Origin of the sequence: Afipia felis ATCC 53690 (genome assembly GCF_000314735.2) — a bacterium.
GTDB lineage: Bacteria > Pseudomonadota > Alphaproteobacteria > Rhizobiales > Xanthobacteraceae > Afipia > Afipia felis.
Window position 1 is genome coordinate 1,861,696 of the sequence record NZ_KB375270.1, and the last position, 219,358, is coordinate 2,081,053.

Consider the following 219,358-nt stretch of genomic DNA (forward strand, 5'->3'; position numbering starts at 1 on the left):
CTGCGTCGCGAGATTCTCTGTCCAGCAAAATTAGCACACAAAACAAGCTGGTCTCGGCATCCACAGAAGGAACCGAAAATGAAGCTTTCCGGATATGACTACATCGTCGTCGGGGCAGGATCAGCAGGGTGCGTACTCGCCGCGCGGCTGAGCGAGGATCCCACCGTCAAGGTGTTGCTGCTGGAGGCCGGAGCACCTTCTTCTTCCATTCTTGTTCATATGCCAGCAGGCATTCGTATACTCTATAAGAGTCCAAAACATAATTGGAAATTTTGGACCGAGCCTCAAGCCGAGTTAAACAATCGAAAGATCTATATCCCTCGCGGCAAAGTTGTTGGAGGCTCATCTTCTATCAATTCCATGATTGCAATTCGTGGCAATCCCGCAGACTACGATGCGTGGGCCGCGCAAGGCCTTCCCGAATGGGGGCACGAAAGCCTTCAGCCATATTTTAAAAAAATAGAAGATGCCTCTGCCGTCGTCCCGCAACACAACCAAGACAGAGGGTACTCCGGACCGATCCGCTTATCCTATGGCACTTTACAACATCCAATCTCGCAAGCTTTCATTGAAAGCGTAAAGTCAGCCGGTTGGCCCGAAAATAAGGGGTTCAACGGCCCCTCCCAAATTGGCGGTGGCTTCTACGAACTTACAATCGCTGACGGTAAGCGTTCTGGATCATTCAAGTACCTCGATCATGCGAAAGAACGAAGCAATCTCACGATTATAGCTAATTGCCGTGTCCGGCGACTTGCCCTGGCTGGGAAACGCGTGCGCGGCGTTGTGATAGAGAGAAATGGGCGTGAAATCACCCTTTCTGCCGAGCGAGAGGTCTTGCTGACGTCTGGAGCTATCGGATCACCACACCTGCTGATGCTATCGGGAATTGGACCAGCTGATCATTTGCGCTCATTTGGAATCAAGCCGGTGATCGATTCATTCGGCGTAGGAAGCAATTTGCAGGATCATTTAGATTGCGCAATCCGATTAGAAGCATCTCAGCCAATCACACTGACACCGTACCTCGGATTAATTAAAGGCGGTCTCGCAGGCGCACGATATATCCTCAATGGAACTGGCCCCGCAACATCTCAAGGTATCGAAGCAGGAGCATTTTGGGGGCCTGATAAGTCTTCGTCATGGCCCGAATGGCAGGCCCATCTCATTGTTGCTCTTCGAAATCCTCCCCCGAAGGAGCGGATCGAACATGGCTTCGCTATTCGTGTTTGCCAACTTCGCCCGAAAAGTCGTGGTATGCTGCGCTTACGGTCATCGGATCCCTCGGACACACCTTCGATCGACCCTCAATTCTTATCTGACAATAGCGACTTCCTCAGCATGCAAGAGGGTGTTCGGCAGATGTGTGAGATTATCGACCAAGCACCTCTTCGCAAACATGTTAAGCGAAAAATTGATCTTGACGCTTTTACCAGTACGGAAACGCGAAAGAGCTGGATTCGAATGCATGCTGAAACCGTCTACCATCCCGTTGGCACCTGTCGCATGGGCCAAGACAACGGAGCCGTTGTTGATAGTCAACTGCGTGTCCGAGGCATTGAGAATTTAAGAGTGGTTGATGGTTCGGTCATGCCGACGGTGATTAGCGGAAACACGAACCTACCTATCATGGCGATGGCCGAAAAAGCCGCAGACATCATCGTCGGAGAACGATCTTCGATATCGAAAAATTACTTTGAGACGATGTCGGTTCATTCTGGGAAATGACTGATCAACACCAACGTATGGTTGCATGCCGCAGCCCGTATCGCGTGGAGGCTTATAACAGTGCGAAGCTGTCTGAGAATCGGATTCACGATGATAAAGTAGCCCGGGAATATGGATTCGAGGGCGGACTTGTCCCTGGAGTCGACGTCCTCGCGTATATGATACACGTTCCTGTTGCCGAATGGGGGTTAGCATTTTTAGAGCGCGGATTAATCGAAGTGCGTTTTATAAAGCCTGTTTATGACGGAGATCTCCTACAAATATACAGTACAAAGGCTGTTAAAGGGCTTAATTTGACCGTCGAAAGTAATGGATTGAAAGCGTCTGGCTATACCGCATTAGCCACAGCACCGCCGGTTTTCTCTTTCGACGATTTTCCCGACATCCCTCCGATCCAAACACGAACACCTATCGATCTCACCTCACATGCGATCGGAAAGCGGCTCGGCACAACACCCTGCTCATGGGCCGGCAACGCAGGTGTCAAATATCGCGCAGATATACGCGAGCTGGACCAAATCTATGCGCGTGAGGGGCTCGTACATCCGGGAGTACTGCAGCGTCTCATGAATCGCGTGCTCATGGAGAATGCTATTCTGGGTCCTTGGATTCATGTCGCAAGCCGGATGCAATTACTGTCGGCGATAGCAGATCGACATGAATTGACTATGCGAGCCGTCGTCACAAATAACTACGAGAAAAACGGACATTGGTTTATCGAAATAGACGCGCTGATCGTTACTGACGGACAAGCACCCGTGGCGCATTGTCACCATGTAGCAATCTATAGACCTCGTAGACGAGCGCACGAAATCGACTCTCTGATCTCGCAATGAGCGCCATACAATATTATTATCGGAAATCGAAATCTCCACGAGCATATATGAACTTCGTATCTATCGCTGCCTGCCAGGCAGGTTGCCAGCACTCCTCAATCGCTTCGAGACCAAACGATAGAAATCTAGGCCTCGCGGAGCTTTGCTCGCAATAAAAGTGGGATACCGACGAGCAACCACTTTTATTACAAGCAACATTGATCAATTTCCTGCCAGCTTGTGCGCATTATCGAAAAACAGGTCTTTCCAGGAATTTGGCTTGGTTCTGATGATACCCACCTTATACATGAAGTCAGTATAGGTGCTGATACCAGACGGCACCGTGGTGAAGGTATTCTCGTGATTACTGATGATTTGATAGATGTCATCCTCGGAAATTTTTTCCTTGGACGTCTCCACGTAGAACTTCGCAGCAGCCCGTTTGTCCTTGTTGATGATATCCATCGCTTCGTTCAGGGCTGCAACGAAGGCATCATATGTCTTCGGGTTTTCTTTCCGAAACTTTTCGCTGGCCCAGACCAGGACAAACGTCGAATTTTGTCCCGCCACATCGTAGGAGCTCAGAACGCGATGAACCTTTCCCGTCTTTAGCTCCTGATATTGATAGGGCGGAGCGGTGAAGTGAGAATCGATTTCAGACACGCCCGACATCAAGGCTGCCATCCCATCGGCGTGCGACAGCGAAACCGTCAGCCGATCGAGTTTGGCGTAACTCTCATTGCCGAACGTCTTCGCGGCAGCCATCTGCAGCACGACCGCGTGAGGCGAAACCTTCACGGCCGGCAATGCGATCTTGTCCTTGTCGGTGAAGTCCGCAATCGTCTTGACGTCGGGATTGCGGGTGTTGAGATAGATTGGCATCGACGTCACGGCCGAGACTGCCTTGATCGCTCCCTTCGACTTCGCCCAGAGGATGATAAGGCCTGTCAGTCCGCCGGAAGCGAAATCGAGGCTGCCTGAAAGCAGTGCCTCGTTCATGACGTTGCTGCCCGCGAGCTTCAGGAAGCTGACATCAATGTCGCCAAGGCCAGCTTCCTTGGCGTGTTTCTTAAGCAGTCCTTTCTCAACCACCATCATCAACGGCAAATAACTGATGCCGTATTGCTGAGCGATGCGGACATGCTTTGTCTCTGCCTGCGCAGGCGTGCTGAAGTTGCAGGTTCCAAAGAATAGCAATTCAATTAAAAGCAAGCTTCTGATCTTTAGCATTTGGCATTCCTTCCCTGATTGTTGGGCGCGGATTAATCGCGTCTTTTGCTTCACAGTCCGCAGATGCCAATGGTTTCTCTCATGCCAAAAACAACTGCATTAAAATAGAGTCGGCGCTCATTTGGATTATCCAAATTGGACATACCAGATTATAAATCAAACACCGACTGTCAACCCCAAAAGACCAACCAAACAAACCAACTAATGAGAATTAACCGGTCAGACGGAGCTCTATCCAATGCTAAAGTCATGGGAATCCCACAGCGACCAAGAAAAGGTTGAGTCGCTTCAGAACGCGCTACACCGCCTTCGCTGGCCTATGCGATCACTGCGACGATTGCCAAGACCGCCAGCTTAGATGTTCAGCTATTCTATAACCATTTCATGGTTGCCTTCGGCAGACGCTTGAGCATTCCGCAGGAGCAGAACCAGAGGAACTGCTGCGAGCGAAAGCACCATCATCAGCTTGAAATCATCGATATAGCTAATGATCGAGGCCTGGGTCTGGATCATCTGGTCCAGCATTGCGCGCCCGCCCGCAGTCCATGGGCTCCATGTTTGCAGGATCGCTGCATTGTTGAAGCCATGATTGGTTGACCAGGACCTACAAGTCCGCGATCAACTCGCCTTTGCCGCTCACCTTGGCGCCACCGCTTCCCAAGGTGCGCGCAACACTGCTGTTCGAGTTCCCCCATGCACGAGAGGTGATTGATACCATCTTGTCCGACCTCATCGGCCAGCGGGGCGTGAGGCTCAAACCCACCCTGCTGGTCGGCCAACCCGGCGCCGGCAAGTCGCGCTTTGCCAGGCGTCTGGCCGAAGAGCTCGGACTTATTGTCTGGCGTGTCGACGGCGCCCAGTCGGATGGTTCGATCTTTGCCGGCACCGACCGGCGCTGGCACTCGACCGAGCCTTGCCATCCATTCATGGCGTTGCATCGCGCGGGCCACGCCAATCCGCTCGTTCTGATCGATGAGCTCGAGAAGGCCGCAACCCGAAGCGACCATGGCCGGCTGCGGGATTGCCTGCTCGGCTTCTTCGAGCCGGAGACGGCCGCGCGTTATCCCGACCCTGCGCTGCAGACCACGCTCGACCTCTCGCACGTCAACTACATCATGACCGCGAACAGCACAGATTCCCTGCCCTCACCGCTCCGGGACCGGCTGCGCGTGATCAGCTTCCCCTCGCCGCAAGCCCGCGATCTCGAAGCACTGCTACCCGCGGTCCTTGCCGGCATCGCCCTTGAGCGCCAGCTCGACCCGCGCTGGATCACACCGCTGGATGGCGACGAACACCGCGCCACCGCACAGTACTGGTACGGCGGCTCCGTTCGGCAACTCAAGCGGATCGTCGAGGTCATCCTGAAGGAAAGAGAGAAAGAGAGCGTGCGGAACTAAACCATCGCTTCAACCGATCACTTCTCGCCACTCAAGCCAGAGCTTGAGCAAGAATATCGGCGAGTTCGGTATACCCCTTCTTCAGCGCGTGCTGCACAGGAGAGGTACCCCACTGGTCGGCCATGGCTGGATCAGCCCCTGCTGCGAGCAACAATCGGACGACTTCTTGCTGTCTGGGACCACCGTCGTTAAGGATGATCGCCTCCAGCAACGGGGTCCAACCGCACAGATTTGTGTGGTTGACATTCACGTCAGTCTCCTCGGCCAGCAACCGGACGATTTCCACGTGCCCCTTCTCCGCAGCCGGATGGATGGGCGCTCCGTCGAAGCGTGTCCGGCGCTCAAGATCCGCACCAGCTTCAACCATCAGCTTCACGAGGTCGAAGTCTCCCACGATGCAGCCCCACAGCAACGGGTTCAACCGGATCTGGTCTTGCTTATTGATATCCGCCCCAGCTGCGATCAACTGACGCACAATATCCAAACGACCGGCCTTCGCTGCAATCAAGATCGCAGTCCGCCCCTGAGTATCGGTCGCATTAACATCCGCGCCACCACCGAGAACTGCCGAGATCTGATCCCATGTTACGATTGCGGCAAGGGTCGGCCAATCGGTGGGGTTCTGCAGCGGCTTCCTCATATTATTCACCTCGCTATCGATCAAGCAGCGTCATGCCGACTACATTCTTGAGTCGCTCAACAACAGACATGCGCGATGTACTCATTGGCAAAAAGCGCGTGATCCGCGCGCCGGGTTTGCTTCAATAGTACTAACGCGTGCGATGGATCAGCTGTGTGTTGCTGCCAGTTTATCGCTATTATCGTTATGCGCCAACATTGTGCATGCGGAGATGGCGCGGTCACATCTGTTTGCGGAGCGCTTTGACGTGGCCGCATTATGCGGCCGAGCAATCTTTCAGACAATTACAGATCTTCCGGCCCGGTCGCCATCAAGCAGGGCTACCAGACTATCCTGCTAGAACCCACAAGATCACCCAATTCAACCGATCACTTGCCGTCAGCCTGACATGGCGCGATGCTGTCGGCGAGCGCTCGTGCACGACGATTGGCATGTGGCTCATGGACGCTAACCGCGCCCACTTTGCAAGGACGCTGCCCGCGCAACGAGACCACCAGAAGCTCCTGCGTAACATGGTCGTGGCCGTCCTGATCCGTGTCGACACGCCAGGCTCGCAGGATCGCAGCGATCGGCTTGCCACCTGACAACCTCCATTCGAGCTTGTCGCCGAACACGTCGTCTGCACCGCGCCAAATCAGAACAGGCTCGTCGTCTCGTTGACCTGTCCGGAAAATTTTGAAGGCGACCAGATTGCCCTCATCGGAAAACCCAGCGCTATAACCGCCTGGCCCGGGGCACTGCCAGGCGTTGAATTCTTCCTTCGATCCGGAATCGCGGCACTCAGGTCCGGATGTACGGGTATAAAGGCTCTCTGCGGCGTAAGCCGACGTGCTCAAGAACAAGAAGCCAATTACAATCCGGGCAGGCTTCATATCCGGACAGCTTCACGTGCCTGAAGGCGCTGTCGCTCTTCCCCGTCCGGGCCATAAAACATCTGCTCCCGCCGGGTCAGCGTCGCCAATGATATAATGAGTTGTCCAAACCCAACGAGCGCAATCGGAATCCCAATAAAAATCACCGAGAGCACGATGCCGATAAACATGATCCGCAGTGCCATATAGAAACGGAAGTTGGTCCCGTCGAAGTGAACCTCTCCGTTGGTGCACTTCACGCCCCACAGATGCTTCGGTCCCGAGGTTAAAATCCCCATGACCTTCTCAAAGTAAAATACCCCGTTAGTCCCCACCGCCAAATAGGCATCGGTCTGCGTCGTCACAAAAACCTTCTCGATGGTGACCCGGCGCCCATTCGGCTCCAACACCTCGACATATGAATAATACCTGCCGTGTAGGTTGTGTTGGCTCGACCCGGTCGCCGTGACCTGCCCTTCAATCTGAAAAAAGCTCATATCGCTCTCCTGAAGAACGACAAGCCTATACGTTGAAACGTATATTACACGTTAAAGCGTGTGGCGGCATTTTCATGATGATGCTTCATCATCATGAATGGGACGGCGCAATCCGCAAACAGCCCGACGTGACCTCGCCCGCAATCTCCGGAAGCTGCGGCTTGCGAGAGGCTGGTCTCAAGATGACTTGGCCGCTGAAGCAAACGTTCGGCAGGCCCTCGTCAGCGCGATCGAAGTCGGCACAGCCAACCCGACATTAAACTCTCTTGAACTACTCTCGGGCGCTCTTGACGTGGGGCTTAGCGATCTTTTTGCACGGCACTGAGAGAGCGGGGCATCAGGCGACAACCGAAATCAGCATCACGATTAAAGAGCGTGCCACTCAGAATAAAGCTGTTCGATACACGAATCGACGGATGCCAAAGATCTAAATGTTATTGTTGCGCCGCCGCTGAGGTTTTTGGGGCGATCGATGGCACGAAGCGTTCGGGAAGAGCTTCTACGAGGAAGTCAGCGGATACATATAGCTCGTGCGGATACCCATAACTCGTAAGGCATGTATCTGGCTGGCGGGAACATCACGTGAATGGACATTTCGGGAGCGCGGTAGCCGCTAAGCACTTCCTGCAAAGTACCGTCACGTAAACACGACTCGACGATAAAGATTGGAAGAAGCACGACCCCGCATCCTCGAGCGCGACGTCGCGCACCCTTTTCATTGTTGCTCCATGCCGGTGAGCTTCCATTGCGACCCGGTTTGAAGAGCAGCGAATTAAGGATTGCACCCCAACGGCAAAAAACGTCTAATTCAGCAAGATTGAATATGCATAGTTGTAACAACCGACTATGCGTAGCAATTTGCTACATTTTGCACTTGCAGCTTCATGGTGTTCTCTTAGCTCAGATTGGAGAATTCCAAATGGGCTGTCAGTTCATCCACGTCGAGACCTACGCGCTTATTGGCGCTCAAAACAGGCAAGGTCTGTCCCGCCGATCGCTGCGCGATATCCAGGCAGAGTTGACGCGGCAACCATATGCATCTTCGCACGTTGCTGCACCATTGCAGCCCAATGTTTTGATGGGGTCTATGAATGACGCCTTCATTGTGGCCGAATGGCAAGCACGCACCGCTCTCGATGCAGCTGGGCGGAAATACAGAAGGACTTCGCCAGCCTTATTGGCAGGCGTGCTATCTTGGCCCGTCCAAAGCATCAAGCTCAATGACAATTCAAGTCAATTCGAGCGCTATCTGGCATTCCGCACCGATACGATCGCCTGGCTCAGCCGAAAATTCGGAGATAATCTTAAATGCTGTGTCGAGCACAACGATGAAGAATACCCAAATCTACATTTCATCGTAGTCCCCGCCCTGCCAGCCGATCGGCGCATGAGTCTGTCGACAGTTCATCCAGGCATAAAAGCGCGACAAGACGCCCGTAATGCTGGCGCAAGTCGCAAGGAAATTGCGTCAGCTTACACGCGCGCCATGCGAAACTTTCAGGACGAATTCTGGTTAGAGGTGGCACAATTTCATGGCTTGACCCGTGAGGGACCACGTCGTCGCCGCCTGTCGCGGCGCGAATGGCGCCTCAAGAAGGCTCATGTAAAAGAAATCGCGAAACTTCATGACGCACGACGAAGGCAGGAAGCAGAACTCATTCGCGCCGGGGATAAGCGCGTTGAGGCTGTCCGGATCCAAGTCGTTGCAGATGTAAAGAATAAACTGGTTCCAAGAATTAAAGCGTTCGTCGAAGTGCGGGACGAACAAGCTTTTCAGATTTTGACAATGAAACAAAAATTGTCACACGCAGCAGATGAAATCGCCGCTCTGAAAGCACGTATTGCAGACATCGAGCCTAGATTAGAGAAAATTTCCCCTTAACTCGTTGATTAATCAAATCTAGCACCGCGCATGTTTGCCAGCAAAAACGGTTACGGGAAGTATTGACCTAAATACTTCCCAAGCTGCGCTTAAGCTAACTGTCGCTTGCCGCTCAAAGAAACCAAGATATTTGGCTGCTCTAAAAGAAAAAGCGCAGGACCGGTAAGCTTCAATATCCCCGCTTTCTTTTAATGGAGAGCGGCATTTCACCAGTCAGATAGCCATGACTGCGAAGCCAGTCGTGAATAATGAAGCGGATAGCCTCTGAATTATTTGTGCAGGGGATCGAGGGATCCGTCAGAACCTCCCGGATCGCGTCTTGAATAGGAAGAGACAGCCGAATGCCGATGAACGGCATCTGCCCAGTCTTGGGACGGCCCCTCTTTTTCTGTTTAACAGGAATTGACGTCTTCATTTTTTTGTTTTACATAAAATATAGACGGAGGGGAAGCAGCATTCCACGGCTCTACCCCGGCGACAGAGAATTCTCTCTCCATTGCTAAGAATGCGGAATATATTGCCAATGTCTCGCACGACCCTGACACCTCGCGATTTATCTCTGCCGCGCTTTGCCCTACGGCGAGATGAAGCTGCTGCTGCGATGGCGGTCTCGGCAACTAAATTCGATGAGTGGGTTGCCGTCGGTAAAATGCCAGTAGGTCGCAAGATTGACGGTGTTGTTCTGTGGGACGTGCAGGAAATTCACGAAGCTTGGCGTCAAATGCGAGACGGCGATATTGGTCACAATCCCTTTGACAGGATCGTCGCATGATCAAAACTCGCCTCCGATATTGCGTTTACGACCCTGATACCGCCGGTAACCCCCGTTATTATGTGCGTAATCTGCGCAAAAGCAGCAAGAAGATTAGGATTCGCGAGAGTTTCGAAGCACCCGACGGCACCATTACTCCCGAATTCATGAAGGCGTACCTTGATGCGCTGGCATCACTTGATAAGGAGACATCCTCAGCACCAAAGGCCTCACGCGAAAAGACCTTCAGCTGGCTTTGCGACCAATATTATCGTTCCGCCGAGTTTCAGCGCTTCGATAGGCTTACCCAGGCCGATAAGCGCGGCGTTCTCAATCGGTTCTGCGCTGCAGGCGCAGGAGATTTACCTTACGCGGCATTCCGACAGGCAGATGTTGAGCGCAGTCGAGACAAGCGCGCCGGAACTCCTGGCGCCGCCGACAAGCTGGTGAAGTACCTCAGAGCTCTCTTTAAGTGGGCGATCAAAAAGAGACTCGCCAGCGTTAATCCGGCCATCGGTGTTGAGAAGATCAATGAAGGAGAGGGGTGGCACGCTTGGACACCCGATGAGGTTGCGACTTATCGCAAACACCATTCCATCGGCACCAAGGCAAGGTTGGCATTAGAATTAATGCTGAACGTCGGCGCTCGAATTTCCGATGCTTGCCGCATTGGCCGTCAGCACGAAAGCAACGGCTGGCTTAAGTTTGTAGCTTGGAAGAACCGCAATAAGAAGTCACGAAAAACTATCGAATGCCCGATTACGCTTGAACTCCGCGCGGCGATTGACGCGACGGAAACAGGTGACCTCACCTATTTGATCAACGATCTTGGTAAGGCTTTCACGATCGATGGCCTTGGAAACAAGATGCGCGATTGGTGCGACGCCGCTGATCTGCCTCAGTGTTCATCCCACGGCCTACGGAAGGCCGCCGCGGTAATCTTGGCAGAGAACGGCGCAACTGCCCCAGAACTTTGTGCAATCTTCGGATGGTCGAAGCTAGAAACCGCCGAAACCTACATCCGGCAAGCCCAAAGTCGGATCATGGTGAGCAATGCCTTCTCGCGCCTCGACGAATACCGGAGCCGCGGAAGTGTCTCAGTTCACGGGGTAAAAAATTGCCATGAGACAAAAAACGAAAAAAGCAAAGGGAAATCAAATACCGAATAAAGCATTGGTGGGCCCGGCAGGACTCGAACCTGCAACCAGACCGTTATGAGCGGTCGGCTCTAACCATTGAGCTACAGGCCCGTCGCGCCGCGAGGCGGCAGGCCCCTTTCCCTTACAATGACCGGCACGGGGCGGCAATTGCGCCCGAGTGTGAAAATCCCTCCGTGCCCCATGATTTCCGAGGGTTTCCCGGGGGTTGTCGGCCTGCCCCTGCTCCACGCCTGCAAACACTCCGAGGGCCTGAACATCCGGCGTTAACCCTTTGCTAACCATACACCGGGCAAATTTTGCCCAGTGAACGTGCGTGTCGTTCTGCAAAAACGGGGGCCCCGTGGAAGCAAGCGCCGTGAATCACTTACCGCCCGGCGGCCTCCCGGCCGCCGCAAAAGTGTTTGGCGGGCAGAGGCGGCATTCGCGCGAGGAAACGGCGACCATGGTCGATGTGACGGCGGGGCAGGACGGCGGATCACGCCTGCAGATTCCAAGTTTCGATGAAATCAAAAAAATACTGAAGCGCGGCGATCTGACGCTCGCCTTCGGTGTGCTGACGATCCTCGTCGTCCTGATCCTGCCCCTGCCCGCGATGGTGCTCGATCTGTTCCTGGCGATCTCGATTACGCTCTCGGTGCTGATCCTGATGACCGCGCTGTTCATCCAGGCGCCGCTGGAATTCTCCGCCTTCCCGACCGTGCTCCTGATCTCGACCATGTTGCGGCTGTCGCTCAACATGGCTTCGACCCGCCTGATCCTGTCGCATGGCCACGAGGGCAGCGCCGCTGCCGGTCACGTCATCGAGGCGTTCGGCAACTTCGTGATGAGCGGCAATTTCGTGATCGGCATCATCGTCTTCACGATCCTCGTCATCGTCAACTTCGTCGTTATCACCAAGGGTTCGGGCCGCATCGCCGAAGTCGCCGCCCGCTTCCACCTCGATTCGATGCCCGGTAAGCAGATGGCGATCGACGCCGATCTCTCGGCCGGTTTGATCGACGAGCAAACCGCCAAGAAACGCCGCAAGGACCTTGAAGACGAAAGCGGTTTCTTCGGCGCCATGGACGGTGCTTCGAAGTTCGTCCGCGGCGACGCGGTCGCCGGTCTTCTGATCGTGTTCATCAACATCATCGGCGGCATCATCATCGGCGTCGCGCAACAGGGCCTGAGCTTCGGCGATGCGGCCCGCACCTACACGTTGCTCACCGTGGGTGACGGCCTCGTCACGCAGGTGCCGGCACTGATCGTCTCGACCGCCGCGGGTCTTCTGGTGTCGAAAGCCGGCGTCTCGGGCGCCGCCGACAAAGCGATGATGAAGCAGTTCTCCGGCTATCCGCAGGCGCTCGGCATGTCATCCGGCGTTATGCTGGTGCTGGCATTGCTGCCCGGAATTCCGATGATCCCGTTCCTGATGCTGAGCGCGGGCGCCGGCGCGCTGGCATTGAAGGCACGCCATCGCAACACCCAGGTCAAGACCGAGGAAGCCCGTGCAGCGGCGGCTCCGGCCCAGGCCGCTGCAGCAGCGGCCGCGGAAGAAGAGCCAATCTCGACCGCGCTGAAGATCGACGATCTCAAGATCGAGCTCGGCTATGCACTGCTGCCGCTCGTCAACGGACCGGACGGCAACGACCGCCTCACCGACCAGATCAAGGCACTGCGCCGCTCGCTCGCCATCGAGATGGGCTTCGTGATGCCTGCCGTGCGCATCCTCGATAACGTGCAGCTCGAGGCCAACACCTACGTCATCAAGATCAAGGAAGTCGACGCCGGGTCCGGCCGCGTCTGGGCCAACCAGTTCATGGTCATGGACCCCGCAGGCAATCAGGTGACCGTGCCGGGCACGCACACCATCGAGCCGACCTTCGGCCTGCCTGCGACCTGGGTCGATGCGTCGCTGAAGGAAGAAGCATCCCTCAGGGGCTACACGGTAGTCGATGCTGCGACCGTGCTCTCCACGCATCTCACCGAGCTGTTGAAGAACAACATGTCGGATCTGTTGTCTTATGGCGAGGTACAAAAGCTTCTGAAGGATCTGCCGAAGGAACAGGGCGAACTGGTCAAGGATATCGTACCAGGCCAGATTACAATCTCCGGCATCCAGCGCGTGCTTCAGTTGCTTCTCGCCGAGCGCATCTCGATCCGCGACCTCTCCACCATTCTGGAAGGTATCGCCGATGCACTGGCGTTCTCGCGCAATCCGGCGATGATCGCCGAGCACGTTCGAGCCCGGCTCGCACGCCAGATCTGTGCACAGAACACCTCGATCAACGGCTACCTGCCGCTGATCGCGCTCTCGGCGAAGTGGGAGCAGGCGTTCGCGGAATCGATCGTCGGCACCGGCGAGGACCGCACGCTGGCGATGCAGCCCTCCAAGCTCTCCGAGTTCATGACCGCAACCCGCGACCGTTTCGAGCAGGCCGCGCGCGAAGGTGAGAACCCGGTGCTCGTCACCTCTGCGGCAATTCGTCCCTTCGTCCGCTCGCTGGTGGAGCGTTTCCGCGCCCAAACCACCGTGCTGTCACAGGCGGAAATTCATCCGCGGGCGAAACTTAAGACTGTTGGAAGCGTTTGAGAATCCGTCCTTTTACCGCTGCTGCAGCATGATAATTTCGTCACATCCAAACGATTTTTGAGCTCGATCTTCTGCGGCTGCGAAAGGCTACCGCGGGAACTAAAATTGTAACCATCTGATTTATCGATATTTTTATTTCCACCCCTAGAGTGGCTCGCAGGCGATCAAGAAAAATCACTCGCTTGTGATGGGGTCTGGGAAACAAAAACCCCCTCCACCACGTTTACGAGACATCGAATTTGAACCGGCCGCTCACTGGGCGCGACCAATAAAGGCAACCGGGCCAGAACGTAGCTAAAACGTGAGGGAGGCGACATGAACCATTCATTGTACAGCGCTGACCGCATGACCCACCTCAAGATCGTGGTGGTAGCGCTGGTTGCTGCAATTGGCATCGCTGGCCTTGGGATTTCGGCACGTCTTAGCGCCGGTGACGGCGCGATGCAGACGGCGCGCGCAACGACGCCGGTTCTCAAAGCCAGCCACACCATGATGGTTTCCGACTCCGAGCAGCAGGTGATCCGCTGATGTGAATTTCAGGAATTCATAAGGCTCTCTTCCCCGCCCCCCGAAGTCGCCTTGTGAATATCTTCCGGGACATCTCATCCCCAGTGAACCCGGACAAAAAGCGCCCGTCTCCCCCACGGGCGTTTTTTGCTGTCTGGGTCCCGGAAATGCGGAGGCAGAGAAAGCCGCTCACGTCAGCGCGACGGCACACTCTCGTAGAGTTTTCCCGCCCACAGCGGTTGAGCCGTTGGCTTGCCGCTTGTCGAACCGCCCTTGGCCTCGACCGTGACCGCATAGATCGAGTTGTTGATGGCTGCAGCGTCAACATTGGCGAGGCCGCCGCCCACAGTAAATTCGCCATCGATCACGCCGATAGAGCGTGGCTCTCCGAGTTTGCTCGGCACGATCCAGAGTTCATAGCTCTTGTCGGCTGCGGGCGGCGGCCCGACACGGCGCACCGTATAACGCCGCGTGGTGGCATCGACGGTCAGAATGAAGCCCGGATCGCGTGCGTCCGATTGCAATGCCGCCACCCACTGCGCGGCCGCTGGCGGCGGAGGAATCCTGACCTCTACCGTGCGAACTTCCGGTTTCATCCGCAACGCCGCCGGCAGCGCGGACGGACGATAGACCTGCAACGCGATCACGCCCGCGAGCACCGCCGCGACCGCGCTCATGATGAGACCAAAAACGTTGCCGCCCTTCGCGGGCGAGGACTCTTTCGCAGACGAGAGTTCGGCGTCCGCGGGTGTCACGACCGGAGTGATATCTTCGGCGACAGGGTCCAGCTCCGGCGCCGCCGTCGACGTTTCCGGCAGCGCGGCCGGGATTGTACCCTGCGCGGAAGATGCATTAAGCGCGGACGTCATTTCCTGCGTGACTGGATCGACCGGCGCAGCCGGCGTTCCTTCGCTCTCGTTCTTGACGGGAGCAGCGTGCGCCGATTGCGAAAGGGCGACAGCTTCCCTGATCCGACCCCACAACTCGGCGGGCGGCTCGACCGAGGACACCATCTGATGCAGCGGCGCCAGCTTGTGCTCCCATGCCTGCACGAGCGCAAGAAAGCCGGGATCGACGATCAGCATCGTCTCGACCAGCGCACGTTCGTCCGCATCAAGGGTGCCGAGCGCATATTCGGCGGCGAGCGCTATATGGTCGTCGCTGTATGCCATCACGCAAGTCCAAGACAGGTTCGAATGTCGAGCAGGCTGCGGCGCAACCAGGTTTTGACATCGCCAAGCTGGGCATTGAATTTGGCCGCAAGCTGCTGACGATTCCAGCCGTTGTAATAAGCGAGCAGCACGAGCTTCTGCCGCTCGGGCTCAAGCTGGCCGACGCATTCCAGAAGCGCCTTCAACTCATCCGTCATTTCCCGGCGCGCCAAAGGTGTGGGCGTGTCGGAAGCGTCCGCGAAGCTTGCAGCATTCTCAGGCGGCGCATCAGCCCGTTTGCGCACGATGTCGATGGCGCGATTTCTCACGATCGCCACCATCCACGCGAGTGGCGAAGCGTTGCCGGGCTGATACTGCCCGGCCTCCTTCCATATCTTGACGTAGGCGTCCTGAAGGACTTCCTCCGCGAGCGCCTGATCGCGCACTATGCGCAGTACGACGCCGAACAGCTTTGCGCGAGTCGCCTCATACAGCGCTTCGAAAGCAGCCTGATCGCCTCGGGCAACCGAGGCCAGCAACCAAACCAACTGGGCCGGCGTCAGCATTGTAGGTCCCCAACAAACCGCTGCCCCCGGCAGCACCCCGTGCCTTTATGCCAGCCTGGGCGAAAGCTGTAAAACGCGACGTCGCGCCGCCCCTATCGCCGGATGCCGGCAGACAGCAAAAAGCCCGGACCTTTCGGGCCGGGCTTTTTGAAACCGTTCGAAGATCGTCGGGGATCAGGCGACCGCGCCGATCCGCGCGCGCATCAAGCCGATGCTGTCGAGATCGGCCTGCTCGCGGGCGCTCTCCTCGGCGCGTTCACGGGCCTGATCGCGCTCGTCCAGAAGCTCGACCTTCTTCAATTCCTCGAAAGCGTCAGCCAAGTGCGCCTTCGCTTCTTCAAGCTGCCCGCGCAATTCGTCCGCGGAGCGGGTCAGGTTCTCGCGGCGCTGGATCGCGGCCTTGGCATAGGTCGGATAGGCAAAGTGGGCCGGATCCTGAATGCCTGCGCGATCCTGCTCGGTCTGGATTTCGCGTTCGAGGTCGACCGACATTCGCTGGAATTCCGCGATCATGGTCTCGATCTGAGCAACCCGGCGACGCTTCTCGTCGACCTGAAATTTCTTCAGACGGATAAGCGTTTCACGTGACTTCATCGACTCGTACTCCCCAGAAGTCCCAGTATCAAAACGGGACAGGACCGGCTCCCCGACTGGGCCCCACCGGCGAACAACAGACGGCGTGGATCATGGCCTGACAAAGTTAGCTTTCCGTTTCCACAGAAGCGAGGATTTGCTGCAGTTGCCGGTAGCCGGCCTCCAGTCCGGTCGCCTCACTCTTGCCCTGGCGGAGGAAGTTCTCGAGCGGTTCGTGCAGGCGGATCGCCTCGTCCACCTCGGCGCTCGAACCGGCGCGATAGGCTCCGAGCCGGATCAACTCCTCCATATCCGCATAGGTCGCCATCACCTGACGGCCCCGCATGATGATCGGCAGGAATTCCGGATTGGCCGATTTCGGCATGGTCCGGGAGACGGATTTGAGGATGTTGATCGCGGGATAGCGCCCGCGCTCAGCGATGGCGCGCTCCATGACGATATGTCCGTCGAGAATGCCGCGCACCGCATCCGCCACCGGCTCATTATGATCGTCGCCGTCCACCAGCACCGTGAAGATGCCGGTGATGGTGCCCTCGCCCAGCCCCGGCCCCGCCCGCTCCAGAAGCTTCGGCAGTTCGGTGAAAACGGTCGGCGTGTAGCCCTTGGCAGTCGGCGGCTCGCCTGCGGACAGGCCGATCTCGCGCTGCGCCATGGCAAAGCGCGTCACCGAATCCATCAGGCACAGCACACTCTGGCCTTCATCGCGGAAATACTCGGAGATCGCGAGCGTCAGATAAGCCGCCTGCCGCCGCATCAAAGCGGGCTCGTCAGAGGTCGCGACTACGACGACCGAGCGCGCGAGCCCCTCCTCGCCGAGATCGTCCTGCAGAAACTCCTGCACCTCGCGGCCGCGTTCGCCGACAAGGCCGATCACCGAAATGTCGGCATCGACGTTGCGGGCAAGCATCGACAGCAGCACTGATTTGCCGACACCCGAGCCCGCGAAGATACCCATGCGCTGGCCGCTGCAGCAGGTCAGAAAGGTGTTGAGCGCGCGCACGCCGAGATCGAGCGGCTGCCCCACTCGCTTTCTTGAATGAGCGGGCGGCGGCAGGTTCCGGAACGGCATAGGCGACGGACCCTGCGGGATCGGCCCCTTGCCGTCGATCGGCTCTCCCATCGCATTGACGACGCGGCCAAGCCACCCCTCACACGGCCTCACCTGACTCGCCGCATTGGCGATCACCGCGCGGCAGCCGCGCCGGACACCATCGAGGCCCGCGAACGGCATCAGCACCGCATTGTTGCCGGTGAAGCCAATTACCTCGCAGGGAATGTCACGATCGCCGCCGGTTTCGATCACGACCCGTGCGCCGACCGACATCGCATGAATGGGACCTGCGACTTCGACCATCAACCCGCGCACGCCCACGACGCGGCCATAAATATTGACGGCGTCGATATCGCCGATCTGTTCAGCCAGAGCCTTCACTGCAAGCCTCGCGTCACCGGAACGCCTTCTTCATTTCAAAAAGCTTAAGTTTCCACGGCGTGGTTGCGTGTCCTTAACTCTGTGTTTACCCGCATCGTTAATGATTGCGTCACTGTCTTTGGTAACTGACAGCGGCTCGACCTTCAGAACGGAGGGCCGAATCGCGGGAGGCGGTCAGGCCCGACTCCTAAACGGAACTTGAACTTGCATGGGTACGAAAAGCCGCTTCTCTGCAACATCTTAAGTCGATTCGGCATAATTTGCACGAATAGAGCTTGCAGGCACGAATCAGCTTTTGTTAACCATGTCTCGTCAGGATTCGAATCAGTTGTGCAAAGGCGTTCCAGTGCCGCGAGTTGTGCGGCCGACCTGACGCCCGGAGTGGCGACTATTAGGGGACTGGCATGCGCGTATTGCTGATAGAAGATGACAGCGCCACTGCGCAGTCGATCGAGCTGATGCTCAAATCCGAGAGCTTCAACGTCTACACGACGGATCTCGGAGAAGAAGGCGTCGATCTCGGCAAGCTGTACGATTACGACATCATCCTGCTCGACCTCAATCTGCCCGACATGTCGGGCTACGAGGTGCTCAAGCAGCTTCGGGTTTCCAAGATCAAGACCCCGATCCTGATCCTGTCCGGCCTTGCCGGCATCGAGGACAAGGTGAAGGGTCTCGGCGTAGGCGCCGACGACTACATGACCAAGCCGTTCCACAAGGACGAACTGGTCGCCCGCATCCACGCCATCGTGCGCCGCTCGAAGGGCCATGCCCAGTCGGTGATCCAGACTGGCGACCTGATCGTCAACCTCGACACCAAGACTGTCGAAGTCGGCGGCCAGCGCGTGCACCTGACCGGCAAGGAATATCAGATGCTGGAGCTGCTCTCGCTCCGCAAGGGCACCACGCTCACCAAGGAAATGTTCCTCAACCATCTCTACGGCGGGATGGACGAGCCGGAACTCAAGATCATCGACGTGTTCATCTGCAAGCTGCGCAAGAAGCTCGCCAACGCGTCGGAAGGCCGCAACTTCATCGAGACCGTCTGGGGCCGCGGCTATGTGCTGCGCGAACCGAGCGAGGACGAAGCGCGCATCCCGGCCTGAGACTTCGCTTCATAGATTGCAAAAAAACCCCGCCAGTGGCGGGGTTTTTTATTGCGACCGGCAGACCGGCAACCGAACCTAATCAGGCTTATCGCGCAGCCATCGTCGCCCGGAAACCACCTGCCCCCATGGCGGGCGCGATCGAGGGCGATGCAACCTTCGGAAGATACACGCCGCGGCGCTGCTGGCAGGGACGATAGGCGTCCGTGAGCCCAACCACCGTTTCGGCCGCACCGAGGAAGAGATAGCCGTCCGGCTCGTTCACCTTCATCATCCGGTTGAGGACGTCGGCCTTGGTCGTCTGGTCAAAATAGATCAGCACGTTCCGGCAGAAGATCACGTCGAACTTGCCGAGGCTCGAGAAGTCGTTGAGCAGATTGAGCGGCCTGAACTGCACCATGGCGCGGATATCGGCATTGATCTGCCAGGTCTCGCCGATCTGCTTGAAGTGGGTGACAAGTTTCTGGATCGGCAGACCGCGCTGGACTTCGAACTGACTGTAGATGCCGCTCTTGCACTTCTCGAGCACTTCCTGCGAGAGATCCGTCGCGACGATTTCCACCCGCCAGCCGGACAGCATCTGAGCGAAATCCTTCAGGATCATCGCCAGCGAATAGGGCTCCTGCCCGGTCGAGGCTGCCGCGCACCAGATACGAAGATTCTTGCGATTGGCCCGCGCCTTGATGAGTTCGGGCAGAACGCTGTCCTTGAAATGATCGAACGGAATCTTGTCGCGGAAAAAGAACGTCTCGTTGGTGGTCATCGCCTCGACCACGTCGCAGATCGTGTTTTCCACGCCGCGCCGCAGTTCGGCGACAAGTTCACCCAGGCTACCCAGATTCGCCCTGCGCACGAGCGGCATGAGACGGCTTTCGATCAGGTACTGCTTGTCGTCTGACAAAACGAGGCCGGATCGTTCCTTCAGGAGCTTGCGCAGAAAATCGTATTCAGCCTGAATCACGAGAAATCTCCTGAAAGGATTTTTTGTATTTTTTGGCCGATCTGATTGAGCGGCAAGACCGCGGAACAGATGCCGGCCTGCGCGGCCGCACCCGGCATTCCCCACACCACCGATGTCGCTTCGTCTTGCGCGATTACGTTGCCGCCGGCGGTGACGATGTCCCTACCGCCGCGCATGCCATCGGACCCCATACCCGTAAGGATGACCGCCAGCAGATCGCCCTTCCAGACATCGATCGCCGACATGAAAAGAGGGTCCACCGCAGGACGGCAGAAATTGATTTGGGGGCCGTCATCGAGCGAGATCGCGACATTGCCGCCCTGACGCCCCACGCGCATGTGCAGCCCGCCCGGTGCGATATAGATATTGCCCTGCCTGACGACCTGCCCGTTCGTCCCCTCATACGTCGGCCGGGCACTGACGCGGCCGACATGCTGGGCGAGAATAGTGGTGAAGGTCGGCGGCATGTGCTGGGTAATCAGGACAGGCACCCTGTCGACGATCGGTGCCAACTCGGCGGCGAGCGTGGTCAACGCCTGGGGCCCGCCGGTCGAGGAGCCGATCAAAAGCGCCTTCGGTCTCACGTTATTGAATGGACGCAGCGAAAACTTCGTCGGCGCGTGATGAAGCGGTGCCGCCACCGCGGCTGGCTGCAGCGAAGCGGCAGGTGCCAGCGGCGGGCTCGGCACGCGGCGACGCACAAGGCGCGCCGTGAGGTGACGAATCTTCTGCACCAGTTCGTGCCGGAAGGTATCCGCGCCGCCCAGATGATTGCTTTCCGGCTTCGGAATGTAGTCGGAGGCACCGAGCGACAGCGCCTTAAGGCTGATCTCGGCGTTCCGCAGCGTCAATGTCGAGGCCATGATGACGACAAGGTCGCGCTTCTTCGCCAGCAGCAGCGGAAGTGCAGTGATGCCGTCCATATCCGGCATCTCGATGTCGAGGATCACGGCGTCGGGATTGATCCGCTCGATCTGATTGACCGCATCGAGGCCAGTGCGACACGAGGCCACCACCACCATGTCGGTCTCGGCTTCGATCCAACGCGTGATGATGCCGCGAATGATGGCTGAATCATCAACCACCATGATTCGAATGCGCTCGCCACTCATTGAGACGGGATGAGAGGCGGGTGCCAGATCGATACTCATTCAATTACCAAATTTGCTTTCTGCCAGAGGCAGGAGGAAACGATATCGATCCGGCCGACGTCGTCGACTCTTAAATCAGGCCGACTTCCTGAAACTTCGCGGTGACGATTTCCTTGTCGAACGGCTTCATAATGTACTCGTTCGCGCCTGCATGAAGCGCGCGCGCGATATGAGCGACATCGTTCTCCGTGGTGCAGAAAACCACCTTGGGCTTTTCGCCGTTCGGCATCATGCGCAGGTTGCGCAGAAATTCATGGCCATCCATCACCGGCATATTCCAGTCGAGCAGCACGGCGTCGGGAAGACCGCGCTTGCAAACTTCCATCGCCTTCTCGCCGTCTTCGGCTTCGATGATTTCGAAGTTCAGGCCTTCCAGGATTCGGCGCGCGACCTTGCGGATCACGCTGGAATCATCAACGACGAGACATGTTTTCATGCTGACCTCTATTTTCAAATGCTGACCTGACGGGCTCTCAAGCCGCCATCATGTCAGGAGCAATCTCCAGTACCCGGTCGATATCGAGCACCACCATCAACTGGCCGTCGAGCCGATGGATGCCACCCGCCACTTTCTCCATGCCGCGATCGAGATTGACCGGATTCATCTCCCGGCTGTCGTCGGACAACTTCATGACTTCCCCGATCGAATCGATCAGCAGTCCATAGGACTCGCCGCGATGATCGACGCCGATCGCCATCGGCGGCCGGCCATCCTCGATTTTCGGCAGACCGAGGCGCGCACGCATGTCGATCGCGGTGACGATCCGGCCGCGCAGGTTGAGAACGCCTGCGATATCGTCGGAAGCGAGCGGCACGCGGGTCAGCCGCTCGGGCATGAACACGTCCTGCACACGAGAGATCGGCAGGCCGAACAATTGGCCGCCGATCATAGCGGTGACGTACTCGGTGATGTGGCCGTCGGTTTTCTGAACTTGCTGGTCCATCTCGCTATCCTTATGCCGCGCGGTGATCGCGAGCGGCCTGTTCCTTCAACGCCGCGATCAGACCAGGCCGGTCGAACTTCGCGACATAATCGTGGAAACCGACCTGGCGGCCCCGTTCGATCGCGGCTGGAGAAACCAGCGACGACAGCGCGATGATCGGGGTTTCGTTGTTGCGCTGGTCGGCGCGAACGGCCTCGGCGAATTCGAAGCCGTTCATTTCCGGCATCTCAATGTCGGTGAGGATGACGTTGAACTGCTTGCCGCCGCGCAGGATATTCAAGCCCTCGCTCGCATTGGTCGCGGTCTGGACGCTGTAGCCCGCTGCTTTCAGGACCGGCGCCAGCATGTTGCGGAAGAAGGCCGAGTCGTCCACCAGGAGAATCTCCTGGGTCAGGCTCGAGCGCTGCATGTCCTTGCGGGTGAACCAATCGGCGAAAGCCATCGGCAGGAAGTGACCAACATCGATCACTTCGGTCGCCTGCCCCTTGATGACGGCGGAACCGAGCAGACCTTCCTGTGCGCTCGCGACTTCGATGTTGAGGCTTTCCTCGACAATGTCGACGATCTCGTCGACCACCAGACCCATGGAACGGCCATCATCGACGAACACCAGGATCGGCTGCACGCCCTCGTTACGAACCGTAACGCCTTCCATGCTGACGAGCGGCATCAGATGGTCGCGATACTGCACCATGTGGCGGCCGTTGGAGAACTCGATCTTCTCCGCCGCGATTTCCTCGAGACGTGTGACGAGCGCCAGCGGCACGGCCTTCGGCTGAGTGTTACCGGCATGGAAGACGAGCAGCGAGGTGAGCTGTTCGGAACCGGCGACACGCGCGGCCGCGTTCTCGTCCATCATATCGCTCTGTGCCGACATCGAGTTGCCGACCGACTGCGAGATGCCGTTCGGATCGATAATCATGATGACGGCGCCATCGCCAAGAATGGTGTTGCCGGAGAACATGTTGATGTGGCGCAGCTTGGTCGACATCGGCTTGACGACGATTTCTTCGGTGTGGAAGACGCCGTCGACCACGATGCCGAAGGTCTGGCTGCCGACCTGCATCACAACGATGAAGCCGTTTTCCGGATCGATCTCCTGACCATCATCGATCTTGAGAAGCTTGCGCAGGTGCAGAAGCGGCAACAGCTTGTTGCGGAGCCGCAGCACCGGCGTGTCCTTGATGCGCTCGATCCGATGATCCGAATTGGCGCGCGCGCGCACCAGTTCGACCACCGCAATCTGCGGAATCGCAAACCGTTCGCCCGCCGATTCCACGATCAGCGCGGAAACGATGGCAAGCGTCAGCGGAATCTTGATGGTGAAGGACGACCCCTCGCCTGGCACCGACTTGACGTCGATGGTGCCGCCGATCTGATCGATGTTGGTACGCACCACGTCCATGCCAACGCCGCGACCGGACACGCTGGTAACAGCCGCTGCTGTTGAGAAGCCCGGCGCAAAGATGAACTTGTGAATCTGAGCTTCGCTCATCTTCTCAAGCTCAGCTTCGGTGACGATGCCGTTCTGCAGCGCCTTCTGCTTGATACGTTCGGTGTTAAGCCCCTGACCGTTGTCGGCGATGCAAATGATGATGTGGCCGCCTTCATGATAGGCGGAGACGCGAATGGTACCGACTTCGGGCTTGCCCGCGGCAACACGCGCGGCGGTGCTTTCCAGACCGTGGTCGGCCGAGTTGCGCACCATATGCGTCAGCGGATCCTTGATGAGGTCGAGCACCTGGCGGTCGAGTTCGGTGTCGGCGCCATGCATCTCGAGTTCAATCTGCTTGCCGAGTTCGGCCGACAGGTCGCGTACAATGCGCGGCAGCTTCTGCCAGGCGTTGCCGATTGGCTGCATGCGCGTCTTCATGACGCCTTCCTGCAGTTCGGCAGTAACATTGGAGAGGCGCTGCAGCGGCACCTTGAATTCGTTCTCCTCGTGACGGCGGCTGATTTCCAGCAACTGGTTGCGGGTCAGCACCAGCTCGGACACCATCGTCATCAGATGTTCGAGCGCGTCGACGTTGACGCGGATCGACTGCGCCGAGACCTTGTCGGCCTCGGTTGCTTCACCCTCGCCGCCTGCCTTACGTGCGGCCGGTTTTGCAGCGGGCTTCGCGGCTGGCTTGGACGCGGGGGCTACCGCAGCAGGTGCCGGCGCAGCAGCCGCAACAGGGGCCGCAACAGGGGCCGCCACCGTCTCGACTGCGGTTTCGCGGAATGCGCGCTCCAGTTCATCGAGCGAGACCTCGCCGGGGCGCAATGCGCGCTCCAAGGTCTGCTCCACCAGCGTGCCTTGCGCCGCGCCACCGGAAGAGGCCGCAGGAGGAGAAGCAGCAGGCGCAGGCGCGCTGCTCTCCATCGAAGCCATGCCGACTTCGACCATCTTCTCCAGTGCGCCGATCAGATCAGGGTCGGAGCCTTCCGGCTCGGCCTCGCTGGATTCGAGTTCGCCCAAGATGTCCTTGATGCGATCGATAGTGTTGAGGATCAGCGACACGGCTTCGCCGGTCACCGGCATGCCATCGCGGAATTTGCCCATCAGGGTTTCGGCCGCGTGGGCCAGCGCCTCGAGGCGCGGCAGGCCGAGAAAGCCGCACGTCCCTTTGATGGTGTGAACAAGCCGGAAAATATTATCCAGGATCTTCGCGTTATTCGGATCCTGTTCAAAACGAACCAATTGGTTATCGACGGTATCGAGGCTCTCGTTCGTTTCCGTCAGGAACTCACGCAACATATCATCCATGAAACAACCCAGCCCTGGAGCGGAGGCGCACAGATGCGCCATCCAAGTCTGCGCAGTTTCAACGGAAAGCGTTTAATAATGGTGAGCAAAAGGTATTTTTGTTTTGGCGCTTTGCGCGGACCGCCTGCGGCATCGATGCGCGCAGGCGGGAAAGGGTTCGTTAAGATTTGAACGCCGCCCTTACGAAGTCGCGACGACGACCGCGCCTTCTTCCTTGGTCAGTCCGACCTTGAAGCCGCAGGCCTGCGCGAGCAGCGCCGTATAATAAGGCTGCACCGCATGCGCGGTGATGGAGGCCGCATTCTCGAGGTTGAGTTGATCGGCGATGCTGTGCGGCTCGCGCGCATTCTGTCCAACCGCGCGGATGCAGAATCCCATCGTGTCGCCCTCGCCGATCGGATCGATCACCAGTTCGCCACCGCGCGGGATCGCCTGCTGGGCGATGACCAGCATGTTGAGGAGCAACTTGACGCGGTTCTTCGCCAGCAGCATGTGCGGCAGATTCCAGGTCAGCTTGGTCTTGTTGTCCTCGAGATGGCCCCGCGCCACCTTCTGCGCGTCGCCGAGGTCGATCTGCGTTCCGGCGGAGCCCGCCGCGCCATAGGCGATACGGCAGAACTGCAGCCGCGCCGAGGTGCTGACTGCGCTCTTGCGGATCAGGTCGAGCGCGAATTCCTTGTCTTCGGCCTTGTTGCTCGAATCCATGACCTCCAGGCCGTTGACGATGGCGCCGACCGGATTGATGAGATCGTGGCAAACCCTTGAGGACAGCAACGCAGCAAGATCGAGAGCATCGGGAGCGCCGGAGGTACCTGACATGGAAATTTTCCTGCTGTGGTTTGGTGTGTGATAAGGATCCGCTGCTGCGATATCCGCAGCCGAATCACGCCGGACCGTGATTTGATACACCGCGAAGCCTGCCGCGGCCACACAGGCCAGCGACGAACCACGGCAGGCCAGGAAAGAGATTGTGGCTGAAGGGGTTACCCTCGCCGGCGAAAACGCCCTGACGTTGATGGAGCCGCTCACAAAGCTCGCCGTCGAGGCGGGCGCGGCGATCCTTGCGATCAACCGCAAAACCATGGGGCTCGGCAGAAAAATCGACGGCTCGGTGGTGAGCGACGCCGATAAGCTTGCCGATGCCATCATCGCCGAAGGGCTCGCGAAACTCGCGCCAGCTATTCCCGTGCTCTCGGAAGAACGCACCCATCTGGCGGCGCGACCCTACCGCGACAGCTTCTTCCTGATCGATCCTCTGGACGGGACGCGTGAATTCATCACCGGAACCGATGAGTTCACCGTCAACATCGCCCTCGTCACGCGCGGCGAGCCCGTGCTCGGCATTGTCGTCGCACCCGCGCTCGGCACCGTCTGGCGGGGAATCATTGGTATCGGCGCCGAACGCCTGCCTGTGACCGAGAACGCCACGGTTTATGGCGCTCCCACGCCGATCCGAACGCGTCCTCATCCCGGTCCCGGCGCGCCATGGATTGTCAGTGTCAGCCGTTCGCACGGTGATCCTCGCACAGAGGCCTTCATCGCCGAGCGTCCCGGCGCGATCCGGCAGGTTCTCGGCTCCGCAATCAAGTTCTGCCGCGTGGCCGAGGGCGGCGCTGACATCTATCCCCGGCTCTCACCCACCAGCGAATGGGACGTGGCCGCAGGCCACGCCATCGTCACCGCCGCAGGCGGCCTCGTCACCAGCGGTCTTGGCGAACTCCTGAAGTTTGGTGAGGATCACGAGGACTTCCTCGTTCATGACTTTATCGCCTGGGGTGACCCGCAGGCGGCTTGCCGCAATAAGGCTCAGACGCCGGGTCAGTAATCGGCGAGGGTCTTGCTCAGGGTCGGCCATTTGTCGGCCGCCTCGGCAAGCCTGGAAGGGTCGGCCGCGAAGGCATCGCGATTCTCGTTCCGACTGAACAGATAAAGGCGCTGGCCTGAGACGAGCCAAATCACCGGCTGACCAGCGACGATCCGGCCATCGGCGAGATCGACAGGATCGTAGCCTCCGAATTGCGGGCCGTAGATGTCCGGGGCCGACAGAAAGATCTCCCGATCCCGTTCATCGGAGAAGCGCCAGATCGCGCCGCCCTGATACGTCTCGATCCCGGCCTTACCCGTGACAGGCCGGGACTGGAGGAAATAGCCCACCGGGTCGTAACCATCGATCGCAAGGCCGGTGTGATGGTTCGTCACCACCCGCTCGGTCGAGGCCGCCCACACCCCTGGGAGCCCCATGAGTACAAATACGGCCAAAATACCTGCCAGGATCAGGCCTTTTCGGCTCCGCCCTTTATTTTCCTGCCGCCATGCCGTCATAGTTCCTGCCGATAAAGTTCGAGTCGCGCGAGTTTAAGACCTGCCCTGTCAGCAAGCCGTTAAGCTGGGATCAGGCCTTGCTTGCTTTACCAGTGCTTCTCCGGGGGTCTTTCATGAATTTCGCTCTGCGTTGTGCAGCCCTGCTTGTCGCAGCGGCGATCTCGTTCTCCACGCCCGCCTCGGCGCAACAGGGGCAGCGCTCCGATTCCTACCGGTCCGATGAACTGGTCGTCGCGGGCCATCGCTTTTTCGGCAATGTCTCGCGCGGTCTCGCCTCGGTCATTGAGCGGGCAATCAGCCGCTGGGGCCTGCCGAACGGCTACGTGCTCGGCGAAGAGGGCGCGGGCGCATTCGTCGCCGGTCTTCGGTACGGCGAGGGCACCCTCTACACCAAGAACGCCGGCGACCTGAAAGTGTACTGGCAAGGCCCCTCGGTCGGCTTCGACTGGGGCGGCGACGGCGCGCGGACGATGATGCTGGTCTACAACCTGCCTGCCACCTCCGCGATCTACCAGCGTTTCGCTGGCATCGACGGCTCGGCCTATGTGATCGGCGGTTTCGGCATGACCGCGCTCACCGCGAACCACATCGTGCTGGTCCCGATCCGGGCGGGCGTCGGCCTGCGCCTCGGCGCGAGCGTCGGCTATCTGAAATTCACCCCCCGCGCGACCTGGAACCCCTTCTGAGGGGTCCTCGTACCACTTTCGGACGCCGCTGCGTGTTTCACGCCGGCCGGTCGATCTGCTAGTTTCTGCGCGTTTTCTGGCCGCGACCGGAGCAAGAGTCCGGCCATCCTTGCGGGAGTTGCCATATGGTTGAACCGATCATGTATCTGGCGATCGGTTTTCTGATCTCGATGCTATGCGGGCTGATGATCATGCCGCTGGTGCACAATCGCGCGGTGCGGCTAACGACGCGACGGCTCGAGGCTGCTGCGCCGCTGTCGATGGCCGAAATTCAAGCCGACAAGGACCAGTTGCGCGCCGAATTCGCGATGTCGGCCCGCAAGCTCGAAATGAGCGTTGAGCAACTCAAGGCCAAGACCACCAGCCAGCAGGCCGAACTCGGAAAGAAGACAGACGCCATCAACCGCCTGAAAATGGAACTCGGCGAGAAAAGCGCCGCGATCTTCACGCTGGAGACGCGCCAGAAAGCGCTGAGCGAACAGCTTCACGCCACCGAGAAGGAATTCGCTCTCAAGACCGACAGCCTGCACGATGCTGAACAGGCGCTGCGCGAGAAGCAGGTCGAACTGACGAAACTCTCCGGCGAATTGTCCGACCGCTCGCAGACGGCGGAAGCGCGGCAAGCCGAACTCATCGCTGTGCGCGCAGAAATCGAAACGCTGCAGGCGCGCGTCTCCCATGCTGAACAGGAACACACCGAGGCCCGCGCCCGCCTCGACGATCAGCGCGGCCAATCAGAAACAGCGAGCCGCGAGCTGACCGATGCCCGCACGCATGCCGAAAGCCTGACCGGCCGCCTCGGCGAGCTTGACGGACAGTTGATGACACAGTCCCAGAAAGCCGAAACGCTAGCCAAGCGCGTCGAGGAACTGGAATCCCGCCTCGTGACACAGGACAAGGTTCTCCTCCAGCGTGAGCAGGACAACAACGAACTGCGCAAGCAGATCGAAGCCGCCAACGACGAACGTGCGACACTCAAGCGCGAACTGGCAGCCGCCAAACAGCAAGCTGACACCGCGGCTGCGGAAGAACAGCAGGAAAACGGATTGCTACGTGAGCGCATCAACGCCATCGCCGCAGAGGTCGCGGGACTGGCGGGCAAACTCGAAGGTCCGGATTCGCCGATCCAGAAAATCCTTGCGTCCGAAAGCGGAGCGGCACCCGCGATCAGCGCCATCGTCAATGGTGACACCGCAAAGGGCGCATCCGGAGCGCAGGGCAGCCTCGCCCAGCGTATCCGCGCGCTGCAGGAAGTGCAGGCAGCGCGCATCGGAAAATCCCGACAGGCCTGAATTCATCCGATCGGAGCTTGACACCTTGGCCATGAGCTTCGTAAATCGCGGCCTTCACGGTCTCGCGAAGGCCGTCCCGGGCGCATAGCTCAGCGGGAGAGCGTTCCCTTCACACGGGAGAGGTCCAAGGTTCGATCCCTTGTGCGCCCACCATCTAAGTAATTGAAATTGCTACATCTACGTAAATGCCTCTGCATGTATGTTGTGCGCCTGCGGGCAGCACAGAGCGCGAACATGTGTGCATATCTGTGCAATTTGCGTGCAGTCTGTTCTTATGATGTTCTACCCCCATGCACCGCTTCCGTCACCCCAAGCCATGGCGCAAGAAGCCCGCCGCGTTTCTGCGGTACTGGGACGGCAAGCCAGATCCACGCGGACCAGCGAAAACGATCCTGGTCTATTGCGTCGGGCGACCAGGCAAGAAGTGCGGCCATAGCGCCAAGCTGAAGATCGCTGACCTCCCACCTTGGACTTGGGCCGAAATATCGGCGCACCTCCGCTGCACGGAGTGCGGCGCCGTTGGCTGGGTGGATCTGCGGGCTGACTGGCCGAAGGTGCCGATGGGGGTGGGCGCGGCACACTATAAGCCGTAGGCATAAAGAACCCGCCCAGCCGTGACGCTGAGCGGGTTCTTTTGTGAGTGGTCCAGATTGAGCGGAGAGGCCCGACGTCGCATCTGCTTGGCAGATTATCGGGTATCACTGGACGGTCCACGCATCGCCCTTACGGGCACTCTCGCCCCTTGCCGCACGGTTTATCAGTCCGCCGCAGGGGTATCTTGTCCGAAGTTTGTATACATTCTTCGGACAGTAGTCGGAGCCGCCTGCCGGAGTCGAACCAGCAACCTTCGCACTACAAATGCACTGCTCTGCCAATTGAGCTAAGGCGGCGTGAAAAACGATCACTCGTTATGAAAAACAATCATTATTGCGTATCTCAGATACGCAATAGTCAATGGTTCATATAGTGGCCGTTAATCGTCGTGGCTGCCTGTAATGGTTATTATAATAGCCGCTACCGTTCACCGTGCTGTGCCGCTACGCGGCGGCAGCAATGTCCGAAGAATGCAGGCTGGTTTCGGACGCCTCAACTTGCGTAGAGGTGGGTGGACCCGAATCCAGCGCGGAACGCAAACCTGCAAGAGCGTCCTGCGCCTCGCAGAATTTGCCAGCGGTCTTCCTCCATAGATCAGAATAACCCTTGGCGAGGTCCTGCCACTGAACACGGTCCCGCGCCAGAGTATTGAAATCTTCCGTTAGCTTGTTGTTTAGCTCGGTGAGGCGCGTAATTTCGTCAGCAATGCGAGCTAGGCACCGAGCATCAATATTATTGACGACGCCCTTACCGCCCTTGGAGGCCAGATCACGCAACCATGCGATTGTTTGTTCGGCAATTATTTCAGACACTATCGCGCTCTTTCACCAAGGGGCGGAAACTCTTTGGGCGACACGGTACCGCCCGATGCTGGCCGGATCATCTTCAAGATTTGCATCGCCATATCTTCGGCCGCTGCCGATGGCTGACTCCACCCCATAGCAGAGAAGCCTCGGATCAGGACGTATTGCAGCGACGGGGCAATACTGCCATCGCAGGGATTGATTGAGACATCGAGAATCATAGGTACAAGGTCTGGGCGCGTCATGCTTCAAAAATCCTTGTTGCAACCGATCATCGGGCAATCAAAAACGGGCGGGTTGGCGGCAGAACAATCACCGCCGCATTTTGGGCATTGCTCATGCGCGATGTCTTCCGCGTCCTCGCGGAGATATCCGGCCGCAACAAGACGGTTAACTGCACCGCTAAGGCTCAGACCGTTTGACCGCTCCTGATCGACAACCCGCCAAACGGTAGCGCCGTCCGCTGCATCATCGTCGGGGTCAAGACCGCGACGGGCGCACTCCTTACGCGCCAAAAGCTCGCGACTTAAACATTCTATCTCTTTTGCTGCGCGCTCGAAAAGCGGGGATTGCACAAAGCAATCCTCCACGCTTGTGTGATCAACGGCACGTAATGATGCAACGAGGCCGTTGCGAATGCTAAGGTCTGTCATGTTGGCTCCCATTGTTTCAGGAACGTCCTCGTAGATGGCATAAGCCCTCGGCGCTAATTCACCGCCAGTTACTCTGTAACCCACCATTCTTTTTGCCATCACCGTTCCCTAGCAATAAGTGCCGACCCAACACGCCGCGCTATAACGTCCAAGCAGTCGCCGTTATGCAATTCACTCACGCCGCCGCTCCTGCGCAAGCTGGTGCGGGAGGAATATAGCCTTGGCCGTATTCAGCCATTTCCTTCTCTCTTTGCTCCCTCATCCAAGCCACCGCCCCGGCCAGATAGTTGATCGCCCCAAGGCACTCGGCTTCGGCCGCGTCCAATTCGCCACGCTCAATCATGCCAGCCGCCTCACCCGCCTTCTTGATGGCCTGCCCCAAAGGAAAGCCGTGGCCGACAAGGCGGGTCGTTTCAAGCATGGGCTGTTTGTCGAAAGGCAGGTTGCGCGCGTGGCGCTCCTTGCCTTTGCCGGTTGCGGCGTGATTGAAGGCCGCGTTGAGGATGGTGCGGATGGTGGTGTAGTTGTCGTTGGCTGGTTGCTGGTGGCGCCATGCAATACTGCCAAAGGTACGCGGAACTTTTGAAGGATCGCAGGTATCAGTGGTCGAGTAATCTGTAGGAGCGGCTGGCTTGCCTTCTGTTGGCGACCACTCTGATGGCGGCATTACTGCTGTGATGTGAGAGTCCTTCACATGAACAGTATATCCAGACGTCTCCACCCCACTCTCCTCCAAGCCAGGCACCGCACAATCATTGCTGCGCTGCGCGGCAGCAATGCGTGAGGCGATTTCGGCGGCCGGACCGTATGTGTCTTTCCTTACTGCCGACATCTTAAACCGCCTCCATCTCTTTCTTGCTTTCACCGCGCACCACCGGCTTGAACCGCCACGACGCAAAGCTCTTTTCCGTGTCAACAATCTCCGCACCAACCCGGTAAGGCAGGCGGTCGTTGCGGATTTCCTGCAAGAGCAAGCCTTCAACGCCGAAGTGGTCAATTACAACGTCGCGTACGGTGTAGGTCTGCCCTATTTTGGGATACACCTCGTCGCCGTAGCCGAGCGTGCCAAGGTTGGTGTCGTCGACAAAGACGACGGGGTCACCTGGGTTGTAGTAGGTCATCGCAATAACAGGCTCCCAGCCAGAGCGACAAGACCGATAATTGGCGGCACGAATAGCGCGGCATATCGTTCCATCACGCAGACTCCGCAACTTGCGTAGCGGAGGGCCATGCCGTCAAACAAGTCGATAACTCCCTGACGTGTTCAGAAATGTATAATCCGCACTTGCGTTTTTCTGCCTCATTCACCAAGGCCCGAATTCGTAGTAAAGCATCTGGCGCACTAAGCCCAACATGCTCGTGTCTGATTGGTAATCGCGTTATCGCCTTCCTTGCATCCCATTTCATCACAGCTACCCTCAATAAAACGCCTTCAAATCCCAGCCGTGTGTGCGACACACAACAGCCGCCAACTTCCTAAACGCTGCATTATGAACATTCGGATCGCTGCTTTTGCTTTCCATGCCAGTCTGCCTCAAGTGTACGTGTATAAGCTCGTGACCAACCTTCTCAATAAGCGTTGACGTGTGCCCAATCGAGGCCGACGAAACTTCGATCGTGTGACCACCATCCCAGATGTATCGTGCGAAAACGTCACGCCGCTTGGTTACGCGAAACGTTACATCTTCGCTGTCCGGTAGATTCCAGCCTGAATACGGGGGCGTCAGTACGAGATAATCATACGCCGCCGCAACCGTTTCTGGTGTGAGCGGAAGGTGGGTCATGGTGCGAGGCGGTAGCCGAGATAACCCAAAGCGACTAGTGGCCAAATAAAGCAGCCCATGGCAGCGCCGGCATCATCGGCCATTTTCACTAGCACACCAAATGAAATGGGAATGCCGACGACGTAAATCCAAAATGCTATTACCGACAACATCACACCACCCCCAACTTCACCGCAGGCTGCCCACCAACAACTGTCAATTCAATGCAGCCGCCCATGTTGAGTGCGCCAAGTTCGTCTTTACTCAGCACCCACCGCGAGGTGCAGGTATCGTCGGTGCGGAGGACGGGCAAGCCATCGCACTTGCCGTGCTTGGACTCGTCCCAACCGTGAGGCGGGAGATAATTTACGTTCGCTTCTGGGAATGCGATTGGTGTCAAGCTGCACCTACTTGCGTGGGTGCAGGCACGCGACCACGGCCCTTGCAGCATTCGCACGGAACTGAATTTTTAATCCATTCATCCCGCTCCTCCATTAACTCACGAGACGTTTTTAACTCCAACACGCCGCTGCATCCTTCTGGAAATGTTGGCATCGGCTCGGGCGCTAGATAGCGAAACATATTGTCGTCTTTAATCTCACTCACGCCGCCCTCTCCTCTGCATCCAACATCGCAACACGCACACGGCTGATTTCACCGTAGTTTTGATGGTAAGTAATCGTCTGCAACGATCGGCCCGAAAGAAAACCAGAACCAAAATGCCATGCGTCCTGCGGGATCGGTGCTTGATGCGATTCCATAATTACGCCGCCACCCTCGGTTGCAAACTTAGATTGGTGATGAATATGGAATCCGTGAGCGTACCGGAACTTCGTCGCTCCCCAATCTTCAGCGCGACGGTGTGCCATGATCTGTGGCATGTCTTTCAACTTGGCTTCGTGGCCGTGCGTGGCCGCCAGTAGCACCTTGCCAAACCGATGATAGAAGAACAGCGACTGGTCTAAGTCGACTTCAACGCGAGGCTCGTTGCGATACCAAGCCCTCAAGAACCATGCGATTGCTGGCGCGGTTTCTTCGTCGTGATTACCCTTGAGATTGCGAACAATCACCCGTCTGTTACGACGTAGCGCGGCGTCAACCGTGCGCACCATAAGATTGCCGGCGGCCTCGACGATTTTTTGATGGCGCCCGTCAACGTCAAGCTGATTGGCAGATCTTGATGTCTGGTTTCTGTTGTTATCTGCGTGGGTTAGATCGCCGCCACCCAACACAATGGCCGTTCCGCTGGCCGGTGAGCGTTCAATGGCGTCTTCAATACCATCTCCAATCGAACGCTCCGCGATTTTCAAATCCCAGTTGGTATTTGTCTCACGTTCCCATGCGAACATTCCGACATGCCAGTCATTGCAAGGCACCAGCGTTAGAAGGTCCGTGTCTGTAACTGCCGGACATTTTACTGGCTTGGCTGAAGGCTCGTAATTCTCGAAACGCTTTGCCAGAATGTCTGCAACATCGAGCGCAGACGGTTCCTCTCGCGTCTTCACCCACTTCTGAATCAACCGGCCTTCAGCATCGATCAGCGCGGACTCGCCCTTGATCGAGTGCCCATCTGGAACGGCGTATTCCTCGCCATGCTCCCTGACCTGCTTCGTCCAACTTCCGTCAGCAGCCTTGCTGGCGATCGACTTTAGGACGTACCCTGGCTTGGTTTCTTCAGGACCAAGCATCCCCCGCTCAGCAGCCCTACGCAGCCTGTTCTGTACGGTGCTGCGCGCAAGCCCTAACAAGTTAGCCGTGCGGCTTTGATCGCGCTCGCAGCCCTCGTATGCGGTAATGGTGGCCTTCAAAACTTCATCAGAAATATCAGGCGTAGGCATCAGTTCACCGCCATTTTGGGAAAAGGAAGTACGCCGCAATAAGCACAAGCATGATCGCTCCTATCGTGTTGACGGCGGTGTATGGATCAATCATCGATTGTCACCTGCCCCGTGCCGCCCAAGCCGATAGCGCGCGCCGCGCCGTAAGACAGATCGATGCACCGGCCACGCACGAACGGGCCGCGATCGTTCACGCGAACCGTGACGCAGCCGCGATGACACACCCGCAACCGCGTCCCGAACGGCAACGTCCTGTGCGCCGCGGTCATGGCGGACGGCTTCATGCGCTCGCCGGAAGCCGTCCGTTTGCCGCCATAGCCGTCACCAACGCCGTAATGCGAGGCGATGCAGCTACGCGCCGATACTGGCACAACCGGTAAAACTGCCAGTAAACCAATGAAAATTAAGAGAATTTTTCTCAAAACGGCAAAACCCCACATGTCCAGATAAAGACAAATACGGCTGGCAAACGGAATCTCCCGCGCCAGCCGCAAATAAATTTTTGGGGTGTTTTGCCTAGCCCGGAGGCTTAGGCAGAAAATGTAGGAATAGGCTATCAAGGCGGTCACCGAGCCGGTTAATGGCGTCGGTGACCTCCTTCATAGCGTCCCGGCTGACGTACTCCGCAGCAACATGTTCTTTATGCGCGTTGAGGTCTTGGCAGACCGTCGTGGCTTTTGCGGAAGCGTTGGCGGCCAGTATCGCCGCAGCTTCGATCTTTCCGTCCTGTTTGGTGAGGCGACTCGACAGACGCCACACCCAGCCGCCGATTAAACCGATTGCCGCGATGATGGCGGCTGCTGTGATTTCCATCATTAGCGCCACCCAGCACGCAGTTTATCGTACCAACTCAAAAAGCGATTCCCGCAACGCTGCATGACGACGGTCTGTACCCGGTCATCCTTCCAAAGCTCCTCAACCTCAGCAGCAGTCAGAGCCTTATTGGGGATGGCTACAGGACCGTGACGAAAGCACGCCTGAATATCGGCTGGCACTGGTGGGAGTTGACCAGGTGCATCTGCCGGGCACCCACCAAGAAGCACGCCGCACAACAATAGCGCGCACGTTGTTGCCGACAGCGAAACAACTCTGTTCATTTAATTTTCCCAATTCGTGCGGCTGCGTCCGCATCTAACGCAGGCGCGTCGTTCTTCGGAGTTTCCTTCGCCGACTTTCGAAGTTCGGTGACGTAGTTGTCGTCTTCGATTGCTTGTCCAGCCTCGTGCTCGTTGGCTGAGTTCACGGCGTCAGCGCGGCGCTCAAGAAGTTCAATCCGGTCACGCGCCTGTTGAAGGCTGTAATGATCGCTCATAGCGCGGACGCCGATAAGCAAGCACAGCAGCCCTGTTGCCAATAGCGATACAAGCTTCGCGACTGGAACGTATTGCCCCAGCACTGGAAACCATTTCAGAAGCGGGAAATATCCAACGACCAGTGCTGCAAGCAGGACCAATCCGATTGCGCAGAGCAGCCAGTACGACGTGACGATTGCGATAATGACTGACGTCATCTAGCGAGGACTCCAGATTGATATAACGAGAATAAAAACTACAATCGCCGCAGCGATGCCGATCGGACCGAGGAACATAGCGCGCTCCCCGTACTGGATGGTTCTGCTGGCGGCGCAGGCATGGTGACAATCATTCGAAGTCGCCCTCCTTCACACCCTGCAAGCAAAGCTCACGCTCGGATACGCGAGGGTCGCCACGCAGGCCGCTGCGGCGCGCAATCAAGCCCTTGCGGATTTGTCCATCGGAGCGGATGTACCATCCAGCGAAGGCATTGCAGCCCGCTTCATAGTCACCCTCGTTCATGCGGACCATCATCGGAGAGCGGCACACAGCAGCGATCCCGGCGTTATAGGCGCCATCGACGAGAGCGGCCCAGATCTTCACCGGGAAGATGCGCGTGGCGCACTTGGCTACGCCATTCACGTAATGAGGGAGGCTTTTCTTGATCGCCTCGTCGCACTCAACCTTCGTGAACCGTTGCCCAACGCGCACATCGCCAAACTCATCCGTCTGACCGTAGCAGTATGTCACCGGATGTCCGGTCCCGATCGCATCGCGGCGGGCAACCTTGTCCATGCCTTCCCAGCTTGTGGTGACTGGAATAACTGCACCAATAATTGCAGCCATAAGTGCCGCGGAAATCACTACGCCCTTTTTTGCGACGGGGCGGCTCATTGCTCAGTCCCCGGCTGCTTTAGCAAACGAGCAACGCCGAACGAAAAGATGATGAGGAAGCCAATGCCGAAGAAAATCGGCGCCGGAATGCTTCCGGCCAGTCCAAGCCAAAGAGCCGCAACCGTTCCTACGGCTGTCCAGAAAATGGCCACCCGCATAGACCAAAGGCGCTTGGCCTCGGCCCACACGTTAGGGATAAATCGAATAGACATAGCTCTCCGAGGCGGTTAACCGCGGCTGAAATGTGGATTTTGGGAGTTCGCTCGGGGCGATAAATGCGCTAGAGTTGCGTCAGCGCTCAGAAAGGTAATGTAATGGTTGTTTTACAGGTTACCCTCGCGGCTTTCTTGATCTTGGTCATAGCATTCCCGCTCATTATGAGCAGTGAAATTGGCCGCAAGATTCGTCTGCGTATTTTCTTCAATGGCGACGAAAATGCGATGGCGAAGGACGAGTGGCGACGATCCTGATTAGGACGCCGTCGTCACCGCAACCCATGTCGTACCACCATTATTGACGTACATCCGAGTGCTGGTGCTTGAACCGTCCGTTCGAATGTAGAGCGATCCCTTTGCTGCCGAGAGCGTTGGTGCACCAGACCCAATAAAGATACCGAGATTTGCCGTCGACGTAAATTTCAAACCGACAGAAGTATCGCCACCAGCAGGTACCGCAGCAACAGGCCGAACGGTGACGGCTTTATCTAAGTCCAACGAAAGATTTTCTTGAGCGTTATTCACACCCATCTGGAACGGGTGGTTAGTCGAAGTGTATAGACCACCCCTCCCAAGCGACGACGATGCGAAAGAAACGAACTTACATGGTGTTCCTGACGTGTCAGAAACACTTGAGTAAACGCTTCCGGCTTTGCGGATTTGATACTCAGTACCATCGTCGAAGGCGAGCGACTGGACAAATGAGCCTTCGACGCCGCTGGCTTTATAGAGAGCGTTCGACGTCAGGCTACCGTTCAAAGAAGCTGCCCGTGTCGTAGTAGTAGCCAGAAGGGATACAGTCCCGGTCTTGTTGCCGGCAAAATTATTATGCCCAAGCATAATTCCGCTGAGTGACGAGTTCTCTTCCTTATAACCGTAGGTCTGAGTTCCGCTTGCGCCCTGCTGGTCGTAGCACCGATTTCCGATAAAAATCGAGTTGCTGGCGTTATACGTCGATGTCCCGTACCTCGCGATGATGCCGACACTGCCATTATCAAAGCAGAGATTTTCTGACACGATATTGGCGAAGCCGCCCATATCGATGCCCGCTCCCGCGTTCGAGAAACAGAGATTAGCCGAGACGACAGTTTTCGGGGACCACGTTTCGATACCACCACAGACATAGCCATTAACGTCTGTGCCTGTGCCGCCGGAGCAGTGGTTCGCTTCGATTACCAGAGTGTGGCACGTGGACGCCTGCTCAATCGTGATACCGGCGCCAAACTTCCAATTGGATATGCGGTTATGGGTTATCGTCGATTTGCTGCCGGAGAAATTTAAGGCCGTATTGATGAGATCATTGCGAGTAATCTCAATTGACGTATTTGCTGTACTATCCGAGCCAAGAATTCCTTGATTCTGGCTACTGGATGCTGTCGTTAAAGAGATGGTGTTGTGGGCAATTCTGCCACGGGCGACACCGTTAAAGACGATGCCGAATTGGCCCATCTTCTTGATGATGTTGCGCTCGATAATGATATCGGTCGCGTTGGTAAAGCGGATAGCAACACTGCCTGTCGACGTGAAGTCCCCGGCATCGATCGCCAAGTCGGTGACGCCACCACGATCAACACCAGTTCCTTCAATGATGGCTTGTGCCGTGTACGAGGCGGTTAAACGGATAGTGCTCGCACCTTCTCCAGCGCCAACGAGCCGGACATTATCCTTCATGATGATCTGCGAACTGACTGCATAGCTGCCGGGCGGAAAATAGACGAAGCCGCCACCTGCTGTGTTGCAAGCGGAAATGGCCGAGTTGATACTTGACGTATCGTCGGTGCTGTCGTCGCCCACAGCACCGTAGTCCTTGACGTTAAAGCCGATACCGCCGCCTCCACTGGGCGGATCAATCCATTCCGTGCCGGTGCCGCTATCTCGCGCCAGCACCTGGCCTGTGCTGCCACCCGCTGGCACTCCTGCGCCGGCTGGCCCCTGCGCGCCCTTCAAATTGATGCCAGTATCCACCCAATCAAGCGGCGAACCGCCGAGCTGGTAGACGTCCAGGTCTGCGCTATCGCTATCGATCCACAGCGAGTTGGCTGGATAGTCTGTGCCCGGCTCTGCTGCCTGCACAATCCACGTCGCGCCATCGGCGCCGGGGTCGCCCTGACCACCCGGAGAGCCAGGCTGCAGCACCCAGACGCCGCCGGTCTTTAGCCAGATTTTCCACGGGGTGACGTTGGTCTTGATCGCGCGGTTGCCATCCTCGCCAATCGACGGATCCGGTGCAGCTCCTTCTACGACGTACCAAACATTGGTGCCGTCCAACATCGCGAGTAGCGATGCTGAATCGTATCCAATAAGCGCGGTGTGATAGCGAAGCAGCGACGCTTTGAGAATGAGATACGACCCTGACGTCACCGCAGCGCCAGCCCATTCGGTGAAAAGCTCAGCGTGCGTGTCATCCGTGACAGTCTGGATGACGGCGAGCGAACCGCCTGCAAACAGATAGTCGCCATCCTTAACGCTGCTGGCCAATGATGTGCCGGAGAATACCGCAGTCGTGTCGCCGGGGGCGATCGTGAGTGTTCCGGTCTGATAAACAAAATCTGAAATAGAAAGGATGGTCGACATTAATACCCCTTTCACCCCGGCCAGAGACCAGAGCAAAGCGATGGTGTGTTTATTGGGCTGTATGCGCTTACGCGCTCGTTAGGGCCGACAATGCTGCGTCGATTTCGGCAGGCGTCTTTGCCGCTTCGACGGCAAGCAGGCTGCGCTGGCGCTCTAGTTCGCGAGCGTCTGCCGCCGCAATAGGGCACGGCTTGGCCAAGACAATATCCGAAAGTTCTGCCACCGTGATGTCGCGCAATTCCGCTTCCTGAGAGAACGCATCCGGCGCTGGTTCGCCAGCCTTCACTTGCGCAGCTATTTCGCGCTTACGAGTATGCACCGCATCGATTGAAGCCGACTGCGCCGATATGTTGGCAAAATGCACATTTACAGCATCGCGCGCATTATCGATCCGAGTCGACATTGAAGAGGACAATGAAATCTTCATTGCGCCACCACCTGAACGGAAGTCGGAAGGTACTTTGCACCAGCCGTTACGTGTACTATGTAGGTCGTTTGGTCAGAAGCTGAGAGTTCGATCTCACCGTCGCTGACCACATCGTCGAATTCAATTCCGACATCTGAGATGATGGTGACTTTTGCGCCAACGGGGACGCTAGAAATTTTTGCGATGTCTGCGCCGTTCGCGGTGATGGAGGTTTTGTCGGCGGCTAGTGGAATTTCACTCGCATTACACAGGCAATCATTATGCGAAACCCCAGCAGCTTTCTTCTCTACATCGACGTATTGCTCGACCGGATTAAACGAAAACTCTCCCTCAAGGAAAATCCATTGATCACCCGCGTCTGTCATGGTTTTCCCGTAGTTCGCGTCTGGTCCGTTGATTGAGTGCAAGATGTTTCCAAATTCGTCATGCACGACATACATGCTGCACCTCAGTTGTAGTTTAAAACTAGGTATTTGACCGTGATGGTGCTCGAGCAGGCTGTCACGATATCCAAGTGGTCTGCATATGCGCTTGGATAGGCGGCCATGGCGCTCCAAATCATTGAAACGCCGTTTGCATCGCCGCCGGCGAAATCAGGAACCTTCCAAATTCCAGTGCCGTAGGAACTATCTAACGCAGAAGCAGAGGCCGCTCCCATATCTTCGTAAACTGGTGAGTGCCACGCGCTGTTGAGGTAGGACGCCGTCTCTGTCGTATACCCAACGAGAGGTATGATCCATGATGGAGCAGAAGCAATGATAAAAGCGACCGGATAAGGATTGATCGTTTGCCCGTAAGGGATAGATGTTGTTTTTCGAATGCCGGGCCTTGCGTTGTCTTTCGACCTATAACCATTGGCTGGAGTAATGGTCGTTGAGCCTTGTAGAACCAGCTTCGGATTCTTGGCATCTGAACTGAATGCCATGTTCATGATGTCGGCGTAGAAAACATCCTGCCCCGGCTTCGATACCCAAAGCCCTTTGGCCGTTTTGGCGAAGTTATTTCCAGTCATTACGCGGCGGGTCATGCGTCAACTCGCGCGTTAAAAATCGCCCAATTCGCGACGAAATAGAATTGAGTTATGATTGCACCGCCAGCGGTCCTGGTGTCCTCCGCACTCGTACAAGTGAGTGTTAAAGCGCCGGATACGATCTTCATATCAAGCCGCGTTAAACCATCGAATGCGGCATCGCCCTGATTAGAATTTCCAGAGCTTGAATTATACAGCCACATCGTAACTGAAGCCCACATCTGCAAATGTGAGTACGCCGCATATTCTGATGGCAGAGATACTGTATTCGCTTGCGCGACGTTTGGAGCCTTGCCGCGAAGCACTTCTGTCGTTCCGTTCAGAACTTTCTGATACGCGATAGATGAGCTGTCATATACGAACTGCCCAGGCTGCGCTGTCGTTACGTAGATGCCAGGCTTTGAGACATATATGCCGTAGTTTCCAGATACCGGATGCTTGCCACGGATAACGCGAGGAATGCTCACGATTCACCTATCGCAAAAACACTATAAGCAAACCAAGTACCTGTCGGATCGTAAAACGACTTGGTATTGTAATAAGGAATCTCAAACGCCCGCACTGTCAGCGATGATTCATCAATAATGCCGACAGCGGGGATCCAGCGATGAACGCGAATTCCATTCGTGAAGTTACGAATGTTGTAAAGCGTGAGGCTTGTCCCATCCCACGGGTAGATGAAGAAGATCGGGACATACGCCATTGTCGGGAATGTAACGGGACTTCCGCCACACTGAACCAACCCAGACGCGACGACGGACCCGATGAAATCCATATTGGTATCGAGTGCGATATTGTCTGAGCCAACCGCTTCGGTGATGGCATCATAGCCGGGCTTCGACACTCGAAATCCAGGACTTGCTCCGCCGAAATTTCCGCCGACTATCCGCCTAGTCACTGATGATCTCGCGACCGTTCGTCAGGTCAATTACATATTTCCCATCCGCGCTTTGAATAACGCCAGCAGTCATCGTTCCGAAGCTGGCAAACAATGCGCTGACGTCACCGCTCACCAAGTGCTGCGCAGTAATGGTGCTATCGCCAAGAACATCAGCCTTGAGAACAAGAGTCGGCACACCATTTACGTTGCCAATCTGGAGTATTGTCTTGGCATCGCCTCCGGTAACGCCAGGAATTGCGAACTGAATCACATCAGCCAGGAACTTGAGCGCCGATGTGCCACCGCCAGCCAAGGCTTTAAGGCTTGCAATCGCTCCGTCTGCATCAACTTCCATCCCCCACGACGCCGCGAGATTGCCGTTAATGTCCGCGACCGCCGTAGCGTTCTCATTCACCGAGGCAGTCAGATCGTCAATAGACGCCGAAACCGTCGTATCTAGACTGGCGATCGCTTCCGTGTTCGACGCGGCGACGGTCTGCACGCTGCTGATAGACGACGAAAGCCGACCATTTTGCGCGCTCAGTTCTGATCGTAGCGTTTTCTTATCGAGAGCGGACTTAGACAGCGCCTGAGCAACTGTCGCAGCGACCAACTGAACAATCGCACTAACCTTGTCGTCGCCAATCTGGAATTGGTTAGAGACTGCCGCAGTAAGTGCGGCTGGATCGAAATCCAGCGCGGTAAGCCGCACGTCCGGCGTCGTAACGTCAAGCCAATCCGACCACAGCATGTCGCGCGGATAGTTTGGCAGGTATTGCCCGCGCACCTGATACTGCGTGTTCGGCAGCAGCGATTGCGAAATGATGAGTGCGCCGGCCGCAAGTTGGTCTGTGCGACCGCGCGTGACATCGGACGCATCCGACTTCAGGCGCACCTCGTACTGCACGCCAGTCACAGCCGACATCGCGCCATCCCACGTCATTCGGATGGCAGGACGGCGATCGTTACCGGAGGCGTCTTTGAGAACAACGCCCTCTGCGAACCAGTCAACGATGCCCTGTGGCGCGGGCGGCGGGGATACCGTCGAGCTGTCAATCGGCGTTCAAATTTGACCCCGGATCGGCGTCCAATTTTGACCCCTTTGATCGGGCTGGTTTGGCGGTAGCGCTCGTGTCGTCGGAGCCGGCCGGGGTTGCGGAGACGAGACGAGCGCGAGTGGCTTGATCGTCGTCGCGGCTTTTGAAGCGCCAGCTGTCGTTACCGGTCTCGACGATGTCGCAATGGTGAGTCAGACGGTCGAGCAACGCGGTCGTCATCTTCGCGTCGCCGAACACGCTGGGCCATTCGCCAAATGCCAGATTGGTGGTGACGACGACGGAAGTGCGCTCGTAGAGCCGGCTGATGAGGTGGAACAGCAATTGGCCACCGGATTGTGCGAACGGCAGGTAGCCCAGTTCGTCGAGGACGATGAAGTCCATCCGGGTCAAATGCTCGGCGACCCGACCCTGCCGTCCGCTTCGGGTCTCGATCTCCAGGCGGTTCACGAGGTCGACCACATTATAGAAGCGCCCGCGGGCACCGGATCGGATGCAGCTTCTGGCGATGGCGATGGCCAGATGAGTTTTGCCGGTGCCGGTGCCGCCGATCAGGACGGCATTGCGCTGCTGGGCGATGAAGCCGCCGCTGGCAAGGTCATTGACCAGCGTCTGGTTGATGGGAGTGCCCGTGAACTGGAAGTCCTCAAGGTCCTTCGCAAGGGGAAGTTTGGCGATGGTGAGTTGGTACTTGATCGAGCGGGCCTGCTTCTCGTTGATCTCGGCATTGAGCAGGTCGCCGACAATGCGCTGGGGTTCATGCTGACGCTTGATCGCAGTCGTCATGATCTCGTCGAAGGCGGCCTTCATGCCATAGAGCTTGAGCTCACCCATGAGGTCGAAGAGTTGAGTACGTTCCATCAGATGGTTCTCCTCAGATTGTCGTAGCGGGCACAGTCGGCGATCGGGGCATGGCACAACGTCAGCGCAGCCGGCGTCATGATGTTGGCGGGTGGAGTGGGCTCTCGTTGCCGAGCCAGGATATTGAGCACGACATCGGCGGAATGGACGCCTTGGACGATCGCCTCGGCACAGGCCACCTCGACAGCGGGCAGACCGTCGGTCAGAACTGCGTTGAGGATGTCGACCATCTGCCGGTTGCCATCATCGGCACCGGCAAGCTTGCGCCGTATGCGCTCGATCGCAGCCGGCAGCACCCAGTCCTTGAAGGGAGCGCCGTTGCGCAAGGCGCCGGGTTTGCGAGCCAGCACCGGCACGTAATGCCAAGGATCATAGGTCGTCTCGCCACGACTGAAGGCGCGCGGATGCTCGGCAACGATACGTCCGTCCTGGCGGATAACGATGCGGTCAGCGTAAGCATGAACCTCGACCGGCCGCCCGACGGCGCTGGCCGCGACCGAGTACTTGTTGTTGTCGAAGCGGACCAGGCAGGTCTTCGAGACCGATGCCGGAACCGCATGGAATCCGTCGAACCGGCCCGCATAGGGAACCAGCTTTGGGCGTTCGGCTTCGAACACCTCCCAGATCGTCTGCTCGGTCAGTTCCGGATGACGGTGTGCCTTCGTGTAGGCGATGCACTTGTCCAGCAGCCAGGCGTTCAACTCGTCGAGAGTTTTGAACCGAAGCCGCGGTGTGAAGAAGCGCTCGCGGACAAGGCCGACCTGGTTCTCGACCTGGCCCTTCTCCCAGCCTGATGCCGGCGTGCAGGCCACCGGGTCGACGAGGTAATGGCTGCACATCTGCATGAAGCGGCGGTTGTAGAGACGACCTTTGCCGACGAAGATCGTCTCGACCGCGGTCTTCATGTTATCGTAGATGCCGCGCCCGCAGGTGCCTTTGAACAGCGCGAACGCCCGATCGTGAGCGTCGAACACCATCTCCTGCGTCTCACGCGGATAGCACCGCACAAACAACATACGGCTATGGCACAGCCGGACGTGGGCGGCCTTCACCATCACCGTCACGCCATTAAGCAGAACTACCTCGTGGCTCCAGTCGAACTGATAAGCTTCCCCAGGCGCAAAGCTCAGCGGGACATAGGCCGCAGCCGTCGATTGTCCACGGTCCGTACTCCATCGTCTGGCGTAACGCCGCACGGCATCGTAGCCACCGTCGTATCCACGCCCGCGCAGCTCTTCGAAGATCCGGATCAGCGTCAGTCGCTCGCGAGCGGCCTTGGTCGCATTTGCCGCCAGCAACACGTCGAGCTCCGTTGCCCATCTTCCGAGCTTGGGCCTCGGCTGGACAACACGCTCGTACTCAAATGAGGTCTCTCCCGACCTCAGCACCTTCCGCACCGTGTTCCGTGACACCTTCAGGTCCCGGGCAATCTCCTTGATCGTCTTGCCCTTGATGAAGTGCTCACGCCGTATCCGCGCAATCGTCTCCACGATCAGCATCTCCGACCACCTGCTTTGTTACGAAGCAGGCAGCGCAACAGGCTAATGGTAGGGGGTCAATTTTGGACGCCGATCCCCCGGCTTACGGGGTCAATATTGCAGGCCGAATGACAGTGTGCGGCCCTGGATGTGCTCATGCGGTGTTGTCCAGCGCAGATTATACCAGAGGTTTCTCGCGCATTCGTCTGCGAGCGTTGAGACAGAGATTGACCGGCCATCGCGCGGCTCGTTGTCCTGCTCATACGCGGCGTAGATGGCGCGGATGGTGGGTGGTGTTGGCTGTGGAAGGGGTGCCATCAAGCAGCATCCGGCAGTGCACGGCTACGCGCGATCTGTTCCAACTTGCGTTCACCATAGGCAATGTGCTCAGGGATGCCGCTGGCGATATTGCGACGCGCCTCATACTCAACCGGCCCATACCTATCAGTCTCAATAGCGCCAGCCGCTACGGCTAAGGCTCGTTTGCCTTTGGCAATGTCGAAGTGCACCCAGCTCGCGTTGCGGTGTTTGCCGAATGATAGTGTAGGGTGTCCCTGAATCCACTTGCGCTGCACGCCAATCTTGTCGACCATGGCAAGCAACTCATCAATAGTGTCTGCCCAAAGGTGACACATTAACATGCGGCCGAACGGCCAGGCGGCGGGGTCAACGTAGACGCTCATTCCATCGCCTCCGCAGCCCGCATCATCTTCACCACCGGATTGTCCTTGGGCCAATAGCCGCCATAAGGATCGAGATACCCGCCGTCCTCTTGCAGGCCGCCGCCCTTCTGCAGGTCGTACTCTTCGTTCTCCGACCAACCGCATGGGCAACCGTAAGGTCCGTGGATGACGCCAACACCGACGTCGACACTGTCACGATACAGCTCGTGCTCGCCGCAGCGCGGGCATGGGCTGGATGAGGTTAGTTCGAAATACGGCCCATGATCTTCACCGGTAAGCTGGGCCAGTTTCTCGCCATCGGCGATAAGCGCATCTTGCATTGCTTTGTTCATCCGCGAACTGCCTTGATGACTGCTTTTGCGATCTCTGGCCACAGATCGTCGTCAACATCGTTGAGCAGGCGTCGATCCATTAATTCGGAAAGCACCCTATCGGCTGGCGATCCGCCCATGTCCCACCCCATTATCTCGTATTTCAGAAAGTCACCGATGCGCGCAGCAACATCGCAGTGCTCTGTGTTGACGCCGTAAGTGGTCATGTGCTCGCCGTGTGGGTCTGGACTCTCGCCAACCTTGCGGGCGTAAACAATCACCTGGTCGTAACCGTATTCATTCGCGAGGCGCTTTGCGGCGCTGATGGGGATGGGATTCATGCCGCCACCCGACTGGAATAGAAGTGCGGTTGCGACTCCATGTCGACGCTGAAGCACCCCAAGAAGGTTTCACCCTCATAAATGGAGAACTCAAGAGGCCAGCGCGCCTCCCAGCCATCATGTTCATTATAGAAGTCTTCGGCGGCGGACTCCGCTAACCATCCTTTGCCGGTCTCCGTGTCCGACGTGAAGTTTGATTTGAAATCGTACCGCTCTCCATCGTTCTCGACTTCATACTGGTAATCTCGCTTCATTCACTCGTCTCCTAAATGTGGCACCACGACATATTCAGCATTGCGGCTAGCGCTGAACGTCCGACACGTGAACACCAGGCCATGCTGCGCCTGCCATTCGTCGCAGGCGCGTTTGATGCGCTCGGCAAGATCACGATCTTGCTCAGGGGTGCACGCGAACCATGGTCCTTCATCGCCGTCGCAACCGACGCGATCACTGTCAGCCAACGACTCCTCTGCGCGTTCCAGTAGACGGTCAGTATCAATCCAGTCCGCGAGCCGCAGCGGGTCTTGCCGAGCCTCAACAACATGGCAGCCGATTTTCCATGTGCCATCGTCTTCCTGAAATTCTCCTATGCGGTCTTCTTGGGCTTCGCGAATGGCATCTTCGCGCGTGTCGTGTGGGCCGTAGGTCATGACTTCATCGTTGGTTCCAGCCCACCATTTCCAGCCTGTATCGCCCATCATCCCCTCTCCCAAAACTTCCGCAGCTCACGTGCGCGTTCAACCACGTCTTCGTGGAAGAACGTGCGGCTGCCCAAGGCTTGCGCTACTTCCTGATATTGGTCTTCGAGACGTTCGATTTCGTCTTTGAGTTTACGCACGCTGTCGGTCATTCCATCCCCACGTGTTCTGCAATACGACGCAGAATTTCCTTCACGTCATCGTCCGTCTTGGCAGCGTCGATCGCCCACGCGATAGGCTCCCGTCGCTTTTGTTCTATGTCCCGCTCATCGGCAGCGCGCGCCTCGTCCTCGCGCTGCGTGCGATCCCAGCCTTCGCGCCAGTCGATCATCTTGTAGGGGTCGCGATATGGATTCAGTTCGTTGGCGTTGCCGCCGCGATAGTAGGCCGCACGCCCCTTGCTTCGCCGGTTGCTTGGTGTTTCGCCCATCACACCACCTCCTTAGTCACCACGTCATAAGCCGCCCTGCACGCACGAGCGCGGGCAAGGATGGTGGGGTGTGGAACGCGATCGCGTTCCTGGTTAAGGCCAAGCGCCGCAGCAACTTCGTAGTAGCGGCGCAGGTGCATGGCGCTGCGCTTTTTCCAGTAGTCAGCCTTGTCTTGCCAATCGATACGCTCGCTCATACCGCCTCCTGTGCTTGCGCGGCAGGAGTACGTCCCATCACTTCGCGATAACGAGCCTCGCAGGCCGCGGTATCCTCCCAAGCCGGAAGGAACGCGCGCTCAAGAGTCACGATTGCTTCGTCTGGTTTGCCAGCGCGGATTTGATTGATGGCGGCGATTGCCCCGTCCTTTAGTTCTTCACAGGCAACCCAGAACGCTTCGTCGAAATTTTCATCGTTCATCTTTGCCATCACTACGCCCTCATTGGCATGCACAACGCCAGCACGTCTCCCGTGCCGCGGAAGATCGCGGGGGTTTGACCGTCAGCCAGTGCGATGGTTATTTCACCGCCAGGCACGGCGGCTAGAACATCAGTCATATAGGCCGAATTGAAGCCAATCTCGATCGGCTCGCAGCTGTACGAGGCCGGCACGTCTTCATGCGCGCTGCCGTCGTCCGACCGCATATCGATCGCGATGTTGTCTCCTGCAATGCCGAACTTGGCGGCCTTGCCACGCTCATTCGCAACCGCAGATACGCGCGCAATAGACTTGGACAGTTCGTCGCGGCTTACGGTGACGACGTTGTCGTTAGCAGCCGGGATAACGCGACCGTAATCAGGGAACGTCCCGTCAATCAGCTTTGACACGATGATGGTGTCCGCAGTAGCCAAGCGAACCTTGTTCTTGGAAATGCCAACGTCGATAACACCGTGCGGAATAAGGCCGACAGTTTTAGACGGGATGATGACGCCAGGAGCCGTTGGCTCTGGGTGCGCAACGCTGTTGTGCGCCAGCCTGTGGCCGTCCGTTGCGACAGCACGTAGTTTGCCATCAGCCTCGTGCAGATATACACCACATAGATAATACCGCGTCTGCTCTGATGACATCGCAAACCGCACCGGCGCCACAAGCGCGGCCAGATCCACCTTGAACTCGGCATCGAACACGCCGCCATCCAGTCGTGGGAAGTCCGCAACAGGCAAGGTCGGCAGCGTGAAGCGGCTGCGGCCGGACTTTACGGCCAATGAGCCATCCCTCAACTCGAGCGTCACCGTATCACCAACCAGGCGCCGCGCGATGTCAGACAGCCGCTTGGCGTCAACCGTGGTGCTAAGCTCGCCTTCGCAGGCGGTAGAGGCGCTGTATTCGATATCGAGGTCAGTGCCAGTTACCGTCAGCGTGCCAGCGGTCGCGGACAGCAATACGTTGCCTAAGATCGCGATGGTATTGCGCGATTCCGTAACCTTAGTCACGGCAGTCAGTGTTCGCGCCAGATCGGCGCGGGGGATTGTTAGGGTCATTGGTGGGTGTTCCTGTGAGTTAGACGCTTGTAACTTTGATGCCGACTATTGCGGCTAACGCCTGCAATAGATCGCCGCCGTAGCAATTCCCTGAACCGTAGCCGCCGTCGCCAAGCGGCTCGATGTTGCTATCGTTCGCAAGCTCGTTAGCATCCATCCAGTCGTCATAGTCATCATCGTCGCCGTCGAATTCATCCGGGTTCACCTTGTGGAGACTCCAGCAATCGTTATCGACAATAGCCACGCAACATGGGTTCGCCTTGATAATCTCGACTAGGTTTTTCGCCATCACGCAGCCCTCTTCTCTTCCCGCACAACAAACCCCGGCACGCTACGCGCACCAGCTCGCACGGCCTCGTTAGCCATCTGCTGCACCAGTTCGGTGAATCGCGAAGGCTCGCGGCCGTATGCCCAATCAAGCGCAGCGTCGGCGTCTTCCAGCGTGGCAATCCACACAGTGCGAAGGCCGGTGCCAGTCGTCGCAGCCTTGTCTGCACGCTTGGCAAAGCGATCGGACTGCTTTGCTTCCTTGAGCAGTTCTTCAGCCGTCTCGCGTTCCGCAAGATTGCCGCTGCTGGCACGAATGGCGGCTTGCGCTTCCGCGATCTTGCGGTCGGCTTCCTCGCGAGCGAGGCGTGACGCTTCCTCTTTCTTCTTGGCTACCGCGGCTCGCCAAGTCGCAAGCATCTTGCCAAGCGCGTCCTTTCCAAGGTCGACCTTGCCTTTCTTCGGCTGAATATAGGGATTGTAGCGGTCCTGGATGGCTTTGATTTCGTCATCCAGCGGCTTCTTTTCTTCCTTGCGCAGTTCGTCGGCGCGTTTGCCAGCGTCGTGCAGTCCGTCGTAAAGCTTTGTGACGGCATCGTGTTGCTGTTCGTTGGTAATTGGCTCGCCGTCTGCCCAATTCTTCGCCTCGTCGAATAGGGTTTGAATCTCTTCGAAAATGATGGCGTCGGGCGGTTGGTTGTTGCCGATCACGGCGCGGGGGTTGGTTTCCATTTCCATCAATGCACCCACTCCTTGTCGCGTTCATAGATTTCTGCGTCGATACGCTCGTCTTCCATCCACTTTTCAAGGTTGGTGCCGGTCACTGACGACCACCACCACTTATTGTAGATTGCCATCTGTTCCGGCGTTGCTTCTTCATGCATTGCCCACGTCCAGTCGCGAGGGTGGAGGCTGTAGTCGTGCGGTGCTGCTGCAGTCATCAATGCACCGTCCGTTTGTGCTTTGCCTTGTAAATCTAGTCCCCGCTCCACGTCTCAATGCGCGTGATGTCGGGAAACGCTTGCCCCAGAAGTTCAGCTTGCTCCGTGCTGTAAAGCGCAAGAGCAATCCATTTCTCCTGGCCGTCGCGCGTGATGTAGACGTGATAAATGTTCATCAAATCAGTAATCCTTTACTGCGAGCGAACACTTCCGGCATCTTGTCTGACTTTGAAAGGTTGCAAGCCACACATAGAAATTGGAGGTTTGATTTGTCGTTTACCCCTCCCTTAGCCAACGGAATGACGTGATCTAGATGCCTTTTTGAATGTGCCCTGATGCTTGTTGAACAATAGACGCATCTGTATTTCTGCGACTTCAGTATATCGTTCAGTTCGTCTGCCGTGTATGTGCCGGCTTTCTCCCTCGCCCTACGTCGCGCGTCTTTCGCTATCTTTCTTAGTGGATTTTGCTTTCGATACTTCGCCTCAGTCTCGCGCACCTTGTCGCCACGCCTTCTACGATAATCGCGCGCTCTGGCCGCATGGACACCTGGGTTATTTGCCCTGAATTCAGCTTTCTTTCCGCGATGGTACGACGGATTTTCTGCTCTAAACTTTCCGTTGGTCTCGCTGCGGCACTCAACGCAAAACCTGGACACTGTGTAGTGCGGAGATAGATGACCATTCACACATTCAACTCCGGTGAAGTATCTATCGACGCCTAACTCCCGTGCTTCAGCCGCCGTTGTTGGAAGCATTCCCCATTTCAGGCCACGGGCGTTTTTCAACGGTCCGTGGCCATCCTTGTCCGCGCTCATTATAATTAGGCGCTCTTTCGTCCCCACGGCCGGCTCTTACCGCCCGCAGATGCAGCCGCACCGCCGTTGCCAGTCGTGCGCGCGTCACCACGCGGCGGTGCGTTGTCGTTGGCTGGTTTTGATGCTGTTGCGGTGGGTCCGGTGATGCCGATCTCGGGCATGTCGTCCGCGTCGGGGAAGTACAGCTTGCGGATTTCAACGCGAGCCGGATACTTCGGAGAACCGTCCGCGTTCTTATCCTTAGACGGTTTACCGAGCCCGACCTTCGCTCTGAATTCGCGCAGATGTAACTCATCGCTGTCTTCAATCTCGGACAGGCCAATAGCCCGGCAGAGGCTTGCGAGGAATTTTTGACCAACTTCCTGCGCGATACTGTTGGGGTTTTCTAGGTTGATATTCCCGAAAATCAAACGCCCCTTGTATTCTTCCGGCTCAATAACGCTGTAACGAAGCTTGAGCATCGTGCCGTCGCCCTTTGACGTGGCGACAACCTCTGACTGGATTACTTCGAGGGAATAGATTCCCTCGGGCAGATCGGCATATTCGGTTTGTGTAGTGTCGTGAGCCGTAGCATCGAACTTGGAGGCCAATTGCGCCAAGGTAGTCTCCTGATTTAATCAGGTTGCGGTGTTTACCGCGTGGTGTTCGGCAAAAGGGCCAATCACACCGTAGTCTGAAACTCTAAAGCAAGGGTCGGTTGAAACTGCTTTGCCAGTTTCGCATTCTTGCTGATGTTGTCCTGTTCCCACAGAGGCTGCAAATTACTCAGCGCCCAACATCGCTTGAAGTCCTCATGTTCTGGTGATGTGTAATTGAACACCACCTTCGGGATCTTGTGGTCGATGTGCCAGCCGCCGCGGCCATAATTGTCCCATGTCATTCCAGGGAGAAATAGTTTCTCAAGGTGGCGCATTAGTTCGGACAGATTATAGCCAACCAACACTTCCCAAGACCGACCCGCCTTCATTTCTTTAAGGCTTTTGTAGACGCCACCAGACATCGACCTATCAAGTCTGGCTTTGGCTGAATTGGCACATCTATTGCGCTGATAAATCCTTGCGTATTCCCGCGCCCGATCCCGCACTTCCGGCCTAGCCCGATATTCCTTGTCCCGCTCCTTTATTTTCTCGTTATTGATCGGATCTTCTCGATAGGTTTTTGCGTATTCAATCCTGGATCGCCTGTAATTCGCATCTTTCGCATACCTAGTTCTGACGTATACCTTGGCCTTTGCGTTCCGCTCTTCTTGATTGTCGTGGTATCTCTGCAGTGAATCTATGCGTGAGCACTCCATACACGCGCCATCGCTTGTGCACCTGTTCGCAACATGACCGCGACAGCACTGCTTGCCAGTGAAGTACTGCTTACTTCCTGCCCGTTTCGCCTCTGCGCGTGAACGCGGAAGCTCATTGTCGTTATCGTGGCTCATGCTTAGGCTGCGTCAGCCTGCACATGAGGGAAGTATTTCGCCAACTCGGCATAGCCCTTCCCCTTGATGTACTTGATGGAGTCCGGCGTCGGAAAACGCGATTTGGCAACGAAGCCAGCGTTCTCGGCCAGGTGGATGATGCGTTCCTTGCCTTCGCCGTGGGTGTGCGACTTCGGATTCTTCGGGTCCGCCTTAACCAGCGTGACGCGATAATTGACGAAGGCTACCAAGTCGCTCTTCTCACGAATGAGCGCGGCCCCGCGCTTATGCAGCTTGATTTCATACCTGCTGTATGGATCCGAAATCGGCGAGTTGAATGTCACGATACCAGGATGCGCAAGCAAGACGACAGTCATGCCGGCCTCAACCAAGTCGTTGAGCGCGTCGATCAACTCATTCCATTCCACGTCAGCCTCGCGGTATCCGCGCCCGTAGGCGGCAACAGAACCGGCGCTGCTATCATCGATCGACGTTGCGCCAATGCGGGCGCAAGTACGCTTCCAAATCAACGGCTCGAGCCCATCAAGGCTGTCGATGATGACGGTCTTGAATTCGTGCTCAGTCGAAAGAAGCTCGCCGATCACTTCCCAGAGGTCGTCAATCGATGTGACTACACCCGGCGTGGGCAGATCGATATCTGACGGCGCGCGTTCGCCAGCAGTAGAAATGTAAACCGGGTTCGGGAATTCCGAGGCCAGTGTGGTTTTGCCCACGCCGTCTACGCCGTAGATAGTCAAAATCGGAGGGCGCTCCTGCGCCTGCTTCTTCGTCGACTTAAGTGAACCTAATGAGATAGCCATTATATTTCCTCGATTGAGGGTAGCGTTCGGCTAAAGGGCCGATCACGCTGTATTGCTACCGCCAGTGCAGCGGCGTGGTAGCGATTACTACTAGCGCGAAGGCTAGTAGCAGAACGTACAGCTGGCCGAGCTGGCTTGTGGCGGTCATTCTGCGAGCCGAAGAATGGGAATGACGATGGAGGAGCCGATCAGTCCACCAAGAGCGCCGAACGCAAACGAAATAAGAAGTGCTTCAATCATCAAAACACCCCCAGCCAAACACCAATCCCATGGATCACGCCAACCGGCGCCACGATGCAGCCGAACGCGAGCAACACCCACGCGCTGGCCTTGATGCAGACGATAACGTGGGTGATCCAGGCTGCTGCACTACCGAGCAGCAGCGTTAGGACGGTGAGCAGAAGTCCAACAGTGGCGACGCCTTGACGATCGTCTGGCGTGCTGCGCGCTGATGAATTGCGGATTGAGAACATTAGGCAGACTCCACTATTTCTAGCCAACCCTCGACGCCCTGCGCCTCGACGGCCGCATGGTGCACATCTTCCATGAGGTCGCTGTCTTCGTTCATTTCGCGCAACGCCGCCTCCGCGTCCTCCCGCGTTTCGTATTCCTCTGAGCCGTCATGAGTTTTCCAACTCTGTCCCCGCCCATTGGCTGCACGACTTCCATGCAATTCGATACGCCATCACGCCGCCTCCCTTACCTGCCAGCCGCCCAACTGGTCCGCCACCACACGCAATGCTGCAGCCTGCGCCTTTTGCCGTGAGCGAGCCTTGCGGCGGCGCTCGTCGTAGGACTTGCGCTCGTTCCAGTCGGCGACAGCTCTGATGCTGGCCGCGGTTGTGCCAGAGGCAAGTGCCTGCTGGAGGGTTATTACTGCCGCACTGGCGAGCGGCAGTAGGCGCGGGTGTGCCGCTGCGTAGGTGGAAAGGTTGGTGATGTTGTTCATTCTTCGATCTCCTTGAGATAATGGGCACCAAGCGCGAAACTTGCCGTGCCCTTCCAATCGGCAAACTTGAAGTTGACGCTGCCCTTGTCTGTGCCCGTTACTTCAACCTCGACGTAAGCCCGATCGCCAGCCTTCCACTTCGGCTCTTCTGGCGCGTCTTCGACCACGCGCAACGCCTCCGCGATTGCATCAACAAGCTGGCCGACGTTGAGAGTCACCATGCGTTTACGATCTAGAAAGTCGATCGGCTTTGTTTCCGTGAACCACATCACGCCACCTCCGCGAACGTAACGGATTCCGAGTAATAGCCGTTCGATGAGCCGTGCCAGCGGATGTCAACGCTGCCCTTGATTGTGCGCAGCTTGTAGAAAGTCCAAGTCTGGCTCTCGGCATCCCAGTAATAATCGTCTGGCTTAGCCGCGCGTTCAGCGGCCTTCTTCGCCGCAACGTCAGGCGGGTCGTCGGAGCTGCTTACTTCTTCGGCCAACAAGATCGGCGTGCCAACGAGGTCTGCAAGATCGCCGCAGATGTCGCTGATGATTACGCTCTCGCAACAGTCCTGCACATGAAAGAGCGCGTATTCCTTGCCGTCATCGCACTCGAATACGATGCGATCGTCGCCAATCTGGCGAACATCCTTCATCGTCTTTCCGATGAGGGATGAGAACTGCGGATTGTCCCAACTTGCCATCACGCCACCTCCCTTACCTGCACGTCACCAACCCGCCCCGTGACGCGCTGATAGACGTCGAACTGCTTGCCGGGGTTAACTGAGGCCAGCCGCTCTGCTTCCTTGGTCGCCTCTGCTGCTGAGTGGTGAACGTGCGGCCACTGTGAGGGCCGTGGCTTGCCATGCTTTACGAGGGCGACGATGCAGGGTTGTGAGACTGGGTGGACGAGTTCGATGCTTTCCTCGTAATCCCAACCGATAGTATCGGCATAATCGTATGCTGTGCCGCCATCGAACGACACGCCTTGGCTGTATTCCGTTTTAACGCCTGCAATTGTGCGGCTGACGCCGGGAAATCGCTTCAAGCGCACCACATCACCCGCCTTGAACTTCGGCTCCTGCTGCTCATTGCGCTCCGCGCTATCAGCAGCACCAAGCCACTCAAGACTTTCTGCCGAAATCGGCAATCCTGATCGCTGATAGTCACCGCGCTTGACGTAAACAGAATGTTTGCCGTCGCGTTCAACAACGCCTTCGTCCCCCTTGGCAAAGTACGCATTGCAGCGCGTTACGCGGACGCGGTCGCCCGGCGAGAAGACTGGTTCGATTTCGCTGTCGTGAAAATACCAAGGACCGTTTATTATGCCTTCGCAATAGGTGGCATTAGGGTCTGCTGCGAACACGGTGCCGACATCACCGACACAGGCATCATGTCCACTCCCATTGTGGCCCTCCCTAACCACCCGCACCCGCTGCCCCACCTTGTACTTCGGCTTGTCGCTCGCCATCTCGCATTCCTCCTTGTGCAGCCCGTACATCAGTGCACCGTTGCGTTGTTGCGGTTGGAAGATCGCGCGGCTTTCGCGCAGTTGAAGCAAATGACGTTGTCATCCGAACCAACAGACGACAGCAGCGAGGCTCGCCACCACGTTTCATGCGGCGAGCCAGCCGCATCGGTGTAGAGCACGCGATAGGAATCCTCCTGCCCGTCCGCGACCAGGAAGCCGGTAATTTCACCGACAGAGTCGGTGTCCGCGATTGCGACAACGTCGCCAATATCGAACATGTGCATCTGATAAAGCGCCTTCTCTTCCGGTGACATTTGAACTCCTGGCAAAGTGGTGACGTTCACCGCGAACGGTGTAAGCGGCGAATAGTTGTTTCGTAGAATTGGGCTGGCCCGTATGCCGAGCGGCTATTGAAGCGTCCCGCTGTAAGGAAGCGTCACGGGGATGCGCCGGCACTGATAATGGCCACCGCAGCCCTGCAGTGTGGCGAATCTCGTCTCAGTGAGCGGTTCGCTCGGCCGCTGCGGAGGACTCTCGGGGAACGCTTGAACTAGTGCGAAAAACTCAGTTACCCGTCGTCCAGCCACAACATCCAGCATTTCACCACCTCGCTTTTGATGTTGCTAACCATATGCGAAAATCGCACTTGTGTCAAGTTAAAAATGCGATATTAGCACATGACGCGGCGCAAAATTAATGCCATTATCGCACTATCGTACTGCGTAAAAAGAGGGAATTTCAAAATGGACCGGAGAAAAATTTCTGAGTGGATGTCCGTCGTCAAAGAGAAGGCCGGACTCAAAAACTCTGACCTCGCGCGAATCTTCGGACACAACGATCCGAGTCGCGTTTCTAAAATACTCACTTGCGATCGGAATATTCACATCGAGGAATATGCCGCGCTCGTTAATTATCTAAGGTCTAATAAATTAATAGAGCTATGCTTACCCCCAGTGGAGGGGGCACAATACGAAGGCACCGATCTAGTTGAGATTAGTAGAATCGAACAGGAGTACGGGCGTGGCTATAACCGCGAGCATTACGATGCTCGCATGCCAGGTGCTATTCCAGAGTTGGACGTCACCGCGGGGGCTGGTGAAGGGACAGTAGGAGAATTCATACAAATCAATATTAACGGGGGAACTATGATGGGACACATGGTGGTCGCGGAATGGGTATTCCCCGACGGATATTTACAAAACACTATGAAGGCGTCGAGCCAGCACTCTGTTGTGATGGAGGTGCGTGGCGATTCGATGGAGCCAACGATTAGGAATGGCGACAAGGCTGTAATCGACTTGCGCGTCACCACGTTCGGTAATGATGGGCTCTATCTAATCTCTGACGGCCACCGCGCGCCGCAAATTAAACGGCTAGAATATGTGTGGAAGAGCGACCCACCAACGGTTCGGGTTATTTCTGACAACCCTTCGCATCGCGACAATCAATCAATGACACTTGAAGAATTGAAGATCGTCGGGAGGGTCGCTGGCCGAGTGCTGGCCTTTTAGGGCGGTCTGGCTGCTCTAGGGCCGTCGCACAATAAAGTGCGATAGTCGCATTTTTCTAGTTGACAATAGTGCGATTATCGCATACAGTCTCCCCATCGCATCGGGGAGACTCACATGTCATCCATTATCGAAAAGCGCCGCTCGATCAATCGCAGCATCAACTGGCCTGCATACCGCGAGCAGCGTGAGCATCTTGCGGAGATGTTCGCTTCGATCGCTCATAGCGGCCAGGCCAAGCGGCCTTTGGCCTTGGGCATCAAGTACGACTTGATCGGCACCAACACCGGATTGGGTGCCGCTGACATCAAGCATTTCCTGCGCGCCTACACATTCGGCCCCAAATATCTGCGCGCTTTGAAGGCCGGTGCGCCGCGTTATGCGCTTGACGGCAGCGTTGCCGGATACGTCACGCCGGAAGAAGCCAGCTACGCCAGCATGGAATTGAAAGCGCATTACGTGATGCGCAAGCTGTTGCGGCGTGACGCCGTGCGTAGCTTCGCGAGGGCTGCGTGATGGGTTGGGAAAAATCTCGCAACTGGTCGCGCATCGATCTTGGTAATGGCATGGAGATTTCGACCACAGACCAGCGCGACCGTGGGTGCGGATGGGTCTTCCATGTTTCATTCGATGGAGTGTACGGGGGTGACACACTCTATGCCGGCAGCGGCTTCGAAACGGAGGATTGCGCTAAACGAGGCGCGGAAGACTGGCTTCATAGATTCTGCGCAATCGCCCTCGCCCGCTCCTCGCAAGTGGAGAAACGCTGATGCGCATCATCATCGCATTCCTGTTCTTCGCATCCGCTGTCCTTGAAATTCCAGCACTCGCCATTGTCGCCATGTGGACTGGATTCATCGGAGGTGTGCTGTGACTCCACAAATGCATGCAGATCATTTGCTTCGTGTTTGGCAGCAACGCCGCCTTCTACCGCCCGCGATGCGCCTCATGGATAGCCCGCCTCTCGCCCCGGACGAATACGAAGATGTTTTGGGTGCCGTGGCCGACGCCATGACTGCTGAGGTGCGCCATGCCGAATAGCGGTGCCGTCTGTCTACCCGGTGCGCGCGGATGGATTGTCGTCGCGATTGTCGCGGCGGTGTGGATTGCAGCGGGGGTTTGTCATGGTTGAGAAGCGTGAAGAACTGGTGGCGCTGGCGGATCGGCTTCACGCAGCGTCATGCGCAATACTTCGCGGTGAGGATGCTGTCGAACACGTCCCCGCTATCTGCGATGCAGAACGCGAACTCCGTTCCCGCACCCCGTCTGCGCCGGATGTGGCGATGAGGGAGGCGTTGGAGCCATGCAGGGTAGAACATAAGGCATTCGACAAGTGGGCCGAAGCCAATCGCTACGATATGCATCAGCATTCGCTGCACTATCTTTTCGTGGACCCGGAAACCTACGCTGCGCGACAAGGCTGGAAAGCTGCGCTCGAATACGTCTCGTCCGCCCTTTCCGCATCGGAAGCCAAGGCGGGGGGACCGTCATGAGCATTTCCGCCAACGTCATCATCCTTACCCGTGAAGAATTTCGAGCGCAGCTTGACGAGTCCTTTCAGAAGGGTGTCCGTCGCGGTCGTTTCGAGGAGCAATCTGACCAATCCCAAGCGAAAGCAACCAAAGGCAAAGCCGGTATGGCTGGTGTCACAGACACCGTAAGACGATCTACCGCCGGAACAGGGTTGCGAGTAGGCGAGGCTGGCGTGGTCCAGCCTGCAACGTCTGAGATAATGGACGTGACAGCCGGAGAGACGGCACCCACCCCCGCAGTTGACCGCGAGGCCGTGGCGCGGCTCGTCGGGATGGTTCGCGCGCTGTTGAAATACACGAACCCGACCAATGTTGCCGAAGATCACTCGCAACAGTGGCAAGCGGTCGATCACGAGTGTGACCGCATCCTTCCCATCCTCGCGCCGCCAGCGCCCGCACAGGAGGGTGAATGATGGCGCGAAAATTATTTTCGAGAAGTCTACTGCCAACCGTTAAAGGGTTTCTTGCTCTTGAATGGACGCACGGCGCTCAAGTTACCCGCGTTTTATCGATGTCAAGTTTTTCAAAATCGAAAAATAATGACTGCGGCACAGGCACAACTTTAATAGCAACGCAGCCGAACTGCAAAATCGCAAAAGTCGATTTGCTAGACTCTCCTCACGCGCAGGAGATGCGCGGCATTTAGAAACATGGAGATAGCAATGAAGCGAGCACCTAAAATCGGCCAGCGAGTTCGGTACCACTCAGAATATCTGATGAAGTACGAGAAGGCACCGCGCGTCTGCACAGGCACCATCGTTCGATTGTACCCGCATCATGACGATGTCTTTGATGACGATGGTGAGTTTGTTCGGCGCGGGCCGCTGATGCCAGAAGAACAGTGGAGCGCGACCGTTCAAGTCGATAAACCTCTCCCAAAATGGTGGCCCTACGGCGACAACGACCTATTTGCCCCAGACGTTGCCGAACTCGAACCGGAGCCCAAGCCATGACAGACCGTGACGCGGGATACCGCGAGGGGATCGAAGCGGCGGCGAAGGTGGCCGAAAATATGGTTGGCGATGATGGCGTTCGCGGAAGCAAAGTCAGAAACGCCACTGCTGAAACGATAGCTTTCAACATCCGCGCTCTCCCGCTGCCATCGACACCAGACGATGCTGAGGTGGGGGCGGTTGAGCCGTGCTGTCCATTTTGCGGACGCGATCCGTTCCATCGCGTCGATAACGGCGTGGGCATGGAAGCGGTTGCGGTTACCTGCTGTGAGCTTGGCGATCAGTTTTATCGAGGCCTGCGGCCGGAGCCAGAAACCGTCACCATGGAATGGGACGAGTTTGTCGAAATCGGACAACGGCTGGCCGGCATCAGCCCCTCTCCCGCAAGCGACGGCGCGATACGGGAGGCGTTTATTGCTGGCGCAACCGCAGTTCATAACGAGTGGCTTGCTGCAACCGAGCGTGATGAAGGACCGCCGCGTGGCGATCCGGATTTCAGTGAAGCCGCTTCGGACTATGCCGCCCTCTCCGCTCATGCCGGGGACGCGGCGAAGGAATCTGGCGGAGGTGCGGAAAGCTCCCGCACGGTGTGCCCATTAACGGACCCGGCGAAATATACGGGTGGGACCGACGCGAGCCGTTTGCAAGCGTCTGCCGGAGTAGCGCCCGGCCCGCCAGACACACATGCGGAGACAATTTCCAACCAGGAGAATTTCAAATGAAGCTCGTTGCCACGGTACATGAGGTGAAGAAATCAGGCGAGCGTCTTTGCGTGAGCATGAAGGCGAAGCAACTGCAATTTGAGTCCTTGTATTCGACGGTTTTGCACGAGATCGAAATTCCAGACACAGAAACGGCGCGTAGAACCTACTACATTGGCCGGAGGGTCTCGTTAGAGGTCAAACCAGCATGACCCTATCATCACGAGCAATCGAGGCGGGTGCGCGGGCGATTGTAGCCGCTGAGTACGACGAAGAATTTTACCCATTCGAAACGTCGTCGAAGGCCGAACAGCAGCTTGCGCTTAAACAAGCAGAAGCCTTCCTCGCCGCCCTTGCTGCGGAAGGCATGGTTCTGGTGCCGAAGGATCCGACATCTGCGATGCTCAAAGCAGGTGCGCGCTCCTATTACGATGAAAACTCATGGCAGCCGTCTCGCATCTACCGCGCCATGCTCTCCGCCCATCAAGAAGATGAAAAGAGCGAGGGGAAGGATGGCTGAGCGTGATTTTCTATTTGAATATCGGTTCGACGGCGACATTTACGGCATGTCCGTTCGTGCCAAAGACATGGAGCATGCGCGCCGTAAGGTTAGCGCGATGAGTTTCGCCATCTGTAAGGGTGAGATAGCCGCAACCATACCGCTTTCGCCAAAGTCCATCATGCGACGCATACTGGGACGAAAGCCATGACCGACGCGCACCAGGACGTGGCGAGGTTGGTTGCGAGATTGCGCTTTGACGCCGACCGATGCGGGATTCAATTCTCGAAAGGTGTTGCAACCAACATTACGGAAGCCGCCGACCGTCTCGAATCCCTTTCGCAAGCACTGAGAGAGGCGGAGGCGGAACGGGGTGAATGGAAACAGGCCGCTCAAGTTGAAGCTGGCTTGCGTCGCGAGTTTCTAGCCCGAGCAGAAGCCGCCGAATCCCGCCTTGCAGAGGCGATGAATAGAATCCAGCAGATCGATAAGATTTGTCGGACGCCAACACCGGCTGCGCTGAATGCTGGCCGCCACTTCCAGCGAGACTTTGACGCAATACGCGATCTTTGCGCCCGCGCCTTCATTGCAGGAAACGGAGGGAAGGATGGGATTTAACACCGTCGCCGTTCTTTATAACGACTTCAATTTTGCCAAAGAGCATGACATTGGAGAGCGAATTGCTCGGGCAATGCGCGGATGGCACGAACGTGATCATGACGCGCTCGCCACGTGGTTCGGCGCTGGAATGGTCGTTTCGCAAGCTCACGCTGATTACGATCAGATTGTAGTCGTCGGTCAGAACCGTGGCCGTCGCATAACAGATGCCAACGACCTTGATACCGTTGCCCTAGAACAGATGGCAGATTGCCTGAAGCGCCACGGATGGACCGCAAAGCCCCCATCTAGGCGAAAGAAAGCCGCCGCCAACCCCAAGGACACCGGGCAATGAGGGTGGTGGCGAATGATAATGAACCGCCTGCTCTTGGCAACGTCTATACGTTGAATGAGGCGGCGGCCAAACTTCGTATGAGCCGCCGAGCGCTCCAGGATACGATTAAGCGCCTCCCATTTTACGCCAAGAATGGTAAGGTTTACCTCTTTTCCGATAGTGACATTTTGGCGATTTGGAACGGTATGCGATGTCAGAGTACTACCTCTACAGAAGGGGCAACAAAGGCAACTGGTACATTCGCGGGACCAATCCTGATGGGCGCCAAATCTTCGAGTCTACGAAAACTTCTGTACAAGCCACCGCGAAAAGCATCCTGAGAGAGAAGCAGAACGAACGGGAAAATGAGCTTGTTTTCGGCAAGAAGGCCGTTGTTACGTTCGACTACGCAGCAGATTCATATGTGAAATCTGGAGGCTCGCAGCGGTTCCTGGGTTCGTTCGATGGCTCAAAGTGGACCGGCCTCTTCGGGCGATTTGAGGGACGTAAACTAAAAACCATCACCCAATCCGACCTCGATCGCGCCGCTCTTGAGGCATACCCAAACGCGCGACCAGACACTAGAAATCGACAATTCTACACCCCCTTTGTGGCCGTGTGGAATCATGCCGTTGGCAACGATTGGGCGGATTACCGGAAGTGGAAGCGGCCGAAGAAACCCAAAGGCACGAACATCGTTGTGGTTTCGTCGGGTCGCGCCGGTAACAAGCCGGTATCCTATGATCGCGCCGCTGAGTTCGTATTGGCTATGTCGCCAGCCAACGCGATCGTTATGACCATCCTGTTTTACACTGGCATGCGGCCGATTGAGTTGTTCAGCATGGATTGCGCGGATGTCGACGTTAAGGGCCGCTGGATAACGCTGCGCACCTCGAAGACTGGCGAGCCACGGGGAGTCCCGATGCATAAGGCACTAGTTCCGCTGATGGCCGCCCTAAAGAAACGCGGCGGCAAACTGGTGCGCCAGTGGAATGATCGCCCTTTCGTGGTGCGGGAAGGCATTGGCGGCCAGATGAAGAAGGCACTATCCGGTGCGCGGAAGCGCACAGAGCGCGTTGATGCCAGGACCGGCAAGCGGATACACGGCAGCGGAATAACCGATGTATCGCCCTACACGGCCCGCCACACCGTATCTACGCAGCTTGTTGCCAACGGAGTGCACCCGCACATTAAGGACCAGATCCTCGGGCACGCCGTCACCGACATGAGCCGGCACTACACCAACCTGCCCCAGAAGGAACTGATTAAGGCGATCGATACGCTACCAACGGTGAAGGCTTGGCTGGACGCGCCGTGGATGAAAGACCCGGTCGGGCTTGGTAGAAATTACGCGGGCGTGGATTGGGTGCACGGGAGTGGGACAAGGAAGAGGGGGAAGGCGTGAGCACCAAGAAGGACGCCGCTATGCACTCACTAGAAGCATTCTCCCTTTACGAGGCCAGCCAAAAGCTCCGTGCGGCAGCGAATGCATTATCAGGCATAGACGACGAGGCGGCGGCGCAAGTTCGCAAGATCACCAGTCGAATTGACGCCCGCAGGCGGCGCATTATGGCACAAGACACAGCCTAAATAATCTGTGCAAATTCTGTGCACACCATTCCATAAATGCAAAAAACCCGCTTGAATAGCGTGTTTCTTTATATAGGCCACACCCTTCACACGGGAGAGGTCCAAGGTTCGATCCCTTGTGCGCCCACCATCAATTCCTGCAATCCTCAAATCGGCAAGCTTTTACGTATAGTCGTGCCCCAGAGACGATATGCCGCCTTCACGTTGCTGTGGGTTGCAGCCCTCCGCAGAATATGGCCTTTCTGGGTTCTCCGTATCCACGATCAGAACACATGGAAGGTCCGCCGATGAAGCGTGTCGTTTCGTTATTCTCCGCCTGCATGATCTTGAGCAGCGTGTCGCTCGCTGCCGCGCAGGAGGCAGATGTTCGCGACACCATGTTCCCGAACTTCTTCTCCTCGGGGATCGGCCGCTCCAGCCCGATTCAGCGCCAGCGGGTGAGCTACGAGAGCAATTACGCACCGGGCAGCATCGTCGTGGATACGCGCGAGCGGCGGCTTTATCTCATCACAGGCCCCGGCGAAGCCCTGCGCTACGGCATCGGCGTCGGCCGCGATGGTTTCCGCTGGGGTGGCGTGCATCGCGTCTCCGCCAAGAAAGAATGGCCGAGCTGGACGCCGCCTGCGCAGATGCTGCGCCGCCGCCCCGATCTCCCGCGCCACATGGTGGGAGGCCCCGACAATCCGCTCGGCGCGCGAGCGATATATCTAGGCTCTACTCTGTACCGCATTCATGGCTCGAACGAGCCGGAAACCATTGGACAGGCGGTATCGTCAGGATGTTTCCGCATGGTCAACGAGGACGTCATCGATCTTTATAACCGCGTCTCGGTTGGCGCCACGGTCTACGTCAAGAACTGAGCATGACGCAGGGAGCGCGCCTCAGCCTCGCCATCCTTGCAGCAGCCTGTTTTGCGGGCCGTGCGCTTGCGGCCGACGCGGAGATTCCTTCCATCGCGGCAAAACAGCACGACCAGAAGACTGATTTCACCGACGCGGAGATTGTCGACGGTTTTCTGAAGACGACTTTCGGCGCGGAATATCAACTCGCCGGCAAGGTCGACCGCATCCGCAAATTCCAGAAGCCGGTTCGGGTTTTCGTCACCGGCCTGGACAGGCCGGACCGCAGGCGCCAGGTCGAAGCCGTGACGGCCGATATCGCCGAACATGTCAGCCATATCGACATCGCCGTGACCGCGCGCCGCGAGGACGCCAACCTCATCGTGCAACTGGTGCGCGACCGCGACCTCGACCGCTCGATCCGCGAATCCTACGGCACGACGACGGCCAAGAAGATCCGCAAATCGCTCGACCCGCAATGTCTGTCGGGCTTCCGGAAGAACGACAACTACGAGATCGAACACGCCGAGGTCATCCTGACGGTCGACAGCGGCGATTTTGTTTTCCTCGATTGCGCCTATGAGGAAATGCTGCAGTCACTCGGGCCGATCAACGACACCGGCTCAGTGCCGTGGACGATGTTCAACGATGCGGTGTCGATGGGTTTCTTCGACACCTATGATCGCTATCTCCTCAACATCCTCTACGATCCGCGCATCAAGGCCGGCATGAGCGTCGATCAGGTTCGCCCGCTCCTGCCCGCGATCCTCAAGGACATCCGCGCAAAGGTCGCTCCGTCCCAACCTCACTGAGGCGTGCTTTAGGCGAGCTTGCGCGAGGCCTCTTTCACCTTGCGCGTGGCATCATCGACGGAACGGGTCGCCTCGGCGATTTCCCTCATGCTGCTGTCGATTTCGGACACGCCCTTGGCGGCCACCTGCATGTTCGACGAAATGCTCTGCGTCACCGACGCTTGTTCCTCGACGGAGGCCGCGATGGCCGAGGAGATTTCATTGACCTGCGAAATCGTCCCGGTGATGCTTTCGATCACGGTGACCGCGTTCGACGTGGTGCTCTGCACCTCGGCGATCTGGCTGCTGATCTCGTCGGTCGCCTTCGCGGTCTGCGCGGCGAGGCTCTTCACCTCGGACGCCACCACCGCAAATCCCCTGCCCGCTTCGCCCGCGCGTGCGGCTTCAATCGTCGCGTTCAGCGCCAGCAGATTGGTCTGATCCGCGATATTGTTGATGAGCTTGACCACATCGCCGATCTTCTGGGCCGCAGCAGCCAACCCTGAGACGATCTCGTTGGTCTCATTGGCCTGCTTTACCGCGCGCATCGAAATATCGAGCGCATTCGCCGTCTGACGGCTGATCTCGCCTACCGAAGCTGCAAGTTCCTCGGCGCCGGACGCCACCGCCTGCATATTCGACGACGTCTGCGTCGAGGCGCTGACCACGGAGGTGATCCGTCCTGTGGTCTCGGTCACCGCGCCCGTAATCAGATCGAGGTCGCCGTCGATGGCCTTTTGGATTTCGCCGCGACGAATTCGATCCTCGACCTGCGCGGTCACATCGGTTGCGAACTTCACCACCTTCATCAACTCGCCGCCGGCGCCATAAATCGGATTATAGGAGGCCTGAATCCACACCGCCCGGCCACCCTTGCCGATGCGCTTGAATTCGCCAGCCTGATATTCGCCACGCCGCAGTGCGCTCCAGAATTCACGATAGTCCGGGCTGACGCGATAGGCAGGCTCGACGAACATGCCGTGATGCTGGCCGCGGATTTCCTCCAGCAAATAGCCGAGCGCCGCCAGAAAGTTTTCGTTGGCGGTCAGAATCTTGCCGTCGAGGTCGAATTCGATAACGGCTTGCGATTTGTGGATCGCCCGGATCTGGCCTTCGTAATCGGCGCTCTGCATTTTTTGCTGCGTGATATCGAAGGCAAATTTGATGACCTTGTAAGGCTTGCCGCTGCGATCGAAGAGCGGATTATAGGATGCTTGAATCCAAACCGCGCGACCGTCCTTTGCGATACGCCTGAATTCGCGCGCTTGGAATTCGCCCTTGCGCAGCCTGTTCCAGAATTCCCGATACTCGGCACTGCTGCGCTCCACTTCGGACACGAACATGCCGTGATGTTTGCCCTGCACTTCATCGAGCCGGTAGCCGAGCGCACCGAGGAAATTGTCGTTAGCAGTGATGATCGTGCCGTCGAGGTTGAATTCAATGACCGCCTGCGATCTGCCCACCGCATCGATCTTGGAACGTAACTCCTGATCCCCGCTGAAAAGTGCCATCATCCCACCTTTCTGGTTTCGGACAGCGTGCACCTCAATTCTTTGAACAACCATAACGTGTTTCAGGATAAGGGTTCTACCGAAGCAAACCGGCACCCGGACACCGGCTCGACGGCAAAGCACTTATACTCCCGGCCGCTCCTCGTTTGGGCTTAGAACAGGCACCTCGCCATGGCCTTGGCTGCTTCCGCGGTGTATCAGGATCGCGCCATCACCATTCCAGTTGAGGATTGACGTTTGCCCCCGAGTTCTACCGCCAAGCCGTTCATCGAGGTTCTTTCGGGACAGCGGCAAACCACTCCTCCCCTCTGGATGATGCGCCAGGCCGGACGCTACCTGCCGGAATATCGCGCCGTGCGGGAAAAGGCAGGCGGGTTTCTCGACCTCGTCTACAATCCCGAACTCGCGGCCGAGGTGACGCTGCAGCCGATCCGCCGCTTCGGCTTCGACGCTGCCATCATCTTTTCCGATATTCTCGTGGTGCCGCATGCCTTGGGCCGCGATGTCCGCTTTGAGGTCGGCGAAGGCCCGCGCCTCGATCCGCTCGACACGACAGAGAAAATCGCAGCGGAAAAATTCTCCGCCGATTTCGCGACCTTCGAGCCGGTGTACGAAGCGCTGCGCCGCGTCCGGAGCGAGTTGCCCGCAAGCATCGCGCTGATCGGCTTTTGCGGCGCGCCGTGGACGGTCGCGACCTACATGGTGGCAGGCCAGGGCACGCCCGATCAGGCTCCTGCACGACTTCTCGCCTATCGCGATCCGGCATCGTTCGAAAAAATCATCGATGCGCTCGTCAACACTTCGATCCGCTATCTGCTCGGCCAGTTGCAGGCCGGCGCGGAAGTGCTGCAGATTTTCGATACATGGGCCGGCGTGTTGCCGCCCGCCGAATTCGCACGCTGGTCGATCGAGCCGACAAGGCGCATCGTCGAAGGCGTCCGCGCGCAGGCGCCGGGTGCGAAGATCATCGGCTTCCCACGCGGCGCGGGCGCGATGCTGCCCGCTTATGTCACCCTCACAGGCGTCGATGCGGTCAGCATCGACTGGGCTAGCGAGCCGTCATTCATGCGCGAGCATGTGCAGAGCCGCGTCGCCCTGCAGGGCAATCTCGATCCGCTGGCGCTGATCGCGGGTGGCGATGCGCTCGACAGAGCCGTTGACGACGTGCTGGCGAATTACGCGGCGGGGCGGCTGATCTTCAATCTCGGCCACGGCATCCAGCCACATACGCCGATCGCCCATGTTGAACGCATGATCGCGCGCGTGCGGGCCTATAAGGGCTAATGCGATAAAGGACGGGTGCGGGCGATCACATCGGCCGCGCCCTTTTCAAGCAGATCGAACGCAACGGCACGGCCGAGTTCGCGCGGCCGACCAGCAGATCCTCGCCGCGTCACTTCGATGAAGTGATTGTTCGCTTCGTCGAGCACCGCCGCCTTGAGCGAAATCTCATCACCTTCGACGGTGGCATAGCCCGCGATCGGCGAGTTGCAGTGCCCGTTCAGAACCCACAACACTTCGCGCTCGGCCTCGGCGCAGCAACGCGAAGCCGCGCTGTCGATTGTCGCCAGGCGCCGTAACGTGTCCCAATCGCCCGCGGCACATTCCACCGCAACGATGCCCTGCCCGACCGCAGGCAGCATTTCGTCCGTGGAGAACTGATGAACGATGCGATCCGCAAAACCGACACGCTCGAGGCCCGCGCGTGCCATCACCAGCGCATCGGCCGGGCCGACCTCGCCGCCTTCCGGCAGCCGCTGCATCTCCCGCCCGTCGAGCTTACGGATGCGCGTGTCCGCAGCGCCGCGAAAATGGATGACTTCGCACTCCGGAAACAGCCGGCGTACATAAGCGACGCGACGTACCGCATTGGTGCCGATCTTGAATCCTTTGCCACGCGAGCGCCGCAGTTCATCGAGCGTCACGCCATCGCGCACAACCAGAGCATCGGTCGGCGGATCACGCGACAACAACGCGCCGATCACGAGGCCGGGCGTATCCTCGTTGCCCGGCATGTCCTTCAGCGAATGCATCGCCGCCTCAAGGCGACCGTCACGTATGGCATCGCGGATCTGGCCGACGAACGCCCCGCCCTTGCCGCCAAGGTCAAGCAGCTTACCGGTCTGGTCCTGATCGCCGGTGGTTTCGAACTTGACGATTTCCACCGCAAGATTTGGATCGGCCGCCGTCAACTGGCGCGCGATCTCATTGGTCTGCGCCAGCGCCATCACGCTCTTGCGCGTGCCTATCCGCATCGCCTTGCCTGCCACGCTATACTGCTCCCGTGCCGCACCCGGCGGCAATGCGCACTCATTAGCGGCGAACGGAGCCTGCTACAAGGCATTCCGCCGACCCTTCATTTGCGCCTGCCCCGGCGTTCAGGTAATCGAAGATGCCGCGACAGGGCAGCCCAAACGGAAACGATGAAGATAGCACTCGCCATCTTTCAGCTTGAGACGCTCGGCGGCAAGGAACGCGACTGCCTGGCGATCGCGGCCTATCTGCAACAGCGCGGCCATGATGTGACCCTCGTCACCACACGCGCAGCTTCTTCCCCACTGCCTGTTGCGATCATACCCCGCAAGGGGCTCTCCAATCACGGTCGCACGCGCCATTTCGCAAAAGCCGTCATGGCCTATCGCGACCAGCACCGGCCCAATGCGTTGCTGTCGTTCGAGCGGGTGCCGGGCGCGGATTTCCATTACGCGGCGGACGCCGCCGTGGCGCTTCGGATGACAGGCGTGAAAAGCTTCCTGCCGCGGGCGCGCACCTATCTGCAGCTCGAACGTGGCGTCTTCGAGAATCCGCACACCCGTTTCTTCTTTTTGACGCAAGCTCAGCGCGATCAATACGCCGCCCATTACGATTTCGATCCCGCGCGTGGCACGGTGCTGCCTGTCATCCTGCATGAGGAACGTTTTGAGGCCGCACGGACAGCAGCGGAGCGGGACGTAACGCGCGACAAACTCGGCCTGCCGCGCGATGCTATGGTGGCACTCGCGGTCGCGGTGAAGCCGAAGCAGAAGGGGCTCGATCGTTCGCTCGACGCGCTCACGCGGTTTCCGCACCTCCATCTCGTCAGCGCGGGCAGTACCGAGTCCTGGATCGCCGAGCAGGCCAAGGCACTGAAAATCGAGGATCGCATTCACGTCCTTCCTTATGGCGCCAATGTCATGGACCTCATGGCGGCTTCCGATTTTCTGCTCCATCCCGCGCGCGCGGAAGCAGCGGGACAGGTGATCGCTGAAGCCCTGCTCGCGGGACGGCCCGCCATCGTCACCGGGATTTGCGGTTACGCGGGCGAAATCGCGCAATCCGGCGCCGGCGTCGTGCTGCGCGAGCCATTCAATCCGCAAGATCTCACCGCCGCGATCACGACGATGCTGGAACGGCTTCCGGCCATGACGGCAGCCGCCAGGACCGAGGCAACCATGCTGCAGGGCCGGCGTGGCCGATGGTTGTCGGTGATCGCCGATGCAATCGAGTACGCCGCCTCGTCGTCCTAGCGTCCGCCCAGTACGTAACTCGCCATCTCTCGCTCTCGCGCGGCGATGATGGTGAAATGATCCTCGCCTTGGCGAGGAAAGAAATTCACCGTCCGGGTATGAGGAAGCGAAACAGCGCCACCCGTCGGATCGAGCGTGATGACCAATTGCACCGGCACGCCGGCCTCATCGAGCGCATTTGCCATCTCGCCTGCCGCGCTGCCCCCGAGCGAATGGCCGATGATCTCGATAGAGCGAACTTCTCCGCTGCTGTAACGGCGGATCGCATCCTCGACGAGCGCAGGCTCATCGCTGTAGTTAGCGACCGTGGTCGGAATTCCCTGCTGCTGCATCTCCCAACCGAACTCGGCAAGGCCCGGCGAATTATTGCCAAGTCCCAGCAGCACGTAGAGATGCGTGCCGCCTCGCGGTCTGAAGCCGTCCGATTTCGCAGAGATACCGCTTGGCCAAGCCAACGCGGCACAAGCCAGAAGCAGGCCAGCCATTCCACGACGCAAAAACATCGTAGCCTCCCGCGGGGTGGAAAATCATAGCGGAACTTCATTGGCCGAAAAAGGGTTCTGTTCCTCCAAAAAATCGTGATCGGCGCTCAACAAGGCTTGTGAGCCTTCCAATAACATATATATTAAATGAATCTTATAGACTAAGCTGCCATGTGAATATCGGCTCGGCACACTCGTCCACCGGAATATCTGATGACCCACGTCGTCACCGACAACTGCGTCAAGTGCAAGTACATGGATTGCGTGGAGGTCTGTCCGGTCGATTGCTTCTACGAAGGCGAGAACATGCTCGTCATCCACCCCGACGAGTGCATCGATTGCGGTGTTTGCGTGCCAGAGTGCCCAGCCGAGGCGATTTTCCCAGACACGGATCGCGAGGCCGAGCCGAAATGGCTGGAGCAGAACCGGAAATATGCCTCGCTCTGGCCGAATATTCCGTTCAAAAAGGCACCTCCTGAAGATGCCGACAAATGGAACGGCGTGAAGGACAAATTCGACCAGTATTTCAGCGAGAAGCCGGGCGAAGGCGCCTGACCGCAAGCCGTCCATTCGGAGTGCTTGTCGCCGCGGCCAAATCAAGGTGAAATGCCTCTTTGAGACAGTATCGCCGTGCCCAGCCATATCCCACCCCCAAACGCTTTCGACGACACGCTGCTCCAGCACGGGCTGGAGGATTCCGGCATCGGCACGTGGGATCTCAATCTCGCGACCCGAGAGCTCGCGCTGTCGCCCACGACGCGCAGGCTGTTCGGCCTCTTGCCCGATGAAAGCATCGAATACGCGCGGTTTCTCGCGTTGCTCCAACCGGAAGACCGCGAGCGCACCGAACGCGCGATTGAACGCTCAATCGCGGACGGCACCAATTTCGATATCCAGTACCGGATCGCCACGCCGCACGGAGCCACCCACTGGCTGCGAACCCGCAGCGCGGTCGTCAAGGGCCAGAACGGCGCGGAGCATTTGTCCGGCATCGTCATTGATATCGAGGAACAGAAGCAGCTAGAGGCGGCGCTGCGGATACGCGAAGGCCATTTGCGCTCGATTCTCGAAACTATCCCCGACGCGATGATCGTGATCGACGGTCGGGGCATTATGCAGTTTTTCAGCAAGGCCGCCGTCCGGCAGTTCGGCTACAACGAAAACGAGGTGATCGGAAAGAACGTCAGCATGCTGATGCCAAATCCCGACAGCGCCCGCCATGATAGTTACCTCGAGCGCTATCGCGCCACCGGCGAGCGCCACATCATCGGCATCGGCCGCATCGTCTCCGGCAAACGCAAGGATGGCACGATCTTCCCGATGCATTTGTCGATCGGCGAAATGCAGACCGAGGGCGAGCCTTACTTCACCGGCTTCGTGCGCGATCTCACCGAATATCAGCAGACCCAGGCCCGGATGCAGGAACTGCAATCCGAGCTCGTGCATGTTTCGCGCCTCACGGCGATGGGCGAAATGGCGTCTGCGCTGGCGCACGAATTGAACCAGCCGCTCGCCGCCATCAGCAACTACCTGAAGGGTTCGCGGCGCCTGCTTGCCTCCGACACCGAGGAAAACCGGGCGAAGATCGAATCCGCGATGGATCGTGCCGCCGAACAGGCCATTCGCGCCGGACATATCATCCGCCGCCTGCGCGATTTCGTCTCGCGCGGCGAATCTGAAAAGCGTGTCGAGAAGGCCTCGAAACTGATCGAGGAAGCCGGTGCGCTGGGGCTCACCGGTGCGCGCGAACAGGGTGTCTCGCTCCATTTCAATCTCGACCCGGATCACGATCTCGTTCTGGTCGATCGCGTCCAGATCCAGCAGGTTCTTGTCAATTTGTTTCGCAATGCCCTCGACGCCATGACCGAATCCGCGCAGCGCACGATGGTCGTTACCTGTTCCCGCGCTGCAAATGATATGATCGAGATCGCTGTTTCCGATACCGGCCACGGCATCGGGAAGGAACATCAGCCAAGGATGTTCCAGACCTTCTTCACCACCAAGAAGACCGGTATGGGAGTTGGCTTGTCGATCAGCAGAACCATCGTCGAGGCTCATGGCGGACGCATGTGGACCGAAAACAACCCGGCGGGCGGCGCGACCTTCCGTTTCACTCTGCCGGCTGCGCCCAGCGAAGGATTGACCGATGTCGGTTGAAGGACTTGTTTATGTCATCGACGACGATCCGGCGATGCGGGATTCGCTGGATTTCCTCCTCGAATCCGCAGGTCTGAAAGCACGCCTGTTCGAATCCGCGGTAAGCTTTCTCGAAACCCTGCCCGCGCTTGGGCCAGGCTGTATCGTCTCCGATGTGCGGATGCCGAATCTCGACGGTCTGGAATTGCTGAAGCGGCTGCGCGACAGCAACAAATCCTTTCCCACCATTATCATGACCGGCCACGGCGACATTCCGCTTGCGGTCGAGGCGATGAAACTCGGCGCTATCGATTTCATCGAAAAGCCCTTCGAGGACGACCGGCTGATCGGCACCATCCAGGCAGCCCTCAGTGGTGCCGCGCAACGCCAGAAGGGCGAAGCCTTGGACGCCGACGTCGCTTCCCGAATCGCAAGCCTCAGCCCGCGCGAACGCCAGGTGCTGGACGGTCTCGTCGCGGGCCTGTCAAACAAGCTGATCGCGCGGGATTACGATATCAGTCCCCGCACCATCGAGGTCTATCGCGCCAACGTCATGACCAAGATGCAAGCCTCCAGCATCTCCGAACTTGTGCGCTTCGCCATTCGCGGTGGTCTTCTAAAGGATTGAGACAAATCAATGCAGTGAGGCTTCAGGACAGCCAGTCTTGAAAGACGCACCCTTGCGTCGACCGGTTCAATCATGTCCTCCCTGCGCAAAAGCACTGTCTACGTTATCGACGACGACCCGGATGTTTTAGGCTCCTTGCGCTTTCTGCTGGAAGCGGAGGGATTCGAAACCCTGACGTTCCGCACCGCTTCCGCGGCGCTGGAGGCGAGCGTGCCGCGCCACGCCGACTGCTTCATCATCGACTACAAGATGCCCGGTATGAACGGCCTCGACCTCGTCTCCCGCCTGCACGGCCAGGACGTCCGGGTGCCAATCATTCTCATCACCGGCGATCCCGACGAGACCATCGCCGCAAAGGCGATGGCCGCAGGCGTGCACTATGTGCTGCGCAAGCCGCATCTGGAGGAAAGCCTGATCGCCCATGTCCGGCAGGCGATGCAGGATGGCCCTGCGGCAACCGGTCCCTCCTGAACGAAAATCAGCCTGTCACCTCCGGTGAATCCCTTAAGGTGCGCCCCCTAAGGGACCGCGCGAAATACCGCCGCCTCTGCATTTCGGAGAGAAAGAGTTATCGCCTCATAGGAGATGACCATGCTTGCCGAGATGCCCGCCACGCCCGCCGCTTGCACCTTCGGACGAATCTCCGCCATGAAGGTTGCGCCGCCCGTCGACCGCTTCGACGCGGTCCTCCGCAGCGCGGATCTCGCCGGAGCCTGCCTCACCTATCACAAGGACGAGGAGATCTACGGCGAAAGCGAGCACGCCGACTACATCTACAAGGTGATCTCCGGCGCGGTGCGCACTTACAAGCTTCTGCCGGACGGCCGCCGTCAGATCGACGCCTTCCACCTCGCCGGCGACGTGTTCGGCCTGGATTCGGGCGCCGAGTATCGGCTCACCGCTGAAGCCATCGTCGATAGTCAGTTGCGCGCGGTGAGCCGCCATCAACTCGAGGTGGCCGCCGAAACCGAAGTCCGGGTCGCACACGGCCTCTGGATGCTCACCGCCGACCATCTGCGTCACGCCGAGGACCACATGCTGCTGCTCGGCCGCAAGACCGCAACCGAGCGCGTGGCAACCTTCCTTCTGGAAATGGACCGCCGCCTCGCAGTCGCCGGGTTGATGGCGCTGCCGATGTCACGACGCGACATCGCCGACTATCTCGGGCTGACGCTGGAAACCGTCTCGCGCACGTTCTCGCAATTGCAAAGCCAGGGCGTACTGGGCCTGTCTGGCGCGCGGCGCGTAGCGCTGCGTGATCGTCAATGCCTGCTCGGCATGGATGCCTGAGGCGCCCGCTCATCGAGGCGGACAGCGATAAACATCGGTGCGTAGCTCAGCGCAAATCCGAGAAACGAGAGAGACCAGCAAGCAGCGGCCAGACAGATCAGGCCGTTGCTCCATGCCGGAACAAACACCGCCGCGATCCGCACTAACGCCGCCACCGTGACGAGGACGTAAACTCCCTGCGTCAATGCGGACGCCGCAAGTGGCCGGCCGCTATGACCGAGGCTCGCCCGCGACATCACCGCGAGCGTCATGATGCCTGCTCCTCCCGCCATCCAGGCGTGAATCGCCGCGCTCACGCCGACCAACCCCGATGCCGACATCGCCGCCAGCACAAAGCCGAGTGGCACGAAAGCGTAGCCGATGTGGAGAATTACCAGCAGCCTGTTGGCCCAGGTGCGATAGCCTGCCCAGCGCACAAGCCGCGCAAAATGGAAAAGCCCCGCGACAAAGCAGAGCCCGCCGGTCAGCATTCCCTCGGGCCGTACGACCCAAGCGACAAGGGCGAGAGCGCCAAACGCCACGGCTGCACCGTCGAAGCGGGAAAACGGCACCGGCATCGCGCCCTGCGGACGCCGCATCAGCCAGATCCGCGTGAAGGCCGGGACGATGCGGCCAGCGATCACCGAGACCAGAAGAACGACGACGGCAACGCCGGCGCGCGCACTGTAAGCGGCGACACCCTGCACGTGCGCCTCGATGTGAAAGGCGATGTTGCAGCCAAACAGCAGGAGCACCAGCGCCACCACCCGCATGTTGCGGATATTCCTGGCAGCCAGAACCTCGCGGGTCGCCACCGCCCCGGCCAGAAGCAGGAACGACGCATCGACCAGCATCGCCCCGCGCCAGCCGATCTGTTCGGAACATGCCACTGCTACTCGGCCGAGCACCCATACGGCGACCATCAACAGCAGCAGATGGCCGCGCACCGGCGGGCGGCCGGTCCAGTTCGGAATTGCGGTCAGCAGAAATCCCGCGATTACCGCCGGCAGGAAGCCGAACAGCATTTCGTGAATATGCCAGTCAAGCGGCGCGAGCGCCGTGTGGAGCGTTAATTCGCCGAAATAGACCGGCATCCAGATCGCGATCGCCAGTCCCGAATACAGCGCCCCACCCAGAAAGAACGGCCGGAAGCCATAGGACAGAAACGCCAGTCCCCCGGCATCCCACAACGGCAAGCGAGGTGTTCGCGGGTTCATGCCGCGCCCCCGTTCAAAAGCTACGTCGCCTCACTTTTTGAAATTCGGCACCAGGCCCGCGCTTCGCCTTCAAATCATCCAACGCGCGAATGGCCACGAGCACTGTCAGGACAAACAGAACCAGATAGAGTGACATGATGCGCCTCCTGAAGGCCTCAGCGTGCAGCTTTCCCGCACCATTGCCTTGAGGAACATCAAATACGCCCCAAAATCTGGGAATTCACGCTGCGACCAGTTCCCGCAGACCTTGGCAGATTTTCCCGCAGGTCCGTAATTTGCGCTAACACAAAGACTATTCCGCCGCGGCGGATAGGGTACAGCGTTCTTTCAGCGTCCGGATAGCGGTATGCTGAAACGCCTTAGAAATATGCTGCACGCAGCACAAACGCTCCCCGACAGAAGCGCTGCGAATTGCTGGAGAAACTGATGACGTGTTGTACATCCGCCGGAGGCATTGCACTGACGGTGGCGAACGACATCAATAAGGACGGCGAGATTCTGCTGGCAAGCCGGTTGGTCGGCGACGGCATCCGTCAGACCGACCTCTCGGTGCCGTCCATTCACTGCGGCGCCTGCATCCGCAATGTGGAGACTGCGCTCAGCGCGCTGCCCGGCGTCGAAGCCGCGCGCGTCAATCTGTCAACCAAGCGCGCAACCATTCGCTGGCGCGACGGCACGCCGCCTCCTTTTATCGAGACGCTGCGCCGGGCAGGCTACGACGCGCACGTCTACGACGCAGGCGCGGAGGTCAAGGACACCGTGTTCGGCGAGCTTGTCCGCGCACTCGCGGTTGCCGGTTTTGCCGCCAGCAATATCATGCTGCTTTCGGTGTCGGTCTGGTCCGGAGCCGACGACGCGACGCGCGACCTGTTTCACGCGATCTCCGCCGCCATCGCACTTCCCACGCTCGCCTATTCCGGCCGCGTGTTCTTCCGTTCCGCATGGCGTGCGCTGCGCCACGGTCGTACCAACATGGACGTGCCGATTTCGATCGGCGTGCTGCTCGCCTTCGGCATGAGTGTCTACGAGACCCTCACCCACGGCCCGCATGCTTATTTCGATGCATCGGTCACGTTGCTGTTCTTCCTGCTGATCGGCCGCACACTCGACCATCTAATGCGGGAAAAAGCGCGCACCGCCGTCAAGGGACTTGCGAGCCTCGCCTCACGCGGCGCGCTGGTGCTGCAACCGGACGGCGGTCACATCTATACACCGATCAACGAGATCGCCCCCGGCATGACAATCATGCTCGCGGCCGGTGAACGCGTTCCCGTCGATGCGCAAGTTCTCGCCGGCCGCTCCGATATCGACAGCGCGCTGTTGAGCGGAGAAAGCGCACCGGTTGCAGTCGCGCCGGGCACTCAGCTTCAAGCCGGCGTGCTGAATCTCACAGGTCCGCTGACGCTTACAGCTACGGCAGCTGCAAAGGATTCGGCGCTCGCCGACATGGTACGCCTGATGGAAGCAGCGGAAACGGGCCGCTCCACCTATCGCCGGATCGCAGACCGCGCTTCGCAGCTCTATGCACCCGCCGTGCACGCCACGGCATTCCTCACCTTCATTGGCTGGATGATCGTTTCGGGCGATCTGCATCGCGCCGTCACCATCGCTATCGCGGTGCTCATCATCACATGCCCTTGCGCGCTAGGCCTTGCTGTACCGATGGTGCAGGTGATGGCGGCCCGCCGCCTGTTCGAGAACGGCATTCTGCTCAAGGACGGCGGTGCGCTGGAACGTCTCGGGGAAGTCGACGCCATCGTGTTCGACAAGACCGGGACACTGACCTCCGGCACGCCGCGCCTGATGAATCCGGCTGCTATCGATCCCGCATTACTGAAGATCGCAGCCGCCATCGCGGTTCATTCCCGCCACCCTTATTCGCGCGCGATCGGGGCAGCCTGCCCCGCCAACTCCTTCCAACCTCTTGAACCGAACGCGGTTACCGAACATCCCGGCTGCGGGCTCGAAGCACGGATCGGTTCGCATCTCTATCGCCTCGGCCGCGCGGGCTGGGCACTGTCCGATTCCTCATCCAGCTCGGAAGATGGACTTGTTCTTGCCATGGACGGCGCACCACTGACGCGTTTCCAGTTCGAAGATCATCTGCGCGGCGGCACGCACGACGCACTGGCAGCGCTGAAGCAGGATTTCAGCATCGAGATTCTGTCCGGCGACCATGATGCGGCAGTCGGCCGGGTCGCCGACACGCTCGACCTTCGTTACGCGGCGGGGATGCTGCCCGCTGGCAAGGTCGCGCGCATCGGTGATATCGAAGCCAGTGGCCAAAAGGTTCTGATGGTCGGCGACGGATTGAACGACGCACCTGCGCTCGCCGCAGCCCACGCCTCGATGGCGCCTGCGACCGCAGCTGATATCGGCCGCAACGCCGCCGATCTGGTTTTCCTCCACGAAAGCCTGAACGCTGTCCCGCAAGCCATCGGTATCGCGCGAGAAGCTGCAAAGCTCGTCCGACAGAACCTGATGCTTGCGGTCGGCTACAATCTGATCGCGGTGCCGATTGCGATCCTGGGATATGTCACGCCGCTGATCGCAGCGATTGCGATGTCGCTGTCTTCGATCGTCGTCATCGCCAATGCCTTACGGCTTGGCGGCCACCGCGCGCCGACGAAATCGGCAGCGTCGCCCGTAAACCGCCTTTCTTTACAGGCCGCAAAGCACGTGTGACGCAGGCATCCGAAACGTAGAAAAACTTCAGCCGATGGTCATCAGGCTGGCATTGCCGCCAGCCGCTGCGGTGTTGATCGAAACTGAAACCTCCCTCAGCAGCCAATTCAGGCAATATGCATTCGGATCGCTGGCGATTTCATCGGTACTGGCGGACTGAACAAGCATCAGCGGTCCCGGCAGTGCTGCGATCCTGCGGTTGATAATCCGCACACGCGCAGCATCGGCCTCGATGAGCGCGCCTGCGAACGGCCCGTCAGCCTGCCAATCCGAGGTCCAGCTCACACGCGCCGCAACGCTGGCCGGCAAGCCTCGAAGCCTATCCTGAAAACCGCTCGCGGCATCGATCACGAGTTGATTTCCCGTCGCCAGCGCCGCCGCCATCTGACTGCGAAGACCGGCCTCCGTCGCAGGGACAAGCAGAATCCGGCCGCGCGGATGCAGCGCATAGAGATTACGTTCGCCGACTGGCCCGGGCAATTCCATCTGAAGGCCAAGTCCCGCGTGCCTGGTGATATTAAGCGCTACTTCCGCCTCCGCGCTCAATCCCTTGCCGGACAGCCAGGCCGCGTATTCGCGCAGTGCCGGATCGGTATGCGTCGAACCATGCTGCGGAAGGGTCGGCGCCTTGCGAACGAGACGTCCGAGATAAAGTGGCCCGCCCGCTTTGGGCCCGGTGCCGGACAGCCCGTGACCGCCGAACGGCTGCACGCCAACCACCGCGCCGATGATGTTGCGATTGACGTAGACGTTACCGGCTTCGATACGACTCGTGACATGTGTGATCGTTTCATCGAGACGTGTATGCAGGCCAAAGGTCAGCCCGTAGCCGGTGCCGTTGATCTCATCGATCAGGCGATCAAGATCGGCGCGGGGAAAGCGGATGATATGCAATACCGGGCCGAAGACCTCGCGCTTGAGATCGGAGAGTGCATTGATCTCGATGATGGTCGGCGGAACGAAAGTTCCATTTTCCGCATCCGCAGGCAGCGGCAGTTGCTCAGTCTTGCAACCGAGGCCGCGCATCCGCTCGATATGCCGGTTGATTCCGTCTCTCGCCTCGGTCGTGATAACCGGGCCAACATCGACCTTGAGCCGATCCGTCTTGCCAAGTGTCAGCTCCTGCAAAGCGCCTTTCAACATCGTCAAGGTGCGATCAGCGATATCCTGCTGCAGGCAAAGTACGCGCAGCGCCGAACAGCGCTGACCGGCACTGTCGAAGGCCGAAGCGATGACGTCGCCGACGACCTGCTCGGCGAGCGCGGAGGAATCCACGATCATCGCATTCTGCCCGCCGGTCTCCGCAATCAGCGGAATCGGCTTGCCGGAGTCAGACAAACGTTCCGCCAACTGCGCCTGAATGAGACGCGCGACTTCTGTCGAGCCGGTGAACATGACGCCGGCGATCTGGGGCGCGCCGACAAGCGCTGCACCAAGGCCTCCATCGCCCGGCACGAACTGCAGCGCGCCGCGCGGCACGCCGGCCTCGTGCAGAATCTTCACACTCTCATACGCGATGAGCGGAGTCTCCTCGGCGGGCTTGGCAAGCACCGCATTGCCGGTGACGAGGGCGGCTGCGACCTGCCCGGTGAAGATCGCGAGCGGAAAATTCCACGGACTTATGCAGACGACGGGGCCGAGCGGCAAATGCGACGGACCTAGCATGCGGCGTGCCTGGCCCGCATAGTAGCGCAAGAAATCGACCGCCTCGCGCACCTCGCTGATCGCGTTAGCCGCCGACTTGCCGGCTTCGCGCATGATGACGCCCATCAGCGTTTCAATACGCGCTTGCATGATGTCCGCTGCCTTATCGAGGCAGGCCGCGCGTTCAATGGGCGAGATCGCCGCCCATGATTCAGCATGCTCCGCCGCCAAAGCGACGATGCGTTCGGCGTCCTCCGCTCCTACCTCGGTGACGCGACCAACAACGTCACGATGATCAGCAGGGTTCAGCACGTCGCGCGTCGCGCCGCTGATCCTGCCGTCGGCGACAAGCGGCCGCGCATGCCATGGCACTTCAACGGTGGCTGCAAGTGCGTTCGACAGGTGCGCGAGCGTGGCCTCGTTCGACAGATCAAGGCCTTGCGAATTCCTGCGCGCGCGTCCGTACAACGCGGATGGCAGTGCAATCTGCTCATGCGGCGCGCCGACCACTGGCATCGCGGCAACGATATCGACCGGATCTGTGACCAGCGATTCAACTGTGACGGTGGGATCGGAGATACGGTGCACGAAAGACGAATTGGCACCGTTCTCCAGCAGGCGGCGGACGAGATACGCCAATAGTGTCTCGTGCGTGCCGACCGGCGCATAGATGCGACAGGGCCGGTCGAGCTTACCTTTTCCGACGACTTCTTCATAAAGCGGCTCGCCCATGCCGTGCAGACACTGGAGTTCATAGCGGCCGACCGCGAAGTCAGGGCCGGCGAGATGATAGATCGTCGCGAGGCTCTGCGCGTTATGCGTCGCGAATTGCGGGAAGATCGCATCCGGCGCGCCCAACAGCTTGCGTGAACAGGCGACGTAAGCGACGTCGGTGTGGATCTTGCGCGTATAGACCGGGAAGTCCTCCAGCCCGTCGACCTGCGCACGCTTGATTTCGGCATCCCAATAAGCGCCCTTGACGAGACGCACCATCATCCGTCGGTGGGAGCGGCGTGCGAGATCGATAATGTAATCGAGTACGAAGGGGCACCGCTTGCCATAAGCCTGCACCGCGAAGCCGAGACCGTTCCAGCCGTTCAGGCTTTCGTCGAAGCTGATCTCTTCGAGAAGGTCGAGCGACAACTCCAACCGATCCGCTTCTTCAGCATCGATGTTGAGACCGATGTCACAGGACCTGGCAAGCCGCGCCAGTCCGCGCACGCGTGGCAGCAGTTCGTCCATCACACGAGCGCCCTGCGCGCGCGTATAGCGCGGATGCAGCGCCGAGAGCTTGATCGAGATGCCGGGGCCTCCATAGACGCCGCGCCCGTTCGACACCCTGCCGATGGCGTGGATCGCAGTCTCATACTCGCGATAGTAGAGATCGGCGTCAGCGGCCGTCATGGCCGCTTCGCCCAGCATGTCATAGGAATAGCGGAAGCCTCGCGCTTCCAACGGACGGGCTCGCTCCAGCGCTTCGTCGATCGTCTCACCCATGACGAACTGCTCGCCCATCATGCGCATCGCCATATCGACGCCGTGCCGGATCACCGGCTCGCCGCAACGCGCGATCAGCCGCGTCAGCGCCGCGGCGAGGCTGTGGCCATTCGCCGTCGAGGTCAGCCTGCCGGTGACGACGAGCCCCCAGGTCGCGGCATTGACGAACAGCGAGCGTCCGCCATCGAGATGAGATGCCCAGTCGCCTTCCGCGATCTTGTCGCGGATCAGCGCGTCGCGCGTCGCCGCATCGGGAATACGCAGCAGCGCCTCGGCAAGGCACATCAGCGCAACGCCCTCCTGACTGGAGAGCGAATACTCCTGAACCAACGCTTCGACGCCCGTACCTTTGTCCTTGGCGCGCAGCGTCTCGACCAGCCTGCGTGCCGTGCGCGCGATGTCCTGCTTCGTGTCCTGCGGAAGCGTCGCCGCAGCAACCAGCGGCGGCAGGCATTCCGGCTCTGGACGGCGATAGGCCGCGGTGACGGCCTCACGCAGTGCGCTCTGCGACCGGATCGGCGGCGCGAATTCCGCGAAAGGCCGAGTGGTCGCCCTTTGTGAGGCCCTGTCGTGCGCTGTGCTGGACATACTCAGAAGAAGTAAGGAGGCGTTGCCGAACCGTCCATAGAACTCAGCACCTCGGCCAATGTGGTGATGCAGTCCGTTAAAGATGGCGGCCACGATGCTCCAAACAGGTTACGTCCCCGGTCCGAGGCAGCATCGCCGTCAAATAACAATGTGGGTGTGTCACAGCGCCAAATCTATAATTATTGATTTTAAATGTTTGATGCGATAGCGTGCGATGACATTACGTCGAAAGACTAAAATTCACGGAAATTCAATATGATAGCCCGTGAGCGATAGCCGCGCCGACTGCACCACCCAAGGCTGACAAGATTGATGTCCGTACAGATCGTCCAGCGCCAATCTCTCCATGAATCCCTCGTGGCACCATTGCGAGAGATGATCCTTCAAGGAGAGTTGCGCCCCGGCGAAAAGGTCCCCGAGGAGCAGCTTTGCGAACGCTTTGGGGTTTCCCGCACGCCCATTCGCGAAGCACTCAAGGTATTGGCTGCCGAGGGCGTGTTGCAGATTCTTCCGCACCGCGGTGCGATCGTTGCACGGATTACCGAGGAGCAAATTGAGGAGCTGTTTCCGATTATGGCGTCCTTGGAGCGCCTGGCGGGGCTCCTCGCATGCGAACGCATTTCCAACGCCGATGTCCGCCGAGTTCGTGCATTGCATGACAAAATGATGCAGCACTTTAAAAGCGGAAACGAGTCGGAGTATCTGCGTCAGAACAGGTTGATCCACGAAGCCTTCTTCGAAATCGCAGGGAACACAATGCTCTCTGCGCTCTATCAGCAAATCCTGACCCGTATCCATGTGTGCCGCTTTGTTGTGCGCAAAAGCCCCGAGCATTGGCAACGCGCCGTGGCCGAACATGAGCAGATGATCGAGCTTCTGGAAGCGCGAGACGGAGCCAAGCTGGCTGCCTTGCTCGAATTTCATATCATGGGCACGACAGCAGGCATCGCTCGGGAATCCATCGGGAAATCGGAGCATCAGTCGGAGGCATCCGGCATGGCGTCCAAGCGTAGTCGCAAAGGACGCGAACGCACATCCGCTTGACCGGGGAATCTACATGAACTCCTCGGGCGCCTGAACATAATCATTGATGACAAGTCAGCCACGGCCCGCCGCGGCACGGAGAACGATACGATGAGTAACGATACAGGCCATACCTCTTCCTCGTATGCCGGTGCGAAGCCGAAGGCTGCAAATACTGCGGGAGCCCGTCCGCTTCCTCTCGCCGGCGTGCGTGTGCTCGATGTGAGCCAGGTCATGGCTGGCCCTTACAGTTGCATGCTGCTCGGCGACATCGGTGCGGACGTGATCAAGATCGAGCCGCCGGTCACGGGTGACCAGACTCGTGGCGCCATGGGATTCAAGATGAAGGGGCCCGACAGCATGGGCTTCCTCAACATGAACAGGAACAAGCGTTCAGTCGCCGTCAACCTCAAGAGCGAGGCAGGCCGCGAGGTCTTCTACAAGTTGGTAGAAAGCGCCGACATCCTCGTCGAGAACTATCGGCCCGGCGTGATGAGGAAGCTGAAGTGCGATTATGAGACGCTGAGCAAAATCAATCCGCGCCTTGTCTATGCTTCGATCTCTGGCTTCGGCCAGACCGGCCCTTGGGCTGAACGACCCGGCTTCGACCTGATGGCACAAGCCATGTCTGGCGTCATGAGCGTCACCGGCCACCCCGGCGGCCCGCCGGTGAAGGCCGGCGTCCCGGTAGCGGATATCGGATGCGCCCTCTTCGCCACCTACGGCGTGCTCGCTGCCTATATCGGCGCCAAGAACACAGGCGTGGGACAGTACATCGACGCATCCTTGTTCGAGGCGGCGCTCGCCTTCTCTGTCTGGGACATATCCGAATACTGGGGCCGCGGTACGCAGCCGATCCCGCTCGGCACCGCCAATCGGATGAGCGCGCCCTATCAGGCCATGAAGTCGAAGGACGGTCACTTCGTCATGGGGGCAACCAACCAGAAGCTATGGACGCAGCTCTGCGAAGTGCTCGACCGCAAGGAGCTGCTTGAAGATCCGCGTTTCCGGACCAATCCGGATCGTCTTGCCAACCGGGAAGAGTTGGTCGAGGAATTGGAGAAAACCTTTGTAACGCGTACGTCGGATGAGTGGGTCACAAACCTGCTTGCCGTCGGGATTCCCGCCGGCACCATGTACACCTATCCCGAAGCCTTCGAGAGCGAACATGGACGCCATCGCCATATGCGAATGGAGATCGACCATCCTAACGAGGGCAAGGTGTCCAACATCGGCTTTGCTGTGAAGCTTTCCGGCACGCCGCAACAGGTTCGCCTCCATCCACCGCTCCTTGGAGAGCACACTGCTTCCGTTCTGAGCGAGATCGGCCTCGATGCCGATGCAGTCGAGAAATTCACAGCCCGCGGAGCCTTTGCACTATGAATGAGAGCATTAAGCCCGCCACCGCAATCGACGAAGGCACGGTGCGTTTCGAGATCGATGGTGCCATCGCGCGCCTGACATTCGACCGCCCGGCTGCCCGCAACGCCATGACTTGGCGGATGTATGAGGAACTTGCTGCAGCCTGTGAGGCAATCACCGCCAATCCCGAAGTCCGCGTGGCCGTTCTGCGCGGCGCCGGTGGCAAAGCCTTCGTCGCAGGCACGGACATCGAGCAATTCCGAGCCTTCTCCTCTGGTGACGATGGGGTCGCCTACGAGGAAAAAGTCGAGCGTTATGTCGGGCTTCTGGAGACCCTTCCGGTGCCGACCATCGCTGTGGTAGAGGGCTGGGCCGTCGGCGGCGGCATGGCGCTTTCCAATGCGTGCGACTTCCGTCTGGCTACGCCCGGTTCGCGTTTTGGTGTGCCGATTGCCCGCACGCTCGGCAATTGCCTGTCCGCCTCAAATGTTCGACGGCTTGTCGACACGCTCGGCGTCAGCCTCGTAAAGCGCATGTTGTTGCTTGCGGAGATGCCCACCGCCGAGGAGCTGCCGACGGGTTACCTGACCGTTGTGGCACCCGAGGCGCTTGATGCGCACCTCGCCGATCTCACCTCCCGTCTGGCGGCCTGCGCTCCCATTACCCTGCAGGTCACCAAGGAGATCATGCGCCGGCTCGCAGTCAACCCAAAGCCGGCCGATGCCGACTTGATCCGGCGGACCTACGGCAGCGCCGATTTTCATGAAGGCGTTGATGCGTTCGTCTCGAAGCGCGCCCCGCAGTGGCAGGGCAAATAGCCCGGCAACCGGGCTTTCAGCTTGCGAATTTCATTTTGGAATTCGCAAGTCGCCTCCGAAAGAAGAGCAGAATTCTTATAGCGCCTGTCTATACTTCTATCTCTGGCCCTCGCCTGAATTGAGGTCGGCAGGCAATGGCCCGAATGAGTTTATCTTTTCGAGCAGCGGTATCATGATTTGACTGGCACGCCGACGATGTTCGGCAGCGTTCTGTGCCGCGGCAAGTGCATTACCGATGCGGATCGCTTCAATGATGGCGCGGTGTTCAACTGCTGCATTCAATGGGTTCGGCCTGAGCCGCAAAGTGAGCAGTCTTGTCCGATGGGTTTGGTCCCGAATGGTGCTCGCCATTCGCGCCAGGCGGCTATTGCCACACTCTCCTGTCAGAGTTCTATGGAATTGATCGTCCGCAGCGGCCCACCGGTCGAGGTCCCCCTTCTTGAGCGCCGCTTCCATGGACCGCGTTTCTGCCTCTAGCCGATCCAGCACCAGATCTTTCGCGGCGGAACGAGGTTGCAGCGCAAGAACTTCAGCCGCCATCCCCTCGAGCGCCATGGTCAGTTCGTAGATTTCCCGAATGTCGCGAGGAGATATCGCGCAGACAAGGATTCCCTTGCGCGACTGAACCTCCACGAGCCCCTCGGCCTGCAAACGGATTGCGGCTTCATGCACCGGGGTGCGGCTCATTCCGAGTTGGGCCGCTACGTCGCTCTCAGCGGCCTGATAGCCCGGTGGAAACGCATTACTCAAGATCGCTGCTTTAAGCGCCACATAGGCGTTTTCCACCAACGATGCTTTGGGCGCCGTACTGGCTGGTGAGCGGCTTTTCAAGATCAGGGCAGTCAACGGCATGGCCTTCTGTGCAATTTGGCAGATTCCCGCAGCATGAGGCTGCCGGGTTGACATTGAAAGCGTTCATCGGCAGCTTGTATGCAAGATTGCATACAACAAATAGCGAGGACTTCAAAGACAAGGCATTGTTCGACAGGGAAACCGGGAGGAGACAATCATGATGAAATTTAAGGTCTTATTTGCAGGCTGCTTCTTCGCGTTATCGCTGATGCCTGCGGCGGCCGAAACCAACACGATTCATGCCTCTAAGCAGTATGGTTTGAGCTATCTGCCGCTAATGATCATGGAAGATCAAAAGCTCGTCGAAAAGCACGCGGCTGCTCTAGGTCTTAAAGACATCACGGTATCATGGGTTACGCTTGGCGGCCCGAACGCCATGAATGACGCGCTTCTGTCCGGCGGACTGGATTTCGGCGCCGGCGGTGTTCCCAACCTCGTGACGCTCTGGGCGAAAACACGCAACTCGCCAACGGCAATTTACGGCGTCGGCGCGCTCAACGACATGCCAGTGGATCTGGTATCCTCGAATCCGAATTTTAAGAAGCTGTCCGATTTGTCCGAGAAGGATAAGATCGCTGTCACGTCGGTGAAAATATCGACGCAGGCGCTGCTGTTGCAGATGGCAACCGCCAAGAAGTTCGGCGAGGCAAACTTTGACAAATACGACTCGCTGACCGTGTCAATGCCGCATCCTGAGGCGATGACGGCGCTCATGTCCGGCGGCATCGGCATTAATGCACACTTCTCGTCTCCGCCATTTCAATACACAGAACTTGCCGATCCCAAAATTCACAAGGTTCTGAACAATTATGAGATTTTGGGCGGCCCCGCGACGTTTAACGTCGTGTGGAGTACCAGCAAATTCAGGAACGACAATCCGAAAGCGTATCAAGCCTTTTTCGAAGCCTTGAAAGAGTCGATCGACATCATCAACAGCGACAAGAAGAAAGCCGCTGAAACATACAAGCGAATGGCCAACACCAAGGAAACGGTCGAATTTCTGCTGGGTATTTTGAATGACCCGCTGGTGACGAATACAATCGAGCCGCACAAGACTCTGCCGATCGCGCAATTCCTCGCCAAAGTGAAACGCATCCCTGCCGCGCCAGAAAAATGGCAGGATATGTGGTTTCCCGAAATTCATAACCTGAAAGGCAGCTGACCCCGCCTTCAACAAGGCTTAGATCGCTGCCGGCTGCGATGCGGAAGGTCACTTTGCCTGCCCCAGTCAAAGATTGATCTTCCGTACCGTGGAGGCCAGGCGGTGCGGAAGTTGAGAATGCAACTAACCACGCGAAGCGTACGACGCTAATGAGAAGAGTGAGAATATGAAGACTTACAACATTGCCGCCATCCCCGGTGACGGCATCGGCACCGAAGTCATCGCCGCGGGAGTCGAAGTGCTGGATGCCATTGCCAAGTGGGACGGCAAGTTCACCTTTGCGTTCGACCATTTCGATTGGGGCGGAGAATACTACAAGAAGCATGGCCGCATGATGCCGGAGAATGGCCGGGAGCTTATTCAGAATCACGATGCGATCCTGTTCGGATCGGCCGGTCATCCGGAAATTCCAGATCACATCACCTTATGGGGGCTCCGTCTCGCGATCTGCCAGCCGTTTGACCAATACGCCAATGTCAGACCAACCCGCATTCTGCCGGGCATTACGTCGCCATTACGGAAAGTCACGGACAAAGAACTCGACTGGGTTATTATTCGAGAGAATTCGGAGGGTGAGTACGCCGGCGTCGGCGGTCGGGTCCATCAGGGATTACCGATCGAAGCGGCCACTGACGTTTCAATGTTCACGCGCGCAGGCGTCGAGCGAATCATACGTTTTGCATTTTGTCTCGCGCAGTCACGCCCGCGCAAATTGCTGACGGTCGTGACCAAGTCGAATGCGCAACGTCACGCCATGGTGATGTGGGATGAAATTGCCGTACAAATATCGAAGGAATTTCCCGACGTCACTTGGGACCGTATGCTGGTTGATGCCATGACAGTTCGCATGGTGATGCAACCCGAGTCTCTGGATACGATCGTCGCGACGAATCTTCACGCCGATATTCTGTCCGACCTTGCCGCAGCCCTGGCTGGATCACTTGGCATCGCGCCCACGGCAAATCTCAATCCCGAGCGCAATTTCCCATCAATGTTCGAACCCATTCACGGCTCAGCGTTCGACATCACCGGCAAAGGCGTTGCAAATCCTCTCGGAACTGTTTGGTGCGCCGTGATGATGCTTGAGCATCTCGGACAAATCTCAGCTGCGGACGCTCTCATGAAGGCGATCGAGCGTGTCACTGCCAACCCCCTGCTGCACACCCCTGACCTCGGCGGTAAAGCAACCACGGCAGACGTCACGTCCGGGATCATCGAGGCAGTTCGCGGCCTGAACAGCTAGGTTTACTTGCCATATTGCTGCAATCGTTGCGCCGCGCACGAAATGTTGCGCAACGATTGAGCGGCAATTGGCGGTCTAGAGCAGGCATCGATCAAATCGTTATGCCAGATCCCATCAGGGCGATCAGGCGCTGCCGAAAGAACCTAGCGATTTTCCGCCGCACACATAAAGCACCTGACCATTCATATAAAACGCCTCATCGGCAGCGAACACATGAACGGCATAAGCAACCTCGTCTGCCGAACCGATACGGGCGATTGGCTGCGCTTTCACCATGCGGTCCCAGACCTCTGGCTTCAAACCGCGCGTCAGCGGAGTATCGATGAACCCCGGCGCAACGCAATTCGATGTGACGTCAAATTTCCCAAGCTCGATCGCCATGGATCGCGTCAATCCGACGATTCCCGCCTTCGCGGCGGAATAATTCGCCTGCCCCGGGTTTCCGAGCCACGCACGTGACGAAACATTGACAATCCGTCCGCGCTTCTGCTCCATCATAATGCGGGCGGCTGCTTTGCTGAACAAAAAATACGATTTCAGATTGACGGCCAAAACCGAATCCCAGTCGGCTTCCGGCATCCGTGTCAGATAATTGTCTTTAACAATGCCGACATTGTTGACCAGAATATCCAGCGTCTTGAACTGCTCGACGGTCTTGGCAACCGCTTGATCGACTTCGGCGGAATTCGTCGCGTCCGCAACGATCGCGATCGCATCTCCCCCCTTCTCGACGATTTTGCCGACGGCACGATCCGCCGCCGCTTCATCACGATCGACGACGACAACCTTCGCGCCGTGGGCGGCAAGGCGATTCGCAATCGCCTCGCCGATTCCAGATGCTGCGCCTGTGACGAGAGCAACCCTATCTTGAACATACATTCTTTTCATACCCCCTTCACAGCGCTGGCCGCTTAGCTGCCCTTGAGATTATGGACATTCTCAAACCACATATCCTTCCAGCTATGCGGTGCCGCCTTGATGCGGCCGACCTTCTTCATGAACAGTACCGACTTCATGGTGTTTTCCGGCGTTTCTACGAACGTAATCTGCGGATCGCTGATAATTTTTACCACGTCATCCGCGGTGATCGACTTGTCCTTCGACAAGGTGAGATAGATCTTCGCCGCTCTCGGCTTGTCATTGTGGATGATATCGAGCGCCTTTTTGTAGGCCGCCAAAAATGCCGCATATGTTTTCGGGTTCTTTTCTTTGAAATCAGTCGTCGTCCAGGCCATCGTCAGCGTCGCCGGACCACCGAGAGTGTCGAAAGAATTCAGAATTGTATGGATCTCCGGCTTTTTAAGCTGAAGATACGTGAACGGTTGAGAGGTAAAACTGCAGGTGATTTCATTGTTCCCTGACAGGAGAGCAACCGAACCATCCGATTGCGACATCGCAACCGTCAGAGGATCGAGGCGCTCGTATTGAGCATCGCCCCATATCCTCGCTGCCTCCATTTGCAGGAAGACGGCCTGAGTCGATACCTTGATGGCCGGAACCACGATCTTTTCCGAGCCCTTGAAATCGCGCACCGATTTCAATCCAGGATCGCGACAGTTCAAATATTCAGGCTGGGAGCTTGTAGCAACAACGCCCTTGACCTTTCCGTTGCTCTTCGCCCACAGGGTGATGAACGGCGTGATGCCTGAAAATGCAAATTGCAATTCGCCAGCGAGCATAGCGTCGGTTGCAGAATTTCCACCAGCAAAGGTATGCCAAGATACAGGCACGTCTCCCAAACCCGACTTTTTAACCTCTGACTCGAGAAGCTTCTCGTGCTTCATTATCATTGTCGGCAGGAATGCCAGACTTTGCTGATCCGCCAACGCAATTTTTGAGACCTCCGCCTTGGCGGGAGCAACTAAACCAGCAACAAGAGAACTAATTACGAGTGACGCGATTTTTATCTTTGTCATTCCATCCTCCCTGCTTCGCTTACGCGAATGTGTTTCAATTCATAGAGCAGCCTCAGTTCCAAAAAGAGCAGTTACTTGACTCGACAATGTGCCACCGTTGCCGTGGCACAGTGCAATTTCCGCATTCTTGATTTGACGATCACCGGCGGTGCCGCGGAGTTGTTCGGCAGCCTCGATCATCGTGAAAATGCCGTACATGCCAGGATGAACGCAGGACAGGCCGCCACCATTGGTGTTGACCGGCAGCTTCCCGCCCGGCGCAATTGCACCATCAGCGACGAACCGCCCGCCCTCACCCTTGGGGCAAAAACCCAGATCCTCGAGAAACAGGAGCACGTTGATTGTGAAGGCGTCGTAGAGCTGAACGACATCCACATCCGACGGTTTCAAACCTGCCATTTCGAATGCGCGAACACCGGATTCGGCGGCAGCGGTCATCGTGAAATCAGGCATTGCTGAGATCTGACGATGCCATTGCGCAGCCGCGCCACCGAGAAAATAGATCGGCTTCTGCTTAAGATCCCGTGCCCGCTCCGAAGACACCATGATGACAGCGCCGGCTCCGTCGGTGACGAGACAGCAGTCACGTACGGTGAGTGGATCACACATCATGCGAGCGGAAAGCACCTCCTCGACGCTTGTCGGCTCGCGGCGATAGGCGAACGGCGTCAATTGCGCCCATTGCCGTGCCGCCACCGCTACCCGTGCAAGATCTTCCCGTGTCGTGCCGTATTCATGCATATGCCGCGCCGCGGCCAATGCATAAGCGGCAACAGGAAAGCGTGGTTTATAGGCGCCCTCATGGATCGGCATTTCGGCGCTTGTAGTATGCTTGCCCGCGCCCGTGCGGGAATTGCTGCCGTAACAAATCAGCGCGACGTCACACAGGCCGGCGCGGATCGCCATTGCTGCCTTCAATGCGTAGTCGATGAAGGAAGCGCCACCCAGATTGGTACTCTCCGCGATCTTCGGCTTCAGACCGAGATATTCGCCAACCGTAAGCGTGGGAAAGAAATTGACCAGGTTTGCCGTAAACAGTCCGTCGACATCGGTCAGCTTCAGGCCAGCGTCATCCAATGCTTTTGCCGTAGCTTCGGCGAGCAATTCCAGATGTGTTCGTCCCGGCGCTTCGCCGATGCCCGCCAGTCCCGTCCCGACAATGGCAGCGCTACCTCGAAGTGGATGTTTTTGCATGTTGACGCGACCTCACGCGGGTTCAAAGAAAACGGCGAACTGCTCGCCAGCCTTACGAATGGCGCCGGCGACTTTCATGCCGATCTTGACTTCGCTGGGATCAATTCCGGTGATCTGCGTCATGAGCCGGGGCCCTTCAGCCAACGTCACCATCGAAAGGTTGTAGTCGCCTCCCTTATCGGGAGCCTGTCGAATGGTCGTCGTCGAATAGACCTCTCCCTTGCCGCTGGCTTCAATGCACTTCAAATCACTCGATCCGCAGACCGGGCAAAGAGCGCGCGGATAAAAGATATGCGACGAGCACGAGGCGCAGGATTGGATAAGGATTTTTCCAGCATCGAGTCCCGACCGGAAAACTTTTTCAGGTCCGTCGCCTGAAAAATGTTTGGCGTCATAAGTGCTCATCGGAGCCCTTTCCTCTTGTTCGCGGACTAATGAGCCGCTTCTTTCATCATGTTCTTGGCAATGATGATCTGCTGAATCTGACTTGTTCCCTCGTAGAGGCGGAACAGCCGAACATCGCGATAAAAGCGTTCGACTTTGAAGTCGGCGATATAGCCCGACCCTCCGTGTATCTGGACGGCCCGGTCGGCTACGCGGCCCAGCATTTCCGTCGAGAATAATTTTGAGCATGATGCCAGCGTCGTGACGTTTTCGCCGGCGTCGCGGCGCTTGGCAGAATCGAGAACCATGCACCGCGCCGCATATGTCTCCATGCGGCTATCGGCGAGCATCGCCTGCACAAGCTGAAATTCGGCAATAGCCTTGCCGAACTGCTTGCGGCTCATCGCATAGTTCAGGCTGTCCGCGATTAGCCGCTCGGCCGTGCCCACACAGGCAGCCGCGATATGCAGCCGTCCGCGATCCAGTACCTTCATCGCCGTCTTGAAGCCTTTATTTTCCTCGCCGCCAAGCAATGCCTCCTTGGGCACGCGGCAATCATCGAAGATCACGTCGCAGGTGTGGCTGCCTTTCTGGCCCATCTTCTTGTCGATTTTCCCAAGGCTCAAACCCGGCGTGGACGCATCGACAAGGAAAGCCGAGATGCCTGCCGCGCCTTCCCCGCCGGTTCGGGCAAACACAGTGAAGAGACCGGCTTCCGGTGCATTGGTGATGAAACGTTTGGTGCCATTGATGACGTAGCAGTCGCCATCGCGGACGGCTCGCGTACGAACGGACGCGGAATCGGAACCGACATTCGGCTCCGTCAGACAAAATGAGCCGATGATTTCGCCGCTGGCCAGGCGCGGAAGATAGCGCTGGCGCTGCGCCTCTGTCCCATCCATGACAAGGCCTTGCGATCCTATGCCAATCGTGGTGGCAAACGCCGATCGGAATGCGCAGGATGCCCTCCCCACCTCCATGAGAACGAGCGCCTCCTCCTCCATCCCGAGACCAAGACCGCCATACTCTTCAGGGATAGTGAGAGAGAACAGGCCAACCTCTTTCATCTCGGAAAGTACGTCGGGCGGAACGCGATCTTCCGCCTCCATGCGATCTTCGTTCGGAATGAGTCTCTCGGTTACGAACCGGCTGACAGTATCGAGAAGCTGCTGGAATGTTTCTTGATCGAGCGCCATCACATTCCTTTCGGGATTTCAGCGGCCTGCCACGAACGAGGCTGGACTGGAGAGATGAACCATCTGCACCCCCTCCGCGAGTTGCTTCAACCTGTCGCCAAGATCTTGAATCATGCCGGGTTGAATGCGGCTGGAAGGGCCACCGCAGGTGAACGCAAGAACTTGACCATCTGGAAGACGCAGAGGCACACCGACTGCGTTGATATTCGGCTCCCAATCACCAATCGTCGAGCAATAGCCGAACTTATTGTACTCCTCGCAAGCCGCCTCGATCCCTCGCTTGAGACGCGGCCAATTTTGCGGATAAGCAGCCTTGATCTCCGAGAGAAGCTGCGCGCGCTCGCTTTCCGAAATCGCTGCAATATAAGCGCGCCCCGATGAAGTGGTAGCAATCGGAATACAGGATCCGACATCCAGCGGCAGCGTGACAACGGAGCGATTTCGCACGCGCTCGACAAAGATGATGTGAAGCATATCGCGGGCACCGAGAGAAACGGTGCCGCCGCTGTAATCCGCCAGCTCCTGCATCGCAGGCCGGGCCATCTGCCTGATGCCAAGATTGGCCAGAACCGGGTAGCCAAGGCTCAGCACATGCGGATGCAACCGAAACCGGCCGGTCTCGCTGCAATTGCTTAAGTAACCCAGATAACGCAGCGTGTGAGTGAGGCGCGTCACCGTGGCTTTTGCCAATCCGGTTCGCCGGGCCAGTTCAAGATTTGTAAGTGTATCGTCGCCGGGCTTGAAAGCACTCAGCACGCTAAGGCCTCTCGCCAACGCCGTGATCAAATAGCGGTCTTCACCCGCTGATTTCTTCGTCTTTGCTTTTTGAGGTGCGCGCGGCTCTTTGACATGTGCATTTGCTTTGCGAGATGCGGCCGGCGAACGGCCTTTCACCTCGACAGGTGCTCGCTGCAAATCTTTGCGCTCTTTCCTCACCCCAGACCACGCAAGTTAGTTCTTCTTGCCAGGAACTATGACAGTCCGTAGATTTGTGGTCAAGAATTATAAAACTACGTTTCATCTGATGAAACTGCAAGGAGGACGCTGAAGATGCAGCCCGTCTTGGTTGAACAACCTGCGCCTGGAATTACGCTTCTCCGCATCAATCGCCCGCAGGCTCGTAACGCTCTCAATCTTGAAGTACGACGCTTGATGGCTTCACAGATTGCGACATTCAACGCCGATGCCGACATGCGATGCCTTGTCATCGCAGGCAGCGATCAAGTTTTTGCCGCCGGTGCCGATATTGCTGAAATGGCAGATGCCGGACCGATTGATATGATGGAACGTGCGCCACATCAGCTCTGGCAGGCGCTCACTGCGTGTTCGAAACCTATCATTGCCGCCGTCAACGGGTTTGCACTCGGAGGCGGATGCGAGCTTGCCATGCACGCCGACATCATCGTCGCGGGCGAGAGCGCTCGCTTTGGTCAGCCCGAGGTCAAGATCGGCATCATTCCCGGCGGCGGCGGAACGCAACGCCTGATCCGCGCCATCGGCAAATACAAAGCAATGCGCCTGATGCTGACGGGAGAATTCATCAGCGCCACGGAAGCAGACACCATGGGCATGGTGAGCCTCGTCGTTCCTGACAAGGAGACCGAGCAACGCGCGATAGAAATGGCGGCACGAATCGCATCGATGCCGCAACTCGCGGTTCAGATGATCAAGGAAGTCACGCTGGCAGGCGCAGACATTGCACTTGATGCCGGGCTCCAACTCGAACGGCGAGCGCTGCATGTCCTTTTCGCTTCGCGGGACAAAGGCGAGGGAATGCACGCCTTCCTCGAAAAACGTCCTCCCCACTTCTCAGGCAGGTAATTGACCATGGCATCGACCGTTGAAAAACCAGACCTTACCGTTGGCGTGGTCGGCACCGGCACAATGGGGCGCGGAATCATCCAGGTGACGACCGCTGGCGGCATGCGCGTGATCATTTACGATTCCAAAACAGGGGCTGCCGACGAAGCGAAAAAATTCGTCTCCACGATGCTGGAACGCCTCGCTGAAAAGCAAAAAATGACGCCGGACGAGGCCAAGGCTGCGATAGACCGCATACTGGTCGCCAAAGACCTGAAAGACCTTGCCTCATGCGATGTCGTCGTTGAGGTTATCGTCGAAAAGCTCGAAGCCAAGCAGGCCCTCTTCTCAGAGCTGGAAAAGATTGTCCGGCCGGACGCCATCCTGGCAAGCAACACGTCTTCGCTCTCGATCACGTCCATCGCCTCACACTGCAAGCACCCCGAGCGTATCGGCGGTCTTCATTTCTTTAATCCCGTGCCGTTGATGAAACTGGTCGAAGTGATTGGCGGCGCGCGAACCGCGCCATGGGTGATCGAGAACCTGACGAGCCTCGGAAAGCGGATGACGCGGCAACCGGTCGTCGTCGCGGATAGCCCCGGATTCCTCGTCAATCACATCGGCCGGGCCTTCGTCCCGGAATCGCTGCGCATCGTCGATGAAGGCATCGCCTCGCCTGCGCAGATCGACGCCATCATGAAAGACGCGGCGGGATTCCGCATGGGCCCATTCCAGCTCTTCGACATGGTCGGTGCCGACGTCGCGCATCCGGTGATGGAGTCGCTTTACGATCAGTTTTATCAGGAACCGATGTACCGCCCCTCGCCGACTGCACGGCGGCTCGTCGAGGCTGGAATGCTTGGCCGGAAAACCGGTGCCGGATTCTACCGCTATCAGGATGGGAATGCGGAAGTCCCTGCCGAGCCCGCAAGACCGTCCCTCAAAGAGAAGGTTGCAGTCTGGCTTGGAGACATGGACGAGAATTCCGCCTCAATGCTGCGGAAACTGCTGACCAACGCCACAATCGAGAGTGGTAAAAAGCCTAGCGATATTGCGTTGTGCATAATTGCGCCGATCGGCCCAGACATGGCGAGCTCCATTAAATCGGAGCAACTCGATCCGTCCCGCACCGTTGCCATCGACACGCTGTTTAGCGTCGACAAGCGATGCACGATCATGACAAGTCCCGCCACAGCGCCTCGCTATCGCGACGCGGCGATAGCGATATTTGATACCAACCACCCCGTGACTGTGATCAATGACAGCCCCGGCTTTGTGGCGCAGCGCGTCGCGGCAATGATCGTCAATGTCGGCTGCACCATCGCCCAGCTCGGCATCTCTCCGCCGGCCGACATCGATCTTGGCGCCAGGCTTGGTCTCGGCTATGCGCTTGGACCGCTGGAGTTGGGCGACAAGCTCGGCCCGGCCCGCGTGCTCCAGATTCTCGATGCTCTTTACGCATTTTATCGCGAGCCTCGCTATCGGGCGAGCCCGTGGCTGCGACGTCGCGCGAATCTCGGCCTCTCTCTGCGCGCGCCGGAACAAATGACATGACGGAAGAAGCTGTCGTCGTCACCGGGGCCAGCCGCGGGATTGGCCTTGCCCTCGTCGAACATTTGGCGCGTGAGAAACACAAGATCATTGCCATCTCGAGAAGCGCACCCGAGCAGCCGATACCTGCTGAGTTCGTCTCGATCGATCTGGCCGACGCCGCATCCGCTCGCGAAAAACTGAGGGAAATTGCTTCACGCTATACCGTTACGCGCCTCGTCAATAATGCCGGCGCTCCGTATCCCGAATTGCTGGATGACGTCACGCTCGAGAACTATCAGGCCGCGATGGATATCAATCTTCGGGCAGCGTTGCTCTGCACACAGGCCTTTCTTCCTGCGATGCGCAAGTCCCGCTTCGGTCGCATCGTCAACATATCGAGCCGCGCCGCGTTGGGAAAAGAAATGCGCGCCTCTTATGGCGCGGCGAAAGCCGGCCTCATAGGCTTTACCCGCACATGCGCTCTCGAGCTGGCGTCCGCAGGCATTACGGTGAATGCCGTCGCGCCCGGCCCCATTGCAACCGAACTTTATCTTCGCAACAATCCGAGCGACGAGAAATCGCTGAAAGCCGTTTCTTCTCGCATTCCCATGCAGCGCCTCGGCCGGCCCAATGAAGTCGCTGCTGCGATATCATTTTTCCTGAGCGATGCGGCTTCCTACGTCACAGGCCAGGTCCTGTACGTTTGCGGCGGCACGAGCGTCGGAGCCGCCCATTTATGAGCGAGCATCCCGAAAGATTTGACGCGCTCTTCCAACCTCGCGGCATCGCCCTCATCGGCGCGTCAGCGGATCTGACCCGTATCGGAGGCCAGCCTATCAAGGCGCTGCAGTCCGCCGGTTATGCGGGGCGTATTTATCCCGTCAACCCGAAATATGAAGCCATCGCCGGCATACCTTGCGTAGCCGATATCGCAAACATCGATGGCCCATGCGACCTCGCCATCATCGCCGTTCGCGCGGATATGGCGGCGGACGCAATCATCAAATGCGGGGCCAAGGGAATTAAATTCGCAATCGTCCTCAGCGGCGGCTTCAGGGAGATCGGCGAGAGCGGCAAGGCTCAAGAGGAAGCGCTCGTCGCCGCGGGGCGAAAGGCCGGCGTCCGCATCATCGGACCGAACTGTCAGGGAATGCTTGCCGTACACGATAGGGTCTTCGCTGTATTCGGATCCATCGCGGGCGAGACCGACCTGCGTGCCGGCAACGTATCGCTGTGTTTTCAAAGCGGCGGCGTTGGCTTCGCCATCGCAACGCTATGCGACTCTCTTGGTATCGGCCTTCGGCATTGTGTCTCGACGGGAAACGAGGCGGATATCAAAGCACCAGAATTGATCGAAGCCCTTCTCGAAGATCCTGAGACATCAATTGTGGGTACATATCTTGAGGGCGTGGCGGATGGCCGCGCGCTGATGGCTGCTGGCGACAAGGCCATGCGGCTCGGCAAGCCCGTCCTGCTCTGGAAGGGCGGCAAAAGCGAAACCGGCGCAAGGGCCGCTGCCTCCCATACCGCACAGTTGACCGGAAGCTACGACATCTTCCGATCTGCCTGCAGCCAGGCCGGCATTATCGAGGTCGAGGATTCCGAGGAAATGGCCGATCTCATTCGCGCCTTCTCCCCAGGACGGCTGCCGGACGGTCAGACCGTGGGCGTGATCGGCATATCGGGAGGCATGGGAATTGTGTTCGCCGACGCCGCCATTGCGCATGGCTTGGAGCTCCCAGCGTTCAGCGACACAACGGTCGAAACGCTGACGCGCATCATCCCAAGCTTCGGTTCCTCGGCCAATCCGGCAGACGTCACAGCATCCGTCTTCAACGACGCTGCCATCCTGACGAAAGCTATCCAGGCTATTCTGGATGATCCCTGCATTCACCAGCTTTGCTTGCTGTTGGCCTCCGTACCCGATCCCATCGCCACTCAGATCGCTGAGGTTGTGATTGCGGCGGCAGCTGGCAGTCCCAAACCCATTCTTATCGGCTGGTCGCTCAAACGCCGGCGCGCGGAGAACGCCTACGCCCTGTTCGAGGCGGCAGGCATTCCGATATTCCAAACGCCCGGTCGTACCGCACGCGCCGCTGCGGGCTTGGCCCGATACGCCGCCATGAAAGCGTCGTACCGGCCGATGTCCGGCGCAATTCAACACCATGCACTGGCTCCGCAATTAAAGGGAGAAACGACACTTGACGAGCAAGCAAGCAAACGTCTGCTCGCATCGTATGGTGTACACACGCCTCGAGAAGTTCTGGTGCAACTCGATCAGGATCTGGCAGAGCGTATCGCCGGCCTGACCTATCCGATGGTGGTGAAAATCGTCTCGGAAGATATCCCACACAAAACCGAAGCGGGAGGTGTCATCCTCAATCTTCCCGATCGTCAGGCGGTCGAACTTGCAGCCGCCCGCGTCGTGGCAAATGCTAAAAATTATAAACCCACTGCAAAAATCAGCGGTGTGCTCGTTTCCGAAATGATTGGCGATGCCAGCGAAATGATCATCGGGGCCGTCAATGACGAAGCGTTCGGGCCGGTGATTGTTGTCGGGTTCGGCGGAATATTTGCAGAGGTTCTGAAGGACACAACTTACAGGATTGCGCCATGCGACCCGGCGACTGCCCGGCAGATGCTCGAAGAACTGCAGGGCTACGCTATTCTTAACGGCGCCCGCGGAAAACCGATGGCTGATGTGGATGCCCTGGTATCCGCAATCGTCGCAGCCTCAAATCTCGTTTGGGATCTGCGAGATCAGATCAAGGAGATGGACATCAATCCCCTCCTTGTTCGACCTAAGGGCCAAGGGGTGCTGGCTGCCGACGCGCTTATCGTTCCTATCGAACAGAAAGCGAAAACCCTCGACATAATCGCAACGCCAGCAATCTGAAGAATGCGGGACAATACCACTGCGAGGGAAACGCTTATGTCGATCCGGACGCTATAAGCGACCACTCAATGCCGACTTCGTACTTCCCATCTGCACCAAAAGCTGACATTCGCGTTGAGACACCCGATGCCACATCGTCAGCAGCTATTACCCCGTGCCGATTCTTCGACAAGTGTTGACGCCATTTGTGCGGTTGCGGCCGACAGAGTCCAGCCTAGATGCCCGTGCCCGGTATTATAAAAAATGCCAGGCGTGCGGCTTTTCCGGACAGTCGGCATCATATCGGGCAGCATGGGGCGCAATCCAGCCCACGGTATGACCCGGCGCGTGCTCATTCCGGGAAACAAACGGCGAGACCAGTCAACCAGCGGCTTCACCCGATCCGACCGAATATCGAGATTGAAGCCATTAAACTCCGCCGTGCCGGCAACGCGGAAGCGATCGGCACCAAGTCGACTGGTCACGATCTTCGCCGCATCGTCGAGCAGGCTGACCTGTGGTGCGGATTCCTGGCTCTGCGCATCATCCAGACAGACCGTGATCGAATAACCTTTCACCGGGTAAACATTCACACGATCACCAGCCATGCGGGCGATTTGGCGACTCCCCACGCCAGCGCAGACGATGACGCGGTCAAACTCCAGATTTTCAACTCGGCCTATTTCGGAATCGGGCTGAACCGCAAGAATGGCCGTCACCTTGCCGGCGCGACTCTGCAAATCGGTCACCGCAGCCTGATTGATAAAGGTTGCGCCCCGGCGCTGGCAGGAATGCGCGAGCCCCGACGTAAATTTGTGAATGTCCCCGGTCGCATCGGACGGCGTATAGAAACCGCCGTGGAAATCCCTCTTTAACGTCGGCTCGATGTGCTGGATCTCTTCATTCGTAACTGCCCGGCGTTCGAGCCCACTCTCGTTCAGAATCTTGTTCACCTGTTCCGCACGGCTGAAGCCGGCTGCGTCATGATAGAAATGGAGAATCCCGCGCTTCTCAAGATTGAAGTCTATCTTCTCCCGCTCAGCGATATCGAATAAATGCACCCGGGCCTCGAGCGCGAGCCGAACCGTCGCCGCTGTATTGTCACGATACTTAGGGATCGCGGCAACGAACTCACCAAGCCAGGAATATTTGTGCCAGGATGGCCGCAAATTCATGAGAAGCGGGGCGTTCTGCTTGAACATCCATTTCATGCCCTTGGCGACTGTCTCCCAGCTATTCCAGACCTCAGCATTACTTGCGGATAATTGCCCGCCGTTTGCGTAAGACGTTTCCATCGCTGCGTAAGGCTGTCGGTCGATCACCGTCACAGAATGCCCACGCGTCAACAATGCGTCAGCAGTCGTGACGCCTGTAATTCCCGAGCCAATAATTGCAATTTTCATAGTGCAGATCCCACGTTGATAGGCGATCGACCGTCGATCGCTTCGCCCCATCTGTCGCGGGTACCTGAGAGTTTTGCCGGACGAATCCGGTTATCCCCTTCGGTGGGCGTAAAACGCCTCTCTCCAGATTGTCCAACTGCACGGTCCTTGTGCCTGAGAGTTTATTGGGGGTTGCTCCTTCGACGTCGCTTGCGCGAGCTCTCCCGAACAGTTTTTGGACATTTATGATTAGATATCTTTCAAAGACAGCAGTCCGTTATCAATCCTCCTCTGCAAGATGCACCACAGGCAAACTAAACCGCGGAGTTCTCGGTGACCACCGAAGCGAACTTCGCAAAAAATTCTCCGGCCAATTTCTTTGCCGTGGCATCGATCAGGCGGCCGCCGAGCTGAGCAAGCTTCCCGCCGACATCTGCCTTGGCCTCATATGCGAGATGCGTTCCATCCGGATGATCGGACAGTGAAACTTTTGCATTCCCCTTCGCAAAGCCAGCCGCTCCGCCCTGTCCCTCACCCGTTATCGTATAGCCAATCAGCGGACTGATATCGCTGAGCGTCACCTTGCCGCTGAACGATGCTTTGATCGGACCGATCTTGAGCGTCGACTTGGCCGACATCTCATTGTCGGACACTTTTAGAAGTTCAGTACAACCCGGAATGCATTGGGCCAGAACGGATGGATCGTTCAATGCGCTCCAGACCGTTTCGCGCGACGCGCAGATGATCTCTTCTCCGCCCAGATTCATTCCATTCTCCTGTTACAACGATGCCGACCGAGTTTTGCTTTCATCCCCGCGCGAGTTGATCAGAGCCCATAGTTTCGGCGGGGTAATCGGCAGGTCTTTCGGCTCGACGTCAAAATCTCTCAAGGCGTCGGCAATAGCATTGCCGATAACACCTGCGACCGGTGCGATCGCATCCTCTCCTGCTCCCTTGAAGCCGAGCGGATTGCGCGTCGTTCTCGTGAGATCGAGGGCAAACGCCCGGACGTGCCGGAAATCCGTTGCCGTCGGCATCAGATAGTCGGCAAGTGAACCGGTCATGAGTTGCGCGCGATCGTCGTAGACAAGCTGCTCCAGAAATACGCCGCCTAGTCCCTGGACGATCGCACCGATCTTCTGGCCATGAACGATCATCGGATTGACCATGCGGCCAACATCTTCCATGGCCACGTAGTCGAGGACTTCGACATGGCCCGTAGCGATATCCACGGCAACGTGAGCCGCATGCGTTCCGTAGCCAAATGGCTTGTTTTTCGTGCCGAAAGTTCCCTCGGATTCAACGCTATTACCGGCAAGACGAACGATCTCGGCAAGCGACAGCATTCTGTCGCCATCGCGAATGAAGCCGTCTTCATAAGCAACATGATCCGGCGCGACAGACCAGGCTTCGGCAGCAATGGATTTGATCTTTGCGATCAAATGGCCTGCCGCATCGGCGATGGCGTTACCACCCATGATGATGGAGCGCGAATGAAAGGAGCCGAATCCTTCATCCAGCAGTGTCGTTGACCCGTGCAGGACCTTGATCCGCTCCATCGGAATGCGCAGTTCGTCCGCACAAATCTGAGCGAGCGCCGTCTCGATACCCTGGCCCAACGCGCAGGAGCCGATGAAAACCGTCACATTTCCGTTCGGCTCAATGCGAATCCTCGCATTTTCCTTCGGGCCGGCACCGCTGCTGTCGACAAAACAGGAGATACCAAGACCATGATAGCGACCGTCGTTTTCCTTGCCGCGGATCGCATCCTTGTCTTTCCAACCAATTGCCTGAGCACAATCGTTCAGCAATTTGAGATAGTCGCCATGATCGTAGGATGCCGGTCCTTCGTAAGGAACAAGCTGACCAATATCGAATGGAAGCTCGTCAGAACGGATCAGGTTGGTCTGACGAAACGCCAATGGGTCGATGTTCAGGCGCTTCGCAACCATGTCAAACAGCCGCTCGCGGAAGAACGTCGATTCAAACCGGCCCGGCCCGCGATAGCTGCCCGCCGGCGTTTTGTTGGTGACGACAGCCGAGACCTCGAAGGAAACATTCCGCACGCGATAGGGACCGGCCAAAAACTGAGCCGTTCTGGAGGCGAGAATTCCGCCTGTCGTCCCCATATAGGCGCCGATATCCGCAGTAACGCTTCCACGAATCCCGAGAATCTCGCCATTTTTCCGACATGCGATTTCGACATCGCAGTAAGTTTCCCGCGAATGATTGGTCGCCATCATGTGCTCGCGGCGGTCTTCCTGCCACTTCACGGGGCGGCCAACCAACCGAGCAGCAAACGGAATCAGAAAATCCTCAGGATAGAACTCGCCACGGACACCGAAACCGCCACCGACATCCAGCTCGATCAGATCAATTCCGGTTTTCGGGAGACCGAGAAGATTGGCGAGCACATTCCGATTGAAGAACGGCACTTTTGCCGCCCCCCACACCGTCAAATGGTCGGTCAGTACATCCCACTTCGCCAGCAACCCCCGCATTTCCATCGGCATGGCCGTATGGCGCTGGATTGCGAATGTTTCTCTCAATACGCAATCAGCGGAGCCAAACGCCGCGTCGGTATCCCCTCGGGACGCGCTATATTTCGCAGCAGTGTTCGTATTGGCGACTTCGAAGAGCCTCGCGCTCTGATCACTGCCCGCGACTTCTACTGACGGGACCGGCTCGATCTCCTCGATCTCGACAAAGACCAACTCCGCGGCATCCTCGGCGATGGCTTGGGTGGACGCCAGAACCACCGCCACAGGTTCGCCGACATAACGAACTTTATCGTGCGCAATCACCGGCTGGCGGAAAGTATCACCGCCTTCGATCGGGGCAATTCTGATCGGGATAACACCGATCGGTTTGGGAATGTCATTCGCCGTGATGACGGACACGACGCCATCCAACGCAAGCGCTGCGCTGGAATCGATATGGCGAAGATATCCGTGCGCAATCTGGCTTCTGACGATAACGGCATACAGGCAATCGGGAAGATGCATGTCATCGACAAAGCATCCTTTCCCCTGCAGCAGCCGCTCATCCTCGACCCGCAAAATGGAGCGCCCGACATAGTTGTTCGGAAACCCGCTCATCTGGACTTAGCCTTCGCTGCGGCGGCAAGCGCATCCCGTGCGGCCACGATGGCCTCAACAATCGGGAAGTAGCCCGTACACCGGCAGATATGCCCCGAGAGAACTTCGACGATACGTTCGTCGGATGCAGCCGGCTCGCTCGCAAGCAGAGCGTCTGCCGTCATGAGAATTCCAGGCGTACAGAAGCCACATTGCAGGCCGTGACTTTCGCGGAAAGCCGACTGCAAGGGCGAGAGCACGTCATCTTTCGCCAATCCTTCAACCGTCCGCACCTCCCAGCCCTGCGCTTGCACAGCAAGCATCAGGCAGGAACGGACGGCATCGCCATTGACGTTGACAGTACAGGCACCACAAACGCCATGTTCGCAGCCGATGTGAGTCCCCGTGAGGCCAAGGTCATGACGCAAAAAATCCGCAAGCGTGCGGCGCGGCTCAACCTGAGCCGTATACTGAACGCCGTTCACGGTAAGGGTTACGTCCACCTTGCTCACATCGTTACTCCGCGCGGGAAAGCGTCTGCTTGATGGCCCGGCCCAGAAGCGTGGAGAAAACAGCCCTTCGATATTCCGGCGGTGCATGAGGATCGTGCGGCGGATCGATTTCCTCGGCAGCCAAGGCCAGCACCGACCCGAGATCATCATCGATCCGCAGGCCGTTCAGCGCAGCCTCGGTCTGCGGCAACGTCATTGCCGAATCCCCCACTCCGAAGCCCACAACACGTGACGACGAGAACTTTCCGTCATCAATCTCAAAATGAAGACAGACGCCGGCGAGCGCGAAGTCGCCCTGCCTGCGTGAGAATTCCTTGAAAGCCCACCGTCGGCTGGATGTCCAAAGCGGCAAACGAACTCCGGTGATGATCTCATCCGCACCGAGATCGGTGGAAAGCAGGCCTTGAAAGAACCCGTGGGCCGGCATCGACCTCTGCCCGTCAGGCCCGGCGATATCGATTACCCCATCCAATGCCAGCACGGTTGCGGGGCATTCTGCGGCGGGATCGCAATGCGCGAGGCTTCCTCCGATCGTGCCACGATTGCGGATTTGATAGTGCGCAACATGGGAAATCGCTTCGCGCAGAAGCGGATGGGTAGACGCGACGTCATGGCTTTCAAGAATATCACACCAGCGGACCAGCGCGCCAATCTTCAACTCCGAGGAACTGACCTCAATCGACTTCAGTTCTCCTATGCGCCCAATATCGATCAAGATGGAGGGCGTCAGCAATCGATAGGCCATCATCGGAATGAGACTTTGGCCACCGGCGAGGATCTTGCCGTCTCCTTCGCTTTCGACAAGCAGCCTCACGGCGTCTTCGACGCTTTCTGCCTGCTGATAGCCGACGACGGGCAGTTTCAATGATGGCTCCCAATCCGTATCTGTACGCCAACGATCAGATCGAAGCGGCTTCCGCCTTCAGTCCCGGCTGATACAGCTCAACCTTCAGACCATCGAGATCGGCGATGTAAATCGTCAGCCCGTACGGACCATCATGCAGATCAGTGAAGAACGGCACACCGTCTTTCTTGAGGCGATCGCGCATGGCCCTGACATCATTCACCTCGAAGGCAACATGATCAATTTGCCGGTGATCAGGCTTGCGACCAGCAACTAGGGCAATACCCTGTTCGAATGCCGCAAAGGTCCGCCCGTCCGCCAGCGGCTTGGCTGGGCGGACCACAAATCCGAGTTTCTCGGTGTAGAATTTCACGGACTTCTCGAGATCCTCGACCATGAAGAGAGCGTGCCCATAACTCAGCACGCGCGGCTTGTCTGAATTCGTCTCCATGAAACTCTCCTCATCCGGGCGCTAGTGGGCGACCAACACACCCTTGGCCTCGAACTCATCTCGTATTTGTTTGACGTAAGCCTGAAATTCCATGCTCTCATGGGATGTTCGCCAGTTTCGCGGGCGCGGCAGCTCAACCTTCAAGTCCAGATCGATCTTGCCCGGACGCGGCGACATGACCAGCACCCGGTCGGCCAGGAATACGGCCTCCTCAATGCCATGCGTAATGAAGAGCACGGTGTTGTTCACCCGGAGCCACATACTCTGCAGATCCATGATCATCTGCTCGCGAGTCAGCGCATCGAGCGCACCAAACGGCTCGTCCATCAGCAATAGCCCCGGCTCCTGAATCAGGGCGCGGCAAATGGCGGCTCTCTGTCTCATACCGCCCGAGAGCTCAGAAGGGTACTTGTTCGCAAACTGGCCAAGGCCAACCTGTTCGAGTAGCGCAAGCGCGCGAGCTTTATGGGCCTCGACATCGAGCTTCTTGATTTCGATCGGAAGCAGCACGTTTTCAAGGATCGTCCGCCAGTAGAGCAACAGGTCCGACTGGAAAACGACGCCGACTTTGGGGTGCGGCCTGTCGATCGGATCACCGTCGATCAGAATCTGACCGGACGTAGGATCGATCAGCCCCGCCAGCAGCGACAAAAGCGTGCTCTTGCCGCATCCGCTCGGTCCAACCACCGCGACGAAGTTTCCCGGATCGAGCCTGATATCCACCTTCGTCAGCGCGCAGACATCCTCGTTCTGCCGCGTCTGGTAGGATTTGGAGAGCTGAGTGACTTCAACCACAGCGCCGGTTTGGCTCGGATTCAACATGTCAGGCCTCCTCGCTGGCCGGGCTTCGTCAAACAGTCGAATCGCGCTTGTAGACGACGCGACCCTCTATGAAATCGACAATGTAGTAGAAGATCACGCCGAGGCCGGAGATCGCGACAACGGTGGCAAAATTCAATGTCGTGTCGAACTGCGCGTTGGCCTGAAGCTGCAGATAACCGAGGCCCCGCTCTGCCGCGACATATTCACCGATAATCGAACCAATGACAGCCAACGACACGGCCATCTTAAAGCCAGCAAAAATGCTCGGCAGAGCGGCCGGTAATCTCACCTTGCAGAAAGTCTGCCACTCATTCGCGCCCATCGACCTCACAAGGCTGACTAGGTTCTTGTCCAGCGCATTGAGGCCCACAACCGTCGAGATCACGATCGGAAAAAGTGAGATCAGAAAGGCCAGCCAAATCTTGGGCGCCCAACCATAACCCAGATAAAGGACAAGCAGTGGCGCGAGCGAGACCTTCGGCACTGTCTGGAGTGCAACCAGAATAGGGTAAACCGCCCGCTCGAAAGTCCGCGAATAAAAGATGGCCAACGCCAGCGGGATCGCGACCAGAACTGCCAGACAAAAGCCTGCGAGCACTTCAGCAGAAGTGACGACGGCATTCGAACTCAGCAATTGGAAATCGCGGTAAAATCTCAACGCGATGGAAACAGGTGTCGGAAGAACGAATTCCGATATTCCCGCCAGAGGAACCAGCACCTGCCACAGCAACAGCAGGAAACCTGCGAAGAGCAAGGCTGCGTACTTTTCCAGCCACCCGCCAAATCCGCCTTTCCTGATGCGCGTCATCACGTCCCACTCAAGAAGTTCAATTATGATCTCATCATGTGATCACAGTTTCAGCTTGTCAAGCAAATGTCACTCTTTGTCGTCCCGCAAAAGCAAAGAGGCGACCGCTTCACGATCGCCTCCCTATTGATCAACCTGCGCCTTCGTTAGGCAACCTCGAAGATCGCGTCGACTTCAACAGGCACATTTCGCGGAAGCGAATAACAACCCACCGCTGCGCGTGCGTGCTTTCCAGCTTCCCCAAATACGGACACCATGAGGTCGGACGCACCATTCAACACCTTCGGGTGATCACCAAACTCCGGTTCGGCATTCACGAATCCACCCAGGCGCACAACACCGACAACTTTCCCGAGGTCGCCGCCAAGCGCATGCTTGAGCTGCGACAGAATGTTTATCGCACAAAGCCTGGCTGCGACCTGGGCCTCCTCGACCGAATAGGTCGAGCCGACCTTGCCCGTATACTTGTCTTTCCCGCCCTCGCTTGGAACCTGCCCTGAAATGTAGATCTGGTTTCCGACCCGGCGCGCCGGAACATAATTGGCTGAAGGTGCCACGACATTGGGGAGAACAATTCCCAACTTTGCGAGATTGTCTTCAGCGCTCGACATTCCTTTTCCTTTCCGGGGAAACTTAGTTTGAAAATTCGAACAGCGGATTATTTGCGAAGAGCAATTCCGCGCCATGGGTGCTTTTCACGGTGATCAGCGCCTGCTTGGTGTTTCTGATATCCGTGATGATAGCCCGTTTAACGCCACCGGCGTTCGACGCCTTTAGCTCCTGCAGAATGACGCGATGCGCCGAAGCGTCCCATGGCATGGAGGGAACCAACAGCGACATGTACATTGTGGGGCCACACTGGAGCCAAAGCGATTCGATCAGAGGGAGCAAAACCTCCGACTTCGATGCAGCATAAAGATCGAAATGAAATTTTTGATTCAAGGACAAGCAATCGAGAATGTTTCGTTTGTTGATCGCCTGAATCAGCGCTTTGTTGACTGCAGACAATTCGGAGATCAGCGCTGCATTGGCATTCTTCACCGCCAACTCCGCCGCCGAGCCTTCCAACAGTTCGCGGACGGCAAACAGATCTGACAGCTTCTCGATGCTGAGCCGCGGCACTTTGACGGAGCCGCTCTCTGTTTCTTCGAGTGCATTTGCAGCTACCAGCCGGCTCATCACCTCACGCACAGGCATCGGGCTGGTCCCAAGACTGGCGGCCACCTTCCGAAGGCTCATCACCTGTCCCGGCAAGAAGGCGCCAACCATCAATCCACGGCGCATGTACTGGAGAACCTGCTCATGCACGTGGCCGCGCTCACGCTTGACTGGGCTCTTCTTCTCTTTGCCCTTCAATTTATCAGCACCTGTTGCCATCTGAATGTCCTGGAAAATACTTCAGCTGAATCAGCGGAACAGTGAGAGTGAAAGCGTCAAAGTCTTCAAACAACGAGCAATAGACACTGCGGCTATTTCGACTCGTTCATGTCGATGCCCAATACCCCTGCCCGTCCCCAGCTGTCCTTTGGAGTCTCGTGAATCACAACATGAAGATGGTCAGGCTTGCAAGCGGCCTCTTCGACCATGGCCTTCGTGATCGCTTTGACAAGTTTTCGCTTCTGCTCCACTGAGCGCCCCTCCCACATTTCGACAATAACGAAAGGCATGTGCATCTCCTCTTCAAGAAATTAGCAGTCTTCCCGATGCCCGGCCAACGTCAGGAGCCACCCGATCGGGCTTTCAGAATATCCTCAATTCTCCGGGAAACACCGATCCACTGGCTTCTCCCGACCGTAACCGGCGCACGCGAACCCATACCCCGCGCCCAGATCGTCTTCAAACCAAGAGCTTTCGCGCTCGCCTGGTCAATCGAACCGGGCGGGGCCGCAACATCGACCACCAAGGCGTGCTTCGGCAGCGCTTGAAGTTCTTTCTCCTTCACAATCTGCTTTGGCACGCTTCCAACAAGAATATCTGTCTCTGGAAGCACCCTTTCCAGCTCCTCCAAGGTAACAGAATTCGCGCCAGCGGCCTGGGCAGCAGCCCGCTGAACCGGATTGCGCGCAGCAACCGTCACATATGCCCCGAGACTTACGAGCGTCCGCGCCAGAAGGGCGCCAATGGTCCCGTGACCAACCAGACATATGCGAGAGCGATGGATCGTGATGTCGGTATTCTCGATGATCGCCTTCAGGACCCCCTCAACAATCGCCGGCCCTCTCAGGAGCATCAGATCGACGTCCCATTCATACTCATGAATGGTGATCTTAAGCTCCTCGCAAATGGCTTTAAGATTCGAGTCCGCCCAGCCGAGGATGATATGCCCCGGCCGGCGCATCCCTGCCATCATCTCCCGGGTTGGGATGATCTTGCTGCCGAGCTTCGGAGCAAACAGCGCTCCTTCAGGTGTAATCCCCGGTATCGGGAAGAGCGCAACGTCGGCTCCCTTCAACGCGTCGGCGGCATCGGCCGCATGATAAGCGCCCTCAATCCCGGCTTCAGGCCATGGAAATCCGAAACAACGAACCTTCGCGCCTGCCCGAACTGCGCATCGTGCAATTTCCTGTTCGCGATTGTCGCCTGCAACAACGGCGATGACCAAATCTTTCCAGCTCATCCGACCGCAACCTTCTTGCACAGTTGTTCCTTGGACAATCCCGCAATGCCCATGAGTTGGGCCGTGCGGCCATCCACCCGATAGTCGACGCCCGTGGCCGCAGAAGCCAGGTTGAAGAGCGATTCTGCCGTCGGAGTTTTGACCCCGGCAATTGCCGCAAGCTCCAAAAACGGAAGAAGACCGTGACCAAAGTCTTCCCGATAGTACCTGTTCTGGAACGAATCGGGTGCCATGATGCGACTATTGGCTTCTCCACCCGCAATAGCGGAACGGTAATCGTGAACATCGGCGACATTGTCTTCGACAGTCCCGATGGCCTTCATTTCCTCGATGAGGTTCGGCAAGGATAAATCAAACGCCGCCGCAACCGCTCTGCGTTCGCCGTCGAGTGCCTGCATCACGCGGGCGACACCGGGCGTCATTGCGTCACAGTAAAAGGTAAAGTTGCCCTTGGTGGCCTCTACCCAGGCGGCAGACAGCACGGCGCCCGGCGGGTGCAGCATCATGTTGACGTTCGACAATCCGGAAGCAATTACGTCACGCACCGGACGGGCCGCCGGGAAAAGCTGGGACGCAACATCCAGATGCTGCCTCGAACCGCCAAGCACCGCCGAGCGAACCTGCCTTGCTGCGCCGGTGACCCGCACGCCATCCGGCCGGTGCTTGCGAGCAACGTAGGTCAATGTCGAAAATTCAACGACCGGTGGCGCAGACGCACCTGCCCGCCTGAACGATTCCGCAAAATCCAGCGCGCCACCTGTGTGCCCCGGATTGAGAATGACAAGTTTGGACGAAGGCCATTTTGCTCCGGCGAGCATCGCGGCCATGGACGAATGGGAGTATGTCGGCAATGCAATGATGGCGACATCCGCGCCCTGAACCGCAAGCGAGAGATCGGACGTAATGAGCGACGGTGCAGCCAGCCCCTCGCCCAACTGTCCCTCATAATGCACGCCGCCGGACTTAATGTGATCGTGAATCGTTGCTTCAGATCGCGCCCAGAAAGTGACCTCATGCCCAGCATTGACGAGTTGCACGACCGACGCCGCGCCTCCCGCTCCTGCACCCAACACCGCAACCTTCATCCCAAAGCACTCCGGTTATCTGATCATCCAGCCGCTCTGTTGCGCGACGCCAGCGGCAGATCTGGTCATTAGACGATCACGATATTCCACTGCCGCAGACAATAAGCCGATCAGTATCTGCATAGTCCGAAAGCAACTGGGAGCCCGATGACGTCACCAGCAACATGTCTTTGTTCTGCATGCCGAAGCCATGGCCGGTGTTGTAACAAAGCGGCTCGAAGCCAAGCACCATATTTTCTTCGATCTCAGCATCCTGTCCGGGATGCCCCAACATCGGCGTCAGCCCCAGATAAGGGTCTTCATGCAGATGCAATCCGATTCCATGCCCCACGAACGAAATCGGGGGAAGATTGATCGCCTTCAGCTTGGCGATAAAGGCATCGTAAATCTCCCGGCAACTGGCGCCTGGCTTCACCTTCTCCATGATCTCGTATTTGCATTCGACAAGATGCGACCAGATTTCCTCTGCCTTGGAAGGAGCGCGCTTCACGATAGCCGTTCGGCAAACGCCGGCCTGGTATCCTCCGATGACAGAGAAGATCTCCACGCGGCATACGTCACCAGCCTTCAGGATTCGATCCGAAGGGCCGACGTTCGGCAGAACGCTTCTCTCGCCCGTTGCAACGATCATGAGCTTGAAGTGCTCTGCGCCAAGCGAATAGACGTTGCGAGTCAAATGACCTGCGATGTCCATCTCCGAATGCCCTTCGTCGACCACCGCCAATGCATCGGTAATGGCCTGATCCGCAATTCGTGACAGGCGACGCAGAAGCGCGATTTCACTCGGCGTCTTGATCTGGCGCAACCGAGCGAGGAGCGGAGCGCTGTCGACAAACCGCGACTTCGGCATGGCCGACTTGAGGCGCTCGAAGTCTCCCGCCGGCAGATAGTCCAGCTCGATCGCGATGGATGCCTGCTCCAGCCCCATCTCACGAAACAGATCCGCCAGAACCAGCATCGGATCGTCCGAAAACTCAGCCCATATCTTGGTACGGGCGTCAGGCAATCGACGGCCGATGGTCGAGGCTTCCATATCGACGCCGAAGACGGCAACCTCGCCATCCGCGGTCACGATAGTCATTGCGTGCCGGTGACGAATGAGCGGCTGCGACGGAACGACAAAGCCGGCCGTATAAGCAAAATTCTCCGGCGAGCAGCAGACGAGAGCATCCAGGCCCCTCGACTTTAGAGCCTGAACCTGGCGCTCAACAATTTCCAACCTCAGTCCGCCGACATCACTTGCCATGTTCATCTGTTATGCCTTGACCTGATACTTCTCGACCTTCTTCAAATCGACATCGATACCCATACCGACACCGGGCGGCACAACGATCGCACCGTCGACGAACTGCATCGGCTCAACCAGCAAGTCATCCTTGTAGTAGATGCCGCCGATCTGGCCTTTCTGAGCTTCCTGCGGTGTGGAAACAGGGATCACGCAAGGAAGCGACACGGCAGGGCACGCCGCGGCAAGTTGCACATTGGCCAGATTGCCGATGCCGGTTTCGATTGATCCGTTGACGTTGCATACGATACCGGCAGCCCGGCACACGGCGCCAAGCTCCATCGCCTTGTAAAGGCCGCCTGACTTCGTGGTGTAGATCGAGATGATTCCGACGCCACCCGTTGCGATGATCTGGATCGCATCGTGCGCATTCCAGGCCGATTCATCGGCCATGACCGGCGCATCGATTCGGCGGCCTACATCCGCAATCCGCTCGATGCCCATCACAGGCTGCTCGAAATACTTGATCCGGAAAGGCTCAATGCGACGATACGTCTGAACCGCAAGGGCTGGCGTCGCATATCCCTCGTTGGCATCGACACAAATATCGATTGAATCACCCGCAGCGGCCCGGACGGCGCCGACCATGGCGATGTCCCGCTCGGGGTCCTGACCGATCTTCACCTTGATGGTCTTGACGCCCTCGCCGACGATCGTGCGCACTTCGGATTGCGCCTCCTCGATCGAAATCAATCCGATCGAATGTGCGACCGGGATGGTCTCGCTTCGTTTTCCGCCGAGAAGCACATGAACTGGAACACCCAGCCAGCGCGCGGTGACGTCATAGATCGCGAACTCAAGGGCAGCCTTTGAATAGGGATAGCCCTTGATGATCGCATCCATCCGGGCATGAAGATCAACGAAGTTGCCCAATTCAATGCCGATCACCACTGGCGCGAGATAGTTCTCGATAACCAGCTTCACGATCGCGGCAGATTCACCAAAGTATCGACCGAACTCCCCACCCCAATCCTTCAGAGCCGGAGCCTCGCCCCATCCCACGCGACCGTCGCTATCGGTCACTTTGACGACGACGTAACGGCCGATCACCTCGGTCAGCCCGGTCCATTTGTGCTCGCGACGCGGCGGCAATTGAACAAGGAAGGTCTCAATCGTTTTAATCGACGGCACGGCAATCCTCTCGTCATATGTGATCACACTATATGATCAAATTTTACGACGTCAAGCCGTGCTCGAAAGTGAGGCAACAGGCGAGCTTGACATAGCAAAAATGTGATCACTTAATGAGATCATCATTTGGGAGTGCAGGTCATGATGAAATTTCGTTGCTGGATTGCGACAGCGGTTATCGGGTTCCTTTTGACTGCCGCAACTATCGTCCCGGGCTTTGCCGCGGAGGCGTTCAACGTTCGATTCAGCTATAAATTCAAGGGCGAGTATGGCTTCCTGCTTCTGGGTCAGGCGAAGGGGCTGTATGCCGACGCAGGCCTTGATGTAAAATTCGGAGAGGGCGCCGGCTCCCCTGCCGCGTTGGGTGCACTCATTCAGGGCCAGGAAGACGTTGTTGTCCTACCTGCAATCTTTGCAATTTCGGCAATTCAAAAGGGCATGCCGATCAAGATCGTAGCGCTGTATCAGCCCGCGGCTCCCAGCGTCATTCTCTCGCACGCGAATAACCCAATTAATGTGCCGAAGGATCTCGAAGGCAAAACTATTGCGGCTCCGGTCGGAGAACTAGGCACGACCTATCTCGGCATCTTCTGCGAAAAGAACAATATCGACTGCTCGAAGATCAAAAAGATTCAGATCGATATTCAGGCACGCGTCGCTCAATTCCTGGGCAACCGGATCGACGCGATTGCTGCTTACAGGACGAATGATCTGCCCATTATTGAAACCAAGGCGAACGCGAAACTCGTCGTGTTGGACCAAGTTCAGTATGGCCTGGCTGTTCCCGGATTGGCCGTGGTGACAAGCAATAGTAAAATTACGCAGCGTGGCGATGCGTTGAAGCGGTTTCTCAAAGCAACGTCGGCCGCAATCGAAGCGACCAGAAAAGACCCCACTGCAGCCACTTCGGCTCTAAAAGCAGCATGGCCCTCAGCTCCGAGCGATGCAATCGTTCAGACGCAGATTGAGGAAACGTCCAAATCAATTCCGGCGGCCACCGACCGACCGCTCGGTTGGACCCGCACACAGTCTATCGAGGACGCCCTTAAGCTGCTCGAAAGCACGGAAAGCAGCAGCGCGAGAAAGAACCTCTCGGACTACTATACCAACGACTTTCTGAAGTAGTGATGGTTCACCACATTCACGCCGCTCCGATCAACTTTCCGGTGCGGCGTGAATGACAATTCGGGGCACGATGCGACGATCGGCACCCACCACGTGAGAGCAGCCAGCGAGTTGAAGCAACCCGCCCCGGATCAATTCTCACAGCAGCATGAAAAGAGTCGCACGTTCTCAGCTTTCCGACTCGACGAACACTTCATCACGCTTCCTGCTCAACACTGGCAGCAACGCCAGCCCCAGCAAGACCACGGCAAGCCCCATCAACACTGCCGACAGCGGCCGCGTGACAAACACCGACCAGTCACCACGTGAGATCAGCAGTGCGCGACGCAGGTTTTCTTCCATCAACGGACCGAGCACCATGCCAAGCAGGAGCGGTGCCGGCTCAAAGTCATGCTTCACCAGCCAGTAGCCGACAAGACCAAACACGCCAGCCAGCACAACGTCCATCGGAGCATTGTTGACCGAATAAATTCCGATCGCACAGAAGATCACGATCGAGGGGAAGAGTAGCCGATACGGCACCCGCAGCAGGCGCACCCAGATTCCGACCATTGGGAGGTTGATAATGAGCAGCATCAGATTGCCGATCCACATCGATGCGATCATGCCCCAGACGAGGTCCGGCTGCTTCTGCATCACCTGCGGGCCCGGCACGATGCCGTGAATAGTCATCGCACCGACCATCAACGCCATCACGGCATTCGGCGGAATGCCCAGCGTCAGCAGCGGAATGAACGAAGTCTGCGCTGCGGCATTGTTGGCGCTTTCAGGTGCTGCCACGCCGACGATTGAACCGCGCCCGAACATCTGAGGCTTTTTCGAAATTTTCTTCTCGAAAGTATAGGCCGCGAACGAAGCGATCACCGCACCGCCGCCCGGCAGAATGCCGAGGATGGACCCCAGTATCGTGCCGCGCAGGATAGCCGGGCTTGCCTCCTTGAGGTCTTTCTTGGTCGGCATCAATCCGGAGATTTTCTGCTGCACCAGCTCACGATCCATCGATGCGCCATGGTCGAGGTTGCGGATGATCTCAGCAAAACCGAACACGCCCATGGCGACCGTCGCAAAGCCAAGACCGTCAGCCAGTTCAGGAATGTCGAATGCCATGCGCGATGCGCCGGTTTCGATATCTGCGCCGACCATCGACAGGAGAACGCCAAGGACGATCATCGCCAGCGCCTTGAGCAGCGAGCCCTTCGCAAGCACTACGGCGAACACGAGGCCGAGCATCATCAGCGAAAAATATTCCGCAGGCCCGAACACAAGCGCGAGCTTGGTGAGCGGCATGCCCAGCAAGGCAATCAGGACAGTGGCGACACAGCCAGCAAAGAACGAACCGATAGCAGCGATGGCGAGAGCCGGGCCGGCCCTGCCCTGCTTCGCCATCTGGAAGCCGTCCAGCGCGGTGACGACCGAGCCCGCCTCGCCCGGAATGTTGACCAGGATCGAGGTGGTCGATCCGCCATACTGGGCGCCGTAGTAAATGCCAGCCAGCATGATCAGCGCGCCGACCGGCGGCAATCCGAACGTGATCGGCAGCAGCATCGCCACCGTGGCGATCGTGCCTACGCCGGGCAGTACACCGACCAAGGTGCCGACCAACGCACCAACCAGACAAAGCATAAGGTTAGTTGCAGAAAATGCGACACCGAACCCCAGTGCGAGGTGTGCGATAACTTCACTCATCGGAGCCTCACCGCAGAATGTTGGGATACAGATCGAGCGGCAGCCCGAGCGCATATGGGAAGAGAAGGCTGCAGCCAAGTGTCAGCAGACTTCCAACGATAAGCGTTTCCTTCCACTTCATTTCGGGTGTGCCGTACGACGCCATGACGAAGCTCAACATCGACGAGACTACAAGACCCAACGGCCGGATCGTGACTGCAAACGACAGGATCGCAACGGTAACAAAGAACAGCCCGCGCAGTCCGAAGCGCTGAAGCGGTTCGCCCTTGACAAAAAGGCCGGTGACCACAATGCCGGCCCCCATCAGCAAAAGGAGCACGGCGAATAAGCGCGGCGCCGTGCCGGGGCCGAACGCAAATCCTCGCATGCCCGGCAAATTGCTTGACGCCCACAGAGCGAACAGCGCAATGCCCATCAGGACGAGGCCACCGTAGAAATCCTGCGGCCCCTTGATACGGCGCGCAGACGCGGACGGGTCGGCGGCGCGGCCTGGCGCTTCAATCATTAATGTTCTCCCCAGCCTCAGAGGGCATTTAGCCCGTTGTTATTTGTAACAGCCCCGTCGATACGTTGACGATTCGCAACGAACACGCATGCCCTGCGAACAGTTTCCACGTTCGAACCGAAGCGGCACCAAGCACCGCTTCGGCTGGATTTCTACTTCGTGGGTGCCGTTTCCAGAGCGACTGGTTATGACGACCCCCAAGTGACACTATTCGACTTTGATACCGGCAGTGTTGACGATATTTGTCCAGGCCGTAACCTGTTCTCCCAGCGCGTCATCGAAGTCCTTGACCGAGCCGCTCTTCACTTCCATTCCCAGCTTTGCCACGCTGGCCCGGACCTCATCAGACTTAAGTCCGTCATTCACTGCGTGATTAAGCTTCTCGACGATTTCTGCAGGCGTTCCGGCCGGCGCCAGAAGTCCGAACAAGATTTCCGTCGGGAAACCTTCAAGTCCGAGCTCCTTTAGCGTCGGTATTTCCGGCAACTCCGGCCAGCGTGCTGCACTGGTCACGGCAAGTGCCCTCAACTGGTCATCCTTGATGAGATTTAGCAGCGTCGACTTGTTATTGAAGACAACTTCGATATGGCCGCCAAGTGCGTCGCTGATTGCCGGAGAGCCGCCCTTATACGGAATGAAGAGAAGGTCCGTTCCGGTTTTGATCTTGACGAATTCGCCGACAATATGGGTGTAGATTCCAGGAGGAGCTCCGAACTGCAGCTTTCCCGGATTTTTCCGTGCGTAGTCTACGAACTCAGGGAACGTTTTAGCCGGCAGGCGTGGCGTGATGACCATTGCCATCGAGTCCGTGCAGATGGTCGCGACAGGCGCAAAGGACTTGATCGGATCAAATCCGGGATTCTTGTAAAGCGCGCCCACGAGGGCATTCACGTTCGTTCCACCCAGCAACAGCGTGTAACCGTCCGGAGCAGCATGCGCCACGGCTTTCGCACCGATACGACCACCCGCGCCGCCGACATTCTCCACCACGACGGTTCCGCCTATGCGGGTAGACAGAGCTTGCGCGATCAATCGAGCCGCAACGTCGGTCGGTCCACCTGCGGGGAACGGCACGACGATCTTGATCGGCTTCTCGGGATATTTATCGGCGAATGCAGCTTGGGTCGAAAGCGGCACAAAGGCGAGCGCTCCCAACAACGCGCATTTAAGCACTGTCGCTGGCTTCGATAACGGTACAGCGATACGTTTCGTCGCAAACAAACGCCCCAAAAATCCCTGCATAGTTGTTTCCCCTGATTGGTTATATCGTTTCTTAAAATGGGAAGCCGTGTACGGCTTCCGGCATGTTTTTGCGCTTTCCGCGCTTTTCGTAAAAATCATCGCGAGCAGCGATGGCAGCTTATGCGTCAGGTTGATTTTCTGGCGTGCTCGGCAGAGACAGGGTGCGTCTCGCTGGTCTCCACCATCGTTCGTGTTGCGTCGACGGATGCGTACACCCAGAAAATCTTCAGGGGCTTGTCTTTCGCTGCATTGCGAAAGCGATGCGGCATGTTTCTTGGAATCCAGGAAACATCCCTCGCCCGAACGGGGTGCACATCCTCACCGATCTCAGCAAATCCTTCACCCTCGAGCACGAGAACAGTTTCCTCGCAATTATGAAAATGCCACGGGATCGCCGAGCCGGGCCCAATCATGGTCATCCCGGTGAGCATCTGATCCGACCCAGTCGAGCGCGTCACCAGCGGAATGGTGCGATTGCCCCCACCACGGTCCACGCTCGGCAGTTCATCGGGCCTCAAAATTGCGGCTTGCAGCGCGCCCTTTTCGGAAGTGACGGTCATCAACGATCCTTTCGGCGCGGCCGGCAGAACCAGCCTCGCTCAAGTCATTCTATGGTTAGGTAGAGGAAACGACCACTGATGGAGCAATCATACAAATATTAATTCACGATCATTTCCCATATCATTTCAGCATGACAATCGGCCCCGACCGTCATGCCTATTCCTTCTGGCCGGGCATACAGCTTCGGCATTTCAAAGGTCACTCAAGGAGCATTATGAGCATGTCGTAAGACAGGAGCGATGCGGTGACCCAACGAGAACGCGAACCCGATATGCCCATTCGGCTGAAGCGCATGGACTTTTTCCCGGTCGCCATTCCCCTGAAGCGGCCGATGAAAATGTCCGGCACCACCGTCGCCTTCGCGGAAAACCTGTTCGTTCGCGTTGAAAGCGACGATGGGACGGTCGGCTGGGGAGAGGCAGCATCGGCGCCGACGATGACCGGCGAGACGCTCGGCGGGATGATCGCCGCAGCGAAAATGATCTGGGAGCAGATCAAGGATTGCGACTTGCGATTCCGGGCGTCGTTGATCGCGCAAATTCACAGTGCGGTTTATGGAAATTCCAGCGCCAAATCGGCGGTCGAGATGTCCGTCCTCGATCTACTGGGCAGATCCTACGATATCAGCATCGGCGAGTTGCTCGGTGGCCGGTATCGCACGTTCCTGGAGCCGATGTGGATGCTTGGCCATACGAAACCCGAGGACGACATCAGAGAGGCCAAAGAACAAAGCGACCACGGCTATCGCTTCTTCAAGCTGAAGGTCGGCACTAAATCTCTTGAAGGTGACATCGCCGCGATACTTGGCGTGCGCGAAGCTATCGGCAAATCCAAAAAGCTCTGTGCCGACGCGAATGGCGGCCTTTCATATCAGGCAGCCAAGTCTCTCATCCACGAAACGGCGGCCGCGCAGTTGATCTATCTGGAGCAACCACTCCCCGACACTGCGATCACGGATCTCGCAAAACTCAATCAGATGAATATCACTCCGATTGGAGTGGACGAGAGTATTCACTCACGACACGATATCGAAAAATATTCTGCGTGCGACGCAGCGGCTGGCATTTCACTCAAGCTGATAAAGATCGGCGGACTTATCGAGAGCATGGCTTGCGCCAAGCGAGCCAGTGAGCTCGGCCTGTCAATCAATATCGCCGCCAAAGTCGCCGAAACCAGCCTTGCGTCAGCGGCTGCAGCGCACGCCGCTGCGGCCATCGAGAGTTTCGAGTGGGGAATCAGCCTCACGCACATTTATCTGGAGTGTGATCCGGTCAAAAATCCGATGGCGATCGAAAATGGTCTGGTGACCGTGCCACACGGGCCGGGTCTCGGCATCGACATCGATGAGACCGTATTACGCCGATACTCCGTTTCCGGATCTATTTGACCTTGGACGGCGCTCTAAACATCCGCTGCTTGTCCTGGGTGGCGACGATATTCATCAACAGTCCCTTGACGATCTCCGACGCGTTCGAAAGTCGCCGCGTTCTTGAGTATGCAATTGCAAGCCGCCGGAAAAGACCGCTCGGTCCGATGGAGTGCAGACTGATCTGACCGGTCTTAGCTTCATCGTGGAGAATCGATCTCGGCAGCACCGTGGTGCCAATACCCTGCCGCACCATCAGGCGTATCGTCTCAATGGAATTGAGTTCAAGCAAAGCGGTGACGAGCGGACCTTTGTGTCCCAGAAGATTATCAAGGATCGTGCGAATTCCGTGCGATAAAATGAGCGGCGTCTTCGCCAGCTCGGCGATGGGGATAGCCCCTTTTGGTCTGCTGCCCCGCGCAGTCGCGAACACCATCTCTTCGCTCACCAGATGCTCGATGAAGAGCCGTCGGGTTGGAGGAGGCTCAGTCACCAGCGCAAGATCGAGACGGCCAGCGTCGAGCCAGTCGATCAGTGGCTGGCTGTAGCCTTCGTCGATCTTCAGATTGATCCGCGGGTAATCGGATTGGAGGCTTGAGACGAGCTTCGGTGCAATGAGCGGGCAAATTGTAGGGACAACACCAAGAGTCGTGTTGCCACCGGGATTTCCCGCGGACCCTCGCACATCATCCTTGGCGCGTTGCACATTGCGAAGAATCGATTTGGCATGCTCGTAGAGTTCGCGTCCCTGATCCGTCATTCGGATGCCCCGGCTTTCCCGAATGAACAGCTGGGCTCCGAGTTCTTCCTCCAGTTGACGAACATGCCGGCTTAGCGCGGGTTGCGCGACGTTCAGATGCTGCGCCGCGCGGGTGATGCTGCCGATTTCTGCGATACCGACAAAATAATGGAGAGCGCGGAAATCCACTCCAGACCACCTCAGTTTCAGCATGACCAGCCATGCCGAAATTGTATTTAACATCAATCTCCGATCAGGAATAGGTCTGTCATATCATCCGTCGAAGACGACGGCGCGATATTTATCTTCAGGAGCCCTTACATGATCATGCTGAATCCCGTCGAGCGCCTTGTTGCCGAAATCCATTATCAGTTGCCGGACAAATGGAGAAAGAAGGCGCGCACGGAGTGGTCCGATCCCAATCGCGCCAATGCCGAGGTGGACAGCTTTCTCGAGGGCCCCTCGTTCGACCGCGATGGCAATCTCTATTTTGTCGACATTCCATATGGACGCATTTTCAAGCTCGCCCCCAACGGGAATTGCGATCTCGTCTGCCAGTATGACGGCTGGCCGAACGGGCTGAAGATTCACAAGGACGGTCGCATCTTCATTTGCGACTACAAGCGGGGGTTGATCTTGCTCGACGAAAAGCGAGGCGTTGTCGAGCCGCTGCTTGCAACACGCAACAGCGAAGCATGGAAGGGACTGAACGATCTCGTCTTCGATGCCAACGGCGCCTGCTATTTCACTGATCAGGGGCAAACCGGCATCCACGATCCCACCGGCCGTGTGTATCGCCTGGATGCGAACGGCAAGCTCGATCTGTTGCTGAGCAACATCCCGAGCCCCAATGGGCTTGCATTGAACATGAAGGAAAACCGTCTATTCCTCTCGGTCACCCGGCAGAACGCAGTCTGGCGTTGCCCGATCATGACTGACGGGACCATGTCGAAGGTTGGCACCTATCTCCAACTCTCAGGTGGCCATGGCGGCCCGGATGGCATGGCTCTGGACGAAGAAGATGCCGTGATTGTTTGCCAGCTCGGTGTCGGCGTGTGGCGGTTCGACTCTGACGGTATGCCAACGCACCTCATCACCGGTCGCGTCGGGCACCATCTCACCAATGTCGCGTATGGCGGAAAAGACAACAAGACGTTGTTCATCACCGAGGCCGATACAGGCACGATCCTCAAGGTCGAAATGCCCGTTGCCGGTAAAACGCTGTATTCCCACCACTAGTTATCCAGCCAACATGAAAGCGGAGATGGGGCGTTACCTCATCTCCGCCATTTTATTCTCGAGGCTTGAACCATGATTGTATCCGTAAATCCCTACACCCGCGAAGAGATCGCACGGTTCGAGCCGCATGACGACGCGCATATCGATGCGGCTTTGTCTGAGACGGAGAATGCGCAGCGCTCATGGCGCAGAAGCACGATGGCCGAGCGCGCGAAGCTGCTCACCACCATTGCCGGTGTGTTGCGCCAGGGGAAAAATGAATATGCAAAGCTAATCTCGGCCGAGATGGGCAAGCCAATCAAGGAAGCCCTGTCGGAGGTCGAAAAATGCGCCCTCAATTGCGATTTCTATGCGCAGAATGGTGAAAGGTTCCTGGCGGACAAACCAGTCGAGACCAACGCAGCCGACAGCCGCGTCGTATTCGATCCCCTGGGCGTGGTCCTCGCGATCATGCCGTGGAATTATCCGTTCTGGCAGTATTTCCGCTTCGCCGCTCCGGCGTTCATGGCCGGCAATGCCGCGGTCCTCAAGCATGCCAACAATGTCCCGCTATGTGCCCAGGCAATCGCCGAGATCGTGGCCAAGGCCGGCGCGCCGAAGGGATTGCATCAGACACTGTTTATTGAAAACTCAAGGGTCGAGAAGCTGATTAATGACCGGCGCATTGCAGCTGTTACCCTGACCGGCTCCACCCAGGTTGGCGCCATCGTAGCGTCTCAAGCTGGAAGAGCGCTGAAGAAGCAGGTTCTTGAACTTGGTGGTTCGGACCCCTTCATCGTACTGGCCGACGCCGATATCGAGGCCGCGGCACGCATGGCGGTGCCCGCGCGCTTCATCAACGCGGGTCAGAGCTGCGTCAACTCCAAGCGGTTCATCGTAGAGGATCGCATCGCAGACGCCTTCACCGAGGCCTTTCTGGCGAATGTCGTCAAACTCAAGATTGGAGATCCGATGTCGTCGGATACCGACATTGGCCCTCTGGCGCGCGCAGATCTGCGCGACACATTGCACGCACAGGTCCAGCGCACGGTTGCGGCAGGGGCAAAACTTCTCACGGGAGGTGAGGCCTTCGAAGAAGCGGGTTTTGCCTATAAGCCAACGGTTCTGGATCATGTGACGAAGGACATGACCGCATTCCGGGAGGAAACCTTCGGTCCGGTTGCGGCAATCACCCGCGTCAAGTCCGCGGAAGACGCGATCATGCTAGCGAATGATACCGAGTTTGGGTTGGGCGCAACGCTTTGGTCGCAGGACCTTGCCAAAGCCGCCATTTATGCACGGCAGATCGATGCTGGCGCCGTCTTCATCAACGGCATGGTTGCCTCTGATCCACGCCTGCCCTTCGGAGGGATCAAACGATCCGGTTATGGCCGCGAGCTCGGCTCAGTTGGCATCCGTGAATTTACTAACATCAAGACGGTGTGGACGGGACCGGGACGCTAGCTGTCGCGCCAAGGCGACGGCAGTCGGTGTGCGTGGGCTTGGAAATTGCTCCTCATCCAGTTGATAGCGACAAGCAGACAGTAAGAAGAGCCAGCTGCTTGTTGGAGAAAAGCTGCGCGAAAGGCGTAGGAGATCCGCTAAACTCTTGAGACTGTTGCGCCATTTAGAATAAAACTACGAACTTTATGCAGTTAGAATTACATCACAACTTCAGCTGCAACTATAACTACCGCCGACCGGATTGACAGCTGCCGTCGTTCGTTCCCTGCGTCAAGCATCTCTGATTGACTGCAACGGTGCTCTCCGGATTCCACCCGCCTCCAAGCGCCTGAAACAGGCTGCTTGCAGCCATGAATTTGGTCAGCCGCACCTGTGCCAATGTATCTTCGGCCGTGAAAAGGGTCTGCTCCGTCTGCAGCACAGTGATCAGGTTGACAGTCCCGCCACGCAACTGTGTTTCAGAAACATCAAACGCCTGGCGCGAGGCAGCCACGACGTCCATCTGAAGCCGTTCCTGCCGTATCGTCTGCTGCAGGGCGACGAGCGCTTTCTCGACGTCGGCGAATGCTGAAAGCACCGCCTTGCGATAGGCCTGCAGATACTGCAACTGCACACCCCTCGCCTGCTGGAGCTGACTCTGCAACAGAAAGCCATCGAAAATCGGCTGGGTCAGGCTTGCCGCAAGGGTGTAATACCATGCACCGGGCCCGAACAATGCTGCGAGAGCCATGCTTTGGAAGCCCGTCTGGCCCGTGAGTTGAATTTGCGGGAAAAACGCGGCACGAGCGGCCTCGACGCTGAAGTTCGAAGATGCCAGTTGCGCCTCGGCCTGGCGGATGTCCGGCCTTTGGTACAGCAACTCCGAAGGCAGGCCGGGGGTCACACGCGGCACGGCAATCTGCAGCAGGCCGCCGCCGCGGACCTTAAAATCGGCAGGAGCACGGGCTACCAGTACAGCCAGCGCGGCGATGTTCTGCTGCCGTGTCACTTCCAATGGAGGAATGGACGCTCGCACCGTCGCAACCAGAGCTTCCTGCTGCGACACTTCGAGTTGCGATGCCGTGCCACCCGCGAATTGTTGCTTGATGAGCCCGAGAATACGGTTTGCTGCCGCGAGGTTGTTGCGCGCGACGCGCAGACGATCCTGCGCGGCCAGAATCTGGAAATAGGTGTTGGCAACCGTCACCACCGTCGTAAGGCCGACAACGTCGCGATTATATCGTGCAACCGTAGCGTTCTCCTCGGCCGCGAAAAGGGTCGCTCGGTTTTTGCCCCAGAAGTCGATCATGTAGCTCGCGGTCAGCCCAACATTGTATTGGGAAAACTGCGTCGGTCCTGATGAGACCCCACCGATCGACGACGCTGGCTGACGCACGCGCTCCGCCGTCGCCGTTCCGGAGATCGACGGCAACAACGGGGCACCCGCAACGCCCACTTGCGCATCGGCCTGAATGATCTGCGCAACTGCAACTGCAATATCCAGATTGACGGTCTGGGCAGTCTCGATCAGGCCGGTCAACTCGTTGGACTTGAACCCGCGCCACCAATCCAGCGCAGGGACGGCCGCATCGGCAGGTCCACGGGCCGCTTCAAGATACTTGGCTGGAATCGGAAGGTTCGGGTCCGGCCGCTCAGTGTTGAGGATACAACCGGTGAGGCCGGGGACCAGCAGCAAAACGGCGACGCCAAAAGCCCTGCGCGTGTCGCGATGTGTCCGCGCGGCAGACGACTTCAGTTCGGCACCAGGCATGAAAACCCCAATAAAGCTGAGGTCCAAATGCTGCCCCAGCTTCCCGCACACCACAAGGGAGAGTCACGCAGTTTTCATCATGTGTCTTTCGAGGAAGGCTGAGTACCGCGCCGAGTGTGAGCGCGCCGGCGGCGCGGCTATCCTTCATTCCCCAGACTGGAGCGGGGCAAGCGGCGCGGACGAATCACCACTGCGGCGATGAAACCAGAGCCGGATCCGATCGATATAGAGATAGATCACGGGGGTCGTATAAAGCGTCAGCATCTGGCTGAGGATCAGGCCGCCGACGATGGCAATACCGAGCGGACGGCGTAGTTCGCTGCCTTCGCCGAACCCAATCGCAAGCGGCACAGCGCCAAGCATTGCGGCCATGGTTGTCATCATGATGGGCCTGAAACGCAGCAGGCAAGCTTCGTAAATTGCATCACGCGACGAAAGATTGCGGGATCTTTCCGCGTCGAGCGCGAAATCGATCATCATGATCGCGTTCTTCTTCACGATACCGATCAGAAGAATTACGCCAATCAGCGACATGATGCTGAATTCGGTGTTGAACGCCATCAGCGCGAGCAACGCACCAACACCGGCGGACGGCAACGTCGACAGAATGGTCAATGGATGGGCGTAGCTCTCATAGAGAACACCCAGCACGATATAGATCGTGACCAGCGCGGCCAGAATAAGAAATGGCTGATTGCTTAGCGACTCCTGGAATACTTTGGCTGTCCCCTGGAAGGTGCCCTTGATCGTGGCCGGGACACCGATCCGATTCATCGTCGCTTCGATCTTGGACACCGCCGTGCTCAACGAGACGTTCGGCGGGAGATTAAACGAGATGGTGTTGGCGACAAGAAGCCCCTGATGATTGACCGCCAGTGGTGTCGTACCCTGCGTGAATTGTGCGACTGCCGAAAGCGGAATCATCGTTTCCTGGGACGTGCTGACTGCAGACCCCGTGGATGACGCTCCTTTGCCCGTTGCACCAATGGAGTTTGTCGCGAGATTGCGCGCCGCGTCCGACGCCACCGCACTGGCGGATGTGGACACCCCCGGTGCAACCACTGTTCCTGCGACCGAATTGGTTGCCTGCGATCCACCCACCTGGCCGCCCGACGTGCTGATATAAACATCTTTCAGGGTTTGTGGGTTTTGCCAGTAGCGTGGCGCCACTTCCATGATGACGTGATACTGGTTGCGCGCCACATAGATCGTCGAGACCTGCCGCTGACCGAACGCATCGTAAAGCGTATTATCGATCTGGCTGACAGTGATTCCAAGGCGCGCCGCCGCATCCCTATCGATGACCAGATTCGATTCCAGCCCCTTGTTCTGCTGATCGCTGTTGACGTCAACGAGCGTCGGATCTTTCTGCAGCGCTGCGGTAATCTTCGGTGTCCACTCATTCAGCTCCTCGAGAGTGGCCCCCTCCAGAGTGTATTGATACTGCGCATTGCTGGCGCGGCCGCCTGCGCGAATATCCTGCACGGCCTGCAGATAAAGGGTTGCACCTGGAACCACCGCGAGCTCGCGCCGTAACCGGCCAATGACCTGATCGGCGGAAGCCTTGCGCTCGTCGAGCGGCTTCAACGCAACAAACATGAAACCGGAATTGGTCTGCCCGCCCCCGGTAAAGCCGACCGCCGTATCGACTGCTGCATCCTTCTTGATGATCGACACGAATTGCGTGAGCTTCTGCTGCATCAACTGGAACGAAACGCTCTGGTCAGTCTGGATGATGCCGATCAGCCGCCCCGTATCCTGCTGCGGAAAAAACCCTTTCGGGATGATGGCATAGAGATAGAAATTGAGACCAAGAACGGCGAGCAGAACGAGCATCACAGTGCGAGGATGCCGGAGCGCGACATTCAACGTCCGGCGATAGCCATTCAGCAGAAGCTCGAAGAAACGCTCACTCTTGAGATAAAGCCAGCCGCGGCGCTCACCGTGGTCTTGCCGCAGCAAGATCGAGCACATCATGGGTGTTGTGGCGAGCGAAATCATCAGGGAGATCACGATTGCGATCGAGATCGTCATTGCAAACTCGCGGAACAGGCGTCCTACGATGCCCCCCATGAGCAAGATGGGGATGAAAACGGCGATCAACGACACGCTCATCGACAGGACAGTGAAACCAACTTCCTTCGCCCCGAGCAGGGCCGCCTCCTTCGGCGACATGCCGGCTTCAATGTGCCGCGTAATATTTTCGAGAACGACGATGGCATCGTCCACAACGAATCCGGTGGCGACCGTCAACGCCATCAGCGAGAGATTGTCGAGGCTGTAGCCCATCAGGTACATGACGGCGAAGGTCGCGATCAGCGACACCGACACCGCGACAACCGGAACCAGCGTGGCGCGCCCATTGCGCAGGAACGCGAACACCACCAGGACGACAAGACAGATCGCGATAAACAGCGAAAACTCGACTTCCCGCAATGAAGACCGGATCGTGGTCGAACGATCCACGGCGATGTTCAGATCGATCGCGGGCGAAATCGACGCATGCAGTTGTGGCATCGTCGCCTTCACGCGGTCGACGATGCCGATGATGTTGCCACCGGGTTGCCTGTAGAGCACGATCAGCACGGCCGGCTTGCCGTTGGCGAGGCCCGCGTTACGCAGGTTCTCCACGGAATCGACCACTTCCGCGACATCCGAGAGCCGCACGGCTGCGCCGTTACGATAAGCGATAATCAGCGATCTGTATTGGTCCGCCTTGATCGCCTGATCGTTGGCATAGATCTGATAGCGGTCGTTACCAACGTCGATTGCTCCCTTCGGACTGTGGGCGTTGGCGCTGGACAGCGCGGCCCGAACATCTTCCAGACCAATACCGTATTTGTTCAAAGCCTGCGGAATCAATTCGACCCGCACCGCCGGCAGCGAACTGCCGCCGACCGTCACCTCTCCGATCCCCTCCACCTGCGACAGCTTCTGTGCAAGCACCGTGGACGCCGCATCGTAGAGATCGCCACGCGTCAACGTGTCCGATGTCAAGGTGAGAACCATGATCGGCGCATCGGCAGGGTTGACCTTGCGATAGGTCGGGTTCGTTCGGAGGCTGGACGGCAGATCCGCGCGCGCAGCATTGATCGCAGCCTGAACATCGCGCGCCGCGCCGTTAATGTCGCGGTTAAGCCCGAACTGCAACGTGATGCGCGTCGAGCCGACGGTACTGGACGACGTCATCTCGGTGACGTCCGCGATCTGGCCGAGATGACGTTCGAGAGGGCTTGCGACCGTGGTGGCGACGTCCTCGGGGCTGCCTCCCGGCAAGGTCGCCTGCACCGAGATCGTGGGGAAATCCACTTCCGGCAGCGGCGCGACCGGCAGATGAAAGAATGCGACCATGCCAATGGCGGCGAGCCCGAACGTCAGCAGCGTGGTCGCCACCGGACGCCTGATGAAGGGGCTCGATAGGCTCATGGCTCACCCCATTTCGTTCGCCTGACGCCCGCTGGGCGATTGACCGGAGAGACGAAGCGAGAGGCGATCGAACCACAGGTAGATCACAGGCGTCGTGAACAAGGTCAGCATCTGACTAACGAGAAGGCCGCCGACAATGGAGATACCGAGAGGATGCCGCAGCTCGGATCCGGCACCGGTGCCGAGCATCAACGGCAGTGCGCCGAGCATGGCAGCCATCGTGGTCATCAAAATCGGTCGAAAGCGCAGCAGGCAAGCCTGATAGATCGCATCGCGTGGCGCCTTGCCTTCGTTGCGTTCGGCATCCAAGGCAAAATCGATCATCATGATCGCGTTCTTCTTCACGATGCCGATCAGGAGAATGATGCCAATGATGGCAACGATGGTGAGATCCTGACCAGCAATCATCAACGCCAGCAACGCGCCGACCCCGGCGGACGGCAGCGTCGACAGAATCGTGACGGGATGAATGAAGCTCTCGTAAAGAACGCCCAGCACGATGTAGACGGTCACGATTGCCGCAAGAATGAGAAAAGCCTGATTAGCCAGCGATGACTGAAAGGCAAGCGCTGCGCCCTGGAAGTTGGTGATCATGCTCGCCGGCAGGCCAACCTCCGTCTCCGCCTGCTTGATAGCGTTGACCGCTTCGCCGAGGGATGCGCCATGCGCGAGGTTGAAAGAGACAGTAGTCGCCGGAAACTGGCCAAGATGGGTCACCAGCAACGGCGCGGTTTCAACCCTCGTCTTTGCCATCACCGACAGCGGCACCGGCGGGCCGCCGACTGAAGACGGCAGATAGATCGATGACAGGGAATCGAGCGACTGCTGCAGGGAGGGTTCTGCCTCCAGAATCACCCGATACTGGTTCGAATGCGTAAAGACCGTCGAAACGATACGCTGACCATATGAATCGTAAAGGGCGTTATCGATGGTCGCCGGTGTGATTCCGAACCGGGCAGCCTGATCGCGATCGATGTCCACGAAGAGGGATAATCCGTAAGCCGAGATGTCGCTGGTCACATCGGTCAGTTGCGGAAGATCCTTGAGACGATCCACCAACTTGGGAGTCCACTCATTCAGTTGCGCGGCATCCGCATCCTGAAGAATGAACTGGTATTGCGTGCGGCTTACGGTGCCCTCAATGGTGAGGTCCTGCACCGGCTGCATATAAAGCGTGATCCCGGTTAAATTCGCCGTACGATCCTTCAAGCGCTCCATGACCTGCGTAATGCTGGATGTCCGTTGATCGTGGGGCTTGAGATTGATCAGAAGCCGACCGCTGTTAAGCGTGGAGTTGGTGCCGTCGACGCCGATGAATGACGACAGACTCTCCACCTCCGGATCTTCCAAAATGGCACTCGCGAGCGCCTGCTGTCGCTGCGCCATGGCAGCATAGGACACCGATTGCGGCGCTTCCGAAATCGCCTGGATGACCCCCGTGTCTTGCAGCGGAAAGAATCCCTTCGGGATCACGACATAGAGGACTCCTGTCAGGACGAACGTGCCAAGTGCCACCAGCAGAACCATCGTTTGCCGATCCAGCACCCAATTGAGCGCGCGCCCATAGACCTCGATCAACCTCTCGAAAGACTCCCGGCTGACGCGCTGGAAGGCATTTTCGGGAACCTCTCGCGTCGGTTTCAGTAACTTGGCGCAAGCCATGGGCACCAGTGTCAGCGACACCACCGCCGAGATGAGAATGGTGACGGACAGCGTGATCGCGAATTCGCGAAACAGCCGGCCAACGACGTCGCCCATGAACAGCAGCGGGATCAACACCGCGATCAGCGACACCGTCAACGATATGATGGTAAAGCCGATCTGTTCCGATCCGCGCAAGGCGGCCTGTAGCGGCGCTTCGCCCTCTTCGATGTAACGCGAGATATTCTCGATCACCACAATAGCGTCGTCGACAACGAAACCGGTCGCAATCGTTAGAGCCATCAGAGACAGATTATTGAGACTAAAGCCCGCGAGGTACATAACGCCCAGGGTGCCCACCAGCGAGAGCGGCACCGAGAGACTGGGGATCAGCGTGGCGCGGGAGTTGCGCAGGAAGACGAAGATCACGAGCACCACGAGAACGACCGCGAGCGCAAGTTCGTATTCGACGTCCCTGACAGACGCGCGGATCGTGACCGTCCTGTCGGTCAGGATCGCGACATCGATCGCGGCTGGTAACGAAGCCTGCAACTGCGGCAACAGCGCCTTGATGCCGGCCACGACCGAGATCACGTTCGCACCCGGCTGCCGCTGAATGTTCAGAATGATGGCCGGCGTCCTGTTCATCCACGCACCCAGCTTGTCGTTCTGGGCACCGTCCACGACATCCCCAACGTCGCTCAACCGGACCGGCGATCCATTCTTGTAGGCGATAACCAGCGATCTATAGTCTTTCGCATTCCGGATCTGATCGTTGGCGTTGATCGTATAAGCCCGCATCGGACCATCGAAGTTGCCTTTCGGCGTATTGATATTGGCATTGCCAAGCGTCGTGCGCAGGTCATCGATGTTGAGGCCATAAGCAGCGAGCTTGCGACCGTCCGCACGGATGCGCACGGCAGGCCGTTGTCCGCCGCTGATGCTGACGAGGCCCACGCCGGGAAGCTGGGAAATCTTCTGAGCGAGCCGCGTGTCGACGAAATCCTCGACTTCCGTTAGCGGCATGGTCTTCGACGTCAATCCCAGCGTCAGGATCGGCGCGTCGGCCGGGTTGACCTTGGCATAGATGGGTGGCGCGGGCAGATCCGAGGGCAACAGGTTGCCTGCGGCGTTGATCGCGGCCTGTACCTCCTGCTCCGCCACGTCGAGGGAAATGCTCAGACCAAACTGAAGCGTGATGACCGATGCACCGGCTGAGCTGACCGAACTCATCTGATTGAGGTTCGGCATCTGTCCGAACTGCACCTCAAGTGGCGCCGTGACCGACGATGTCATGACATCCGGGCTGGCTCCCGGATAGAATGTCTGCACCTGGATGGTGGGATAATCCACCTCCGGCAACGCGGCGACCGGTAGAAAGCGAAACGCGAGCATCCCCGACAGCATGATGGCCACCATCAACAGCGTGGTTGCTACCGGCCGCAAGATGAATGGTTGCGAAGGGTTCATTGTTTCTGACCCTTGCCCGGGTTCTGTTTCTTTCCGCCCGCTTGAGGTTGTGCGGGCGTGCCAACGGCTTCATTTCTGAGATTGATCTTCGCGCCATCCCGCAGCTTATCCGCACCATCCACTACGATCTGGTCGCCGGGCGCCAGCCCGGAGCGGACCTCGACACGATCGCCATCGGTCGCACCGAGTTCAACCTTCCGCACCGACACGGTACTGTTTGGATTGACAAGATAGACGAACGTCCCCGGCACGCCGCGCTGAATGCCGGCGACGGGCATCACTGTGACATTCTGGTGCGTATCGACCAGCAGCCGAATATTGACGAACTGGTTTGGATAGAGTGCTTCGTTATCGTTGGCGAACTGAGCCCGCAGCTTGATCGTTCCTGTTGTGGGATCGATCTGACTGTCGAAGGTCTGCAGAACACCGTCCGCGATCTTGTTCACCCCGCTGCGATCATAGGCGATCGCGGGCAAGGCGGCTCCCGCGGCCAGTCTCTTGTTGATCGCCGGCAGGTTGTCTTCGGGCAGCGTGAAGAGAACGCTGATAGGCCGCAATTGCGTGATCACGACAAGGCCGTTCGTATCACCGGGCGTGACGTAATTGCCCTGATCCACCTGACGCAATCCCACGCGGCCGTCCAGCGGTGAGACAATACGGCAATACTGCAAATTGACTTCGGCAACCTTCACCGCGGCACGGTCAGCTTCCACCGTGCCCTGATCCTGCGCAACCAGCGCAACCTGGGTATCCAATGTCTGATGAGGCACCGCGTTCTGCGCGGCCAGTTTCTGGTAGCGAACCAGATCAACCTGCGCACCTTTCAACAACGCCTCGTCCCGTGCGAGGTTACCTTGCGCAACAGCCAAAGCGGCTTCGTAAGGGCGCGGGTCAATCTCCGCGAGCAGATCGCCCTTCTTGACCTCGTCACCTTCCTTGAAATCGATTTTCTGCAGATAGCCGCTGATCTGCGTACGCACGGTCACCGTTGCGAGAGACGTGACCGTGCCGAGGGCATTCAGGCCAATGCCAATATCCCCCTTTGTGACAACCTCCGGCACAATCGAGATAACGGGCGCGCCGCGGGAGCTGGTCGGCGATGCGGCCTTTTCACGAGTCCACCAAACGAGACCGGCGAGCACGAGGACACAGAGCAGCACAATCCATATCAGGGATCGTCGCGTCTTTTGCTTGGAGATAGGCGCGGTCGCTTGGTGCGAAATCTCCTCGCGGGACTTGACGGGCTGATCCATCTATTCGCCCTCGATCCTTTGCGCCCACAGCCTGCGGAAACTCCGATCCTCCGGGAAAGCCTGCCCGGATATTACGAATGAGCGTTTCTGCGGAACAAACATACCACTTCTGAGCAGGCGCGACCGCAGCGAGCGCCTAAATAATCCGTGAGAAGGACTTGTTCAGGGCATCGACCGCGAAATGGCGGCTCAAACGGCCCCATCAATCCATTGCCAATGGCATCGTCGAACTCGACGTTCTGCCTGGCGAGCGGGTTACCGTCTTGAAAGTCGAGCGCCAGAACAACCTGCGCTAGTCGAACCGCTCAAGGTAATGGCGTGGCAACAATTGGCCCTGGAAAAATTGAAGCGTTTTGACGGCTGATGACCAACTTGCTGACAAGTGCAGAAATGCCGTCCCTAAAGCCCACCTCTGCACAATCCTAAGCAACGCAATTCGGGAAAGGGATGGTCAGAATTTTCGGCAGCAAAGATTGTTCTTGCTGACACGAACCTTGGCAAAATGCCTCGCGTCACAACGTGCGTAGTTTTTACGGATTGGCGCTCCCTAGGGGAGCTTTACCGTTTAGGAAAATCAAGCACTTACGGCAATTCGGGGGAACGAGACGCACCATTGTTTCACATAGCGTTTTTCGAAGATTCCCCCGGAGATTGCGGTACGAGAAGAGGCATCGCATCCGTGGCGAGGCGCTTCTGATCGGCCGCGCGGGTGTAAAGTTCCGCGTGCTCCATACTGTCCCAGCCGAAGACCGCCATAAGCTGACTGGCCGTCGCCCCATTCTCTGCGGCAATGGTCGCCCCGGCCTTCCGGAGCCCGTGCGCGGAGCATTGCAGCAGCCCCGCCGCATCGCACCACTCGCGCATACGCACGCCCATGCCCTTGTCCGTGAACGCCTTGCCAAAGGCCGTCACGAGGAACGTCATATCGCCGGTTGGCGAAGCTTCAATGATCCGCTGTAGTTCCGGCAGGATTGGAATCGAAAGACGCTTCGGCTTCCGGTTGCGGCCTTTATGGACGGTGAAAACGAGATAGCCCTTTTTGACGTGCTGCTTTCCGAGCCGCACGAGGTCGGATTTGCGGACGCCCGTAAACATGAGCAGCGCGAGGGCGAGACGTGGCTTGGTGCCAATCGGCCACCGCTTTTCAAAAGCTTCGACCTCTTCGAGCGTCCAAGTGTGCCAGCCTGCGGTCGCTGTTTTGAACGTCTCAACATCACGGCCGAAATTGGTTTTGATGTGCTTCTTTTTGAAGCCCCACTTCGTCACCATGCGCGCGGCTTTGACGCGGCCGTTCGCGGCTTCGGGAAGCTCAAGCTTTCGGTCGCGCAGCACTTCGATATCGTCGGCTGTCATTCGCGCGAGGGGGAGATTTTTGAAGATGCGATCCGAGCCCGGCGCGATGGGCTCCGCACACATGGAGTCGAGAATACGCTTTCGAACGGTGCGCGTGGACTCGTCGAGTCGCTTGTAATCTGCGCACTCCTTCACATACTGCGCGCAAAGCCATCCCCATGTATCAGGTTTAACGCCAATCTTCGGCGCAGCCTTCGGGGCGTTACCCTTCGCCGCTGCGTATTCCGCCATGAAGGATTCCGTCCACGGCTCGCCATAAATGCGAATCTTCTTCATCCCGGTACGCGGCCGGTAATAGACGCGCACGGGCTTGCCGGGGCCATCTGACTGTTCGAAACAACCGGAAGGGAGGCGTTTGGGCATACCCTCTTCTAGCATGGTCACACCGCCGTCTTCCACCTACCATCGTCACCGTTTTCGTCCGGCAGAGCCTCAAAAACATCGTCCAAATGGCGAATGTCCCAAACCTTCTTGCCGTCTATGAGCTTCGCAGGCCCTACCCGGCCGTCCGCGCGCATCGTGTCAAACTTGGAGGGCGAGATGCATAGATACATCGCGGACTCTTCGCGTGAGAGGCCGCGCCGGGGGCATGGACGTGTTGCCGCTGTCGCTTTCATCGTGGTGAGACTCTGGCATAGTGTGACCAGACTCTTGACCAACGAAGTGCGGCCCGTCAGCTAACGATTAGCAATTTCGTCCTCTTCCATATCGATATCAAACATTCGCTCTTCATACTCCTTCGTTAAGCGCCACTTTCGGAATCGCCGCCAAACAGCCGGAGCGAGCAGCCTTTGCTCAGGCTTCAACCTCATAGCTTTCAGGCAAGCCATCAAGTGTTCAAGGTCGCGAACATGATAAGGCGTCGCGTTCTTCGTGCCGGAATAGATATCGTAACGCCTTGCAAGATCGCGGATTAGGCGGGAAACCCGATCACGGTCGCACTCTTCTGTAGTAAGACTCCGCGCATCACGCAGGAATTCTCGAAACGGGTAGTTCAGGGCCTTCGGCGGACGGCCCCGGCGCTTGCCGTCGCGAAGATAGCAAGACTCGTCGCCCCCGAAAGCCACAGCCAATTGAGCCGCGCGCCTAGGGTCGCACGTTCCGCCCTTCAAGACGCGATGGAGGTATTGCGGCGAAATTCTGAGTTGCCGAGCGACATCGACCTTGCTGACGCGAGACATACCTACCCGCCGTCAATCGTTAGCCCACTCCGTCGCTGTCGTGATTTAAGATGCATGAATTACTCCTTGTGCCACCTACGCCCCGCGCCGCCACAGCGCGGGGCTTCCTTTAGGCGGCCTTGCAGGACGCGTTCCAACGCTGAAAAGCCTTGATGCGCATGTCATCCCAGCTACGCGGCTTCCAATTCGCCGTCATCTCTTTGATGGAATTCGGAGTGTTCTTGAATTTTCCGGTATCGATGAGCGCAGCCATCCGCACGGCATCGGAAACACGGTCGGCTAGCCCAAGGTCAACGGCCTCTTGCGCCGTAAGCCAAGATTCGGCGTCCATCAACTCCACGATTTTCGCCTTCGAGGCACCGGACCGCTTCGCATAAACGTCCGCAATCTGGTCCTGCATTTTGCGAAGTGCCTCGCCGAACGAGTCGACTTCATCCGCATCACCGACCACACCGCCCCACGGATTATGAATCATCAACATGGAATTGGATGGCATTACGATTTCATCGCCAGCCATCGCGATCACCGAAGCCATTGAGGCTGCGATTCCTTCGATGGTCACGACCTTCTTCGCCGAATGACGCGCGAGCATGTTATAAATCGCAAAGCCCTGCGATACGTCGCCGCCATTCGAAGAGATTGAGATATTCAACTGACTTGGGCGACCCAGCGCGAAAAGGCTCTCGTTAAAATCCTTTGCGGAAAGCCCGTATTCGCCGATTTCGCTGTAAATGTTGATGTTGGCAGCGCCGCCCGCGCTGGCCTTAGCCATCGAAAACCACTGCGACATGTTGAAATCCCTTACACTGAATATGAAAATGAAAATTGATGGCCGCGCCGGACAAGGTGGAGGCCAAAAACCGGCGCGGCCATTTGGGACTGTGAAGGAGTCCGCCTCGGAGATGGACGGCAACGAAGCGGAGTACACAGCCCCAAACTTTATTCGGACGCCTCTTCCGCTACGCCGCGAACAAGAGTCTGCGGACGCAAGCACAGCGGGAGCGGGTTCTGCTGCGTGTGCAGTTCGACGTAGCGATTGAACTTGTCCGGCGCGAGCTTCGCATAACGCGGAAGACCAAGCGTATTGACGGTCTCCATGAAGTCGCCGGGGGCGAAGTATTCGGCATAGAGCCCGGGCACGCCGGTGAAGAAGAACCTCGCCTCATCCGGACCGATTGCGACTGTCTCGCCGTCGTCGGTGCCTTGGTAGTTTTCCCACATGATTCCGCCGAACTCGAAGATGCCGAAGGCGTAATTATCGCCTAGCGCCTGCTTCGCCGCCGCGTAGCCGTCATACACGCCCTTAACGCTGGGATGTTCCAACAGCTTGTCAAAGAAGTTGTCGCCGCAGAACGCCCACACCTGTGCGGTCTTCGGAATCACAGTCTTCGCGTTCCGGCGCATGAACCGCTGAATCGCCTGACACTTCGTTCGGATCGAATTTGTGATACCTACACCGGAATAGTCGTCGAGCGGGAATTCGAATGTCTCCGGCGCGGCCTGCCCGAGCGAGTTTGAAATTCCGAACTCCGCGAAGAGGTCGAGGAGAACCGAACCGTCCGCGTCGTGAATGACTCCGCGAAGCGCGCCGAGCCGGTGGTTTTCAATCGTCAGATCATGCCGAAGCGCCATGCGCTGCATCTGCCGGTTGATGACCGCTTCCGCACCGACAAGCTCGCCCGACGCAAAGTCGCGCACGTTTTGCACCGAATCGGCCTGCACTGTGTCTTCCAACTTGATATGGGGCACGGCCAACTGAATCGCCTTACGCCTATCGCGAGTCTCATATGGCGCGGGCGCACCGCGAAGAGTCGTCGGAATGAGCGAAAGCTGCATGTCAATCGACTCAATGACGACGGTGTTGGTAGCCACCCCCTCGCCAACGCCAGTGAACGCGAGATCACCCGCGCGACCCGGCACATGGTCTAGATTGTTGATCCCCGCCGTAAGGCTGGTCATTGAAAACGCATCGTCGTTGAAGATATCAATCGCGAAATCAGACATTCGAGGTACTCCGGAAATTGAAATCAGAATGAAATGTCAGCGCTGTATGAAATGACGGCGAGAACTGAAATGTCGGGGCGATGGAATACGCGATGGCCTTCGGCAACCAAGGCCTCAACGCAGGCGGCCTCAACGCGCTCCGCCGCATCAATTTCGGCATCGATCTTATCGAGCGCGGTTTGACGCTCTCGTGGCGACATCGGATTCGGAAAGGCCGCAGCGTTTACGTCGATAATTTCATCGAGCCTTTCAATAAGAAGATCACGATGGAGGAAGACGGCGAGCGCGGAAGCGTCGATTGGCTGATGAAGGTGAGAGCCAACACCGGCAACCGGCGGAAGGCGCGGCCAGCCAATTTCACCGCCGTGAAACATCGCTCCCACTTGCGGCACGCCCTGCGAAGCAATGCGTGCAACCTGATTGCGCATCGTCTTTTTAACGTGCGCCGCCGGAAGCGGTGCTTTTTCAATCTCGCGGCGACGGGCTTTCAGGTTGCTGACGTTCTCGCGAAAACGCGGAAGCGCATCAATCAAGTTGCGCTCACCTTTTGCCAAGACCAGTTCCGGCGTGGCAATTTCGGCAATCGCGTCCCCTCCCCGGTCAACCACTTGCATGAGGCGCGTGGCGGTGAGAACGGGCGGCGGAGCATCCGCTTCGAGACGTGATCGCTCCGCGCATAGAAGGTCTAACTTTCGCTGTTCCTCTGCAATAAACGCCCTCTGCTGATTGCGCGCAGACGCGCGCGGCCCGTGGACTTTGACGGTTTCGCTGTTCTCTGGATTTTCGCCCTCGAAATCCTTCAACGCTTTGGACTGCGCCGTGCGACGCAGAATATCTCGCTCTTGCTCGCGAATATCGCGGATGCGGCCGGTACGAATGCGTGCCTCCGCGATCCGCTCCGAGTCCTGAACTTTATGTCGGCTGATAATCGATAGTGCGCGAGGCGATAAAGTGGCGGTCATGAAAATTGCTCCGGTCTAATGGCCGCAGCAAACACAAACCGAAGATCGATGTCATTCGCAGAACAGCAAATTTGCTAAACCGCCTTGTACCCACGGCGGCGAAGTTCAGCGTTCACGGCCGCGTCTTTTGCTTTGATGGCATTCCAGAGGACGCTACACCCGTTCCCTGTTTTCAACCCGTAGCGACGAGAAGCTTCATGCAACAGCGTTGCGTTCGGCCGTGGAGCGCGGCCGATATCCCCGCCGTTGTCGATGTACCAGACAACGGCATCCGTCAAATTCTTTGTGCGGCCGGTTACGGGCTTAAGTCCCTTTCGAAGTGCGCGCCGGACAGCTTCTTGGAGGTGCAAGGGGGCATTGTTGATGAACAGGGCTTCGAGCAAAGACGGATCGCCTTCGGCTTCAAGCCGAAGTGCCTCCATCCACTCGCCGCTGTTGTCCACGCCGTCCATGCTCGGCATAGAACCACGCGGCAGCGCACGCAGTGACCAACGATTGGGCTGCCTCCCGTCCATGCCGGGACTCTGTCCGCTCGCCGATCTTCGGTCAGCTAACGAATGGTCGTCGTGATGCTCAACCTATTTACACTCTGAAATTAGGTTGATGGTTTCGGCAGGGTGCGAGGCTGTAGGCGTTGTAGGCAAACTTAGCCTCTATTGCTCTATAGGGAGCACGGATCAATCAACCTATTAAATTATAAATATATTGATTGATTGACTGATCCTCGTATGGGGAAAACGAGGCCTAGATAGCCTACAGAATAAAGTACACGATTTCAGAAGCTTATATTTTTCCAGACTGATTTTGTAGGCTACAAAGACCATTCAGGCTTGCCGGGCGCTCTATATTCCACCGGGACTAAACCAATTTATTCGTCGTCTTGGGTTGTGAGCGCGCGTTTCAAAAAATTTTTCGAACGCCCTGTAGCCTACAAACGCTCTGCCACAAGGTTCTTCCCGCAGAAAAAAGTTATGAGGGGACCACTCAGGCGCGTGGTGTCTCTATGAATCGAAGAAATTTTTTCGAGGGTACATAGGCCTCAACGCGCGCACCTCGCGGTCACTCTTGAAGCTCAGCACTATCGATATTACGCAGCAACTCCCCGACGTGAGAATTGAATCGGCGGTGAAGCGGATCAAGCTCGGCGAGAGCCCGCAGTGAGACGCCTCGCTGCTTTGAAAACACCACCGTCGTGCAGCATGTTCTAAACTCTTCGAGATACTCGCGTGCTTCATCGTCCAGAACTCGCGCTGATAGCAAAGATGCCCTTGCCTGCGCCTCGCGAAACCCCTCGCTAGTTTCCTCGGGTATAAGCTGTTTTTGCCAATTTTCGGGATCGCGGCGATAAGTGGTTTCGTCGCAATAGTTGGCGAGATAAGCCATTCTGCCCAAGCGATGCGCCACTTCTTGAAGCTCCAGCAACGTGGCACGCTGGAAATCATTTCGACGTTCGGAAATCTTATCGCGACGGATTTCGGCGCGAGCCTCCCGCTCTCTTCGCACAGTCCGTTTAAAGTCGATCCAATCGGATAGCGACTTCGTGCCGTAGCCCAACAGCAACGTCAGAACCGGAAACCAACTTGTCGTTGTGAAGTCAGCCATTTCGCCCCCGCCAGAAGCTCGCTCGAAATCCCCGCTGCGAAGCGTATTCCATTCGTTAGCTGACGCCAAAGCCCTTTTGTTCAACAATTGCTTCGTTGGCTGACTTCAAAACCGTCGCGTGCTGGAGTCCGTCCACGAACGGAGTTTGTCACATGGCGAAGAAAACGAAGCGAAAGCCAATTCATTTGAGCGAAGAGCGCATCGGCGTGCGCCTCCCGCGCACCCTTTTGCGCCAAGTGGACGTGCTCGCCGCCGAAACGCTTTGCCCACGCAGCTACGCAATCCGCCGCCTCATTATGCGCGGCCTTGAGCAGAAGGAGTCTATCAATGCGTGATCGCGCAAAAACCTATACCAGTCAGGAAATCATTCAAAATAACTTTGCTATCTTACCTGAGGCTCTAAAGCTTCGGGACAAGGTGTTGTGTTGTTTAGTGAAGGAGGCCCGGTCGCCGGAGACAGGCTGGCGAGAGCTCGGATTCGGCGAAAATTCTAGGAGTGGGTACCTCAAGCATTATCTCGCGCGCTACGCCAATCGAGACATCACTTATGGGGTGCCTTTTATTGCCTTGGGCGCGCCGGGGCTGAATTTGTCGATTGAGCACACTTTGATCGTGCATGAAGCGTACGGCCCCATCGGTGATGAACGTCCGCTCACGCGTGATCTGTTCACCATCGCATGGAATGATGACGGGTTTGTTCGCTTGGATAGCTTTGAGCGCACCGACGAGTGGGAATCGTATTTCCCTTTTCACAAGGCAAGGGGCTAACCGATGGCAGGCGGCGGTCGTACAATTACGCAGCGCATCGCGCTTGACGGCGGCGCGCAAGTCAAAACGGATTTGGAAGCCATCGGCGCGGCTGCAATGAAGGCGTTTGAAAAGCTCGCCGGTATCGGCGCGGCCAATAGCGCTTTGGGAAAGGTCGGATCGTCGGTCAATGAGCTTTCGAACCGTCTCCGCAAGCTCCAAGATGCGGGAGGCAATTTCGGCGGAGCCTTTGGTGGTTTCGCATCGCAAGTCTCGAGTCTGGGTGCGTCGCTCGGGATTCTCTCAAGCGTGTCCATCGGAGGCACGGTCGCGGCCTTCACTGCGCTGATTAATAAGGTTGGCGAGGCGCAGCGCCAGCTACAGAACACGGCCGACTCCTTGGGCGTAACTGCCGAACGTCTGCAAGCCTTGCAGGATGCGGCGTCGCAAGTCGGCATTGGCGGCGATCAGATCGCGCAAGCGCTCTCGAAGCAAATCGCCGCAATGACTTCGGCAAATCAGGCGAGCGTCCAATACGGCAAGGCCGTGGACGAACTGAAACGCAAACAGTCCGCCGGATTGATTACGCCGACGCAATACACGCAGGCACTCCGCGACCTTGACGCGAAGATGCAAGAGTCGACAAACACCTTTAAAAAGTTCGGCGTCGCCGTCTCGGATAACGGCGGCAAAACGATGCGCGACCCTATCAAGGTCTTCTTTGAGATGGGGGACGCCTTCAAAGGCATGAGCGACAACGTAGCCAAAGCTTCGGCCGCCCAACAGATTTGGGGCACGCGCAACGCGCAAGTGATCGCGCTCGCAAGCAAGGGCGCAAAGGGTATCGAAGACCTATCTCTTGCGGCGGAGCGCCTTGCGCCTTCACTCGACAAGGGCGCGGTCGCAGCTTTTCAGCGTGTCACGCTGGCGACCGGCAATCTTGGCAAGGCGGCGGAAGCGACCAAAAACCATATGCTCGCGGCTTTCGCGCCGTCCATTTCGACGATTATCGAGGCCTTCACGAATGTCATCGTGAACAGCCGCGCCGCATGGGTGAACTTCGCAAAGACGCTGGCCGATCAGGTGAAGCCCATCGTTGAAGACGTGGTGGCCGTCATCGAGGGCCGCGACAAGGACGTGAAGAACTCCTTCATCCTGAAAGCCCGCGACGCCGTTGTGGATTTCGCGAGCGCCGTACAAGGTGCGGTGGTCAATGTCATCGTCCCCGCATTTCAGGGCTTCCTTGGAATTCTGCAAATCGTCGCGGACGGAATTAACGCCGTCTTCGGCACGAAGCTCACAGGCGGCCAGCTTACCATTGTCGCCGTCGTCGGGTCGCTCTCCGGAGCATTCGGACTGCTTGGCAGCACCATTGGTGTGGTCGTCAGCGCCATCGGCGTATTGGTATCGATCTTTGGCGGTGCGGCCGTTGCGGCTGCGGCTGTTGGCGTCGCCATTGGCGCATTGATCGTGTCGCTTTCGACCAACTTGGGAAGTGTCAAGGACACGGCTACAGGTGTCTTTGCCGCAATTCCAGAACTCGCCAAGACCGCACTTGACGGAGTGGTGTCAGCTTTCAAGGCTGGATTCACCATTGTCGCAGGGCTTTTCGACGGCCTCTTGAACACGGCGAAGAGCGTTTTCAACGCAATCATGGCCGGTGTGCAGGCTGTTGCCAACGCGATCTCCGGAGTGATCGGTGGCAATAGCGGCGGCGGTGATAACGCTCCGGCTTTCGCGGACGGCGGCGCGGTTCGTGGACCCGGCACCGGCACGAGCGACTCTATCCGCGCTTGGTTATCAAACGGCGAGTATGTGCAGCCTACTTCTGCGGTCAACCGATACGGCCTCGCCTTCATGAACGCCATCCGGGCCGGGCGCATCGCCGTCAGCCGCGTGCGTGACCTCATGTCCGGCGTCGATTTCAGCGGCATTGGGGCTGTAATGCCTAACCGCGTGAGCTACGCGACCGGCGGAGCCGTGGCGCTCGCCGCGACGGGCGGCGGAATGCAGCCGGTTCATCTGCACGTTGGCGGTCAGGAGCATCCATTACAAGGATCACCCGACGTGGTGCGCAATCTCGTAATTGCGGCACAGAGCAAGAGCGCACGCTCCTCAGGTCGCAAGCCCACATGGTTCGGGGGTGGCAGATGAGCGAGTTCATTCCAAGCTTCGAGCTTCTGCCCGTTGTAACGCGCGGTTCAAAACTGATGGACCTCGCCGCGAAGAATATTCCGGCGATGGAATCGCATTCGGAAGCGGAGACGCTTGAATATCTAGCAACCTACGAGCGGGTCGTGGGCGTCTGGATCGATACGGAGCGCGGAAACAACGTCAATGTCAGGGCGTTGAAGGGACCGCCCGATGATGTCGAGGCGGTGGAAACTGCCATTCCGTGCAGGGATGAAGAAGACTCGCGGCGTTGGACAATCTTGCTCAATGCGCCCGCGCCTTCTTCGGCCATTCCCAACGATTTAACAATTCGGCTTATTTCAAAAGAAGGGATTAAAAATGGCACCGACAAAAAGTGAGATTCGTCGCGTCAAAGCGGCTCGCGCTCGCGCGACCACGGCACTTGCACAAGCTTTTATGATTGTAGGCTTGAACGCTGACAAGGCTTACGAGTTTGCCGCTACGCGGATTGATGATGCTGTCTTTGATGTTGATGTCGGGCTTCAAGACATCGGAACGCTGTTGCACGCGAGCAGTTCGCGGAAATAGAGACGCCGTTTCCGCAAACGAACGAGAACTACGCAAAAATTGCGTAGTTATGCCTGCGGCACAGTCACTTTTTGAATTTTTAAGTATGGACTCCACAAAATTTCTATGCCTCATAATGAGGTGACGGGGTTTGAAGGAGCAAAAATGGCGAAGCGGACGAAGAAGTACAAGGAGGCGCAGTTGGCTTTCGGGCTGGCGCTGATTGATTTTGCGAATCGCGGAGGAGATGCCGAAACTGCGTGCGCGATACTTAACGGGCGTCCTGACGAAGAAAAAGGAGCTAGTCGGCTTTTCGCGATAGCGCGCGAATTGCGGTCGACCGTGTGAGCCGTCTTCGCAATTGGCTTCGAACGATATGGCGCGGTGAGCCTTTGAAGGCTCCCGCGTCGGAAAAATTTCTTTTTACCGTACCCGATGAATCAACAGCCTTTGCATTGTTCGGTGCTGATTGGCGGAAGCACGCAAAAATCGTTTCGAGTAGGAGTAATTTCAATGAAGATGGCTTTCACCCACCCGAGTCAAATCGACGCCATTAGGCGTAAGGACAAGCGCGAGCGTGAGAACCACGCGAACCTCAAGCGCATCGCTGCGGGCACGTCGGCACCGGAAGTTAGTTCTCGGATCGCGCCGTATGGATTGAACCGCCCTCACGAAGTGGTGGACTTCCCGTATCTCGCGCACAACGGCCCGGAAGATAAAAGCCCGAAAGAGAAGTGCATTTCGCTTGTGACCGGCGACCGCGTACCGGCGAAATTCGAGCAGGACTATATCGCGTATCGTGAGTATGCCGAAGCGTGCATCGCAGAGAAGTACGAGCCCTTTGGTGCCACGCCCATCCACTTCGATTTATACGCCATTGAACTGGGTAAAGACGGCAAGCACGCGTGGCGAGGCCGTGGAGCTTTTGACCCCTCATTCGTATGGGATATGGAACGCTTTCCCGACCGCCTTGGACGGATCGGCGCGACCTTGGCGGCGCGCGGCCTCTACATTGTGTTGGACGTGGTGCGGGACTGCAATCTAATCTGCGATGCCAGCGGCAAAGTTATTAGCTTCCGTGGTGCGGCATCCGATTACGATCTTACGGAAAAACAGCCGCGTGTCCGGCTTGTCGCCGATGGAGCGATTCGGATTCGCTGGGAGCAAAAGTCATTCGGCAAATGGATCACAAAAGCCATCGTCGCCCACAATGGCGAGGCGCTCCCGCCCGGTAAAGGTAAGCGTTACGCCGAGCGCGTGGAGCGCTATTCGAAATTGAAGGATTTGGACTACCGGCCGCATACGTTCGCAGTTTACGACATCAATTGTTCGGATAAGGGCGGCACGCAGTTCTACGCCATCGGCAAGGATAACCTTTGGCACCAATACGGCCGTTGCAAAGGCAACGCATTCACTGGCGACGAAAAGGCCGATGGCTTCGACTTGGATGGCTTCGGCGATCTTCCCGGCAGTCTCACCGCAGAACAGCTTGCGTTTTTGGATTGCCGTTTAGCCGCCCAAGGATTTGAGATCGCGTTGGTGCCGACCGAAGACGAAGACTTCAACGAAGAAGCGACAACACAAGCGGAGCTTCTTTCGCTGATGTCCGGATGCAACGTTTCAATCCCGGAGGGAATCGATTTCGGCTAACCGCGACCGGGCTTCGATTTCCAATTCGGCTTTTTCAGCGGTGGCAAATTCGCGGGCTGGTCGGGAAAGATGAACTCTTCACCGACCAGCCAGCGGCCTTCAAATTCCGCCCAAAATTGGATCGCCTCAAGCTGCACGGCGAATTCAAAAACGCACCAGCACCCTTCGCGCTGTATCCGCTCTCCCGTGCCGTCGAATGGAATTCGATTCATCTTGCAGACTGCGTCTATCCAATCCCACCGCCCGCGAATGTAGTCGTCTTTGAGCGCGACGTGAAACGGCCGCAGCCTTGACCAGCGATGCGGCGACGCTCCGCGTGGGTGAAAGCCGTGCCGCTGTTGCAGGAATTCAGGAATGCGCGTGATCGCCTTAGCGATCCGGCGGGCTTCATCGGACGTGAGATAGGAGTGATAGAACGGCACCCCTTTCAGATCGTCCCGGCACGGCACCACGGCGACCGTAACGCCGTTTGCGTCCTTCACGGCATAGGTGTCCGCATTCGGCCGCTCGGCCGTCCACGGTGGCGGAAAACGCCGTTGGGGACTCTTACTTGACTCTTCCATCGCTGAAGAACAAAATAAGAACACTCAAGATACGTCAACACGGAATATCATCATGTCAGCCCAGCCGGAGCCCGCCCCAGAGGCGGAGTCGGATCGATTAGACGCGGCCTGCGATCAGGCGATTGCGGCTTGCGGCGGCGATCTTCGCAGCACGATCCGCGCGCTGATTCTTGCAAACGAATATCTGGAATACGAACTCGCGACTCAGGTTTCGCAAGGCTACCTTCGCGGTGTGAAGCACGGGCGCTTCAATTGCTATTCGGGTTGATGTGGTGAGCCTGTGCGAAATGTACACTTATCCTTGACAAGCTAATTCCAGATTCACACGCTGAATAAGTTTTACATTAGGGCATTGTAAGAAATGACTATCGGAAAGCTTACTCGCGGAGAATTTGAGGCGACGTTACAGGCGCAATTATCCCCCACCACACCTATCCGCAGCCCAGAATTTTTACGCGGTCGAGACAAGATTCTTGAAGATATCCGCAGGGCCTTTGTGCAACCCGGACGGCATATATTTATTCACGGAGACAGGGGCGTCGGAAAAACGTCGCTAGCACAGACGGCAGCCATCGAGCATCAATCTTCCGATGGCGCGGCACTGTTCATTGGATGCGACAATTCCTCGACCTTCTATACTGTGGCGAGGAGCATCGCGCAAAAGCTAGTGGGGCAAGGAGACCCGACTGTAGCGAGGTCGAGCAGGACAGGAAAAATCTCGGGCGGATGGAAGGGGTTTATTTCTGCGGAAGCAAGCCAAACAATCGAGCGGGGAGCGGTCCCCGATATGAAGACGATTGACGAAACTGTTTCCATTCTCGGATATCTCGCCGAACAGCACTCCCAAAAGCCTGTGATAGTAATTGACGAATTTGAGCGCATTACTGAAGCAAGCGAACGGATGCTCTTCGCAGACTTCATCAAACAGATAGGCGATCAATCCGTACCAATCAAATTTGTCTTCTGCGGAATAGGATCGGCTTTAAGCGATTTGCTCGATGCGCACCACTCTTGTTATCGTTATCTGACGGCCGTTCCGCTGGAACGGCTCGCGCTGCATCCGTGCTTGGAGATCATTTTCTTTGCCGCAAAGGCACTTGGCATAACTGTCGAAGATACTTCGCTCTATCGCATCGCTCAAATCAGTGACGGGTTTCCCCACTACGTCCACCTGATGTCAGAGAAATTATTCTGGCAGGCGTTTGTGGACGAAAACGACGTAAAGCAGACGAACTCGACGCACTACACGACCGCTATCCGCGCCTCAGTTATCGACATCGAACCGCACCTAAAGGCGATGTATGAAAAAGCGTCCCTAAAATATAAGGCCGATTACGAGTCGGTACTTTGGGCTGTGGCTGACCACCATCAGCTAAAGCGTCGCAGTACAGATATCTATCAAAGCTACATCCGGATTCAGCGCAAGCGCGGAGAAGAGCCCTTACCGCGTGAGACATTTAACTCACGAATGAATTCGCTGAAACGCGCCAGCCATGCTTCTATTGTGAAGGGTAACAGAGCGGGTTGGTATGAATTCTCCGAAGCTGTCGTTCGTGGGTACGTTCGACTGCGCGCAGAAGAACAGGGAATTGTGCTCGGAAACGATCATCCCTTGGATGGTCGCAGCCCAGACTCACTCGCGAACCAACCGACTTCAAATATATTCAAGTCACGCGAGTGATCGGAGCAAAGGGCGAACAAACCGTTCCCCCGGACAGAGTATCCGGCGGGGGAAAATCCCTAAAGATATAATGATTTCAAATCTTTATTTTGACGTTGGCGCTCCCTAGGGGAATCGAACCCCTGTTTCAGCCTTGAGAGGGCCGCGTCCTAACCGCTAGACGAAGGGAGCGTTGGGGCAAGGGATAGCCGCCACGAGCACAATCCGCAAGATGCGAAAAGCCGATGCGTGAACTTAAGGCTCGGTGGCGAACCGGGCCCGGCCCAGCAATTTGAAGGTTTTGGCGTCGAAAGTGCGGATTTCGGTCGCCCCGCCGATATCCAGGGTTACGGCAATCCGGTCGTCCAGCGCTGCCGTGGAGACGATCCGGCTGCCTTTAGGCAGCATGATCGTGGCCTCGGTGGCGGATACAGTCCGGCCCTCACCGCGAAACAGCTTGTAGCCGATAGCGATGAAGACAGCGCCGATTCCCAGCGCCGTGGTCAGGCCCGCGATCAGCATCAGGCGCTTGAGCCGCGCCATCATGGCGGCCTGTTCAGGCGTGAGTTCGGCAGCTACATGTTCGGTCATGAACGAGTCTTCTTCACATCATCAGAGTGCGGAAAATACCGGCGAACGCCGCATTATCACAGCCGGTGCCGCGGGCAAATCGCAGCGGCTCGACCGCGTGCTCGCCGACCAGTTCGAGGACCTCTCGCGCACCCGCCTGAAGGCCCTGATCGTGGCCGGCCATGTCAGCATCGGCGGTGCTCCGATCCTCGATCCCGCCTATCAGGTCAAGGCCGATGAGACGATCATCATCGAGGTTCCGCCGGCGGTGCCGGCCGAGCCGGAAGGCGAAAACATCCCGCTCGATATCGTTTACGAAGACGACGATCTCCTCGTGCTTAACAAGCCCAAAGGGCTCGTGGTGCATCCGGCGGCGGGACATGAAACCGGCACGCTGGTCAATGCCCTCATTGCCCATTGCGGCGCAAGCCTTTCCGGCATCGGCGGCGTCAGACGGCCCGGCATCGTGCACCGGCTCGATAAGGATACCACCGGGCTCATGGTGGTGGCCAAGAACGACCGCGCCCATCAATCGCTGACAGCGCAGTTCGCCGATCACGGCCGCACTGGCGCGCTGCGGCGCGGCTACATGGCTTTTGTCTGGGGGGCACCATCGCGGCTGCACGGCACCATTGACCAGCCGATCGATCGTCACCCCTTCGCCCGGGAAAAAATGGCGGTGCGGCAGGGCGGCCGGCACGCCGTCACCCATTGGGAATTGCTGGAAAGCTTCGAGGGGCGGGACGGCAAGCCGATTGCCTCGCTGCTTGCGTGCCAGCTCGAGACCGGACGAACTCACCAGATCCGGGTCCATCTCGGCCATGCCGGCCATCCGCTGATCGGCGACGACGTCTACGGCTCGGGCTTCCGCACCAAGGCCAACCAGTTGAGCGCCTCCGCTAAAACAAGGGTGGCGGCCCTGGGTAGGCAGGCGCTCCATGCTTATCTCCTCCAGATCGAGCATCCGGCCACAGGAGAAATAATGGACTGGCAGTCGGGGCTTCCGGAGGATTTGGTTCTCCTGCAGGAAGCCCTTCGCGCGGCGCCTTGACGCAGTCCGATTGGAAAATATCTAATATTACAGATATTTAACTGCCGTCACGGCTTCGTGACCCCGTTTTGTTCTTCCCTTTTCGCTCCCCTCAGGTGTATGCTGCACCTGCGTGACGGAGATGTCCCGGCACGGAACATTGCAGCTCCGCTGGCTTTGACAAAGCAGCAGCCTGCCTGGCCCGCCGATGTCGGGGGCCTGAACAACGGAGGGCGCTACAACATGGCCCGTACAGCTACCCTGCCGGTTCTCAACGGAGAATCCGGCCTCTCCCATTATCTTGCCGAAATCCGCAAATTCCCCATGCTTGAACCGCAGGAGGAATACATGCTCGCCAAGCGTTGGCGCGAGCATGACGATCGGGATGCGGCGCATAAGCTCGTGACCAGCCATCTGCGGCTCGTGGCGAAGATCGCCATGGGGTATCGCGGCTACGGCTTGCCCATCTCCGAGGTCGTTTCGGAAGGCAATGTCGGCCTGATGCAGGCGGTCAAGCGCTTCGAGCCCGAAAAGGGGTTCCGTCTTGCCACCTATGCGATGTGGTGGATCAAGGCGTCGATTCAAGAATACATCCTGCGTTCGTGGTCGCTCGTGAAGATGGGCACCACCGCGAACCAGAAGAAACTGTTCTTCAACCTGCGCAAGGCCAAGAGCAAGATCTCGGCGCTGGAAGAAGGCGATCTGCGCGAAGATCAGGTGAAGCTGATCGCCAAGCGCCTCGGCGTCACCGAGCGCGACGTGATCGACATGAACCGCCGCCTTGGCGGCGACGCTTCGCTCAACGCGCCGATCCGCGACGATGGCGAGCCCGGCGAATGGCAGGACTGGCTGGTCGATACTTCGCCCAGCCAGGAAGCGGTGATGGCGGAGAGCGAGGAGTATGATCACCGCCGCAGCGCGCTGACCGGTGCGATGGGCGTGCTGAATCCACGCGAGCGTCGCATCTTCGAGGCGCGGCGGCTTGCCGAGGATCCGATGACGCTCGAGGATCTCGCTGCCGAGTTCGGCGTCTCGCGCGAGCGCGTGCGCCAGATCGAGGTGCGCGCCTTCGAGAAGGTGCAGGCTGCGGTGAAGAACACCGTGGCGCGTCAGGAACAGGCCGCGCTTGAAGCGGCCTACTGATACGCGGCCTCATCATCGAACAGATATGAAAGCCGGCGGAAACGCCGGCTTTTTTATCAGTAATAATCCTGCAAAAATTCCGAGAGCGAATCCGGATCGTAAATGTCCTTGCCGCCCAACGGGGCATTCAACATCGTCAGGGCATTGGTCTTGTAATCGGCCTCGACATCGTTAGGCGCAGCACCCAGCGGCTGCGACAGAATCGAGCGATACGAGAGGTAATTGTCCTTGCTGCCCACGAAAATGCAGACGCACCGTTTGGGGTCCGCAAACAGGTAGCGCGACACGCCTTTGGCGGTGTGAATCACAAAGCGATGCGGCGGCAAGGCGTGCAACGCCTTCTCTCCCTTGGGGCCATTCGCCAACTGCACCTTGAACCCGGCGGATGAGAGATAAAAATCATTCTTGTCCAGAAAAGAAAGACTGAGTTCTTCATCCGCGAGCAGCGGGCTACCCGACAGCAGCGAGATCAACCCGACCCCAAACGACAACCTTCGCGTTCTCGTGAAATTCATGAACTATCCTCCAGCCGGAACCGAAGATGGGCTCGGCTCACAGATCAATCAAGAGAAAATGAAAAGCCAACAAAAGCACTAGCTCTTTTGAACGCATATCGATTCTGAAGCGACTAATCGGCATCGCCTTATGCGTCGCACAAGATGTAGTGCGACAGACGGTAACGCTTCATCGGCAGTCATCACCGACACGCATGACAAAGCATGAAGAAAATATGAATTGAGGGATTCTGAATTCGCGCACGCCGATTTGTTTTCTTTCGTAGCCAACAGACTCACAACCGCCTCAATACACCTCAATGGTTCGCCCACCATTCAACCAAGGAGACGCGCATGATCAATCGTCCGCCGGAAACATTCAGCGCAGAAACCGTGGCTGCTTTACGCGAAGTGCTCAACATCGCCGTCACACAGATCGCCGAACAAAACAGAACGCCTGCGACAAAGGCCAAGATGGCCGAAACGATCGTACGGCGTGCAGCCGAAGGCGTCACCGATGCAGTCGATCTCGTGACGTTTGCGGTACGCGAGGGCGAAACGCCCGCGGCCTGATGCAGAAGGGTCGGTGAAAACTAAAATGCCCGGTCTCGCACCGGGCATTTTCATTTAGCTTACGCTTCGTTGGCTTATGCCTCGACCGGAGCCTTGATACGCGGCGCCTGTGTCGCGAACTGCTCGTCCTGCGGCTTGGACGGCAGCGAGCCGAACGCCTTGGCATGATCGATCACGCGCGCCATCAGTTTCAGTCCGAGAGGTGCGAGCGCACGCTCCCACAATTCCCGCGCAGTCTCGCCCTTCTTGACGAAGCACCATTCCTGCGCGGCGATAGCACCGCCATCCATCTTCTCCGCGAGATGATAGATCGTGCCGCCGGTAACGGGATCGCCTTCATTGATCGTCCATTCCACCGCGGCGATGCCACGATGCCGCGGCAAGAGCGACGGATGATAGCCGATGCCGCCGAGGCGGGAAGTCTTCAGCGCGTCCTGCGTCACCTTCGCATGGCTGTGCGCGGTGATGATCAGATCGGTACCCGGCGGAATCTCCGAAGCCTCGATCACCTTCGGGTGCGCCTGCACGTGAACATGAAGCCCCGCCGCACGACCGGCTGCGGCCAGACGATCATCGCCATCAGCGACGACCACGCCGGCAATCTCCACGCCATGGGCGAGAAGCATCTCGAGTGTTTTCACTCCGAAGTGGCGCGAACCGGCCAGCGTAATCCGCAAGGTTATTGTCCCCAGGCTGAGAAAGCTTCGTTGAAGATGCGCTCACCCGGAGCGCCCTTTTCGATCGACAGGATGGCGCGCTTGCCGTTGCCGTAGACGATCGGAATGTCGAGCGAGGTGCGTTCTTTCAGCACCTGAATGTTACGGGCGCGATCGACGTCGACGTTCGAAAGGCCGATCAGGAAGTAGCCGTCCTGCACCTTGACCGACGTCGCCGCGAGCGGCGTACCGCGCGGCTGGTCTGGTGACTTGGCGTAGACGCCCGGCACGTTGGCGATGGTGGTGCCAAAATCAGGGCCGACCGTGAACACGATCTCCATGGTGTGGCTGGTCGCCGGCATGGACGGGTCGGTGTTGCGCATGATCGTCACCGCAACCTTCATCTTGCGGTCGGGCAGTTCGACGTCAGCCTTGATCGCGGTATCCGGTTTCTGCTTTGGCGAGGCCGCAACCTGATCGAGACGCCAGACCACGGTGCCGACGGTCTGCTTGCCCTGCGGATCAGAGGGATCCTCTTCATACAGGATGGCGCGCTGCGCGACCTGAGCCACCTGCTGGTTGGAATCCTGCTGCCCGACGCGGTCGGTAATCTTCGGCCGGACGCCGGTGTCCGGGTTGGTCGTGTTCTGCGTCGTGCTCTGCTGCGACGGCTTGAACATCGACTTCATCGAGCCGCCGAACTTCTGGTACCCCAGAATGCCGCCGCCGATCAGGATGAGCGCAAGGCCTGCGAACAGCACACTCTTGAGCGGGAAGCCGCTGCGCACCTTGTCCGAACCGGTACGCCGGCTTTTGGCGGCGAGCTCATGATCGGTGAGCTCCTCATAAGATTCGTCATCGGGATAGCCGGCATACGCGCCGCGCTGCTCCATGTCGGGCTCGGAGCGTTCGAACTCCGGCGTCGGCGAGGAGACGTTGGCGAACGTCTTGCGTGCCGAACGATTGGCCTGCGAGGCGGCGCGGCCGAGCTCATCGGTATCGGCGACGACATCGCGGAAGCCGCGCGTTCCGACACCCGCCTGCGGCGGGCGGCCCTGCCCTCCTGGAGGATGCGGCTGGCCGGGAAACGAATCCGGTGCGCGGGGCGGGCGACCCGGCTCGCGCGGACGATCTTCATAAGGTGGTGGCGGCGTATCGCCTCGCGACAGAGTCGGGCGCGGTGCCGGAGCACCAGGCTGCGCGGCACGTGCACCGGCCGCGGCGCGGGCGCTGTCACGCAAAATATCCCCACGGCGTGGGCCTTCGCGGTTGGGCCCTTCGGGCCGACCGCGCGGCGGCTCGGACCGATTCGATTCTCCCCGCATGCGATGGGCGGCTTCCGCCTCAACCTTGCGCACGGCTTCTTCCAGCGCCAGCCGCTCGCGGGTGATTTCGGCTTCGGTGAGAGGGGGCTGAACGCCGCGCAACTGGGCGATCAGCGCGGTGCGGGCGCGCTCATACAACGCGCGCCGACTTTCCCCTGAAGCGTTGGGATCGAGGCCGGAGACGGCACGCGCGATGAGGGGATAATAATCAGCCATTCTTGTTCAGCCGGCGAACCCTTTACACAACCCCATTGCCGAGGCGCATGCTTGTCGCGAAATCATGCCTCGAATGGATTTTGCACCAGAATAGTATCTTCGCGTTCGGGGCTCGTGGAAAGCAGGGCAATCGGACATCCCACGAGTTCTTCCACACGCCGCACATATTTAATCGCCTGCGCCGGGAGGTCGGCCCACGAACGCGCGTTCGCGGTCGGCTCCTGCCAGCCCTCGATGGTCTCATAGATCGGTTTGACCCGCGCCTGAGCCCCCTCGCCTGCCGGCAAATGGTCGATCTCTTTACCATCGAGCTCGTAACCGACACAAATCTGGATGGTTTCGAAGCCATCGAGAATGTCGAGCTTGGTCAAGGCAAGACCGTGGATGCCGCAGGTGCGAACCGTCTGACGGACCAGCATCGCATCGAACCAGCCGCAGCGACGCTTGCGGCCGGTATTGACGCCGAACTCGCGCCCGCGCTGGCCGATCAGTTCGCCGGTCGCGTCGGTCAGTTCCGTCGGAAAAGGGCCCATGCCGACACGCGTGGTGTAGGCCTTGCAGATACCGAGCACATAACCCAGCGCGCTCGGCCCCATGCCTGAGCCGGTCGCAGCCTGCGCCGCCACCGTGTTGGAAGAGGTCACGTACGGATAGGTGCCGTGATCGACGTCGAGCAGCGCACCCTGCGCGCCCTCGAACAGAATACGTTTGCCCTCGCGGCGCTTGTGGTCGAGCAAATTCCAGACCGAATCCGCATAAGGCAGAACATGCGGCGCGATCTGCGCGAGATCTTTCAAAACCTCGCCCGCATCGATCTCCTTGAGCGAAAGGCCCCGGCGCAGCGCATTATGGTGCGTCAGCAGACGGTCGATCTTGTGCGGCAGGGTCTGCGGATCGGCGAGATCCATCAAACGAATAGCGCGGCGGCCGACCTTGTCTTCATAGGCCGGGCCGATGCCGCGCTGGGTGGTACCGATCGCGGTCGCCTTGCTGGCGTTCTCACGCACGGCATCGAGCTCGCGATGCAGCGGCAAAATCAGCGTGACGTTCTCGGCAACGCGCAGATTGTCGGGAGATACCGCGACGCCCTGCTCTTTCAGTCGTCCGACTTCCGTGACGAACGCCTGTGGATCGAACACCACGCCGTTGCCTATGACCGACAGTTTCGACGAACGCACCACGCCGGATGGCAGCAATGCGAGTTTGTAGGTCTCGCCGTTGATGACAAGTGTATGGCCGGCATTGTGCCCGCCCTGAAAACGAACGACGATGTCAGCCTGCTCAGAAAGCCAGTCGACGATCTTGCCTTTCCCTTCGTCGCCCCACTGAGCGCCGACGACCACGACATTAGCCATTGGGGTAAGCCATTTCCGGAAGCATCCTCACGTTCATCTCAAGCAGCCGGACATGGCTGCGCCTACCGGCAGGAACGCTCGCATGCCAGGCCACCACCCGATAAAGGATGATGGGATATGACGCAAGCAAAACAGGCTTTTGACCGGGCCATGACCCTCTCCACAAACTATTGATATCCCCATCTAAATCGCAATATCGCCGAAATCCTGCCGCCACACTGGTACCGCCGCCGAAATGACCCCGCCCAAGCCGCCTTTCCTGTCGCTCCGCCTGATGGAGCGCCCCTATCTGCTGCTCTGTCTCACCATGCTGTTCTGGGCCGGAAACATCGTGATCGGCCGCTATGCTGCGGGCCAGATTCCGCCGATGGCATTGTCGTACCTGCGCTGGCAATTGGCATTCCTGACGCTGTTACCGTTTGCCTGGTCGGACCTCGTCGAGGACTGGCCCGTCATCCGCCAGAACCTTGGCCCGATGATCGTGCTGTCCTTCACCGGCGTCGCGACATTCAACACGCTCGGCTACTGGAGCCTGCAATACACCACCGCGCTCAACGCGCTGCTGCTGCAATCATCCGGTCCGCTCTACGTGGCCCTGTTCGCGCTGGTGTTGTTCAACGTCCGCCTGACATGGATGCAGGCATTCGGCATCGTGATTTCGCTGATGGGCGTGCTGACCATCATCCTGCAGGGCCGGCTTTCGGCGCTATTGCAGATTCACTTCAACAAGGGCGACATCGGCTATACCGTGGCGCTGTTCGTCTTCGGCTTTTATTCCGCACTTGCTTCACGGCGGCTGGCGCTGAAGCAACTCTCCTTCCTTGCATTCAACTGCGGCGTCGGCTCGCTGTTCATCCTGCCGCTGTTTTTGTGGGAGATGTCCACGGGACGTGTCACATCGCTGAACGCCCACACCATTCCGGTTCTCGTCTATGTCGCGATCTTCCCCTCGACGCTTGCCTATCTATTTTACAATCGCGGCATCGAGTTGATCGGCGCCAACCGGTCGGCACCGTTCCTGCATCTCATTCCCGTGTTCGGGTCGGTGATGGCGATCGGACTGCTTGGCGAGGAGCTTCACCTCTACCACATCGTTGGCTACGCGCTGGTATTCGCCGGTGTGGTGATCGCCGCGCGCAAGCCGAAGCAGGCCTGAACAAAAAACGCCGCGGACAAAGCCGCGGCGTTGATGGTCGTCGTGGAAAGATAACAGACGTTACGCCGCACGCACCTTGGACAGGAACTCGTTCACCGCCCGATCCAGCTTGCTGGCCTGAGCATCGAGATCGCGGGCGTTGGACAGCACGTCCGACGCCGCCGAACCGGTGGCGGACGCCGCCGTACTGACACCACCAATGTGCTGATTGATCTCGCCAGATCCGGCCGCGACCGACTGGATGTTGCGGGCAATCTCGCGCGTCGCCGCACCCTGCTCCTCGACCGCACTCGAGATGTTCATGGTGATCTCGCTCATCTGAGCGATCGTCTGGCTGATACCCTTGATCGCCATAACGGCGTCGTTGGTCGTCGTTTGCATCGAGGTGACCTGCATCGAGATTTCCTCGGTCGCCTTGGCGGTCTGGCTGGCCAACGTCTTCACCTCCGAAGCAACCACGGCGAAGCCGCGACCGGCATCGCCCGCGCGGGCAGCCTCGATGGTGGCGTTGAGCGCCAACAGATTGGTCTGCGTGGCAATGGTATGAATGAGCTGCACCACCTCGCCGATCTTTTCGGCACCGTTGGACAGCACCTGCACGGTCGCGTTGGTTCGCTCGGCGTCCGCCACCGCCTTGCTGGCGATCTCGTTCGACTGCGCAACCTGACGGGAAATTTCAGCCACCGACGACGACAGTTCTTCGGCCGCAGCCGCGACGGTCTCAACGTTCTCCGAAGCTCTTTCCGACGCGGCACCGACGGTTGCCGCACGGTTGCTGGCCTCGGTCGCGGTCGAGGTCATGGTCTCCGCCGTTGTCTGCATTCCAGCGGCGGAATTCGCCACAGAACGGACGATCCCGTTCACGTTGCTTTCGAAGTCATTGGCCAGGCCCGCCATCATTGCAGCGCGCTCGGCAGTGGCGCGCGCTTTGGACTCGGTCTCGGCCCGTTCCAGATCGCGAATGCGGATCGCATTGTCCTTGAAGACCTGGACCGTCGTCGCCATCGCGCCGATCTCGTCGCGGCGGCCAATGCCTGGAATCGCTTCGTCGAGCTGCCCGTCCGCCAAGGCCTTCATCCGCTGGCCCAACTGACCAAGCGGCCTTGTAATGCTACGACCGATGAACCAGGCTACGACACCCGCAACCAAACCGATGCCGAGTATCGCGGCGCCCAGCGCCATGATGATCCGCATCAGCTTGCCATGCACGTCGTCGATATAAGCACCGGTGCCGACGTACATATTCCAGGCCGGAATGCCGGCTGCATAGGAGACCTTGGGACTTGGCTCCGACTCGCCGGGCTTCTGGTAGGCGTACCAAATCGTGACGTTCCCGTTGGCGGCCACGCCATCGCGCATTTCACGGGTGGACTTCCGGCCGTTGACCACGAGGTCGAGATTGTTGGTACCGACCATTTTCGGATTGAGCACCACAACCGCGACGCCCTCCATCGTATAGGCAAAGAGGTAGCCCGCGCCGTCGTCATAGGTCATGCTGCGGACCCGCTGTGTCCACTGCTCGATCGCCGCTTCCTTCGTCAGCTTTCCAGCTTCGACGTCCTTCTGATATCCAACCGCCATATTCCGCGCGGTCTCCACGATCGCACGAAGCTGCTCTGTCCGCGCACGATACATTTCGTTCTGCATCATGCGAGCGGCAAAGATGCCTGCGGCACACAGGCCAATCAGGGTCACGCCTACGAGCGCGCCCAGCTTCAGGGCGATAGGCCAGTTGTTCAGAAATTTCACGACGGTTTCTCCGAAGGAACGGGCGCGGACGCGCCAGGCAGGGGGATTTCATTTATCGGAAGACCGTTGAATCTTCCTTACTCCGCACCCTGCCGGCCTGTCCCTAAGGTCTTCGCTCGATCACGCGAAAGCGCAGCCGCGATCAAACTCAGAACGATGATCCAACCGGACGAAAACCTGTACTCTGCTCACGAAATGGATTTCTCAGCGTAGCCGCTCCAGTGTCCGGCTTGCTTCCCGACACCGGGAAGGCGTAACCGATGATCGTCTTGATCACGACACGATCCGAAGCGGGCGTGAGGCCATATCCCACACCGAAGTTCACATCGAAATCGCCGGCCTTGAAGTCAGCCACCGCAAACAGCGTATGTTGCTGATCCCGAACAGCCGCAAAACGCCCGATCTCGCCAAAATCCGCATAGTATTCGAGACCAAGCTGCACATCCGGGGCAACCTTCTTCGCCGCCCGGAACGCCGGAGCGAAATCCGCTTCACCCAATCGGCCAAGCCCGATGTCCACGATCGGATTCACGATGAACTCGTAATCGCCCTTGCGCACGCCGATGATGGGACGAATTTCGAGTCCCCATCGGGTCTGGGAAAATTTCGGCGTCTCATAGCCCAGCTCGAAATTGACGCCGTAGAAGAACTCACGCTGGTTCGCATTGGGTGACACGAAAAGAGTTCGCAGCTTGAAGCCGTCGGACAGGAATTGCCGGTCTTGCACAGCGAACGGCAGATAAAAGCCAAGCTCCCACCAATCCGTCAGGCCGTAGGCGAATTCCGGCGTGCCGTTGAGGCTGCCATCGGACCTGAAGCCTCCCGGAAACGGCGGCAAGGACTGACCGCGCGCGACATAGTTGAGGTGCTGCTGAATGGTCCATTGGCCTACTGCGGCAATAGACGCGTCGTAGACTTGGATCTCATCGGTCGCGTGGGCAGCGCCGCCGGAGAGGCAGAACGCAGCCACTGCACCAACCAGCACATGATTGATAACGCGCAGGAATCGCGTCGCGATCGAACAGCTCACCTAATTCGCCCCGCCGCCAGCTTCATGGCTCTCAATAAATTAGAATGATTCTAAATTATTTGCCGCCGACCGTTCTGTCAAACGGGAAAGGCGGCTGCACCCCTCCGGATGCAGCCGCCTTTCGAATGAAAACCCTTAAGGGCTCGTCGCTCAGAACGCCAGAGCTTTGGCCTGCTTCACATGCGGCAGCTTCGCGATCTTGGCGAGGATCGCCTCTGGCACAGGGCCGTCAACCTCGACCAGCGCGATGGCATCGCCGCCCTGCTGATTGCGGCCGAGATGGAAGGTCGCGATGTTGACCTTCGCGTCACCGAGCAGCGAGGCAAACTGGCCAATGAAGCCCGGCTTGTCCTCATTGGTGATGTAGATCATCGACTTTCCGAACTCGGCGTCGACGCGGATGCCCTTGATGTTGACGAGACGCGGCGCGCCATCGGCATACACCGTGCCGGACACCGAACGCTCCATATTGTCGGTGGTTACTGTGACAGTGATGAGGCTCTCATAATCGCTCTCTGCCGCACGCAGCACCTCATCTACCACCATGCCGCGCTCCTTCGCGACCACCGGCGCGGACACGACGTTGACGTCGCCCAGCATTGGGCGCAGCAGACCTGACAGTGCGGCCGCCGTCAGCGCCTTCACCTTCATTTCCGCCACTGCGCCCTCATAGGTGATCTGCACCTTGGCAATGTTGGTTTCGGTGAGCTGGCCCGCGAACGAGCCGAGCTTTTCGGCGAGTTCGATGAACGGCTTCAGCTTCGGCGCTTCTTCCGCCGTGATCGACGGAAAGTTGATCGCGTTCGAGATCGCGCCGGTGAGCAGATAATCCGACATCTGCTCGGCGACCTGCAGCGCGACGTTCTCCTGCGCTTCATTGGTCGAGGCACCGAGATGCGGGGTGCAGATTACGTTGGGATGGCCGAACAGCACGTTTTCCTTGGCCGGCTCCTCGACGAAGACGTCGAACGCCGCGCCCGCGACATGGCCGCTGTCGAGCGCAGCCCGTAGCGCCGTCTCGTCCACGAGGCCGCCGCGCGCGCAGTTGATGATACGCACGCCCTTCTTGGTCTTGTTGATCGCCGTGGCGTCAAGAATATTGCGGGTCTTGTCGGTCAGCGGCGTATGCAGCGTAATGAAATCCGCACGCTTGAGCAGATCCTCAAGCTCGACCTTCTCCACGCCGATGTCCTTGGCGCGCTCTGGCGACAGGAATGGATCGAACGCGATCACCTTCATCTTCAGACCGAGCGCGCGGTCGGCGACGATCGCGCCGATGTTGCCGCAGCCGATCACACCGAGCGTCTTGCCGGTGATTTCGACGCCCATGAAGCGGTTCTTCTCCCACTTGCCGGCTTGGGTCGAGGCATCGGCCTGCGGGATTTCGCGCGCCAGTGCGAGCATCAAGGTAATCGCATGCTCGGCTGTGGTGATCGAATTGCCGAACGGCGTGTTCATCACGATGATGCCGCGTGCGGTAGCGGCGGGAATTTCGACGTTATCGACGCCGATACCCGCACGGCCGATCACCTTGAGGTTCTTGGCGTTGGCGAGAATCTTTGCCGTTGCCTTGGTGGCGGAGCGGATGGCGAGGCCGTCATAGTTGCCGATGATCTCGGCGAGCTTGTCCTTGTCCTTGCCGAGCGCGGGCTGGAAATCGACATCAACGCCGCGGTCCTTGAAGATCTGCACGGCGGCGGGAGACAACGCATCTGAAATGAGAACTTTGGGCTTGGTCATGGGAGCGATCCTGTGTTCGTCGTTCCGGGCCACGAACGGCGTGAGCAAACCCGGAATCTCGATATGAGAGGGAAAAGCAAATCAGGGATTCCGGGGCCGCGCTTTTGGCGCGCCCCGGAATGACATCGCGTAATGCGTTACGCCGCCTTGGCGAGCGCGGCCTTGGTTTCGGCAAAAGCCCAGTCGAGCCAGTGCGTCAGGGCTTCGACATCCTTCGCCTCGACGGTCGCGCCGCACCAGATGCGCAAGCCCGGAGGGGCATCGCGATAATGACCGAGGTCGTAGCCCGCGCCTTCCTTCTCGACCGCCGCGACGAGCTTCTTGGCGAAGTCCGCCTGGGCATCGGCTGGCAGCACGGTGATCGCTGGATCGACGACCTTGAGACATACCGAGGTGTTGGAGCGGATCGCAGGATCGGCCGCCAGGAAATCGACCCACGGCGTCTTGGCGACCCAGTCGCTCAGCGCTTTGGTGCTGGCATCGGCGCGGCCGATCATGCCCTTGAGGCCACCGACCGACTTCGCCCAGTTGAGCGCATCGAGATAATCTTCGACGCACAGCATCGACGGCGTATTGATGGTCTCGCCGACGAAGATGCCTTCGATCAGCTTGCCGCCCTTGGTCATGCGGAAGATTTTCGGCAACGGCCACGCCGGTGTGTAGCTTTCGAGACGCGCGACGGCGCGCGGTGAGAGAATGAGAATGCCGTGTGCGCCCTCGCCGCCCAGCGCCTTCTGCCAGGAGAAGGTGGTGACATCGAGCTTGGCCCAGTCGAGCGGTTGCGCGAAGGCCGCCGAGGTGGCGTCGCAGATGGTCAGGCCTTCGCGATCCGCCGCGATCCAGTCGGCGTTCGGCACGCGCACACCGGAGGTGGTGCCGTTCCAGGTGAAGACGATGTCGGAGTTTTTGTCGGCCTTGGCGAGGTCCGGGATCTCGCCGTAACCGGCGGTGAGCTTGGTCACGTCCTTGAGCTTGAGCTGCTTCACCACGTCGGTGACCCAGCCCTCGCCGAACGATTCCCAGGCGATCATGGTGACGGGGCGCGCGCCGAGCAGCGACCACAGCGCCATTTCCACGGCGCCGGTGTCGGACGCAGGAACGATGCCGATGCGGTAATCGGCGGGAACTTCAAGCACCTCGCGCGTCAGGTCGATCGCGAGCTTGAGCTTGGCCTTGCCGATCTTCGCGCGGTGCGAGCGACCAAGAGCAGCGTCCTTGAGATTTTCGGGGGTCCATCCGGGGCGCTTGGCGCAGGGGCCGGAGGAAAAATGCGGCACGTTCGGCCGCGAAGCGGGCTTCACTACAGTCATAGTCTATCCTTCCAGATAGTAAGCCTCCCGTTGGGGGGAGGTGTCCCACTGGCGGAGATACGCGAAGGCCCCCGGCCGGTCAAGGCAATTTCACAGGAGCAGCAATACGCAGGCGTCGATTGTGACAGTTTCGTGAATGTGAGAGGGATGGCGATCCTCCCCGAAACGGAAACCGTTGATGCCGACTCATGTGCTTCTGCTCGTCCTGTTCTCCGCGCTGATGCATGCGAGCTGGAACGCGATCGTCAAATCCGGCGAGAACAAGCTTGAGGAAGCGGGCCTCGTTGCAGGCGCAGCCGCCGTGATGGCTGCCTGCGTGCTGCCGTTTGCTGGCACGCCTGCCCCTGCAAGCTGGCCGTGGTTCATCGCCTCAGCAGCAATCCACCAGATTTACTTCGTGCTGGTCGCGGCCGCCTATCGCGCCGGAGACATGGGCCACACCTACCCGCTGATGCGCGGGACCGCGCCGCTGATCGTTGCGCTTGGCAGCGCGCAATTGCTCGGCGAAACGCTGACGCCTGCAAGCTGGGCGGGCATCGGGCTGATCTGCGGCGGCATCCTGCTGCTTGCAATCCATCGCCACGCGAACCATCGCGCCACGATGATCGCCGTCGCCAACGCGATGGTGATCGCGCTCTACACCGTGATCGACGGCACCGGCGTGCGGCTTTCCGGCAATTCGGTCGCCTACGTGCTGTGGCTCAACCTGCTAAGCGGCGTTCCACTTTTCATGCTGGTGTGGCTGCGCGACAGGCGGAAGGTGTGGAGCATGATGCGCACGAACGGACTCACTGCAACGATCGGCGGCGGCTGCAAGCTCGGCGCATACGGCCTCGCGCTGTGGGCGATGACGCAGGCGCCGGTCGCGGCCATCGCCGCGCTGCGCGAGAGTTCGGTGCTGTTCGGGGTCGCTATCTCGACGCTGATCCTGCGCGAAAACAGCGGCATGCGCCGCATCATCACTGCAGCACTCATCGCCGCCGGAGCGGCCGCGCTCAAACTCGCCTGAGCTTTACAGTGCGATCAGAACTTGTAGCCAAGGCCGCCGCGTACGGTGTTGATGTTGATGTCACCACCGGCGTTGACGAAGCGGACATACTCCCACTCGGCACGAGCGAAGACGTTGCCGAACAACATGGCTTCTGTACCGATACCGGCCGTATAGCCGTAGAGCATCTTGCCGCCGATCGAATCGCTTGCGGAATAAGTCACGAGCGGAGCGCTGGGAGAGTCGACCAACGTCGCAGCCGATCTGTCGGTAATTACCACAGAGCTTGAAATATTCGCGCGTCCCAGCGCACCGCCGCCAAACACGTAAGGAAGGAAGTTGCCCATTGCATAACCGGCGCGGGCACGGAAGGTGCCCATGTCGGTGATGGAAATGGATCGCGACGAATTCAGCCCGACCGTATGATAAAGGTTGTCGGAGAACGGCGTGACATAAGTCAGCGGAACAGGCGCGACACTCGACGTCCCCTTGAAGTTGCCGTGCATGTAGTTGGCTTCAACGCCGAGAACGACGTCATCCCACTGGCTATTATAGCCGACGAAGCCGCCAAACGTCGTTTGATGCACGGTGGTCTTACCGTTCGCCTCTGATACTGACTCAACAACATTCTGAAGAATGTTGTTGGGACCAAGCGCCTTCGCAATCAGCGCGTTGTTCGACCCGGCAAAATTCATGTCAGCGGAGCCATAACCCACTTGGCCGCCCGCATAGAAGCCCTGCCAGTTGACCACACCGCGGCTCATGCCGACTGGCCCGCGCAAGGCTGAAAAATCCGGAAGGTCCGCGGCCTGCGCAGCCTGCGCCGCTCCTGCAACCATCATCGCCACCACCAGCCGACGCATCGCAACGCTCCTCGATACCAACGCTTAACCCTGCCCGATCATCGCCTGTTAACCTTAACCAATCGTGTGCGAGGTCCCTCCCCCGCAAAAGAAAACGGCGCGGAAATCCGCGCCGTTTCTAAAATTATATCGTATAGCGACGATCAGCCCTTGGTGATGAGCGGAGGCGGCACGTAGGTCGGCATCGGATCGATGGCCCAACGAACGCCGAGCTTGATGTCGTGCGACGTGATGTCCTTGAACTTGATGGTCGAAGCGCCTGACGTGAACCCGTCGTAAGAGGCATAATTTCCGGGAGCAGCGCTCCCGAGGTCCACGTAGCTGTAAGCCAGTTCCATCGTCAGATTCGGGCTCACTCTATAGGCAAGACCAGCATGCGCCGCCCAGGCAAAATTCCATTTTCCCTTGTCGCCGAAGTAGGTGACGGAAGCAGGATTCGCCACGCCACCTGTGCTGCTGACCCCGTCGTCGCGGAAGCCTGAGATATAGTTATACGATGTGCCGACGCCCGCGCCGATGAACGGCGTGATGCACCACCAGGTGCCGAGATCGACATAGCCGTTCACGAGAAACAGGGCTTCGGATTTGCTGCCCGTGTAGTTATTAGCGAGGTGGTCAACACCGTTGAATATGGTCTGCGAACCGTGGAAGTTGGCCTTGCCACGGTATTGGCCCGTCACATCCATGCGGAACCAGTTGTTGAACTGATAACCGACACCAACTCCGAAAAGTGGCGAGCTATCAAAACCGATCCCAGATTCAGACGTGATCAGCGAATAGGACGCGCTGTCGAGCTTCTTCACGCTCTGGTTGGTCATACCGATATCGCCACGCAGATACCAACCACCGAACTCCTGCACCGGCGGCGGCACGTAGGGAGGCGGCATCGGAAGGTCGGCGGCAAGCGCCGCGCCCGACAATAATGAAGCGGCACTCGCGGCTAAAATGGATTTCACGTAACGCATCGGATGGTCCCTTTCGTCCAGTGAGGCAGGACGACGCAAAGGCCTCACTCAAAAATCCTCAGCCGGACGATGGCACCAAATGTTTAAGCCGCACTTAACCCTAATTCTTAACCGTGAATTTTAAGGCGGGTGAAGAGACGCGATTAATACTTCGCTAACAAGCGCGCCCAAGATGTTAATAGGAGATTGATACGAGCGCGCGGACATCGGTGCGATCACTCTCGCGCCTGATGTCCGGGCGGCAGGAATGTCAGGCGTGCTGACGTTTAAGCTGCGGCAGAAACACCGCAAGCAATCCGATCGCCGGCAAGAACGCACACACCTGATAGACGAAGTCGATGCTGGTGCGATCAGCAACATAGCCGAGAACCGCCGCGCCGATGCCGCCGATCCCGAACACGAAGCCGAAGAACAGACCGGAGATCATACCGAAACGATGCGGCATCAACTCCTGCGCATAGACGATGATCGCAGGCATCGCCGAGGAGATGATGAAGCCAATCAGCACACTGAGCACGAGGTTTCCGGTCAGGCTTGCATAAGGCAGCATCAGCGTGAACGGCAGCGCGCCGACGATCGAAAACCAGATCACGTACTTGCGGCCGAAGCGATCGCCGAGCGGACCCCCGAAGAACACGCCGCAGGCGCTCGCGGCGAGAAACACGAACAGATAGATTTGCGCCGTCTGCGTCGAGACGCCGAACTTATGGATCAGGAAGAAGGTGTAGTAGCTGTTGATGCCGGCGAGATAGAACGCCTTCGAGAAACACAGCACCACCAGCACGACCAGCGCGAACTTGACGCGCCCGGCGGACAGGCCGACGGAATCACGCGCGGCATGCGATTGCTTTCGCATTGTCATGCGCGGCTTGTACCAGGCGCCAAGCCGCCACAGGATCACCATGGCCACCGCTGCGACGCCCGAGAAACCGACGATACTACCTTGCCCGAACGGCACGACGATCAACGCTGCCGCCATCGGACCCAGCGCCTGTCCGAAATTGCCGCCGACCTGAAACACCGATTGCGCGAGACCGTAACGCCCGCCTGACGCCGCGCGGGCGATACGCGCCGATTCCGGATGGAAGACAGCCGAGCCGGTGCCGACCAGCGCGGCAGCGATCAGGATCACATAGTAGTGATGGGCAACACTGAGCAGGATCATCCCGACAAACGTAAAGCCCATACCGAGCGCGAGCGATTGAGGCTTCGGATGACGATCGGTGTAAATGCCCACCAGCGGCTGCAACAGCGACGACGTCACCATGAACGTCAGCGTGATGAGCCCGATCTGGCTGAAATCGAGCGAGTAGTTGTCCTTCAAAACCGGATAGATCGACGGCAACAGCGATTGCAGCAGGTCGTTCAGGAGATGCGACAGGCTCACCACGCCCAGCACGCCGAACGCCGCCGTCTGCGTGGACGGCGGAGTATTCGTGACGACAGGAGCCGCCGTGACGTCCTCCGAAAGAATGACTGGCTTATTCAAATGCACACCGCGAGCCGGATTGAATACACGCCCAATTTACGGGCGGATTCTTCGGCCTGCTAGGCAGCTTTCGTCATATCCGGAATGCAGCGTGTCTCCGCCCGATCAATCTGCCGGGGCAGGCTTCAGGCAGCAGCCCCGAAGCTCAGAGCCGATACGATCATATCAACCGCTTCTTCGACCCGGTCGCGATCATCGCCCTCGCCCATCACCCGGATCACCGGTTCGGTGCCGGACGAGCGCACCAGGAGACGGCCGCAACCGTTCAGCTTCTTCTCGGCATCGGCAATCGCCGATTTCACCTCTGGATTTTCCAGCGGCTTGCCGGTGCGGTAGCGCACGTTCTTCAGGATTTGCGGCAACGGCTCAAAACGATGGCACACTTCCGAAACAGGACGCCCGAGCTTCTGCACAACGGCCAGCACTTGCAGCGCCGCGACGAAGCCATCACCTGTTGTGGTGAAATCCGACATGATGATGTGGCCGGATGGCTCGCCACCGAGGTTATAGCCCTGCGCCAGCATCTGCTCGAGCACATAACGATCACCGACCGGGGTACGCACCATCGACAGGCCCTCGCCTTCGAGGAAGCGCTCTAAGCCAAGATTGGACATCACGGTGGCGACGATGCCGGGCTTCGCGAGGCGTCCGTCTTCCTTCCAGCTCTGCGCGATCACCGCGAGCAGCTGGTCGCCATCGACGAGATGGCCGCGCTCGTCGATGACCAACACGCGGTCAGCGTCGCCATCAAGCGCGATGCCGACATCGGCGCGCATCTCGCGCACCTTGCGGCTCAAGGCTTCGGGCGAGGTCGAACCGCACTCCTTGTTGATGTTGAAGCCATCGGGCTCGGCGCCGATGCTGATGACGTCCGCACCTAATTCCCAGAGCGCTTCCGGCACCACTTTGTAGGCCGCGCCGTTGGCGCAATCGACCACGACGCGCAGGCCTTCAAGATTAAGGTCGCGCGGCAGCGTGCGCTTGGCGAATTCGATGTAGCGGTCGTGAACGCCATCGATGCGCCGGGCACGGCCGAGATGCGCACTCTGCGCCAGCCGCTTGTCGATGTTCTCGTCCATCAATTCTTCGATCTGCAGTTCGACTTCGTCGGACAGTTTGAATCCGGACGGGCCGAACAGCTTGATGCCGTTGTCGTCGAACAGGTTATGCGAAGCGGAGATCATCACGCCGAGATCGGCGCGCATCGACTTGGTCAGCATCGCAACCGCCGGCGTCGGAATGGGACCGAGCAGCAGCACGTCCATGCCGACGGAGGTGAAGCCCGCGACCATCGCGGTTTCGATCATGTAGCCCGACAGCCGCGTGTCCTTGCCGATGACGACGCGATGGCGATATTCGCCACGCTGGAACACGAGTCCTGCCGCCTGCCCCACCTTCAGCGCCAACTCCGGCGTAATCAGGCCGTTGGCGCGGCCACGAATGCCGTCGGTGCCGAAATACTTGCGAACCATGCTGTCCCCGTGATCCTGACCCCCGCCGCGAACGCTGCCCGAACGGCGCGTTTCGCCAGGAATGCTTTTTACGAAGCATGCTCTTTATCGAGCGTGTTCCTTATAAAGAGCAGGCGGTTGAAACTGCTTCAAAAAATATGATGAATTATTGCGGCCGCCAAGCTGCCCAAAATAGGCAATCACGATCCTGCTTAACGCCGGGGCCTCCACTTAAGATATTGAATTCATTGAGATGAATTATCGGTTGGGTTCCGTCGCAACCGTCCACGACGCGGAAGATGCGGATGCGGTTGCGTTACGCTCACGGGATCCGACGCCGGAAACGAGTCCTCCAACCCTTCTACAAGCTGTTCTTCCAGCTTTTCCCGATTGTCCTTAGCCCTTTTGTCGGCTTCCGAGGTATGGTTCCGATCGGCCATGATCGCCTCCATGGACACACAATCTGGTTGAGGCGCGGCTGCCGGCCTATGGCAGCGTCAGCAGCCTTTGCCTCGGACGCCTAACGATAGCCGGAAACAACAATGAAGAACATCACCTGTATCGACGACCTTCGCGACCTGCATATGCGGCGGGTGCCGAAAGCCTTTTTCGATTATTGCGATCACGGCTCCTACACCGAATCCACATTGCGCGCGAACCGCGAGGATCTGAGCAAGATCAAGTTCCGCCAGCGCATTCTGGTCGATGTCGCCTCGCGCACGCTCAACACCACCATTCTCGGCGAGCCGGCAGCGATGCCGATGATCCTCGCGCCGATCGGCCTCACCGGCATGCAGCACGGCGACGGCGAGATTTACGCCTGCCGCGCGGCGCAGGAAGCGGGCATTCCTTACACGCTGTCGACGATGTCGATCTGCTCGATCGAGGACGTTGCTTCAAATGTGAAGAAGCCGTTCTGGTTTCAGCTCTACATGATGAAGGATCGCGGCTTCATGAAGTCGCTGATCGAACGCGCCATTGCCGCCAAGTGCAGCGCCTTGGTGCTCACCGTCGATCTGCAGGTGATCGGCCAACGCCACGCCGACATCAAGAACGGCATGACCGTTCCACCGGAATGGCGGCTCAGCACGCTGTTCGATTTCGCCACCAAGCCCGCCTGGGTCTCCGGCGTGCTGCGCGGCAAGCGCAAGACATTCGGCAATCTCGCCGGTCAGATGGCGGGCACGGAAGATCTCAATTCGCTGTCGGAATGGATCAGCACGCAGTTCGATCCGTCGCTGAGCTGGAAAGACATTGAGTGGATCCGCAACATCTGGCCCGGCAAGATGGTCATCAAGGGCATCCTCGACATCGTCGACGCCCGCGAGGCAGTGAAGACCGGCGCGAACGCGATGGTGGTGTCCAACCACGGCGGCCGCCAGCTTGACGGCGCGCCATCGTCGATCTCGGTGCTGCCGGAAATCGTGCAGGAACTCGGCTCTCAGATCGAGATCATGTTCGATGGCGGCATCCGCACCGGACAGGACGTGCTGCGCGCGCTCGCACTCGGCGCCAAGTCCTGCATGATCGGCCGCGCCTATGTACACGGCCTCGGCGCGGGCGGACAGGCCGGCGTCGCCAAGGCAATCGACATTCTCGCCAAGGAACTCAGCACCACGATGGGTCTGTGCGGCATCAGCCGCGTCGAGGATATCGACCGCCGCATTCTGGTCGACGACCGCTCTACCAACGCATAGGCGTCTCTCGCTCGTGCCCGGACTCCTTGGTTCGGGCACGACACCTTTCACATCGGCGGCGTAATGCCATTGAGCCCGACGCTGACGCGCGATGTCTCCAGCACACCATCCGCAGTCCGCGCCGTCGCGGCGACGATCTGCGCACCCTCGCGAAGGTCGGACCGCTTGCCGGGCACGAGTTTCACCACGGCCGTGTCGGGGCCAACCACGACCTGCTTTTCGCCGCCGCGATACTTCACTGTCAGTGTGCGGCCGTCATTGCTTTCCACCATCTTGTCGAGCCCGCCATTGGTCATGCTGCTGTTGGGCGCAGTGTCCCAAGGCCGCGTGCCTTCGCCCGCGCCGCGCAGCGAATCCGGAAACAGGTGAACCTCGGTGGCTTTCTGATTACCCTGTGCATCGGCGACCGACGTCACGCCGATATAGGCGCCAGGCTGAATATCGGAGAGCCCGATCTTCTCGACCCCGGTGACGGCGGCATTCGCCGTCATCTTCATCGTGATATTGCGACCATCGCGACCTTTCACGATCAGCAGATCGCCATTGACGGATTCGATCATGCCACGCGCGCGTGACACCGGTGGCTGCTGCGCGGTCGCAAAACCGGACGTCACAATCAGCAATGAAGTGACGAAACAAGCGGTGATGAGGCGTGAGGATGGCATAGTCATTCTCCTGTGATCCCGCCTTAAGTTACGCAGCGAACCGCCCTTAATTTCGGCGGCTCACGCAGCCGTGAGATCGGCCTCGACCAGCGCGCGCAGTTCCGGCGTCACCTGCGGGCGCTTTCCGAACCACAATTCGAAACCGCGTACCGCCTGATGCAGCAGCATGCCGAGACCGTCGGCCGTCCGCAAACCCCGCGCCTTCGCAGCCTTCAGCAACGCGGTGTCGAGCGGCACATAGACGAGATCGGCCACCGTCGCGTCCGCGCGCAGAACGGACACGTCGAGCGGCAAAGGCGGCTGCCCTTTCATGCCGAGCGAGGTGGTGTTCACGATGAGCGCCGCTTGCGGCAGGACTGTGCCCACCTCATCCCAGCCGATAACGTAAACCCGATCACCATAAGGCTGCGCCAGTGCCTGCGCGCGTTCGCGGTTGCGATTGACGAGATGGATGCGCTTAACGCCTCGCTCCATAAGCCCGAACACCACCGCCCGCGCCGAACCGCCCGCGCCGAGCACCACGGCCTCACCATTCGCATTCCAGCCTGGTGCGGACGCATCGAGATTGCCGATAAAACCCTCGACGTCGGTGTTGGTCGATTGCAGGCTGCCGTTTTCAAAGTAGAGCGTGTTGGCCGCGCCCACGGCATGCGCGCGCGCATCGGGCGATGTTAACGCCAGCGCCTGCTCCTTGTGCGGAATGGTGACGTTCGCTCCGCGATAGCCGCGCGCGGCGAGCGAACCGATAAAATCCGCAAAGGCTGCGGGCTCGACCGCCTCGATGCGATAGTCGCCTGCGATGCCGAACTGCTTCAGCCAGTACTTGTGAATGAGTGGCGAGCGCGAATGCGCGGCCGGCCACCCGATCAGGCATGCGGCGGGACCTGCGCTTACAGGACTTGCGCTCATCGACGAGGCTCCGTTGGATTCGATCGCCCGCGCGATACCGCACGGATCAGCGGTCAAATCACGCGTCGGCGGAGGCTGTCAATGCAGCCTGGCGCTTGATCTCTTCAACAGCACCCGAAATGTCGCGGCGATAGCGCACAACGGGCGGCCGCGCACCATGGATCAGCAATTCACGCCGGACCTGATGCGATGTGCCGGTCAAAATCACGCGAATACCGCGCTGGCGCGCCTTAGCGGCGACACGCGCGACCACGTTGGCTGCGGAGGAATCGAGCAACGGCACGGCTTCGAAATCGATCACCAGCCCCTTGTGACCGCTCGGCACTTCATCGAGCACCGCGCCGATGGTGGACGCCACGCCGAAGAAGAAAGCGCCCGAAATCCGGTAGACGATGACATCGGGATCGGTGGCAAGCGCCGGATCGTACGGAATGCGCTCGCTCGAGTCGTCGGCCTTGTCGTCTTCCACCCATGGGCCGGGGATTTCGGTCGCGGTCGCCGCCGAGGCCATGCGGTGAATGAACAGCATTGCGCCGAGCGCGAAGCCAACCACAATGCCTTCGGTGAGGTCGCGGAACACGGTGAGCAGGAATGTCGAGAGCAGCACCGCGGCGTCGCCCCACGACGAGCGAACCAGCGTCGCGAACTCATGCTTTTCCGCCATCGTCCAGGCGACCACGACCAGCACCGCGGCGAGCGTACAAAGCGGAACGTAGCTCGCGAGCGGCGCGGCGATCAGGATGAACAGCAGCACCGACACCGAATGCATGATGCCGGAGACTGGGCTGCGCGCGCCGGCGCGGATGTTAGTCGCGGTGCGCGCGATCAGACCGGTCACGCAGATGCCGCCGAACAGCGCCGAGCCGATATTGCCGATGCCCTGCGCCACAAGTTCGCAGTTCGAACGATGCCGCCGGCCGGTCATGCCGTCGGCGACCACGGCCGACAACAGCGACTCGATTGAACCGAGCAGCGCGAAGGCGATGGCATCCGGCAGCACGGCCTGCATCTTCTGCAGCGAGAACAACGGCAGGCTCGGCGCGGGAAGCGATTCAGGAATTCCGCCGAAGCGCGAGCCGATAGTATCCACCGGCAGCCCCAGCATCGAGGCCGCCAGAGTGGCGATCACCACGCCGATCAGAATACCGGGCCAGCTCGGACGCAGAATGCGCAGCACGACCATCACCGCAATAGTCCCCGCCGCCAGCACAACCGCCCACGGATTGATGGTCCCAATCGCGGCGCCAAGTGCGGCGATCTTGGGCAGGAACGCCGCCGGTTCGTGTCCCGGCAACGTCAGGCCGATAAGATCCTTGATCTGGCTCGCGAAGATGATGACGGCGATGCCGGCGGTGAAACCGACCGTCACCGGATAGGGAATGAACTTGACGTAGGTACCGAGCCGCAGGAATCCGGCCGCGATCAGGAACACGCCGGCCATCATCGTCGCCAGGATCACGCCATCGAGACCATGATTCTGCACCGTCTGCGCGACGAGAACGATGAATGCGCCAGCTGGGCCGCCGACCTGGAAGCGGCTGCCGCCGAACAGCGAGACGAAAAAGCCCCCGACGATGGCGGTGTAGAGGCCGCGATCAGGCGTAACGCCCGAGGCGATGGCAATCGCCATCGACAAAGGCAGGGCGACGATCGCAACCGTCAGGCCCGCCACGACATCGGCGCGGAAGCTCGCGAGGCTGTATCCCTCGCGCAGCACCGTGACGATCTTCGGCGTGTAGAGTTCGATGAACGTGGGCGCAGCGGTCTTGCCTGGCGAAATCGGCAAGGCCTCAGTGTGCCGATGTGCCGCCTGGCTGTTCACCGGCCTGGACGCAGTTCGAGACTTTGCACGCCGGCAGCGACGCTAAGTCCCGTCTGCCCCTGTACGCTCAGCGGCTGCAGCGCGTAGGAATTCGCCGAACCGCCGATCAGCGCGTTGGCGCCGAGGCCGACACCGACCGCAGCGCTCGCATCGACACCGGCGTAGTTGCCGGACAGGTCGCCGCGCCCGAGCTGGACGGTCGGAGCGAACACCACCCACGAGACTGCTGTCTGATCCGTGATGCCGAGATCAAGGCCAAGCTTTTTGACGGTTGCAACGTAGAGATCGTCGGGACGACCATCGGAGCGGAAGACACAGCCGAGATTGTTGACCGATCCGACCACCAGTCCGACATGGGGCCCGCCGCGGCATTCGATGACTCCCGCCTGAACCCGGCCCTGCTGGGCATCGGCGGTCGCGGTGAGCGTGAGGAGCGTAGAGGCGGCAAGAGACGTAAAGGACAAAGCTGCGAAGGCGCGGCGCATGAAATCCCCCAATCACGGCCGATGCGCGGGCGCGGCGGCCTCGTCTTGTTGTAATCCCAGCCGCCCTAGAAGTTCAACCGGATCGCGTCCGGAGAAACCAAGAGCCGATAAAAAAACAGGCCCGCTCGCGCGGGCCTGTCCGATACATTCCACTATTTAAAATTAGTGGTGATGGCGGTGATGACGGTGCCGCTTGGCATGGCCACGGTGCACGTAGCCGACCGGGCGCAGCTCGAGGTTCACGATACCGCCCGACACGTTCAGGCCGGTCTGGCCCTGCAGGCTGAGCGGCTGCAGCGCGAAGGAGTTGGCCGAACCGCCGACCAAGAAGTTGCTGCCGCCGCCGATGCCGATCGCGGCATTGCCGCCGACGCCAGCATAGCTGCCCGACAGATCGCCCGCGCCGACCTGGACGGTCGGAGCATGAACGCGCCATCCGAAGTCGGTCTGGCTGGTCGCACCGAGGTCAACGCCGAAACGGCGGATGGTGGCAACGTAACCCTCAGGGCGACGGCCACGGCCCTCGAACACGCAGTCGAGATTGGTCGTGGAGGTCAGGATCTGGCCGACATTCGGACCGCCGTGGCAGCGAAGAACGCCGACCTGGACGCCCTGTTGCGCATTCGCAGTCGCGAACGACGCAAGAAGAAGGGCAGATGCTGCGCCGACAAGGTAAGAAAGTCGCATGGGAAATCTCCGGCTACACGAATCGATATCGATGCGTTGGGATAAGGAAGGAGGATAGAGAGAGGACAGCGCTTAACACGCTGTTCCCTCTCTGCAAGTCACAATGCCGCGAATAAGTCCAATTATCTACCGCAAATTGGCACAGAACCGCTGAATGCGATTGCATGCTTCTTCGAGGTCACTGTTCTTGGTCGCGTAGGAAATGCGGAATGCCGGCCCAAGCCCGAACGCCGAGCCATGCACCACCGCAACGCCTTCGCTCTCCAGAAGCTCGGTGACGAAATCCTCGTCGTTTTCCAGCTTCTTGCCCGAAGGTGCGGTCTTGCCCATCGTTCCGGCGCAAGACGGATAGACATAGAACGCGCCTTCCGGACGCGGACACTGAATACCGTTGGCTTGGTTGAGCATCGACACCACGAGATCGCGGCGTTCCTTGAACAGATCCGCGTTGGTCGCGATGAAATCCTGCGGACCATTCAGCGCTTCCAGCGCCGCCCATTGCGAGATCGACGACGGATTCGAGGTCGACTGCGACTGGATGGTCGCCATCGCCTTGATGAGCTGGGTCGGGCCGCCGGCATAGCCAATGCGCCAGCCGGTCATGGAATAGGCCTTCGATACGCCGTTCACCGTCAGCGTGCGGTCGAACAGCTTCGGCTCGACCTGCACCGGCGTCACGAACTTGAAGTTGTCGTAGACGAGGTGTTCGTACATGTCGTCGGTCATCACCCAGACATGCGGATGCTTCACCAGCACGTCGGTGAGCGCCTTCATCTCGGCATGAGTGTAGGCCGCGCCGGTCGGGTTCGACGGCGAGTTCAGGATGATCCACTTGGTCTTCGGCGTGATCGCCTTTTCCAGATCGGCTGCCTGCAGCTTGAAGCCGTGTTCGGCGGTGCAGACCACCGGCACGGATTCACCGCCGGCCAGCGCCACCATTTCCGGATAGCTGACCCAGTACGGGGCCGGAATGATGACCTCGTCGCCCGGGTTGATGGTCGCCATCAGCGCGTTGTAGAGCACCTGCTTGCCGCCGGTACCGACCGTGATCTGGTTCGGCGCGTAGGTCAGGCCGTTCTCGCGCTTGAACTTCGCGACCACAGCCTCCTTCAATTCGGGCATGCCGTCGACGGCGGTATACTTGGTCTTGCCGGCTTCGATGGCCTTGATCGCCGCGAGCTTGATGTTGGCCGGGGTGTCGAAATCCGGCTCGCCCGCGCCGAGGCCGATGACATTGCGGCCCGCCGCTTTCAGCTGCCGCGCTTTATCCGTGACCGCGATGGTCGCGGACGGCTTCACGCGGTCGAGGGCGGCGGACAGGAACGGCATCATGGTCTCCATTTGGGCAAGCGAAGGCCGGCACGCACCGGGATTCGCGGATTTTGGCTAAAAGTGCGATGCACACTAAGACCGCGCAGGCCGGGGCGCAAGGCGATACCGCACTCAATTCCCTCGCAAAAGGACGTTTACCCATCACGAAAGATTAAATGGCGTCACCTACCGTGCAGGGCCTTTCCGATGAACGGGATTTGCCTCTCACATGCGCCCTCTCTGGCACCGCTTGAAATCAGGAGACTGGCTGACGCCGGAGCGCATCCGGGCGTACAGCCTGATCGTGCTGGTGATCGGCATTGCCGCCGTCGCAGTCTGGATCGGCCTGTCGAAGGGCGGGATCGACCGTAACGGCAAGCCGCTCGGCACGGATTTTTCCAGCTTCTATGCCGCCGGGTCGATGGCGCTGGAGGGGCACGCGGCGGCGGCTTACGACTTCGCCCTCCATCACGCCCGCGAACAGCAGATGTTCGGTGCAGACACGCCCTATTATGCGTGGCTCTACCCGCCGATCTTCTTCCTGATCGCCGCGCCGCTGGCGTGGCTGCCCTACCCAACAGCGCTTGCGGTCTGGCAGTTCGGCACGCTCGCGCTCTATCTCGCGGTTATCGGTGCGATCCTGCGCAGCGTTCGCACCGATTCCACCGTGCGGCGCAATTGGCTTCTCGTTGCCATCGCCTTTCCGGCAGTCCTCATCAATCTCGGCCACGGCCAGAACGGATTCCTCAGCGCCGCACTGTTCGGGGCCGCACTGCTCGCCTTGCCGAAACGACCCATCCTCGCGGGCATCATGTTCGCGGCGCTGGCCTACAAACCGCAATTCGGCATCGCGATCCCGTTCGCGCTGCTCGCGGCCGGACGATGGCGGACCATCGTCGTGGCATGCGTCACGATTGCTGTTCTGGTCGCCATCACCGCAGCCTTGTTCGGCATCGAGTCGTGGAGTGCGTTCGTTGCGTCCTCGAGTATCTCACGCAAGGTTCTACTCGAGAGTGGCGCGGTCGGATTCGAGAAGCTGCAAAGCGCATTCGCCATGGTGCGACTGTGGGGCGGCAGCGTCCCGCTCGCCTATGCGGTGCAGGCGCTCGTCTCCTGCGCGGTCATTGCCGGCATTGTCTGGTGCTGGCGCTCGGCCTGCGACGACGCACACAAAGCCGCACTGTTGGTGACAGGTACCCTGCTCGCCTCGCCCCACATTCTCGATTACGACCTTATCGTACTCGCAGTCGCGATTGCGTTCCTAACCGCGCAAGGACTGCGCACCGGCTTCCGTCCGTTCGAAATCTCGTTGCTCGGCGCGCTCTGGATCGTGCCGCTGCTGGCACGTAGCGCGGCAGGCTTTCTCGCCTTGCCGGTGGGATTTCTCGTTATCGCCACGTTCTACGCGGTCGTTCTGACGCAGGCTCGGCACGAGGCCGGAGCCGCGAGACACCCCGACTTCGCGAAGACGTGATCGCATTGCGGTGGGGCAAATCCTGCTGCAAAGGGCGCCCGCGAGAGAGCTTTTCAACTATTCCAACACGGCGGCCTTGCAGGGACGGTACCCGCACCTCATTGTCTGGGCCAAGACTTTTCATGCCATTGCGGCCGTCCGCCGCCAACGAGACAAACGACGGATGTACAAGCTCTATTCAATGCAGCGCTCCGGCAACAGCTACAAGGTCCGGCTGGCGCTCGCCCTCCTCGATATTCCCTTCGATGTGGTCGAGGTCGACATCCTGCGTGGCGAAAGCCGGACGCCGGATTTCCTCGCGATGAATCCGCGCGGACAGGTGCCGCTGCTCGAAGTCGCCGACAATCATTACCTCGCAGAGTCGAACGCGATCCTGTGGTATCTCGCCATCGACACGCCGCTGTCGCCGGAAAGCACGATCGCACGCGCCGAAGCACTACAATGGATGTTCTTCGAGCAGCATGCGCTGGAGCCGAGCGTCGGCGCGGCCTATTTCTGGCTCGCGCTGGTGCGCGGCGGCCGCGACCTGCAGATGCATGCGCTGGAAGACTGGATGGAGCGCGGCTACAGCGCCCTCAGCGTGATCGAAGCCCACCTCAAGGCGCACGATTATTTTGTATCGGGTCACCTGACGATCGCAGACATCGCGATGTACGGCTACACCCACGTTGCCGAACAATGCGACTTCAGCCTGCGCGAATTTCCCGCGATCCGCGACTGGCTCAGGCGCGTCGAAAGCCACCCGCGCTTCGTGCGGATGGACTGGGTCCGCGAGCCCTCCCTGAGTACGGAAAAAGCCTGAGAATACGACAGGAATTAGCGGGCATAACCGGCGAGCTCGCCGTGTTTCCGCCATATTCCGGACGATTAGCGCCAAATTTCAAACGGTAAAATCTGCCACATCTGGCATCCGTGGTGATTCGCACCACGCTCAGGATGCCGTGCCATGATGCGTTCGAAGATCGTTGACCGGGGTTTCGGATATTCCTCTACCCACCGGGTCACCCGCGACCTGACGGCTGCAGCCGTTGCCGCGGCTTGTCTGTCTGTATGTCTCGTCGTCTCACTCGCGATCCTTTCGATCCGGTTCGTGAGCACCATCGCTTGAATCCCCGCCCACCCTTCCTTTCGGGATTGTCGATGAAGATCTCCGTCATCTTCGTCGCGGTGTCGCTGGCAGCGGCAATTCTCGTTCTCGCGTCCCTGCTGATTCTGACGCGGACGGACAATGATACGAAGATTTTCGGCACGGCATTCGCCGCGCCGAAACTTCATCTCTATCAGCCCTTGTGGAAGATGAAGAACGCGCCAACCGCGATAAAGGCAAAGCCGACAGCCTGATTCCAGCCGAGCGGCTCCTTGAGATAGAACGCCGAGAAGCCCGCGAAGACGATCAACGTAATCACTTCCTGAATGGTCTTGAGCTGCGCCGGCGAATACACCGCACTGCCCCAGCGATTGGCCGGCACCGCCAGCCAGTACTCGAACAGCGCAATGCCCCAACTAATCATGATGACGAGAGGCAGCGGACTCTCCTTGAAGCGCAAATGTCCGTACCAGGCGAAGGTCATGAAACAATTCGAGGCAAACAGCATCAGGATCGGCAGAATCGCGGGAGAAATGGTCGGCATTGGTTTTCCTGGGTGAAAATAGATGAAGGCTCGTTTCAACGCGTCCGACCCCGAATAGATCGTCGCGCCGGAGAAAAATCTGTCGCGCGGATGTAACAAACTCCGGCTAGCTTTTGAAAGCGGGCGGCTTCGCCCTTTGTTCGCCTTCGCGGCCTCAGTCAGCCCCCCTGCAGCTCCCCCTGCATCATGACTGGCGGTCGCATTTTTTTGCGATCTGCCCTGCGCCAGCAGGATATAAGCGGCTCGCCCGATGTCTTATCCCGGTCCGTGATGATCCGCGCCGCCTTCGCCATCCTTGCGCTGAGCCTGACCTTCCTGGTGCTCGCTCCCGTGCACCTTCTCGGTCTTGCCTTGCAGAACGACCTGCAGCGCAAGGTGCCGGTGCTGTTTCATCGCATCGTCTGCCGAATCCTCGGCGTGCGCATTCACGAAGTCGGACAGCGCGCAGCGGCCGAACAGGTTCTGTTCCTGTCGAACCACGCATCCTGGCTCGACATATCCGTGCTCAGCGCGGTCGCGCCGGTGGTGTTCGTGGCGAAATCCGAAGTCGCGGGCTGGCCAGTGTTCGGCATGCTGGCGAAACTGCAACGCACCGTCTTCATCGAACGCGAGCGACGACACAAGACCGGCGAGGCGGCGGCCGAAATGGCAAGCCGCCTGCACAATGGCGACAGTGTCGTGCTGTTTCCGGAAGGCACCTCGAGCGACGGCATCCGCATCCTGCCATTCCGCTCGGCGCTGGTCGGCGCGGTGCATCACACCATGGGGAATTTCAGTGGCCGGAAGAACGTCGTGGTGCAGCCCGTATCGCTCGCCTACGTGAAATTCGGCGGCGTACCAGTGGGCCGCGCACTACGCGACAAGGTCGCCTGGTATGGCGAGACCGATCTCGTGCCGCATCTGCTCGGCGTGCTGGCGGCAGGCGCGGTCGATGTCACGGTGACATGGGGAGAAGCCATCGCATGCGATCTCGATGCCAGCCGCAAGCAGATCACGCGCGATGCGGAAACCGCCGTGCGCACGATGACAGCGGCGGCGCTGCGCGGCGCTCCGCAAGGCGTTTAGACAACTAGGCCCTGCATAGGCCTGACGGCGGCGCTGTCCGGAAAGACGTTCTCCGCAAGCACCCGATCGCCGAGGCCGAGATGGTCCCGTAACAGCCCCTTCAACACGCCGCGCAAATCCGTGGTCGGTTTGAGATCCCGGTTCTGATAGAGATCAGCGACCTTCAGACCCGGCCAGTCGGACATCACACGTGCACCTTTGATCGCGCCGCCCGCGAGAAGCGCGATCGTGCCAGTACCGTGATCGGTGCCCGAGGTGCCGTTGATGCGCGCGGTGCGGCCGAATTCAGTCACCACCACGATGGCCGTGTTGCGCCATTTGTCGCCAAGCCCCGCTTCAAAATCAGCAAGTGCACCATCGAGCCCTCCCAGCAGTTGTGCAAGGCGCCCGACCGGACCGCCCTCGTTGGCATGCGTGTCCCACCCATCAAAAGCGAGCGCGGCAATCCGTGGTCCATCGTCTTTCGCCATGATCCGGGCAGCGCCCTGCGCGGCAAGCCGCATCGCGTTGACGCCGTTCATGTTCGGTTTCATCCCGCCATCATTTGATGCGAGCTTTTCGATCTGCAGGCCTTGCGACAGCGCACTGGCGAGCGAAGGATCGCGGTGGTTGTAGAGATCGAGCAATCGCATGGCCGTATCGTCGGCCGCCTGCGGAAGCCGCGCGGGTACCCAACCGACCGTCGGTGCCGGGCCGCGCAGCACCAGCGGCGTTGTCGCACCCACGGCCAGCCCGCGCGAGACGCGCTCGCCGCGCGGCAAATTCGCCAATGCGCGATTGAGCCACCCGCTCTGCACCCGGCCGGGACCGGCGAAGCCGCTTTCCAGCACATCCTGCCCGTCGAAATGCGAACGGTCCCGATAGGCCGTCGCGGTCGCGTGAACCACGGCGGCGTGGCCGCTTCTGTACATGCGCGCGAATTCCGGCATCGACGGATGCAGCGCGAAGAAGGAATCCAGCGCGACCGCCGGATGCGGGCCATCAAGCGCGAGCGCAATCGAACCATGCAGCCCGGCATAGTCCGGATCCGCGACCGGGGCGACGGTGGCAAGGCCATCCAGCGCGCCGCGTAAAATAATCGTCACCAGATGCGGATCGCGTCCATCGGCGGCGCGCGCGAATTTCGGCAGATAGGCCCAGGCCGCGAATGTCGCGCCACCGGCGAGCAGCGTGCGCCGTGACAGACCGTGCGGCGTCCGGTCCTCACAACATTCAAGAAGACGATCATCCATCGAATTGGTCATGCTCATCTCCGCTGGAATTCGGGCGACATCAGAAGCAGCGCCAGCGCCTGCTGGCGCGTTTCCGCGCGCGCGACAGTCTTGCGTGTGTCATCCGAGGCCGCCTCGCCCGCGCAGGCTTCAAGCACATCGACCGGATTCAGCATGTCGGCGATGCGCGCAGAAATCTGCGAGGCGACATCCAGACGCAGCTTCACGTTCTCGGGCGACGCCCACGTGGCTGTCGCATCCGAAAAGCCATTCGGTCCGGGTGGCGTCCAGAGCGGTTGGCCGAGCAGATTGAGCGCGCCGAGATAACGGCCGGGATCGTCCGGAATCCGGCCCATGATCCGTCCGGTGGCCACGAGAAATTCGTTCGGCGTGCGGATTTTCGTCATCGGCGCGGCCCACGCTTCGTCTGAATCGACAAGCGTCGTCGCGAGTGCCTTGAGGTCGCCGTCCGTGTTTCTGAAACTCGCTTCCAGCTTCGCAACCAGCGCAGGCGGCGGATCGTCGGCGACGAAATGCGCCGCAAGCTTGTGCGCGATAAATTTCGCCGTCGCTGGGCGACGCGCGATGTCGGCCAGCGCCGCTTCGCCTTGCGCGACGCCCGTGTCGTCGTAGACCTTGCCCAGCAATTTCTGCGGGCCGGGTTCATGCGCGTTCGCGTTGAAAATGAAGGTGCCGGGTTCGCCGAGCCGCCCAGCCCGTCCGGCAAACGTCCATCCGGTCAAAATGGCGGCGAGCGTGGTCACGTCCTGCTGTGTGTAGCCATTGCCTACACCCAGCGTATGCAATTCCATCAATTCGCGCGCGAGATTTTCATTGAGCCCACGCTTGCGGTTTCGTCCCGCGCGTGAATTCGGTCCGATCGACTGTTGATTGTCGAGGTAGAACAGCATCGCGGGATGCTGCTCGACCGCAAGCAGCATGTCGCTGAACCGGCCAAGCACATGCGGCCGGATGACTTCCCGTTCAAAGGAGCCTGCCCAGATCCTATCGAGTTGTCCCTTGTTCGCGGAAATACAGAAATGGTTTGACCAGAACGCTACAAGCCGCTCGACGATACCGCTTTCGGCCATCGTCGCACGCTGCACGCGCGCGAGCGCTTCGGCACGATACGCCTTCTGGATCACATTGGGAGGTTGCGGTGCAGACGGCTTCACGGCCGCGTCGTTCGCGAGCGGCCGCATAATGGTGCCGGCCTTCGGACCCGGCCTGGCCGGATCGGCCGGCTTGTCGGATGCCATCGTAAGCGCCTGCGCCGCCAGCTTGCGCTGCTGCTTCACGTCTTCCTGATAATCGAACGCAACCTGAGCAAGAGCCTGCGTCGTCTGCAGCCCGGGAACGTTGAGCAAGGCGGCGGTCGAACGACCCAATTCGGCCTTCACAAAACCTCTCGGGTCCGAGGCCGCGTTGGCAAAATCGCCCGCGCCGCCCCCGCGAGCACCCAATCCAAAACGGTTCAGCGCAATCAGCGCCGCATGCGGATCACGTGCCATCTTGCAGATCGCCCGTTCATCGGTTCGTATAGACGCGCGTCATAACGCGCCGGCCCGTATGAACGTGATCTGAAAATTCGGCTAAACCCTGCGTCCTTCCATGAAAGATTCGTCACAAAATCTCGATCAATCTTGCCGGAAAGTCGTGTGCAGCCGCTGCGGAACCGAATTCACATGCGATCTGTCCGGCCATTGCTGGTGCGCGGAGGAAACCGTACGCCTGCCGATGCCGCGCGAAGGCGAAGACTGCCTCTGCCCGTCATGCCTGCGCGCCAGTGCCCATCGCGAGGCATGAGAGCGGCCGCTTGAACTCAGGTGGCTTCCACCACCGGCGCTTTCCGCGCCATACCGTCAAACAGGTCGAGCATGCGCTCGCGCCAGGCGTGGATCAGATCGTCCGGCTTCAGCAGTTCGAACGGGCTTGTCACCCGCGCCCACTGGAACGGACCGAACACGATGTAATCGGCGTAGTTCGGCCGCGCGCCACCGATAAAGGGCTGCGTACGGAACGTCATGCGCAAGGGATGCAGCCATCTGTGCAGGCTATCCAGCCGCTGCTCACGCCCGGCGACCACCTCTTCCAGCGGCCTGCCCATGTTCTTCTCGCGGGTCCGGCGAAAATAATCTTTGTCGCCTGCGTCGAGTTGATCGTGAATATCGGCAATGATGAACGGCGCGATCTGACCAACCGAGACATCGCTCCAGTTGTTGAAAAAGCGTGCCATCCCCCGGCCACCCTCGCCGCCGAACAGCGACGGCCTGTCCGGATAGGTGTCTTCCAGATATTCGGCGATCGCCCATGAATCGTTGACCTGTGCATCGCCGTCGATCAGCACCGGCACTTTTTCCGAACCAAACGCCTTGATCGTGTCCTTCTGCGCAAAGCGCCACGGCACCGTTTCGAAATCGAGTCCCTTGTGCGCCAGCGCCATGCGTGTGCGCCAGCAGTATGGGCTGAATAGACGCGCCGGATCACTCCCGGCGAGCTCGTAAAGCTGTCGTGCCATCAGACCTTGCTCGCAACCTGCCCGAACAGAATCTTTTTCGATTCCTCGTTCACGGTCGGCGTCTTGTCAGGGTTGATCTGCTTGGCGAGCTTGTAGGCTCGCGCGGTGGCGGGACGCGCATAGATCGTTTCGAACCATCGTTTCAGGTGCGGGAAATCCTCCAGCTTCTGCAACTGGCGTTCATGCGGCACGATCCACGGATAGCAGGCCATGTCGGCGATGGAATATTCGCCCGCGATGAACTCACGATCAGCGAGGCGCTTGTTAAGCACGCCGTAGAGCCGGTTGGTTTCCTTGACATAGCGATCCATCGCATACGGAATTCTTTCCGGCGCATACTGCACGAAATGATGGTTTTGCCCGGCCATCGGACCAAGGCCACCCATCTGCCACATCAGCCATTGCAGCACGTCGAAACGCTTGCGCATGTCGGCCGGCAGGAATTTTCCGGCCTTCTCGGCGAGATAAATCAGGATCGCGCCCGATTCGAAAATCTTCACCGGCTCGCCGCCGTCGCTCGGCGTCTGATCGATGATCGCAGGCATGCGGTTGTTCGGCGAAAACGCGAGGAATTCCGGCTTGAACTGATCGCCCTTGCTGATGTTCACCGGTACAATCTTGTAGGGCAGCCCGCTTTCTTCCAGAAACATCGTGATCTTGTGGCCGTTCGGCGTGGTCCAGTAATAAAGGTCAATCATTTCAGGCATTCCAACGAGACAAGGAAGATTCATGCGAATGCATGAACCTTGCGCGATTGCCCCTCCAAGTCAACCAGAACGCCCCGCCCTCACCGATTGTTCATTATGGACCTGCGAACGGTACCGCTGATTGAACCGGCCCACTCCCGATGAGACAAACAGCAAGTCACGCTGACAAAAAAGCCTGAGGACGTCATGATGTATTCCAAGACTGATCTGCAAGCGGCGTCCGATGCCGGCATCATTTCAGCCGGACAACTGGAAACATTACTCACGTTCCTGCAAGCGCGCGGATCGACATCCTCATCTCCAAAATTCGATGTCGTGCATCTGCTGTGGTACGCGGGCGCGTTGATCGTCATCAGCGCCATGGGCCTGTTCAGCACGCTCGCGTTTTCGCAGATGGGCGGACAAGCGCTCACCGCAACAGCTCTCGTCTATGCCGCGCTGTTTGCATGGGCGGGTCATTACCTCTGGACAGTCAAGAACCTGCGCACACCGGGCGGATTGCTGATTGCGATTGCGGTGTCGATGGCGCCGCTGGCGGTTTACGGCATTCAGGATTCGCTCGGCCTGTGGAGCAAATTTGGCAAGCCCGGAACAACGCGAGACTTCTACATCTGGGTGCGGGGAAGCTGGGTCTTCATGGAGATCGCCGCAATTGCCGCAGCGGCGCTCGCACTTCGATTTTATCGCTTTCCCTTCATCGTTTTTCTGGCCGCGTTCGCGCTCTGGTTCCTCTCGATGGACATCGTGCCGTGGATCACCGGCTCCAAACTCCGTGACTTTGAAACCGCGCGGACCGTCTCGATCTGGTTCGGCCTTGCCATGCTCGCGATCGCCGTGGTGGTGAATGCGTATCAGCGCACCGGCGATTTCGCCTTCTGGCTTTATCTGTTCGGCGTGCTGACGTTCTGGGGCGGCATTTCCGCGACATCCGGCGGCACCGCCCTGCAAAAAGCTGCATACTGCGCGATGAACGTCGGCTTCCTGTTCCTCGCCGTTTTCCTTGGCCGGCGCGTGTTCGCGGTGTTCGGCACCATCGGCATTGCCATGTATCTTGGTGATCTCGCCGAAAAGGTCTTCAAGGATTCGCTGCTGTTCCCCTTCGCACTGTCGCTGATCGGCATCGCCATCATCGCCTTCGGCCTCTATTACCATCGCCATCAGGCCGCCATCACAACCTGGATCGATGCGCGGATGCCGGATGCCTTGAAGCGGCTGCGGCCTGCCAACAACATCGCCTGAAACCCTTTTCCTTCGCACAGCGCGGCCCCATATTCCGCGCATGGCGAAAAATCCCGATTCTCCGAAAAGGCCGGCAAAAACCCCGAAATCCAAAGCCCATCGCGCCGAGGTGAAGCCCATCGGGCCTGCGCTGGCGGAGCTTTTGAACCCCGCGATCAACCGCGGCGAGAGCGGACTGGGCTCGGGCACCGGCCTGCAACCGCCGCCAGACAATTCGTGGGACCGCCGCAACGGCGGCGAAGCAGCGATCCACCGCGCCCGCAAATCGACACCGAAGACGTTCGACCATGACGGCGAGGCGCGGCCGCAGGGTTTCGACGAAGCACCGCAAGCCAATTACGGCACCAGCGCAACCATTCCGACGCTCGACCCCGAACTCGCCAAGCAGCTTGGCTACGATGTCGATGACGACGACCAGTTCAAGCCCGCGCGCAACAAGATGGAGGCGCTCGGCGTCAAGGCGACCGCCGACGCGCTGGAATCTCTCATCCGCGAAGGACGGCCGGAATTTCGCGGCGACAAGATCTGGACACCGCACCGCCCGCCGCGGCCGGAAAAATCCGAAGGCGGTGTCCGCTTCGAACTGAAATCCGACTACGAGCCCAAGGGCGACCAGCCGCAGGCGATCAAGGAACTCGTCGAAGGCATCACCCGCAAGGATCGCACGCAGGTGCTGCTCGGGGTCACCGGCTCGGGCAAGACCTACACGATGGCGCAGGTGATCGCGGCCACCCAGCGCCCTGCTCTGATCCTCGCACCGAACAAGACCCTCGCCGCGCAGCTTTACGGCGAGTTCAAGAACTTCTTCCCCGACAACGCAGTCGAGTACTTCGTCTCGTACTACGATTACTACCAGCCGGAAGCCTATGTTCCGCGCACCGACACCTATATCGAGAAGGATTCCTCGATCAACGAGCAGATCGACCGCATGCGCCATTCGGCGACGCGCGCTCTCTTGGAGCGCGATGACGTCATCATCGTCGCCTCAGTCTCATGCATCTACGGCATCGGCTCGGTCGAGACCTACACCGCGATGACCTTCGCGATGAAAAAGGGCGAGCGCATCGACCAGCGCCAGATCATCGCCGACCTCGTGGCGCTACAATACAAGCGCACGCAGGCCGATTTCACCCGCGGCACATTTCGCGTCCGCGGCGACACCATCGACATCTTCCCGGCGCACTATGAAGACCGCGCCTGGCGCGTGAACCTGTTCGGCGACACCATCGAGAGCATCGAGGAGTTCGACCCGCTCACCGGTCACAAGAGCGACGAACTCGAATTCGTCAAGATCTACGCGAACTCGCACTATGTGACACCGCGCCCGACACTCATTCAGGCCATTAAAGGCATCAAGACCGAACTGAAGTGGCGGCTCGAGCAGTTGCACGCACAAGGCCGTCTGCTGGAGGCACAGCGGCTCGAACAGCGCACGACATTCGACCTCGAAATGATGGAGGCAACGGGAAGCTGCGCTGGCATCGAGAACTATTCGCGTTACCTCACCGGCCGCAAGCCGGGTGAGCCGCCGCCGACGCTCTTTGAGTATGTGCCAGATAACGCGCTGGTGTTCGCGGACGAAAGCCACGTCACCGTTCCGCAGATCGGTGGCATGTTCCGCGGCGACTTCCGCCGCAAGGCGACGCTCGCCGAATATGGCTTCCGCCTGCCCTCCTGTATGGACAACCGGCCGCTGCGCTTCGAGGAATGGGACATGATGCGCCCGCAATCGGTCGCGGTATCTGCGACGCCCGCCGCATGGGAGATGAACGAGAGCGGCGGCGTGTTCGTGGAACAGGTCATTCGCCCGACCGGGCTGATCGATCCGCCGGTCAATATCCGCCCCGCGCGCACGCAGGTGGACGACCTGCTCGGCGAGGTCCGCGCGACGGCCGCGAAAGGCTATCGCTCGCTCATCACCGTGCTGACCAAGCGCATGGCGGAAGACCTTACCGAATATCTCCATGAGCAGGGTATCCGCGTGCGCTACATGCATTCGGATATCGACACCATCGAGCGCATCGAGATCATCCGCGACCTGCGCTTGGGCGCGTTCGATGCGCTGGTCGGCATCAACTTGCTGCGCGAAGGCCTCGACATTCCCGAATGCGCGCTGGTCGCGATTCTCGATGCCGACAAGGAAGGTTTTCTGCGTTCCGAAACATCGCTCATTCAGACCATTGGCCGCGCCGCGCGTAACGTCGACGGCAGAGTCATCCTTTATGCCGACCAGATGACCGGCTCGATGGAGCGCGCCATCGCGGAGACCGATCGCCGCCGCGAAAAGCAGGTCGCCTATAACGAAGCCAACGGCATCACGCCGGAGAGCGTGAAAAAATCAATCGGCGACATTCTCAACTCGGTCTACGAGCGCGACCATGTGCTGGTCGAAGTCGGCGACGGCGGCATGGCCGACGACGTCATCAGCATCGGCCACAATTTCGAGGCGGTGCTGGCCGATCTCGAAACCCGGATGCGGGAAGCCGCCGCCGACCTCGATTTCGAGGAAGCGGCGCGGCTGCGCGACGAGGTCAAGCGGCTGCGCGCGACCGAGATGGCGGTGGTGGACGATCCCACCGCCAAACAGAAGGCAGTCACCGGCAAGGCCGGCGCTTATGCGGGCGCGAAGAAATACGGCGACAGCGCCAATTTGCCGCCGAAACAGAAGTCGCGCGTCCACAAGCCATCGCTCGACGAGATGGGCATCGCCACCTGGCACGAGGTGCTGCCGGATCGCAAAGGCGTGAAGCGCCCACGCAAGCCGACACTCGATGAAATGGGACCGGGCACGGAAAGCAAAATCTACAAGCCGAAATCGATGCGCGAGGGCGGTCAGGAATTCGGCGGCGTCATCAAGGACAGCAACGCGCCGCGCTCAACCGGCGGCGCACCGGGACATCGTGGCGGGTGGAAAAAGAGGTAGGGCTTGACCAAAGAGGAAACGAAATCGCCTCCATCAGCTTCAGCACATATCACCAGCGCATTCTTCAATGCGCGCGCAAAATATCGCAATCTTCATACCGCATGGACAAACTTATCTGGACTACTCTCCGGGAGATTTTCGTTACCGGTTGCAATGATTCATCTTCAACGACAGGGCGATGCCGATCTTCTGATCCGCTGCATGGAAGATGAATTCGACCCCGAAAGAGCGAGAGCCCCCTCGAATATTATGGAGTTCTCGCCTCACTATCAAATAATACTCTCTGAAGCATGGATAATCGGCTGCTATGAAGTACTTCGCGCATTGAAGCAACGCGATGACGACACGCTGAAGCAGCGTATGGAGCCATCAGGAGTTTCCTCAACCGCAGCCTTCCGCTCTATATTTTCAGATTTTGAATTATTACGAATGCCGATTGCGAAGTACGAAATCGCAAAAGATAAGGCCCTAAAACAGCCACTGATTATGAAAGCAATTCCGCCAAACGACGATACCACGGATAAGAAAGTCTACGATAAAGATGATCCAAAGCGTACGCACATCATGCCTACTGGATTGTCCGAACGAGGCTCGACGATGTGGATGACCTTCGACCATAAAAACTCGAAAACGTTTTGGATCGAGCGTCGTGATCTTTCTGATAGGTTGCTGGCACTTCAAGGTGGGATTGAACCCGCAGGTTTGCGGGAAGCAAGATTGAAAGCCGAGGGTGGCGAATAAGACTACCGACTAAATTACCCAACCCCCGGCGCTTCGTGTCCGGTGCGCTCCACATATTCCGTATACCCACCGCCATATTGATGGACACCGTCAGGTGTCAATTCCAGCACGCGGTTGGAGAGCGCTGCAAGGAAGTGGCGGTCATGCGAGACGAACAGCATCGCGCCCTCATATTGCGACAACGCCGCGATCAGCATCTCCTTGGTCGCCATATCGAGGTGGTTGGTCGGCTCGTCCAGCACCAGAAAGTTCGGCGGATCGTAAAGCATCTTCGCCATCACCAGCCGCGCCTTCTCGCCGCCGGAGAGCACGCGGCATTTCTTCTCCACATCGTCGCCGGAAAACCCGAAGCAGCCCGCGAGCGTGCGCAGGCTTCCCTGCCCGGCCTGCGGGAATGAATCCTCCAGCGACTGGAAGATCGTCCGCTCGCCATCGAGCAAATCCATCGCGTGCTGGGCGAAATAACCCATCTTCACGCTGGCGCCGACCGCGACGCTGCCGTCGTCCGGCTCGGACGCACCCGCGACGAGTTTCAGCAGCGTCGACTTGCCCGCGCCGTTGATGCCCATCACGCACCAGCGCTCGCGGCGACGGACCTGAAAATCCAGATCGTCATAAATACGCCGCGCGCCATAGCCCTTCTGCACGCTTTTCAGCGTGACGACATCTTCGCCCGAACGGGGCGCCGCGGGAAAATCGAACGACACGCTTTCGCGACGCTTCGGCGGATCGACGCGCTCGATCTTGTCGAGCTTCTTCACCCGGCTCTGCACTTGCGCCGCATGAGACGCGCGTGCCTTGAAGCGTTCGATGAACTTGATTTCTTTCGCCAGCATCGCCTGCTGACGCTCGAACTGCGCCTGCTGCTGCTTGTCTGCGAGCGCGCGCTGCTGTTCGTAGAAATCGTAATTGCCGGAATAGCTGGTCAGCGTGCCGCCATCGATCTCGATGATCTTGTTGACGATGCGGTTCATGAACTCGCGATCGTGCGATGTCATCAGCAGCGCGCCGTCGTAATTCTTGAGAAAGCCTTCGAGCCAGATCAGGCTTTCGATATCGAGATGGTTCGACGGCTCGTCGAGCAGCATCACGTCCGGCCGCATCAAGAGAATGCGCGCCAGCGCCACGCGCATCTTCCAGCCGCCGGAGAGATTTCCGACATCGCCGTCCATCATCTCCTGTGTGAAGCTCAGACCCGCGAGCACTTCGCGCGCACGGCTTTCCAGCGCGTAGCCGTCGAGTTCCTCGAAACGTGCCTGCACCTCGCCGTAGCGCGTGATGATCTCATCCATCTCGTCCATGCGATCCGGATCGGCCATCGCGGCCTCGAGTTCTTTCAACTCGGCCGCGACCTCGCTCACCGGCCCGACGCCGTTCATCACCTCGGAGACGGCGCTGTGGCCTTCCATCTCGCCGACATCCTGGCTGAAATAGCCGATATTGATGCCTCGCTCCGCCACGACCTGCCCCTCGTCGGGAAGTTCCTGCGCAGTCGCCAGGCGGAACAGCGTGGTCTTGCCGGAGCCGTTAGGGCCGACGAGGCCGATCTTCTCGCCCTTGAGAAGAGACGCTTGAGCCTCGATGAAAATGATCTGATGGCCGTTCTGCTTGCCGATATTGTCGAAACGAATCATGACGCCGTGCACAGTTGAAGGGATTGCGCAGGCTCTTAAGGCATAAGGCCAATTTGCGAAAGGGCGCTGTTCCCTTGCGACGCCAGGCCGCGCCGATTTGAGAATTGCGACAGTATTACGGCAACCCGCATGAGAAATATTTGTGCATGGCGTGATGCGGCAGAGGCTGAAATGCCGGCGCGAAAGATGTTATTAACCGCCATCGTTTGAGGTCGGCGGCCTGATGCCCCGTCTTGCGAGTAACCGATGATCTCTTTCCTTGCCAAAGTTCCGCGCCCGGCTCGCGTGGGATTTTCTTTGCCTGTCGCCATGCTGATGCTGTCAATGGCAGCGGCGCATGCGCGCGCGCAGGAAGACGAGGCCAATCAACCTACAGACGCAAAGGACGCCGCGAGCGCCGACGTGCCGGAGCCCACCGCCTTCGAATGGAGCCTGCTCGATCCGTCGATTCCGGTGACCGTGGACAAGCCCTACAAATATCGTGCGCCCGCGACGCTGTCCGCACCGAGCGCGAACTGGGATCGCACGGCGAAGGATGACGGCAGCTCGGCCCTCACGGTGAAACGGTCGATACTGCCGTTCTGGGATGCCAAGGTCGGCGCCGACATGAACGTCGCGCCGGATGGCCCGGTCACTTCGGGCGAACTCCTTGCACGCCAAGCACAAGGCGACACCACATCGCTGCAATCCGGCGGCAGCGTCTGGGCCAGCATGAACGGTCCGGGCGTCGCCGGAATCTGGGACAAGACATCCGTCGATGCGCGAATTGACCCGTCGGCCGACCAGAACAGGATCGGCACCGCGATCAGCAAGACGATCCCGATGGACAACAACCAGTATGCACTCACCGTGCAAAACGGTTACGCCGTCGCGCAGCCACTGGATACGCCGATTGCGGGTCTCGGGCCGCGCACAGACCGCAGCATCGAAGTCGATCGCTCGGCGAAGCTAGAATTCCGCGATACCGGGACGAGCCTGATCGCAGGCCAGACCCTTTCGACGGTGGACAACAAATGGCTCGGCCGCGTCGGCGCGGAACAGAAGCTGTTCGGCGGCGTCAGCGTTTCCGGCACCTACGCGCAGACCGCCGACGGCGCCGACAACAAAAGCCTCACCGCCGGATACAAATATCACTGGTAGCGTGCTCCGCCATACCGGGAAGCGCGGCGCTCATTTCGCAATACGATGTAAATAAAATCTGAATCCGGGAACAGCGGCCCCGGGGTCCGGCTTGTTGTCCACAAAAGGCGCGGACGATTGCCCCACTCCCGCCTCGCTATGGTCACGATCAGTTGAAGTAATGCGCCCTCATCTTCGTCGTGCGGGGGACAACCGCTCGCAAGCCTTGCGAAAAGGAGAAAGCCGATGAACGCCATGCCGTCAGAAAAAATCGAAACCAACGAAATCGACGACAACCTCGCAGCCGTGACTGATGTCGAGGCCGGCATCCGCGATTTCGTCCGCAAAGATATCGCCTATCTGCGCAAGCCCTCCTCGATTCTCAATTCAGGCGAGACACCGGACGCCACTGCGGAGGCGACGGTCAGCAACGTCAACACTTTGATCCAGCGCGTTGCGGGCGCATCGGCTAGCGAGATCGACACCCTCATCACCGAGCTCGAGAACCTGCGCGGTTTCATGCACGAAGAAGGCCAGCGCGTGCAGCGCGAATTGGCGAGTTTCGCCCAGTTGAGCCAGACCGCGATGAAGTCGACCCGCATGATTGCCGACAGCATCGCACAGTGGAAGCGGCCTTCCGAACAGTAAGCCTCGCTTCGACCCTCTCTCATCGGCAGGGCCGCTCCGTTCATCCGGTGCGGCCTCGCCGTCGATTTGAACCTGCCGCGCGCCTCGCGCGACCCATGAGCACGCCGTCCCGGCGCGCGCCATGCAGGGGTCAAATCGTGAAGATCATCAAGCCCGATACCGCGGAACCGATTCCGCTTCCCTCCTCAAAACAGAACCTCGCGATCATTCTGATCCGCTTCGTGCTGTTTCTCGCCATCGCCGTCGTGGTGCTGTCGCTCGCCTACATCAAATAACCATCCGAAAAAAGAAACGCCGTTGCGCCTTTCTCCGACGCATGCGCCGTGCGAGAATTGACCAACGCAACAGGGGATTTGCGCATGTTTCAGATCAACGATCTTTTCCAGTGGGACCGTTTCATCACGCCGACGATCATCAAGACGTTCTACTGGCTGGTGATCGCGCTCGTCATTCTCAGCGGCATCTCAGGCATCTTCGGCGGGTTGCTGCAGATGGCCGTGAGCCCGTTTGCTGGATTCATCATGGTGCTGATGGCGATCGCAGGTGTCATTGCCGGCGTGGTGTTCTCACGCATCGCCGCCGAATTCGTGCTGATCGTATTCCGGATCAACGAGCACCTCGGCGCGATCCGTGAACAGGGCCGCACCGACGCACAGCCGCGGTTCTAAACCGCGGCTGCCCGCTTCGATCAGGTATTGAAGCGGAAATGCATCACGTCGCCATCGGCGACCACATATTCCTTGCCTTCCAACCGAAGCTTGCCCGCATCGCGCGCACCCGCTTCGCCGCCGAGCGTGACATAATCGTCATAAGCGATGGTCTCGGCGCGGATGAAGCCCTTCTCGAAATCGGTATGGATCACGCCCGCAGCGCCAGGAGCCTTGGTGCCCTTGGTGATGGTCCAGGCGCGCGCCTCCTTCGGACCTACAGTGAAGTAGGTGATGAGATGCAGGAGGTCGTAACCCGCGCGGATCAGGCGGTCGAGACCGGCCTCTTCCAGTTCGAGCGTCGACAGGAAGTCCGCACGCTCCTCACGTGACAATGTCGCGATCTCGGATTCGATCTTGGCAGAAATCACCACCGCGACCGCGCCTTCCTTCTGCGCATGCTCGAACACCGCCTGCGAGAAGGCGTTGCCGGCGGCGGCCGAACCTTCCTCGACGTTGCAGACATAGAGAACCGGCTTCGAGGTCAAAAGGCCGAGCATCCGGAATGCCCGTTCCTCCTCCGGCTTGCGCTCGAGAAAGCGAGCGGGCTTGCCGTCGCGCAGTAGTTTCAGCGCTCGCTCGACGAGGTCGAGCTGCTCCTTGGAATCCTTGTCGCCGCCCTTCGCCTTCTTGCTGAGGTTGTCGACGCGCTTTTCGAGGCTTTCGAGGTCCGCGAGCATTAACTCGGTCTCGATGGTCTCGATATCGGCGAGCGGCGCGATCCGGCCCTCGACATGGGTGATATCGGAATCCTCAAAGCAGCGCACCACATGCGCCACCGCGTCCACCTCGCGAATGGTCGCAAGAAACTGGTTGCCGAGACCCTCGCCCTTCGACGCGCCCTTCACGAGGCCCGCGATGTCCACGAACGTCAGTTGCGTCGGGATGATCTGTGCTGACTTGGCGACGGCCGCGAGCTTGTCGAGCCGCGGGTCCGGCACCGCCACCGCGCCGACATTCGGCTCGATGGTGCAGAACGGATAGTTCGCCGCCTGCGCCGCCGCCGTTTCCGTCAGCGCGTTGAACAGAGTGGATTTGCCGACGTTCGGCAATCCGACAATGCCGCATTTGAATCCCATGATATCCCCTTGATCGTCAGCGCCAGATTACTTGTCGCTGTTGTCGTCCTTCGGACCGAAGCCCTTGGCATCCATCGCAAGATGGACCTTATTCTGAAACGCAGAGTCCTTGCCCTGCGCGAGCAGCGCGGCGTTGTCGGACACGATATCGCACAGCGCCTCGACCCACGGCCGCTCGGCCTTCGCGAAATCGTTCAGCACATGGATGTGCACCAGTTCCTTGACGCCGGGATGCCCGACCCCGAGCCGGACGCGGCGATACTCGTTGCCGACATGCGACGAGATCGAGCGCAAGCCGTTATGACCGGCGATACCGCCGCCGACTTTGACGCGAACCTTCGCTGGCGGCAATTCGATCTCGTCGTGAAATACCACGACATCGCTCTCGCCGAGCTTGAAGAAATTAGCGGCCTCCTGCACCGCGCGACCGGATTCGTTCATGTAGGTCGCAGGTTTCAGGAGAATGATGCGCTCACCATCCAGCACGCCCTCGGAGGTCTCGCCCTGAAAGCGACGGCGCCACGGTGAGAAACCGTGACGCCGCGCCATTTCGTCGAGAACCATGAACCCGATATTGTGCCGATTGCCTTCGTACTTCGATCCGGGATTCCCCAGTCCGACGAACAGGCGCATGGCGTAGGTCGTCTCTTACTTCTTCTTGTCGCCGCCGGCCGCAGGGGCCTTGGCAGCGCCAGCCGCAGGAGCCGCAGCACCGGCCGCAGGAGCAGCACCGGCCGCAGGAGTTGCAGCAGCCTCGGCAGCAGGCTTGGCTTCTTCGCCCATGCCTGACGGCGGAACGACGGTGACGAGCGTCACGTCATCGCGCGACACCGGCTTCACGCCCTTCGGCAGCGCCACATCGCTGATGTGCAGCGAGTTGTTGATTTCGAGCTTGGAGACATCGACCTCGATGAACTGCGGAATGTGCTCGACATCCGCCTCGAGTTCGACCGTGTGGTTCACGATGTTGACCGTGCCGCCACGCTTCACGCCCGGCGAGACTTCGGCGCCCTTGACGTGCAGCGGAACGCTGACGCGGATGGTCGCGCCTTCACCAAGGCGAAGGAAGTCGACATGAAGCGGGAAGTCCTTCACCGGATCGAGCGCGTAGTCGCGCGGAATCACCCGGTGCTTCTGGCCATCGAGATCGATGTTGAACAGCGTGGTGAGGAAGTGGCCTGCGAAAATGCTCTGACGCAGAGCCTTGTCATCGAGCGAGATCGTGACCGGCGGCTTGTTGTCGCCGTAGATCACTGCCGGCACGCGGCCAGCACGACGTTCAGCCCGAGCGGCCCCCTTGCCGGCCTTCGGACGAGCGGTCGCCTTCAATTCCTTGACGGTCGCCATAGTGTAAGTCCTTGTTTTTGCAAAATTTAAGGGCCGCAAACGCGGCCCGTTCGGTCGCCGCGGCAAGCCTCCAGGGGTGCGGGGGCCGCGAACGAGCCGGTTCTTAGCCCCAACGGCTCGAAAAAACAAGGAAGACGCATGAAAACCGAGCCGAAACCATTCCCGGCTCCGGGCCCGGCCTTCACCGCAAAAACTGGCTGACGGGTAAAATTCTAAGGGTTCCGAAACGGTTTTATCGGAACTTTGCCCTAGATTTCCGGGGCCGGAAGAACGCCCCGGCAAAATGGGTTCCAGAAGAGGCCAAGATGACGCTTGCATACCGGTCCGCCGCCAGAAGGCGCGTGCTCCTTGCATCTGACCGCACCGACCGCAGCGACGACCTGATTGCCATTCTCGGCAAGGCGGGCGAGGTCGAACGCATGACGACTGCCGAGATGCCGGACGATCCGGACGATTTCGCGGGCGTCGTCATCGATATCGATCTGTCCTCGGTTCCGAGCGTCCAGACGGTCCGCCGCAAGCTGACAGGCAAGGCCTATCAGGGCGTGCCGCGGCTCTTCGTGCTGTCGGATTCGCTGCACCGGGAAGCGACGCAGGCCTGGTCACTCGGCGCGACCGACACCATCCGCTGGCCGTTCGATCCCAAGACAATCCTGCAGCGCGTCGCCCTCTCCTTTCCTCAGACGGAGGAAGAAACCAGCGCGAGCATTATCTTGAGCGAAGGCGTCACCGCCGCTCAAGACGTGGTGGCGCGCATTTTCGAAAAGCTGCCGGCAGGCCAGCCGCTGTCCTACAACGACATCGTCCATGCGGAAGACAAGATTTTGCGGGCGCTGCGGCGCTCCAGTCTGCGCGAATGGCTCGTCGCGATCGGCAAGCATCATGTTCGCAGCTACCGTCACACGCTGTTCGTCACCGGCTACGCCGTCGCCTTCGCCCAGCACCTGGGCATGCGCAACGAAGACCAGCGCCGCCTCGCCCGCGCCGCGCTGATCCACGATGCCGGCAAGGCCTATATTCCGGTCGAGATCCTCGACAAGTCCGAGGCACTGACGCCTGAGGAAGAAGCCGTACTCGCCAAACATACGCAGATCGGCCACGACGCGCTCAAGGCGCACGGCGATTTTCCGCCGGAAATGCTCGACGTGGTACTGCATCACCACGAACTGCTCGACGGCACCGGCTATCCGCAGCAACTGAGCGGCGATCAGATTTCCGATATCGTGCGGATGATCACCATCGTCGACATCTTCGCGATGCTGGTCGAGGATCGCGCCGACAGCCCGCCGATGTCGCATCAGGATGCGATCGCGGCGATGGAGCAGATGCGGACGCAGATCGACCAGCCGCTGCTGCAGGCATTCCGCCCGGTGGCGCTGGCGGCGTAACGGCTTTTCGTTAACCGCCGGAGCCGCTGCCGAGCCGGGCTTCGAGAGCGGCGATCCGCGCCTTCAACGTCTCGTTCTCCTCGCGCGCGAGCCGCGCCATGTCTTTGACCGCGTCGAACTCCTCGCGCTTGACGAGGTCGAGGTCGTTGAGAATGCGCTCTGCCTGATGGCGCACCACCGTGTCGACCTCGCGTTTGACGCCTTGAGCAGCGCCGGCGGCATCATTCATCAGGCGCGCGACTTCATCGAAAAAACGGTTGCTGGTCTGGGTCATCTGTCTCTCCTGATGGCCGCTGCGGCCAGGTTTCTCCACACAATGGGGATCGGATGGCGCGCGCGCAAGCCGTCTCGCAGCGCTTTGATGTGATCTCATCATAGGCATGCTTGACTTCCCCCCGCCCCAGCGGCCATGACCGCATGACGTGATGACCGTCCACGGGGATCGAACCGCCGATGCTGTCCACCATCCTCCTTACCGCGACGCTCATCCCGCTCCTGCTCCAGTTTCCGGCCTTCGACCCGATCGCGATCAAGCTCGGGCCGCTCGCGATCCGCTGGTATGCGCTCGCCTATATCGGCGGTATCGTCATCGGCTGGCGCTATGCTCGCAGCATCATCCGCACAGAGAAGCTGTGGGGTGGCCGCGCGCCGATGACGACGCTCGACTTCGACGATTTCATCCTGTGGGTGACGCTCGGCATCATCCTCGGCGGCCGGACCGGCTACGTGCTGTTCTACAATCTCGATTTCTTCATCGCACACCCGGCGCAGATTTTCGAATTGTGGAACGGCGGCATGTCGTTCCATGGCGGCTTCCTCGGCTGCGTCGTCGCCGTGCTGGCGTTCGGGTATCGCCGCAAGATTCCGGTGCTGTCGCTCGGCGACGTAACCTGCGCGGTCGGCCCGATCGGCCTGCTGCTCGGGCGGCTTGCAAATTTCATCAACGGCGAATTGTGGGGCCGGCCGGCCGATCCGAATCTGCCGTGGGCGATGGTGTTTCCGACTGGCGGCCCGGTGCCACGCCATCCGAGCCAGCTTTATGAAGCAGGTCTCGAAGGCGTGCTGCTGTTCATTGCGCTCGCCGTCGCGATCCGTTGCGGCGCGTTGAAACGACCCGGCCTCATCATCGGTATTTTTGCGACCGGCTACGGCCTTGCACGCATCACCGGCGAATTTTTCCGTGAACCGGACCCGCAGCTCGGATTTCTCTGGGGCGGTTTGACAATGGGAATGATATTGTCTGTCCCCATGATCGTGGCGGGACTGACATTCATCGGCGTGGCGTTACGGCGCGGCGCGCGCAACAACGAGGCATCGTGACCGAGATCGAATACACGCCGTTCGAGCTTCATCTGCGTCAGTTGATCGCCACAGCGGGGCCGATGCCGGTGTCTCGCTACATGCAGTTGTGCATGACGCATCCGGAATACGGTTATTACGTCAACCGCGATCCGCTCGGCCGTGGCGGCGATTTCACCACCGCACCTGAAATTTCCCAGATGTTTGGCGAGTTGATCGGCCTGTGGGCCGCCTCGGTCTGGAGCGCGATGGGCATGCCCGAGCGTATCCAGCTGATCGAACTCGGCCCCGGCCGCGGCACCATGATGGCGGACGCGCTACGCGCGATCCGGATTCTGCCTGCCTTCTTCGATGCCGTTGACGTGCATCTCATCGAGCTCAGTCCGTCACTGCGCGCGATCCAGCGCGATACGCTTGCCGACGTCAAACCGTTTCAGTGGCATCACATGCTCGGTGACGTGCCGGACGGTCCGGCGATCATTCTCGCCAACGAATATTTCGACGTGCTGCCAATCCACCAGATGGTCAAGAAAGACACCGGTTGGCACGAGCGCATGGTGGACGTCGACGACGACATTTTCGTCTTCACCACCGCGCCCGATCCGACGCCGCGCTTCGATATCTCGGTGCCGCCTCACGTTCGCAACGCGCCGAACGGCACGATCTTCGAATGGCGTGAGGCCAACGAGATCATGGCGCTCGCGCGCCGCATCCGCGAGTTCAGTGGCGCCGCGCTGCTGATTGACTACGGCCATATCCGCAGCGACGCGGGCGATACCTTCCAGGCCGTCGCCAAGCACAAATACACTGATCCGCTGCGCGCTCCCGGCACCGCGGACCTCACCGCCCATGTCGATTTCCAGGCGCTCGCGGATGCCGCACGGGTGATGGACGTGCTGACGCACGGCCCCGTCGAGCAAGGCACATTCCTCAACCATCTCGGCATCGAGACGCGCGCGCAAACCCTCATCAAGCACTCCACCTCGCAGAGCGCGGGCGATGTTGCCAGTGCGCTGAAGCGGCTGGTCGAGAGCGGCCCGAACGCGATGGGCTCGCTGTTCAAGGTGCTCGGCCTGTCGCATCCCTCCATTCCGACGCTCGCGGCGCTATCCGATTCATGATCATCACATCCTCATTGCTGTCAGATCTGCCGGGGCTGCGTCACGCCTTCTTCACCCGTGAAGGCGGCGTGTCGGAAGGACTTTACGAGAGCCTGAACGGCGGGCTCGGGTCGAACGACGATCCGGCGCATGTGGCCGAAAACCGCCGCCGCATGGCGGATGCGCTCGGCGTTGTGCCGTCGCATTTCCTCACCGTCTATCAGGTCCATTCGCCCGATGTCGCCATCGTCACCGAACCGTGGCCGGCGACATCGGAACGCCCGCATGCTGACGCGCTGGTGACGAACACGCCGGGACTCGCCATCGGCATCACCACCGCGGATTGCGGGCCGGTGCTGTTCGCCGATCCGAAAGCGCGGGTGATCGGGGCGGCACATGCCGGATGGAAAGGCGCGTTCGGTGGTGTCATCGAGGTAACGCTCGAAGCGATGGAAACGCTCGGCGCGCATAAGGCCGACATCCGCGCGGCGATCGGTCCGCTGATCCGCCAGCAGAGCTACGAGGTCGGCGCGGAATTCGTGGAACGCTTCACCGCGACCGACTCCGCCAACGCACGCTACTTCGTTCCTTCGTCACGCACCGATCACGCAATGTTCGACCTCGCGGGCTACATCCGCGCGCGGCTGGAGCGGGCCGGAATCGGAGCCATCGACGATGTGGGGCTCGACACCTATGCCGACCCACGTTTCTTCAGCTACCGGCGCACGACGCATCACGCGGAGCCTGACTACGGACGCAATATCCATGCGCTGGTGCTGGATTAACCAAGCCATGGCATCCGCCGGTCTGCCCTAGTACCCGCTTTCCGAAGTTCGCAATACTCGCAGCACCCGCCTTAGCGAACTTCGGAAAGCAAAGGGTACTAGGAAAATTATAATTCTAGTACCGCTTTCGATTTGAAGTCCCCGTCGCAAGGCTGCCGAGAGTGATGCAGGGACTTCAAATCGGCGGTACTAGACGTTAATGCATTTTAACGATATCGATTTCGCCCACGGTGCGACAGACGCCGGTGGGGGTGCGATTCTTGATGCTTTCAGCCCTGACGATGGCAGCGAGCAGGTTTGGCCGGGCAAAAAGCTTGCGCTGGCTGGCGTTCGGCGCTCTCGCACTGCTGACCGCAGGTTGCACGGCGGAAGGCCCCAGCCCCATGGCGTCGCAGGGGTTCGGCCCGACGGTCGCCTTCGAGTCCGTGGACGGACCGCCCCCGCAGGTATTCCAGCGCCTTGTCCGCACGCTCGAGACCGAAGGCGCCAGCCGCCATATTTCCGTGGTGTCGCGGGAGGCCAATCCCTCCTACCGGGTGCGCAGCTATTACGCCGCCCAGATCAAGCGCGGCAGCCACAATGCCTCTATTGCCTGGGTCTGGGATATCTACGACGTCGACCAGAACCGTGCGGTCCGGCTCAGCGGCACCGAACCCGCGGGAACGGCCGGAGCCGATGCCTGGGACGCCGCCAGCGACCAAGTTCTACGCAAGATTTCCCAGGCGGGCCTGAGCGGACTCGTCGGTCTGGTCAATGGCGGCGCTGCACCAGCCCAATCAGCCCCGCCGGTTCCCGAGGCCACCGACCCTGCCGTGGCGGCCGTGCCGGCCAGCGAGACGCCGGAAACCGGTGCATCGTCCCAGGCGCTGGCCTTCAGCGGCCAATAGTTTCCGATTCACCGGGAAAATAACGCACGTCTTATTGCCGCGGCGGTATGTGCTTGTTATCACCCCGGCAACTGTAAAGAGCCGGGTATCAGGGACCTGCCGACATGCTGACGAGCGTAGGAACGAAGACGCGGGACAAGGCTTCTGCGTCCGCGAAGAACGGTTCGATCAAGCTTGTGACCGGCAACTCCAATCCGGAACTGGCGCAGGCGATCTCGGCCCACCTCGACCTTCCGATGACAAAGGCCGTGGTCCGGCGCTTCGCCGATATGGAAGTCTTTGTCGAGATTCAGGAAAACGTCCGCGGCTCCGACGTGTTCGTGGTGCAGTCCACATCCTACCCGGCCAACGACCACCTGATGGAATTGCTCATCATCATCGATGCGCTGCGCCGCGCTTCCGCGCGCCGCATCACCGCGGTGATCCCGTATTTCGGTTACGCCCGGCAGGACCGCAAGGCCGGCCCGCGCACCCCGATCTCAGCCAAGCTCGTTGCCAACCTCATCACCCATGCAGGCGCCGACCGCGTGATGACGCTCGACCTGCACGCCGGCCAGATCCAGGGCTTCTTCGACATCCCGACCGATAACCTCTACGCCGCGCCGGTGATGGTGCGCGACATCCGCGAGAAGTTCGACCTCGGCAGCGTGATGGTAGTGTCTCCCGACGTCGGCGGCGTGGTCCGCGCCCGCGGCCTCGCAAAGCGCATCAACGCACCGCTCTCGATCATCGACAAGCGCCGCGAACGTGCGGGCGAGTCCGAGGTGATGAACGTGATCGGCGACGTCTCCGGCTACACCTGCGTACTGGTGGACGACATCGTCGACTCAGGCGGCACGCTGGTGAACGCGGCCGATGCGCTGCTCGCCAACGGCGCCAAAGATGTCTACGCCTATATCACCCACGGCGTGCTCTCCGGCGGAGCGGTAGCACGCGTGACCGGCTCGAAGCTGAAAGAACTGGTGATCACCGATTCCATCCAGCCGACCGAAGCGATCCGCAACGCTCCAAACATCCGCTCGCTCTCGATCGCAAACCTGATCGGCGAAGCCATCGACCGCACTGCTTCCGAAGAGTCGGTGTCGAGCTTGTTCGACTGAAGCAGCTCGCGCAGTCCGCAGTATCCCTCCCTGCTCCAGCACTCCGCACGGCCTAGCCGGGCGTGGCCTGAATCATTGATGCAACCCCTTACGGGACTCGCATGACGCGAAATTTTCGCGCCGGAGTCGCAATCGCCGATTTGATTCCGGTTTGTTCTCTTTTCGCCTGTTGATGACTGCGATTTTTTTCCGAATGCCTGTGGAACGAGTCGCCGTTCGATTGCGCCCGAGTCGCAAATCACAGATCAATTCTCATGCACCTTCGGACGGCCTGAACGACCAAGCCGGTTCGGATTTGTGGCGACGATGATCGTCAACCGTTTTTGCATCTCGTTCCGCGTGCACCAATCGACAGGATGAAGCCCGCATGTCCCTCTTGGACATCACTTTCGATTCAGCCTCCAGCCCTCTCGCGGTGGTCGAGGAAATCGCGGCCAGCAACGACCTTGCCTTCGAACGCTCCGGCGAAGACGAAGTCACGATCGTCTACAAGGGCCGCTTCACCGATTACCAGATCTCGTTCACGTGGATGCCGGAGATCGATGCGCTGCATCTCGCTTGCGCCTTCGACATGAAGATTCCCGTAGCCCGCCGTGCCGAAGTGCAGCGCCTGATCGCGTGCGCCAACGAGCAGATGTGGATCGGCCATTTCGATCTCTGGTCGCAATCAGGCGTGGTGATGCACCGGCAATCGCTGCTGCTGCCGGGCAACATGAGCGCCACCAACGCGCAGTGCGAAACGATGTTCGAAACAGCGGTGATGGCCTGCGAGCGTTACTTCCCCGCCTTCCAGTTCGTGGTCTGGAGCGGCAAGACCGCGGCGGAGGCCATGTCGGCCGCGATGTTCGACACCATGGGCGAGGCCTGAGCAGCTCCACGCGTCATGCCCGGGCTTGACCCGGGCAATCCCTCACAAGACAATTTGCGAAGCGACGGGTGACCGCGTCCGCGGGCGCACAGACACGCCTGACACGTTTTGAGAGGCTGCTTCGATGACCACATCTACAAACGCGCTCGCGAACCTGAGCGGCTCCATCGTGCTTGCGGGCGCAGGCAAGATGGGTGGAGCAATGCTCACAGGCTGGCTTGCGCAGGGCGTCGACGCCGGCAAGCTCGCTGTGATCGATCCCGCGCCCTCGGACGAGATTACGGCGCTGGCCGCGAAAGGCCTGCGCGTTAATCCTGCACAAGGCGAGCTTGGCAAGGCCGCGGTGCTGGTGGCCGCGGTGAAGCCGCAAATGTTCGCGGACGCTGCGTCACAACTGCGCGCGCTCGTAACATCTTCCACACTGGTGATCTCGATCATGGCGGGCGTGCCGATCGCGAAGCTCTCGCAGGCCTGCGGCGGCAAGGTGGTGCGGGCGATGCCCAATACCCCGGCCGCCATCGGACGCGGCATCACTGTCGCGGTTGCGGATAACGGCGTCGACCAACATCAGCGCGCCATCGCCGATGCGCTGTTGCGCGCGACCGGCAGCGTCGAATGGATCGACGACGAGGCACTGATGGACGCCGTCACCGCCGTGTCGGGCTCGGGTCCGGCCTATGTCTTCCTGCTCGCGGAAGAACTCGCCCGCGCCGGTGTCGCTGCGGGGCTTTCCCCGGAACTGGCGACACGACTGGCTCGTGAAACGGTGGCGGGCTCCGGCGAGCTTCTGCATCGCTCGGAGCTCACAAGCGAGACGCTGCGCAAGAACGTCACCTCGCCCGGTGGCACCACCGCTGCCGCGCTCGACGTGCTGATGGGTCCGGGCGGCTTCCAACCGCTGCTGACGCGCGCTGTGGCGGCGGCGACAAAACGTTCCAGAGAACTCGCGAAGTAATTCCTACACTGGCACACGCACTGCGGCGCGCAGGCCACCGAGCGGGCTGTCGGCGAGTGTGATGTCGCCGCCGTGTGCACGCGCGATGTCGCGGGCGATGGCAAGGCCGAGGCCGGTGCCTCCCTCGTCCTGATTGCGCGCATCGTCGAGCCGCAGGAACGGCTTGAACACTTCCTCGCGCAGGTGCAGCGGAATACCCGGGCCATCGTCGTCCACCGTCACCGTCAGCCAGCGGTCGTCACGATAGCCCGTGATTGAGATCGTGTCGGCATGACGGGCCGCATTCGACACCAGATTGGCGAGGCAGCGCTTGAACGAGGCCGGACGCACCGTGACCATCGGGTCGCCCTCGAAGGTCACGCTCGCCGGATGACCGTGACGCTCGGCATCGCTGCGCAATTCCTCCAGCGCCTGCGCCATGTCGGTCAACGTCGCCTGCTCGCCGCTGTCGCCGCGCGCGAACGCCAGATAGTCCTCCAGCATGCCGCTCATTTCGTCGACATCCTTGCGCATGCCTTCGGCTTCCGTGCCGTCGCCGATCAGCGCCAGTTCGAGCTTGAAACGGGTCAGGATGGTACGCAGGTCGTGACTGACGCCCGCGAGCATGGTCGTGCGCTGCTCGATGCTGCGCTCGACGCGCTCCTTCATCTCCATGAAAGCCTGCGCCGCGCGCCGCACCTCGCGGGCGCCGCGCGGACGGAAATCCGGCGCGTCGCGGCCCTTGCCGAAATTCTCTGCCGCATCCGCCAGATGCAGGATCGGCCTGATCTGGTTGCGCAGGAAGAGCACCGCCACGATCAGCAAGATCGACGACGTGCCCAGCATCCAGAAGATGAAGATCTGCGAGTTCGAGGCATAGGCCGCGCTGCGCTGCGCGTAAACGCGCATCACCGTATCGTCGAGCTTGATGCGGATTTCGACGAGATTGGAGCGGCCCACCGTATCGATCCAGAACGGGCGACCGATCTGACGGCTCAGTTGCAGCGACAGCGCCTGATCGAGCAGCGAGAAGAACGGTTTCGGTCCGGGCGGCGGCATGTCGTTCGGCGGCAGGAAATCCACCACGAGGCCGAGGCGTGTCTGGGCGATGCGGCGAAGCTGCACGCGATCCTTGTCCTGAGGGTAGGTCTTGTAGACATCGATCAGCGCGGAAATGTCCTGCACCACCGCCGCCGATAGACGCCGCGTCACCGTGTTCCAGTGACGCTCCATGAACACGAAGGCGACGACCGACTGCAGGATCACCATCGGCACGATGATGATGAGCAACGCCCGCGCATAAAGTCCCTTCGGCATCAATTCCTTGAGCCCGCGGGCGAACCACTCGTTCAGCACCGAAAGGCCCCGGAACAGCGGATGCAGCACGGACTTTGCGGATTCGAGCATGCTCATGGGCAAATAACTGCTGGGCGGACGGCTGCGATCATGGCGAGGCGACGAGCCGGTAGCCGATGCCACGCACCGCCTGCAGGAATAGCGGATTGGCGGGATCGCGTTCGATCTTACGGCGCAGACGGTTGATCTGGACGTCGACCGCACGCTCGTTGCCGTTGACACCGTTTCCGGTCAGCATCCCGCGCGGCACGGTCTCGCCCGGCGCCGCCGCGAGAATCCGTAGCATCTCGCGTTCACGGTCGGTGAGATGAATCACCTCGTCGCCATTGCGCAGTTCACCGCGCTCCAGATGATAAACGTAAGGTCCGAACGCGACCGACTCCACTGCTTCCACTGCAGCCGGCGTGACGCGCTTGAGAATGTTGGCAATGCGCAGCAGCAACTCACGCGGCTCGAAGGGCTTCGCGATATAATCGTCAGCGCCGATCTGTAATCCCTCGATCCGGCTTTCCGCCTCATGCCGCGCGGTCAGCATGATGATCGGCACCTGCGAGGTCTCGCGCAGCGAACGCGCGAACTCAAAGCCGGTCTCGCCTGGCATCATCACGTCGAGGATCAGGAGATCGAAATGCAGGCCGGTCAGTTTGGCGCGCGCAGCGGCGGCGCTTTTCGCCGTGGTGACGCGATAACCCTCATTGCCGAGAAAGCGCGACAGCAGATCGCGGATGCGGCGGTCGTCATCCACCAGCAGCAGATGCGGCGCCTCATCGTTGATCGGCTTCAGCCTTTTCGCAGCAACCGCCGTCTCGTTCACGATCTCGTCCTCATATCCGGGCTGCCGCCTTTGAGAATGACTTCAAGCACCTTGTCGGGATCATCATGGTCGATGAGGCCGAGCAGGAACTTGCGTGCAATCTCCGCGCCCTCCGGACCGAGCGGCGTGAGCGCGCGGTCGATGCGGCGGGTCTGCAGGCCTGCCAGTTTCACCACCAGCGCTTCGCCCTTGGCGGTGGCGAAAAGAAGACGCTGGCGGCGATCGCTGTCGCCGGCGCGCTGGATGATGTAACCCTCGTCGAGGAGTTGCTTCAGCACCCGCCCCAGCGACTGCTTGGTAATGCGCAGAACCTCCAGCAGGTCAGCGACCTTCAATCCCGGATAACGCTGGACGAAATGCATCACGCGGTGATGCGCGCGGCCGAAGCCGAATTCCTCCAGCACATGGTCGGCATCGCCGACGAAATCGCGGTAGGCGAAGAACAAAAGTTCGACAATATCCCAGCGGACCTCCGGTGCGGGGGAACGGCCGCCCAAAGGCTCGGATCTGGATGCTTTTACATTTATGTCAGCCATATTGACATATTTTGGTGTTACGTTACAAAGCAGGTGCCTTTCGCGAAACTTTCGGAAATACCGCCAGTTCACGAAGGCCTCGAGAAATAACAAGGCAGCGGTTCAATCTAGCGATTGATTGTCCTCCTGCCCGGCGCGAAACATACTGGACTTCACAGATTTCGCGAAATCGTAATGGCTTGGCGAGTGACGGCCTGGCGCGCGGGCATTCCGGCGCAGCCGCCGAACCGCAGAACGGGAGAAGACCCATGGGAGTGTCGTTCGATAAAATCGATGGCGCGATCTTGTTGAATTTCGAAATTCAGCCCACCGTAAACGCGACGCCAGAAACCGAGCGCGCGGCAAAGCTCAAGGATCCGGGCTTCGGCCGGGTGTTCACCGACCACATGGCCCTCGTCCATTACAATCAGGACAAAGGCTGGCATGGCGCCCGCGTTGAATCCCGCGCGAACTTCCCGCTCGATCCTGCGGCTGCCGTCCTGCATTACGCGCAGGAAATTTTCGAAGGCCTCAAGGCCTACAAACGCGACGACGGCGGCGTGAACCTGTTCCGCCCCGACGCCAACGCCAAGCGTTTCTGGAATTCGGCCGATCGCATGGCGATGGCACCGCTGCCGGAGGCCGTGTTCGTCGAAGCGGTCGAGCAACTCGTGCGCATCGATCGTGCCTGGGTGCCGGGCGGCGAAGGCAGTCTCTATCTGCGGCCCTTCATGATCGCGAGCGAGGTCTTCCTCGGCGTGAAGCCGTCTGCGGAATACATCTTCGCCGTCATCGCATCGCCGGTCGGCTCCTATTTCAAGGGCGGACCTGCGCCGGTTTCGATCTGGGTGTCAGAGAATTACACGCGCGCTGCCATCGGCGGCACCGGTGCCGTCAAATGCGGCGGCAACTACGCCGCGAGCCTGCGCGCGCAGGCCGAAGCCATCAAGCACGGCTGCGATCAGGTGGTCTTCCTCGATGCGGTCGAACGCCGCTACATCGAAGAACTCGGCGGCATGAACATCTTCTTCGTATTCGACGACGGCTCGCTGCTGACGCCACCGCTCGGCACCATTCTGCCGGGCATCACGCGAGATTCGATCATCACGCTCGCGAAGGCGGCCGGCACCCGCGTACGCGAGGAAGCCTACACCATCGAGCAGTGGCGCGCTGACGCCGCCAGCGGCAAGCTGAAAGAGGCCTTCGCCTGCGGCACCGCGGCCGTCATCTCGCCGATCGGCAAGGTATGCTCCGCGAGCGGCGATTTCGCGATCAACGGTGGCGCCGCTGGCCCCGTGGCGATGGGACTGCGCAAGCAACTGGTGGACATCCAGTACGGCCGTGCAGCGGATCCGCACAACTGGATCAAGAAGGTTTTCTGATCAACCGGCCTTTGTCGTTCTCGAAACGCCGCAGCCTCCACGCTGCGGCGTTTTTTTCTTATGGCATCAGTCCCAGCCGCTCGCGCCGCATCCAGCGGCCGATCATCGCACAGGCCACCACCGCAAGGCCCGAGGCCAATCCGATCCAGATGCCGACACCGCCGAAGCCGAGCCTGAAGGCGAATAGCAAGCTGAGCGACATGCCAATGCCCCAATAGCCCACGGCGGCGTAGATCATCGGCACCCGCGTGTCCTGCAGGCCGCGCAGCATGCCCGCGCCGACAACCTGCGCGCCGTCGGCGATCTGGAAGATCGCCGCCCACATCAGGAACGACACCGCAAGGCCAACGACCGCAGCGTTGGCCGGATCGTGGAGATCGATGAAGGCGGCAATCAACAGATGCGGTACGGTCAGCATCAGCGCGCTCATCGCAGCCATGAAGGCGACAGCCAGCGCAAACGCGGTCCAGCCCGCGCGGGTGATGCCGTCCGGGTCGCGCGCGCCATAGGCAAGGCCAACGCGCACCGTGGCCGCCTGCCCCACGCCCATCGGCACCATGAAGGTGGTCGAGGCGATCTGAATCGCGATGGCATGTGCAGCAATGGCATCAGTGCCGAACTGCCCCATCAAAAACACCGCAGCGTTGAACACGGTGATTTCGAACATCACGGTTGCGCCGATCGGCAGGCCGATCCGCCACAGCGTCCGCAGCCGCGGCCAGTCCGGCCGCCACCAATGACCGAATAGGCGATACCGGCGGAAACGCTGCGCGCTCATCACCACGATAACCATGCCCGTGAACAGGAACAGATTGGACAATGCGGTCGCAGTGCCCGCGCCGCGCAATCCCATTGCGGGAAAGCCGAAATGGCCGAACACCAGCGTGTAGTTCGCGGCGATGTTGAAGACAAACGCGATGCCGGTGACGAGCAGCGCCCAGACCGGACGCTCCAGTGCCGCGACGAACGAGCGCAGCACGATATAGCCGAGCGAGGGCAGCAACCCCCATTGCAGGTGATGCATGAAGGCGGCGGCTTCGGCCGCAAGCGCTGGATCGAGCCGGAACGCGATCAGGATCGCTTCGGCCTGCCACAGCACGATCCAGCTTGGCACGGCGACGATAAACGCGCTCCACAGGCCCTGCCGAAAGGTACGGCGCACGTCACGCACGACATGCAGCTTGCGCCCGATTGCGCTCGCCATCATCGGCGAAGTCGCGGTGAGCAGGCCGATGCCGAACAGCAGCACCGCGAGATAGAGATTGACGCCAAGCGTTGCGGCCGCAAGCTCCGTCGGCCCAAGGCGTCCCACCACGATCACATCCGTCGTGGTCAGCGCGATCTGCACGAGGTTGGTCAGCACCAGCGGCCAGCCGAGATGCAGCATCGCGCGAAATTCATCGCGCCAGGCCTCTCGCTGGGAGCGGCTATGGGGAGTTACAAAAAGCATGATCGTTGACAGATAGGCAGCAGCGACGAAACTGCAGCCATCAAGCTGCACAATATCGCAATATCATGGCGGTCTCACCGACGAGGTAGCCGGCTCGCTTGCACCTAACCCTTCGGGAGCGCCTGCCACATCTCATAAGGGTCTTCGCCCTCGATACGGACGGGCATGTGAGCCGCCTTCAGCGACTGTTCGGCCAGCGGCTTCGCCATCTCGGCGTAGATCTTCGCGGTGGACAGGCCATAGCGCTCACCCTCGTCATTCGAATAGGCGAAGGCGACCTCGCGGATGCCGGTGAGATGCATGGCCGAAAGACACATCGGGCAAGGATGGCCGCTTGCATAAATCGCGCAACCATCCAGGCGCGGGCTGCCAAGCACCTTGCTGGCGACACGGATGGCCTGCAATTCGGCATGCGTGGTCGGATCACCGGTCTCGAGAATCTCGTTGACGCCGGTCGCGATCACCTTGCCCTCTTTGACCAGCACCGCGCCGAACGGACGACCGCCCTTGCGAACATTCTCGCGCGCGAGCTCAATGGCCTCGCACAGAAATCGCTTTGCATCCGACATGTCTGCCTCCTCGAACTCGATCAGGCTAAGTCCTGTGCGCCGATCCAAAACACTTCGCCTTCCGAATCCTCCGTATCGAGCCAAAGCAGCGGCAGGTTCGGGAAAGCGTCCTCCACTGCCTCGCGGCAGCGGCCGACCTCGCAGAGCAGCCCACCATTCGGCGTCAGGTGCGCGGCCGCTTCATTGACGATCCGCCGCACGATATCGATGCCGTCCGTGCCGCCATCGAAAGCGAGCTTGGGCTCGTGGCGGCATTCGGGCGGCAACGAGGCCATGCCCTCCGCATCGACATAGGGCGGATTGGAGATAATGAGGTCGTAGCGCTCGCCGCCGAGCGGCGCGAACAGATCGCCTCTGTGCAGTGAAATACGGTCCTCAAGGCCGTAATCGGCGACGTTCTTCGCAGCCACGGCGAGCGCATCCTTCGAAATATCGACCGCGTCCAGCGCTGCATTGAAGAAGGTCTGCGCCGCGAGAATGGCAAGACAGCCCGAGCCGGTGCACAGATCGAGCACACGTCCGACGCTGCCCGGATCGTCGATCAGCGGCATCTCGCTCTCGCCGCTGAAATGCGAATCCAGCAATTCGCCGACGAAGGAACGCGGCACGATCACGCGCTCATCGACATAGAACGGCAGCCCGCGCATGTAGATTTTGTTGACGAGATACGCCACGGGCTTGCGTGTGCGCACACGCTGTTCAATCAGGCTGAGAAGTTTTGCGGCTTCCGCTTTGGTCACCCGTGCCTGCGCGAAGGTCTCGAACTGCTCGGGCGCAAGATGCAGCGTCTCGCTGATGAGAAATGCCGCCTCCGCAACCGGATCGGTGGTGCCGTGCGCGAACACCAGTTCGGCCTCGTTGAAGCGACTGACCGCATAACGCAGGAAATCAAGCAGCGTCAGCAGTTCGCCGGGCTTTGCCACCGGCGCGGCCTTGATACGCTGCGCAGCCTTGCGGCGCGGCGCAGCCTGCACAGCTTCCTTGCGCGCTGTTTTCTTCGCCTTGCGTGCCACTATTTATTCTCCCAGCGCGACGCCGCCGCGTCGTCATCGCCGCGGGCTTCGACCCAGACGTCCTTCGCCCCGGAAAGGCGTTTCTCTGTTTTCCAGAACGGCGCGTTGGTCTTGAGATAGTCCATCAGAAACTCCGCCGCCTGGAACGCGGCCTCGCGATGCGCCGACGCCGTCAGCACCAGAACGATGTTGTCACCCGGCGTGACGGTGCCGAAACGATGGATCACGGTGACGCCGGAGAGATGCCAGCGACGGCGCGCCTCCTCGGCGTGGCGACGGATTTCCGTCTCCGCCATGCCGGGATAGTGCTCCAGCGTCATCTCCGAGATTGCCAGATCGTCATCGCCGCTGCGGCAGATACCGATGAAGCTGACCACCGCGCCGATCTCGGGGCGGTCAGCCGTCAGCATCTTTGTTTCGAGCGCGGCGTCGAAATCGTCATGCTGCACGCGAACGGTAATCGGGATCGTCATCGTTGTGGCTCAACCACCGGTCATCGGCGGAAAGAATGCGATCTCGCGCGCGCCCGCGATAGCCGTCTCAGGCCTGACGTGGGCATGATCGATGGCTGCGCGAATGATCCCCGGCCTCTCGAACGCGCGGGCGTATTCCTCACCGCGCCCCGTCAGCCAGCCGATCAGGTCGCCAACCGTGCGCACGGCAGCGGGCGGATCGATCGTCTCTTCCGCCTTGCCGATGCGCTCGCGCACCCATGCGAAATAGAGAACCTTCATCACTCGTCCTCCACCAGATGATGGATTCCGGACCGGAAATAGTCCCATCCCGTATAAAGCGTAACGAGAGCCGATATCCACAACAGCGTGATGCCGATCGGGATGGTCGGCGGCAGGATCGCCTCGCCCGCCTCACCTGCGATCAGAAAGCCGATGGCCACCAGTTGAACAGTGGTCTTCCACTTCGCAAGCTGCGTCACCGGGACGCGGACATGGAGCGCTGCGAGATACTCGCGCAGGCCGGAAACGAGAATCTCGCGGCACAGGATCACGATCGCTGCCCACAGCGACCAGCCCTTGATGGTCTCGTCGGCCGCCAGCATCAGAAGGCAGGACGACACCAGGAGCTTGTCGGCAATCGGATCGAGCATCCGGCCGAACGCCGATTGCTGATTCCAGATGCGCGCATAGTAACCGTCGAAGAAGTCCGTCACCGCCGCAATGATAAAAACCGCGAGCGCGATCCAGCGCAGCCACAGCGGCCCGTTGCCGATCGACTGGGCATACATGCAGGCGACCACGATCGGCACGGCCGCGATCCGCGAGTACGTCAGGATATTCGGCAGCGCAAACGAGTGTTTGAGCGGCTTGCGGGTGGTCACACTGGACATGGGCACGATACCAATACTGTGCGGCTCCCAAGGTCAACACCGAAGGCGATCATGACGGTCATGTCCCCCATCAAGCTCGTCTTTCAGGACCGGGTGGGATGGAAGAAATCATGGATTCGGCGTGCGCTTTCGGCGCTCACACCCGGAACCTTGCCGAGGTCCGCCAGCGAGGCCCGTTCGATCTCCTTCAACGTCCCGAAATGGTGCAGCAATGCCCGCTTGCGGGCCGGGCCGATGCCGGGAATTTCCTGCAAACCTGCCTCGCGAATGTCCTTCTTGCGCAGCTTGCGGTGCGAGCCGATCACGAAACGGTGCGCTTCGTCGCGCAGCCGCTGGATGAAATACAAAACCGGATCGCGCGGCTCGAGCTTGATAGCCGGACGATCCGGCAGGAATAGCGTCTCGCGCCCGGCGTCACGGTCAGGCCCCTTGGCGACCGACATCAGCGACACGCCGCTGACGCCGAGTTCATCGAAAATCTGACGCACCGCGTTCAACTGGCCGAGGCCACCGTCGATGATGACGAGATCCGGCCATTGCGGCACGTCGTCGTCCTTGGCCTGCGCGTTCGCATCTCCGGACAGCAGCCGTTTGAAACGGCGCTGCAGTACCTCGCGCATCATGCCGTAGTCATCGCCCGGCGTGAGGCTCTCCGAGCGGATGTTGAACTTGCGATACTGGTTCTTCATGAAGCCTTCCGGCCCCGCGACCACCATCGCACCGACCGCATTGGTGCCCTGAATGTGGCTGTTGTCGTAGATCTCGATCCGGCGCGGCGGCTTCGGCAATTGCAGCGCGCTGACAAGAGCATCGAGCAGCCGCGTCTGGGTCGCGGTGTCGGCGAGCTTGCGGCCGAGCGCCTCGCGCGCATTGGTCAGCGCGTGATTGACCAACTCCTTCTTCTCGCCACGCTGCGGCGTCGACACTTCAACCTTGAAACCGGCCTTGATGCTGAGCGCGTTCGCGAGCAACTCGTCTTCCTCGATCTTATGGGACAGCAGCACGAGCCTCGGCGGCGGCTTGCCGTCGTAGAACTGCGACAGGAACGAGCCCAGCACCTCCGCCGCCGCAAGCGATTTGTCGGCGCGCGGGAAATAGGCGCGGTTGCCCCAATTCTGTCCGGTGCGGAAGAAAAACACCTCAACGCAACTGTAGCCGCCTTCCTGATGGATGGCGAACACGTCGGCCTCTTCCACCGTGCGCGGATTGATGCCCTGCTGCGCCTGCACCGCCGACAGCGCCGCCAGACGGTCGCGATAAAGCGCCGCGCGCTCGAATTCGAGTTCGGCGGACGCGGCTTCCATCTCGTCTGCCAATTGGCTCTTCACCGCGCGGCTGCGGCCGGAGAGGAAATCCGTCGCTTCGCGCACGAGCTCCGTATAGGCGGGAAAATCGATCTCGCCGGTGCATGGCCCCGCGCAGCGCTTGATCTGGAACAGGAGGCATGGCCGGCTGCGCCCCTCGAAGAACGAATCCGTGCAAGAGCGGATCAAAAACGCGCGCTGCAGCGCCGTCAGCGTCCGATTGACCGCGCCGACGGATGCGAATGGCCCGAAATAGCGGCCGGGGCGTGTCTGCGCACCACGATGCTTGACGAGCTGCGGCGCCCAGTGATCGCCGGTGATGAGAATGTACGGGAACGACTTGTCGTCGCGCAGCAACACGTTGAAGCGCGGACGCAACTGCTTGATGAGATTCGCTTCGAGCAGCAGCGCTTCGGTCTCGGTCGCGGTCGAAATGATTTCAACATTGACCGTTGCCGCGATCATCCGCGCGATCCGCGCCGGGTGGCCGGTAGGGCGGGCATAGGACGCAAGGCGTTTTTTCACGCTCTTGGCCTTGCCGACATAGAGCACGTCGCCGCCCTCGTTGAGCATGCGGTAGACGCCGGGCGAGGTCGGCGCGAGCTTCACCGCTTTCTCGATCGCGGCGCGGCCCATGCCGAGACGGCTTTCGCCGTCCCACGCGATATCGTCCTCCACCGGCTCGGGGAGCACGGAGTCATCCTCTTCCGGATTGGTGACGGCAAGGTCGAGGTCCTGCGGCGGAACATCGCCGGAACTCACCGGAGTCGCTTGGCCCGGCGCAGGCGAGCCCGCCACGGGATCATCAACGCTCCGCCTTGGCGGGGCCATCGATCCTTCATGATCGTCGCTATTCATGGCCCCAAATTAGTGATCGCAAAGGCCCACGGCCAGCGTCTGGTAAGATTCTCTTAACAATGATCCGCCCCGAAAACCCCGCGTTAAGAAGTGTTTAACGTAAAACTCTCGATAAATTTTACGCAGAAAAGACGGACTTTCGTAACCACGAGGGTCCGGGGCCGCAGCCTAAGAGCGCGGTTTGAAAAGTAAGTGGCGTATGCGTCGGGAGTATTTGAGATGTTGAAGAAAGCCCTCGGAGTCGCGGTCCTGGCCGTGAGCAGCGCTGCGAGTGCCCAGGCAGCCGATCTGAGCTATCGCAGTCAGGCGCAGCCCTACACCGTCAACCAGCCCCTGAACGGCTATAGCTGGGCGGGCCCCTATCTCGGCGCCAACCTCGGTTACAATTGGGGCACTGTCTCCAACAGCGGGACCAGCCCCTCGGGAATCAGCGGCGGTATACAGGGCGGCTACAACTGGCAATTCGGCAGCCCGTGGGTGCTCGGCATCGAGGCCGACCTGCAGGCCACCGGCGCCGACGACACTTTCGCATCGTGGAAGTTCTCTAACCCCTGGTACGGCACCATCCGCGGCCGCGTCGGCTACGCGATCAACCCGAACTTCTTGGTCTACGGCACCGGCGGCTTTGCCTTCGGCGAACTGAAGGGCTCCGCCCCGGGCTTCACCGAAAGCCGGACCACCGGAGGCTGGACTCTCGGCGCAGGCGCGGAGTTCGCGCTGAACAACTCTTGGTCGCTGAAGGCCGAATACATGTACGTCGACCTCAGCAGCAGCAACTTCTTGGTCACCAATCTGCCGAACGGCTACCACTTCTCGACCGTACGCGTCGGCGTGAACTATCACTTCTGATCGTCGCCGAAGCTCCGCTTCGCGCTTCTCAATCCCGGGCCTTGCGCCCGGGATTTTTCATGAGGCGGCAGGCCTCAGGGCGAGACTACGAGATCGACCGCCTTCGGACCCTTGCCCTTCTTGTCGGGCTCGACCTCGAACGTGATACGCTGACCTTCGATCAGGTTCTTCAGCCCGGCCTTTTCGACCGCGGTAATGTGGACGAAGACATCCCGCCCGCCGTCGTCGGGCTTGATGAAGCCGTAGCCACGCTCCGCATTGAAGAACTTCACTGTCCCCGTCATTGCCATCGGGATGCCTCCCCGCAGATAGCCTCGACCGGCGTCCCCACGCCGATCCCCCGTTACCAGCTAATCACTGCGGCGCAGACTTGACTATTGCCTATGTGGGGACTCGGAAAAAATACCGAGGTACCCCTCAGGGGCGGACGGTCTCGATGCGGTAGCGCCCGGCTCCGCCAAGGCCGAGGGGTTTTTCCAGTTCCGGCAGGATCGTCCTGAGCTCGGAGGCGAGCGTCCAAGGCGGGTTGACGATCAGAAGTCCGGTCGAAACCAGCCCGCTGTCGGCAGTCTGCGGGGCGACGCTGAACTCAACGCGCAGGCAGTTCTCGTTGCCGCCCTCACGCGCCGCTGCCACTGAAGCCACGTCCCGCGCGAGCCGCTCCGGCCCACGCCGCTCCTTGGCCGGATACCAGAGCATGTAGATTCCGGTCGGCCATTTGGCATAGGCCGCAGCGAACTTCTCCGCGAGACGCGAGAACTCGTCCTTGTCCTCGAACGGCGGATCGATCAGCACCAGCCCGCGCCGCTCGTTCGGCGGCACGTAGGCGGTCAGCGCGGTCCAGCCGTTGAGATCGACCACGCGCGCCTGCGGATCGCGGGAGAGGTTGCTGATCAGTTCCTTGCGGGCGGCATCCTGAATCTCGCACGCCACCATCCGGTCCTGCGGACGCAGCAGCGCCCGCGCGATCAGCGGCGAACCGGGATAAGCGATCAACTCGCGCGGCGGGTTGAAGGCGCGGACGATGTCGAGATAGGGCGCAACCAGCGCCTGCGCCTCGTCCGAGAAACGCGCCTGAAGAATGCGCGCGACGCCGAAACGCCACTCACCGCTGCGCTGGGCCTCGTCGCCCGTCAGGTCGTAACGGCCCGCGCCCGCATGGGTGTCGATGACACGAAACGCCGACTGCTTCTGATGCAGATAGGTTAGAATCCGCGTCAGCACGATGTGCTTGATGACGTCCGCGAAATTGCCGGCGTGGAAGGCGTGGCGATAATTCATCGACGCGGCTTACGATATGGCGGTGATTTAGGCAAAGCCTCCGGCTCTACGTCAAAGCGAACCGCGATTAGCCGCCGCGCATCGGCGGCATTACGATCTGGCTGCGGCGGCAGGCGCTGCGGTCGACCTGCTCGCAGGCGCGGAACTGCAAATCCTTGTTCATGCAGATCCGCACTTCGCCGAGCCTGCGGCTGTCGCAGCGCACCGCGATGGCGGAGGCACTGAGACCCGGATTGGCCTTGATGAAGGCTTCCTCCACCTCATTCGGCGACACTGTCTTGGGCGCGGTAAGATCGAGATATTCCTCCGGAATCTTCACCACGGCGCGGGCCTTGCGGATGGTCTCGAAATAGGCGCGCGCGCCCAGCCCCGAGCAGGTGCCGTGCTTGTCCCATTCGTTGTAGATCAGTCCCGGCGCAGGCATCAGATCGAGCATCGAGCGCATGACGTTGCGGTCGAGCCGCGGCGAAGGACGCTGGCAATATTCGGGATAGCCGCGCTCATATTGTGGCCACAGCCCATGTACCACGAAGGAATAGGGCCGGCCGCCGCATTGCGCCTGGGTGCCGCGCCCGTTGTGGCCGCGCTCGCGCGCCGCCTCGCAGAAGGACGGCGACCAGGACAACGACAGCACGTAGAAATCGAAAGCGCCCGGCGCGTTCTGGCGGTGATCCTGCGCGGATGCATGCGCGCCTGTCAGCAACACCGCACCCACGGCGACCGCAAGCGAAGCGAACCCGCGACGCCAACCCTTCCAACAACGGATCATGGAGATGCCCCTTCCCTACGCCGCCGCGAAGCTAGCGAGGCGCTCGGAACATTACAAGAACAAATAGCAGCAGACCGAATCGGCAGCGTTACGGCATCGCCGCGCGGCAGTTGCGGCCGTAGGCCCAGTTGCGGTCCAGCCCGACCACACACCATTCAACGCCAGAGGTGAGCCCCATCCCCGCGAAGTCGCCGTCCTCAATAATGGAATAGCGCACGAGGCGCGGCCGGCCGTCGCTGATCATCGCGCTCGCCGTGCAAAAGCGGCGGGGAATCGCGTTGTAGGCGCCGTTCGGGCTTTCCCACGGGCGGAAGCCCACCTCGCGCACATCGGCAAAACCGGTGATACGCAGGTCGGAATTCCAGTAGGTCGATTCCTTCTGCGCGAACTGGTGCGAGATCGTGTACAGCACCTGCTCGCACTGGTTGACCTTGCCATCATAGCGTGGGCCGGACAGCCAGAAATTCAATTCCAGCGGGTTGGCAGCGCGGGCGCTGTCGGGCGCGGAGATCGCACCGAACGCCGCGAACAGCATGGCGAAAACCGCAATCCGCGGCGACGAGAAAACAATGCGCATGTGACGAAAGCCCATAAATGAGTTGCCGGACGGTGCCGCGAAGCCTCATCCCGGTCAAGTGCAGCGCGGCAACACCTTCGGACAACACCCCCTCAACTACCCGCGAGCGCTTTCAAAGCCGCCCCGGCGAGGCTAGACTCAGCTTCAAATCGAAGGAGCTTTCCATGCGCATGAACGGACGTTGGATGATGGCGGCAGCGGCGATCGCCTGCGGTATCGCGGTGAGCACGCCGGCACAGGCCGACTGGGTTCCGCCGTTCAAGGGCAACGACACCGGCGGCATCATCGCTTACGCGCTCTACCAGCAGGGCGCGGACATCAAGACGATGGCGACCAACCATTGCGCCCGCTACGGCAAGATCGTGAAGCTCACCGGCGTCGATGCACAGTATGGCGGCTACATTTCCTTCGCCTGCGTCTGGGTGCCACCCGGCCACTATCAGCGACCGCTGCACGCAGCCTACTGATCTTCGGATCGAACAGGATCGGCCATGACGTCTCGTCTGATCCTTCAAGCCGCCGCTCTGGCTTTCATCTGTTCTTGTGTGACGGCGGCAAACGCCGCTTCGCTCGACGATATCCCGAACCGCAAGCCGGGGTTGTGGGAAATCAAAATGGTCTCCGCTGACGCGCGGATACCGCCGCAGACGATCCAGCAGTGTACGGACGCCAGCACCGACGCCGACATGCGCACGACCTTCAGCCCGATGGCGAAGGAGATGTGCTCGCAGCAGAACATGCAGAAAACAACGACCGGCTACAGCATCGATGCCACGTGTAGCTTCCACGGCATCGCCTCGACCTCGCACACCGACATCAGCGGCGATTTCAATTCCGCTTACACGGTGAAGGTTTCCACCACACAGAGCAACGGCCCAGCCGGCGTCGCGCAGGCAGGCGACATGACCATGAACGCCACATGGGTCGGTCCCTGCAAGGACGGACAAAAGGCCGGGGACATCATCATGCCGGGCGGCATCAAGATGAATGTCAACGACATGAAGGCGTTGCGCGCGCTGATCCCGCAGCAGGTGCCGTCAGCCCATCAGCACTGAGATAGCGTTTTCAAGCGAAGCGGGAACCGGTTTGCGCAAAGAAAACGCGTCAACAATCTAGAACCCGTTACGCCTTCTTCTGGCGCTCCAGATAGGTCTTGCCGCCCTTCATCTTGTGCTGGAGCGGCGCCTCGTTGATCTGGATCACCACCGCATCGGGCTCGACACCGAGATTCTTCACGAGCGCGGCGGTGATGTCGACCATCATGCCTTTCTTCTGCTCGTCGGTGCGGCCGGCCGCCATGTTGATCGTGATCTCGGGCATGACGTTTCTCCGCGTTCGATGTGAAGGGCTTAAGTCCAGTTGATGTCGTGACGCGCCAGTACCTTGCGCACGCCCTCGACGAGCTCGCTTTCGCTCACCGCAAACTGCGCCTCGTGCTGCTGCTTTTGCAGGAATGCCTCGCGATCCGCACCCTCGCCGCCGACCTGCGCGCCGAGAATGAGATC

Annotated in this window: 240 protein-coding genes, 4 tRNA genes, 2 pseudogenes and 1 riboswitch (1 of these 247 cut by a window edge); of the genes and pseudogenes, 91 read left to right on the forward strand and 155 right to left on the reverse strand. The window is 59.1% G+C overall.

From position 1 onward, the window contains the following. Window positions 1-78 precede the first annotated feature (78 nt). The 3 genes and pseudogenes from HMPREF9697_RS08700 to HMPREF9697_RS21690 form a co-directional block, all read left to right on the forward strand. Window positions 79-1,725: a GMC family oxidoreductase gene (locus tag HMPREF9697_RS08700; protein ID WP_002716822.1), complete on the forward strand. Its 1,647-nt coding sequence runs from the start codon at window positions 79-81 to the stop codon at window positions 1,723-1,725. Then, window positions 1,722-2,561 carry a hotdog family protein gene (locus HMPREF9697_RS08705; protein ID WP_002716823.1) on the forward strand — a complete coding sequence of 280 codons (840 nt, stop codon included), beginning with the start codon at window positions 1,722-1,724 and terminating at the stop codon, window positions 2,559-2,561. The genes HMPREF9697_RS08700 and HMPREF9697_RS08705 overlap by 4 nt, the downstream gene beginning before the upstream one ends. A gap of 43 nt (window positions 2,562-2,604) precedes the next feature. Beyond that, window positions 2,605-2,667 (forward strand): annotated as a pseudogene (locus HMPREF9697_RS21690) (NIPSNAP family protein); the annotation flags it as partial. Between the two features lie 95 nt (window positions 2,668-2,762). Here the strand turns inward: HMPREF9697_RS21690 and HMPREF9697_RS08710 are convergent. Then, a complete protein-coding gene (locus HMPREF9697_RS08710; protein ID WP_002716824.1) occupies window positions 2,763-3,770 on the reverse strand; it encodes an ABC transporter substrate-binding protein in 1,008 nt (335 codons plus the stop codon). 366 nt (window positions 3,771-4,136) lie between these two features. After that, on the reverse strand, window positions 4,137-4,295 hold the full coding sequence (locus tag HMPREF9697_RS21205) for a hypothetical protein (protein ID WP_002716825.1): 159 nt from the start codon (window positions 4,293-4,295) through the stop codon (window positions 4,137-4,139). Between the two features lie 68 nt (window positions 4,296-4,363). Between HMPREF9697_RS21205 and HMPREF9697_RS08715 the strand changes: the two genes are divergently transcribed. Further along, window positions 4,364-5,167 (forward strand): AAA family ATPase, encoded by an 804-nt coding sequence (locus HMPREF9697_RS08715; RefSeq protein ID WP_002716826.1) that lies wholly within the window; start codon window positions 4,364-4,366, stop codon window positions 5,165-5,167. Window positions 5,168-5,198: 31 nt separating this feature from the next. Here the strand turns inward: HMPREF9697_RS08715 and HMPREF9697_RS08720 are convergent, their stop codons facing one another. The 3 genes from HMPREF9697_RS08720 to HMPREF9697_RS08730 form a co-directional block, all read right to left on the reverse strand. Further along, entirely contained in the window at window positions 5,199-5,807 is a 609-nt protein-coding gene (locus tag HMPREF9697_RS08720; protein ID WP_002716827.1) for an ankyrin repeat domain-containing protein, read from the reverse strand. Between the two features lie 368 nt (window positions 5,808-6,175). Further along, on the reverse strand, window positions 6,176-6,643 hold the full coding sequence (locus HMPREF9697_RS08725; RefSeq protein ID WP_244597922.1) for a hypothetical protein: 468 nt from the start codon (window positions 6,641-6,643) through the stop codon (window positions 6,176-6,178). A 32-nt stretch (window positions 6,644-6,675) separates the two neighbouring features. Beyond that, the gene (locus tag HMPREF9697_RS08730) at window positions 6,676-7,155 is read right to left on the reverse strand and encodes a hypothetical protein (protein ID WP_002716829.1); all 480 of its coding nucleotides are present in this window, start codon (window positions 7,153-7,155) and stop codon (window positions 6,676-6,678) included. Window positions 7,156-7,252: 97 nt separating this feature from the next. Between HMPREF9697_RS08730 and HMPREF9697_RS08735 the strand changes: the two genes are divergently transcribed. Together HMPREF9697_RS08735 and HMPREF9697_RS08740 are read left to right on the forward strand one after the other, a co-directional pair. Next, on the forward strand, window positions 7,253-7,480 hold the full coding sequence (locus HMPREF9697_RS08735; protein WP_081602526.1) for a helix-turn-helix domain-containing protein: 228 nt from the start codon (window positions 7,253-7,255) through the stop codon (window positions 7,478-7,480). Between the two features lie 594 nt (window positions 7,481-8,074). Continuing rightward, complete coding sequence (locus HMPREF9697_RS08740; RefSeq protein WP_002716830.1) at window positions 8,075-9,037, forward strand: plasmid recombination protein; 963 nt, start codon at window positions 8,075-8,077, stop codon at window positions 9,035-9,037. A gap of 169 nt (window positions 9,038-9,206) precedes the next feature. Here the strand turns inward: HMPREF9697_RS08740 and HMPREF9697_RS08745 are convergent, their stop codons facing one another. Then, entirely contained in the window at window positions 9,207-9,452 is a 246-nt protein-coding gene (locus HMPREF9697_RS08745) for a hypothetical protein (RefSeq protein ID WP_009340047.1), read from the reverse strand. A 108-nt stretch (window positions 9,453-9,560) separates the two neighbouring features. Between HMPREF9697_RS08745 and HMPREF9697_RS20725 the strand changes: the two genes are divergently transcribed. Together HMPREF9697_RS20725 and HMPREF9697_RS08750 are read left to right on the forward strand one after the other, a co-directional pair. After that, complete coding sequence (locus tag HMPREF9697_RS20725) at window positions 9,561-9,809, forward strand: XRE family transcriptional regulator (protein ID WP_244597924.1); 249 nt, start codon at window positions 9,561-9,563, stop codon at window positions 9,807-9,809. Further along, a complete protein-coding gene (locus HMPREF9697_RS08750; RefSeq protein ID WP_002716831.1) occupies window positions 9,806-10,957 on the forward strand; it encodes a tyrosine-type recombinase/integrase in 1,152 nt (383 codons plus the stop codon). Before HMPREF9697_RS20725 ends, HMPREF9697_RS08750 begins: the two co-directional genes overlap by 4 nt. A 5-nt stretch (window positions 10,958-10,962) precedes the next feature. Here the strand turns inward: HMPREF9697_RS08750 and HMPREF9697_RS08755 are convergent. Next, window positions 10,963-11,038: transfer RNA gene (locus tag HMPREF9697_RS08755), tRNA-Ile, on the reverse strand. Window positions 11,039-11,390: 352 nt separating this feature from the next. On the opposite strand from HMPREF9697_RS08755, the gene flhA reads away from it, so the two are divergent. Both flhA and HMPREF9697_RS08765 read left to right on the forward strand, forming a co-directional pair. Beyond that, the gene (flhA, locus tag HMPREF9697_RS08760; protein WP_002716832.1) at window positions 11,391-13,520 is read left to right on the forward strand and encodes a flagellar biosynthesis protein FlhA; all 2,130 of its coding nucleotides are present in this window, start codon (window positions 11,391-11,393) and stop codon (window positions 13,518-13,520) included. A gap of 315 nt (window positions 13,521-13,835) precedes the next feature. Then, a complete protein-coding gene (locus tag HMPREF9697_RS08765; protein ID WP_002716833.1) occupies window positions 13,836-14,048 on the forward strand; it encodes a hypothetical protein in 213 nt (70 codons plus the stop codon). Window positions 14,049-14,221: 173 nt separating this feature from the next. Here the strand turns inward: HMPREF9697_RS08765 and HMPREF9697_RS08770 are convergent, their stop codons facing one another. The 4 genes from HMPREF9697_RS08770 to fliI all read right to left on the reverse strand — a co-directional run bounded on the left by HMPREF9697_RS08770 (window position 14,222) and on the right by fliI (window position 17,770). After that, window positions 14,222-15,199: an anti-sigma factor gene (locus HMPREF9697_RS08770; protein WP_002716834.1), complete on the reverse strand. Its 978-nt coding sequence runs from the start codon at window positions 15,197-15,199 to the stop codon at window positions 14,222-14,224. Beyond that, complete coding sequence (locus HMPREF9697_RS08775) at window positions 15,199-15,744, reverse strand: sigma-70 family RNA polymerase sigma factor (protein WP_002716835.1); 546 nt, start codon at window positions 15,742-15,744, stop codon at window positions 15,199-15,201. Before HMPREF9697_RS08775 ends, HMPREF9697_RS08770 begins: the two co-directional genes overlap by 1 nt. Before the next feature lie 174 nt (window positions 15,745-15,918). After that, window positions 15,919-16,338 (reverse strand): flagellar export protein FliJ, encoded by a 420-nt coding sequence (gene fliJ / locus HMPREF9697_RS08780; RefSeq protein ID WP_002716836.1) that lies wholly within the window; start codon window positions 16,336-16,338, stop codon window positions 15,919-15,921. Window positions 16,339-16,444: 106 nt separating this feature from the next. Continuing rightward, complete coding sequence (gene fliI, locus HMPREF9697_RS08785; RefSeq protein WP_002716837.1) at window positions 16,445-17,770, reverse strand: flagellar protein export ATPase FliI; 1,326 nt, start codon at window positions 17,768-17,770, stop codon at window positions 16,445-16,447. Window positions 17,771-18,174: 404 nt separating this feature from the next. Here fliI and ctrA point away from each other — a divergent pair, with 404 nt between their 5' ends. Next, window positions 18,175-18,876 carry a response regulator transcription factor CtrA gene (gene ctrA, locus HMPREF9697_RS08790; protein ID WP_002716838.1) on the forward strand — a complete coding sequence of 234 codons (702 nt, stop codon included), beginning with the start codon at window positions 18,175-18,177 and terminating at the stop codon, window positions 18,874-18,876. 88 nt (window positions 18,877-18,964) lie between these two features. Here the strand turns inward: ctrA and HMPREF9697_RS08795 are convergent, their stop codons facing one another. The 6 genes from HMPREF9697_RS08795 to chpT form a co-directional block, all read right to left on the reverse strand. Further along, a complete protein-coding gene (locus tag HMPREF9697_RS08795) occupies window positions 18,965-19,837 on the reverse strand; it encodes a CheR family methyltransferase (protein ID WP_002716839.1) in 873 nt (290 codons plus the stop codon). Next, on the reverse strand, window positions 19,834-20,988 hold the full coding sequence (locus HMPREF9697_RS08800) for a protein-glutamate methylesterase/protein-glutamine glutaminase (RefSeq protein WP_040307865.1): 1,155 nt from the start codon (window positions 20,986-20,988) through the stop codon (window positions 19,834-19,836). The genes HMPREF9697_RS08795 and HMPREF9697_RS08800 overlap by 4 nt, the downstream gene beginning before the upstream one ends. Before the next feature lie 70 nt (window positions 20,989-21,058). Then, window positions 21,059-21,424 carry a response regulator gene (locus tag HMPREF9697_RS08805; protein WP_002716841.1) on the reverse strand — a complete coding sequence of 122 codons (366 nt, stop codon included), beginning with the start codon at window positions 21,422-21,424 and terminating at the stop codon, window positions 21,059-21,061. A 37-nt stretch (window positions 21,425-21,461) separates the two neighbouring features. Beyond that, window positions 21,462-21,932, reverse strand: coding sequence for a chemotaxis protein CheW (locus tag HMPREF9697_RS08810; protein WP_002716842.1), 471 nt, complete (start codon window positions 21,930-21,932; stop codon window positions 21,462-21,464). Between the two features lie 10 nt (window positions 21,933-21,942). Next, window positions 21,943-24,681 carry a hybrid sensor histidine kinase/response regulator gene (locus HMPREF9697_RS08815; protein WP_002716843.1) on the reverse strand — a complete coding sequence of 913 codons (2,739 nt, stop codon included), beginning with the start codon at window positions 24,679-24,681 and terminating at the stop codon, window positions 21,943-21,945. A 180-nt stretch (window positions 24,682-24,861) separates the two neighbouring features. Beyond that, window positions 24,862-25,500: a histidine phosphotransferase ChpT gene (gene chpT, locus HMPREF9697_RS08820; RefSeq protein ID WP_002716844.1), complete on the reverse strand. Its 639-nt coding sequence runs from the start codon at window positions 25,498-25,500 to the stop codon at window positions 24,862-24,864. Between the two features lie 151 nt (window positions 25,501-25,651). Here chpT and HMPREF9697_RS08825 point away from each other — a divergent pair, with 151 nt between their 5' ends. Then, on the forward strand, window positions 25,652-26,506 hold the full coding sequence (locus HMPREF9697_RS08825; protein ID WP_002716845.1) for a 3'(2'),5'-bisphosphate nucleotidase CysQ family protein: 855 nt from the start codon (window positions 25,652-25,654) through the stop codon (window positions 26,504-26,506). Here the strand turns inward: HMPREF9697_RS08825 and HMPREF9697_RS08830 are convergent. Continuing rightward, entirely contained in the window at window positions 26,500-27,003 is a 504-nt protein-coding gene (locus tag HMPREF9697_RS08830; protein ID WP_040307866.1) for a YHS domain-containing (seleno)protein, read from the reverse strand. The genes HMPREF9697_RS08825 and HMPREF9697_RS08830 overlap by 7 nt on opposite strands. Before the next feature lie 113 nt (window positions 27,004-27,116). On the opposite strand from HMPREF9697_RS08830, the gene HMPREF9697_RS08835 reads away from it, so the two are divergent. From HMPREF9697_RS08835 to HMPREF9697_RS08845, 3 genes are all read left to right on the forward strand, one after another. Continuing rightward, window positions 27,117-27,689 carry a DUF1134 domain-containing protein gene (locus HMPREF9697_RS08835; protein WP_002716847.1) on the forward strand — a complete coding sequence of 191 codons (573 nt, stop codon included), beginning with the start codon at window positions 27,117-27,119 and terminating at the stop codon, window positions 27,687-27,689. Window positions 27,690-27,814: 125 nt separating this feature from the next. Then, entirely contained in the window at window positions 27,815-28,981 is a 1,167-nt protein-coding gene (locus HMPREF9697_RS08840) for a coiled-coil domain-containing protein (protein ID WP_002716848.1), read from the forward strand. 78 nt (window positions 28,982-29,059) lie between these two features. Further along, window positions 29,060-29,134 (forward strand) — tRNA-Val (locus HMPREF9697_RS08845). Window positions 29,135-29,798: 664 nt separating this feature from the next. Here the strand turns inward: HMPREF9697_RS08845 and HMPREF9697_RS08855 are convergent. The 46 genes and pseudogenes from HMPREF9697_RS08855 to HMPREF9697_RS09070 all read right to left on the reverse strand — a co-directional run bounded on the left by HMPREF9697_RS08855 (window position 29,799) and on the right by HMPREF9697_RS09070 (window position 56,255). Then, window positions 29,799-29,871 (reverse strand) — tRNA-Thr (locus HMPREF9697_RS08855). A gap of 147 nt (window positions 29,872-30,018) precedes the next feature. Then, entirely contained in the window at window positions 30,019-30,387 is a 369-nt protein-coding gene (locus HMPREF9697_RS08860) for a hypothetical protein (protein WP_002716850.1), read from the reverse strand. A 239-nt stretch (window positions 30,388-30,626) separates the two neighbouring features. After that, window positions 30,627-31,130 carry a hypothetical protein gene (locus HMPREF9697_RS08870; protein WP_002716852.1) on the reverse strand — a complete coding sequence of 168 codons (504 nt, stop codon included), beginning with the start codon at window positions 31,128-31,130 and terminating at the stop codon, window positions 30,627-30,629. 76 nt (window positions 31,131-31,206) lie between these two features. Continuing rightward, a complete protein-coding gene (locus tag HMPREF9697_RS20110; RefSeq protein WP_002716853.1) occupies window positions 31,207-31,863 on the reverse strand; it encodes a hypothetical protein in 657 nt (218 codons plus the stop codon). A gap of 1 nt (window position 31,864) precedes the next feature. Further along, on the reverse strand, window positions 31,865-32,152 hold the full coding sequence (locus HMPREF9697_RS08880) for a hypothetical protein (RefSeq protein ID WP_002716854.1): 288 nt from the start codon (window positions 32,150-32,152) through the stop codon (window positions 31,865-31,867). A gap of 1,038 nt (window positions 32,153-33,190) precedes the next feature. Continuing rightward, window positions 33,191-33,400, reverse strand: a complete 210-nt coding sequence (locus tag HMPREF9697_RS20865) for a hypothetical protein (protein ID WP_147293883.1) — start codon at window positions 33,398-33,400, stop codon at window positions 33,191-33,193. Then, entirely contained in the window at window positions 33,397-34,632 is a 1,236-nt protein-coding gene (locus HMPREF9697_RS08890; RefSeq protein ID WP_002716858.1) for a helix-turn-helix domain-containing protein, read from the reverse strand. The genes HMPREF9697_RS20865 and HMPREF9697_RS08890 overlap by 4 nt, the downstream gene beginning before the upstream one ends. 86 nt (window positions 34,633-34,718) lie before the next feature. After that, a complete protein-coding gene (locus HMPREF9697_RS08895) occupies window positions 34,719-35,072 on the reverse strand; it encodes a septal ring lytic transglycosylase RlpA family protein (RefSeq protein WP_040308186.1) in 354 nt (117 codons plus the stop codon). Window positions 35,073-35,148: 76 nt separating this feature from the next. Then, complete coding sequence (locus tag HMPREF9697_RS08900) at window positions 35,149-35,448, reverse strand: hypothetical protein (protein WP_002716860.1); 300 nt, start codon at window positions 35,446-35,448, stop codon at window positions 35,149-35,151. A 277-nt stretch (window positions 35,449-35,725) separates the two neighbouring features. Further along, window positions 35,726-36,142: a hypothetical protein gene (locus tag HMPREF9697_RS08905; RefSeq protein ID WP_002716861.1), complete on the reverse strand. Its 417-nt coding sequence runs from the start codon at window positions 36,140-36,142 to the stop codon at window positions 35,726-35,728. Window positions 36,143-36,272: 130 nt separating this feature from the next. Continuing rightward, window positions 36,273-36,818 (reverse strand): glycoside hydrolase family protein, encoded by a 546-nt coding sequence (locus HMPREF9697_RS08910; protein ID WP_002716862.1) that lies wholly within the window; start codon window positions 36,816-36,818, stop codon window positions 36,273-36,275. Beyond that, window positions 36,815-37,030 (reverse strand): DUF7940 domain-containing protein, encoded by a 216-nt coding sequence (locus tag HMPREF9697_RS08915; protein ID WP_002716863.1) that lies wholly within the window; start codon window positions 37,028-37,030, stop codon window positions 36,815-36,817. Before HMPREF9697_RS08915 ends, HMPREF9697_RS08910 begins: the two co-directional genes overlap by 4 nt. Window positions 37,031-37,288: 258 nt before the next feature. Continuing rightward, complete coding sequence (locus HMPREF9697_RS08920) at window positions 37,289-39,607, reverse strand: glycoside hydrolase family 55 protein (protein ID WP_002716865.1); 2,319 nt, start codon at window positions 39,605-39,607, stop codon at window positions 37,289-37,291. Window positions 39,608-39,674: 67 nt separating this feature from the next. Beyond that, window positions 39,675-40,034 carry a hypothetical protein gene (locus HMPREF9697_RS08925; RefSeq protein WP_002716866.1) on the reverse strand — a complete coding sequence of 120 codons (360 nt, stop codon included), beginning with the start codon at window positions 40,032-40,034 and terminating at the stop codon, window positions 39,675-39,677. Beyond that, window positions 40,031-40,474 (reverse strand): hypothetical protein, encoded by a 444-nt coding sequence (locus HMPREF9697_RS08930; protein ID WP_002716867.1) that lies wholly within the window; start codon window positions 40,472-40,474, stop codon window positions 40,031-40,033. The genes HMPREF9697_RS08925 and HMPREF9697_RS08930 overlap by 4 nt, the downstream gene beginning before the upstream one ends. An 8-nt stretch (window positions 40,475-40,482) precedes the next feature. Further along, window positions 40,483-41,061: a hypothetical protein gene (locus tag HMPREF9697_RS08935; protein ID WP_002716868.1), complete on the reverse strand. Its 579-nt coding sequence runs from the start codon at window positions 41,059-41,061 to the stop codon at window positions 40,483-40,485. After that, a complete protein-coding gene (locus HMPREF9697_RS20870) occupies window positions 41,058-41,531 on the reverse strand; it encodes a hypothetical protein (RefSeq protein ID WP_147293884.1) in 474 nt (157 codons plus the stop codon). The genes HMPREF9697_RS08935 and HMPREF9697_RS20870 overlap by 4 nt, the downstream gene beginning before the upstream one ends. After that, on the reverse strand, window positions 41,528-41,908 hold the full coding sequence (locus HMPREF9697_RS08940; protein ID WP_002716869.1) for a hypothetical protein: 381 nt from the start codon (window positions 41,906-41,908) through the stop codon (window positions 41,528-41,530). Before HMPREF9697_RS08940 ends, HMPREF9697_RS20870 begins: the two co-directional genes overlap by 4 nt. A 46-nt stretch (window positions 41,909-41,954) precedes the next feature. Then, window positions 41,955-42,869, reverse strand: coding sequence for a hypothetical protein (locus HMPREF9697_RS08945; RefSeq protein ID WP_002716870.1), 915 nt, complete (start codon window positions 42,867-42,869; stop codon window positions 41,955-41,957). A 127-nt stretch (window positions 42,870-42,996) separates the two neighbouring features. After that, window positions 42,997-43,860: an IS21-like element helper ATPase IstB gene (gene istB, locus HMPREF9697_RS08950; protein WP_002715762.1), complete on the reverse strand. Its 864-nt coding sequence runs from the start codon at window positions 43,858-43,860 to the stop codon at window positions 42,997-42,999. Then, window positions 43,826-45,359 (reverse strand): annotated as a pseudogene (istA, locus tag HMPREF9697_RS08955) (IS21 family transposase). The gene istB and the pseudogene istA overlap by 35 nt, the downstream one beginning before the upstream one ends. A 90-nt stretch (window positions 45,360-45,449) precedes the next feature. Next, window positions 45,450-45,656: a hypothetical protein gene (locus HMPREF9697_RS20875; protein WP_002716871.1), complete on the reverse strand. Its 207-nt coding sequence runs from the start codon at window positions 45,654-45,656 to the stop codon at window positions 45,450-45,452. Next, window positions 45,656-46,021, reverse strand: a complete 366-nt coding sequence (locus HMPREF9697_RS08960; RefSeq protein ID WP_002716872.1) for a DUF4031 domain-containing protein — start codon at window positions 46,019-46,021, stop codon at window positions 45,656-45,658. The genes HMPREF9697_RS20875 and HMPREF9697_RS08960 overlap by 1 nt, the downstream gene beginning before the upstream one ends. Further along, window positions 46,018-46,341: a hypothetical protein gene (locus HMPREF9697_RS08965; protein ID WP_147293885.1), complete on the reverse strand. Its 324-nt coding sequence runs from the start codon at window positions 46,339-46,341 to the stop codon at window positions 46,018-46,020. The genes HMPREF9697_RS08960 and HMPREF9697_RS08965 overlap by 4 nt, the downstream gene beginning before the upstream one ends. Before the next feature lie 8 nt (window positions 46,342-46,349). Further along, window positions 46,350-46,673, reverse strand: a complete 324-nt coding sequence (locus tag HMPREF9697_RS21315) for a hypothetical protein (protein WP_002716874.1) — start codon at window positions 46,671-46,673, stop codon at window positions 46,350-46,352. Continuing rightward, window positions 46,670-46,927, reverse strand: coding sequence for a hypothetical protein (locus HMPREF9697_RS08975; protein ID WP_002716875.1), 258 nt, complete (start codon window positions 46,925-46,927; stop codon window positions 46,670-46,672). The genes HMPREF9697_RS21315 and HMPREF9697_RS08975 overlap by 4 nt, the downstream gene beginning before the upstream one ends. Continuing rightward, entirely contained in the window at window positions 46,928-47,374 is a 447-nt protein-coding gene (locus HMPREF9697_RS08980; protein WP_002716876.1) for a hypothetical protein, read from the reverse strand. It abuts the gene before it with no gap. Beyond that, window positions 47,371-47,523: a hypothetical protein gene (locus tag HMPREF9697_RS20880; protein WP_002716877.1), complete on the reverse strand. Its 153-nt coding sequence runs from the start codon at window positions 47,521-47,523 to the stop codon at window positions 47,371-47,373. Before HMPREF9697_RS20880 ends, HMPREF9697_RS08980 begins: the two co-directional genes overlap by 4 nt. Continuing rightward, a complete protein-coding gene (locus tag HMPREF9697_RS08985; RefSeq protein ID WP_002716878.1) occupies window positions 47,520-47,801 on the reverse strand; it encodes a hypothetical protein in 282 nt (93 codons plus the stop codon). Before HMPREF9697_RS08985 ends, HMPREF9697_RS20880 begins: the two co-directional genes overlap by 4 nt. Further along, entirely contained in the window at window positions 47,801-47,998 is a 198-nt protein-coding gene (locus HMPREF9697_RS08990; RefSeq protein ID WP_002716879.1) for a hypothetical protein, read from the reverse strand. The genes HMPREF9697_RS08985 and HMPREF9697_RS08990 overlap by 1 nt, the downstream gene beginning before the upstream one ends. Then, a complete protein-coding gene (locus HMPREF9697_RS08995) occupies window positions 47,995-48,228 on the reverse strand; it encodes a hypothetical protein (protein WP_002716880.1) in 234 nt (77 codons plus the stop codon). The genes HMPREF9697_RS08990 and HMPREF9697_RS08995 overlap by 4 nt, the downstream gene beginning before the upstream one ends. A gap of 2 nt (window positions 48,229-48,230) precedes the next feature. After that, window positions 48,231-49,280 carry a DNA polymerase III subunit beta gene (gene dnaN / locus HMPREF9697_RS09000; RefSeq protein ID WP_002716881.1) on the reverse strand — a complete coding sequence of 350 codons (1,050 nt, stop codon included), beginning with the start codon at window positions 49,278-49,280 and terminating at the stop codon, window positions 48,231-48,233. Window positions 49,281-49,299: 19 nt separating this feature from the next. Next, window positions 49,300-49,572 (reverse strand): hypothetical protein, encoded by a 273-nt coding sequence (locus tag HMPREF9697_RS09005; RefSeq protein ID WP_147293886.1) that lies wholly within the window; start codon window positions 49,570-49,572, stop codon window positions 49,300-49,302. Continuing rightward, the gene (locus HMPREF9697_RS09010; RefSeq protein ID WP_002716883.1) at window positions 49,569-50,285 is read right to left on the reverse strand and encodes a hypothetical protein; all 717 of its coding nucleotides are present in this window, start codon (window positions 50,283-50,285) and stop codon (window positions 49,569-49,571) included. The genes HMPREF9697_RS09005 and HMPREF9697_RS09010 overlap by 4 nt, the downstream gene beginning before the upstream one ends. Then, the gene (locus HMPREF9697_RS09015) at window positions 50,285-50,488 is read right to left on the reverse strand and encodes a hypothetical protein (protein ID WP_002716884.1); all 204 of its coding nucleotides are present in this window, start codon (window positions 50,486-50,488) and stop codon (window positions 50,285-50,287) included. Before HMPREF9697_RS09015 ends, HMPREF9697_RS09010 begins: the two co-directional genes overlap by 1 nt. 35 nt (window positions 50,489-50,523) lie before the next feature. After that, window positions 50,524-50,664, reverse strand: coding sequence for a hypothetical protein (locus tag HMPREF9697_RS20885; protein ID WP_002716885.1), 141 nt, complete (start codon window positions 50,662-50,664; stop codon window positions 50,524-50,526). Beyond that, entirely contained in the window at window positions 50,664-51,305 is a 642-nt protein-coding gene (locus HMPREF9697_RS21710; protein ID WP_002716886.1) for an HNH endonuclease, read from the reverse strand. The genes HMPREF9697_RS20885 and HMPREF9697_RS21710 overlap by 1 nt, the downstream gene beginning before the upstream one ends. A gap of 5 nt (window positions 51,306-51,310) precedes the next feature. After that, window positions 51,311-51,904, reverse strand: a complete 594-nt coding sequence (locus HMPREF9697_RS09025) for a DUF669 domain-containing protein (RefSeq protein WP_002716887.1) — start codon at window positions 51,902-51,904, stop codon at window positions 51,311-51,313. A gap of 62 nt (window positions 51,905-51,966) precedes the next feature. Beyond that, window positions 51,967-52,734 (reverse strand): hypothetical protein, encoded by a 768-nt coding sequence (locus HMPREF9697_RS09030; RefSeq protein WP_051053908.1) that lies wholly within the window; start codon window positions 52,732-52,734, stop codon window positions 51,967-51,969. 2 nt (window positions 52,735-52,736) lie between these two features. After that, window positions 52,737-53,534: an ATP-binding protein gene (locus tag HMPREF9697_RS09035; protein ID WP_002716889.1), complete on the reverse strand. Its 798-nt coding sequence runs from the start codon at window positions 53,532-53,534 to the stop codon at window positions 52,737-52,739. A gap of 239 nt (window positions 53,535-53,773) precedes the next feature. Beyond that, window positions 53,774-54,007 carry a hypothetical protein gene (locus tag HMPREF9697_RS09040; protein ID WP_002716892.1) on the reverse strand — a complete coding sequence of 78 codons (234 nt, stop codon included), beginning with the start codon at window positions 54,005-54,007 and terminating at the stop codon, window positions 53,774-53,776. Between the two features lie 212 nt (window positions 54,008-54,219). After that, window positions 54,220-54,483 carry a hypothetical protein gene (locus tag HMPREF9697_RS09050; protein ID WP_002716893.1) on the reverse strand — a complete coding sequence of 88 codons (264 nt, stop codon included), beginning with the start codon at window positions 54,481-54,483 and terminating at the stop codon, window positions 54,220-54,222. Continuing rightward, the gene (locus tag HMPREF9697_RS09055) at window positions 54,480-54,752 is read right to left on the reverse strand and encodes a hypothetical protein (protein WP_002716894.1); all 273 of its coding nucleotides are present in this window, start codon (window positions 54,750-54,752) and stop codon (window positions 54,480-54,482) included. The genes HMPREF9697_RS09050 and HMPREF9697_RS09055 overlap by 4 nt, the downstream gene beginning before the upstream one ends. Beyond that, window positions 54,752-55,174 carry a DUF7448 domain-containing protein gene (locus HMPREF9697_RS09060; RefSeq protein WP_002716895.1) on the reverse strand — a complete coding sequence of 141 codons (423 nt, stop codon included), beginning with the start codon at window positions 55,172-55,174 and terminating at the stop codon, window positions 54,752-54,754. Before HMPREF9697_RS09060 ends, HMPREF9697_RS09055 begins: the two co-directional genes overlap by 1 nt. After that, window positions 55,174-55,941 carry a hypothetical protein gene (locus HMPREF9697_RS09065; RefSeq protein WP_147293887.1) on the reverse strand — a complete coding sequence of 256 codons (768 nt, stop codon included), beginning with the start codon at window positions 55,939-55,941 and terminating at the stop codon, window positions 55,174-55,176. The genes HMPREF9697_RS09060 and HMPREF9697_RS09065 overlap by 1 nt, the downstream gene beginning before the upstream one ends. Window positions 55,942-55,970: 29 nt before the next feature. Further along, window positions 55,971-56,255 (reverse strand): hypothetical protein, encoded by a 285-nt coding sequence (locus HMPREF9697_RS09070; protein WP_002716897.1) that lies wholly within the window; start codon window positions 56,253-56,255, stop codon window positions 55,971-55,973. A 363-nt stretch (window positions 56,256-56,618) separates the two neighbouring features. On the opposite strand from HMPREF9697_RS09070, the gene HMPREF9697_RS20115 reads away from it, so the two are divergent. From HMPREF9697_RS20115 to HMPREF9697_RS09145, 16 genes are all read left to right on the forward strand, one after another. Then, window positions 56,619-57,452, forward strand: a complete 834-nt coding sequence (locus tag HMPREF9697_RS20115; RefSeq protein WP_081602527.1) for a S24 family peptidase — start codon at window positions 56,619-56,621, stop codon at window positions 57,450-57,452. 114 nt (window positions 57,453-57,566) lie between these two features. Further along, entirely contained in the window at window positions 57,567-57,965 is a 399-nt protein-coding gene (locus HMPREF9697_RS09080) for a ProQ/FINO family protein (protein ID WP_002716900.1), read from the forward strand. A 608-nt stretch (window positions 57,966-58,573) separates the two neighbouring features. Continuing rightward, the gene (locus HMPREF9697_RS09090; protein WP_040307875.1) at window positions 58,574-58,942 is read left to right on the forward strand and encodes a hypothetical protein; all 369 of its coding nucleotides are present in this window, start codon (window positions 58,574-58,576) and stop codon (window positions 58,940-58,942) included. Next, window positions 58,939-59,394: a hypothetical protein gene (locus tag HMPREF9697_RS09095; protein WP_002716904.1), complete on the forward strand. Its 456-nt coding sequence runs from the start codon at window positions 58,939-58,941 to the stop codon at window positions 59,392-59,394. Before HMPREF9697_RS09090 ends, HMPREF9697_RS09095 begins: the two co-directional genes overlap by 4 nt. Continuing rightward, window positions 59,391-59,627: a hypothetical protein gene (locus tag HMPREF9697_RS20890; protein WP_002716905.1), complete on the forward strand. Its 237-nt coding sequence runs from the start codon at window positions 59,391-59,393 to the stop codon at window positions 59,625-59,627. The genes HMPREF9697_RS09095 and HMPREF9697_RS20890 overlap by 4 nt, the downstream gene beginning before the upstream one ends. Window positions 59,628-59,643: 16 nt before the next feature. After that, window positions 59,644-59,934 (forward strand): hypothetical protein, encoded by a 291-nt coding sequence (locus tag HMPREF9697_RS09100; protein ID WP_002716906.1) that lies wholly within the window; start codon window positions 59,644-59,646, stop codon window positions 59,932-59,934. A gap of 242 nt (window positions 59,935-60,176) precedes the next feature. Continuing rightward, window positions 60,177-60,656, forward strand: coding sequence for a hypothetical protein (locus tag HMPREF9697_RS09105; protein ID WP_169333027.1), 480 nt, complete (start codon window positions 60,177-60,179; stop codon window positions 60,654-60,656). Next, complete coding sequence (locus HMPREF9697_RS09110; protein WP_002716908.1) at window positions 60,653-60,847, forward strand: hypothetical protein; 195 nt, start codon at window positions 60,653-60,655, stop codon at window positions 60,845-60,847. Before HMPREF9697_RS09105 ends, HMPREF9697_RS09110 begins: the two co-directional genes overlap by 4 nt. Then, window positions 60,844-61,155, forward strand: a complete 312-nt coding sequence (locus HMPREF9697_RS09115; RefSeq protein ID WP_002716909.1) for a hypothetical protein — start codon at window positions 60,844-60,846, stop codon at window positions 61,153-61,155. The genes HMPREF9697_RS09110 and HMPREF9697_RS09115 overlap by 4 nt, the downstream gene beginning before the upstream one ends. After that, window positions 61,148-61,345 (forward strand): hypothetical protein, encoded by a 198-nt coding sequence (locus tag HMPREF9697_RS09120; RefSeq protein ID WP_002716910.1) that lies wholly within the window; start codon window positions 61,148-61,150, stop codon window positions 61,343-61,345. Before HMPREF9697_RS09115 ends, HMPREF9697_RS09120 begins: the two co-directional genes overlap by 8 nt. Continuing rightward, window positions 61,342-61,752 carry a hypothetical protein gene (locus HMPREF9697_RS09125; RefSeq protein WP_040307877.1) on the forward strand — a complete coding sequence of 137 codons (411 nt, stop codon included), beginning with the start codon at window positions 61,342-61,344 and terminating at the stop codon, window positions 61,750-61,752. Before HMPREF9697_RS09120 ends, HMPREF9697_RS09125 begins: the two co-directional genes overlap by 4 nt. Beyond that, window positions 61,742-62,086 carry a hypothetical protein gene (locus HMPREF9697_RS20895; protein WP_002716911.1) on the forward strand — a complete coding sequence of 115 codons (345 nt, stop codon included), beginning with the start codon at window positions 61,742-61,744 and terminating at the stop codon, window positions 62,084-62,086. Before HMPREF9697_RS09125 ends, HMPREF9697_RS20895 begins: the two co-directional genes overlap by 11 nt. Before the next feature lie 190 nt (window positions 62,087-62,276). Next, a complete protein-coding gene (locus HMPREF9697_RS09130; RefSeq protein ID WP_002716912.1) occupies window positions 62,277-63,470 on the forward strand; it encodes a site-specific integrase in 1,194 nt (397 codons plus the stop codon). Further along, on the forward strand, window positions 63,467-63,655 hold the full coding sequence (locus HMPREF9697_RS09135; protein ID WP_147293888.1) for a hypothetical protein: 189 nt from the start codon (window positions 63,467-63,469) through the stop codon (window positions 63,653-63,655). The genes HMPREF9697_RS09130 and HMPREF9697_RS09135 overlap by 4 nt, the downstream gene beginning before the upstream one ends. A 287-nt stretch (window positions 63,656-63,942) precedes the next feature. Further along, window positions 63,943-64,515, forward strand: a complete 573-nt coding sequence (locus HMPREF9697_RS09140) for a L,D-transpeptidase (RefSeq protein ID WP_002716913.1) — start codon at window positions 63,943-63,945, stop codon at window positions 64,513-64,515. Window positions 64,516-64,517: 2 nt separating this feature from the next. Continuing rightward, window positions 64,518-65,306 carry a DUF2927 domain-containing protein gene (locus HMPREF9697_RS09145; protein WP_002716914.1) on the forward strand — a complete coding sequence of 263 codons (789 nt, stop codon included), beginning with the start codon at window positions 64,518-64,520 and terminating at the stop codon, window positions 65,304-65,306. 8 nt (window positions 65,307-65,314) lie between these two features. Here HMPREF9697_RS09145 and HMPREF9697_RS09150 read toward each other — a convergent pair whose 3' ends face one another. After that, a complete protein-coding gene (locus HMPREF9697_RS09150; RefSeq protein ID WP_002716915.1) occupies window positions 65,315-66,796 on the reverse strand; it encodes a methyl-accepting chemotaxis protein in 1,482 nt (493 codons plus the stop codon). 237 nt (window positions 66,797-67,033) lie between these two features. Between HMPREF9697_RS09150 and hemE the strand changes: the two genes are divergently transcribed. Beyond that, window positions 67,034-68,080 (forward strand): uroporphyrinogen decarboxylase, encoded by a 1,047-nt coding sequence (gene hemE, locus HMPREF9697_RS09155; protein WP_002716916.1) that lies wholly within the window; start codon window positions 67,034-67,036, stop codon window positions 68,078-68,080. Here hemE and hemC read toward each other — a convergent pair. Continuing rightward, the gene (hemC, locus tag HMPREF9697_RS09160; RefSeq protein WP_002716917.1) at window positions 68,077-69,051 is read right to left on the reverse strand and encodes a hydroxymethylbilane synthase; all 975 of its coding nucleotides are present in this window, start codon (window positions 69,049-69,051) and stop codon (window positions 68,077-68,079) included. The genes hemE and hemC overlap by 4 nt on opposite strands. A gap of 168 nt (window positions 69,052-69,219) precedes the next feature. On the opposite strand from hemC, the gene HMPREF9697_RS09165 reads away from it, so the two are divergent. Then, window positions 69,220-70,302, forward strand: a complete 1,083-nt coding sequence (locus HMPREF9697_RS09165; RefSeq protein ID WP_002716918.1) for a glycosyltransferase family 4 protein — start codon at window positions 69,220-69,222, stop codon at window positions 70,300-70,302. Here HMPREF9697_RS09165 and HMPREF9697_RS20120 read toward each other — a convergent pair. Then, entirely contained in the window at window positions 70,299-70,805 is a 507-nt protein-coding gene (locus HMPREF9697_RS20120) for an alpha/beta hydrolase family protein (protein WP_002716919.1), read from the reverse strand. The two genes, HMPREF9697_RS09165 and HMPREF9697_RS20120, sit on opposite strands and share 4 nt — an antisense overlap. A gap of 192 nt (window positions 70,806-70,997) precedes the next feature. On the opposite strand from HMPREF9697_RS20120, the gene fdxA reads away from it, so the two are divergent. From fdxA to HMPREF9697_RS09195, 5 genes are all read left to right on the forward strand, one after another. After that, a complete protein-coding gene (gene fdxA / locus HMPREF9697_RS09175; RefSeq protein ID WP_002716920.1) occupies window positions 70,998-71,339 on the forward strand; it encodes a ferredoxin FdxA in 342 nt (113 codons plus the stop codon). A gap of 75 nt (window positions 71,340-71,414) precedes the next feature. Beyond that, a complete protein-coding gene (gene fixL, locus HMPREF9697_RS09180) occupies window positions 71,415-72,941 on the forward strand; it encodes a sensor protein FixL (protein ID WP_002716921.1) in 1,527 nt (508 codons plus the stop codon). Beyond that, the gene (gene fixJ, locus HMPREF9697_RS09185; protein WP_002716922.1) at window positions 72,931-73,548 is read left to right on the forward strand and encodes a response regulator FixJ; all 618 of its coding nucleotides are present in this window, start codon (window positions 72,931-72,933) and stop codon (window positions 73,546-73,548) included. Before fixL ends, fixJ begins: the two co-directional genes overlap by 11 nt. A 72-nt stretch (window positions 73,549-73,620) precedes the next feature. Further along, entirely contained in the window at window positions 73,621-74,019 is a 399-nt protein-coding gene (locus tag HMPREF9697_RS09190; RefSeq protein ID WP_002716923.1) for a response regulator transcription factor, read from the forward strand. A 120-nt stretch (window positions 74,020-74,139) separates the two neighbouring features. Next, window positions 74,140-74,838, forward strand: a complete 699-nt coding sequence (locus HMPREF9697_RS09195) for a helix-turn-helix domain-containing protein (RefSeq protein WP_002716924.1) — start codon at window positions 74,140-74,142, stop codon at window positions 74,836-74,838. Here the strand turns inward: HMPREF9697_RS09195 and HMPREF9697_RS09200 are convergent. Continuing rightward, window positions 74,811-76,034 (reverse strand): NnrS family protein, encoded by a 1,224-nt coding sequence (locus HMPREF9697_RS09200; RefSeq protein ID WP_002716925.1) that lies wholly within the window; start codon window positions 76,032-76,034, stop codon window positions 74,811-74,813. The genes HMPREF9697_RS09195 and HMPREF9697_RS09200 overlap by 28 nt on opposite strands. 13 nt (window positions 76,035-76,047) lie before the next feature. Continuing rightward, entirely contained in the window at window positions 76,048-76,170 is a 123-nt protein-coding gene (locus HMPREF9697_RS21645) for a hypothetical protein (protein WP_002716926.1), read from the reverse strand. A gap of 290 nt (window positions 76,171-76,460) precedes the next feature. Here HMPREF9697_RS21645 and HMPREF9697_RS09205 point away from each other — a divergent pair, with 290 nt between their 5' ends. Continuing rightward, a complete protein-coding gene (locus HMPREF9697_RS09205) occupies window positions 76,461-78,719 on the forward strand; it encodes a heavy metal translocating P-type ATPase (RefSeq protein ID WP_002716927.1) in 2,259 nt (752 codons plus the stop codon). 27 nt (window positions 78,720-78,746) lie between these two features. On the opposite strand, the gene putA is transcribed toward HMPREF9697_RS09205, so the two are convergent. Continuing rightward, a complete protein-coding gene (putA, locus tag HMPREF9697_RS09210) occupies window positions 78,747-82,541 on the reverse strand; it encodes a trifunctional transcriptional regulator/proline dehydrogenase/L-glutamate gamma-semialdehyde dehydrogenase (RefSeq protein WP_002716928.1) in 3,795 nt (1,264 codons plus the stop codon). A gap of 219 nt (window positions 82,542-82,760) precedes the next feature. Here putA and HMPREF9697_RS09215 point away from each other — a divergent pair, with 219 nt between their 5' ends. The 3 genes from HMPREF9697_RS09215 (at window position 82,761) to HMPREF9697_RS09225 (ending at window position 85,651) form a co-directional block, all read left to right on the forward strand. Further along, window positions 82,761-83,492 (forward strand): GntR family transcriptional regulator, encoded by a 732-nt coding sequence (locus HMPREF9697_RS09215; RefSeq protein WP_002716929.1) that lies wholly within the window; start codon window positions 82,761-82,763, stop codon window positions 83,490-83,492. A gap of 90 nt (window positions 83,493-83,582) precedes the next feature. After that, window positions 83,583-84,854 carry a CaiB/BaiF CoA transferase family protein gene (locus HMPREF9697_RS09220; protein WP_002716930.1) on the forward strand — a complete coding sequence of 424 codons (1,272 nt, stop codon included), beginning with the start codon at window positions 83,583-83,585 and terminating at the stop codon, window positions 84,852-84,854. Next, a complete protein-coding gene (locus tag HMPREF9697_RS09225) occupies window positions 84,851-85,651 on the forward strand; it encodes an enoyl-CoA hydratase/isomerase family protein (RefSeq protein ID WP_002716931.1) in 801 nt (266 codons plus the stop codon). The genes HMPREF9697_RS09220 and HMPREF9697_RS09225 overlap by 4 nt, the downstream gene beginning before the upstream one ends. 96 nt (window positions 85,652-85,747) lie before the next feature. On the opposite strand, the gene HMPREF9697_RS09230 is transcribed toward HMPREF9697_RS09225, so the two are convergent. Next, the gene (locus HMPREF9697_RS09230) at window positions 85,748-86,503 is read right to left on the reverse strand and encodes a GntR family transcriptional regulator (protein WP_002716932.1); all 756 of its coding nucleotides are present in this window, start codon (window positions 86,501-86,503) and stop codon (window positions 85,748-85,750) included. Window positions 86,504-86,660: 157 nt separating this feature from the next. On the opposite strand from HMPREF9697_RS09230, the gene HMPREF9697_RS09235 reads away from it, so the two are divergent. Beyond that, window positions 86,661-87,665, forward strand: a complete 1,005-nt coding sequence (locus HMPREF9697_RS09235) for an ABC transporter substrate-binding protein (protein ID WP_115622227.1) — start codon at window positions 86,661-86,663, stop codon at window positions 87,663-87,665. Between the two features lie 166 nt (window positions 87,666-87,831). Further along, complete coding sequence (locus tag HMPREF9697_RS09240) at window positions 87,832-88,908, forward strand: tartrate dehydrogenase (protein WP_002716934.1); 1,077 nt, start codon at window positions 87,832-87,834, stop codon at window positions 88,906-88,908. Window positions 88,909-89,031: 123 nt separating this feature from the next. On the opposite strand, the gene HMPREF9697_RS09245 is transcribed toward HMPREF9697_RS09240, so the two are convergent. From HMPREF9697_RS09245 to HMPREF9697_RS09270, 6 genes are read right to left on the reverse strand one after another with little or no spacing between them, the layout of a single operon-like run. Beyond that, complete coding sequence (locus HMPREF9697_RS09245; protein WP_002716935.1) at window positions 89,032-89,787, reverse strand: SDR family oxidoreductase; 756 nt, start codon at window positions 89,785-89,787, stop codon at window positions 89,032-89,034. Between the two features lie 32 nt (window positions 89,788-89,819). Continuing rightward, window positions 89,820-90,824, reverse strand: a complete 1,005-nt coding sequence (locus HMPREF9697_RS09250; RefSeq protein WP_002716936.1) for an ABC transporter substrate-binding protein — start codon at window positions 90,822-90,824, stop codon at window positions 89,820-89,822. Between the two features lie 39 nt (window positions 90,825-90,863). Beyond that, window positions 90,864-92,018, reverse strand: coding sequence for a thiolase (locus HMPREF9697_RS09255; RefSeq protein ID WP_002716937.1), 1,155 nt, complete (start codon window positions 92,016-92,018; stop codon window positions 90,864-90,866). Between the two features lie 12 nt (window positions 92,019-92,030). After that, on the reverse strand, window positions 92,031-92,423 hold the full coding sequence (locus HMPREF9697_RS09260; RefSeq protein WP_002716938.1) for a Zn-ribbon domain-containing OB-fold protein: 393 nt from the start codon (window positions 92,421-92,423) through the stop codon (window positions 92,031-92,033). A 26-nt stretch (window positions 92,424-92,449) separates the two neighbouring features. Further along, the gene (locus HMPREF9697_RS09265; RefSeq protein ID WP_002716939.1) at window positions 92,450-93,598 is read right to left on the reverse strand and encodes an acyl-CoA dehydrogenase family protein; all 1,149 of its coding nucleotides are present in this window, start codon (window positions 93,596-93,598) and stop codon (window positions 92,450-92,452) included. 18 nt (window positions 93,599-93,616) lie between these two features. Continuing rightward, the gene (locus tag HMPREF9697_RS09270) at window positions 93,617-94,534 is read right to left on the reverse strand and encodes an IclR family transcriptional regulator (RefSeq protein ID WP_210161928.1); all 918 of its coding nucleotides are present in this window, start codon (window positions 94,532-94,534) and stop codon (window positions 93,617-93,619) included. 114 nt (window positions 94,535-94,648) lie between these two features. Between HMPREF9697_RS09270 and HMPREF9697_RS09275 the strand changes: the two genes are divergently transcribed. The 4 genes from HMPREF9697_RS09275 to HMPREF9697_RS09290 are packed head-to-tail and all read left to right on the forward strand — an operon-like array spanning window position 94,649 to window position 99,827. Further along, a complete protein-coding gene (locus HMPREF9697_RS09275) occupies window positions 94,649-95,419 on the forward strand; it encodes an enoyl-CoA hydratase-related protein (RefSeq protein ID WP_002716941.1) in 771 nt (256 codons plus the stop codon). Window positions 95,420-95,425: 6 nt separating this feature from the next. Next, window positions 95,426-96,952, forward strand: coding sequence for a 3-hydroxyacyl-CoA dehydrogenase (locus tag HMPREF9697_RS09280; protein WP_002716942.1), 1,527 nt, complete (start codon window positions 95,426-95,428; stop codon window positions 96,950-96,952). Then, complete coding sequence (locus tag HMPREF9697_RS09285; protein WP_002716943.1) at window positions 96,949-97,671, forward strand: SDR family oxidoreductase; 723 nt, start codon at window positions 96,949-96,951, stop codon at window positions 97,669-97,671. Before HMPREF9697_RS09280 ends, HMPREF9697_RS09285 begins: the two co-directional genes overlap by 4 nt. After that, window positions 97,668-99,827, forward strand: a complete 2,160-nt coding sequence (locus HMPREF9697_RS09290) for an acetate--CoA ligase family protein (RefSeq protein WP_002716944.1) — start codon at window positions 97,668-97,670, stop codon at window positions 99,825-99,827. Before HMPREF9697_RS09285 ends, HMPREF9697_RS09290 begins: the two co-directional genes overlap by 4 nt. 137 nt (window positions 99,828-99,964) lie before the next feature. Here the strand turns inward: HMPREF9697_RS09290 and HMPREF9697_RS09295 are convergent, their stop codons facing one another. From HMPREF9697_RS09295 to HMPREF9697_RS09365, 15 genes are all read right to left on the reverse strand, one after another. After that, complete coding sequence (locus tag HMPREF9697_RS09295) at window positions 99,965-101,209, reverse strand: D-amino acid dehydrogenase (RefSeq protein ID WP_002716945.1); 1,245 nt, start codon at window positions 101,207-101,209, stop codon at window positions 99,965-99,967. A gap of 131 nt (window positions 101,210-101,340) precedes the next feature. Continuing rightward, a riboswitch (glycine riboswitch) is annotated at window positions 101,341-101,425 on the reverse strand. Window positions 101,426-101,502: 77 nt separating this feature from the next. After that, window positions 101,503-101,955: an SRPBCC family protein gene (locus tag HMPREF9697_RS09300; RefSeq protein ID WP_002716946.1), complete on the reverse strand. Its 453-nt coding sequence runs from the start codon at window positions 101,953-101,955 to the stop codon at window positions 101,503-101,505. Between the two features lie 12 nt (window positions 101,956-101,967). Further along, window positions 101,968-104,286 carry a xanthine dehydrogenase family protein molybdopterin-binding subunit gene (locus HMPREF9697_RS09305; RefSeq protein ID WP_002716947.1) on the reverse strand — a complete coding sequence of 773 codons (2,319 nt, stop codon included), beginning with the start codon at window positions 104,284-104,286 and terminating at the stop codon, window positions 101,968-101,970. Further along, on the reverse strand, window positions 104,283-104,777 hold the full coding sequence (locus HMPREF9697_RS09310; RefSeq protein WP_002716948.1) for a (2Fe-2S)-binding protein: 495 nt from the start codon (window positions 104,775-104,777) through the stop codon (window positions 104,283-104,285). The genes HMPREF9697_RS09305 and HMPREF9697_RS09310 overlap by 4 nt, the downstream gene beginning before the upstream one ends. 4 nt (window positions 104,778-104,781) lie before the next feature. After that, window positions 104,782-105,642: an FAD binding domain-containing protein gene (locus HMPREF9697_RS09315; protein WP_002716949.1), complete on the reverse strand. Its 861-nt coding sequence runs from the start codon at window positions 105,640-105,642 to the stop codon at window positions 104,782-104,784. A 34-nt stretch (window positions 105,643-105,676) separates the two neighbouring features. Next, the gene (locus tag HMPREF9697_RS09320; protein ID WP_002716950.1) at window positions 105,677-106,072 is read right to left on the reverse strand and encodes a VOC family protein; all 396 of its coding nucleotides are present in this window, start codon (window positions 106,070-106,072) and stop codon (window positions 105,677-105,679) included. 21 nt (window positions 106,073-106,093) lie between these two features. Next, window positions 106,094-106,894, reverse strand: coding sequence for an ABC transporter ATP-binding protein (locus HMPREF9697_RS09325; RefSeq protein WP_002716951.1), 801 nt, complete (start codon window positions 106,892-106,894; stop codon window positions 106,094-106,096). Window positions 106,895-106,922: 28 nt separating this feature from the next. Further along, window positions 106,923-107,702 carry an ABC transporter permease gene (locus tag HMPREF9697_RS09330; RefSeq protein ID WP_002716952.1) on the reverse strand — a complete coding sequence of 260 codons (780 nt, stop codon included), beginning with the start codon at window positions 107,700-107,702 and terminating at the stop codon, window positions 106,923-106,925. Window positions 107,703-107,848: 146 nt separating this feature from the next. Further along, window positions 107,849-108,313, reverse strand: coding sequence for a RidA family protein (locus tag HMPREF9697_RS09335; RefSeq protein ID WP_002716953.1), 465 nt, complete (start codon window positions 108,311-108,313; stop codon window positions 107,849-107,851). Between the two features lie 22 nt (window positions 108,314-108,335). Continuing rightward, complete coding sequence (locus tag HMPREF9697_RS09340) at window positions 108,336-109,079, reverse strand: GntR family transcriptional regulator (RefSeq protein WP_002716954.1); 744 nt, start codon at window positions 109,077-109,079, stop codon at window positions 108,336-108,338. 92 nt (window positions 109,080-109,171) lie between these two features. Next, window positions 109,172-109,369 (reverse strand): 2-hydroxymuconate tautomerase, encoded by a 198-nt coding sequence (gene thmT, locus HMPREF9697_RS09345; protein WP_002716955.1) that lies wholly within the window; start codon window positions 109,367-109,369, stop codon window positions 109,172-109,174. A 50-nt stretch (window positions 109,370-109,419) separates the two neighbouring features. Further along, window positions 109,420-110,319 carry a dipicolinate synthase subunit DpsA gene (locus HMPREF9697_RS09350; RefSeq protein WP_002716956.1) on the reverse strand — a complete coding sequence of 300 codons (900 nt, stop codon included), beginning with the start codon at window positions 110,317-110,319 and terminating at the stop codon, window positions 109,420-109,422. Beyond that, on the reverse strand, window positions 110,316-111,404 hold the full coding sequence (locus tag HMPREF9697_RS09355; RefSeq protein WP_002716957.1) for an NAD/NADP octopine/nopaline dehydrogenase family protein: 1,089 nt from the start codon (window positions 111,402-111,404) through the stop codon (window positions 110,316-110,318). The genes HMPREF9697_RS09350 and HMPREF9697_RS09355 overlap by 4 nt, the downstream gene beginning before the upstream one ends. Before the next feature lie 76 nt (window positions 111,405-111,480). Next, on the reverse strand, window positions 111,481-112,656 hold the full coding sequence (locus HMPREF9697_RS09360; protein ID WP_002716958.1) for a M24 family metallopeptidase: 1,176 nt from the start codon (window positions 112,654-112,656) through the stop codon (window positions 111,481-111,483). A 3-nt stretch (window positions 112,657-112,659) separates the two neighbouring features. Beyond that, entirely contained in the window at window positions 112,660-113,820 is a 1,161-nt protein-coding gene (locus tag HMPREF9697_RS09365) for a mandelate racemase/muconate lactonizing enzyme family protein (RefSeq protein ID WP_002716959.1), read from the reverse strand. A gap of 141 nt (window positions 113,821-113,961) precedes the next feature. Here HMPREF9697_RS09365 and HMPREF9697_RS09370 point away from each other — a divergent pair, with 141 nt between their 5' ends. After that, the gene (locus HMPREF9697_RS09370; protein ID WP_002716960.1) at window positions 113,962-114,945 is read left to right on the forward strand and encodes an ABC transporter substrate-binding protein; all 984 of its coding nucleotides are present in this window, start codon (window positions 113,962-113,964) and stop codon (window positions 114,943-114,945) included. 168 nt (window positions 114,946-115,113) lie between these two features. On the opposite strand, the gene HMPREF9697_RS09375 is transcribed toward HMPREF9697_RS09370, so the two are convergent. The 4 genes from HMPREF9697_RS09375 to HMPREF9697_RS09390 form a co-directional block, all read right to left on the reverse strand. Next, on the reverse strand, window positions 115,114-116,631 hold the full coding sequence (locus tag HMPREF9697_RS09375; protein ID WP_002716961.1) for a tripartite tricarboxylate transporter permease: 1,518 nt from the start codon (window positions 116,629-116,631) through the stop codon (window positions 115,114-115,116). Window positions 116,632-116,638: 7 nt separating this feature from the next. Further along, a complete protein-coding gene (locus HMPREF9697_RS09380) occupies window positions 116,639-117,136 on the reverse strand; it encodes a tripartite tricarboxylate transporter TctB family protein (RefSeq protein WP_002716962.1) in 498 nt (165 codons plus the stop codon). A gap of 207 nt (window positions 117,137-117,343) precedes the next feature. Further along, complete coding sequence (locus HMPREF9697_RS09385; protein ID WP_002716963.1) at window positions 117,344-118,378, reverse strand: Bug family tripartite tricarboxylate transporter substrate binding protein; 1,035 nt, start codon at window positions 118,376-118,378, stop codon at window positions 117,344-117,346. Window positions 118,379-118,503: 125 nt separating this feature from the next. Further along, the gene (locus HMPREF9697_RS09390; RefSeq protein WP_002716964.1) at window positions 118,504-118,938 is read right to left on the reverse strand and encodes a cupin domain-containing protein; all 435 of its coding nucleotides are present in this window, start codon (window positions 118,936-118,938) and stop codon (window positions 118,504-118,506) included. 293 nt (window positions 118,939-119,231) lie between these two features. On the opposite strand from HMPREF9697_RS09390, the gene HMPREF9697_RS09395 reads away from it, so the two are divergent. Next, window positions 119,232-120,326 carry a mandelate racemase/muconate lactonizing enzyme family protein gene (locus HMPREF9697_RS09395; RefSeq protein ID WP_283804949.1) on the forward strand — a complete coding sequence of 365 codons (1,095 nt, stop codon included), beginning with the start codon at window positions 119,232-119,234 and terminating at the stop codon, window positions 120,324-120,326. Here the strand turns inward: HMPREF9697_RS09395 and HMPREF9697_RS09400 are convergent. After that, the gene (locus tag HMPREF9697_RS09400) at window positions 120,319-121,287 is read right to left on the reverse strand and encodes a LysR family transcriptional regulator (RefSeq protein ID WP_002716966.1); all 969 of its coding nucleotides are present in this window, start codon (window positions 121,285-121,287) and stop codon (window positions 120,319-120,321) included. The genes HMPREF9697_RS09395 and HMPREF9697_RS09400 overlap by 8 nt on opposite strands. Window positions 121,288-121,365: 78 nt before the next feature. On the opposite strand from HMPREF9697_RS09400, the gene HMPREF9697_RS09405 reads away from it, so the two are divergent. Beyond that, window positions 121,366-122,283, forward strand: coding sequence for an SMP-30/gluconolactonase/LRE family protein (locus HMPREF9697_RS09405; RefSeq protein WP_002716967.1), 918 nt, complete (start codon window positions 121,366-121,368; stop codon window positions 122,281-122,283). A 72-nt stretch (window positions 122,284-122,355) separates the two neighbouring features. Beyond that, window positions 122,356-123,726: an NAD-dependent succinate-semialdehyde dehydrogenase gene (locus HMPREF9697_RS09410; protein ID WP_002716968.1), complete on the forward strand. Its 1,371-nt coding sequence runs from the start codon at window positions 122,356-122,358 to the stop codon at window positions 123,724-123,726. 226 nt (window positions 123,727-123,952) lie between these two features. On the opposite strand, the gene HMPREF9697_RS09415 is transcribed toward HMPREF9697_RS09410, so the two are convergent. From HMPREF9697_RS09415 to HMPREF9697_RS09430, 4 genes are all read right to left on the reverse strand, one after another. Then, window positions 123,953-125,476 (reverse strand): efflux transporter outer membrane subunit, encoded by a 1,524-nt coding sequence (locus HMPREF9697_RS09415; RefSeq protein ID WP_002716969.1) that lies wholly within the window; start codon window positions 125,474-125,476, stop codon window positions 123,953-123,955. Window positions 125,477-125,620: 144 nt separating this feature from the next. Beyond that, complete coding sequence (locus HMPREF9697_RS09420; protein WP_002716970.1) at window positions 125,621-128,902, reverse strand: efflux RND transporter permease subunit; 3,282 nt, start codon at window positions 128,900-128,902, stop codon at window positions 125,621-125,623. A 3-nt stretch (window positions 128,903-128,905) separates the two neighbouring features. Beyond that, a complete protein-coding gene (locus HMPREF9697_RS09425) occupies window positions 128,906-132,013 on the reverse strand; it encodes an MdtB/MuxB family multidrug efflux RND transporter permease subunit (protein ID WP_002716971.1) in 3,108 nt (1,035 codons plus the stop codon). After that, on the reverse strand, window positions 132,010-133,266 hold the full coding sequence (locus HMPREF9697_RS09430; RefSeq protein ID WP_002716972.1) for an efflux RND transporter periplasmic adaptor subunit: 1,257 nt from the start codon (window positions 133,264-133,266) through the stop codon (window positions 132,010-132,012). The genes HMPREF9697_RS09425 and HMPREF9697_RS09430 overlap by 4 nt, the downstream gene beginning before the upstream one ends. Window positions 133,267-133,424: 158 nt before the next feature. Between HMPREF9697_RS09430 and HMPREF9697_RS20905 the strand changes: the two genes are divergently transcribed. Continuing rightward, window positions 133,425-133,562: a hypothetical protein gene (locus HMPREF9697_RS20905; protein ID WP_157223249.1), complete on the forward strand. Its 138-nt coding sequence runs from the start codon at window positions 133,425-133,427 to the stop codon at window positions 133,560-133,562. Between the two features lie 322 nt (window positions 133,563-133,884). On the opposite strand, the gene HMPREF9697_RS09435 is transcribed toward HMPREF9697_RS20905, so the two are convergent. The 7 genes from HMPREF9697_RS09435 to HMPREF9697_RS09470 all read right to left on the reverse strand — a co-directional run bounded on the left by HMPREF9697_RS09435 (window position 133,885) and on the right by HMPREF9697_RS09470 (window position 140,368). After that, window positions 133,885-134,982, reverse strand: coding sequence for a tyrosine-type recombinase/integrase (locus HMPREF9697_RS09435; RefSeq protein ID WP_051053977.1), 1,098 nt, complete (start codon window positions 134,980-134,982; stop codon window positions 133,885-133,887). Window positions 134,983-135,296: 314 nt separating this feature from the next. Continuing rightward, a complete protein-coding gene (locus HMPREF9697_RS09445) occupies window positions 135,297-135,800 on the reverse strand; it encodes a hypothetical protein (protein ID WP_040307882.1) in 504 nt (167 codons plus the stop codon). Between the two features lie 109 nt (window positions 135,801-135,909). After that, window positions 135,910-136,728 carry a head maturation protease, ClpP-related gene (locus HMPREF9697_RS09450; protein ID WP_147296380.1) on the reverse strand — a complete coding sequence of 273 codons (819 nt, stop codon included), beginning with the start codon at window positions 136,726-136,728 and terminating at the stop codon, window positions 135,910-135,912. 11 nt (window positions 136,729-136,739) lie between these two features. Next, window positions 136,740-137,804: a major capsid protein gene (locus tag HMPREF9697_RS09455; protein ID WP_002716976.1), complete on the reverse strand. Its 1,065-nt coding sequence runs from the start codon at window positions 137,802-137,804 to the stop codon at window positions 136,740-136,742. A gap of 23 nt (window positions 137,805-137,827) precedes the next feature. Then, window positions 137,828-138,766: a hypothetical protein gene (locus HMPREF9697_RS09460; protein ID WP_002716977.1), complete on the reverse strand. Its 939-nt coding sequence runs from the start codon at window positions 138,764-138,766 to the stop codon at window positions 137,828-137,830. 74 nt (window positions 138,767-138,840) lie between these two features. Beyond that, window positions 138,841-139,281: a hypothetical protein gene (locus HMPREF9697_RS09465; protein ID WP_002716978.1), complete on the reverse strand. Its 441-nt coding sequence runs from the start codon at window positions 139,279-139,281 to the stop codon at window positions 138,841-138,843. Window positions 139,282-139,825: 544 nt separating this feature from the next. Then, the gene (locus tag HMPREF9697_RS09470; protein WP_002716979.1) at window positions 139,826-140,368 is read right to left on the reverse strand and encodes a hypothetical protein; all 543 of its coding nucleotides are present in this window, start codon (window positions 140,366-140,368) and stop codon (window positions 139,826-139,828) included. A gap of 152 nt (window positions 140,369-140,520) precedes the next feature. On the opposite strand from HMPREF9697_RS09470, the gene HMPREF9697_RS09475 reads away from it, so the two are divergent. The 7 genes from HMPREF9697_RS09475 (at window position 140,521) to HMPREF9697_RS09500 (ending at window position 145,465) form a co-directional block, all read left to right on the forward strand. Further along, window positions 140,521-140,703, forward strand: coding sequence for a ribbon-helix-helix protein, CopG family (locus HMPREF9697_RS09475; protein ID WP_002716980.1), 183 nt, complete (start codon window positions 140,521-140,523; stop codon window positions 140,701-140,703). Further along, the gene (locus HMPREF9697_RS09480; protein ID WP_002716981.1) at window positions 140,696-141,136 is read left to right on the forward strand and encodes a hypothetical protein; all 441 of its coding nucleotides are present in this window, start codon (window positions 140,696-140,698) and stop codon (window positions 141,134-141,136) included. The genes HMPREF9697_RS09475 and HMPREF9697_RS09480 overlap by 8 nt, the downstream gene beginning before the upstream one ends. Window positions 141,137-141,139: 3 nt before the next feature. Next, window positions 141,140-143,269 carry a phage tail family protein gene (locus tag HMPREF9697_RS09485; RefSeq protein WP_002716982.1) on the forward strand — a complete coding sequence of 710 codons (2,130 nt, stop codon included), beginning with the start codon at window positions 141,140-141,142 and terminating at the stop codon, window positions 143,267-143,269. Then, window positions 143,266-143,646: a hypothetical protein gene (locus HMPREF9697_RS09490; protein ID WP_002716983.1), complete on the forward strand. Its 381-nt coding sequence runs from the start codon at window positions 143,266-143,268 to the stop codon at window positions 143,644-143,646. The genes HMPREF9697_RS09485 and HMPREF9697_RS09490 overlap by 4 nt, the downstream gene beginning before the upstream one ends. Next, a complete protein-coding gene (locus tag HMPREF9697_RS20910; protein ID WP_002716984.1) occupies window positions 143,627-143,836 on the forward strand; it encodes a hypothetical protein in 210 nt (69 codons plus the stop codon). Before HMPREF9697_RS09490 ends, HMPREF9697_RS20910 begins: the two co-directional genes overlap by 20 nt. Window positions 143,837-143,980: 144 nt before the next feature. After that, the gene (locus tag HMPREF9697_RS09495; RefSeq protein ID WP_002716985.1) at window positions 143,981-144,163 is read left to right on the forward strand and encodes a hypothetical protein; all 183 of its coding nucleotides are present in this window, start codon (window positions 143,981-143,983) and stop codon (window positions 144,161-144,163) included. A 165-nt stretch (window positions 144,164-144,328) separates the two neighbouring features. After that, on the forward strand, window positions 144,329-145,465 hold the full coding sequence (locus HMPREF9697_RS09500; RefSeq protein WP_002716986.1) for a hypothetical protein: 1,137 nt from the start codon (window positions 144,329-144,331) through the stop codon (window positions 145,463-145,465). Here the strand turns inward: HMPREF9697_RS09500 and HMPREF9697_RS09505 are convergent. Continuing rightward, window positions 145,462-145,947, reverse strand: a complete 486-nt coding sequence (locus HMPREF9697_RS09505; RefSeq protein WP_244597928.1) for a hypothetical protein — start codon at window positions 145,945-145,947, stop codon at window positions 145,462-145,464. The genes HMPREF9697_RS09500 and HMPREF9697_RS09505 overlap by 4 nt on opposite strands. Before the next feature lie 133 nt (window positions 145,948-146,080). Here HMPREF9697_RS09505 and HMPREF9697_RS09510 point away from each other — a divergent pair, with 133 nt between their 5' ends. Next, the gene (locus tag HMPREF9697_RS09510; protein WP_002716988.1) at window positions 146,081-146,296 is read left to right on the forward strand and encodes a hypothetical protein; all 216 of its coding nucleotides are present in this window, start codon (window positions 146,081-146,083) and stop codon (window positions 146,294-146,296) included. A 93-nt stretch (window positions 146,297-146,389) separates the two neighbouring features. Beyond that, window positions 146,390-147,709 carry an ATP-binding protein gene (locus tag HMPREF9697_RS09515; RefSeq protein WP_040307885.1) on the forward strand — a complete coding sequence of 440 codons (1,320 nt, stop codon included), beginning with the start codon at window positions 146,390-146,392 and terminating at the stop codon, window positions 147,707-147,709. Between the two features lie 96 nt (window positions 147,710-147,805). Here the strand turns inward: HMPREF9697_RS09515 and HMPREF9697_RS09520 are convergent. After that, window positions 147,806-147,880 (reverse strand) — tRNA-Glu (locus HMPREF9697_RS09520). Window positions 147,881-147,943: 63 nt separating this feature from the next. Continuing rightward, window positions 147,944-148,279, reverse strand: coding sequence for a hypothetical protein (locus HMPREF9697_RS09525; RefSeq protein WP_172583895.1), 336 nt, complete (start codon window positions 148,277-148,279; stop codon window positions 147,944-147,946). Here HMPREF9697_RS09525 and HMPREF9697_RS09530 point away from each other — a divergent pair. Next, complete coding sequence (locus HMPREF9697_RS09530; protein ID WP_002716991.1) at window positions 148,278-149,309, forward strand: RluA family pseudouridine synthase; 1,032 nt, start codon at window positions 148,278-148,280, stop codon at window positions 149,307-149,309. The genes HMPREF9697_RS09525 and HMPREF9697_RS09530 overlap by 2 nt on opposite strands. Window positions 149,310-149,531: 222 nt before the next feature. Then, on the forward strand, window positions 149,532-150,431 hold the full coding sequence (gene rpoH / locus HMPREF9697_RS09535) for an RNA polymerase sigma factor RpoH (protein WP_002716992.1): 900 nt from the start codon (window positions 149,532-149,534) through the stop codon (window positions 150,429-150,431). Between the two features lie 56 nt (window positions 150,432-150,487). Here rpoH and HMPREF9697_RS09540 read toward each other — a convergent pair whose 3' ends face one another. Beyond that, complete coding sequence (locus HMPREF9697_RS09540) at window positions 150,488-150,904, reverse strand: hypothetical protein (RefSeq protein ID WP_244597930.1); 417 nt, start codon at window positions 150,902-150,904, stop codon at window positions 150,488-150,490. A gap of 375 nt (window positions 150,905-151,279) precedes the next feature. Here HMPREF9697_RS09540 and HMPREF9697_RS09545 point away from each other — a divergent pair, with 375 nt between their 5' ends. Then, window positions 151,280-151,498 (forward strand): hypothetical protein, encoded by a 219-nt coding sequence (locus HMPREF9697_RS09545; RefSeq protein ID WP_002716994.1) that lies wholly within the window; start codon window positions 151,280-151,282, stop codon window positions 151,496-151,498. Between the two features lie 74 nt (window positions 151,499-151,572). Here HMPREF9697_RS09545 and HMPREF9697_RS09550 read toward each other — a convergent pair whose 3' ends face one another. The 3 genes from HMPREF9697_RS09550 to HMPREF9697_RS09560 all read right to left on the reverse strand — a co-directional run bounded on the left by HMPREF9697_RS09550 (window position 151,573) and on the right by HMPREF9697_RS09560 (window position 155,050). Next, window positions 151,573-152,175, reverse strand: a complete 603-nt coding sequence (locus HMPREF9697_RS09550; protein ID WP_002716995.1) for a formyltransferase family protein — start codon at window positions 152,173-152,175, stop codon at window positions 151,573-151,575. 2 nt (window positions 152,176-152,177) lie between these two features. After that, window positions 152,178-153,695: a hypothetical protein gene (locus tag HMPREF9697_RS09555; protein WP_002716996.1), complete on the reverse strand. Its 1,518-nt coding sequence runs from the start codon at window positions 153,693-153,695 to the stop codon at window positions 152,178-152,180. 62 nt (window positions 153,696-153,757) lie between these two features. After that, window positions 153,758-155,050 (reverse strand): adenylosuccinate synthase, encoded by a 1,293-nt coding sequence (locus HMPREF9697_RS09560; protein WP_002716997.1) that lies wholly within the window; start codon window positions 155,048-155,050, stop codon window positions 153,758-153,760. A gap of 235 nt (window positions 155,051-155,285) precedes the next feature. Between HMPREF9697_RS09560 and HMPREF9697_RS09565 the strand changes: the two genes are divergently transcribed. Beyond that, a complete protein-coding gene (locus HMPREF9697_RS09565) occupies window positions 155,286-156,206 on the forward strand; it encodes a DMT family transporter (RefSeq protein ID WP_002716998.1) in 921 nt (306 codons plus the stop codon). A 60-nt stretch (window positions 156,207-156,266) separates the two neighbouring features. On the opposite strand, the gene HMPREF9697_RS09570 is transcribed toward HMPREF9697_RS09565, so the two are convergent. The 4 genes from HMPREF9697_RS09570 to HMPREF9697_RS09585 form a co-directional block, all read right to left on the reverse strand. After that, on the reverse strand, window positions 156,267-157,955 hold the full coding sequence (locus HMPREF9697_RS09570; RefSeq protein WP_002716999.1) for a methyl-accepting chemotaxis protein: 1,689 nt from the start codon (window positions 157,953-157,955) through the stop codon (window positions 156,267-156,269). A gap of 148 nt (window positions 157,956-158,103) precedes the next feature. Continuing rightward, window positions 158,104-158,985: a hypothetical protein gene (locus tag HMPREF9697_RS09575; RefSeq protein ID WP_002717000.1), complete on the reverse strand. Its 882-nt coding sequence runs from the start codon at window positions 158,983-158,985 to the stop codon at window positions 158,104-158,106. Window positions 158,986-159,135: 150 nt separating this feature from the next. After that, complete coding sequence (gene serA, locus HMPREF9697_RS09580; protein ID WP_002717001.1) at window positions 159,136-160,725, reverse strand: phosphoglycerate dehydrogenase; 1,590 nt, start codon at window positions 160,723-160,725, stop codon at window positions 159,136-159,138. 137 nt (window positions 160,726-160,862) lie between these two features. Then, window positions 160,863-162,035, reverse strand: coding sequence for a phosphoserine transaminase (locus tag HMPREF9697_RS09585; protein WP_002717002.1), 1,173 nt, complete (start codon window positions 162,033-162,035; stop codon window positions 160,863-160,865). A 178-nt stretch (window positions 162,036-162,213) separates the two neighbouring features. Here HMPREF9697_RS09585 and HMPREF9697_RS09590 point away from each other — a divergent pair, with 178 nt between their 5' ends. Continuing rightward, window positions 162,214-163,044, forward strand: coding sequence for an EamA family transporter (locus HMPREF9697_RS09590; RefSeq protein WP_002717003.1), 831 nt, complete (start codon window positions 162,214-162,216; stop codon window positions 163,042-163,044). A gap of 14 nt (window positions 163,045-163,058) precedes the next feature. Here the strand turns inward: HMPREF9697_RS09590 and HMPREF9697_RS09595 are convergent, their stop codons facing one another. From HMPREF9697_RS09595 to glmM, 4 genes are all read right to left on the reverse strand, one after another. Next, complete coding sequence (locus HMPREF9697_RS09595) at window positions 163,059-163,886, reverse strand: outer membrane protein (RefSeq protein ID WP_002717004.1); 828 nt, start codon at window positions 163,884-163,886, stop codon at window positions 163,059-163,061. Between the two features lie 143 nt (window positions 163,887-164,029). Continuing rightward, complete coding sequence (locus HMPREF9697_RS09600) at window positions 164,030-164,851, reverse strand: outer membrane protein (protein WP_002717005.1); 822 nt, start codon at window positions 164,849-164,851, stop codon at window positions 164,030-164,032. Between the two features lie 250 nt (window positions 164,852-165,101). Continuing rightward, a complete protein-coding gene (locus HMPREF9697_RS09605; RefSeq protein ID WP_040307886.1) occupies window positions 165,102-166,340 on the reverse strand; it encodes an MFS transporter in 1,239 nt (412 codons plus the stop codon). Window positions 166,341-166,465: 125 nt separating this feature from the next. Beyond that, window positions 166,466-167,812, reverse strand: a complete 1,347-nt coding sequence (gene glmM / locus HMPREF9697_RS09610; protein ID WP_002717007.1) for a phosphoglucosamine mutase — start codon at window positions 167,810-167,812, stop codon at window positions 166,466-166,468. A gap of 521 nt (window positions 167,813-168,333) precedes the next feature. Here glmM and HMPREF9697_RS09615 point away from each other — a divergent pair. Beyond that, window positions 168,334-169,488: an alpha-hydroxy acid oxidase gene (locus tag HMPREF9697_RS09615; RefSeq protein WP_002717008.1), complete on the forward strand. Its 1,155-nt coding sequence runs from the start codon at window positions 168,334-168,336 to the stop codon at window positions 169,486-169,488. 47 nt (window positions 169,489-169,535) lie between these two features. Here the strand turns inward: HMPREF9697_RS09615 and HMPREF9697_RS09620 are convergent, their stop codons facing one another. The 6 genes from HMPREF9697_RS09620 to HMPREF9697_RS09645 form a co-directional block, all read right to left on the reverse strand. Next, complete coding sequence (locus HMPREF9697_RS09620; protein ID WP_002717009.1) at window positions 169,536-170,153, reverse strand: hypothetical protein; 618 nt, start codon at window positions 170,151-170,153, stop codon at window positions 169,536-169,538. 60 nt (window positions 170,154-170,213) lie between these two features. Further along, entirely contained in the window at window positions 170,214-171,062 is an 849-nt protein-coding gene (locus HMPREF9697_RS09625) for a shikimate dehydrogenase (protein WP_002717010.1), read from the reverse strand. Window positions 171,063-171,120: 58 nt separating this feature from the next. Then, window positions 171,121-172,848, reverse strand: a complete 1,728-nt coding sequence (locus HMPREF9697_RS09630; RefSeq protein ID WP_040307887.1) for a SulP family inorganic anion transporter — start codon at window positions 172,846-172,848, stop codon at window positions 171,121-171,123. A gap of 32 nt (window positions 172,849-172,880) precedes the next feature. After that, window positions 172,881-173,369, reverse strand: a complete 489-nt coding sequence (locus tag HMPREF9697_RS09635; RefSeq protein WP_002717012.1) for a DUF992 domain-containing protein — start codon at window positions 173,367-173,369, stop codon at window positions 172,881-172,883. 162 nt (window positions 173,370-173,531) lie between these two features. Next, window positions 173,532-174,056, reverse strand: coding sequence for a DUF992 domain-containing protein (locus HMPREF9697_RS09640; RefSeq protein WP_002717013.1), 525 nt, complete (start codon window positions 174,054-174,056; stop codon window positions 173,532-173,534). Window positions 174,057-174,182: 126 nt separating this feature from the next. Then, entirely contained in the window at window positions 174,183-175,385 is a 1,203-nt protein-coding gene (locus HMPREF9697_RS09645) for a pyridoxal phosphate-dependent aminotransferase (RefSeq protein WP_002717014.1), read from the reverse strand. A 211-nt stretch (window positions 175,386-175,596) separates the two neighbouring features. On the opposite strand from HMPREF9697_RS09645, the gene HMPREF9697_RS09650 reads away from it, so the two are divergent. Continuing rightward, window positions 175,597-176,841, forward strand: a complete 1,245-nt coding sequence (locus tag HMPREF9697_RS09650; protein ID WP_002717015.1) for a glycosyltransferase family 87 protein — start codon at window positions 175,597-175,599, stop codon at window positions 176,839-176,841. Window positions 176,842-177,004: 163 nt separating this feature from the next. Further along, a complete protein-coding gene (locus HMPREF9697_RS09655; protein ID WP_002717016.1) occupies window positions 177,005-177,643 on the forward strand; it encodes a glutathione S-transferase family protein in 639 nt (212 codons plus the stop codon). 478 nt (window positions 177,644-178,121) lie between these two features. On the opposite strand, the gene HMPREF9697_RS09665 is transcribed toward HMPREF9697_RS09655, so the two are convergent. Next, complete coding sequence (locus HMPREF9697_RS09665) at window positions 178,122-178,472, reverse strand: DMT family protein (RefSeq protein WP_002717019.1); 351 nt, start codon at window positions 178,470-178,472, stop codon at window positions 178,122-178,124. Between the two features lie 270 nt (window positions 178,473-178,742). On the opposite strand from HMPREF9697_RS09665, the gene olsA reads away from it, so the two are divergent. Further along, complete coding sequence (olsA, locus tag HMPREF9697_RS09670; RefSeq protein WP_040307888.1) at window positions 178,743-179,537, forward strand: lyso-ornithine lipid O-acyltransferase; 795 nt, start codon at window positions 178,743-178,745, stop codon at window positions 179,535-179,537. Here olsA and HMPREF9697_RS09675 read toward each other — a convergent pair. Together HMPREF9697_RS09675 and HMPREF9697_RS09680 are read right to left on the reverse strand one after the other, a co-directional pair. Beyond that, entirely contained in the window at window positions 179,534-180,769 is a 1,236-nt protein-coding gene (locus tag HMPREF9697_RS09675; protein ID WP_040308203.1) for a DUF1501 domain-containing protein, read from the reverse strand. The two genes, olsA and HMPREF9697_RS09675, sit on opposite strands and share 4 nt — an antisense overlap. Window positions 180,770-180,783: 14 nt before the next feature. Next, the gene (locus HMPREF9697_RS09680) at window positions 180,784-182,259 is read right to left on the reverse strand and encodes a DUF1800 domain-containing protein (protein ID WP_002717022.1); all 1,476 of its coding nucleotides are present in this window, start codon (window positions 182,257-182,259) and stop codon (window positions 180,784-180,786) included. Window positions 182,260-182,359: 100 nt separating this feature from the next. On the opposite strand from HMPREF9697_RS09680, the gene HMPREF9697_RS21465 reads away from it, so the two are divergent. Continuing rightward, entirely contained in the window at window positions 182,360-182,554 is a 195-nt protein-coding gene (locus HMPREF9697_RS21465) for a cysteine-rich CWC family protein (RefSeq protein WP_081602530.1), read from the forward strand. A 16-nt stretch (window positions 182,555-182,570) separates the two neighbouring features. Here HMPREF9697_RS21465 and HMPREF9697_RS09685 read toward each other — a convergent pair whose 3' ends face one another. Together HMPREF9697_RS09685 and HMPREF9697_RS09690 are read right to left on the reverse strand one after the other, a co-directional pair. Continuing rightward, window positions 182,571-183,266: a glutathione S-transferase family protein gene (locus HMPREF9697_RS09685; protein ID WP_002717023.1), complete on the reverse strand. Its 696-nt coding sequence runs from the start codon at window positions 183,264-183,266 to the stop codon at window positions 182,571-182,573. Beyond that, the gene (locus HMPREF9697_RS09690) at window positions 183,266-183,964 is read right to left on the reverse strand and encodes a glutathione binding-like protein (RefSeq protein WP_002717024.1); all 699 of its coding nucleotides are present in this window, start codon (window positions 183,962-183,964) and stop codon (window positions 183,266-183,268) included. Before HMPREF9697_RS09690 ends, HMPREF9697_RS09685 begins: the two co-directional genes overlap by 1 nt. Before the next feature lie 195 nt (window positions 183,965-184,159). Between HMPREF9697_RS09690 and HMPREF9697_RS09695 the strand changes: the two genes are divergently transcribed. Genes HMPREF9697_RS09695 through HMPREF9697_RS09705 form a run of 3 tightly spaced genes read left to right on the forward strand, consistent with a single transcriptional unit; the run spans window position 184,160 to window position 188,876 of the window. Beyond that, on the forward strand, window positions 184,160-185,212 hold the full coding sequence (locus HMPREF9697_RS09695; protein ID WP_002717025.1) for a hypothetical protein: 1,053 nt from the start codon (window positions 184,160-184,162) through the stop codon (window positions 185,210-185,212). Between the two features lie 40 nt (window positions 185,213-185,252). Next, window positions 185,253-188,135, forward strand: a complete 2,883-nt coding sequence (uvrB, locus tag HMPREF9697_RS09700; RefSeq protein ID WP_002717026.1) for an excinuclease ABC subunit UvrB — start codon at window positions 185,253-185,255, stop codon at window positions 188,133-188,135. Between the two features lie 3 nt (window positions 188,136-188,138). Further along, window positions 188,139-188,876, forward strand: a complete 738-nt coding sequence (locus HMPREF9697_RS09705) for a hypothetical protein (protein WP_002717027.1) — start codon at window positions 188,139-188,141, stop codon at window positions 188,874-188,876. Window positions 188,877-188,890: 14 nt separating this feature from the next. On the opposite strand, the gene HMPREF9697_RS09710 is transcribed toward HMPREF9697_RS09705, so the two are convergent. Continuing rightward, complete coding sequence (locus HMPREF9697_RS09710) at window positions 188,891-190,510, reverse strand: ABC-F family ATP-binding cassette domain-containing protein (RefSeq protein ID WP_002717028.1); 1,620 nt, start codon at window positions 190,508-190,510, stop codon at window positions 188,891-188,893. Window positions 190,511-190,756: 246 nt separating this feature from the next. Here HMPREF9697_RS09710 and HMPREF9697_RS09715 point away from each other — a divergent pair, with 246 nt between their 5' ends. From HMPREF9697_RS09715 to HMPREF9697_RS09730, 4 genes are all read left to right on the forward strand, one after another. Next, window positions 190,757-191,650 carry a hypothetical protein gene (locus HMPREF9697_RS09715; protein WP_002717029.1) on the forward strand — a complete coding sequence of 298 codons (894 nt, stop codon included), beginning with the start codon at window positions 190,757-190,759 and terminating at the stop codon, window positions 191,648-191,650. A gap of 225 nt (window positions 191,651-191,875) precedes the next feature. After that, on the forward strand, window positions 191,876-192,277 hold the full coding sequence (locus HMPREF9697_RS09720) for a hypothetical protein (RefSeq protein WP_002717030.1): 402 nt from the start codon (window positions 191,876-191,878) through the stop codon (window positions 192,275-192,277). A 137-nt stretch (window positions 192,278-192,414) separates the two neighbouring features. Then, on the forward strand, window positions 192,415-192,552 hold the full coding sequence (locus HMPREF9697_RS21210) for a hypothetical protein (RefSeq protein WP_169333030.1): 138 nt from the start codon (window positions 192,415-192,417) through the stop codon (window positions 192,550-192,552). Between the two features lie 84 nt (window positions 192,553-192,636). Further along, the gene (locus HMPREF9697_RS09730) at window positions 192,637-192,945 is read left to right on the forward strand and encodes a DUF4282 domain-containing protein (protein ID WP_002717032.1); all 309 of its coding nucleotides are present in this window, start codon (window positions 192,637-192,639) and stop codon (window positions 192,943-192,945) included. A 20-nt stretch (window positions 192,946-192,965) separates the two neighbouring features. Here the strand turns inward: HMPREF9697_RS09730 and ychF are convergent, their stop codons facing one another. From ychF to HMPREF9697_RS09745, 3 genes are read right to left on the reverse strand one after another with little or no spacing between them, the layout of a single operon-like run. Beyond that, entirely contained in the window at window positions 192,966-194,063 is a 1,098-nt protein-coding gene (gene ychF / locus HMPREF9697_RS09735) for a redox-regulated ATPase YchF (protein ID WP_002717033.1), read from the reverse strand. Between the two features lie 27 nt (window positions 194,064-194,090). Further along, entirely contained in the window at window positions 194,091-194,696 is a 606-nt protein-coding gene (gene pth, locus HMPREF9697_RS09740; RefSeq protein WP_002717034.1) for an aminoacyl-tRNA hydrolase, read from the reverse strand. Window positions 194,697-194,711: 15 nt separating this feature from the next. Then, window positions 194,712-195,410, reverse strand: a complete 699-nt coding sequence (locus HMPREF9697_RS09745) for a 50S ribosomal protein L25/general stress protein Ctc (protein WP_002717035.1) — start codon at window positions 195,408-195,410, stop codon at window positions 194,712-194,714. Between the two features lie 305 nt (window positions 195,411-195,715). On the opposite strand from HMPREF9697_RS09745, the gene HMPREF9697_RS09750 reads away from it, so the two are divergent. After that, on the forward strand, window positions 195,716-196,798 hold the full coding sequence (locus tag HMPREF9697_RS09750) for an HD-GYP domain-containing protein (protein ID WP_002717036.1): 1,083 nt from the start codon (window positions 195,716-195,718) through the stop codon (window positions 196,796-196,798). A 10-nt stretch (window positions 196,799-196,808) separates the two neighbouring features. On the opposite strand, the gene HMPREF9697_RS09755 is transcribed toward HMPREF9697_RS09750, so the two are convergent. Continuing rightward, complete coding sequence (locus HMPREF9697_RS09755) at window positions 196,809-197,072, reverse strand: accessory factor UbiK family protein (RefSeq protein ID WP_002717037.1); 264 nt, start codon at window positions 197,070-197,072, stop codon at window positions 196,809-196,811. A gap of 212 nt (window positions 197,073-197,284) precedes the next feature. Between HMPREF9697_RS09755 and lgt the strand changes: the two genes are divergently transcribed. The 7 genes from lgt to proC all read left to right on the forward strand — a co-directional run bounded on the left by lgt (window position 197,285) and on the right by proC (window position 203,792). Further along, window positions 197,285-198,118: a prolipoprotein diacylglyceryl transferase gene (lgt, locus tag HMPREF9697_RS09760; RefSeq protein ID WP_430642238.1), complete on the forward strand. Its 834-nt coding sequence runs from the start codon at window positions 197,285-197,287 to the stop codon at window positions 198,116-198,118. Continuing rightward, a complete protein-coding gene (locus tag HMPREF9697_RS09765; protein WP_002717039.1) occupies window positions 198,115-199,218 on the forward strand; it encodes a class I SAM-dependent methyltransferase in 1,104 nt (367 codons plus the stop codon). Before lgt ends, HMPREF9697_RS09765 begins: the two co-directional genes overlap by 4 nt. Beyond that, complete coding sequence (gene pgeF / locus HMPREF9697_RS09770) at window positions 199,215-199,982, forward strand: peptidoglycan editing factor PgeF (RefSeq protein WP_002717040.1); 768 nt, start codon at window positions 199,215-199,217, stop codon at window positions 199,980-199,982. The genes HMPREF9697_RS09765 and pgeF overlap by 4 nt, the downstream gene beginning before the upstream one ends. 263 nt (window positions 199,983-200,245) lie before the next feature. Further along, complete coding sequence (locus tag HMPREF9697_RS09775) at window positions 200,246-200,869, forward strand: hypothetical protein (protein ID WP_244597933.1); 624 nt, start codon at window positions 200,246-200,248, stop codon at window positions 200,867-200,869. A 104-nt stretch (window positions 200,870-200,973) separates the two neighbouring features. Next, a complete protein-coding gene (locus HMPREF9697_RS09780) occupies window positions 200,974-201,969 on the forward strand; it encodes a ribose-phosphate pyrophosphokinase (protein WP_002717042.1) in 996 nt (331 codons plus the stop codon). A 367-nt stretch (window positions 201,970-202,336) separates the two neighbouring features. Next, complete coding sequence (locus HMPREF9697_RS09785) at window positions 202,337-202,837, forward strand: type III secretion system chaperone family protein (protein WP_002717043.1); 501 nt, start codon at window positions 202,337-202,339, stop codon at window positions 202,835-202,837. Window positions 202,838-202,961: 124 nt separating this feature from the next. Further along, window positions 202,962-203,792 (forward strand): pyrroline-5-carboxylate reductase, encoded by an 831-nt coding sequence (proC, locus tag HMPREF9697_RS09790; protein ID WP_002717044.1) that lies wholly within the window; start codon window positions 202,962-202,964, stop codon window positions 203,790-203,792. Window positions 203,793-203,795: 3 nt separating this feature from the next. On the opposite strand, the gene HMPREF9697_RS09795 is transcribed toward proC, so the two are convergent. Genes HMPREF9697_RS09795 through HMPREF9697_RS09805 form a run of 3 tightly spaced genes read right to left on the reverse strand, consistent with a single transcriptional unit; the run spans window position 203,796 to window position 206,477 of the window. Beyond that, on the reverse strand, window positions 203,796-205,184 hold the full coding sequence (locus HMPREF9697_RS09795; protein ID WP_002717045.1) for an ATP-binding protein: 1,389 nt from the start codon (window positions 205,182-205,184) through the stop codon (window positions 203,796-203,798). Between the two features lie 31 nt (window positions 205,185-205,215). Further along, window positions 205,216-205,941: a response regulator gene (locus HMPREF9697_RS09800; protein ID WP_002717046.1), complete on the reverse strand. Its 726-nt coding sequence runs from the start codon at window positions 205,939-205,941 to the stop codon at window positions 205,216-205,218. Beyond that, a complete protein-coding gene (locus tag HMPREF9697_RS09805; RefSeq protein ID WP_040307891.1) occupies window positions 205,938-206,477 on the reverse strand; it encodes a MarR family winged helix-turn-helix transcriptional regulator in 540 nt (179 codons plus the stop codon). Before HMPREF9697_RS09805 ends, HMPREF9697_RS09800 begins: the two co-directional genes overlap by 4 nt. Before the next feature lie 248 nt (window positions 206,478-206,725). Here HMPREF9697_RS09805 and HMPREF9697_RS09810 point away from each other — a divergent pair, with 248 nt between their 5' ends. Continuing rightward, a complete protein-coding gene (locus HMPREF9697_RS09810; protein ID WP_002717048.1) occupies window positions 206,726-207,838 on the forward strand; it encodes a branched-chain amino acid aminotransferase in 1,113 nt (370 codons plus the stop codon). A 58-nt stretch (window positions 207,839-207,896) separates the two neighbouring features. Here the strand turns inward: HMPREF9697_RS09810 and HMPREF9697_RS09815 are convergent, their stop codons facing one another. The 7 genes from HMPREF9697_RS09815 to uvrC form a co-directional block, all read right to left on the reverse strand. Beyond that, window positions 207,897-209,288: an MATE family efflux transporter gene (locus tag HMPREF9697_RS09815; protein WP_040308206.1), complete on the reverse strand. Its 1,392-nt coding sequence runs from the start codon at window positions 209,286-209,288 to the stop codon at window positions 207,897-207,899. Between the two features lie 104 nt (window positions 209,289-209,392). Beyond that, the gene (locus tag HMPREF9697_RS09820) at window positions 209,393-209,857 is read right to left on the reverse strand and encodes a nucleoside deaminase (protein ID WP_002717050.1); all 465 of its coding nucleotides are present in this window, start codon (window positions 209,855-209,857) and stop codon (window positions 209,393-209,395) included. Window positions 209,858-209,877: 20 nt separating this feature from the next. After that, entirely contained in the window at window positions 209,878-210,870 is a 993-nt protein-coding gene (gene prmB / locus HMPREF9697_RS09825; RefSeq protein ID WP_002717051.1) for a 50S ribosomal protein L3 N(5)-glutamine methyltransferase, read from the reverse strand. Beyond that, window positions 210,870-211,343 (reverse strand): molybdenum cofactor biosynthesis protein MoaE, encoded by a 474-nt coding sequence (locus tag HMPREF9697_RS09830; RefSeq protein ID WP_002717052.1) that lies wholly within the window; start codon window positions 211,341-211,343, stop codon window positions 210,870-210,872. The genes prmB and HMPREF9697_RS09830 overlap by 1 nt, the downstream gene beginning before the upstream one ends. Window positions 211,344-211,352: 9 nt before the next feature. Further along, the gene (moaD, locus tag HMPREF9697_RS09835; RefSeq protein ID WP_002717053.1) at window positions 211,353-211,604 is read right to left on the reverse strand and encodes a molybdopterin converting factor subunit 1; all 252 of its coding nucleotides are present in this window, start codon (window positions 211,602-211,604) and stop codon (window positions 211,353-211,355) included. After that, window positions 211,604-212,215: a CDP-diacylglycerol--glycerol-3-phosphate 3-phosphatidyltransferase gene (pgsA, locus tag HMPREF9697_RS09840; RefSeq protein WP_002717054.1), complete on the reverse strand. Its 612-nt coding sequence runs from the start codon at window positions 212,213-212,215 to the stop codon at window positions 211,604-211,606. Before pgsA ends, moaD begins: the two co-directional genes overlap by 1 nt. 83 nt (window positions 212,216-212,298) lie before the next feature. Then, the gene (gene uvrC / locus HMPREF9697_RS09845) at window positions 212,299-214,350 is read right to left on the reverse strand and encodes an excinuclease ABC subunit UvrC (protein WP_172583896.1); all 2,052 of its coding nucleotides are present in this window, start codon (window positions 214,348-214,350) and stop codon (window positions 212,299-212,301) included. Between the two features lie 246 nt (window positions 214,351-214,596). Here uvrC and HMPREF9697_RS09850 point away from each other — a divergent pair, with 246 nt between their 5' ends. Further along, the gene (locus tag HMPREF9697_RS09850; protein WP_002717056.1) at window positions 214,597-215,226 is read left to right on the forward strand and encodes an outer membrane protein; all 630 of its coding nucleotides are present in this window, start codon (window positions 214,597-214,599) and stop codon (window positions 215,224-215,226) included. A 74-nt stretch (window positions 215,227-215,300) separates the two neighbouring features. Here HMPREF9697_RS09850 and HMPREF9697_RS09855 read toward each other — a convergent pair whose 3' ends face one another. The 4 genes from HMPREF9697_RS09855 to HMPREF9697_RS09870 form a co-directional block, all read right to left on the reverse strand. Further along, window positions 215,301-215,516 (reverse strand): cold-shock protein, encoded by a 216-nt coding sequence (locus HMPREF9697_RS09855; protein WP_002717057.1) that lies wholly within the window; start codon window positions 215,514-215,516, stop codon window positions 215,301-215,303. Window positions 215,517-215,643: 127 nt separating this feature from the next. Beyond that, window positions 215,644-216,507 carry a 23S rRNA (adenine(2030)-N(6))-methyltransferase RlmJ gene (locus HMPREF9697_RS09860; protein WP_002717058.1) on the reverse strand — a complete coding sequence of 288 codons (864 nt, stop codon included), beginning with the start codon at window positions 216,505-216,507 and terminating at the stop codon, window positions 215,644-215,646. 67 nt (window positions 216,508-216,574) lie between these two features. Beyond that, window positions 216,575-217,276, reverse strand: coding sequence for a ribonuclease T2 family protein (locus HMPREF9697_RS09865; protein WP_002717059.1), 702 nt, complete (start codon window positions 217,274-217,276; stop codon window positions 216,575-216,577). Between the two features lie 88 nt (window positions 217,277-217,364). Then, on the reverse strand, window positions 217,365-217,853 hold the full coding sequence (locus HMPREF9697_RS09870) for a hypothetical protein (protein WP_040308209.1): 489 nt from the start codon (window positions 217,851-217,853) through the stop codon (window positions 217,365-217,367). Window positions 217,854-218,017: 164 nt separating this feature from the next. Here HMPREF9697_RS09870 and HMPREF9697_RS09875 point away from each other — a divergent pair, with 164 nt between their 5' ends. Together HMPREF9697_RS09875 and HMPREF9697_RS09880 are read left to right on the forward strand one after the other, a co-directional pair. Further along, window positions 218,018-218,320, forward strand: coding sequence for a hypothetical protein (locus tag HMPREF9697_RS09875; protein ID WP_002717061.1), 303 nt, complete (start codon window positions 218,018-218,020; stop codon window positions 218,318-218,320). Between the two features lie 24 nt (window positions 218,321-218,344). Then, complete coding sequence (locus tag HMPREF9697_RS09880) at window positions 218,345-218,908, forward strand: DUF3617 domain-containing protein (RefSeq protein WP_002717062.1); 564 nt, start codon at window positions 218,345-218,347, stop codon at window positions 218,906-218,908. Window positions 218,909-218,975: 67 nt separating this feature from the next. Here the strand turns inward: HMPREF9697_RS09880 and HMPREF9697_RS09885 are convergent, their stop codons facing one another. Then, entirely contained in the window at window positions 218,976-219,212 is a 237-nt protein-coding gene (locus HMPREF9697_RS09885) for a tautomerase family protein (RefSeq protein WP_283804950.1), read from the reverse strand. Then, on the reverse strand, window positions 219,203-219,358 hold the end of the coding sequence (gene hisS, locus HMPREF9697_RS09890) for a histidine--tRNA ligase (RefSeq protein ID WP_002717064.1). It continues 1,377 nt past the right edge of the window; the window shows 156 of its 1,533 coding nt (coding positions 1,378-1,533); its start codon lies off the right edge, out of view; it ends in the stop codon at window positions 219,203-219,205. Before hisS ends, HMPREF9697_RS09885 begins: the two co-directional genes overlap by 10 nt.

What these genes read in the sequence shown, in the direction of transcription:
- HMPREF9697_RS08700 (WP_002716822.1), top strand. Translation starts at nt 79, where the DNA reads ATGAAGCTTTCCGGATATGACTACATCGTCGTCGGGGCAGGATCAGCA.
- HMPREF9697_RS08705 (WP_002716823.1), top strand. Translation starts at nt 1,722, where the DNA reads ATGACTGATCAACACCAACGTATGGTTGCATGCCGCAGCCCGTATCGC.
- HMPREF9697_RS08710 (WP_002716824.1), bottom strand. Translation starts at nt 3,770, where the DNA reads ATGCTAAAGATCAGAAGCTTGCTTTTAATTGAATTGCTATTCTTTGGA.
- HMPREF9697_RS21205 (WP_002716825.1), bottom strand. Translation starts at nt 4,295, where the DNA reads ATGCTGGACCAGATGATCCAGACCCAGGCCTCGATCATTAGCTATATC.
- HMPREF9697_RS08720 (WP_002716827.1), bottom strand. Translation starts at nt 5,807, where the DNA reads ATGAGGAAGCCGCTGCAGAACCCCACCGATTGGCCGACCCTTGCCGCA.
- HMPREF9697_RS08730 (WP_002716829.1), bottom strand. Translation starts at nt 7,155, where the DNA reads ATGAGCTTTTTTCAGATTGAAGGGCAGGTCACGGCGACCGGGTCGAGC.
- HMPREF9697_RS08735 (WP_081602526.1), top strand. Translation starts at nt 7,253, where the DNA reads ATGGGACGGCGCAATCCGCAAACAGCCCGACGTGACCTCGCCCGCAAT.
- HMPREF9697_RS08740 (WP_002716830.1), top strand. Translation starts at nt 8,075, where the DNA reads ATGGGCTGTCAGTTCATCCACGTCGAGACCTACGCGCTTATTGGCGCT.
- HMPREF9697_RS08745 (WP_009340047.1), bottom strand. Translation starts at nt 9,452, where the DNA reads ATGAAGACGTCAATTCCTGTTAAACAGAAAAAGAGGGGCCGTCCCAAG.
- HMPREF9697_RS20725 (WP_244597924.1), top strand. Translation starts at nt 9,561, where the DNA reads ATGTCTCGCACGACCCTGACACCTCGCGATTTATCTCTGCCGCGCTTT.
- HMPREF9697_RS08750 (WP_002716831.1), top strand. Translation starts at nt 9,806, where the DNA reads ATGATCAAAACTCGCCTCCGATATTGCGTTTACGACCCTGATACCGCC.
- flhA (WP_002716832.1), top strand. Translation starts at nt 11,391, where the DNA reads ATGGTCGATGTGACGGCGGGGCAGGACGGCGGATCACGCCTGCAGATT.
- HMPREF9697_RS08765 (WP_002716833.1), top strand. Translation starts at nt 13,836, where the DNA reads ATGAACCATTCATTGTACAGCGCTGACCGCATGACCCACCTCAAGATC.
- HMPREF9697_RS08770 (WP_002716834.1), bottom strand. Translation starts at nt 15,199, where the DNA reads ATGGCATACAGCGACGACCATATAGCGCTCGCCGCCGAATATGCGCTC.
- HMPREF9697_RS08775 (WP_002716835.1), bottom strand. Translation starts at nt 15,744, where the DNA reads ATGCTGACGCCGGCCCAGTTGGTTTGGTTGCTGGCCTCGGTTGCCCGA.
- fliJ (WP_002716836.1), bottom strand. Translation starts at nt 16,338, where the DNA reads ATGAAGTCACGTGAAACGCTTATCCGTCTGAAGAAATTTCAGGTCGAC.
- ctrA (WP_002716838.1), top strand. Translation starts at nt 18,175, where the DNA reads ATGCGCGTATTGCTGATAGAAGATGACAGCGCCACTGCGCAGTCGATC.
- HMPREF9697_RS08800 (WP_040307865.1), bottom strand. Translation starts at nt 20,988, where the DNA reads ATGAGTATCGATCTGGCACCCGCCTCTCATCCCGTCTCAATGAGTGGC.
- HMPREF9697_RS08805 (WP_002716841.1), bottom strand. Translation starts at nt 21,424, where the DNA reads ATGAAAACATGTCTCGTCGTTGATGATTCCAGCGTGATCCGCAAGGTC.
- HMPREF9697_RS08810 (WP_002716842.1), bottom strand. Translation starts at nt 21,932, where the DNA reads ATGGACCAGCAAGTTCAGAAAACCGACGGCCACATCACCGAGTACGTC.
- HMPREF9697_RS08815 (WP_002716843.1), bottom strand. Translation starts at nt 24,681, where the DNA reads ATGGATGATATGTTGCGTGAGTTCCTGACGGAAACGAACGAGAGCCTC.
- chpT (WP_002716844.1), bottom strand. Translation starts at nt 25,500, where the DNA reads ATGTCAGGTACCTCCGGCGCTCCCGATGCTCTCGATCTTGCTGCGTTG.
- HMPREF9697_RS08830 (WP_040307866.1), bottom strand. Translation starts at nt 27,003, where the DNA reads ATGACGGCATGGCGGCAGGAAAATAAAGGGCGGAGCCGAAAAGGCCTG.
- HMPREF9697_RS08835 (WP_002716847.1), top strand. Translation starts at nt 27,117, where the DNA reads ATGAATTTCGCTCTGCGTTGTGCAGCCCTGCTTGTCGCAGCGGCGATC.
- HMPREF9697_RS08840 (WP_002716848.1), top strand. Translation starts at nt 27,815, where the DNA reads ATGGTTGAACCGATCATGTATCTGGCGATCGGTTTTCTGATCTCGATG.
- HMPREF9697_RS08870 (WP_002716852.1), bottom strand. Translation starts at nt 31,130, where the DNA reads ATGGCAAAAAGAATGGTGGGTTACAGAGTAACTGGCGGTGAATTAGCG.
- HMPREF9697_RS20110 (WP_002716853.1), bottom strand. Translation starts at nt 31,863, where the DNA reads ATGTCGGCAGTAAGGAAAGACACATACGGTCCGGCCGCCGAAATCGCC.
- HMPREF9697_RS08880 (WP_002716854.1), bottom strand. Translation starts at nt 32,152, where the DNA reads ATGACCTACTACAACCCAGGTGACCCCGTCGTCTTTGTCGACGACACC.
- HMPREF9697_RS08890 (WP_002716858.1), bottom strand. Translation starts at nt 34,632, where the DNA reads ATGCCTACGCCTGATATTTCTGATGAAGTTTTGAAGGCCACCATTACC.
- HMPREF9697_RS08895 (WP_040308186.1), bottom strand. Translation starts at nt 35,072, where the DNA reads ATGTGGGGTTTTGCCGTTTTGAGAAAAATTCTCTTAATTTTCATTGGT.
- HMPREF9697_RS08900 (WP_002716860.1), bottom strand. Translation starts at nt 35,448, where the DNA reads ATGATGGAAATCACAGCAGCCGCCATCATCGCGGCAATCGGTTTAATC.
- HMPREF9697_RS08905 (WP_002716861.1), bottom strand. Translation starts at nt 36,142, where the DNA reads ATGACGTCAGTCATTATCGCAATCGTCACGTCGTACTGGCTGCTCTGC.
- HMPREF9697_RS08910 (WP_002716862.1), bottom strand. Translation starts at nt 36,818, where the DNA reads ATGAGCCGCCCCGTCGCAAAAAAGGGCGTAGTGATTTCCGCGGCACTT.
- HMPREF9697_RS08915 (WP_002716863.1), bottom strand. Translation starts at nt 37,030, where the DNA reads ATGTCTATTCGATTTATCCCTAACGTGTGGGCCGAGGCCAAGCGCCTT.
- HMPREF9697_RS08920 (WP_002716865.1), bottom strand. Translation starts at nt 39,607, where the DNA reads ATGTCGACCATCCTTTCTATTTCAGATTTTGTTTATCAGACCGGAACA.
- HMPREF9697_RS08925 (WP_002716866.1), bottom strand. Translation starts at nt 40,034, where the DNA reads ATGAAGATTTCATTGTCCTCTTCAATGTCGACTCGGATCGATAATGCG.
- HMPREF9697_RS08930 (WP_002716867.1), bottom strand. Translation starts at nt 40,474, where the DNA reads ATGTATGTCGTGCATGACGAATTTGGAAACATCTTGCACTCAATCAAC.
- HMPREF9697_RS08935 (WP_002716868.1), bottom strand. Translation starts at nt 41,061, where the DNA reads ATGACCCGCCGCGTAATGACTGGAAATAACTTCGCCAAAACGGCCAAA.
- HMPREF9697_RS08945 (WP_002716870.1), bottom strand. Translation starts at nt 42,869, where the DNA reads ATGTCGGCTGTGACTGGCGTGCAGTACGAGGTGCGCCTGAAGTCGGAT.
- istB (WP_002715762.1), bottom strand. Translation starts at nt 43,860, where the DNA reads ATGGAACGTACTCAACTCTTCGACCTCATGGGTGAGCTCAAGCTCTAT.
- HMPREF9697_RS20875 (WP_002716871.1), bottom strand. Translation starts at nt 45,656, where the DNA reads ATGGCACCCCTTCCACAGCCAACACCACCCACCATCCGCGCCATCTAC.
- HMPREF9697_RS08960 (WP_002716872.1), bottom strand. Translation starts at nt 46,021, where the DNA reads ATGAGCGTCTACGTTGACCCCGCCGCCTGGCCGTTCGGCCGCATGTTA.
- HMPREF9697_RS08965 (WP_147293885.1), bottom strand. Translation starts at nt 46,341, where the DNA reads ATGCAAGATGCGCTTATCGCCGATGGCGAGAAACTGGCCCAGCTTACC.
- HMPREF9697_RS21315 (WP_002716874.1), bottom strand. Translation starts at nt 46,673, where the DNA reads ATGAATCCCATCCCCATCAGCGCCGCAAAGCGCCTCGCGAATGAATAC.
- HMPREF9697_RS08975 (WP_002716875.1), bottom strand. Translation starts at nt 46,927, where the DNA reads ATGAAGCGAGATTACCAGTATGAAGTCGAGAACGATGGAGAGCGGTAC.
- HMPREF9697_RS08980 (WP_002716876.1), bottom strand. Translation starts at nt 47,374, where the DNA reads ATGATGGGCGATACAGGCTGGAAATGGTGGGCTGGAACCAACGATGAA.
- HMPREF9697_RS20880 (WP_002716877.1), bottom strand. Translation starts at nt 47,523, where the DNA reads ATGACCGACAGCGTGCGTAAACTCAAAGACGAAATCGAACGTCTCGAA.
- HMPREF9697_RS08985 (WP_002716878.1), bottom strand. Translation starts at nt 47,801, where the DNA reads ATGGGCGAAACACCAAGCAACCGGCGAAGCAAGGGGCGTGCGGCCTAC.
- HMPREF9697_RS08990 (WP_002716879.1), bottom strand. Translation starts at nt 47,998, where the DNA reads ATGAGCGAGCGTATCGATTGGCAAGACAAGGCTGACTACTGGAAAAAG.
- HMPREF9697_RS08995 (WP_002716880.1), bottom strand. Translation starts at nt 48,228, where the DNA reads ATGGCAAAGATGAACGATGAAAATTTCGACGAAGCGTTCTGGGTTGCC.
- dnaN (WP_002716881.1), bottom strand. Translation starts at nt 49,280, where the DNA reads ATGACCCTAACAATCCCCCGCGCCGATCTGGCGCGAACACTGACTGCC.
- HMPREF9697_RS09010 (WP_002716883.1), bottom strand. Translation starts at nt 50,285, where the DNA reads ATGGAAATGGAAACCAACCCCCGCGCCGTGATCGGCAACAACCAACCG.
- HMPREF9697_RS09015 (WP_002716884.1), bottom strand. Translation starts at nt 50,488, where the DNA reads ATGACTGCAGCAGCACCGCACGACTACAGCCTCCACCCTCGCGACTGG.
- HMPREF9697_RS20885 (WP_002716885.1), bottom strand. Translation starts at nt 50,664, where the DNA reads ATGAACATTTATCACGTCTACATCACGCGCGACGGCCAGGAGAAATGG.
- HMPREF9697_RS21710 (WP_002716886.1), bottom strand. Translation starts at nt 51,305, where the DNA reads ATGAGCGCGGACAAGGATGGCCACGGACCGTTGAAAAACGCCCGTGGC.
- HMPREF9697_RS09030 (WP_051053908.1), bottom strand. Translation starts at nt 52,734, where the DNA reads ATGAGCCACGATAACGACAATGAGCTTCCGCGTTCACGCGCAGAGGCG.
- HMPREF9697_RS09035 (WP_002716889.1), bottom strand. Translation starts at nt 53,534, where the DNA reads ATGGCTATCTCATTAGGTTCACTTAAGTCGACGAAGAAGCAGGCGCAG.
- HMPREF9697_RS09040 (WP_002716892.1), bottom strand. Translation starts at nt 54,007, where the DNA reads ATGTTCTCAATCCGCAATTCATCAGCGCGCAGCACGCCAGACGATCGT.
- HMPREF9697_RS09050 (WP_002716893.1), bottom strand. Translation starts at nt 54,483, where the DNA reads ATGAACAACATCACCAACCTTTCCACCTACGCAGCGGCACACCCGCGC.
- HMPREF9697_RS09055 (WP_002716894.1), bottom strand. Translation starts at nt 54,752, where the DNA reads ATGTGGTTCACGGAAACAAAGCCGATCGACTTTCTAGATCGTAAACGC.
- HMPREF9697_RS09060 (WP_002716895.1), bottom strand. Translation starts at nt 55,174, where the DNA reads ATGGCAAGTTGGGACAATCCGCAGTTCTCATCCCTCATCGGAAAGACG.
- HMPREF9697_RS09065 (WP_147293887.1), bottom strand. Translation starts at nt 55,941, where the DNA reads ATGGCGAGCGACAAGCCGAAGTACAAGGTGGGGCAGCGGGTGCGGGTG.
- HMPREF9697_RS09070 (WP_002716897.1), bottom strand. Translation starts at nt 56,255, where the DNA reads ATGTCACCGGAAGAGAAGGCGCTTTATCAGATGCACATGTTCGATATT.
- HMPREF9697_RS20115 (WP_081602527.1), top strand. Translation starts at nt 56,619, where the DNA reads ATGACGCGGCGCAAAATTAATGCCATTATCGCACTATCGTACTGCGTA.
- HMPREF9697_RS09080 (WP_002716900.1), top strand. Translation starts at nt 57,567, where the DNA reads ATGTCATCCATTATCGAAAAGCGCCGCTCGATCAATCGCAGCATCAAC.
- HMPREF9697_RS09090 (WP_040307875.1), top strand. Translation starts at nt 58,574, where the DNA reads ATGGTTGAGAAGCGTGAAGAACTGGTGGCGCTGGCGGATCGGCTTCAC.
- HMPREF9697_RS09095 (WP_002716904.1), top strand. Translation starts at nt 58,939, where the DNA reads ATGAGCATTTCCGCCAACGTCATCATCCTTACCCGTGAAGAATTTCGA.
- HMPREF9697_RS20890 (WP_002716905.1), top strand. Translation starts at nt 59,391, where the DNA reads ATGATGGCGCGAAAATTATTTTCGAGAAGTCTACTGCCAACCGTTAAA.
- HMPREF9697_RS09100 (WP_002716906.1), top strand. Translation starts at nt 59,644, where the DNA reads ATGAAGCGAGCACCTAAAATCGGCCAGCGAGTTCGGTACCACTCAGAA.
- HMPREF9697_RS09105 (WP_169333027.1), top strand. Translation starts at nt 60,177, where the DNA reads ATGGAAGCGGTTGCGGTTACCTGCTGTGAGCTTGGCGATCAGTTTTAT.
- HMPREF9697_RS09110 (WP_002716908.1), top strand. Translation starts at nt 60,653, where the DNA reads ATGAAGCTCGTTGCCACGGTACATGAGGTGAAGAAATCAGGCGAGCGT.
- HMPREF9697_RS09115 (WP_002716909.1), top strand. Translation starts at nt 60,844, where the DNA reads ATGACCCTATCATCACGAGCAATCGAGGCGGGTGCGCGGGCGATTGTA.
- HMPREF9697_RS09120 (WP_002716910.1), top strand. Translation starts at nt 61,148, where the DNA reads ATGGCTGAGCGTGATTTTCTATTTGAATATCGGTTCGACGGCGACATT.
- HMPREF9697_RS09125 (WP_040307877.1), top strand. Translation starts at nt 61,342, where the DNA reads ATGACCGACGCGCACCAGGACGTGGCGAGGTTGGTTGCGAGATTGCGC.
- HMPREF9697_RS20895 (WP_002716911.1), top strand. Translation starts at nt 61,742, where the DNA reads ATGGGATTTAACACCGTCGCCGTTCTTTATAACGACTTCAATTTTGCC.
- HMPREF9697_RS09130 (WP_002716912.1), top strand. Translation starts at nt 62,277, where the DNA reads ATGTCAGAGTACTACCTCTACAGAAGGGGCAACAAAGGCAACTGGTAC.
- HMPREF9697_RS09140 (WP_002716913.1), top strand. Translation starts at nt 63,943, where the DNA reads ATGAAGCGTGTCGTTTCGTTATTCTCCGCCTGCATGATCTTGAGCAGC.
- HMPREF9697_RS09145 (WP_002716914.1), top strand. Translation starts at nt 64,518, where the DNA reads ATGACGCAGGGAGCGCGCCTCAGCCTCGCCATCCTTGCAGCAGCCTGT.
- HMPREF9697_RS09150 (WP_002716915.1), bottom strand. Translation starts at nt 66,796, where the DNA reads ATGGCACTTTTCAGCGGGGATCAGGAGTTACGTTCCAAGATCGATGCG.
- hemC (WP_002716917.1), bottom strand. Translation starts at nt 69,051, where the DNA reads ATGCGGATAGGCACGCGCAAGAGCGTGATGGCGCTGGCGCAGACCAAT.
- HMPREF9697_RS09165 (WP_002716918.1), top strand. Translation starts at nt 69,220, where the DNA reads ATGAAGATAGCACTCGCCATCTTTCAGCTTGAGACGCTCGGCGGCAAG.
- HMPREF9697_RS20120 (WP_002716919.1), bottom strand. Translation starts at nt 70,805, where the DNA reads ATGTTTTTGCGTCGTGGAATGGCTGGCCTGCTTCTGGCTTGTGCCGCG.
- fdxA (WP_002716920.1), top strand. Translation starts at nt 70,998, where the DNA reads ATGACCCACGTCGTCACCGACAACTGCGTCAAGTGCAAGTACATGGAT.
- fixJ (WP_002716922.1), top strand. Translation starts at nt 72,931, where the DNA reads ATGTCGGTTGAAGGACTTGTTTATGTCATCGACGACGATCCGGCGATG.
- HMPREF9697_RS09190 (WP_002716923.1), top strand. Translation starts at nt 73,621, where the DNA reads ATGTCCTCCCTGCGCAAAAGCACTGTCTACGTTATCGACGACGACCCG.
- HMPREF9697_RS09195 (WP_002716924.1), top strand. Translation starts at nt 74,140, where the DNA reads ATGCTTGCCGAGATGCCCGCCACGCCCGCCGCTTGCACCTTCGGACGA.
- HMPREF9697_RS09200 (WP_002716925.1), bottom strand. Translation starts at nt 76,034, where the DNA reads ATGAACCCGCGAACACCTCGCTTGCCGTTGTGGGATGCCGGGGGACTG.
- HMPREF9697_RS21645 (WP_002716926.1), bottom strand. Translation starts at nt 76,170, where the DNA reads ATGTCACTCTATCTGGTTCTGTTTGTCCTGACAGTGCTCGTGGCCATT.
- HMPREF9697_RS09205 (WP_002716927.1), top strand. Translation starts at nt 76,461, where the DNA reads ATGACGTGTTGTACATCCGCCGGAGGCATTGCACTGACGGTGGCGAAC.
- HMPREF9697_RS09215 (WP_002716929.1), top strand. Translation starts at nt 82,761, where the DNA reads ATGTCCGTACAGATCGTCCAGCGCCAATCTCTCCATGAATCCCTCGTG.
- HMPREF9697_RS09220 (WP_002716930.1), top strand. Translation starts at nt 83,583, where the DNA reads ATGAGTAACGATACAGGCCATACCTCTTCCTCGTATGCCGGTGCGAAG.
- HMPREF9697_RS09225 (WP_002716931.1), top strand. Translation starts at nt 84,851, where the DNA reads ATGAATGAGAGCATTAAGCCCGCCACCGCAATCGACGAAGGCACGGTG.
- HMPREF9697_RS09230 (WP_002716932.1), bottom strand. Translation starts at nt 86,503, where the DNA reads ATGCCGTTGACTGCCCTGATCTTGAAAAGCCGCTCACCAGCCAGTACG.
- HMPREF9697_RS09235 (WP_115622227.1), top strand. Translation starts at nt 86,661, where the DNA reads ATGATGAAATTTAAGGTCTTATTTGCAGGCTGCTTCTTCGCGTTATCG.
- HMPREF9697_RS09240 (WP_002716934.1), top strand. Translation starts at nt 87,832, where the DNA reads ATGAAGACTTACAACATTGCCGCCATCCCCGGTGACGGCATCGGCACC.
- HMPREF9697_RS09245 (WP_002716935.1), bottom strand. Translation starts at nt 89,787, where the DNA reads ATGTATGTTCAAGATAGGGTTGCTCTCGTCACAGGCGCAGCATCTGGA.
- HMPREF9697_RS09250 (WP_002716936.1), bottom strand. Translation starts at nt 90,824, where the DNA reads ATGACAAAGATAAAAATCGCGTCACTCGTAATTAGTTCTCTTGTTGCT.
- HMPREF9697_RS09255 (WP_002716937.1), bottom strand. Translation starts at nt 92,018, where the DNA reads ATGCAAAAACATCCACTTCGAGGTAGCGCTGCCATTGTCGGGACGGGA.
- HMPREF9697_RS09260 (WP_002716938.1), bottom strand. Translation starts at nt 92,423, where the DNA reads ATGAGCACTTATGACGCCAAACATTTTTCAGGCGACGGACCTGAAAAA.
- HMPREF9697_RS09265 (WP_002716939.1), bottom strand. Translation starts at nt 93,598, where the DNA reads ATGGCGCTCGATCAAGAAACATTCCAGCAGCTTCTCGATACTGTCAGC.
- HMPREF9697_RS09275 (WP_002716941.1), top strand. Translation starts at nt 94,649, where the DNA reads ATGCAGCCCGTCTTGGTTGAACAACCTGCGCCTGGAATTACGCTTCTC.
- HMPREF9697_RS09280 (WP_002716942.1), top strand. Translation starts at nt 95,426, where the DNA reads ATGGCATCGACCGTTGAAAAACCAGACCTTACCGTTGGCGTGGTCGGC.
- HMPREF9697_RS09285 (WP_002716943.1), top strand. Translation starts at nt 96,949, where the DNA reads ATGACGGAAGAAGCTGTCGTCGTCACCGGGGCCAGCCGCGGGATTGGC.
- HMPREF9697_RS09290 (WP_002716944.1), top strand. Translation starts at nt 97,668, where the DNA reads ATGAGCGAGCATCCCGAAAGATTTGACGCGCTCTTCCAACCTCGCGGC.
- HMPREF9697_RS09295 (WP_002716945.1), bottom strand. Translation starts at nt 101,209, where the DNA reads ATGAAAATTGCAATTATTGGCTCGGGAATTACAGGCGTCACGACTGCT.
- HMPREF9697_RS09300 (WP_002716946.1), bottom strand. Translation starts at nt 101,955, where the DNA reads ATGAATCTGGGCGGAGAAGAGATCATCTGCGCGTCGCGCGAAACGGTC.
- HMPREF9697_RS09305 (WP_002716947.1), bottom strand. Translation starts at nt 104,286, where the DNA reads ATGAGCGGGTTTCCGAACAACTATGTCGGGCGCTCCATTTTGCGGGTC.
- HMPREF9697_RS09320 (WP_002716950.1), bottom strand. Translation starts at nt 106,072, where the DNA reads ATGGAGACGAATTCAGACAAGCCGCGCGTGCTGAGTTATGGGCACGCT.
- HMPREF9697_RS09325 (WP_002716951.1), bottom strand. Translation starts at nt 106,894, where the DNA reads ATGTTGAATCCGAGCCAAACCGGCGCTGTGGTTGAAGTCACTCAGCTC.
- HMPREF9697_RS09330 (WP_002716952.1), bottom strand. Translation starts at nt 107,702, where the DNA reads ATGACGCGCATCAGGAAAGGCGGATTTGGCGGGTGGCTGGAAAAGTAC.
- HMPREF9697_RS09335 (WP_002716953.1), bottom strand. Translation starts at nt 108,313, where the DNA reads ATGTCGAGCGCTGAAGACAATCTCGCAAAGTTGGGAATTGTTCTCCCC.
- HMPREF9697_RS09340 (WP_002716954.1), bottom strand. Translation starts at nt 109,079, where the DNA reads ATGGCAACAGGTGCTGATAAATTGAAGGGCAAAGAGAAGAAGAGCCCA.
- thmT (WP_002716955.1), bottom strand. Translation starts at nt 109,369, where the DNA reads ATGCCTTTCGTTATTGTCGAAATGTGGGAGGGGCGCTCAGTGGAGCAG.
- HMPREF9697_RS09350 (WP_002716956.1), bottom strand. Translation starts at nt 110,319, where the DNA reads ATGAGCTGGAAAGATTTGGTCATCGCCGTTGTTGCAGGCGACAATCGC.
- HMPREF9697_RS09355 (WP_002716957.1), bottom strand. Translation starts at nt 111,404, where the DNA reads ATGAAGGTTGCGGTGTTGGGTGCAGGAGCGGGAGGCGCGGCGTCGGTC.
- HMPREF9697_RS09360 (WP_002716958.1), bottom strand. Translation starts at nt 112,656, where the DNA reads ATGAACATGGCAAGTGATGTCGGCGGACTGAGGTTGGAAATTGTTGAG.
- HMPREF9697_RS09370 (WP_002716960.1), top strand. Translation starts at nt 113,962, where the DNA reads ATGATGAAATTTCGTTGCTGGATTGCGACAGCGGTTATCGGGTTCCTT.
- HMPREF9697_RS09375 (WP_002716961.1), bottom strand. Translation starts at nt 116,631, where the DNA reads ATGAGTGAAGTTATCGCACACCTCGCACTGGGGTTCGGTGTCGCATTT.
- HMPREF9697_RS09380 (WP_002716962.1), bottom strand. Translation starts at nt 117,136, where the DNA reads ATGATTGAAGCGCCAGGCCGCGCCGCCGACCCGTCCGCGTCTGCGCGC.
- HMPREF9697_RS09385 (WP_002716963.1), bottom strand. Translation starts at nt 118,378, where the DNA reads ATGCAGGGATTTTTGGGGCGTTTGTTTGCGACGAAACGTATCGCTGTA.
- HMPREF9697_RS09390 (WP_002716964.1), bottom strand. Translation starts at nt 118,938, where the DNA reads ATGACCGTCACTTCCGAAAAGGGCGCGCTGCAAGCCGCAATTTTGAGG.
- HMPREF9697_RS09395 (WP_283804949.1), top strand. Translation starts at nt 119,232, where the DNA reads ATGGACTTTTTCCCGGTCGCCATTCCCCTGAAGCGGCCGATGAAAATG.
- HMPREF9697_RS09400 (WP_002716966.1), bottom strand. Translation starts at nt 121,287, where the DNA reads ATGTTAAATACAATTTCGGCATGGCTGGTCATGCTGAAACTGAGGTGG.
- HMPREF9697_RS09405 (WP_002716967.1), top strand. Translation starts at nt 121,366, where the DNA reads ATGATCATGCTGAATCCCGTCGAGCGCCTTGTTGCCGAAATCCATTAT.
- HMPREF9697_RS09410 (WP_002716968.1), top strand. Translation starts at nt 122,356, where the DNA reads ATGATTGTATCCGTAAATCCCTACACCCGCGAAGAGATCGCACGGTTC.
- HMPREF9697_RS09415 (WP_002716969.1), bottom strand. Translation starts at nt 125,476, where the DNA reads ATGCCTGGTGCCGAACTGAAGTCGTCTGCCGCGCGGACACATCGCGAC.
- HMPREF9697_RS09420 (WP_002716970.1), bottom strand. Translation starts at nt 128,902, where the DNA reads ATGAGCCTATCGAGCCCCTTCATCAGGCGTCCGGTGGCGACCACGCTG.
- HMPREF9697_RS09425 (WP_002716971.1), bottom strand. Translation starts at nt 132,013, where the DNA reads ATGAACCCTTCGCAACCATTCATCTTGCGGCCGGTAGCAACCACGCTG.
- HMPREF9697_RS09430 (WP_002716972.1), bottom strand. Translation starts at nt 133,266, where the DNA reads ATGGATCAGCCCGTCAAGTCCCGCGAGGAGATTTCGCACCAAGCGACC.
- HMPREF9697_RS09435 (WP_051053977.1), bottom strand. Translation starts at nt 134,982, where the DNA reads ATGCCCAAACGCCTCCCTTCCGGTTGTTTCGAACAGTCAGATGGCCCC.
- HMPREF9697_RS09445 (WP_040307882.1), bottom strand. Translation starts at nt 135,800, where the DNA reads ATGTCTCGCGTCAGCAAGGTCGATGTCGCTCGGCAACTCAGAATTTCG.
- HMPREF9697_RS09455 (WP_002716976.1), bottom strand. Translation starts at nt 137,804, where the DNA reads ATGTCTGATTTCGCGATTGATATCTTCAACGACGATGCGTTTTCAATG.
- HMPREF9697_RS09460 (WP_002716977.1), bottom strand. Translation starts at nt 138,766, where the DNA reads ATGACCGCCACTTTATCGCCTCGCGCACTATCGATTATCAGCCGACAT.
- HMPREF9697_RS09465 (WP_002716978.1), bottom strand. Translation starts at nt 139,281, where the DNA reads ATGGACGGGAGGCAGCCCAATCGTTGGTCACTGCGTGCGCTGCCGCGT.
- HMPREF9697_RS09470 (WP_002716979.1), bottom strand. Translation starts at nt 140,368, where the DNA reads ATGGCTGACTTCACAACGACAAGTTGGTTTCCGGTTCTGACGTTGCTG.
- HMPREF9697_RS09475 (WP_002716980.1), top strand. Translation starts at nt 140,521, where the DNA reads ATGGCGAAGAAAACGAAGCGAAAGCCAATTCATTTGAGCGAAGAGCGC.
- HMPREF9697_RS09480 (WP_002716981.1), top strand. Translation starts at nt 140,696, where the DNA reads ATGCGTGATCGCGCAAAAACCTATACCAGTCAGGAAATCATTCAAAAT.
- HMPREF9697_RS09485 (WP_002716982.1), top strand. Translation starts at nt 141,140, where the DNA reads ATGGCAGGCGGCGGTCGTACAATTACGCAGCGCATCGCGCTTGACGGC.
- HMPREF9697_RS09490 (WP_002716983.1), top strand. Translation starts at nt 143,266, where the DNA reads ATGAGCGAGTTCATTCCAAGCTTCGAGCTTCTGCCCGTTGTAACGCGC.
- HMPREF9697_RS20910 (WP_002716984.1), top strand. Translation starts at nt 143,627, where the DNA reads ATGGCACCGACAAAAAGTGAGATTCGTCGCGTCAAAGCGGCTCGCGCT.
- HMPREF9697_RS09495 (WP_002716985.1), top strand. Translation starts at nt 143,981, where the DNA reads ATGGCGAAGCGGACGAAGAAGTACAAGGAGGCGCAGTTGGCTTTCGGG.
- HMPREF9697_RS09500 (WP_002716986.1), top strand. Translation starts at nt 144,329, where the DNA reads ATGAAGATGGCTTTCACCCACCCGAGTCAAATCGACGCCATTAGGCGT.
- HMPREF9697_RS09510 (WP_002716988.1), top strand. Translation starts at nt 146,081, where the DNA reads ATGTCAGCCCAGCCGGAGCCCGCCCCAGAGGCGGAGTCGGATCGATTA.
- HMPREF9697_RS09515 (WP_040307885.1), top strand. Translation starts at nt 146,390, where the DNA reads ATGACTATCGGAAAGCTTACTCGCGGAGAATTTGAGGCGACGTTACAG.
- HMPREF9697_RS09530 (WP_002716991.1), top strand. Translation starts at nt 148,278, where the DNA reads ATGAACGAGTCTTCTTCACATCATCAGAGTGCGGAAAATACCGGCGAA.
- HMPREF9697_RS09525 (WP_172583895.1), bottom strand. Translation starts at nt 148,279, where the DNA reads ATGACCGAACATGTAGCTGCCGAACTCACGCCTGAACAGGCCGCCATG.
- rpoH (WP_002716992.1), top strand. Translation starts at nt 149,532, where the DNA reads ATGGCCCGTACAGCTACCCTGCCGGTTCTCAACGGAGAATCCGGCCTC.
- HMPREF9697_RS09545 (WP_002716994.1), top strand. Translation starts at nt 151,280, where the DNA reads ATGATCAATCGTCCGCCGGAAACATTCAGCGCAGAAACCGTGGCTGCT.
- HMPREF9697_RS09555 (WP_002716996.1), bottom strand. Translation starts at nt 153,695, where the DNA reads ATGGCTGATTATTATCCCCTCATCGCGCGTGCCGTCTCCGGCCTCGAT.
- HMPREF9697_RS09560 (WP_002716997.1), bottom strand. Translation starts at nt 155,050, where the DNA reads ATGGCTAATGTCGTGGTCGTCGGCGCTCAGTGGGGCGACGAAGGGAAA.
- HMPREF9697_RS09565 (WP_002716998.1), top strand. Translation starts at nt 155,286, where the DNA reads ATGACCCCGCCCAAGCCGCCTTTCCTGTCGCTCCGCCTGATGGAGCGC.
- serA (WP_002717001.1), bottom strand. Translation starts at nt 160,725, where the DNA reads ATGACCAAGCCCAAAGTTCTCATTTCAGATGCGTTGTCTCCCGCCGCC.
- HMPREF9697_RS09585 (WP_002717002.1), bottom strand. Translation starts at nt 162,035, where the DNA reads ATGACTGTAGTGAAGCCCGCTTCGCGGCCGAACGTGCCGCATTTTTCC.
- HMPREF9697_RS09590 (WP_002717003.1), top strand. Translation starts at nt 162,214, where the DNA reads ATGCCGACTCATGTGCTTCTGCTCGTCCTGTTCTCCGCGCTGATGCAT.
- HMPREF9697_RS09595 (WP_002717004.1), bottom strand. Translation starts at nt 163,886, where the DNA reads ATGCGTCGGCTGGTGGTGGCGATGATGGTTGCAGGAGCGGCGCAGGCT.
- HMPREF9697_RS09600 (WP_002717005.1), bottom strand. Translation starts at nt 164,851, where the DNA reads ATGCGTTACGTGAAATCCATTTTAGCCGCGAGTGCCGCTTCATTATTG.
- glmM (WP_002717007.1), bottom strand. Translation starts at nt 167,812, where the DNA reads ATGGTTCGCAAGTATTTCGGCACCGACGGCATTCGTGGCCGCGCCAAC.
- HMPREF9697_RS09615 (WP_002717008.1), top strand. Translation starts at nt 168,334, where the DNA reads ATGAAGAACATCACCTGTATCGACGACCTTCGCGACCTGCATATGCGG.
- HMPREF9697_RS09620 (WP_002717009.1), bottom strand. Translation starts at nt 170,153, where the DNA reads ATGCCATCCTCACGCCTCATCACCGCTTGTTTCGTCACTTCATTGCTG.
- HMPREF9697_RS09625 (WP_002717010.1), bottom strand. Translation starts at nt 171,062, where the DNA reads ATGAGCGCAAGTCCTGTAAGCGCAGGTCCCGCCGCATGCCTGATCGGG.
- HMPREF9697_RS09635 (WP_002717012.1), bottom strand. Translation starts at nt 173,369, where the DNA reads ATGCGCCGCGCCTTCGCAGCTTTGTCCTTTACGTCTCTTGCCGCCTCT.
- HMPREF9697_RS09640 (WP_002717013.1), bottom strand. Translation starts at nt 174,056, where the DNA reads ATGCGACTTTCTTACCTTGTCGGCGCAGCATCTGCCCTTCTTCTTGCG.
- HMPREF9697_RS09645 (WP_002717014.1), bottom strand. Translation starts at nt 175,385, where the DNA reads ATGCCGTTCCTGTCCGCCGCCCTCGACCGCGTGAAGCCGTCCGCGACC.
- HMPREF9697_RS09650 (WP_002717015.1), top strand. Translation starts at nt 175,597, where the DNA reads ATGCGCCCTCTCTGGCACCGCTTGAAATCAGGAGACTGGCTGACGCCG.
- HMPREF9697_RS09655 (WP_002717016.1), top strand. Translation starts at nt 177,005, where the DNA reads ATGTACAAGCTCTATTCAATGCAGCGCTCCGGCAACAGCTACAAGGTC.
- HMPREF9697_RS09665 (WP_002717019.1), bottom strand. Translation starts at nt 178,472, where the DNA reads ATGCCGACCATTTCTCCCGCGATTCTGCCGATCCTGATGCTGTTTGCC.
- olsA (WP_040307888.1), top strand. Translation starts at nt 178,743, where the DNA reads ATGATCCGCGCCGCCTTCGCCATCCTTGCGCTGAGCCTGACCTTCCTG.
- HMPREF9697_RS09675 (WP_040308203.1), bottom strand. Translation starts at nt 180,769, where the DNA reads ATGGATGATCGTCTTCTTGAATGTTGTGAGGACCGGACGCCGCACGGT.
- HMPREF9697_RS09680 (WP_002717022.1), bottom strand. Translation starts at nt 182,259, where the DNA reads ATGGCACGTGATCCGCATGCGGCGCTGATTGCGCTGAACCGTTTTGGA.
- HMPREF9697_RS21465 (WP_081602530.1), top strand. Translation starts at nt 182,360, where the DNA reads ATGAAAGATTCGTCACAAAATCTCGATCAATCTTGCCGGAAAGTCGTG.
- HMPREF9697_RS09685 (WP_002717023.1), bottom strand. Translation starts at nt 183,266, where the DNA reads ATGGCACGACAGCTTTACGAGCTCGCCGGGAGTGATCCGGCGCGTCTA.
- HMPREF9697_RS09690 (WP_002717024.1), bottom strand. Translation starts at nt 183,964, where the DNA reads ATGATTGACCTTTATTACTGGACCACGCCGAACGGCCACAAGATCACG.
- HMPREF9697_RS09695 (WP_002717025.1), top strand. Translation starts at nt 184,160, where the DNA reads ATGATGTATTCCAAGACTGATCTGCAAGCGGCGTCCGATGCCGGCATC.
- uvrB (WP_002717026.1), top strand. Translation starts at nt 185,253, where the DNA reads ATGGCGAAAAATCCCGATTCTCCGAAAAGGCCGGCAAAAACCCCGAAA.
- HMPREF9697_RS09710 (WP_002717028.1), bottom strand. Translation starts at nt 190,510, where the DNA reads ATGATTCGTTTCGACAATATCGGCAAGCAGAACGGCCATCAGATCATT.
- HMPREF9697_RS09715 (WP_002717029.1), top strand. Translation starts at nt 190,757, where the DNA reads ATGATCTCTTTCCTTGCCAAAGTTCCGCGCCCGGCTCGCGTGGGATTT.
- HMPREF9697_RS09720 (WP_002717030.1), top strand. Translation starts at nt 191,876, where the DNA reads ATGAACGCCATGCCGTCAGAAAAAATCGAAACCAACGAAATCGACGAC.
- HMPREF9697_RS09730 (WP_002717032.1), top strand. Translation starts at nt 192,637, where the DNA reads ATGTTTCAGATCAACGATCTTTTCCAGTGGGACCGTTTCATCACGCCG.
- ychF (WP_002717033.1), bottom strand. Translation starts at nt 194,063, where the DNA reads ATGGGATTCAAATGCGGCATTGTCGGATTGCCGAACGTCGGCAAATCC.
- pth (WP_002717034.1), bottom strand. Translation starts at nt 194,696, where the DNA reads ATGCGCCTGTTCGTCGGACTGGGGAATCCCGGATCGAAGTACGAAGGC.
- HMPREF9697_RS09745 (WP_002717035.1), bottom strand. Translation starts at nt 195,410, where the DNA reads ATGGCGACCGTCAAGGAATTGAAGGCGACCGCTCGTCCGAAGGCCGGC.
- HMPREF9697_RS09750 (WP_002717036.1), top strand. Translation starts at nt 195,716, where the DNA reads ATGACGCTTGCATACCGGTCCGCCGCCAGAAGGCGCGTGCTCCTTGCA.
- HMPREF9697_RS09755 (WP_002717037.1), bottom strand. Translation starts at nt 197,072, where the DNA reads ATGACCCAGACCAGCAACCGTTTTTTCGATGAAGTCGCGCGCCTGATG.
- pgeF (WP_002717040.1), top strand. Translation starts at nt 199,215, where the DNA reads ATGATCATCACATCCTCATTGCTGTCAGATCTGCCGGGGCTGCGTCAC.
- HMPREF9697_RS09775 (WP_244597933.1), top strand. Translation starts at nt 200,246, where the DNA reads ATGCTTTCAGCCCTGACGATGGCAGCGAGCAGGTTTGGCCGGGCAAAA.
- HMPREF9697_RS09780 (WP_002717042.1), top strand. Translation starts at nt 200,974, where the DNA reads ATGCTGACGAGCGTAGGAACGAAGACGCGGGACAAGGCTTCTGCGTCC.
- HMPREF9697_RS09785 (WP_002717043.1), top strand. Translation starts at nt 202,337, where the DNA reads ATGTCCCTCTTGGACATCACTTTCGATTCAGCCTCCAGCCCTCTCGCG.
- proC (WP_002717044.1), top strand. Translation starts at nt 202,962, where the DNA reads ATGACCACATCTACAAACGCGCTCGCGAACCTGAGCGGCTCCATCGTG.
- HMPREF9697_RS09795 (WP_002717045.1), bottom strand. Translation starts at nt 205,184, where the DNA reads ATGAGCATGCTCGAATCCGCAAAGTCCGTGCTGCATCCGCTGTTCCGG.
- HMPREF9697_RS09805 (WP_040307891.1), bottom strand. Translation starts at nt 206,477, where the DNA reads ATGGCTGACATAAATGTAAAAGCATCCAGATCCGAGCCTTTGGGCGGC.
- HMPREF9697_RS09810 (WP_002717048.1), top strand. Translation starts at nt 206,726, where the DNA reads ATGGGAGTGTCGTTCGATAAAATCGATGGCGCGATCTTGTTGAATTTC.
- HMPREF9697_RS09815 (WP_040308206.1), bottom strand. Translation starts at nt 209,288, where the DNA reads ATGCTTTTTGTAACTCCCCATAGCCGCTCCCAGCGAGAGGCCTGGCGC.
- HMPREF9697_RS09820 (WP_002717050.1), bottom strand. Translation starts at nt 209,857, where the DNA reads ATGTCGGATGCAAAGCGATTTCTGTGCGAGGCCATTGAGCTCGCGCGC.
- HMPREF9697_RS09830 (WP_002717052.1), bottom strand. Translation starts at nt 211,343, where the DNA reads ATGACGATCCCGATTACCGTTCGCGTGCAGCATGACGATTTCGACGCC.
- moaD (WP_002717053.1), bottom strand. Translation starts at nt 211,604, where the DNA reads ATGAAGGTTCTCTATTTCGCATGGGTGCGCGAGCGCATCGGCAAGGCG.
- pgsA (WP_002717054.1), bottom strand. Translation starts at nt 212,215, where the DNA reads ATGTCCAGTGTGACCACCCGCAAGCCGCTCAAACACTCGTTTGCGCTG.
- uvrC (WP_172583896.1), bottom strand. Translation starts at nt 214,350, where the DNA reads ATGGCCCCGCCAAGGCGGAGCGTTGATGATCCCGTGGCGGGCTCGCCT.
- HMPREF9697_RS09850 (WP_002717056.1), top strand. Translation starts at nt 214,597, where the DNA reads ATGTTGAAGAAAGCCCTCGGAGTCGCGGTCCTGGCCGTGAGCAGCGCT.
- HMPREF9697_RS09855 (WP_002717057.1), bottom strand. Translation starts at nt 215,516, where the DNA reads ATGGCAATGACGGGGACAGTGAAGTTCTTCAATGCGGAGCGTGGCTAC.
- HMPREF9697_RS09860 (WP_002717058.1), bottom strand. Translation starts at nt 216,507, where the DNA reads ATGAATTATCGCCACGCCTTCCACGCCGGCAATTTCGCGGACGTCATC.
- HMPREF9697_RS09865 (WP_002717059.1), bottom strand. Translation starts at nt 217,276, where the DNA reads ATGATCCGTTGTTGGAAGGGTTGGCGTCGCGGGTTCGCTTCGCTTGCG.
- HMPREF9697_RS09870 (WP_040308209.1), bottom strand. Translation starts at nt 217,853, where the DNA reads ATGCGCATTGTTTTCTCGTCGCCGCGGATTGCGGTTTTCGCCATGCTG.
- HMPREF9697_RS09875 (WP_002717061.1), top strand. Translation starts at nt 218,018, where the DNA reads ATGCGCATGAACGGACGTTGGATGATGGCGGCAGCGGCGATCGCCTGC.
- HMPREF9697_RS09880 (WP_002717062.1), top strand. Translation starts at nt 218,345, where the DNA reads ATGACGTCTCGTCTGATCCTTCAAGCCGCCGCTCTGGCTTTCATCTGT.